The 222,215-nt window shown below is 60.8% G+C and carries 230 protein-coding genes, 4 tRNA genes, 2 rRNA genes and 5 pseudogenes (2 of these 241 cut by a window edge); 110 read left to right on the top strand and 131 right to left on the bottom strand.

Annotation, left to right across the window (positions count from 1 at the left end):
- Positions 1–399, top strand: partial view of a LysR family transcriptional regulator gene (locus tag HU719_RS06670; protein WP_186534959.1) — the final stretch only. 519 nt of this gene lie to the left of the window's left edge; the window shows 399 of its 918 coding nt (coding positions 520–918); its start codon lies beyond the left edge, outside the window; its stop codon occupies positions 397–399.
- Between the two features lie 121 nt (positions 400–520).
- Here the strand turns inward: HU719_RS06670 and HU719_RS06665 are convergent, their stop codons facing one another.
- A complete protein-coding gene (locus HU719_RS06665) occupies positions 521–721 on the bottom strand; it encodes a hypothetical protein (protein ID WP_189659791.1) in 201 nt (66 codons plus the stop codon).
- Between the two features lie 218 nt (positions 722–939).
- Here HU719_RS06665 and HU719_RS06660 point away from each other — a divergent pair, with 218 nt between their 5' ends.
- On the top strand, positions 940–3,126 hold the full coding sequence (locus HU719_RS06660) for an ATP-binding protein (protein WP_186534960.1): 2,187 nt from the start codon (positions 940–942) through the stop codon (positions 3,124–3,126).
- A 9-nt stretch (positions 3,127–3,135) separates the two neighbouring features.
- Here the strand turns inward: HU719_RS06660 and HU719_RS06655 are convergent, their stop codons facing one another.
- Complete coding sequence (locus HU719_RS06655) at positions 3,136–3,627, bottom strand: GNAT family N-acetyltransferase (protein ID WP_186534961.1); 492 nt, start codon at positions 3,625–3,627, stop codon at positions 3,136–3,138.
- A 141-nt stretch (positions 3,628–3,768) separates the two neighbouring features.
- On the opposite strand from HU719_RS06655, the gene HU719_RS06650 reads away from it, so the two are divergent.
- A complete protein-coding gene (locus tag HU719_RS06650; protein ID WP_186534962.1) occupies positions 3,769–4,488 on the top strand; it encodes a TorF family putative porin in 720 nt (239 codons plus the stop codon).
- Between the two features lie 121 nt (positions 4,489–4,609).
- On the opposite strand, the gene HU719_RS06645 is transcribed toward HU719_RS06650, so the two are convergent.
- The gene (locus HU719_RS06645) at positions 4,610–5,092 is read right to left on the bottom strand and encodes a GNAT family N-acetyltransferase (protein WP_186517862.1); all 483 of its coding nucleotides are present in this window, start codon (positions 5,090–5,092) and stop codon (positions 4,610–4,612) included.
- Positions 5,093–5,192: 100 nt separating this feature from the next.
- Positions 5,193–5,393, bottom strand: a complete 201-nt coding sequence (locus HU719_RS06640) for a DUF1289 domain-containing protein (protein WP_186517747.1) — start codon at positions 5,391–5,393, stop codon at positions 5,193–5,195.
- Between the two features lie 154 nt (positions 5,394–5,547).
- Here HU719_RS06640 and HU719_RS06635 point away from each other — a divergent pair, with 154 nt between their 5' ends.
- On the top strand, positions 5,548–6,132 hold the full coding sequence (locus HU719_RS06635) for a biliverdin-producing heme oxygenase (protein ID WP_186534963.1): 585 nt from the start codon (positions 5,548–5,550) through the stop codon (positions 6,130–6,132).
- Here HU719_RS06635 and HU719_RS06630 read toward each other — a convergent pair.
- From HU719_RS06630 to HU719_RS06615, 4 genes are all read right to left on the bottom strand, one after another.
- Positions 6,120–6,533 carry a DUF6508 domain-containing protein gene (locus HU719_RS06630; protein ID WP_186534964.1) on the bottom strand — a complete coding sequence of 138 codons (414 nt, stop codon included), beginning with the start codon at positions 6,531–6,533 and terminating at the stop codon, positions 6,120–6,122. The two genes, HU719_RS06635 and HU719_RS06630, sit on opposite strands and share 13 nt — an antisense overlap.
- 16 nt (positions 6,534–6,549) lie before the next feature.
- On the bottom strand, positions 6,550–8,943 hold the full coding sequence (locus HU719_RS06625; RefSeq protein ID WP_225917117.1) for a TonB-dependent receptor: 2,394 nt from the start codon (positions 8,941–8,943) through the stop codon (positions 6,550–6,552).
- 103 nt (positions 8,944–9,046) lie between these two features.
- Entirely contained in the window at positions 9,047–10,015 is a 969-nt protein-coding gene (locus tag HU719_RS06620) for a FecR domain-containing protein (protein ID WP_186534965.1), read from the bottom strand.
- A complete protein-coding gene (locus HU719_RS06615; protein WP_186534966.1) occupies positions 10,016–10,528 on the bottom strand; it encodes a sigma-70 family RNA polymerase sigma factor in 513 nt (170 codons plus the stop codon). It abuts the gene before it with no gap.
- A gap of 242 nt (positions 10,529–10,770) precedes the next feature.
- Between HU719_RS06615 and HU719_RS06610 the strand changes: the two genes are divergently transcribed.
- Positions 10,771–12,075, top strand: coding sequence for an MFS transporter (locus HU719_RS06610; RefSeq protein ID WP_186517757.1), 1,305 nt, complete (start codon positions 10,771–10,773; stop codon positions 12,073–12,075).
- A gap of 39 nt (positions 12,076–12,114) precedes the next feature.
- Positions 12,115–12,885, top strand: coding sequence for a substrate-binding domain-containing protein (locus tag HU719_RS06605; protein WP_186534967.1), 771 nt, complete (start codon positions 12,115–12,117; stop codon positions 12,883–12,885).
- On the opposite strand, the gene HU719_RS06600 is transcribed toward HU719_RS06605, so the two are convergent.
- From HU719_RS06600 to HU719_RS06585, 4 genes are all read right to left on the bottom strand, one after another.
- Positions 12,871–13,779, bottom strand: coding sequence for a LysR family transcriptional regulator (locus tag HU719_RS06600; RefSeq protein ID WP_186534968.1), 909 nt, complete (start codon positions 13,777–13,779; stop codon positions 12,871–12,873). The two genes, HU719_RS06605 and HU719_RS06600, sit on opposite strands and share 15 nt — an antisense overlap.
- A gap of 100 nt (positions 13,780–13,879) precedes the next feature.
- Positions 13,880–14,488, bottom strand: coding sequence for a L(+)-tartrate dehydratase subunit beta (gene ttdB, locus HU719_RS06595; protein WP_186517763.1), 609 nt, complete (start codon positions 14,486–14,488; stop codon positions 13,880–13,882).
- Positions 14,485–15,384 carry a L(+)-tartrate dehydratase subunit alpha gene (gene ttdA, locus HU719_RS06590; protein ID WP_186517866.1) on the bottom strand — a complete coding sequence of 300 codons (900 nt, stop codon included), beginning with the start codon at positions 15,382–15,384 and terminating at the stop codon, positions 14,485–14,487. The genes ttdB and ttdA overlap by 4 nt, the downstream gene beginning before the upstream one ends.
- A 46-nt stretch (positions 15,385–15,430) precedes the next feature.
- The gene (locus HU719_RS06585; protein ID WP_186517765.1) at positions 15,431–16,762 is read right to left on the bottom strand and encodes a dicarboxylate/amino acid:cation symporter; all 1,332 of its coding nucleotides are present in this window, start codon (positions 16,760–16,762) and stop codon (positions 15,431–15,433) included.
- A 171-nt stretch (positions 16,763–16,933) separates the two neighbouring features.
- Here HU719_RS06585 and HU719_RS06580 point away from each other — a divergent pair, with 171 nt between their 5' ends.
- On the top strand, positions 16,934–17,842 hold the full coding sequence (locus tag HU719_RS06580) for a LysR family transcriptional regulator (protein WP_186517767.1): 909 nt from the start codon (positions 16,934–16,936) through the stop codon (positions 17,840–17,842).
- A gap of 81 nt (positions 17,843–17,923) precedes the next feature.
- Here HU719_RS06580 and HU719_RS06575 read toward each other — a convergent pair whose 3' ends face one another.
- Positions 17,924–18,253 carry a DHCW motif cupin fold protein gene (locus tag HU719_RS06575; RefSeq protein WP_186517769.1) on the bottom strand — a complete coding sequence of 110 codons (330 nt, stop codon included), beginning with the start codon at positions 18,251–18,253 and terminating at the stop codon, positions 17,924–17,926.
- A gap of 376 nt (positions 18,254–18,629) precedes the next feature.
- On the opposite strand from HU719_RS06575, the gene HU719_RS06570 reads away from it, so the two are divergent.
- Together HU719_RS06570 and HU719_RS06565 are read left to right on the top strand one after the other, a co-directional pair.
- On the top strand, positions 18,630–21,035 hold the full coding sequence (locus HU719_RS06570) for a TonB-dependent siderophore receptor (protein WP_186534969.1): 2,406 nt from the start codon (positions 18,630–18,632) through the stop codon (positions 21,033–21,035).
- 133 nt (positions 21,036–21,168) lie between these two features.
- On the top strand, positions 21,169–22,293 hold the full coding sequence (locus tag HU719_RS06565) for an alpha/beta hydrolase (RefSeq protein WP_186534970.1): 1,125 nt from the start codon (positions 21,169–21,171) through the stop codon (positions 22,291–22,293).
- A gap of 4 nt (positions 22,294–22,297) precedes the next feature.
- On the opposite strand, the gene HU719_RS06560 is transcribed toward HU719_RS06565, so the two are convergent.
- The gene (locus HU719_RS06560) at positions 22,298–22,588 is read right to left on the bottom strand and encodes a hypothetical protein (RefSeq protein ID WP_186534971.1); all 291 of its coding nucleotides are present in this window, start codon (positions 22,586–22,588) and stop codon (positions 22,298–22,300) included.
- A 261-nt stretch (positions 22,589–22,849) separates the two neighbouring features.
- Between HU719_RS06560 and HU719_RS06555 the strand changes: the two genes are divergently transcribed.
- Positions 22,850–24,205, top strand: coding sequence for a PBS lyase (locus HU719_RS06555; RefSeq protein WP_186534972.1), 1,356 nt, complete (start codon positions 22,850–22,852; stop codon positions 24,203–24,205).
- A gap of 117 nt (positions 24,206–24,322) precedes the next feature.
- Entirely contained in the window at positions 24,323–25,297 is a 975-nt protein-coding gene (locus HU719_RS06550) for a D-2-hydroxyacid dehydrogenase family protein (RefSeq protein WP_186534973.1), read from the top strand.
- Here the strand turns inward: HU719_RS06550 and HU719_RS06545 are convergent.
- Positions 25,288–26,307: a hypothetical protein gene (locus HU719_RS06545; protein WP_186534974.1), complete on the bottom strand. Its 1,020-nt coding sequence runs from the start codon at positions 26,305–26,307 to the stop codon at positions 25,288–25,290. The genes HU719_RS06550 and HU719_RS06545 overlap by 10 nt on opposite strands.
- A gap of 276 nt (positions 26,308–26,583) precedes the next feature.
- Here HU719_RS06545 and HU719_RS06540 point away from each other — a divergent pair, with 276 nt between their 5' ends.
- Together HU719_RS06540 and HU719_RS06535 are read left to right on the top strand one after the other, a co-directional pair.
- On the top strand, positions 26,584–27,366 hold the full coding sequence (locus HU719_RS06540) for a hypothetical protein (protein WP_186534975.1): 783 nt from the start codon (positions 26,584–26,586) through the stop codon (positions 27,364–27,366).
- Positions 27,367–27,395: 29 nt separating this feature from the next.
- A complete protein-coding gene (locus HU719_RS06535) occupies positions 27,396–28,307 on the top strand; it encodes a LysR family transcriptional regulator (protein WP_186534976.1) in 912 nt (303 codons plus the stop codon).
- Between the two features lie 6 nt (positions 28,308–28,313).
- Here the strand turns inward: HU719_RS06535 and HU719_RS06530 are convergent, their stop codons facing one another.
- Positions 28,314–28,820 (bottom strand): DMT family transporter, encoded by a 507-nt coding sequence (locus HU719_RS06530; RefSeq protein ID WP_186534977.1) that lies wholly within the window; start codon positions 28,818–28,820, stop codon positions 28,314–28,316.
- Positions 28,821–29,033: 213 nt separating this feature from the next.
- Between HU719_RS06530 and HU719_RS06525 the strand changes: the two genes are divergently transcribed.
- The gene (locus tag HU719_RS06525) at positions 29,034–29,900 is read left to right on the top strand and encodes a sensor domain-containing diguanylate cyclase (protein WP_186534978.1); all 867 of its coding nucleotides are present in this window, start codon (positions 29,034–29,036) and stop codon (positions 29,898–29,900) included.
- A gap of 183 nt (positions 29,901–30,083) precedes the next feature.
- Here the strand turns inward: HU719_RS06525 and HU719_RS06520 are convergent, their stop codons facing one another.
- From HU719_RS06520 to HU719_RS06505, 4 genes are all read right to left on the bottom strand, one after another.
- Complete coding sequence (locus tag HU719_RS06520; protein ID WP_186517796.1) at positions 30,084–30,425, bottom strand: hypothetical protein; 342 nt, start codon at positions 30,423–30,425, stop codon at positions 30,084–30,086.
- Positions 30,426–30,506: 81 nt separating this feature from the next.
- Positions 30,507–31,211, bottom strand: coding sequence for an SDR family oxidoreductase (locus HU719_RS06515; protein ID WP_186517798.1), 705 nt, complete (start codon positions 31,209–31,211; stop codon positions 30,507–30,509).
- A 91-nt stretch (positions 31,212–31,302) separates the two neighbouring features.
- Positions 31,303–32,196 (bottom strand): LysR substrate-binding domain-containing protein, encoded by an 894-nt coding sequence (locus HU719_RS06510; protein WP_186534979.1) that lies wholly within the window; start codon positions 32,194–32,196, stop codon positions 31,303–31,305.
- 71 nt (positions 32,197–32,267) lie between these two features.
- Positions 32,268–32,843 (bottom strand): hypothetical protein, encoded by a 576-nt coding sequence (locus tag HU719_RS06505; RefSeq protein WP_186534980.1) that lies wholly within the window; start codon positions 32,841–32,843, stop codon positions 32,268–32,270.
- Between the two features lie 233 nt (positions 32,844–33,076).
- On the opposite strand from HU719_RS06505, the gene HU719_RS06500 reads away from it, so the two are divergent.
- The 6 genes from HU719_RS06500 (at position 33,077) to HU719_RS06475 (ending at position 39,784) form a co-directional block, all read left to right on the top strand.
- Entirely contained in the window at positions 33,077–34,174 is a 1,098-nt protein-coding gene (locus HU719_RS06500; protein WP_186534981.1) for a carboxynorspermidine decarboxylase, read from the top strand.
- A gap of 32 nt (positions 34,175–34,206) precedes the next feature.
- A complete protein-coding gene (locus HU719_RS06495) occupies positions 34,207–35,451 on the top strand; it encodes a saccharopine dehydrogenase family protein (protein WP_186534982.1) in 1,245 nt (414 codons plus the stop codon).
- A 156-nt stretch (positions 35,452–35,607) separates the two neighbouring features.
- Positions 35,608–36,093, top strand: coding sequence for a signal peptidase II (locus HU719_RS06490; RefSeq protein WP_186534983.1), 486 nt, complete (start codon positions 35,608–35,610; stop codon positions 36,091–36,093).
- Between the two features lie 99 nt (positions 36,094–36,192).
- Positions 36,193–37,431 carry an MFS transporter gene (locus HU719_RS06485; RefSeq protein ID WP_186534984.1) on the top strand — a complete coding sequence of 413 codons (1,239 nt, stop codon included), beginning with the start codon at positions 36,193–36,195 and terminating at the stop codon, positions 37,429–37,431.
- Positions 37,432–37,676: 245 nt separating this feature from the next.
- Positions 37,677–38,897, top strand: a complete 1,221-nt coding sequence (locus HU719_RS06480) for a putative DNA modification/repair radical SAM protein (RefSeq protein WP_186517813.1) — start codon at positions 37,677–37,679, stop codon at positions 38,895–38,897.
- Entirely contained in the window at positions 38,888–39,784 is an 897-nt protein-coding gene (locus tag HU719_RS06475) for a TIGR03915 family putative DNA repair protein (protein WP_186534985.1), read from the top strand. The genes HU719_RS06480 and HU719_RS06475 overlap by 10 nt, the downstream gene beginning before the upstream one ends.
- On the opposite strand, the gene HU719_RS06470 is transcribed toward HU719_RS06475, so the two are convergent.
- Positions 39,746–40,942, bottom strand: coding sequence for a sugar transporter (locus HU719_RS06470; protein WP_186534986.1), 1,197 nt, complete (start codon positions 40,940–40,942; stop codon positions 39,746–39,748). The genes HU719_RS06475 and HU719_RS06470 overlap by 39 nt on opposite strands.
- Before the next feature lie 211 nt (positions 40,943–41,153).
- Here HU719_RS06470 and HU719_RS06465 point away from each other — a divergent pair, with 211 nt between their 5' ends.
- The gene (locus HU719_RS06465; protein ID WP_186534987.1) at positions 41,154–42,470 is read left to right on the top strand and encodes a YncE family protein; all 1,317 of its coding nucleotides are present in this window, start codon (positions 41,154–41,156) and stop codon (positions 42,468–42,470) included.
- Between the two features lie 364 nt (positions 42,471–42,834).
- On the opposite strand, the gene HU719_RS06460 is transcribed toward HU719_RS06465, so the two are convergent.
- Complete coding sequence (locus tag HU719_RS06460) at positions 42,835–43,887, bottom strand: NAD(P)-dependent alcohol dehydrogenase (protein WP_186517821.1); 1,053 nt, start codon at positions 43,885–43,887, stop codon at positions 42,835–42,837.
- Positions 43,888–44,064: 177 nt separating this feature from the next.
- On the opposite strand from HU719_RS06460, the gene HU719_RS06455 reads away from it, so the two are divergent.
- Entirely contained in the window at positions 44,065–44,970 is a 906-nt protein-coding gene (locus tag HU719_RS06455; RefSeq protein WP_186536879.1) for an AraC family transcriptional regulator, read from the top strand.
- Between the two features lie 45 nt (positions 44,971–45,015).
- Here the strand turns inward: HU719_RS06455 and thpR are convergent, their stop codons facing one another.
- A complete protein-coding gene (gene thpR, locus HU719_RS06450; protein WP_186536880.1) occupies positions 45,016–45,561 on the bottom strand; it encodes an RNA 2',3'-cyclic phosphodiesterase in 546 nt (181 codons plus the stop codon).
- Positions 45,562–45,718: 157 nt separating this feature from the next.
- Here thpR and lpxO point away from each other — a divergent pair, with 157 nt between their 5' ends.
- Both lpxO and HU719_RS06440 read left to right on the top strand, forming a co-directional pair.
- The gene (gene lpxO / locus HU719_RS06445) at positions 45,719–46,618 is read left to right on the top strand and encodes a lipid A hydroxylase LpxO (protein ID WP_186517835.1); all 900 of its coding nucleotides are present in this window, start codon (positions 45,719–45,721) and stop codon (positions 46,616–46,618) included.
- 71 nt (positions 46,619–46,689) lie between these two features.
- Positions 46,690–47,259 (top strand): GNAT family N-acetyltransferase, encoded by a 570-nt coding sequence (locus HU719_RS06440; protein ID WP_186517836.1) that lies wholly within the window; start codon positions 46,690–46,692, stop codon positions 47,257–47,259.
- 55 nt (positions 47,260–47,314) lie between these two features.
- Here the strand turns inward: HU719_RS06440 and HU719_RS06435 are convergent, their stop codons facing one another.
- Positions 47,315–48,058 carry an outer membrane beta-barrel protein gene (locus HU719_RS06435; RefSeq protein WP_186536881.1) on the bottom strand — a complete coding sequence of 248 codons (744 nt, stop codon included), beginning with the start codon at positions 48,056–48,058 and terminating at the stop codon, positions 47,315–47,317.
- 229 nt (positions 48,059–48,287) lie between these two features.
- Between HU719_RS06435 and yghU the strand changes: the two genes are divergently transcribed.
- From yghU to HU719_RS06395, 8 genes are all read left to right on the top strand, one after another.
- Positions 48,288–49,127 carry a glutathione-dependent disulfide-bond oxidoreductase gene (yghU, locus tag HU719_RS06430; RefSeq protein WP_186536882.1) on the top strand — a complete coding sequence of 280 codons (840 nt, stop codon included), beginning with the start codon at positions 48,288–48,290 and terminating at the stop codon, positions 49,125–49,127.
- Between the two features lie 157 nt (positions 49,128–49,284).
- On the top strand, positions 49,285–50,988 hold the full coding sequence (locus HU719_RS06425; RefSeq protein WP_186536883.1) for an amidase: 1,704 nt from the start codon (positions 49,285–49,287) through the stop codon (positions 50,986–50,988).
- A 78-nt stretch (positions 50,989–51,066) separates the two neighbouring features.
- Positions 51,067–51,756, top strand: a complete 690-nt coding sequence (locus HU719_RS06420) for a helix-turn-helix transcriptional regulator (RefSeq protein ID WP_186536884.1) — start codon at positions 51,067–51,069, stop codon at positions 51,754–51,756.
- Positions 51,757–51,769: 13 nt separating this feature from the next.
- Positions 51,770–52,678 carry a pyridoxal-phosphate dependent enzyme gene (locus tag HU719_RS06415; RefSeq protein ID WP_186536885.1) on the top strand — a complete coding sequence of 303 codons (909 nt, stop codon included), beginning with the start codon at positions 51,770–51,772 and terminating at the stop codon, positions 52,676–52,678.
- Between the two features lie 322 nt (positions 52,679–53,000).
- A complete protein-coding gene (locus tag HU719_RS06410) occupies positions 53,001–55,169 on the top strand; it encodes a TonB-dependent siderophore receptor (protein ID WP_186536886.1) in 2,169 nt (722 codons plus the stop codon).
- A 108-nt stretch (positions 55,170–55,277) separates the two neighbouring features.
- Complete coding sequence (locus HU719_RS06405; RefSeq protein ID WP_186536887.1) at positions 55,278–55,883, top strand: hypothetical protein; 606 nt, start codon at positions 55,278–55,280, stop codon at positions 55,881–55,883.
- A 77-nt stretch (positions 55,884–55,960) separates the two neighbouring features.
- Positions 55,961–56,776, top strand: a complete 816-nt coding sequence (locus HU719_RS06400; protein ID WP_186536888.1) for a protein phosphatase 2C domain-containing protein — start codon at positions 55,961–55,963, stop codon at positions 56,774–56,776.
- 110 nt (positions 56,777–56,886) lie between these two features.
- Positions 56,887–57,339 (top strand): PaaI family thioesterase, encoded by a 453-nt coding sequence (locus HU719_RS06395; RefSeq protein WP_186536889.1) that lies wholly within the window; start codon positions 56,887–56,889, stop codon positions 57,337–57,339.
- A gap of 8 nt (positions 57,340–57,347) precedes the next feature.
- Here the strand turns inward: HU719_RS06395 and HU719_RS06390 are convergent, their stop codons facing one another.
- On the bottom strand, positions 57,348–58,082 hold the full coding sequence (locus tag HU719_RS06390) for a hypothetical protein (RefSeq protein ID WP_186536890.1): 735 nt from the start codon (positions 58,080–58,082) through the stop codon (positions 57,348–57,350).
- A gap of 119 nt (positions 58,083–58,201) precedes the next feature.
- The gene (locus tag HU719_RS06385) at positions 58,202–58,681 is read right to left on the bottom strand and encodes a hypothetical protein (RefSeq protein ID WP_186517852.1); all 480 of its coding nucleotides are present in this window, start codon (positions 58,679–58,681) and stop codon (positions 58,202–58,204) included.
- A gap of 541 nt (positions 58,682–59,222) precedes the next feature.
- Here HU719_RS06385 and HU719_RS06380 point away from each other — a divergent pair.
- From HU719_RS06380 to HU719_RS06360, 5 genes are all read left to right on the top strand, one after another.
- Positions 59,223–59,999 (top strand): hypothetical protein, encoded by a 777-nt coding sequence (locus HU719_RS06380; RefSeq protein ID WP_186536891.1) that lies wholly within the window; start codon positions 59,223–59,225, stop codon positions 59,997–59,999.
- A gap of 13 nt (positions 60,000–60,012) precedes the next feature.
- Positions 60,013–60,762, top strand: coding sequence for a CPBP family intramembrane glutamic endopeptidase (locus HU719_RS06375; RefSeq protein ID WP_186536892.1), 750 nt, complete (start codon positions 60,013–60,015; stop codon positions 60,760–60,762).
- Between the two features lie 110 nt (positions 60,763–60,872).
- The gene (locus HU719_RS06370; RefSeq protein ID WP_186536893.1) at positions 60,873–61,562 is read left to right on the top strand and encodes a type 1 glutamine amidotransferase domain-containing protein; all 690 of its coding nucleotides are present in this window, start codon (positions 60,873–60,875) and stop codon (positions 61,560–61,562) included.
- 456 nt (positions 61,563–62,018) lie between these two features.
- Complete coding sequence (locus tag HU719_RS06365; protein ID WP_186536898.1) at positions 62,019–64,163, top strand: TonB-dependent siderophore receptor; 2,145 nt, start codon at positions 62,019–62,021, stop codon at positions 64,161–64,163.
- Positions 64,164–64,293: 130 nt separating this feature from the next.
- Positions 64,294–65,235 (top strand): sterol desaturase family protein, encoded by a 942-nt coding sequence (locus HU719_RS06360; protein WP_186536894.1) that lies wholly within the window; start codon positions 64,294–64,296, stop codon positions 65,233–65,235.
- Here HU719_RS06360 and HU719_RS06355 read toward each other — a convergent pair.
- On the bottom strand, positions 65,147–65,863 hold the full coding sequence (locus tag HU719_RS06355) for a helix-turn-helix transcriptional regulator (protein ID WP_186536895.1): 717 nt from the start codon (positions 65,861–65,863) through the stop codon (positions 65,147–65,149). The two genes, HU719_RS06360 and HU719_RS06355, sit on opposite strands and share 89 nt — an antisense overlap.
- Positions 65,864–66,064: 201 nt before the next feature.
- On the opposite strand from HU719_RS06355, the gene HU719_RS23560 reads away from it, so the two are divergent.
- A complete protein-coding gene (locus HU719_RS23560; RefSeq protein WP_225917116.1) occupies positions 66,065–66,244 on the top strand; it encodes a hypothetical protein in 180 nt (59 codons plus the stop codon).
- A gap of 463 nt (positions 66,245–66,707) precedes the next feature.
- On the opposite strand, the pseudogene HU719_RS23855 reads toward HU719_RS23560, so the two are convergent.
- The 4 genes and pseudogenes from HU719_RS23855 to HU719_RS06335 form a co-directional block, all read right to left on the bottom strand.
- Positions 66,708–67,012: pseudogene (locus tag HU719_RS23855) on the bottom strand (hypothetical protein).
- A gap of 147 nt (positions 67,013–67,159) precedes the next feature.
- Positions 67,160–67,384 carry a DUF4926 domain-containing protein gene (locus HU719_RS06345; protein ID WP_186536896.1) on the bottom strand — a complete coding sequence of 75 codons (225 nt, stop codon included), beginning with the start codon at positions 67,382–67,384 and terminating at the stop codon, positions 67,160–67,162.
- Positions 67,381–74,379: a two-partner secretion domain-containing protein gene (locus HU719_RS06340; protein ID WP_217843696.1), complete on the bottom strand. Its 6,999-nt coding sequence runs from the start codon at positions 74,377–74,379 to the stop codon at positions 67,381–67,383. Before HU719_RS06340 ends, HU719_RS06345 begins: the two co-directional genes overlap by 4 nt.
- Before the next feature lie 24 nt (positions 74,380–74,403).
- Positions 74,404–76,110, bottom strand: coding sequence for a ShlB/FhaC/HecB family hemolysin secretion/activation protein (locus tag HU719_RS06335; RefSeq protein WP_217843695.1), 1,707 nt, complete (start codon positions 76,108–76,110; stop codon positions 74,404–74,406).
- Between the two features lie 87 nt (positions 76,111–76,197).
- On the opposite strand from HU719_RS06335, the pseudogene HU719_RS06330 reads away from it, so the two are divergent.
- Positions 76,198–76,545, top strand: a pseudogene (locus HU719_RS06330) (SOS response-associated peptidase family protein); the annotation flags it as partial.
- On the opposite strand, the gene HU719_RS06325 reads toward HU719_RS06330, so the two are convergent.
- Complete coding sequence (locus HU719_RS06325) at positions 76,539–76,748, bottom strand: hypothetical protein (RefSeq protein ID WP_437179642.1); 210 nt, start codon at positions 76,746–76,748, stop codon at positions 76,539–76,541. The pseudogene HU719_RS06330 and the gene HU719_RS06325 overlap by 7 nt on opposite strands.
- A 160-nt stretch (positions 76,749–76,908) precedes the next feature.
- Here HU719_RS06325 and HU719_RS06320 point away from each other — a divergent pair, with 160 nt between their 5' ends.
- Entirely contained in the window at positions 76,909–77,958 is a 1,050-nt protein-coding gene (locus HU719_RS06320) for a hypothetical protein (protein ID WP_186535488.1), read from the top strand.
- A 3-nt stretch (positions 77,959–77,961) separates the two neighbouring features.
- On the opposite strand, the gene HU719_RS06315 is transcribed toward HU719_RS06320, so the two are convergent.
- The 38 genes from HU719_RS06315 to HU719_RS06130 form a co-directional block, all read right to left on the bottom strand.
- Positions 77,962–78,510 carry a DUF2514 domain-containing protein gene (locus tag HU719_RS06315; RefSeq protein ID WP_186535487.1) on the bottom strand — a complete coding sequence of 183 codons (549 nt, stop codon included), beginning with the start codon at positions 78,508–78,510 and terminating at the stop codon, positions 77,962–77,964.
- Positions 78,507–79,136, bottom strand: a complete 630-nt coding sequence (locus tag HU719_RS06310; protein WP_186535486.1) for a glycoside hydrolase family 19 protein — start codon at positions 79,134–79,136, stop codon at positions 78,507–78,509. Before HU719_RS06310 ends, HU719_RS06315 begins: the two co-directional genes overlap by 4 nt.
- 59 nt (positions 79,137–79,195) lie before the next feature.
- Entirely contained in the window at positions 79,196–79,564 is a 369-nt protein-coding gene (locus HU719_RS06305; protein ID WP_186535484.1) for a hypothetical protein, read from the bottom strand.
- Positions 79,561–81,351, bottom strand: a complete 1,791-nt coding sequence (locus HU719_RS06300) for a hypothetical protein (protein ID WP_186535492.1) — start codon at positions 81,349–81,351, stop codon at positions 79,561–79,563. Before HU719_RS06300 ends, HU719_RS06305 begins: the two co-directional genes overlap by 4 nt.
- Before the next feature lie 10 nt (positions 81,352–81,361).
- On the bottom strand, positions 81,362–82,423 hold the full coding sequence (locus HU719_RS06295; protein ID WP_186535482.1) for a hypothetical protein: 1,062 nt from the start codon (positions 82,421–82,423) through the stop codon (positions 81,362–81,364).
- On the bottom strand, positions 82,423–85,356 hold the full coding sequence (locus tag HU719_RS06290; RefSeq protein ID WP_186535480.1) for a phage tail tip fiber protein: 2,934 nt from the start codon (positions 85,354–85,356) through the stop codon (positions 82,423–82,425). Before HU719_RS06290 ends, HU719_RS06295 begins: the two co-directional genes overlap by 1 nt.
- Positions 85,353–85,751, bottom strand: coding sequence for a DUF6950 family protein (locus HU719_RS06285; protein WP_186535478.1), 399 nt, complete (start codon positions 85,749–85,751; stop codon positions 85,353–85,355). The genes HU719_RS06290 and HU719_RS06285 overlap by 4 nt, the downstream gene beginning before the upstream one ends.
- Before the next feature lie 3 nt (positions 85,752–85,754).
- Positions 85,755–86,354, bottom strand: coding sequence for a hypothetical protein (locus HU719_RS06280; RefSeq protein ID WP_186535476.1), 600 nt, complete (start codon positions 86,352–86,354; stop codon positions 85,755–85,757).
- Complete coding sequence (locus HU719_RS06275) at positions 86,354–86,938, bottom strand: hypothetical protein (protein ID WP_186518964.1); 585 nt, start codon at positions 86,936–86,938, stop codon at positions 86,354–86,356. The genes HU719_RS06280 and HU719_RS06275 overlap by 1 nt, the downstream gene beginning before the upstream one ends.
- 20 nt (positions 86,939–86,958) lie before the next feature.
- On the bottom strand, positions 86,959–90,963 hold the full coding sequence (locus tag HU719_RS06270; RefSeq protein ID WP_186535475.1) for a phage tail tape measure protein: 4,005 nt from the start codon (positions 90,961–90,963) through the stop codon (positions 86,959–86,961).
- A gap of 112 nt (positions 90,964–91,075) precedes the next feature.
- A complete protein-coding gene (locus tag HU719_RS06265) occupies positions 91,076–91,330 on the bottom strand; it encodes a phage tail assembly protein T (RefSeq protein WP_186535473.1) in 255 nt (84 codons plus the stop codon).
- Between the two features lie 29 nt (positions 91,331–91,359).
- Positions 91,360–91,698 (bottom strand): phage tail assembly chaperone family protein, TAC, encoded by a 339-nt coding sequence (locus tag HU719_RS06260; RefSeq protein WP_186535471.1) that lies wholly within the window; start codon positions 91,696–91,698, stop codon positions 91,360–91,362.
- A gap of 9 nt (positions 91,699–91,707) precedes the next feature.
- Positions 91,708–92,199 carry a phage tail tube protein gene (locus HU719_RS06255; RefSeq protein ID WP_186535469.1) on the bottom strand — a complete coding sequence of 164 codons (492 nt, stop codon included), beginning with the start codon at positions 92,197–92,199 and terminating at the stop codon, positions 91,708–91,710.
- Between the two features lie 52 nt (positions 92,200–92,251).
- Positions 92,252–92,620, bottom strand: coding sequence for a DUF3168 domain-containing protein (locus HU719_RS06250; RefSeq protein ID WP_186535467.1), 369 nt, complete (start codon positions 92,618–92,620; stop codon positions 92,252–92,254).
- Positions 92,620–93,093, bottom strand: coding sequence for an HK97-gp10 family putative phage morphogenesis protein (locus HU719_RS06245; RefSeq protein ID WP_186535465.1), 474 nt, complete (start codon positions 93,091–93,093; stop codon positions 92,620–92,622). Before HU719_RS06245 ends, HU719_RS06250 begins: the two co-directional genes overlap by 1 nt.
- Complete coding sequence (locus tag HU719_RS06240) at positions 93,086–93,427, bottom strand: phage head closure protein (RefSeq protein ID WP_186518978.1); 342 nt, start codon at positions 93,425–93,427, stop codon at positions 93,086–93,088. The genes HU719_RS06245 and HU719_RS06240 overlap by 8 nt, the downstream gene beginning before the upstream one ends.
- Positions 93,427–93,903 carry a head-tail connector protein gene (locus HU719_RS06235; RefSeq protein WP_186535463.1) on the bottom strand — a complete coding sequence of 159 codons (477 nt, stop codon included), beginning with the start codon at positions 93,901–93,903 and terminating at the stop codon, positions 93,427–93,429. Before HU719_RS06235 ends, HU719_RS06240 begins: the two co-directional genes overlap by 1 nt.
- Positions 93,904–93,907: 4 nt before the next feature.
- Positions 93,908–94,432, bottom strand: a complete 525-nt coding sequence (locus HU719_RS06230) for a hypothetical protein (RefSeq protein ID WP_186535461.1) — start codon at positions 94,430–94,432, stop codon at positions 93,908–93,910.
- A gap of 48 nt (positions 94,433–94,480) precedes the next feature.
- Positions 94,481–95,665, bottom strand: a complete 1,185-nt coding sequence (locus tag HU719_RS06225) for a phage major capsid protein (protein WP_186535460.1) — start codon at positions 95,663–95,665, stop codon at positions 94,481–94,483.
- A 2-nt stretch (positions 95,666–95,667) separates the two neighbouring features.
- Entirely contained in the window at positions 95,668–96,525 is an 858-nt protein-coding gene (locus HU719_RS06220) for a head maturation protease, ClpP-related (protein WP_186535459.1), read from the bottom strand.
- Positions 96,526–96,528: 3 nt separating this feature from the next.
- Positions 96,529–97,839, bottom strand: a complete 1,311-nt coding sequence (locus HU719_RS06215; RefSeq protein WP_186535458.1) for a phage portal protein — start codon at positions 97,837–97,839, stop codon at positions 96,529–96,531.
- Between the two features lie 150 nt (positions 97,840–97,989).
- Positions 97,990–99,669, bottom strand: coding sequence for a terminase large subunit (locus HU719_RS06210; protein ID WP_186535457.1), 1,680 nt, complete (start codon positions 99,667–99,669; stop codon positions 97,990–97,992).
- A 3-nt stretch (positions 99,670–99,672) separates the two neighbouring features.
- Positions 99,673–100,173: a terminase small subunit gene (locus HU719_RS06205; protein ID WP_186535450.1), complete on the bottom strand. Its 501-nt coding sequence runs from the start codon at positions 100,171–100,173 to the stop codon at positions 99,673–99,675.
- A gap of 177 nt (positions 100,174–100,350) precedes the next feature.
- Positions 100,351–100,686: an HNH endonuclease gene (locus tag HU719_RS06200; protein WP_186518994.1), complete on the bottom strand. Its 336-nt coding sequence runs from the start codon at positions 100,684–100,686 to the stop codon at positions 100,351–100,353.
- Entirely contained in the window at positions 100,686–100,874 is a 189-nt protein-coding gene (locus tag HU719_RS06195; protein WP_186535445.1) for a hypothetical protein, read from the bottom strand. The genes HU719_RS06200 and HU719_RS06195 overlap by 1 nt, the downstream gene beginning before the upstream one ends.
- Before the next feature lie 60 nt (positions 100,875–100,934).
- On the bottom strand, positions 100,935–101,165 hold the full coding sequence (locus HU719_RS06190; RefSeq protein ID WP_186535443.1) for an Acb2/Tad1 domain-containing protein: 231 nt from the start codon (positions 101,163–101,165) through the stop codon (positions 100,935–100,937).
- 61 nt (positions 101,166–101,226) lie between these two features.
- Complete coding sequence (locus tag HU719_RS06185; protein WP_186535441.1) at positions 101,227–101,457, bottom strand: hypothetical protein; 231 nt, start codon at positions 101,455–101,457, stop codon at positions 101,227–101,229.
- 3 nt (positions 101,458–101,460) lie between these two features.
- Positions 101,461–101,784 carry a phage holin, lambda family gene (locus HU719_RS06180; RefSeq protein ID WP_186519000.1) on the bottom strand — a complete coding sequence of 108 codons (324 nt, stop codon included), beginning with the start codon at positions 101,782–101,784 and terminating at the stop codon, positions 101,461–101,463.
- Positions 101,785–101,927: 143 nt separating this feature from the next.
- Complete coding sequence (locus tag HU719_RS06175) at positions 101,928–102,269, bottom strand: antiterminator Q family protein (protein WP_054892293.1); 342 nt, start codon at positions 102,267–102,269, stop codon at positions 101,928–101,930.
- Positions 102,270–102,279: 10 nt separating this feature from the next.
- Positions 102,280–102,597, bottom strand: a complete 318-nt coding sequence (locus HU719_RS06170) for a hypothetical protein (protein ID WP_186535439.1) — start codon at positions 102,595–102,597, stop codon at positions 102,280–102,282.
- The gene (locus HU719_RS06165) at positions 102,594–102,824 is read right to left on the bottom strand and encodes a hypothetical protein (protein WP_186535437.1); all 231 of its coding nucleotides are present in this window, start codon (positions 102,822–102,824) and stop codon (positions 102,594–102,596) included. Before HU719_RS06165 ends, HU719_RS06170 begins: the two co-directional genes overlap by 4 nt.
- On the bottom strand, positions 102,821–104,119 hold the full coding sequence (locus HU719_RS06160; RefSeq protein ID WP_186535435.1) for a tyrosine-type recombinase/integrase: 1,299 nt from the start codon (positions 104,117–104,119) through the stop codon (positions 102,821–102,823). Before HU719_RS06160 ends, HU719_RS06165 begins: the two co-directional genes overlap by 4 nt.
- Positions 104,116–104,556: a VRR-NUC domain-containing protein gene (locus tag HU719_RS06155; RefSeq protein WP_186535433.1), complete on the bottom strand. Its 441-nt coding sequence runs from the start codon at positions 104,554–104,556 to the stop codon at positions 104,116–104,118. Before HU719_RS06155 ends, HU719_RS06160 begins: the two co-directional genes overlap by 4 nt.
- Positions 104,553–104,849, bottom strand: coding sequence for a DUF1364 domain-containing protein (locus tag HU719_RS06150; protein WP_186535432.1), 297 nt, complete (start codon positions 104,847–104,849; stop codon positions 104,553–104,555). Before HU719_RS06150 ends, HU719_RS06155 begins: the two co-directional genes overlap by 4 nt.
- Positions 104,831–105,043, bottom strand: coding sequence for a hypothetical protein (locus HU719_RS06145; protein WP_186535430.1), 213 nt, complete (start codon positions 105,041–105,043; stop codon positions 104,831–104,833). Before HU719_RS06145 ends, HU719_RS06150 begins: the two co-directional genes overlap by 19 nt.
- Complete coding sequence (locus HU719_RS06140; protein WP_186535428.1) at positions 105,040–105,723, bottom strand: replication protein P; 684 nt, start codon at positions 105,721–105,723, stop codon at positions 105,040–105,042. The genes HU719_RS06145 and HU719_RS06140 overlap by 4 nt, the downstream gene beginning before the upstream one ends.
- Entirely contained in the window at positions 105,720–106,448 is a 729-nt protein-coding gene (locus HU719_RS06135; RefSeq protein ID WP_186535426.1) for a DnaT-like ssDNA-binding domain-containing protein, read from the bottom strand. The genes HU719_RS06140 and HU719_RS06135 overlap by 4 nt, the downstream gene beginning before the upstream one ends.
- Before the next feature lie 239 nt (positions 106,449–106,687).
- Positions 106,688–106,912 carry a helix-turn-helix transcriptional regulator gene (locus tag HU719_RS06130; protein ID WP_186535424.1) on the bottom strand — a complete coding sequence of 75 codons (225 nt, stop codon included), beginning with the start codon at positions 106,910–106,912 and terminating at the stop codon, positions 106,688–106,690.
- A 104-nt stretch (positions 106,913–107,016) separates the two neighbouring features.
- Here HU719_RS06130 and HU719_RS06125 point away from each other — a divergent pair, with 104 nt between their 5' ends.
- Entirely contained in the window at positions 107,017–107,841 is an 825-nt protein-coding gene (locus tag HU719_RS06125) for an XRE family transcriptional regulator (protein WP_186535422.1), read from the top strand.
- A gap of 134 nt (positions 107,842–107,975) precedes the next feature.
- Entirely contained in the window at positions 107,976–108,962 is a 987-nt protein-coding gene (locus tag HU719_RS06120) for a hypothetical protein (protein ID WP_186535420.1), read from the top strand.
- A gap of 71 nt (positions 108,963–109,033) precedes the next feature.
- Here HU719_RS06120 and HU719_RS06115 read toward each other — a convergent pair whose 3' ends face one another.
- Positions 109,034–109,255 (bottom strand): DUF1654 domain-containing protein, encoded by a 222-nt coding sequence (locus HU719_RS06115; protein ID WP_186535418.1) that lies wholly within the window; start codon positions 109,253–109,255, stop codon positions 109,034–109,036.
- Positions 109,256–109,479: 224 nt separating this feature from the next.
- Here HU719_RS06115 and HU719_RS06110 point away from each other — a divergent pair, with 224 nt between their 5' ends.
- Positions 109,480–109,917 carry a DUF2846 domain-containing protein gene (locus HU719_RS06110; RefSeq protein ID WP_186535416.1) on the top strand — a complete coding sequence of 146 codons (438 nt, stop codon included), beginning with the start codon at positions 109,480–109,482 and terminating at the stop codon, positions 109,915–109,917.
- Positions 109,918–109,968: 51 nt separating this feature from the next.
- Here the strand turns inward: HU719_RS06110 and HU719_RS06105 are convergent, their stop codons facing one another.
- Complete coding sequence (locus HU719_RS06105; RefSeq protein ID WP_186535414.1) at positions 109,969–110,292, bottom strand: DUF1654 domain-containing protein; 324 nt, start codon at positions 110,290–110,292, stop codon at positions 109,969–109,971.
- Between the two features lie 651 nt (positions 110,293–110,943).
- On the opposite strand from HU719_RS06105, the gene HU719_RS06100 reads away from it, so the two are divergent.
- The 7 genes from HU719_RS06100 to HU719_RS06070 all read left to right on the top strand — a co-directional run bounded on the left by HU719_RS06100 (position 110,944) and on the right by HU719_RS06070 (position 114,239).
- Complete coding sequence (locus HU719_RS06100; protein WP_225917115.1) at positions 110,944–111,261, top strand: hypothetical protein; 318 nt, start codon at positions 110,944–110,946, stop codon at positions 111,259–111,261.
- Positions 111,262–111,317: 56 nt separating this feature from the next.
- A complete protein-coding gene (locus HU719_RS06095; protein WP_186535412.1) occupies positions 111,318–111,590 on the top strand; it encodes a hypothetical protein in 273 nt (90 codons plus the stop codon).
- Between the two features lie 159 nt (positions 111,591–111,749).
- A complete protein-coding gene (locus tag HU719_RS06090) occupies positions 111,750–112,601 on the top strand; it encodes a ParB/RepB/Spo0J family partition protein (protein WP_186535410.1) in 852 nt (283 codons plus the stop codon).
- 3 nt (positions 112,602–112,604) lie between these two features.
- Entirely contained in the window at positions 112,605–112,988 is a 384-nt protein-coding gene (locus HU719_RS06085) for a response regulator transcription factor (RefSeq protein WP_186535408.1), read from the top strand.
- Between the two features lie 19 nt (positions 112,989–113,007).
- The gene (locus tag HU719_RS06080; RefSeq protein ID WP_186535407.1) at positions 113,008–113,277 is read left to right on the top strand and encodes a hypothetical protein; all 270 of its coding nucleotides are present in this window, start codon (positions 113,008–113,010) and stop codon (positions 113,275–113,277) included.
- On the top strand, positions 113,274–113,801 hold the full coding sequence (locus HU719_RS06075; RefSeq protein WP_186535405.1) for a hypothetical protein: 528 nt from the start codon (positions 113,274–113,276) through the stop codon (positions 113,799–113,801). The genes HU719_RS06080 and HU719_RS06075 overlap by 4 nt, the downstream gene beginning before the upstream one ends.
- Before the next feature lie 81 nt (positions 113,802–113,882).
- Positions 113,883–114,239, top strand: coding sequence for a hypothetical protein (locus HU719_RS06070; protein ID WP_186535402.1), 357 nt, complete (start codon positions 113,883–113,885; stop codon positions 114,237–114,239).
- On the opposite strand, the gene HU719_RS06065 is transcribed toward HU719_RS06070, so the two are convergent.
- Complete coding sequence (locus HU719_RS06065; protein WP_186535401.1) at positions 114,228–114,674, bottom strand: hypothetical protein; 447 nt, start codon at positions 114,672–114,674, stop codon at positions 114,228–114,230. The two genes, HU719_RS06070 and HU719_RS06065, sit on opposite strands and share 12 nt — an antisense overlap.
- A 96-nt stretch (positions 114,675–114,770) precedes the next feature.
- Between HU719_RS06065 and yejK the strand changes: the two genes are divergently transcribed.
- Both yejK and HU719_RS06055 read left to right on the top strand, forming a co-directional pair.
- Positions 114,771–115,781, top strand: coding sequence for a nucleoid-associated protein YejK (gene yejK / locus HU719_RS06060; RefSeq protein ID WP_186535399.1), 1,011 nt, complete (start codon positions 114,771–114,773; stop codon positions 115,779–115,781).
- 299 nt (positions 115,782–116,080) lie between these two features.
- Positions 116,081–116,842, top strand: a complete 762-nt coding sequence (locus tag HU719_RS06055) for a GIY-YIG nuclease family protein (RefSeq protein ID WP_186535397.1) — start codon at positions 116,081–116,083, stop codon at positions 116,840–116,842.
- A 318-nt stretch (positions 116,843–117,160) separates the two neighbouring features.
- Here HU719_RS06055 and HU719_RS06050 read toward each other — a convergent pair whose 3' ends face one another.
- The gene (locus tag HU719_RS06050; RefSeq protein WP_186535393.1) at positions 117,161–117,457 is read right to left on the bottom strand and encodes a hypothetical protein; all 297 of its coding nucleotides are present in this window, start codon (positions 117,455–117,457) and stop codon (positions 117,161–117,163) included.
- On the bottom strand, positions 117,454–118,110 hold the full coding sequence (locus tag HU719_RS06045) for a hypothetical protein (protein WP_186535392.1): 657 nt from the start codon (positions 118,108–118,110) through the stop codon (positions 117,454–117,456). The genes HU719_RS06050 and HU719_RS06045 overlap by 4 nt, the downstream gene beginning before the upstream one ends.
- A gap of 155 nt (positions 118,111–118,265) precedes the next feature.
- Between HU719_RS06045 and HU719_RS06040 the strand changes: the two genes are divergently transcribed.
- From HU719_RS06040 to HU719_RS05990, 12 genes are all read left to right on the top strand, one after another.
- Positions 118,266–119,189 (top strand): DNA cytosine methyltransferase, encoded by a 924-nt coding sequence (locus HU719_RS06040; RefSeq protein WP_186535391.1) that lies wholly within the window; start codon positions 118,266–118,268, stop codon positions 119,187–119,189.
- Between the two features lie 360 nt (positions 119,190–119,549).
- Positions 119,550–119,744 carry a hypothetical protein gene (locus tag HU719_RS06035; protein ID WP_225917114.1) on the top strand — a complete coding sequence of 65 codons (195 nt, stop codon included), beginning with the start codon at positions 119,550–119,552 and terminating at the stop codon, positions 119,742–119,744.
- The gene (locus HU719_RS06030; RefSeq protein WP_186535388.1) at positions 119,741–120,466 is read left to right on the top strand and encodes a hypothetical protein; all 726 of its coding nucleotides are present in this window, start codon (positions 119,741–119,743) and stop codon (positions 120,464–120,466) included. The genes HU719_RS06035 and HU719_RS06030 overlap by 4 nt, the downstream gene beginning before the upstream one ends.
- Before the next feature lie 79 nt (positions 120,467–120,545).
- On the top strand, positions 120,546–120,869 hold the full coding sequence (locus HU719_RS06025) for a hypothetical protein (protein WP_186535387.1): 324 nt from the start codon (positions 120,546–120,548) through the stop codon (positions 120,867–120,869).
- On the top strand, positions 120,866–121,162 hold the full coding sequence (locus tag HU719_RS06020) for a hypothetical protein (RefSeq protein WP_186535384.1): 297 nt from the start codon (positions 120,866–120,868) through the stop codon (positions 121,160–121,162). The genes HU719_RS06025 and HU719_RS06020 overlap by 4 nt, the downstream gene beginning before the upstream one ends.
- Positions 121,159–121,425 carry a hypothetical protein gene (locus tag HU719_RS06015; protein WP_186535382.1) on the top strand — a complete coding sequence of 89 codons (267 nt, stop codon included), beginning with the start codon at positions 121,159–121,161 and terminating at the stop codon, positions 121,423–121,425. Before HU719_RS06020 ends, HU719_RS06015 begins: the two co-directional genes overlap by 4 nt.
- A complete protein-coding gene (locus tag HU719_RS06010; RefSeq protein ID WP_367616384.1) occupies positions 121,422–121,874 on the top strand; it encodes an ASCH domain-containing protein in 453 nt (150 codons plus the stop codon). The genes HU719_RS06015 and HU719_RS06010 overlap by 4 nt, the downstream gene beginning before the upstream one ends.
- Positions 121,875–121,917: 43 nt before the next feature.
- Positions 121,918–122,232, top strand: coding sequence for a hypothetical protein (locus HU719_RS06005; protein WP_186535380.1), 315 nt, complete (start codon positions 121,918–121,920; stop codon positions 122,230–122,232).
- Positions 122,229–122,459, top strand: a complete 231-nt coding sequence (locus tag HU719_RS06000; protein ID WP_186535378.1) for a hypothetical protein — start codon at positions 122,229–122,231, stop codon at positions 122,457–122,459. Before HU719_RS06005 ends, HU719_RS06000 begins: the two co-directional genes overlap by 4 nt.
- A gap of 57 nt (positions 122,460–122,516) precedes the next feature.
- Entirely contained in the window at positions 122,517–122,840 is a 324-nt protein-coding gene (locus tag HU719_RS05995) for a hypothetical protein (protein ID WP_186535376.1), read from the top strand.
- Positions 122,841–122,877: 37 nt separating this feature from the next.
- Entirely contained in the window at positions 122,878–123,282 is a 405-nt protein-coding gene (locus tag HU719_RS23750) for a helix-turn-helix transcriptional regulator (RefSeq protein WP_346656566.1), read from the top strand.
- Positions 123,168–124,331, top strand: coding sequence for a tyrosine-type recombinase/integrase (locus HU719_RS05990; RefSeq protein ID WP_367616412.1), 1,164 nt, complete (start codon positions 123,168–123,170; stop codon positions 124,329–124,331). Before HU719_RS23750 ends, HU719_RS05990 begins: the two co-directional genes overlap by 115 nt.
- 78 nt (positions 124,332–124,409) lie before the next feature.
- Here the strand turns inward: HU719_RS05990 and HU719_RS05985 are convergent.
- From HU719_RS05985 to thrS, 9 genes are all read right to left on the bottom strand, one after another.
- Positions 124,410–124,486 (bottom strand) — tRNA-Pro (locus HU719_RS05985).
- Positions 124,487–124,584: 98 nt separating this feature from the next.
- On the bottom strand, positions 124,585–124,941 hold the full coding sequence (locus HU719_RS05980) for a MerR family transcriptional regulator (RefSeq protein ID WP_186519064.1): 357 nt from the start codon (positions 124,939–124,941) through the stop codon (positions 124,585–124,587).
- Positions 124,922–125,224, bottom strand: a complete 303-nt coding sequence (gene ihfA / locus HU719_RS05975; protein ID WP_009394049.1) for an integration host factor subunit alpha — start codon at positions 125,222–125,224, stop codon at positions 124,922–124,924. Before ihfA ends, HU719_RS05980 begins: the two co-directional genes overlap by 20 nt.
- Positions 125,225–125,228: 4 nt before the next feature.
- Positions 125,229–127,610, bottom strand: a complete 2,382-nt coding sequence (gene pheT / locus HU719_RS05970; RefSeq protein WP_186535365.1) for a phenylalanine--tRNA ligase subunit beta — start codon at positions 127,608–127,610, stop codon at positions 125,229–125,231.
- A 30-nt stretch (positions 127,611–127,640) separates the two neighbouring features.
- A complete protein-coding gene (pheS, locus tag HU719_RS05965; RefSeq protein ID WP_186535363.1) occupies positions 127,641–128,657 on the bottom strand; it encodes a phenylalanine--tRNA ligase subunit alpha in 1,017 nt (338 codons plus the stop codon).
- A gap of 109 nt (positions 128,658–128,766) precedes the next feature.
- On the bottom strand, positions 128,767–129,123 hold the full coding sequence (gene rplT / locus HU719_RS05960) for a 50S ribosomal protein L20 (RefSeq protein WP_009394046.1): 357 nt from the start codon (positions 129,121–129,123) through the stop codon (positions 128,767–128,769).
- Between the two features lie 27 nt (positions 129,124–129,150).
- Positions 129,151–129,345: a 50S ribosomal protein L35 gene (rpmI, locus tag HU719_RS05955; protein ID WP_028696462.1), complete on the bottom strand. Its 195-nt coding sequence runs from the start codon at positions 129,343–129,345 to the stop codon at positions 129,151–129,153.
- Between the two features lie 60 nt (positions 129,346–129,405).
- Complete coding sequence (gene infC / locus HU719_RS05950) at positions 129,406–129,957, bottom strand: translation initiation factor IF-3 (RefSeq protein WP_186519070.1); 552 nt, start codon at positions 129,955–129,957, stop codon at positions 129,406–129,408.
- Positions 129,958–131,880, bottom strand: a complete 1,923-nt coding sequence (gene thrS / locus HU719_RS05945) for a threonine--tRNA ligase (RefSeq protein ID WP_186519072.1) — start codon at positions 131,878–131,880, stop codon at positions 129,958–129,960.
- 332 nt (positions 131,881–132,212) lie between these two features.
- On the opposite strand from thrS, the gene HU719_RS05940 reads away from it, so the two are divergent.
- A complete protein-coding gene (locus tag HU719_RS05940) occupies positions 132,213–132,515 on the top strand; it encodes a hypothetical protein (protein WP_186535361.1) in 303 nt (100 codons plus the stop codon).
- Positions 132,516–132,676: 161 nt separating this feature from the next.
- On the top strand, positions 132,677–132,889 hold the full coding sequence (locus HU719_RS05935; protein ID WP_012273095.1) for a cold-shock protein: 213 nt from the start codon (positions 132,677–132,679) through the stop codon (positions 132,887–132,889).
- Between the two features lie 102 nt (positions 132,890–132,991).
- Here HU719_RS05935 and HU719_RS05930 read toward each other — a convergent pair whose 3' ends face one another.
- On the bottom strand, positions 132,992–133,312 hold the full coding sequence (locus HU719_RS05930) for an I78 family peptidase inhibitor (protein WP_186535360.1): 321 nt from the start codon (positions 133,310–133,312) through the stop codon (positions 132,992–132,994).
- 287 nt (positions 133,313–133,599) lie between these two features.
- Here HU719_RS05930 and HU719_RS05925 point away from each other — a divergent pair, with 287 nt between their 5' ends.
- Complete coding sequence (locus HU719_RS05925; RefSeq protein ID WP_186519078.1) at positions 133,600–133,812, top strand: hypothetical protein; 213 nt, start codon at positions 133,600–133,602, stop codon at positions 133,810–133,812.
- Here the strand turns inward: HU719_RS05925 and HU719_RS05920 are convergent.
- From HU719_RS05920 to HU719_RS05890, 7 genes are all read right to left on the bottom strand, one after another.
- Positions 133,784–134,803, bottom strand: a complete 1,020-nt coding sequence (locus HU719_RS05920; RefSeq protein ID WP_186535359.1) for a nucleoside hydrolase — start codon at positions 134,801–134,803, stop codon at positions 133,784–133,786. The two genes, HU719_RS05925 and HU719_RS05920, sit on opposite strands and share 29 nt — an antisense overlap.
- A gap of 87 nt (positions 134,804–134,890) precedes the next feature.
- Positions 134,891–135,295, bottom strand: coding sequence for a D-ribose pyranase (gene rbsD, locus HU719_RS05915; RefSeq protein WP_186519082.1), 405 nt, complete (start codon positions 135,293–135,295; stop codon positions 134,891–134,893).
- Positions 135,292–136,200 carry a ribokinase gene (rbsK, locus tag HU719_RS05910; protein WP_186535358.1) on the bottom strand — a complete coding sequence of 303 codons (909 nt, stop codon included), beginning with the start codon at positions 136,198–136,200 and terminating at the stop codon, positions 135,292–135,294. Before rbsK ends, rbsD begins: the two co-directional genes overlap by 4 nt.
- Before the next feature lie 10 nt (positions 136,201–136,210).
- Positions 136,211–137,233 carry a LacI family DNA-binding transcriptional regulator gene (locus HU719_RS05905; protein WP_186519086.1) on the bottom strand — a complete coding sequence of 341 codons (1,023 nt, stop codon included), beginning with the start codon at positions 137,231–137,233 and terminating at the stop codon, positions 136,211–136,213.
- A gap of 4 nt (positions 137,234–137,237) precedes the next feature.
- Complete coding sequence (locus tag HU719_RS05900) at positions 137,238–138,233, bottom strand: ABC transporter permease (protein WP_186519088.1); 996 nt, start codon at positions 138,231–138,233, stop codon at positions 137,238–137,240.
- Positions 138,230–139,777 carry a sugar ABC transporter ATP-binding protein gene (locus HU719_RS05895; RefSeq protein ID WP_189659833.1) on the bottom strand — a complete coding sequence of 516 codons (1,548 nt, stop codon included), beginning with the start codon at positions 139,775–139,777 and terminating at the stop codon, positions 138,230–138,232. The genes HU719_RS05900 and HU719_RS05895 overlap by 4 nt, the downstream gene beginning before the upstream one ends.
- A gap of 69 nt (positions 139,778–139,846) precedes the next feature.
- Positions 139,847–140,800 carry a sugar ABC transporter substrate-binding protein gene (locus tag HU719_RS05890; protein WP_186535356.1) on the bottom strand — a complete coding sequence of 318 codons (954 nt, stop codon included), beginning with the start codon at positions 140,798–140,800 and terminating at the stop codon, positions 139,847–139,849.
- A 345-nt stretch (positions 140,801–141,145) separates the two neighbouring features.
- Between HU719_RS05890 and HU719_RS05885 the strand changes: the two genes are divergently transcribed.
- The gene (locus HU719_RS05885) at positions 141,146–142,237 is read left to right on the top strand and encodes an asparaginase (protein WP_186519094.1); all 1,092 of its coding nucleotides are present in this window, start codon (positions 141,146–141,148) and stop codon (positions 142,235–142,237) included.
- 124 nt (positions 142,238–142,361) lie between these two features.
- Positions 142,362–142,604, top strand: a complete 243-nt coding sequence (locus HU719_RS05880) for a DUF1654 domain-containing protein (protein WP_186519096.1) — start codon at positions 142,362–142,364, stop codon at positions 142,602–142,604.
- Between the two features lie 6 nt (positions 142,605–142,610).
- On the opposite strand, the gene HU719_RS05875 is transcribed toward HU719_RS05880, so the two are convergent.
- The 4 genes from HU719_RS05875 to HU719_RS05860 form a co-directional block, all read right to left on the bottom strand.
- Positions 142,611–143,036, bottom strand: coding sequence for a GTP pyrophosphokinase (locus HU719_RS05875; RefSeq protein WP_186519098.1), 426 nt, complete (start codon positions 143,034–143,036; stop codon positions 142,611–142,613).
- Positions 143,037–143,113: 77 nt separating this feature from the next.
- Positions 143,114–143,683: an SPOR domain-containing protein gene (locus tag HU719_RS05870; RefSeq protein ID WP_186519100.1), complete on the bottom strand. Its 570-nt coding sequence runs from the start codon at positions 143,681–143,683 to the stop codon at positions 143,114–143,116.
- Positions 143,684–143,848: 165 nt separating this feature from the next.
- A tRNA-Val gene (locus HU719_RS05865) sits at positions 143,849–143,925 on the bottom strand.
- Positions 143,926–144,051: 126 nt separating this feature from the next.
- A tRNA-Val gene (locus HU719_RS05860) sits at positions 144,052–144,128 on the bottom strand.
- Between the two features lie 202 nt (positions 144,129–144,330).
- Between HU719_RS05860 and HU719_RS05855 the strand changes: the two genes are divergently transcribed.
- A complete protein-coding gene (locus HU719_RS05855) occupies positions 144,331–145,614 on the top strand; it encodes an NAD(P)/FAD-dependent oxidoreductase (protein WP_186522986.1) in 1,284 nt (427 codons plus the stop codon).
- Between the two features lie 51 nt (positions 145,615–145,665).
- Here HU719_RS05855 and HU719_RS05850 read toward each other — a convergent pair whose 3' ends face one another.
- Complete coding sequence (locus HU719_RS05850) at positions 145,666–146,409, bottom strand: peptidase C39 family protein (protein WP_186523007.1); 744 nt, start codon at positions 146,407–146,409, stop codon at positions 145,666–145,668.
- Between the two features lie 154 nt (positions 146,410–146,563).
- Here HU719_RS05850 and HU719_RS23555 point away from each other — a divergent pair, with 154 nt between their 5' ends.
- Together HU719_RS23555 and HU719_RS05845 are read left to right on the top strand one after the other, a co-directional pair.
- Positions 146,564–146,743, top strand: coding sequence for a hypothetical protein (locus HU719_RS23555; protein WP_225917112.1), 180 nt, complete (start codon positions 146,564–146,566; stop codon positions 146,741–146,743).
- Positions 146,744–146,867: 124 nt separating this feature from the next.
- Positions 146,868–147,161, top strand: coding sequence for a hypothetical protein (locus HU719_RS05845; protein WP_186522988.1), 294 nt, complete (start codon positions 146,868–146,870; stop codon positions 147,159–147,161).
- Positions 147,162–147,185: 24 nt separating this feature from the next.
- Here HU719_RS05845 and HU719_RS05840 read toward each other — a convergent pair whose 3' ends face one another.
- From HU719_RS05840 to HU719_RS05830, 3 genes are all read right to left on the bottom strand, one after another.
- Positions 147,186–147,971 carry a DUF4253 domain-containing protein gene (locus tag HU719_RS05840; RefSeq protein WP_367616381.1) on the bottom strand — a complete coding sequence of 262 codons (786 nt, stop codon included), beginning with the start codon at positions 147,969–147,971 and terminating at the stop codon, positions 147,186–147,188.
- A gap of 86 nt (positions 147,972–148,057) precedes the next feature.
- Positions 148,058–148,219: a DUF2986 domain-containing protein gene (locus HU719_RS05835; RefSeq protein WP_186522990.1), complete on the bottom strand. Its 162-nt coding sequence runs from the start codon at positions 148,217–148,219 to the stop codon at positions 148,058–148,060.
- A 91-nt stretch (positions 148,220–148,310) separates the two neighbouring features.
- The gene (locus HU719_RS05830) at positions 148,311–149,006 is read right to left on the bottom strand and encodes a DUF1963 domain-containing protein (protein WP_186537353.1); all 696 of its coding nucleotides are present in this window, start codon (positions 149,004–149,006) and stop codon (positions 148,311–148,313) included.
- Between the two features lie 203 nt (positions 149,007–149,209).
- On the opposite strand from HU719_RS05830, the gene HU719_RS05825 reads away from it, so the two are divergent.
- Positions 149,210–149,707 carry a heme-degrading domain-containing protein gene (locus tag HU719_RS05825; RefSeq protein ID WP_186522994.1) on the top strand — a complete coding sequence of 166 codons (498 nt, stop codon included), beginning with the start codon at positions 149,210–149,212 and terminating at the stop codon, positions 149,705–149,707.
- Here the strand turns inward: HU719_RS05825 and HU719_RS05820 are convergent, their stop codons facing one another.
- Positions 149,708–150,937 carry a DUF1835 domain-containing protein gene (locus HU719_RS05820; protein ID WP_186537352.1) on the bottom strand — a complete coding sequence of 410 codons (1,230 nt, stop codon included), beginning with the start codon at positions 150,935–150,937 and terminating at the stop codon, positions 149,708–149,710. It lies immediately after the preceding gene.
- Positions 150,938–151,162: 225 nt separating this feature from the next.
- Between HU719_RS05820 and glsB the strand changes: the two genes are divergently transcribed.
- The gene (gene glsB, locus HU719_RS05815) at positions 151,163–152,083 is read left to right on the top strand and encodes a glutaminase B (RefSeq protein WP_186522998.1); all 921 of its coding nucleotides are present in this window, start codon (positions 151,163–151,165) and stop codon (positions 152,081–152,083) included.
- A 20-nt stretch (positions 152,084–152,103) separates the two neighbouring features.
- Here the strand turns inward: glsB and gorA are convergent, their stop codons facing one another.
- Together gorA and galU are read right to left on the bottom strand one after the other, a co-directional pair.
- Positions 152,104–153,459, bottom strand: coding sequence for a glutathione-disulfide reductase (gene gorA / locus HU719_RS05810; protein WP_186537351.1), 1,356 nt, complete (start codon positions 153,457–153,459; stop codon positions 152,104–152,106).
- Between the two features lie 184 nt (positions 153,460–153,643).
- Positions 153,644–154,483: a UTP--glucose-1-phosphate uridylyltransferase GalU gene (gene galU, locus HU719_RS05805; RefSeq protein ID WP_186523003.1), complete on the bottom strand. Its 840-nt coding sequence runs from the start codon at positions 154,481–154,483 to the stop codon at positions 153,644–153,646.
- Positions 154,484–154,898: 415 nt separating this feature from the next.
- Between galU and dkgB the strand changes: the two genes are divergently transcribed.
- From dkgB to nhaA, 3 genes are all read left to right on the top strand, one after another.
- On the top strand, positions 154,899–155,702 hold the full coding sequence (gene dkgB, locus HU719_RS05800; protein WP_186537350.1) for a 2,5-didehydrogluconate reductase DkgB: 804 nt from the start codon (positions 154,899–154,901) through the stop codon (positions 155,700–155,702).
- A gap of 53 nt (positions 155,703–155,755) precedes the next feature.
- On the top strand, positions 155,756–156,910 hold the full coding sequence (locus HU719_RS05795) for an MFS transporter (RefSeq protein ID WP_186537349.1): 1,155 nt from the start codon (positions 155,756–155,758) through the stop codon (positions 156,908–156,910).
- Between the two features lie 698 nt (positions 156,911–157,608).
- Entirely contained in the window at positions 157,609–158,811 is a 1,203-nt protein-coding gene (gene nhaA, locus HU719_RS05790) for a Na+/H+ antiporter NhaA (RefSeq protein ID WP_186537393.1), read from the top strand.
- Positions 158,812–159,200: 389 nt separating this feature from the next.
- Here nhaA and HU719_RS05785 read toward each other — a convergent pair.
- From HU719_RS05785 to HU719_RS05760, 6 genes are all read right to left on the bottom strand, one after another.
- A tRNA-Gly gene (locus tag HU719_RS05785) sits at positions 159,201–159,276 on the bottom strand.
- A 63-nt stretch (positions 159,277–159,339) separates the two neighbouring features.
- A complete protein-coding gene (gene pgsA, locus HU719_RS05780; RefSeq protein ID WP_186523192.1) occupies positions 159,340–159,900 on the bottom strand; it encodes a CDP-diacylglycerol--glycerol-3-phosphate 3-phosphatidyltransferase in 561 nt (186 codons plus the stop codon).
- 33 nt (positions 159,901–159,933) lie between these two features.
- A complete protein-coding gene (gene uvrC, locus HU719_RS05775) occupies positions 159,934–161,757 on the bottom strand; it encodes an excinuclease ABC subunit UvrC (protein ID WP_186537392.1) in 1,824 nt (607 codons plus the stop codon).
- Between the two features lie 8 nt (positions 161,758–161,765).
- Complete coding sequence (gacA, locus tag HU719_RS05770; protein ID WP_186523190.1) at positions 161,766–162,404, bottom strand: response regulator transcription factor GacA; 639 nt, start codon at positions 162,402–162,404, stop codon at positions 161,766–161,768.
- Positions 162,405–162,532: 128 nt separating this feature from the next.
- Positions 162,533–162,925, bottom strand: a complete 393-nt coding sequence (locus HU719_RS05765) for a helix-turn-helix domain-containing protein (RefSeq protein ID WP_186537391.1) — start codon at positions 162,923–162,925, stop codon at positions 162,533–162,535.
- 129 nt (positions 162,926–163,054) lie between these two features.
- On the bottom strand, positions 163,055–163,486 hold the full coding sequence (locus tag HU719_RS05760; RefSeq protein WP_186537390.1) for a GNAT family N-acetyltransferase: 432 nt from the start codon (positions 163,484–163,486) through the stop codon (positions 163,055–163,057).
- 125 nt (positions 163,487–163,611) lie between these two features.
- Between HU719_RS05760 and HU719_RS05755 the strand changes: the two genes are divergently transcribed.
- Positions 163,612–165,228 (top strand): inorganic phosphate transporter, encoded by a 1,617-nt coding sequence (locus HU719_RS05755; protein ID WP_186537389.1) that lies wholly within the window; start codon positions 163,612–163,614, stop codon positions 165,226–165,228.
- A gap of 33 nt (positions 165,229–165,261) precedes the next feature.
- Here HU719_RS05755 and HU719_RS05750 read toward each other — a convergent pair whose 3' ends face one another.
- Positions 165,262–165,957: a glutathione S-transferase N-terminal domain-containing protein gene (locus HU719_RS05750; protein WP_186537388.1), complete on the bottom strand. Its 696-nt coding sequence runs from the start codon at positions 165,955–165,957 to the stop codon at positions 165,262–165,264.
- 311 nt (positions 165,958–166,268) lie between these two features.
- Between HU719_RS05750 and HU719_RS23850 the strand changes: the two are divergent.
- Positions 166,269–167,369 (top strand): annotated as a pseudogene (locus tag HU719_RS23850) (nitrate- and nitrite sensing domain-containing protein); the annotation flags it as partial.
- Positions 167,364–168,230: a methyl-accepting chemotaxis protein gene (locus tag HU719_RS23845; RefSeq protein WP_422631739.1), complete on the top strand. Its 867-nt coding sequence runs from the start codon at positions 167,364–167,366 to the stop codon at positions 168,228–168,230. The pseudogene HU719_RS23850 and the gene HU719_RS23845, both read left to right, overlap by 6 nt.
- A gap of 277 nt (positions 168,231–168,507) precedes the next feature.
- Here HU719_RS23845 and HU719_RS05740 read toward each other — a convergent pair whose 3' ends face one another.
- On the bottom strand, positions 168,508–169,893 hold the full coding sequence (locus HU719_RS05740) for an amino acid permease (RefSeq protein ID WP_186536045.1): 1,386 nt from the start codon (positions 169,891–169,893) through the stop codon (positions 168,508–168,510).
- Between the two features lie 253 nt (positions 169,894–170,146).
- Between HU719_RS05740 and gcvA the strand changes: the two genes are divergently transcribed.
- Entirely contained in the window at positions 170,147–171,046 is a 900-nt protein-coding gene (gcvA, locus tag HU719_RS05735) for a transcriptional regulator GcvA (protein WP_186519946.1), read from the top strand.
- 251 nt (positions 171,047–171,297) lie between these two features.
- Positions 171,298–172,548: a 2-aminoadipate transaminase gene (locus HU719_RS05730; RefSeq protein ID WP_186519945.1), complete on the top strand. Its 1,251-nt coding sequence runs from the start codon at positions 171,298–171,300 to the stop codon at positions 172,546–172,548.
- Between the two features lie 3 nt (positions 172,549–172,551).
- On the opposite strand, the gene HU719_RS05725 is transcribed toward HU719_RS05730, so the two are convergent.
- Positions 172,552–172,854 (bottom strand): hypothetical protein, encoded by a 303-nt coding sequence (locus HU719_RS05725; protein WP_186519944.1) that lies wholly within the window; start codon positions 172,852–172,854, stop codon positions 172,552–172,554.
- A gap of 219 nt (positions 172,855–173,073) precedes the next feature.
- Here HU719_RS05725 and HU719_RS05720 point away from each other — a divergent pair, with 219 nt between their 5' ends.
- From HU719_RS05720 to HU719_RS05705, 5 genes and pseudogenes are all read left to right on the top strand, one after another.
- Positions 173,074–173,427, top strand: a complete 354-nt coding sequence (locus HU719_RS05720) for a DUF3757 domain-containing protein (protein WP_186519943.1) — start codon at positions 173,074–173,076, stop codon at positions 173,425–173,427.
- A gap of 108 nt (positions 173,428–173,535) precedes the next feature.
- A complete protein-coding gene (locus HU719_RS05715) occupies positions 173,536–173,964 on the top strand; it encodes a hypothetical protein (protein WP_186536046.1) in 429 nt (142 codons plus the stop codon).
- A gap of 71 nt (positions 173,965–174,035) precedes the next feature.
- On the top strand, positions 174,036–176,147 hold the full coding sequence (gene fusA / locus HU719_RS05710; protein ID WP_186536048.1) for an elongation factor G: 2,112 nt from the start codon (positions 174,036–174,038) through the stop codon (positions 176,145–176,147).
- A 146-nt stretch (positions 176,148–176,293) separates the two neighbouring features.
- Positions 176,294–176,431 (top strand): annotated as a pseudogene (locus HU719_RS23840) (IS110 family transposase); the annotation flags it as partial.
- Positions 176,432–176,575: 144 nt separating this feature from the next.
- On the top strand, positions 176,576–178,009 hold the full coding sequence (locus HU719_RS05705) for a hypothetical protein (protein ID WP_186519940.1): 1,434 nt from the start codon (positions 176,576–176,578) through the stop codon (positions 178,007–178,009).
- A gap of 70 nt (positions 178,010–178,079) precedes the next feature.
- Here the strand turns inward: HU719_RS05705 and HU719_RS05700 are convergent, their stop codons facing one another.
- Complete coding sequence (locus tag HU719_RS05700; RefSeq protein WP_186519939.1) at positions 178,080–179,522, bottom strand: SulP family inorganic anion transporter; 1,443 nt, start codon at positions 179,520–179,522, stop codon at positions 178,080–178,082.
- Positions 179,523–179,709: 187 nt separating this feature from the next.
- On the opposite strand from HU719_RS05700, the gene HU719_RS05695 reads away from it, so the two are divergent.
- On the top strand, positions 179,710–180,444 hold the full coding sequence (locus tag HU719_RS05695) for a secretin GspD/PilQ domain-containing protein (RefSeq protein ID WP_225917111.1): 735 nt from the start codon (positions 179,710–179,712) through the stop codon (positions 180,442–180,444).
- 484 nt (positions 180,445–180,928) lie between these two features.
- Positions 180,929–182,254: an isocitrate lyase gene (gene aceA, locus HU719_RS05690; RefSeq protein WP_186519937.1), complete on the top strand. Its 1,326-nt coding sequence runs from the start codon at positions 180,929–180,931 to the stop codon at positions 182,252–182,254.
- A gap of 117 nt (positions 182,255–182,371) precedes the next feature.
- On the opposite strand, the gene HU719_RS05685 is transcribed toward aceA, so the two are convergent.
- From HU719_RS05685 to HU719_RS05640, 10 genes are all read right to left on the bottom strand, one after another.
- Positions 182,372–183,112 carry an SDR family NAD(P)-dependent oxidoreductase gene (locus tag HU719_RS05685; protein WP_186519936.1) on the bottom strand — a complete coding sequence of 247 codons (741 nt, stop codon included), beginning with the start codon at positions 183,110–183,112 and terminating at the stop codon, positions 182,372–182,374.
- A 17-nt stretch (positions 183,113–183,129) separates the two neighbouring features.
- Entirely contained in the window at positions 183,130–184,284 is a 1,155-nt protein-coding gene (locus HU719_RS05680) for an MFS transporter (protein WP_186519935.1), read from the bottom strand.
- Between the two features lie 25 nt (positions 184,285–184,309).
- Entirely contained in the window at positions 184,310–185,044 is a 735-nt protein-coding gene (locus tag HU719_RS05675) for a type IV toxin-antitoxin system AbiEi family antitoxin domain-containing protein (protein ID WP_186536051.1), read from the bottom strand.
- Between the two features lie 73 nt (positions 185,045–185,117).
- A complete protein-coding gene (locus tag HU719_RS05670) occupies positions 185,118–186,176 on the bottom strand; it encodes a pyridoxal phosphate-dependent aminotransferase (RefSeq protein WP_186536052.1) in 1,059 nt (352 codons plus the stop codon).
- Complete coding sequence (locus HU719_RS05665; protein ID WP_186519931.1) at positions 186,173–186,916, bottom strand: class II aldolase/adducin family protein; 744 nt, start codon at positions 186,914–186,916, stop codon at positions 186,173–186,175. Before HU719_RS05665 ends, HU719_RS05670 begins: the two co-directional genes overlap by 4 nt.
- Positions 186,909–187,886: an NAD(P)-dependent oxidoreductase gene (locus HU719_RS05660; protein ID WP_186536053.1), complete on the bottom strand. Its 978-nt coding sequence runs from the start codon at positions 187,884–187,886 to the stop codon at positions 186,909–186,911. The genes HU719_RS05665 and HU719_RS05660 overlap by 8 nt, the downstream gene beginning before the upstream one ends.
- 52 nt (positions 187,887–187,938) lie before the next feature.
- Positions 187,939–188,940 carry an ornithine cyclodeaminase family protein gene (locus tag HU719_RS05655; protein WP_186519929.1) on the bottom strand — a complete coding sequence of 334 codons (1,002 nt, stop codon included), beginning with the start codon at positions 188,938–188,940 and terminating at the stop codon, positions 187,939–187,941.
- 24 nt (positions 188,941–188,964) lie between these two features.
- Positions 188,965–189,489, bottom strand: a complete 525-nt coding sequence (locus tag HU719_RS05650) for a MaoC family dehydratase (RefSeq protein ID WP_186536054.1) — start codon at positions 189,487–189,489, stop codon at positions 188,965–188,967.
- Complete coding sequence (locus HU719_RS05645; protein WP_186519927.1) at positions 189,489–190,331, bottom strand: HpcH/HpaI aldolase/citrate lyase family protein; 843 nt, start codon at positions 190,329–190,331, stop codon at positions 189,489–189,491. Before HU719_RS05645 ends, HU719_RS05650 begins: the two co-directional genes overlap by 1 nt.
- Positions 190,328–191,575 carry an aminotransferase class I/II-fold pyridoxal phosphate-dependent enzyme gene (locus HU719_RS05640; protein ID WP_186519926.1) on the bottom strand — a complete coding sequence of 416 codons (1,248 nt, stop codon included), beginning with the start codon at positions 191,573–191,575 and terminating at the stop codon, positions 190,328–190,330. Before HU719_RS05640 ends, HU719_RS05645 begins: the two co-directional genes overlap by 4 nt.
- Before the next feature lie 421 nt (positions 191,576–191,996).
- On the opposite strand from HU719_RS05640, the pseudogene HU719_RS05635 reads away from it, so the two are divergent.
- The 16 genes and pseudogenes from HU719_RS05635 to HU719_RS05560 form a co-directional block, all read left to right on the top strand.
- Positions 191,997–192,399: pseudogene (locus tag HU719_RS05635) on the top strand (isocitrate lyase); the annotation flags it as partial.
- Between the two features lie 156 nt (positions 192,400–192,555).
- A complete protein-coding gene (locus tag HU719_RS05630; RefSeq protein WP_225917110.1) occupies positions 192,556–192,942 on the top strand; it encodes a lysoplasmalogenase family protein in 387 nt (128 codons plus the stop codon).
- 380 nt (positions 192,943–193,322) lie between these two features.
- Positions 193,323–193,736: an NADH-quinone oxidoreductase subunit A gene (locus HU719_RS05625; protein WP_186519924.1), complete on the top strand. Its 414-nt coding sequence runs from the start codon at positions 193,323–193,325 to the stop codon at positions 193,734–193,736.
- A gap of 9 nt (positions 193,737–193,745) precedes the next feature.
- Positions 193,746–194,423, top strand: coding sequence for a NuoB/complex I 20 kDa subunit family protein (locus HU719_RS05620; protein ID WP_012313769.1), 678 nt, complete (start codon positions 193,746–193,748; stop codon positions 194,421–194,423).
- A gap of 78 nt (positions 194,424–194,501) precedes the next feature.
- The gene (nuoC, locus tag HU719_RS05615; RefSeq protein WP_186536055.1) at positions 194,502–196,283 is read left to right on the top strand and encodes an NADH-quinone oxidoreductase subunit C/D; all 1,782 of its coding nucleotides are present in this window, start codon (positions 194,502–194,504) and stop codon (positions 196,281–196,283) included.
- 2 nt (positions 196,284–196,285) lie between these two features.
- Positions 196,286–196,783 (top strand): NADH-quinone oxidoreductase subunit NuoE, encoded by a 498-nt coding sequence (gene nuoE, locus HU719_RS05610; RefSeq protein WP_186519922.1) that lies wholly within the window; start codon positions 196,286–196,288, stop codon positions 196,781–196,783.
- Positions 196,780–198,159 (top strand): NADH-quinone oxidoreductase subunit NuoF, encoded by a 1,380-nt coding sequence (gene nuoF / locus HU719_RS05605; RefSeq protein ID WP_186519921.1) that lies wholly within the window; start codon positions 196,780–196,782, stop codon positions 198,157–198,159. The genes nuoE and nuoF overlap by 4 nt, the downstream gene beginning before the upstream one ends.
- 132 nt (positions 198,160–198,291) lie before the next feature.
- Positions 198,292–201,006 (top strand): NADH-quinone oxidoreductase subunit NuoG, encoded by a 2,715-nt coding sequence (nuoG, locus tag HU719_RS05600; RefSeq protein WP_186536056.1) that lies wholly within the window; start codon positions 198,292–198,294, stop codon positions 201,004–201,006.
- On the top strand, positions 201,003–202,010 hold the full coding sequence (gene nuoH, locus HU719_RS05595; protein ID WP_186519919.1) for an NADH-quinone oxidoreductase subunit NuoH: 1,008 nt from the start codon (positions 201,003–201,005) through the stop codon (positions 202,008–202,010). The genes nuoG and nuoH overlap by 4 nt, the downstream gene beginning before the upstream one ends.
- Positions 202,011–202,021: 11 nt before the next feature.
- Positions 202,022–202,570, top strand: coding sequence for an NADH-quinone oxidoreductase subunit NuoI (nuoI, locus tag HU719_RS05590; protein WP_039602697.1), 549 nt, complete (start codon positions 202,022–202,024; stop codon positions 202,568–202,570).
- Positions 202,571–202,580: 10 nt separating this feature from the next.
- Entirely contained in the window at positions 202,581–203,081 is a 501-nt protein-coding gene (gene nuoJ, locus HU719_RS05585) for an NADH-quinone oxidoreductase subunit J (RefSeq protein ID WP_186519918.1), read from the top strand.
- A 3-nt stretch (positions 203,082–203,084) separates the two neighbouring features.
- The gene (nuoK, locus tag HU719_RS05580; RefSeq protein WP_023631349.1) at positions 203,085–203,393 is read left to right on the top strand and encodes an NADH-quinone oxidoreductase subunit NuoK; all 309 of its coding nucleotides are present in this window, start codon (positions 203,085–203,087) and stop codon (positions 203,391–203,393) included.
- A complete protein-coding gene (gene nuoL / locus HU719_RS05575; RefSeq protein WP_186519917.1) occupies positions 203,390–205,243 on the top strand; it encodes an NADH-quinone oxidoreductase subunit L in 1,854 nt (617 codons plus the stop codon). The genes nuoK and nuoL overlap by 4 nt, the downstream gene beginning before the upstream one ends.
- 49 nt (positions 205,244–205,292) lie before the next feature.
- The gene (gene nuoM, locus HU719_RS05570) at positions 205,293–206,825 is read left to right on the top strand and encodes an NADH-quinone oxidoreductase subunit M (protein WP_186519916.1); all 1,533 of its coding nucleotides are present in this window, start codon (positions 205,293–205,295) and stop codon (positions 206,823–206,825) included.
- Positions 206,826–206,832: 7 nt separating this feature from the next.
- Positions 206,833–208,302, top strand: coding sequence for an NADH-quinone oxidoreductase subunit NuoN (nuoN, locus tag HU719_RS05565; RefSeq protein ID WP_186519915.1), 1,470 nt, complete (start codon positions 206,833–206,835; stop codon positions 208,300–208,302).
- Between the two features lie 291 nt (positions 208,303–208,593).
- The gene (locus HU719_RS05560; protein WP_186536057.1) at positions 208,594–210,642 is read left to right on the top strand and encodes a TonB-dependent receptor family protein; all 2,049 of its coding nucleotides are present in this window, start codon (positions 208,594–208,596) and stop codon (positions 210,640–210,642) included.
- Positions 210,643–210,675: 33 nt separating this feature from the next.
- Here the strand turns inward: HU719_RS05560 and HU719_RS05555 are convergent, their stop codons facing one another.
- A complete protein-coding gene (locus tag HU719_RS05555; RefSeq protein WP_186519913.1) occupies positions 210,676–211,740 on the bottom strand; it encodes an AI-2E family transporter in 1,065 nt (354 codons plus the stop codon).
- A 124-nt stretch (positions 211,741–211,864) separates the two neighbouring features.
- On the opposite strand from HU719_RS05555, the gene trhP reads away from it, so the two are divergent.
- The 3 genes from trhP to HU719_RS05540 all read left to right on the top strand — a co-directional run bounded on the left by trhP (position 211,865) and on the right by HU719_RS05540 (position 214,180).
- Positions 211,865–213,199 (top strand): prephenate-dependent tRNA uridine(34) hydroxylase TrhP, encoded by a 1,335-nt coding sequence (gene trhP / locus HU719_RS05550; protein ID WP_186536059.1) that lies wholly within the window; start codon positions 211,865–211,867, stop codon positions 213,197–213,199.
- A gap of 115 nt (positions 213,200–213,314) precedes the next feature.
- A complete protein-coding gene (locus tag HU719_RS05545; protein ID WP_186536061.1) occupies positions 213,315–213,743 on the top strand; it encodes a DUF411 domain-containing protein in 429 nt (142 codons plus the stop codon).
- Positions 213,743–214,180 (top strand): YqaA family protein, encoded by a 438-nt coding sequence (locus HU719_RS05540; RefSeq protein ID WP_186536062.1) that lies wholly within the window; start codon positions 213,743–213,745, stop codon positions 214,178–214,180. Before HU719_RS05545 ends, HU719_RS05540 begins: the two co-directional genes overlap by 1 nt.
- 38 nt (positions 214,181–214,218) lie before the next feature.
- On the opposite strand, the gene zapE is transcribed toward HU719_RS05540, so the two are convergent.
- The 4 genes from zapE to HU719_RS05520 form a co-directional block, all read right to left on the bottom strand.
- A complete protein-coding gene (gene zapE / locus HU719_RS05535) occupies positions 214,219–215,319 on the bottom strand; it encodes a cell division protein ZapE (RefSeq protein ID WP_225917109.1) in 1,101 nt (366 codons plus the stop codon).
- A gap of 34 nt (positions 215,320–215,353) precedes the next feature.
- A complete protein-coding gene (locus tag HU719_RS05530; RefSeq protein WP_186536064.1) occupies positions 215,354–216,505 on the bottom strand; it encodes a PQQ-dependent sugar dehydrogenase in 1,152 nt (383 codons plus the stop codon).
- Between the two features lie 21 nt (positions 216,506–216,526).
- On the bottom strand, positions 216,527–216,847 hold the full coding sequence (locus tag HU719_RS05525; RefSeq protein WP_186536065.1) for a hypothetical protein: 321 nt from the start codon (positions 216,845–216,847) through the stop codon (positions 216,527–216,529).
- Positions 216,848–216,974: 127 nt separating this feature from the next.
- Positions 216,975–217,238 carry a hypothetical protein gene (locus tag HU719_RS05520; protein ID WP_186519906.1) on the bottom strand — a complete coding sequence of 88 codons (264 nt, stop codon included), beginning with the start codon at positions 217,236–217,238 and terminating at the stop codon, positions 216,975–216,977.
- A 129-nt stretch (positions 217,239–217,367) separates the two neighbouring features.
- Between HU719_RS05520 and HU719_RS05515 the strand changes: the two genes are divergently transcribed.
- Positions 217,368–217,688 carry an ElaB/YgaM/YqjD family protein gene (locus HU719_RS05515; protein WP_186519905.1) on the top strand — a complete coding sequence of 107 codons (321 nt, stop codon included), beginning with the start codon at positions 217,368–217,370 and terminating at the stop codon, positions 217,686–217,688.
- A gap of 12 nt (positions 217,689–217,700) precedes the next feature.
- Here HU719_RS05515 and HU719_RS05510 read toward each other — a convergent pair whose 3' ends face one another.
- Positions 217,701–218,318 (bottom strand): MiaE family protein, encoded by a 618-nt coding sequence (locus tag HU719_RS05510; protein WP_186536066.1) that lies wholly within the window; start codon positions 218,316–218,318, stop codon positions 217,701–217,703.
- 155 nt (positions 218,319–218,473) lie between these two features.
- Between HU719_RS05510 and HU719_RS05505 the strand changes: the two genes are divergently transcribed.
- Positions 218,474–219,337: a universal stress protein gene (locus HU719_RS05505; RefSeq protein WP_186536067.1), complete on the top strand. Its 864-nt coding sequence runs from the start codon at positions 218,474–218,476 to the stop codon at positions 219,335–219,337.
- 65 nt (positions 219,338–219,402) lie between these two features.
- On the opposite strand, the gene rrf is transcribed toward HU719_RS05505, so the two are convergent.
- Both rrf and HU719_RS05495 read right to left on the bottom strand, forming a co-directional pair.
- Positions 219,403–219,518 (bottom strand): 5S ribosomal RNA (gene rrf, locus HU719_RS05500).
- 133 nt (positions 219,519–219,651) lie between these two features.
- A 23S ribosomal RNA gene (locus tag HU719_RS05495) occupies positions 219,652–222,215 on the bottom strand; it runs 330 nt beyond the window's last position.

The following is a 222,215-nucleotide window of genomic DNA, read 5'->3' as shown; positions in this document are numbered from 1 at the left end:
CTGGCGCGCGAGGGGACGCCCGAGGGTATCGATGCGCTGCAGGGGCACGCGCTGATCCTGCACACCGCACCGCGCATCCTCAAAGCCTGGCACTTCTGCCGTGAGGGCAGCATCAGCAGCTTCCGACCACAACCGCGGCTACGCCTGGGCTCCGGTGTTGCCGTGCTGCACAGTACCCTGGCGGGAGCCGGCATCGCCCGCCTGGCAGACTGGCTGGCAGAGCCAGAAGTGCAGGCCGGGCGGCTGGTGCGGGTGTGCCCGGACTACCACCTCACCTCCAGCAGCGGCCAGGACCCACAAATGCATGCGGTGTACCCGACGGGCGAGGTCCCTGCCCGGGTGCGAGAGCTGCTGCAAGCGGTCCGTGCGGCCCGGCCACAGCAGTCGAAAAAGCCCTGAGCAACCGTGTTCATTTTCTGCTCAATCCAACAGAGGCCCCGTGAAGCCTGGCCTGTAGCGTTTTATCCACAGACCTACCCACGATTTTTGTGGACAGTTTCAGCAGCGCTTGCAGGAATTTTTACAGGCGCAACAACGCAGCGTTGGCCAGCCTGACCAATTCGACCCATTCACGGGTGCTGATGACACCGGCGTGCTCCAACGCCTCGGCGTTGCGTAATGCCTGATCGTAGTCATCCTCTTGCAGCACGCCCTCACTCAAGAAGCGATTGCGCCACTCCAACATTGCAGCATTGCCTTCGTTGCATTCCACAGTGCTCATCGACTCCAACCCAGGTGATTGGCCCGTATACCCGGAGCCTGGTTAACGGGGGCGGGAGAGTACACGAGCCCTTCGGGGTTTAGAACGGTTTACCGTGACCGCCCGTCCACCAGTAATAGCACTAGGCCACAACCGGGGTATTCCCCACAAATTGCTCGCCATCGGCAGCGCCATGGCGCACGCTTCACCCCTCAGCAAAAAGGACCGGCACATCGACCATGGCGAAATGGCTACAAGGCGGCGGGCTCATGGCCGAGCGCATCCGCACCCACGACTGGGCCAATACCCCACTAGGCGCGCTGGACACCTGGCCCGATGTGCTCAAGACCACTGTCGCCCTGTGCCTGGCCTCGCGTTTTCCCCAGGCGATCCTGTGGGGTGAGCAAATGCTCACCTTGCACAACGACGCCTTCGCGCAGATTCTCGGCGACAAGCCACCTGCCCTCGGCCGGCCATTCAGCGATGTCTGGCTGGAGGCCTGGGACGACATCGAACACATGGTCCTGCGCGCCTTTGGCGGCGAAGCGGTGTTCATCGAAGACTTCCCGCTGCTGATCGCGCGCAACGGTGCGCCGGAACGCGCTTATTTCACGTTCTGCTACAGCCCTATCCGTGACCATGACGGCCGCGTGGTGGGCATGCTCGATACAGTGACTGAAACCACCGCAAGCGTAGTCGCCAACCGCCGCCTGAATTTTCTCGACAGCCTTGGGCGCGCCGCCGCCAATGCCACCGACCCCGAACGGATCATGGCCACCACTACGCAACTGCTGGGGGAGCACCTGCAATTGTCCAGTTGCGGCTACGCGGTGATGGACGTCGACCAGGACGGCTTTACTATCTGTGGCGACTGGGTCGCGCCCGGCTCGCCGCGCCTGCTGGGCCAATACCGCCTGGCCGACTTCGGCCGCCTGGCGGTCAGCCGCCTGCGCGCAGGGTTGCCACTGGTGATCGACAACAACCTCACCCAGCTACCGCCCCGTGAGTCGGCCACCTTCCAGGCAATCGGCATCACCGCCACCATTTGCATGCCACTGATCAAGGACGGGCGCCTGACCGCGCTGATGGCGATCCACGACAAGGCCCCGCGTACCTGGACCCGCTACGAGCAGACCCTGATCAGCGAAGTCACCGAACGCTGCTGGGCGCACATCCAGCGGGTACAGGCTCACGCCGAAGTGCGCGAAACCCTGTCGGCGCTCGAAGCGCTCAACGCCACCCTAGAACAGCGCGTCGAAGAACGTACTGGCCAGTTGCAGCACACCGAAGCCGTGCTGCGCCAGACCCAGAAGCTTGAGGCGATCGGCCAGTTGACCGGGGGGGTGGCCCACGACTTCAACAACCTGCTGACTATCATTCGCTCGTCGCTGCACTTTCTGCAGCGCCCGGACCTGGACGAAACACGGCGCAAGCGGTACCTCAAGACCATGTCCGACACCGTCGACCGAGGTGCCAAACTCACTGGCCAGTTGCTGGCGTTCGCCCGCCGCCAGGCCCTCACGCCGCAGGTGTTCGAAGCAGGCCCGCGGCTGCAAGCGATGGCCGAGATGCTCGACAGCGTAACCGGTGCGCAGATCCAGGTGCTGCTCGAACTGCCCAGCGAGCCATGCCACGTGCTGGCAGACCTTGGCCAGCTGGAAACAGCGGTGATCAACCTCATGATCAACGGCCGTGACGCGATGGCCGGCGAAGGTACCTTGCGCCTGCGTCTGCAAGCCAACCAGCGCATGCCCCAGCCACCAGGCGTGCCCGCGCAACCCGGGCCATTCGCCGCCATTTCGGTCATCGACGGCGGCGCAGGTATTCCAGCGCACTTGCTCGAACGCATCTTCGACCCGTTTTTCACCACCAAAGCGGCGGGCCAAGGTACCGGGCTCGGTCTTTCCCAGGTATTCGGTTTTGCCAAGCAGTCCGGCGGCGACGTTCAGGTCATCAGCACCGAAGGCCAAGGCACCACCTTCACCCTGTACCTGCCGCAGGTTGGTAGTGGTGGCAGCGAGCCCGATAGCGAGCCCCTCTCGCCTGCGCACCACGGCCAGCGGCGGCGGATCCTGGTAGTGGAAGACAATGTCGATGTCGGCAGCTTCACCGCGCAGATCCTGCGCGACCACGGCTACCAAATCAGTTGGGCAACCAGCGCCGAGGATGCACTTGAGCAGATCATCAATGCCCACGAAGGCTTCGACGCTGTGTTTTCAGATGTGCTGATGCCAGGTATCGGCGGCCTGGCCCTGGGCCGCGAGCTGCGCCGCAGCCACCCGCAGTTGCCAGTGATCCTGACCTCCGGCTACAGCGAGGCGATAGCCGAGGGCGGCCACCAAGGCTTCGAGTTCCTCGCCAAGCCGTACTCGGCTGAACAGGTGTGCGAGGTGCTCAGCAAGGTATTGGACAACAAGCCCGGCTAAAGCCTGCACTCAGAGGGCCATGACCATCTCGTGCCAGGCCATGCCGCCGTGTTCAGACGGCGACGGGCGCACGTACTGGTAGCCCATCTTGCGGTACAGCTCCACATGCTGCTCTTTGCACATCAGGTGGATGGTCTGTTTGTGCAGCGCGCGCATGCGCTGGATGAATTCCTCCATCAGTTGCCTGGCATAACCCTTGCCCTGATGCTCGGTATCCACCACCACCGACATGATCACCACGTTGGGCGCCTGCGGGTCATGGCCGACCAGCTCCTTGAACGCTTCATCGGACATCACCACCTCGAAGGCACAGCCGCTGTTGATGAACCCAACGATACCGCCCTGCGCCTCAAGCAGCAGAAAACCCTCGGGGTACTGCGCAATACGCGTGCGGATCTTTTCAAGCGTGGCAGCTTCGTCGCCTTCGTAGGCGCCAATTTCAATGGCGTAGCAGCGTTCGGCGTCTTGCAGGGTGGGTGAGCGAAAAAGCGCGGTAGTCACGTAAGTTCCTGGGCAATCAAAGTGGATTGGGCTGCCATGGTAGCGTGCATTGGCGGCGGGTGCTGGCCGCGCAAGGTTTTCAGCGGCAGGCCATGCCGTTATCCTTTATGGCCCCTAAGCAGATTTTGCAGGATGGCGCCCATGGTCAGGCCCCTTTTGCTGCTGACGGCAGCCTTGACAATGAGTACTGCGCCGCAGGCTCAACAGATGCAACGCCAGTTGGGCGATTACGATCTCAAACTCGGCACCAGTTCCTCGCGCAGCATGGCCCAAGGGCTGATTTCGCCGAGCGCCACGGGCGCCTTCCATGGTGGCCTGGATGTCAGTCACGCCAGTGGCTGGTACGTGGGCCAATACGCCCCGAGCATGGGGTTGTCGCCTGCCTCGACGCTGCGCCTGGACAGCTACATGGGCTACAAGCGGCGCTTTCACGACAGCCTGGGCCTTGAGGCCGGGTTGATTCATTACAGCCAGCCGACTCTGGCGGGCAACGACAGCTACGCCCTGTATGGCGGGGTTTCGGTGCTGGGCAGCCGTTTTGGTGGGGCCTGGCGCGACAACCCGGACAACCGCACCGGTACTTTGTTTGCCAACCTTGGGCGGTTGCCGCTGCTGGGGCTCGACCTGACCGTCAAGCTTGCCCATCACCAGCTCGGCACGCCCTACACCATCGGCGATGGTAGCCAGGTAGACACATTCAACGACTGGACCTTGCAGTTGTCACGGCCTTGGCAGGGCATTGACCTGGATTTGATCTACAGCAGCTCTGACTTGCAAGGCGGCGGCTGTGCGGCATATTCCGGCATCAATACCTATTGCGAGGGCATGCTGACGCTCAAGGCGCAGCGGAGCTTTTTCTGAGGGTAGTTCTCAGGATCCGTACCGATAGACACCCACTACTACTGCAAGCCCCAAGGCGAACGGCATCAACAATGCAGCGCGGCTCTGCCTGGACTGTATCTGCAGTCACATTGGCAATCTCTCAAAGGCTGCTTGCCAGTTGTTCCAATTCCTCCCCGGCCAACCGGTAGCGAATCCATTCCGGTTGCGCTTTTGCACCGATTAACTCGTAGAACTTTATGGCAGGCGTATTCCAGTCCAGGACGCTCCACTCCAGACGCCCACAGCCTTTTTCCACGGCCAAGCTGGCCAGATGCTTCAGCAGCGCTTTGCCTGCCCCCAAGCCCCTGTGCTGGTTAGAGACATACAGATCCTCTAGATACATGCATTGGCGTCCTATCCACGTGGAATAGCTCAGAAAGTACAGTGCGAAGCCCACCGGCTCCTCACCCTGCATGCATATCAGGGCCTTTGCCGGGGAGGCCTCATTGCTTAGGTCGCGTTCGATATCCGCTACGTCAGCCGTTACCTCATGCTCAGCATTTTCGTACCGAGCAAGCTCGGTGATGAAACGCAAAATCAGTTTTGAATCGCTGGCGGTGGCAGGTCGAATATGTAGACTCATAAAAAATCCTTCTGAGGGAGGAATGTCCATTGAATGGTTCGATCCGGGAACACCCGCCGCGATAGAGATGCCTGGCTGAGAACCCCGCGACAGCGTCAGATCAGGCACCACACCCGCGCTTGGCGCTTTTTTTCAGCAAAGCCTTCACCCGCGCGGCCGCGCGCTGCACGGTGGCCATTTTTTCGGGGCGCTTCATGCCGCGCCATTTGCGGATTTCCTCACGGGTGCGGCCGCAGCTCACGCACAGCTCGCTGTTGAGCTGGCATAGCGACACGCAGGGGTTTTCGATGTCTTTGGCCATGGTCGTTCCTGTCGAGGGCGGGCATCATACCGCAGGCCAAGCGCAAACTTTCAGCCTTCCCCTAAACTCCACATGCAGATGGCCGTTACCTGACTGTGCACTCACAGTGCCTTGTTCGCTGGCGCTTGCAACCCGAAACCACCCGGAACCCCCGATGAATGCCATTGCGCAACCCACCGTTGAACTGCCTCTGAGCAAGCGCCTGAAGGCCGGTTCCAGCAGTGACCACGACAGCGTCGACAACCTGGTCATGGCCGCGCGCCCGTTCGCAAGCCTTCAGCGCTACGGCTGCTTTCTGCGTGTGCAGCACGCCTTCCATGGCGCCATCGACGCCCTGTACCAGCAGACGCCACTGAACCTGCTGCTGCCGGGCCTGCGCGACTTGCCCCGCTATCAGGCTGTATGCGCCGACCTGGCAGACCTCGGCCTTGAAGTACCGGCCAAGCCTGCGCCTGTGGCGCCAGCCGATGCCTGGCACGCCATCGGCTGGTTGTACTGCAGCGAAGGCTCGAACCTGGGGGCCGCGTTTCTGTTCAAGCAAAGCCAGCTGATTGGCCTGAGCGAGACCCACGGCGCCCGCCACCTGGCTGCACACCCCGAGGGCCGAGCCTTGCACTGGCGCCATTTCGTCGCGCTGCTGGACGGGCTGGCTCTGGACGACAGGCAGAACCAAGCCGCCATCCAGGGCGCTCGGGACGCTTTTGATTTTTACCGCCAGGCACTCGCTCAGAACTTCTGATGCAATTGCGCCAGGCGGCGCAGTATCGCCAGCACCTGCCCTTGCTCAATCATCGCGGCCCAGTGGCCATCGCAAAAACGTTCTCCACGCTTGCAATAGGTCAGCAGCCCGCGTAGCTGCGCCAGGTCCATGTGGGCAATGGCCTGAGGGTCGTCGCGCAGGGCATTGCCGGCCTGGATGCTGTAGTTGACATCGGTCCAGCACGGGCGGTCGAGTACGGCAAAGAATGCCTGCACCAACGGCACATAGAGCGGCCACGGATTATCGCCGCGCACCTCGCTGGCCTTGATAGCGACGCCGCCTGGGTACAACAGGGGCAGATAGCCAAGCAACTCGTCCACCTCTGCCGGCCCCGGCCATGCCGCATCGGCCTGCGCCGAACTGTTGAACAGCTTGGTCATTCGCGCCCCGCTCCCCTTAGAAATCGACCGTTGCCGACAATTGCAACGACCGCGGATAACCTGGCGAGATCGCCCCGTACGAAGCCACCCCCGACCAGTACTCATGGTCCAGCACGTTCTGCACCGTGGCCCGGAAGGTAGTTGGGCGGCCTTCGATACGCGTCGCGTAGCGCGCCCCCACATCGAAGCGCGTCCAGGCATCGAGCGACTGCGTATTGGCCTGGTCGACGTACTGCCGGGCAGTGTATATCGCCCCGCCCGTCAGGGTGAAACCGTTCAACCATGGTGTGTCCCACTCACCCCACAGATTGGCCTGGGCCTGCGGCACACCCACCGGTTTGTTGCCCTTGTTGGCGGCCTTGGCCGAATCGGTCAAGGTGCCGTCAAGCGCAGTCACTCCGCCCATCAACCTCACACCAGGCGTCACTTCGCCGAACATGCTCAGTTCGACACCACGGTTGCGCTGCTTGGCTTGCACCGAGAACAGGTTGTCCGCCCCCACCTCACCACTGGGTTTCTCGATCTGGAACAGCGCCAGGGTGGTCATGAAGGTGTCGCGCTCGAACTTCACCCCCAGCTCGTGCTGGCGGGTCTCATAGGGGGCGAAGGACAGGCCGCCATTGTCGGCCGTAGCCGGCGCGATATCACCTTTGCTCAGGCCTTCGACATAGTTGTAGTAAAGCGAGACGTTATCCCAGGGTTTGACCACGACACCGACAACCGGGGTGATGGCACTGTCCTTGTAGCGGGTGGATGTGGCGGGCGTGGCGCCATAGTTGCGCGATTCGATTTGCTGGCGGCGCAGGCCCAGGGTCAGTTGCGCGCGGTCATCCAGCACAGACAGCGTATCGGTGAGCGCGACACCGGAAAGCTCCGATTCTGAAACCCGCAGCACTTTTGGTGCACTCAGGTACTGCTGCGGCGTGTCAACCGGATGGTAGATATTCGACAGCACGTCCGTGCCGGTGGTAATGCCGCGTGACAGCTCATCCTGATACCGCGTAGCCATGGCTGTAACCGTATGGTTTACCGGCCCCGTCTCGAACAAGCTGCGCAGGCCAACGTCCACCGTGGAGCGGTCAACGTTGAACTTGTAATAGCCCGGCTTGTTGCTGGTATTACCCGCCGCATCGAGGATTCTGGGCACCTGGTCGGACAACCGTGCCACGTCTGCGCGCCCGCCGCCGGCATGGGCGAACACCGTCAGCGAATCGCTCACATCGTATTCGCCGCCCAGCAGCGCCGACTGCTCGCGGGTACGCGACCAGCCCCAGCTCTGTGGCAGGTTGGTGCGCCCGTTGGGGGCATCAGGCACGCCGAAGCCAGGGGCAACGGCGAATGGCCGTGAAGCGCCATCCCAGTGCTCCTTCTGGCTGATGAAATCAAGGTTCAGGCGCAGGCGTTCGCCTTGGTAGTCCAAAGCGATGGCGCCGATGTCCAGCTCACGCTTCTGCTCGTCGATGGCGGTGTCGCCCTGGGCAAGGCTGCCATTGAAACGCACGCCCCACTGGCGGTCTTCACCGAAGCGGCGGCTGATATCAACGTGTCCGCCGGTCTGGCTGGCAGAGCTGTAGCTGGCGGTCAGGCGGGTCAGGTCCTCGGCCAACGGGCGCTTGGGCACGATATTGATCACCCCGCCCACGCCGCTGTTGGGCGAGATGCCGTACATCAGCGCGCCCGGCCCCTTGAGCACTTCGACGCGCTCGGCATATTCGGTGAATACCCGATAGTTCGGCGCCACCCCGTACACACCATCGAAAGCCAGCTCGCCAAGGTTGCCCTCGCCCACCGGGAAGCCGCGAATGAAGAACGAGTCGACGATGCCGCCGGTCTGCCCGGTTGAGCGCACCGATGGGTCACGTTCCAGGGCGTCGGCCACAGTCACGGTCTGCAGGTCGGCGAGGGTCTTGGCGGTGTAGCTGGTGACACTGAACGGGGTGTCCATCACATCCTTGTTGCCGAGCATGCCCAGGCGCCCGCCCCGCGCCACCTGGCCGCCGGCGAACTCAGCGGGCAGGCTGTCCTGTCGCTGCGTGCTGGCCTCGATGTTGGTGGCGTCCAGGGTAATGCCATCTCCCACTTGCGGTCGCATCAATTGGTAGCTGCCATCGCTGCGCTCGACCAGTTGCAGCCCGCTGCCCATGAGCAGTTGCTGCATGCCGCTGGCTGGCGAATAAGCGCCGTCAAGGCCAGGGCTGTGCAGGCCATCGGTCAGCGCCGGGTCGAACGACAGGGCAACGCCTGAAGCTACGGCAAAGCTTGCCAGCGCGTGGCCGAGCGGGCCGGGGGCGATGGTGTAGTTGCGCACAGCTACGGTGTCCAGAGGCTGGGCCAGCAGCAACGGGCTGGTGCCACCTGCCACCAGGGCAATGCTGAGCACCAAGGCGGTGCGACGTCTTGCAACAGGCATGACTGAAGGGTCCTTTAAGCCGGAATAAGGGGTTTTCACACCTGTTGCCAGCCGAGCCCGAAAAAAGTATCAGCCCTGACGCCATTTATTTTCGCCGCCACCCTCAGCGCGCGGAAACCAGCGTCCAATAACCGCCCATGTGCTGCTCCACGCTCAGCCCGTAGGTGGCCGCCAGCATGCCCAGCGTCTGCTGGCGATCAGCAACCGGGAACGCACCGGACACCCGCACGCCGGCAACCTGCGGGGCGCAGCGGATAACGCCGCGGTGGTAGCGCGAGAGTTCGCCGAGCACCTGGTCAAGGCGCATGCGGTCGGCCAGCAGCATGCCTTGGGTCCAGGCGCTGAGGCTGTCGTCTGTGGGCTGCAACACGCCCACGGTGTGCGCATCAAAGTCGGCACGCTCACCGGCGCGGACCACCTGAAACGCACCCTCGCCAACGGCGCCTGGCTCGATACGCACAGCACCTTCAAGCACCGCAAGGTAGGTGCGCCCTTCACGCTCGCGCACTGTGAAACGCGTACCCAACGCCTGCACACGGCCTTCGGCAGTGCCCACGCGCAGTGGCCGTTGCAGGTTGTCGGCGCCGCTCTGCACCAGAATTTCCCCGCGCAGCAGGTGGATATAGCGCTGGGCCGCGTCGTAACGCACATCGATTGCCGAGTCGGTATTCAGATACACCCGTGTGCCGTCCGCCAGCGTCAATTGCCGGCGCTCGCCAACAGTGGTGCGGTAATCGGCCGCCCACCCCTGCTGCTGATACTGACGCCAGCCCAGCCAGCCCGTAGGCGCCAGCGCCAGCAACAGTGCCAGGCGCGTGATCGCCGCTCGCCGAGCGGGGTCAGCCGGGCGCTCAAGGGCCGACAGCGCAAGCTCTGGCGGCAGCCCTCCAAGCTTGCCCAGCAAGCGCTCGGCACGTTGCCAGGCACGCTCACGCTCGGGGCTGCTGGCGCGCCAACTGGCCAACCCGGCCTGCTCGGCCTCACTGACCTCGCCTGCGCTCAGGCACATCAGCCACTCAGCGGCTTCTTCCAACGCCTGGGTATCCGGCGCCTGCCGGGCAATGGGGCGCATTTAATCGAGCAACTGCAGGCACTGAAGAAAGGCCTGCTTCATGTAGCGTTTGACGGTGATCAGCGAGACATCAAGCTGGTCGGCAATGGCCTGGTACTTCATGCCACTGAGCTGCGACAGCAAAAACGTACGCCGCACCAGCGGCGGCAAGGTATCGAGCATCGCGTCGAGTTCATGCAGCGTTTCAAGAATGATCAGCCGGGTTTCCGGCGACGGTGCTTCGGGGGCCGGCAGTTGCACAATGGCAGCCAGATAGGCGCGCTCAAGGGATTTACGCTTGCACCAATTGGCCAGAATCCCGCCAGCGACGCAACTAAGGTAGGCGCGTGGCTCCTCGAACACATCCACCTTCGAGGCAAGAATGCGGGCGAAGGTGTCTTGGGCAAGGTCCGCCGCATCCATGGCGTTGCCCAGCCGCCTGCGCAACTTGGCGTACAGCCAGCCATGGTGGCCGCTATAGAGTTGTTCGACGCTACGCACGTGGTTGCCGCTGACGGGCAGCACTTCGCTCATGGGGCGATGCTTTCTGCAAGTGAGAATTGTTACCAATGTTAATTGAGCAGCCGAGCACTGCGCAACCCGCAAATGCGCGCCCGCCTGCCCCTCTATTAATCCCGCAATCAACCCATGCAGCCCACGATTGATCGCATCCGCGCATCAATTGATGAAAAAACAACGATTATCCCCAGCCCTGCTTTGGTCGAGAATCCAGGTAACAAGCACTTACAAATTTTAAAAAACGCTGGAGATCCACCATGAGTCTGCCTTCACATCCGGTGCCCCAGGGCAAATCCAAAGCCGGGATGGTGTTCCGGGTTACGTCCGGTAACTTCCTTGAACAGTTCGACTTCTTCCTGTTCGGCTTCTACGCCACCTACATCGCGGCTGCCTTCTTCCCTGCCGCCAACGAATTCGCCTCACTGATGATGACCTTCGCCGTATTCGGCGCAGGCTTCCTGATGCGCCCACTGGGCGCCGTGCTGCTGGGGGCGTACATCGATGACGTCGGCCGGCGCAAAGGCCTGATCGTCACCCTGGCGATCATGGCCAGCGGTACTTTACTCATCGTGCTGGTACCTGGTTACAACACCATCGGCCTGTGGGCCCCTGCACTGGTGCTGATCGGGCGCCTGCTGCAAGGTTTCTCGGCCGGCGCCGAGCTTGGCGGTGTGTCGGTCTACCTGGCTGAAATGGCCACGCCGGGCCGCAAGGGCTTCTACGCAAGCTGGCAGTCCGCCAGCCAACAGGTCGCCATCGTGGTCGCCGCAGGCCTTGGTTTTGCCCTGAACCAGTGGCTCTCCACCGCCGAAATTGCCGACTGGGGCTGGCGCGTGCCGTTCGCCATTGGCTGCCTGATCATCCCAATGATCTTCATCCTGCGCCGTAACCTGCAGGAAACCGAAGAGTTCACGGCCCGCAAGCACCGCCCAAGCATGAAAGAAGTGATGGCAACCTTGCTCAGCAACGCCGGCATTGTGCTGCTGGGCATGCTGATGGTGGCCATGACCACCACCGCTTTCTACATGATCACCGTGTACGCACCTACCTTCGGCAAGACCGTGCTGCAACTGAGCACCAGCGATGCGCTGATCGTGACCCTGCTGGTGGGTGTATCGAACTTCATCTGGCTGCCAATCGGCGGCGCCCTGAGCGACCGTTACGGCCGTAAAACGCTGCTGGTGGCCATGTCGGCGCTGACCCTGCTCACTGCCTACCCTGCGTTGTCGTTCCTGGCCCAGGCGCCAAGCTTTGCGCACATGCTCGAAGTGCTGCTGTGGTTCTCGCTGCTGTACGGCCTGTACAACGGCGCGATGATCCCGGCGCTGACCGAAATCATGCCGGTCGAGGTGCGTGTGGCTGGCTTCTCCCTGGCCTACAGCCTGGCGACCGCTGTCTTCGGCGGCTTCACCCCGGCGATCTCCACCTGGTTGATCCACGAGACCGGCGACAAAGCCGCCCCCGCCTACTGGATGATGTTCGCAGCGCTGTGTGCCTGCACCGCCACGCTGGTGATGTACCGCCACTTGGCTACGCGTGCGCCAGTTACTGCCCAGGCATGACGCCACTGCCCCGTTACACTCAGATTTGGAAGTAGCCCTATGAAAGTATCGTTCAAGCCAGTACTGGCCCTTGCGCTTGCCGCCTGCTGCAGCCTGACCCAGGCCGCCGACCTGACTGTCATGACCTCCGGCGGCTTCACCGCCGCCTACCAGCGCCTCGGCCCGCAATACGCCGCCAAGAGCGGCGACACCTTGACCACCGTGCTCGGCCCCTCGATGGGCAAGGCACCCCAGGCCATCCCCAATCGCCTGGCCCGGGGCGAGCACGCCGACGTGGTCATCATGGTTGGCTACGCCCTCGATGAGCTGATCAAGCAAGGCAAGGTTGACCCGGCTTCACGGGTTGAACTGGCCGACTCGCGCATCGGCATGGTGGTCAAGCAAGGCGCGCCCAAGCCTGCCATCGCCACCGCCGCGCAGTTCAAGCAAACGCTGCTGGCCGCCAAATCGGTGGCCTACTCCGACAGCGCCAGCGGCGTGTACGTGGAAAACGAGCTGTACAAAAAGCTTGGCATCCAGCCGCAAATGGCCCCCAAGAGCACCATGGTAGAGCGCCTGCCTGTGGCAGAGCAGGTTGCCAAGGGTGAGTACCAGATCGGCTTGCAACAGGTGGCCGAGCTGCTGCCAGTGCCGGGCGTGACCTTCGTTGGAAAAATCCCCGAAGAGCTGCAATCGGTGACCCGCTTCGCTGCCGGCATCCCTGTCGGCGCCGAGCACCCGGCTGAGGCCAGGCAACTGCTTGACTACCTCGCCTCCCCTGGCGCCCAGGCAGATGTGCGCGCCAGCGGCCTGGACTCAGTTGCGCGCTAAGGTCCCGGGCAGTTCGCGAATCAACCGCTCCATTTCCAGCGCCGCCGGTGTCAATGTACGCCCGCGGCGCTTGAGCAAGCCCATCTGCCGCCGCACTTCGGGTTCCACCAAGGCCACTTGGGTCAATACCGGATGCGCAGCCCCCGGCATCGCAATCGACGGCACCGCCGCCACCCCCAACCCTGCCTCGATCAGCCCCAGCACGGTAGTCACATGCCGCGCTTCACACACGCTCTCGCGCCCCGCCGACACACCACTCAACGCCCTGTCGAGCACAAGCCGGTTGCCTGACGAGCGACCCAGGGTGATGTAGGCATGCTGGTAAACCTGCGCCCACGTCACGCAGGCCTCCTGCGCCAGCGGGTGATCCTTGCGGCAGGCCATCACGTAGCGCTCTTCGAGCAGCGGGCTGAACTCGATTTCCGGAGCCAGGTTGCCGGTAAAGCTCAAGCCGAAATCGGCCTCGCCCGAGGCTACCGTAGCGGCCACTTCGTTGGCCGAGGCGTCGAACAGGTGGATCTTGATGCGCGGGTATTGGCTGTGAAAGCTGCGAATGGCATCGGGCATGAAGTAGTACGCAGCCGACGGCACGCAGGCGATGGTCAGGCTGCCGGTACGCAGTGCACCGCCATCCCCGACGCTGAGCAGCGCCAGGTCCAGGTCGTCGAGCAGGCGCTCGACCTGGGGCAGGAACGAGCGGCCGACGTTGGTCAGGGAGACTTTTCGGGTGGTGCGTTCCAGCAGCTTGACGCCAAGCGCCGACTCAAGCTTCTCGATACGCCGGCTTAGCGCCGACTGGGTAATGCGAATGGCATCGGCGGCACGCCGAAAGCTGCCCTGCTCGACCACGGCGCGGAAGGCTTGCAGGTCGTTGAGGTCGAAGTTGATGCTCACCTGGGGGTGGCTCCGCTGGTTTGATCGAAAATATGCATCAATGGTATTTCGAATAGGCCAGCGGGGCCAGTGTGCTCGGGCGTGCCGCGCACCCAACGCTTTATTTGATAAACCGCACCTGGCTGTTGATCTTCTCGATCACCGCACCTTTACGTTCATTGAAACGGGCCTTGTTCTGCTCGAACAGGTTGTTCCCCTTGGTATCGATCGAGATGATCAGCGGCCCGAACTCGCGCACCCGGTTCACCCAGAGGGTTTCCGGCATGCCCAGGTCTTGCCATTCGGCCCGCTCGATCTCTTCCACCTGGGTGGCCGCCAACACCGCACACCCTCCCGGAAACACCGCATGCACGGCTTTGTTTTCCAAGCAGCCGGTGGTGGTTTCCGGGCCCATGCCTCCTTTGCCAACAATCAGTTTGACGCCGGTCTGCTCGATGAACTGTTTCTCGAACTTTTCCATGCGCATGCTGGTGGTCGGGCCGATGGAGACCATCTCGAAGCTGCCATCGTCCTTCTTGCGCACGATCGGCCCGGCATGGAAGATCGCCCCGCCGCGCAAGTCGACGGGTAACTCGCGCCCCAGCTCGATCAAGCGCCGGTGGGCGACGTCACGGCAGGTCACCAACTGCCCGGTGAGATACACCACATCACCCACATTGAGGTCGGCCAGGTCTTCGTCGCTGATTGGAGTGTTGATGATCTTTTTCACAGGACTACACCTTCATGGGAGAGGATGTCATAGGAGAGATCGGCATTGATGCGGATCTTGCCGCGTCGGTGCGCCCAGCAACCGGTGGACACCGCTACGCCGATGGTCGAAGGGTGCCGCGCCGAGGACTCGATGTTCACACCCATGACGCTGCTGTTGCCGGTCAGGCCCTGCGGGCCGATCCCGATCTCATTGAGGCCGTCTTCGAGCAGCTTCTCCATCATGGCCGCGCTTTCGTTGGGGTGGGCCGAGTCCACCGGGCGCAGGATGGCTTTCTTCGACAGCCGCGCTGCGGTTTCCACCGAGGTCGAGACACCCACCCCGACCAGCAAAGGTGGGCAAGCATTGACCCCGCGCGAGGTAATCACATCGAACACGAACTCGGTCACCCCCTCATAGCCTTGCCCCGGCATCAGCACCTTGGCCGAGCCCGGCAAGGTGCAACCGCCACCGGCCATGTACACATCGACGATGGCGTAGTCGGCATCGGGGATGATCTCCCAGTCCAGCCAGGGGATTTTCGAGCCGGTGTTGGTACCGGTGTTCTTCTCGATGAAAGTTTCCACGGCGTTATGGCGCAGCGGGCCCTGAATGGTCGCTTCCTTGGTGGCGTCCTCAAGGATGCCTTCCATCTCACCGAGCAGCGGAAAACGCGCACCGGCCGAGATGAAGTACTGGATCACCCCGGTGTCCTGGCAACTGGGGCGGTTGAGCTTGTCAGCGTACTCCTGGTTATCGGCCATGGAGTCGTATACGGCGATCGCCAACGGGTTGGTTTCAGCTGCGCGCAGCTTGGCAGTTTTTTCTTTGACGTCCTTGGGCAGGCGCTTGCCGATATAAGCCGTAAACTTGGCCAGTACATCAGTGAGCGTTGCTACGGCGGCTTCTTTATCCAGGGTGCTATCCACGGTGTTGTCTCCTCTTTGCATCACAAGGCTTTGGTCAGGCGTTTCGGGGAAAGATCACGGCGCTCACAGGCGCTTCGGGTTCTGGCTCAGACTGCGGATCGTCCGGCACTTGGCCGTCGAGCACCTGGGTCATGCGGTGCTGGTCAAGGGCGCCGACCCAGCGGGCGATGGCCACAGTGCCGACGGCGTTGCCAATGGTGTTGGTGATGGCGCGTGCCTCTGACATGAAGCGGTCAACCCCAAGCAGCAGGACCATGCCCGCCACCGGAATGTTGTCCATGGTCGCGAGGGTCGCGGCCAAGGTGATGAAGCCTGAACCTGTAACGCCAGCCGAGCCCTTGGAGGTGAGCAGCAGCACCCCGAGCACGATCAGTTGGTCCATCAAGGTCAGCGGGGTGTTGGTGGCCTGGGCAATGAAGATCGCGGCCATGGTGTAGTAGATGCACTGCCCGTCGGGGTTGAAAGTCAGCCCTGAGGGGATCACCAAACCAACTACAGGCTTGGATACACCGACGCGCTCAAGCTTGGTCATCAACTGCGGCACGACCGATTCGGACGAACTGGTACCCAGCACCGTGAACAGCTCTTCCTTGAGGTACTTGAGCAGCTTCCACAGACTGAACCCCGAAAGCCGCGCAATGAACCCGAGCACGATGACCACGAACAGGAAGCAGGTCAGGTACATGGTTGCCATCAACTTGCCCAGCGACACGATAGAGCCCAGGCCGTACTTGCCCACGGTGAACGCCATGGCGCCACAAGCCGCCAGCGGTGCCAGGCGCATGACCATGCCAACGATGTGGAACATGCCGTGGGAGAAGGATTCAAGTACATCCACCACCGGCTTGCCACGTGGCCCAAGGTGCGCCAAGGCAATACCGAACAGGCTGGAGAACAGCAGGATCTGCAGAATTTCGTTTTTGGCGAAGGCGTCGGTGACACTGGCCGGAATCAGGTGCAGCATGAAGTCGGTGAAACTGCCAGTGCCGCCTGCCGCAGCGCTTGTGTAGGTGGCAATGCTCTTGGCATCAAGAGTCGCCGGGTCGACATTCATGCCCTGCCCCGGCTGCACCAGGTTGACGACCACAAGGCCCAGTACCAAGGCGAAGGTGGACAGCACTTCGAAGTAAATCAGCGCACGCGAGCCAACACGGCCCAACTCCTTCATGTTTTCCATGCGCGCAATGCCCAGCACCACGGTGGCAAAGATCACCGGGGCGAAGACCATCTTGATCAGCTTGATGAAGGCATCGCCCAACGGCTTGAGGTCGGTTGCGAACTGGGGCCAGAGCACCCCGAGCAGAATGCCCAGGGTCACCCCGATGAGCACTTGTACATACAGTTTTCCAAGGTATCGCTTGGCCATTGCCGTCTCCGAATTATTGTTGTGAGTCGGATTGATTGGCGTCTGGGCAGCCCCGGCAGGCAGCTGGTTAGCCCAGTTTTTTTGTGGTTAATCACGCCAGGCAACGGTAATGGTTTTTCCAGAAAGCTGTAATACAATCGAATTCACATCATTAGTTCCCTGGAGTTACCAATGAACCCGGTCTCGGAACTGGCTTTCTTTGCCCAGCTGGTGCGCCTAGGGAGCCTGGCGGCCACCGCGCGCGAACTGAATCTCACCCCGCCTGCGGTTTCCAAGCGCCTGGCGCAGCTGGAACAACGCCTGGGTGTACGGCTGCTCAACCGCACCACGCGCAGCATCAGCCTGACCGCCGAAGGCGAGACCTACCTGGTCAACGCCCGGCGCATCCTCGAGGAAATTGCCGAGCTTGAGCGCCAGGTGTCCAGCAGCCGGGCCGAGCCCAAGGGGCTGCTGCGGGTCAATGCACCGCTGGGCTTTGGCCGCACCCATGTGGCACCGGCCATTGCCTCGTTCGCCCGGCGCCATCCGCAGGTCGAAGTGCAGTTGCACCTGACCGACCGGCCGATCAACCTGCCCGACGATGCCATCGATGTCGCCATCCGCTTTGGCGAGCTGCCTGACTCGCGCCTGATTGCCCGCCGTATCGCCGTCAACCGCAGGCGGCTATGCGCAAGCCCGGATTACCTGGCCGCCTGCGGTACGCCACAGGCCCCCAAAGACCTGGCACAGCACAACTGCATCGTGCTGCGCCAGAACGATGCAGCCTTCGGCCTGTGGCGTTTCGCCCGCGGCAAGCAGAGCGAGTCGGTAAAGGTGCATGGCCGGCTGAGTACAAACGATGGCGAGGTGGCGTTGAACTGGGCGCTGGATGGCCAGGGCATTCTTATGCGCGCCGAATGGAATCTGGCAGAACACCTGCGCAGTGGGCGGCTGATAGAGGTATTGAAGGACTACGACACACCGCCTGCGGATATCTATGCGGTGTATCTGGAACGGCTGAACTTGTCGGCGAAGGTATCGTTTTTCATCGAACACCTGCGCGCGTTCTTCAGCCAAGGGGCCGATTGGCCGCAGGTGTAAGCAGCGGCCACTGGCCGCCCTCAATTGCGCAAGGGCCCCAGCCCGTTCCACAAGCGCTGGGGGTTCTATAACAAGCTGCGTTCAGTCGACGATGAACAACTTGGCGCCGCTCGCCGTCGAAGAGCGATGCGCCTCGGCATTGTCGGCCACCTGATAGCTCATGCCTGCGGTGAGCGTGAACTGCCGGCCATCATCAAGCTCGGTGTCCAGTTGGCCCTCAAGGCACAGCAGGATATGCCCCTTGCTGCACCAGTGGTCAGCGAGATATCCAGCGCTGTATTGCACCTGGCGCACACGCACAGCGCCAAACTGGCAAGTCCGCCAATGGGCCACGCCTTGCTCGCCGGGGTGCTCGGTGCGTTCGATCTGCGACCAGTCGGTGATACCGAACGGGATGGCGTTGATTTCCATGGTTGCCTCATGCAATGACAGGTGGCCAAACGTACCCACACCCCACTGCCGGCAACAGATACAGAGCGCTCGTTTTTACGCCATACACCCTGCACGCGCAGGCTAGCGAAACGCTTTCCAGTTTTGCAGAACAGGGTGTGGAGCGCACCCGAAAGCTGGCTCGGCAAAGCAAACCAGAACAGGGCTGTAGTGATCGTACTCTCACGCGGATTGCGGGCATTTTGCCATTATCTGACACCCCACTCTCGCCCAAACATCTGTTGACAACCCCGAGATAGAGCGGCCACCATCCCGCCCCTCTTTATGCGATGGATTATCATTAGCATTACTATTATTGCTAATGAGTACGCCTTATCGAACAATCAGGAGTCAATGGATGTCCGCTCGCTTCACTCCCCTCGCTGTCAACGTTCGCCAAGCCGCACTGGCAATCGGCCTTTCTGGATCGCTGCTAGGCAGCGCTTGGGCAGCGCCCGTCAGCTACAGCATCCCGGCGGGCTCGCTGGCAACGGCCATCAACGCGTTCGCCAAGGCCAGCGGCGTCGTCGTCAGCTTCAGCAGCGAGGATAGCGCCGGCCTGCACAGCGAAGGACTGCAGGGGAGCTTCGAGCCCGAACAGGGCCTGGCGCAACTGCTACAAGGCACCGGCCTGCAGGCCCAGCAAGCCGCCGAAAACCACTATTTGCTGGCCCGCCCCAGCAGTGGCGCAGCCTTGGAGCTGGGCGCAACTACGGTCTCCAGCGTGCAACTGGGCGCCACCACCGAGGGCACCGGCAGCTACACCACAGGCTCGGCCAGCACCGCTACCGGGCTGCGGCTCTCGGCGCGTGAAACCCCGCAGTCGGTCAGCGTGGTAACCCGTCAGCAGATCGAAGACCAGAACCTCACCAACGTTACCCAGGTGCTGGAGCAAACCCCGGGCGTGGTGGTCGACAGCATGGGCCCGGCCGGCAGTGACGCCAACCACATCTACGTACGGGGCTTCGAGGTAAACAGCATTCAGGTCGACGGCATCAACCGGCCCACTAGCTTTGGCGCCAAGGACGACCTCGCCGACATGGCAACCTATGACCGCGTCGAGGTGGTGCGCGGCGCAACAGGGCTGATGTCCGGCACCGGTGACCCAGGCGCTACCGTCAACCTGATCCGCAAGAAACCAACCTTCGAGACCCAGCGCAAGCTAACCCTTCAGGCGGGTTCCTGGGACAGCTACCGCACCGAGTTGGACGTCTCCGGCAAATTGTCGGAAAGCGGTCACGTACGTGGCCGCCTGGTCGCCTCGACCACCGACAATAAAAGCCATGTCGACCGCCAGAGCCTGGAACAGCAGGTGGGCTACGGTGTGGTCGAATGGGACCTTACCGACAGCACACTGCTGACGGTGGGTGCCGAATACCAGGAAATGGACAACCAGGGCGCTGGCAACCACGGCTTCCCGATGTTCAATACCGACGGCAGCCACTTCAGGCCTTCGCGCTCATTCAACTCGGCCGCAGACTGGAGTTACCACAAGCGCCGCACCAAGACGCTGTTCACCACCCTGGAGCAGCAACTGGACGATGGCTGGCAGCTCAAGCTTAGCGCCGAGCATAACCGGCGCAGCTATGACGATGCGTTTGCCACTGCGGCCGAAGGCACGGTCAACCCCGATGGCAGCGGCATCAACACCTGGACTGGCCGCTGGGCCGGCGCGCCTCGGCAGACCTCCTTCGACCTGTCGGCAAACGGCCCGTTCGAGCTGCTGTCGCGCGAGCACCAGCTCTACGTGGGCGCCAGCCACTACCGGTCCTACTACCGCAACGATGGGTTTGATTTGTGGACTAGGCAAAGCATCGACGACATCAACAACTGGGACGGCTCGCTGCCAATACCGGCCTCCATCTACGCGAAGACCACCAAGGACGCACTGGATGAAACCCAGGACGGCCTGGTGGCGTCGGTGCGCTGGAGCCTGGCCGACGACCTTTCGCTGATCACCGGGGCACGGGTCATCGACTGGCAACGGGACGAGTCACACTATCGTTACTCGACTGGAGAAACACAACGCACGTCGCGCAGCGAAACCGGCGTTGTCACGCCTTACCTGGGGCTGGTGTATGACATTGACGACAACTGGTCGGCCTATGCCAGCTACACCACTATCTTCAAGCCGCAGAGCAACAAAACCGCGGCCGGCAGCTACCTCGACCCGCTGGAAGGCGTGAACTACGAACTGGGCCTCAAGAGCGAGTTCTGGGACAAGCGCCTGACTGGCGCACTCAGTGTGTTCGAGGTGCATCAGGACAACCTGGCAGTCCCCGACGGCCTCCCGCCGGGGCCGAACGGCGAGCAGACCTACCGCTCGGAATCCGGCACGAAAACCCGTGGTTTCGAGATGGAAATGGCCGGGGAAATCATGCCGGGCTGGCAGGCTTCGGCCAGCTACACCTATGCCGAAGCCCGAGACGCCGATGACAAGCGCCTGCTCACCGAAGTCCCGCGCGACACGTTCAAGCTGTTCACCAGCTATCGCTTGCAATCGCTGCCGCAGTTGAAGGTTGGCGGTGGGGTGCGCTGGCAGGGCGCCGAGTCCTACAGAAACTCTGGGCCAAATAAAGAGACGTTTTACCAGGACGCCTACAGCATCGTCGACCTGATGGCGCAGTATGCGTTCACCCCGCAAACCAGCGTCTCGCTGAACCTCAACAACGCCCTGGACAAGACCTACTACACGGCAATTGGCGCGCGTGGTTGGTACGGCACCCCACGCAGTGCCACGGCTACGTTGGTCTACGCCTTCTAACCCAAGCCCGGCGCCCAGCAGCTGTGCAGCTGTGCGCCTCGGAAAAGCGTGATCCGTCGCTCGCCATGGGATATCTTGCCGTCCGCCCCTTGAGGGATCAGGCGAATAAAGCGGCGAAGACAGGATGGCGGCAATGCACCACACAATGGAACGTAGTTCGATAGCGGCCGCTGGCAAACGGCTGGCTCTTCTGGTGTTGATCGCCGTGGGCGCAGGCTTGGTCGGTTGCGCATCAAGCGGCTACGACCGTGGGGATGGCCTTGCCGGCACGGTGGGCCATAAAGTCGTGCGTACCTACTTCGCCACCGACCGGATGCTCACCCACGATCCGGACCCGCGCAAGATGTTCACCGAGGCAGGCAGCGAAATCAGCTACGGCGTATGCGAGGTCAGCATTCCGCCCGACCACGATGTCGGGCGCCTGGAGTCGCCTTCGGTATGGCGGCTCGAGTTCAAGGAAAACCCTGACCGGCATGTGGTGTTGCTCGACACCTGGGTCAAACCCAGGAACGAGTTCTACGCAGGCCTTGCCAATCGCGTTGCGCAAAGCCAGGGCAAGAACCTGCTGGTGTTCGTGCATGGCTACAACGTGTCGTTCGAAGATGCCGCGCGGCGCACCGCGCAAATGGCCAATGACCTCAATTTTGATGGCGCGCCGGTGTTCTACAGCTGGCCCTCGAAAGCCCGCGAGTCCCTGTACTTCGTCGACCGCCAGACGCTCGAGCGCTCCACGCCCCGGCTCAAGGCGTTTCTGGCCGATGTGTTCGCGCAATCGAATGCCGAGAACGTTTATATCGTGGCGCACAGCATGGGCAATCAGGGGCTGACCAAAGCCCTGGCCGAGCTGCGCGAAGAAGACCCCGGCATCAAGAGCAAGCTCAAGGAGCTGATCATCGCCGCCCCCGATATCGACACCGCCGTGTTCAAGGAGCAGATCGCCCCTGGCCTGGTGGCGGCAGCGCAAAATATCACGCTGTACGCGTCATCCCGGGATGTCACCATGACCCTGTCGCACTACTTCAATGGTGAGTACCGCCTGGGCGATACCCGAGGCGGGGTCCCCGTGATACCCGGCATCGAGACCATCGATGCCTCGAATGTGGACACTGACTTCTATGCCCATTCCTATGTGGGCAACAGCAAGTCGGTGGTGATGGACCTGTCGACGCTGATTCAGTCCCACGCAAGGGCCGCGCAGCGAGCCAAGCTGAAGGCGACGAAAGCCAAAGGCGGCAAGTACTGGACGTTCGAGCCCTGAGTGCTCAGGAAGTCAGCATGGGTATCAGCGCCGCAACGGCTGCACAAGCCTGGACTACCACAGTGGCCAGCAGCCATTTCGGCCACCTGCGGACCCACCAGTAGATAGCGTTGAGGATGAGCGTTACCAGGTTGGTGAGCCAAAGCACCACCAGCGCGAGGGCGCCCGACAGGTCGACCGGCGATGAACTGTTCATCTGCAGGGCGTAAAGCGCCAAGCCGAGCCCCAGGATCAACGCAGCAACCGAAAGGTAGCCAATACAACGGGTGAGCTGCAGTGCACTTGAAGGGTTCATGCGCACTGCTCGGCTTGAGGTGGCTGAGCGTGAAGCCCGACCTGATGATGCGGGCTTATGAGCAACAGGTGCGTCGCTGTTCTTTCATGCATGTTTTTTCACCTTCCATGATCCGCAGAAAACCGTCGAATAACGGCCCGATGGTAATGGATGTATCGCTCTGCCGGGTAGCACCGCACTCAGCAGGGCATATGCCAGGCTCGGCCCGATCAGGTAGCATTCACGGCAACTGCGCAAGCAAGCACATTCAAAGGAATAAATGTGGCACCCACTGGAAGCTGGCTGGATTGGCTAAAGGCAAAACAGACACCCGCCGCGTCATGGGCTGACCAGCGCCGCAACGAGGCATTGGAGCTGATCGCCAGCACCGCGCAAAGCGGCAGTTGGGCGCAGTTGAGCCGGCATCACAATGGCTTTGTGCGTGAAGTGGCGGTGCGTGAACTGGCCAGCACGCCATCGCCTGAAGCACTGGTTGAACTGATCGAGCGGCTCAATGACTGGGTGCCGCAAGTGCGGGAGCTGGCCGCCGCTGGCATCAAGGCCTACCTCAACAGCCCCGGTGCACCCGCATTGCTTTGCGCCCTCGACCCACTCATGGCGCTAGCTGCTCGCCAGCGTGCCGACCACGGCCCGACGCTGGCCAAGGTGCGCGCGGTGCTGCAAGGCGCCGATGTGCGCGAGGTGGTCTACGCGTGTTTCCAGGTTCGCCATGGCAAAGCCGCGTGCTACTTGTTCGCGCTGTTGCTGGAGGTGGTCGAGCCGACTGGGCCACTGCTGCGTGATGGCCTGGCCCACCGTGAACTGAACGTGCGCCTGGCGGCGATTGCGGCCTGCGAAGCCAGCGCCGGAGCCCAAGCCGTGGCACTGCTGGAAGCTGCGCTGCCACGCTCGATTGCCCGTGTGCGGGTGCGGCTGCTGCGCGCCCTGGTGCCCCTGCTCGAAGACCCGAAGGCGGTGCTGCAGGCGGCGCTGCTGGATGCCTCCCCGGCGGTACGCAGCTTTGCGCGTTGGGAAGCGCCACGCCATGGGGTGGACGCTCACGCCGTGCTGGCCGCGCAACTGGCACAGCCTATGCCGAGCCTTAAAAAACACTGGCTGGGGCTACTGGGGCTTGCCGGGGAGATTGGCGGCGAGCTGCCCGAAGCCTGGCGCAGTGCGGCATTGTTGGCTGGCTATCCGTCGGTGCGGCTTGCCGCCGTGCACCTACAGGATGATGCATCGGCGGGCACCCTGCTCGGGCTGCTCGAAGATGACGCCGACAAGGTCTTCGATGCAGTGATCGCGCGCCTTGGGAAGCTGCCCTGGGCTGCGCTCAACGCGCCGGTCAGCGCGAGCCTGGACACGCACTGGCAGCGTTTGCCAGAGCAGCGCCGGCGCCAGGTGCTGGGGTTGATGTCGCCGTGGCAACAAGCTGCCTACCTCGTCAAGCGGATGCAGGCAGAGCCTGTGCTTGAGGATTTCTGGTTGCAGGAAATCACCCGCTGGTGCAACCGCCAGTACCGGATAGTCGACCCGGTAACGCCAGTTGCCGAGCGTGAGGCGCTGGAGCAGACGCTCAAGGGCCTGGCTGCATCCGGGCTTATCGAGCGGGGATGCGTGGCGCGTGTGGTGAAGTGATCAGCACCTGGGCCAGCCTCCCGCAAAATCACAAGCGACGCGTTCGCGTGCAGGAGCGCGTCAGGCTCTAATCTGGAGCTACAATCCGTAACCTGCGCCACGCCCGAGCCCACCCGCATGCACATAGTCATCCCAGACGACTACCAGAACGTCATCCGTACCCTCGACTGCTACCGCCGCCTGGCTGGCCACGAAGTCACCGTGCTGCATGACCGCGAACCTGCCTCGCTTGATGAACTGGCCGCACGCTTTGCCAATGCCGATGCACTGGTACTGACCCGGGAGCGCACGCGTATCGACGCGGCCCTGCTGCAACGCCTGCCGCGGCTCAAACTGATCAGCCAGACTGGCAAGATCGCCGGCCACCTCGACCTTGCTGCCTGCACCGCGCACGGTGTGGTGGTGACCGAGGGGCGCGGCTCACCCGTGGCCCCGGCAGAACTGGCCTGGGCGCTGATCCTCAACGCCCGTCGCCAACTGGTGCCCGCCATCGACGCAATGCGCCAGGGGCTGTGGCAGGTCAATCTGGGCCAGGCCGTTGCCGGTCAGGTGCTGGGCATCTGGGGCTACGGCAAGATCGGCCAACGGCTGGCGCGCTATGCCCAGGCATTCGATATGCAAGTACTGGTGTGGGGCAGCGAGGCCAGCCGCGCCGCTGCCCAGGCTGACGGGCACCGGGCGGCGGGCTCGCGCGAGGCGTTTTTTGCCGAGGCGGATATCCTCAGCCTCAACCTGCGGCTGTCCGACAGCACTCGCCACCTGGTGACGCTGGATGACCTTGGGCGGATGAAAGCCGACGCGCTGCTGGTCAACGTCAGCCGCGCCGAACTGATCACACCGGGCGCCCTGGAGCAGGCATTGGATGCCGGCAGGCCGGGGTTTGCGGCGCTGGATGTGTTCGAGCAAGAACCGCTGCTGAACCCTGACCACCCGCTGCTGCGTAACCCGCGCGTGCTGTGCACGCCGCACCTGGGCTATGTGGAAAAAAACGGCTATGAACTGTACTTCGGCGATGCGTTCAACAACGTGCTGGCCTATTGCGCCGGAGCCCCGACCCAGGTGGCCAACCCCGAAGCACTGGGTCACTCGTAGTCGTCGCTGACCTCCAGCGGGTAGATGCCCACCTGACTGATCGGGTAGATGCCCAGCCGCTTGCCGGTGACCTCGTCGTGGGCCACGGCCTGGCGTGCCGGTAGCGCATTGCCGGTGGTAAGGTCCTTGGCGGGCGCCTTGTCATTGGCGGCGAAAATCAGCCTGCCTTGCCTGCCCTTGACCACCGTGCCGGCCGGGTACTCCATGCCCTGGAGTTGCAGCGCCTGGGCAAGCTGTGCCGACCAAGAGAAAACCTCACGGCGCTCGCTATCGAGCACCAGGCGCAGCGCCAGCACGCTCATGCGGCCCAGGCGGATGGGCGTTTGTGACTCATCGGCCTGTAACTGCCACCCGTCCTTGCCGATGGCATTCAACGTGACCGCGTCCGGCCACTGGATGCCGCCCGCGTGGCTGCCAGCGGCGAGCGTGCAGCGCCCCAGGCGCCAGTCAGCGAATACGAACGGCGCGTTGAAGGGGTAGACCATGTGCACCTCGCTTTGTGGCGAGCATTGCCAGCCTTCAATCCAGGCTGGGGCCTCGATGCTCAGGTCAGCCAGGCCACGGGCGTCATCAAGCTCCAGGCGGCTCACCTGCATGCCGAGAATCTGGCCGGGAGTGCGTTTGAATTCGGCGCGTTTCAGGCTTGCCAAGCCGTACGGCAGTGGGTTGCCGCTGAGGTCGCTGAGTGGCGCAAGGCGCTGCAGCCAGACGTTGGTTCCCGCTGGCAGGTGCAGGTCGCCCAAGGTTTGCGGCTGCTTGAGCGTCGGGTTCAGCGCCTGGCTTTGCTGCCAGTCTTCAAACCACTGATAGAACAAGCTCAGCATCGGCAAGCTGCCCAGCAGCAAGAGCACGGCCAAGGGGATGAAGCGGCGGCGCAGCGACCAGAAATAGGCTCGCCGGCGAGGGATGCACAGGGCGACCAGGCCTACCGTCAGCGCCAGCAGGCATTGCAGGGATAGCAGCAGAAGCAGGAAGGCGACAAGCATGCCTGCGGGGTTTACTGGGATCATCGACTTCCTTGTGGATTTGCACGCTGGCTGGCGCAGGGTATTACAGAATTTGAAAGGAGCAAGCGTTTTAGGGTTACTGCCCCGCGATGAGCATGGGTACCCATGCGACTCCGGCTGGATGCTGGAAGCCAAACCGTTGTGGCGAGCGGGCTTGTACAAAACCATGGAACCGCCCACTGGAAAGACCCAGCAAATGAACTCGCGACGAACCCAAGGTATACTCCCCAACCGTCGCGCCCTTGAGCGCTGCGTTGCCCAACTTCTGCAGGATGCACCATGTCGAGCCAGCAAATCGCCCCCCTCCCCGACACCACCCTCACCGCCACCCCCGCGCCGCTCACTGAGGCTCTGAACCTGCTGCAGCAGGCACAGGCACGGCTGGCCGAGCGAGTGCGCACCATCAGCCGCGGGTTCCTGGCCGTTATTTCGGTGTTCTGTGCCTTCTTGCTGGTCAAGTGGGTATGGGCCGGGCACTACTTCGGCGGGCCAATCCTCGCTGGCATCATCTGGTGGGTACTGGGCTTTCTTTATGGGCCGGTGTCGCTGCTGTGGCGCCCGCAGCAATGGGCGGTCGACAAAGCCTGGAAGCATGCCGATGACGTGCGCCGCGAGGCCGGCAAGGCGTTCATGCAAAGCCAGGCCCTCGGCGCCTACCGCTGGATCACCCGCAACGGGCGCATGCTCGGCGTTTACCCCGACAGCGGCATGCTCTACCTGCTGGCCGACCACAGCGGTGAACGCCATGCGTTGATGGACGCCACCCGCGTGGTCAAGCAGGTGCGCGTCGATGAACAGGCGCAAACCAACGTCACCAGCAATACCACCACCACCCACAGCAGCCGCCACGTCTACGGTTTTACCAACAACTGGGGCATGCTCGGCGGCGGCAAGTCACGCTCGACCACCACGACCACCAGCACCACGGTGCGCAGCTTCACCCTGCAGGTGCAGTTGCAGTGCGAAGGCCAGCACCCGTTCTGGGTGGAAATGCCCTTCGGCGCCGACTGGCAAGAAGCGCAAAACTGGAAACTGCTCATCGAGCAGGCCGTAGGCCGATAAGCCGGCCCGATACCCACTCAGGCCCCGCCATGGACGAACTGCGCAAGATCGACCTGAACCTGCTGCTGGCGCTCAACGCGCTGCTCAGCGAAAAGCATGTCACCCGCGCAGCCGTTCGCCTGCACCGCAGCCAGCCCGCTGTCAGCCACGCGCTGGCGCAGTTGCGCACGCATTTTGACGACCCGCTGCTGGTGCGCCAGCAAGGCCGCATGGTCCTTACGGCGCGTGCCCAGTCGCTGGCCAAGCCACTGCAGGATGCGCTGGCCAGCCTCAATGGCCTGCTCGCTGCGCCCAACTTCGACCCGGCCTCGGCGCAGCGGCGCTTTCGGCTGTCGCTGTCTGACTATGCCTCGCGGATCATCCTGCCGCCGCTGGTGAAATTCCTGCGGCGCAACGCCCCCGGCATCGACCTGGCCATCAGCCAGGCCAGCCGCGAGGTCATGATGGCGCAGTTGCAGGACGGCGAACTGGACCTGGCGCTTGGGGTATTCAACGACGTGCCCGAAGGCATCACCTTGCAAGCGCTGTTCAGCGAGGACTTCATCAGCGTGGCAGACCGCAACAGCTTGCCAGCCAGTGGCGCGCTGCCGCTCGAGCAATGGCTGGCGCGCCCCCATGTGCTTTTGGCGATGCGCCCGGATGCCTTCGATGAGATCGAGCGCGCCCTCGCCGCCCTCGGGCTCAGCCGCCATATCGCGCTGGTGTTGCCGCACTGGAGCGCAGCCCTTGAGGTGCTGCCAGGCACCGACCTGGTGCTGACCGTCGCCAGCCGCGCGGCAGCCTCGGTCGAGCGCTACGACACCCTCGCCCGCTTCGCCCCGCCCTTTACCGCGCCACGCATCGCGTATCAGCAGGCCTGGCACGCGCGCAAGGACAACGACCCCGCGCACCGCTGGCTGCGCGAAGCGCTATACGCCTGCAGCCAGCCGCAGCAGGGCTAGGCCGGCCTACTTGCCGCCGGGCACCGCGACAGCTGCCGGCGCAGAAGTGCCGACGCCCTGCACCAGCAGCACGCCACCCATAATCAACAGCACACCCGACACCTTGGCGATGCTGACCGCTTTCTCGGCAAGCCCCATCAAACCGAAGTGATCCACCGCCACTGCCGTGAATATCTGTCCGGCAACGACCAGCATCAAGAAGCCGCCAGCGCCAAGCTTGGGTGTCAGCGCGGCCGCACCCGCCACATACAATGCACCCAGCACGCCGCCGATCCACAGCCACCAAGGGCCTTGTAGCGCCTTGCCCAGGTTGGGCGCCGCAACCCGCAGCACCAACAACGCCGCCACCACAACCACGGTACTGACCAGCAACGATGTCAGCGCGCCCCACAATGGGTGCCCAAGCGCACGGCCCACGGCGGCATTGCTGGCGGCCTGGAACGGAAGTGCTGCGCCGGCCAGCAAGGCCAGGCCTGCCGGAAGGAACGCAAAAAAAGTGGCTTTGCTGAACATGGTCTGCCTCTGCATAAAAGTGGTTGGCAGACGATCCCGCATAGCCATCATGGATGGAAATCGAAAATGTGCACTCTCCATATTCGTCTCCCGAATATCATTAACCAGCCGACACCTGTCCCGGACGCCGACGCACGGCTATTTCGCCCATGGTGAAACCGCCCCTGCCCTGTGTATGCTGCTCGCGCCCCATGTACCGGACGTTCCTCTCCCATGCCCGTTGACCTGCAAGCCCTCTACCCAAGGCTGATCCACCTGATGCTGGACGCCGTTTTCGTGGTCGACCGGGACAACGCCATCGTCTTCGTCAGCGATGCCTGCGAGGCCCTGCTCGGCTATCAGGCCAGCGAGCTGATCGGCACACCGATCACCCGCTACATGCACCCCGACGACCTCGAAGCCACCCGCGCATCGATTGTGCGGGTGATGAACGGCCAGCCCCACTTTGACTTTCGCAACCGTTATATCCGCAAGGACGGCGCGGTGGTGCACATCCTCTGGGCGGCGTTCTGGTCGGACGAAGTAGGCGCGCGCATTGGCGTGGCGCGCAACGTAACAGCACTGACCGAGGCCGAGCAGGAGCTACGTTTTCTTGCCCATCACGACCCGCTGACAAGGCTGAGCAACCGTTCGCTGTTCAATCAGCGCCTGGCGGCTGCGTTGCAGGCAGCGCAGCGCCAACAGCAGCCACTTGCGCTGTTGTTTCTGGATGTCAACGGCTTCAAGGCAATCAACGACCTGTACGGCCATGCCTTGGGCGACCGCGTGCTGTGCGCGGTGGCGCGGCGCCTGGAAAGCTGCGTGGGCCGCTCGGGCACTGTGGCGCGGATGGGCGGCGACGAGTTCACCATATTGCTCACCGACAGCTACACCGCTGCCGCGGTGAGCGAGCGCATGGCGCAGATTCTGGCGGTAATGGCCGAGCCGCTGGGCGATGCGTTTGGCGGCCTGGCAATGCCATCGTGCAGCATTGGCGTGGCCTGCTACCCGGCAGATGGCTTGGATGCAGACGCGCTGCTCAGCCATGCCGATGGCGACATGTATGAGAAAAAACGCCGCAGGTATAGCGCCCGAGGCTAGATAGGCTCCGGGCTTGGACGGTCGATGCGAACGCTATGCGCTGTAGGAGCGGCCTTGTGTCGCGAAAGGGCCGCTTTGCGGCCCCGGCGATATCAGCTGGGTGCACATATCCTGGGGCCGCTTCGCAGCCCATCGCGGCGCAAGGCCGCTCCTACAATTTAGGTGCCTGGCCAGACATAGGCCTTACTTGGCGGCGTAGCCGTTGCAGGTACCCTTCTCCACCGCCATTTTGCCCAGCGGCGAGCCAGAGAGTTGAGTAACCATGCCGTCAACTTCAGCCTTGTACTGCGGCTCGGACTGCACTTTCAGAATCTCGGCCTTCAGCGGCGCCTCGACAGGCTCCTTGGCCAGCAGGTTGGCGACTGTGCCATTCAGGCCGGGTACGGCCTTGTTGCAGACCTGCTCCATGGCAACGATGGTGACCGCTACCTGGTGGTTCTCTGCCTGCGAGCTGGCCAGAGCGACGTTGCCAAGGCCAAGTGTTGCCACGCAGAGCGCCGCAGCGCTGATCCGTGCTGAGAACATGCAAAACTCCTTTTCCCGAAAATGAACGAGGCCGATTGCGGCCTCGGAGTCGTCGGACCACGGAATCTGCATTAGGTTGCATTAAACGCTTCGAGTCAGCCCGCCATCGACCTTAAGGTTCTGGCCGGTGATATACGCCGCCCCATCGCTTGCCAGGAACGCTACCGTCGCAGCAATTTCCTCGCTGGTGCCATAGCGCTTGAGCGGCACCATGTCGCGGCGTTGCTCGGTGGCCGGCAAGCTGTCGATCCAGCCCGGCAATACGTTGTTGATGCGCACATTGTCGGCCGCGTAGGTGTCGGCGAATATCTTGCTGAATGCCGCAAGCCCCGCACGGAACACGGCCGATGTGGGGAACATCTCGCTGGGTTCGAAGGCCCAGGCGGTCGAGATGTTGATGATCACCCCGCCCTTTTGCTGCTGCATGATCGGCGTTACCAGCCGCGCCGGGCGGATTACATTGAGCAAGTACACCTCCATGCCCGTATGCCAGTCATCATCGCTGATCTGCAGAATCGGTGCGCGCGGGCCGTGGCCTGCGCTATTGACCAGCACATCCACCCGCCCCCACTTGGCCATTACCGCATCGACCAGGCGTTGCAGGTCGTCGACCGACTGGTTGCTGCCCGTGACACCAATGCCGCCCAGCTCGGCCGCCAGCGCCTCGCCTTTGCCCGAGGACGACAGAATGCCCACCTTGAAGCCATCGGCGGCCAGGCGCCGCGCCGCTGCTGCGCCCATGCCGCTGCCGCCGGCGGTGATGATTGCCACTTTCTGAACTGACATGCTGCCTCCTGATGAACTGCGTTCGAGTGCAGTCACCCTAGCAGCCAGGTGCAGAGGCAGGCAGACAGCGCAGCAAGCGTCAGCCAGTAGCTCAGCTATTGGCTGCCTGCTGCCGGAGCCAATCCCTGACCACCCGCAGCGCATCCCCAGCCTGAGCCTTGCGTGGCCAGACCAGGTAAAACGCCTTGTCCAGCCGCCACTGCAAGCTGAATACCTGCTCAAGCCTGCCCGCCGCCAGGTCGGCCTCGACGAAAGCACGGCTGGCCAAGGTAATACCTTGCCCGGCCACAGCGGCCTCGATGGCCAGCGACGTCTGGTTGAAACGCACATTGCGTGCCGTTGCCGGCGGGTGGCCGGGAAACACCGCAGCGCTGAACGCGGGCCAATAGTCATGGGCATCGTGCAAGGCTACGAAACGTTGCAGGGCTTCGAAGCTATCGGGACGGCCCTTCTCGCCCAGCAATCCGGGGCTCGCGACCGCCACCACGTGCGGCTGCATCAACATCTCGACGTTCAAGCCGGCGCCGAACGGCGGTGTGCCGTAGCGTACAGCCAGGTCTACCGCATCGGTGTGAAAGTGCGAGAGCCGGTCGGTGGCCAGCAGCCGCAGGTCGATATCGGGGTGGGCATCGGCAAAATGGCCAAGCCTTGGGATCAGCCACTTCGAGGCAAAGGTGGGGGTCACGCTGACGGTCAGTTGCAATGGCTGCGGCCGCAGCAACTGGGTTGCCTCATCGATTATCGCCAGGCCGCTACGCACGCTGGTGCTATAGGCGCGCCCAGCATCGGTCAGGCCCAGGCCACGCGGCAGACGCTCGAACAGGCGCACTTGCAGGCTCGCCTCCAGGCCCCGAATCTGCTGCGCCACGGCAGCCTGGGTCACACCCAGTTCCTCGGCGGCAAGGCGAAAATTGAGCTGGCGGGCGGCCACCTCGAACATGCGCAGCGCATTGAGCGACGGCAGCGCTGGGAATCCGGCAGGCATGGGGTGCAAATTCTATTGGCTGAGGTCACAGCAGGCTAACGCCACGCTTGCCCCATGGGAAGGCCAAGGGATCAGGTAGGTGGCACGAACGGCTTGTAGTTCGGGTCGCGGTACAGGTCGTTGCCGTATGAGGTTGTTCTCTCCGGGCCGCCATCGGGGTAGGTCACATCGGGGTTTGGCTTGAGCGTCCAGGCCCCGTCAGCACCCTGTTCAACGGTTGTCGGGAAAAGCTTGCAAGACCCCTCGTCGCCGGACGTCATGCGGAACTGATAATAACGACCGGGCTGGGGTGTGAACTTGGCGGTGACGAAGCAATAACGCGTTTTTTCGCCTTCCCAGCTCATGTAAACCTCGGTTTCTTTACCTGGGTGCACAGCGGTTTCATAAAAGTCGAAGGTCAGGTCCTGGCCGGCTTTGGGCATGCCGATGTCCTGGGTGTGAATGAACGGCAAGGGCCCGGTACGCACCACCCCGCCTGAGCGCACGCCATTGCTGTACTGATAGATGCTGGCATGCTGGGTGAAGTTGATGATGCGTATGAACGCCGGGTTCGGCTCGTTTTGCGGTGCGGTGAAATACTCGGTACGGGGCAAGTACTGACAGCCGGCCAACAGCGGCAAGGCGAGTAAATAGACGTGCAGACGCATGGTCGGGTCCCTTGACTTGTGTGCCAGCAAAGACCACTCAAAAGCTCGATGATTCCCTGAACAGTTGTACGGTCACAATCCTCTGTTCAACTGCACCCGCCGTTTTGCTGAAGACGCCACCGGCGCAAATCCTACGCAACTCGACGAAAAGCGCCCTGCGCCCTTTCGAACTGTGGCAAGTGAAGGCACAATGCGTGTCCTTTTTTTGGCCGGCCTGGCCGGGGGCCTATTAGATGATCAAAACGCCGTACTACCTCATCGATAAACAAAAGCTGCTGGGCAACATGGAAAAAATCGCCTACGTGCGCGAAAAATCCGGTGCCAAGGCCCTGCTTGCCCTCAAGTGCTTCGCCACCTGGTCGGTGTTCGACCTGATGCAGCAGTACATGGACGGCACCACGTCGTCTTCGCTGTTCGAGCTCAAGCTCGGCCGCCAGAAGTTTGCCGGCGAAACCCACGCCTACAGCGTGGCCTGGGCCGACGATGAAGTCGAAGAGATGCTCGAAAACTGCGACAAGATCATCTTCAACTCGATCGGCCAGCTGCAACGCTTCGCCGAACAGTCCCAAGGCAAGGTCCGCGGCCTGCGTGTCAACCCACAGGTCAGCAGCTCCGATTACCTGCTGGCAGACCCTGCGCGCCCCTTCAGCCGTCTGGGCGAATGGGACCCGGTGAAAATCGAGCAGGTCATCGAGCAGATTTCCGGTTTCATGTTCCACAACAACTGCGAGAACGGCGACTTCGGCCTGTTCGACAAAATGCTCAGCCACATCGAAGAGCGCTTCGGCCACCTGCTGCACAAGGTCGAATGGGTAAGCCTGGGTGGCGGCATCCACTTCACCGGCGAAGACTATGCCGTGGAGGCGTTCTGCGCGCGCCTGAAGGCATTCTCCGAGCAGTACGGCGTGCAGGTTTACCTGGAGCCTGGCGAAGCGGCCATCACCAACAGCGCCTCGCTGGAAGTGACAGTGCTCGACACCCTGTACAACGGCAAGCACCTGGCCGTAGTCGACAGCTCGATCGAAGCACACCTGCTCGACCTGCTGATCTACCGCCTCAACGCCAAGATGGCCCCCAACGATGGCGAGCACACCTATATGGTCTGCGGCAAATCGTGCCTGGCCGGTGACATCTTCGGCGAGTACCAGTTCGACAAACCCCTGGCCATCGGCGATCGCCTGTCGTTCATCGACACGGCGGGCTACACCATGGTCAAGAAAAACTGGTTCAACGGTCTGAAAATGCCTTCCATCGCGGTCAAGCAACTCGACGGCAGCGTCGAAGTAGTGCGCGAGTTCGGTTTCGACGACTACGTTTCCAGCCTGTCCTAAGACGGCTACCACAGTAAGGAGCATGGGATAAATTGAAGAAGAACGTTCTTATCATTGGTGCAGGAGGTGTCGCCAAGGTGGTGGCCCACAAGTGCGCACAGCATAACGACGAACTGGGTCGTATTGCGATTGCGTCACGGAACATCTCCAAATGCCAGGCCATCATCGACAGCGTCAAGGCCAAGGGTAGCCTCAAGGTACCCGCCGACATCCAGGCCTTCTCGCTAAACGCCCTCGATGTCGAGGCAACCAAGGCACTGATCCGCGAAACCGAATCGCAGATCGTGATCAACGTAGGCTCAGCGTTCCTTAACATGTCGGTGCTGCGTGCCTGCATCGATACCGGTGTGGCTTATCTGGACACCGCAATTCACGAAGAACCGGGCAAGATCTGCGAAACCCCGCCCTGGTACGGCAACTACGAGTGGAAACACCTCGAGGAATGCCAGCAGAAGAACATTACCGCCATTCTCGGCGTCGGTTTCGACCCGGGTGTGGTGAACAGCTACGCAAAACTTGCGCAGCAGCAGTATTTCGACCGCATTGATTCGATCGACATTCTCGACGTCAATGCCGGGTCCCACGGCAAGTACTTCGCCACCAACTTCGACCCGGAAATCAACTTCCGTGAGTTTACCGGGCAAGTCTGGAGCTGGCAGAACAGCCAGTGGACCAGCAACAGCATGTTCGAGGTCAAGCGCACCGACGACCTGCCGGTAGTGGGTTCGCAGAACCTGTACCTGACCGGCCACGACGAAGTGCACTCGATCTCGAAGAATCTCGGCGTGCCGAACGTGCGGTTCTGGATGAGCTTTGGCGAGCACTACATCAATGTGTTCACCGTGCTGAAAAACCTCGGCCTGCTCAGCGAGCAACCGGTCAAGACCGCCGAAGGCCTGGAAGTGGTACCGCTGAAAGTGGTCAAGGCCGTGCTGCCGGACCCAGCCTCGCTGGCCCCGGGCTACACCGGCAAGACCTGCATCGGCGACCTGGTCAAAGGCACCAAGGACGGCCAGCCGCGCGAGGTGTTCATCTACAACGTGGCTGACCACGAAGAGGCCTACGCCGAAACCGACAGCCAGGGCATTTCCTACACCGCTGGCGTGCCGCCAGTCGCTGCGGCGCTGTTGGTTGCCCGCGGCGAGTGGGATGCCGGGCGCATGGTCAACGTCGAGGAACTGCCAGCCGAGCCGTTCCTCAGGGCGCTTGATGTAATGGGCCTGCCGACCCGTGTCAAAGATGAAAAAGGCGACCGTCCGTGGGACGCTGAAGCCTGAGTAACACACCGCAAGGGCGCCATCTGGCGCCCTTTCTGCATCTATAGGCCAGCCACTGCCCTGGCGCTCGGACCTTTCGTTCAGGCCACGCCTGCGCTATCTTCGCCGCGCTGCCGGCAACCCCGCCATGACCTGCGCAGCGAAGGAACCGCCTGCATGCTTTCCAGCCGTACCCTCACCCTGATCCTGGGTGTCGCTTTCATCATGCTCGACCAGTGGGTCAAGCTCATCGCCCTGGTAGGCCTCAAGTCCCACAGCTATGTGTTCGGCAACCAGCATGCCTGGCTGGATGTGGCGCTGAGCCTGAACCCCGGCGCCTTCCTGAGCCTGGGCGCCGGCCTGTCGCCGCTGGTAAAGCAATTGATCTTCGTGGCCATGGTTGGCGTGGTGTGCTGCTGGGCGATTGTCTGGGCACTGCGCAACTGGGCAGCCACCCCCCTCAAGGCAGGTGCGGCGTATTTCATCGCCATGGGCGGTATTGCCAACCTGATCGACCGGGTGACCCGCGACGGCCATGTGGTCGACTACCTGGTGCTCAACCTCGGGCCGCTGCACACCGGCGTGTTCAACCTCGCCGACATTGCGATCATGGCCGGTGCCGGTGTGCTGCTGTGGACAGGCCTGAAAAAGCCACAAAGCTGAATAAGGTGATCGGGCGCTAACCTCAAGGTCGCGATGTTCATACCTGAAACGGCTGCACGCTCTGTTATAGCTGCCACACCTATAAAAAGAGACGCCTGTATGACCGCGCCTACCCCTGCCCCGCAGCGCCTGTTCGCGCTGTTCTGCCTGGCCAGTTTCCTGCTTTCGCTGTCATACGGCTGCACCTTCCTGCTGGCCAAACTAATGGCCGCCCACGGCGGCGGCGAGTCGGATGCCGGAAAGGTGATTGCCAGTGCCATGCTCAGCACCTTCGTGGCGGTGGTTTCCTGCGGGCACCTCAGCGACCGCATCGGCGCACCCCGCACCGTCGCCGGCGCGGCACTGTTGCTGGCCGGGGCCTGCCTGGGCTTTGCCTGGGCACCGGCGCAGGCCAACGTGCTGCTGCCGTTCGGCGTGCTGCTGGGGTTTGGCTGGGGCACGTTCTACACCCTCGGCCCAATCATCGTAGCGATGACCATCGAGCCGTCGCAACGGATGAAGTACTTCGCCCTGCTTTCGGGCAGCATGATGACCGGCATCGGCAGCGGGCCACTGACCGGGCGTATCTTCGAAGCCCTCGGCCTGCCCCTCGAAACTGCGTTCGTCAGCGCCGCTTGTGCCAGCGTGCTGGGCGGGCTGCTGTTCGTTGCCATCGCCGCGCCGCTGCGCCAGGCCCAGGCCGGCGTGGGGCCGCTTGGTGCGAGCCGGCTGAGCCTGCGCGCGGTACTGCGGGTGCTGGCGTCACCGGCAGTGTTCCCGATCATCATGGTCGGCCTGGGCGGCGCCATTTTTGCTGGGTTGTCGAGTTTTCAGACCAGTTATGCAGCCGCGCGGCAACTCGACTATTCGCTGTTCTTCGTGGGTTTTACCTGCGCCGCCATCAGCTGCCGCCTGCTGGTAGCGGGGCTGATCGTCAAGCGCGACCCGTACCTGTTTGCCTGCCTGCTCAGCGGGCTGATGGTGCTGGCGGTCTTGATGCTGAGCTTTACCGTGTACAGCGGCGCCGCGTATGTGCTGGCCGCAGCGGTGCTGGGGGTGGGCTACGGGCTGACCTACTCGGTAATCAACGGCCAGGCTGCCAATCAGGCACCGGCTGGTCATATGGCCCAGGCATTGGTGCTGTTCAGCCTGGCGTACTTTATCGGTGTATTCGGTTTTCCGTGGCTGGCCGGGCAGGTCATCGAGCAGGCTGGGGTGGCTGGGTTGCTTGAGGTGGTACTGCTGCTGGCACTGATCAATTGGGCGATCAGCCTGGGGCGGCTGGGGTGGCGCTGGCGGGCTCGGCGGCTGACAGGGGCGCTGGGGATAGGCAGTAAGCAGCGCGAGATAAACTCATAGGATGTGGCCTACATAGAGCGAAGAAAAGCCCGGTCTGGACCACAGCCTCATCTTAAGAAGGTCCCAGCTCCCCAGCCCATCTCACCCTGAAGAAGATCGCTGACTCGTTAGAATTCACACACTCGACAAACAAATTGGCGATGCCGTTGGCCTACTGAATCAGTCAGGCATTTCGACAACTGGCGCTTGCTATCAGAACAATCTCGAAATACTGTATGAATACTCAGTATTACTGGATTGCGCCCATGCAACTTATCGCCAAACTCGGCATCCTCGCCGACGCCGCCAAGTACGACGCCTCCTGCGCCAGCAGCGGCGCGCCCAAGCGTAGTTCGCGCGGGCGTGATGGCCTTGGCGCTACCGACGGCATGGGCATCTGCCACAGCTATACCCCCGATGGGCGCTGTGTTTCGCTGCTCAAAGTGCTGCTGACCAACTTTTGCCTGTACGACTGCCAGTATTGCGTCAACCGCCGCTCCAGCAACGTCCCCAGGGCACGTTTCACCCCCGAAGAGGTGGTCCGCCTGACGCTGGACTTCTACCGGCGCAATTGCATCAGCGGCCTGTTCTTGAGCTCCGGCATCATCCGCTCGGCCGACTACACCATGGAACAGCTGATTCGCGTGGCCCGGCTGCTGCGCGAGGAACACAACTTCCGCGGCTACATCCACCTCAAGACCATCCCCGACGCCGACCCGCTGCTGATTGAAGAAGCCGGCCGCCTGGCCGACCGGCTCAGTGTCAATATCGAATTGCCCACCGATGCCAGCCTCAAACTGCTGGCGCCGGAAAAACAAGCCAGCACCATTCGCCAGGCCATGGGCGTGATCTATCAGGGCCAGCAGGCGGTGGCCAATGAGCCGCGCGCACCGCGCTTCACGCCTGCCGGGCAAAGCACCCAAGTAATTGTCGGCGCCGACGCCACCGATGACAGCACCCTGCTGCGCAACGCTGAATCGCTGTACCAAGGGTTTGGCCTCAAGCGCGTGTATTACTCAGCCTTCAGTCCGATCCCCGACAGCCCCGGCAGTGTGCCGTTGGCCGCCCCGCCGCTGCTACGCGAACACCGCCTGTACCAGGCCGACTTCCTGCTGCGCGGTTATGGCTACAAGGCCGGTGAGTTACTCGGTGAAGTGGGCAACCTGGCGCTGGACATCGACCCAAAGCTTGCCTGGGCGCTGGCCAACCGCGAAGTCTTCCCGCTGGATGTAAACCGCGCCGAGCCGGCGCTGCTGGCGCGCATCCCGGGCATCGGCCTGCGCAGCGTGCAGCGCCTGGTGGCATTGCGTCGCGAGCGGCGTATCCGTTACGACGATTTGATTCAACTGCGCTGCGTGCTGGACAAAGCCCGGCCCTTTATCGTCACCAGCGACTATCGCCCGGCGCAGGCAGAACTGCGCAGCGGCCTGTTGCGCGCAAGGCTGCGCGAGCCGCAGGCCCCGGTGCAGATGGGGTTGTGGGGGTGATAGCACTCGACTGCGAAGACTGCTTCGCCACCTGGCGCGACCAGGCCCGGCGCCTGCTCGGCCATGGCATCGACCCTGCCGAAGTCACCTGGGGCCAAGGGCCGATGGACGACCTGCTGGCCGTACCCGCGCCTTTGCCCGAAGGCGACGGGCCGTTTCGTGCCCGCATTCCGGCGGCATTGCTTGCGCAACTGGAACAGGCCAGCCGTTACCGTGGCGAGCAACGCTGGAACCTGTTGTATGAGGTGCTGTGGCGCGTCGCCCACGGCGACCGCACTGCCATGCTGGCGGGTGAGCGCCTGGGCAGCGAGCTGCATCGGCGTATCAAGCAGGTCAGCCGCGAAGCTCATCACTTGCATGCCTTCGTGCGTTTCGTGCCGCTGCCCGAGGCCTTGGCCGAAACGCTACAACTGGACCTGATCGCCTGGCATGAGCCGGCCCATGACATTCTCGACAGCGCCAGCGGCCATTTTGCCGAGCGCCTAGGCCGCCAGCGCTGGCTGATCGCAACGCCGCGTGATGGCATTCGCTACGACGGCAAGGCGCTGGATTACCAGCGCAACTGCCCGCCCCAGTGGCAAGACTGGGCGCGCAACGCCGAAGACCCAGGCGCCGAACTGTGGCTTACCTACTACCGCAATATCTTCAACCCGGCCCGGCTCAACCCCGACGCCCTGCGCCAGCACTTGCCTGGGCGCTTCTGGCGCAACTTGCCCGAAGGGCCGTTGATACCGCAACTGGTCGGCCAGGCCCGCCACGGCAAACAGCGCGACGGGCAAGCGCTGGAAGTCGGCATGCAGCGCGGCAAACAGGTGGCCAAGACAGCCGGGCAGATGGCTGCTGAGTTGTCAGCCCAGCGCTTGGCGAAAACGCCCGCTGCTGGCTAGCGCCAGCACCAGCCCCACCACTGCAACGCTGCCGCCCACCAGGCCAATATCAGCCACGCCCAACTGGCTGCTGACAATACTGCCCAGCAACGCCCCGCCCCCAATGCCGATGTTGTAGATGCCCGAGAACAAGGCCATGGCCACATCGGTGGCATCGCAAGCCAGCTTCAGCGTCTTCGATTGCAGCGCCAGGCTGAAGCTTAGAATCGCGATACCCCACACCATGCTCAGGCCGGCGAACAGGTAGAAGTTGCCCGACAGCGGCAGGAGCAAAAGCAGGCATGCCGCCAGCGCGCCAATCGAACCCACCAGAAAACCCTGTGGGAAACGCTCGCTGTAGCGGCTGAACAGCACCGAGCCCACTACCCCGGCACCGCCGAACAGCAATAGCAGCAGTGTGGTGCGATCGCCGCCAATCTGCGCCACGTGCAGCGCGAACGGCTCGATGTAGCTGTAGGCGGTAAATTGCGCGGTGATCACCAGCGTTACCAGCAAATAAGTAATCACCAGCGCCGGGCGTTTGAACAATACCGGCAGGCTGCGCAGCGAGCCTGAGTTCTGGCTGGGCAACAACGGTAGCGACTTCATCAGGCACAGCATGGTGGCCAGCGCCACCCCGGCAATGCACAGGAACGTCACCCGCCAGCCCAGCGCTTCGCCCACGACCCGGCCCAACGGGATACCCAGGACCATCGCCAGGGTTGTGCCGGTGGCCAGCAGCCCCAGGGCCTTGGCCTGCTGGCCGGGCGGTGCCACCCGCACCGCGAGCGAGGCCGTGATGGCCCAGAACACGGCATGGGACAACGCGATACCGATGCGGCTTACCAGCAGCATGGCGAAACTCTGCGACACCCACGACAACAAGTGGCTGACGATGAACACCACGAACACGAACAGCAGCAGGCGCCGCCGCTCGATGTTGCGCGTCATCAGCATCATCGGCAACGAGGCCAGCGCCACCACCCAGGCGTAGATGGTCAGCATCAGGCCGACCTGGGCGGTGCTCATGTCGAAGCTGCGGCCGATATCGCTAAGCAGCGCGACCGGTACAAACTCGGTGGTATTGAAGATGAACGCCGCCAACGCCAGGGCGATGACGCTAAGCCAGCTGCCGCCACCGGCGGTGGGCGGCATTTGGGTTGGAATCGGACCATTCATGGGTAAAGGCTTTTCTCCACAGACAGGGCAACAGAACGCGCACCCCAGGCGATGATTCAGCCTGGTCGACGCACGGTTTATTGTTGGAAGGATGCCCGCATGGTACGCATCAAGCCTGGGCCTCACAACCGCGCGCGCAGACGGAGTAACATGCACGTTTGCATGGCAACACCCCCTGGTAACAACGCGGAACAAGGAGCGCGATCCGCCCATGGACAAGCAACACCCGCAGCAGCAGTGGCGCGAAGCCGTACTGGCCTACGCCGAAGCCATCAACCACTATGTCGAGCAAGGCCGCAGCCAAGGCTGGGATAATCTCAAAGAGCCCAGCCACGCCAATACCGAGCACTTGCTCCCAGCCTGGCGCGAGGCGCTCGAGGCGATCAACCAGCCTGGCACCAGCGCGGCGCAGCGCCAACAGTTCCGCGAAGCCTGGCCACCGGCGCACCAACCGCTGGTGCCCCTGCTGGACGAACACGGCCAAGGCATCAGCCAGGTGCTGATGCTCGATGACGGCAGCCTGCTGGCGCGGGTCGGCATGCCCTACGAAAGAGGCCAGGTGCTGCGCATCGATGGCGATGTGGTCACCCCCCTGATCGGCGTCGAGCACTTCGGCCGCTGCCCACAGCGTCGGTTCTATGCGCTGGCCAACGATGAGGGCATTCGTGTCACCGACGGCTGGGGCGGCAAGCTGGTAACGCGACTGCCTTGGCCAAATGGGCTCGAAGGTTTGCCGGCCGGCTACCCGTTCGAGCCGCTGGACATGCCGCCACGCCCCAGCGCGCTGATTCCCTTCCCCGATGGGCAGCGGGTGTTGCTGGCCAGCAGCGATGGCATCTTCGTACTTGAAGCCCACGGCGCGACCCGGCTGCTGCCCAGGGGTGACGATATTCTCGAAGAGCTCAACAACGGCACCGACCCGGATGACGTCGGCCTTGGCCTGAGCATGGAGCATGTGGCGATGTCGCCGGACGGGCGCCTGATTGCACTGGGCGAACAGTGCGGGCGGCATCTGGTGCTGGGTGAACAGTTGCAGCGTCTGGCGGTGATTGGCCCGGCCAGCGAGTACCCGCACTTCGCGCTGTTCAACCAGGCCGGCGACCAGGTGCTGTTGAATGCCTGCCATTTCTACCATGGCGCCAGCGTCGGCGTGCGGGTGGCTGACCTGCCAGGGCTGGATACCGACTACTACAGTGAAGATGCCCGAGCACCGCTGTTGCAGGACGGGGCGCGGCTGTATGCGGGGGTGGCGCGCCAGGACGAATACATCGTTGGCGATGCCCACGGTTACCTGCGCGCCTTCGGCGAGGACGGCACCGAGCACTGGCAGCATTACCTGGGGTCGACCATCAGTGCCATGGACATCAGCGCTGATGGCCGCACCCTGGTGGCCGCCAGTTACGCCGGGTTCATCTCGGTCATCGCGCTGGATCGCGGCCGGCCTGCGTGGCAGATCGGCACCGGCAACCACACCGAGGTGCGGCGCTGGCTGTGCTGGAAAGGGTTCGAACAGCCACTGGCTTGGTAAGCCGTGAGGGTGGGGCAGCCTGTGATGGCCCTATCGCAGGCTGTCGCCAGCTCTCATAGGACAAACGCTAACTGACTGATTTACATCGAAACGTGGGAGCGGGCTTGCCCCGCGATAGCGATAGCACTGCCAGCATCGCATCGCGGGGCAAGCCCGCTCCCACGGTGCCCAGTTCTCTGCGCGACAGCGCAGCCCGGAAGGGCTGGGTGATCTCCCACAGGGATCTGGGCAAGACGCCAATATCGCAGCTGACGCGGTCTCTGTGGGAAATTCTGTGGTTATGTACAAGCCTGTTCTCGCCAGACACACCTCTTTGTGGCGCCAGCCTGCGATAGGGCCATCACAGGCGCACTCGGCCTCGCGATCAGGCCTGCAGGGTTGCCATGTCGATGACGAAGCGGTACTTCACATCACCGGCAATCATGCGTTCGTAGGCTTCGTTGATCTGGCGGATATCCAGCATCTCGATATCGCAGGTAATGCCGTGCTCGGCGCAGAATTCCAGCACTTCCTGGGTCTCGGCCACACCACCGATCAACGACCCGGCCAGCACCCGGCGCTGCATCACCAGGTTAGCGGCATGCACCGGCGGCTCGATCGGCTCGATCAGGCCCACCAGAATGTGCACGCCACCAAACGCCAGGGTTTGCAGGTATGGGTTCAGATCGTGTTGCACCGGGATGGTATCGAGCAGGAAATCAAAACGCCCGGCCGCAGCGCGCATCTGCGCTTCGTCGCTGGACACGATCACATGGTCCGCACCTTGGCGGCGCGCCTCTTCGGCCTTGCTTGCCGAACGGGTGAACAGCGTCACCTCGGCGCCCAGCGCCTTGGCGAACTTGATGCCCATGTGGCCCAGGCCACCCATGCCAAGCACACCGACCTTGTGGCCAGGGCCTACACCATGGGCCTTGAGCGGCGAATAGGTGGTAATGCCGGCGCATAGAATAGGCGCGGCGCTGGCCAGGTCCAGGCCCTGCGGGATGCGTAGCACGAAGTGCTCGCTGACCACGATGCTGTTGGAGTAGCCGCCCATGGTGTTGCTGCCATCGACCCGGTCGGGGGTGGCATAGGTCATGGTCGGGCCTTCAAGGCAGTACTGCTCCTCATCCTGGCGGCAGGCTGCGCACTGGCGGCACGAGTCGACCATGCAGCCGACGCCAACCAGGTCGCCAACCTTGTAGCGGCTGACTTCGGCGCCCACAGCGGTAACCCGGCCAACGATCTCGTGGCCCGGCATCAGCGGGTACACCGCGATGCCCCACTCGTTGCGGGCCTGGTGGATGTCAGAGTGACATACGCCACAGTAGAGAATTTCGATGGCCACATCGTCGGCGCGCGGGCTGCGGCGTTCGAAGGTCATGGGAGCCAGAGGGCTGGTTGGGGTTTGCGCGGCATAACCGATGGCTGTGTACATGCAGGGCCTCCTAAAGTGAAACGGTTCAGGCAAACCATTTTGCGCAATCAAGCCGCCCTCGCCCACCGCCGATTCTCCGGTATGCATGCCTGATTCTCCGAACCAGCTAAAAGCTGCTGGCGCTGACCGGCTATTCTGCGAAGATCGCACTGTCCGATTCTCTGCCCCAGGTAGACCATGCACCTGACTCGCCACGTGGATGCCAACGCCACACTCTGCACCCTGATCCGCAGCCTCGCCACCCGCCCCGGCTTCGTGCCCACGGCGCTGCCCGAAGTCCAGGTACTGACTTGGGACCATTACGTGGCCAGCAGCCCGCAGATCTACGAACCCAGCCTGATCATCCTCGCCCAGGGCAGCAAGTTGGCGCGCCTGGGGCCGCGCACCCTCGAGTACGGCGCCGGGCATTATCTGGTGCAGGCGTTGTCAGTGCCGTTCATGTGCGAAACCTTTGCCACCCGCGAGGCGCCGCTGCTGGGCGTCGCCGTGGCCATCGACCGCGCCATGCTGGGCGAACTGGTGCAAAGCATGAACCTGGCGCCAGACCCAGCGGTGCAGGTGCAAACGCCGCAGTCGATGAGCTCGGCAGCGCTGGATGGCGCCATGCGCGCCAGCGTCGAGCGCCTGTTGCACTGCTTGCAAGACCCGCTCGATGCCAAGGTGCTGGGCGCTGCGCGGGTCCGCGAGGTGCTCTATACCGCCCTGCGCGGCCCGCAGGCCGGGGTGTTGCGCGCGCTGGTAGAACAGCAGGGGCACTTTGCCCGCATCGGCGCCGCCATGGCCTACCTACGCGCTCACTACGCCGAACCGCTGGGTGTGGACGAACTGGCTGGGCGCGCCAACATGAGCGTGTCGACCTTCCACGAACATTTCAAACGCGCCACCGACCTGGCCCCCATGCAGTACCTCAAGCGCCTGCGCTTGCTCAAGGCGCAGCAGATGCTGATCGGTGAAGGGCTGGGCGTGGCGCAGGTGGCGCACCGCGTGGGTTACCAGAGCACCTCGCAGTTCAGCCGCGAGTACAAGCGCGAGTTTCAACGTAGCCCGGGGGAAGAGCAGCCGTATCAGAGTTTGCCGGTCTAACTCAGCTTCTCCAAAGTGCGAGTTGCGGCGCGGTTTCAACGCCACTCAGCCATCCAACGCCCACTCGGCCAACGGCAAATAACTCCCCTTGCGCGACTCATACAAGGCAAAGCGCCGCGCATTGAGAAAGAACACCGGCGCTTCTGCGGCCTCGGGCGGCTCGCCGCGATAGTCGCGCGACAAGGTCAGGTGCGGCCGGTACTCGCGACTGGCAACCGCAAACCCCAGCGGCAGCAGTGCCTGCTGTAGCGCATACACCAGTTGCAGCAAGGCCGGCGGGTTCTGCTGTGGCGCCAACACCAACGCGCCAGCGCGTGGCCATGCCTGCAGGCGGTCGAGCACCAGGCGCACGGGCGGCGGGCGGCGCTCCAGCAGCTCTACCGCCGCACAAATCGCCGGCACCTGCGCCGCGTCGATATCGCCCAGAAACAGCAAGGTCACATGGAAATTGTCAGCCGGCACGGGCTTGCCACTGCGCAAGGCCAGACCGCGGCGCCAATGGGCCAGGTCGCGGCGCTGGGCATCACTGATGGGCAGTGCAAAAAACAGCCGTTTGAAGGGGGCGCCGCTGGGACGTTGCTCCTGAGCCATCGGTTGCTCCTTTAGGGCGTGGGGGTTGAAACGATTGCGCTATCTGTAGGCCATTAGCCCTAAGTCGCCCGGATTTATCTTAACAAGACCCAACTCGAAGTTTATGCTGGCGGGCTAGAGCCATGGCGCATGGCCATTTTTTGACAAGTAAACGTCCATGAAAATTGCACTCGTACTGATCTTCGCCCTCTCCATCGCCTATGTTCACTTGCGCGGCCGGGTGCGGCACAAGCTGACCCGCCAGCTCGGTGACCATTCAAGCTTCCTCGCCCCGATCAACAGCTTCCTCTACCTGTTTTCCAAGCTGCCGGCCAAGCCTTACCTGCCGGTCGAGGCGTTCCCCGAGCTGCAGCCGCTCAAGGACAACTGGCAGGAAATCCGTGCAGAAGCCCAGCAACTGCTGCAGGCAGGCGAAATCAAGAAGTCCGAGAACTATGACGACGTTGGCTTCAACTCGTTCTTCAAGACTGGCTGGAAGCGCTTTTACCTGAAATGGTACGGCGAGAGCCACCCTTCGGCCACCACCCTGTGCCCACGCACCACAGAGCTGCTGCAGGGCATCGGCACGGTCAAGGCGGCGATGTTCGCCACCCTGCCGCCCGGCGCCAAACTGGTCCGCCATCGCGACCCTTACGCAGGCTCCTATCGGTACCACCTGGGCCTGGACACGCCGAATGACGACGGCTGTTACATCAATGTCGATGGCGAAAAATACGCCTGGCGCGATGGCGAAGCGGTGATGTTCGATGAAACCTACATCCACTACGCCGCCAACACCACCGAGCACAACCGCATCATCCTGTTCTGCGACATCGAACGCCCGCTCAAGTACCGCTGGGCCACGGCGTTCAACCGCTGGTTCAGCCGCAACGTCATGGCCGCTGCCGCCGCACCCAACGACGCCAATGACAAGACCGGCGGCATCAACCGCCTGTTCACGCGCATCTACAAGATCCGCGAGCGTGGCAAAGCGTTGAAGAAGCGCAACCGCACCCGTTACTACCTGGAGAAATGGGCAGTGGTCGCAGCCCTGGTGCTGGTGTTCATTTACATCTGAGCCTGCCCACAAGCTTGCGATGGGCCGCAGTGCGGCCCAGACTGCACGGCCCCGCCCGCACAGGTAGCCCCATGATCCACATACGCCCAATGACCGCGGACGACTTTCCGCGTTTCTGGCCCACCTTTGAGGCCATCGTCCAAGCCCGCCAGACCTACGCCTTCGACCCCACCCTGAACCAGGAGCAAGCCCGCCAGCTGTGGCTGGATGCGCCTCTGCATACCTGGGTGGCGGAAGATGACGGCGAATTGCTGGGTTCGTACTACCTGAAGGCCAACGCTGCCGGCCCCGGCAGCCATGTCGGCAACTGCGGCTACATGGTGTGCGAGAACGCGCGTGGGCGCGGTGTGGCCCGCATCATGTGCGAACACTCGCAGAAGCTGGCGCGCCAGGAAGGGTTTCTGGCGTTGCAGTTCAACTCGGTGGTGGCCAGCAATGAGGTGGCCGTGGCGCTGTGGCACAAGCTTGGCTTCGAAACGGTCGGGCGCCTGCCCAAAGCCTACCGGCATGCCCAGCTAGGGCTGGTGGACTGCCTGGTGATGTACAAGTGGCTGGCCGACGAGCCGGTGGTGGAAAAGCCTGCGCTGCTGATCGGGCGCAAGAACATTGAAGCGCGGGTGTCGCGCCGCCGCGGGCGCTAGGGCTGCGATAACACGCGGGCCTCTGCAGTGAACAGCAGGCCCGTGTGCAATGGCCTTAGAACGCCAGGCCGACTTTGACGCCGAACTCGTCGCGCTTGAGGGTGGTGTTGTCCAGCACCGGCGAATCACCGTCAGCCTTGTATTCGGTGCGGGTGTAATACACGCCCGCCTGCACCGGCATGCCGCCCTGGCGGTTCATCAGCAGGCTGACTTCAGCGTACGGGTTGGTGCGGTCCTTGGTATCGACGCTGTCGCTGCCGAAGTCATCCACTTTCAAACGTGCCCGACCGTCGATGCTGCGGCGCGCGCCCACTTCGACACGCAGGGTCGAGGTGTCGAACTGGTGGTTGTAGCCCAGCGCGGCCTTGGCAAACGGCGATTTGTAGGTCAGGCGTGTATCCAGGTCGTTGATCTCGGGCTCGAAGCGCGTCCAGCTATAGCCACCGCCCACCACCACATCGACAGCGTTGCGCGTATCCAGCGCAGCACGCCAGCCGAGGTCCACGTCAACCTGGGCTTCTTTGAGCTTGTTGTCGTTTTTCTTGCCGAACTTGGCTTCGCCGCCCAATTGGTAGATCAACCCCGATTCGGCAGTCATCTTGTTGCCGAAGTTGGCGAACACCCCGCCCTGGCCCATGTGGGATTTGTCGGACTCGCTACCGCCTTCGAACTTGAACGTGTCATACGAGCCGAGCAGGCCGAAGGTGAACAGCGGGTCGGTTGGGGCGGCGCTGGCGGCCAGTGGGGCGCCGAGCAGCGCGAGCAGGCAGGCGTGACGCAGCGGGTTGCGGGTAAGCATTGGCGACGGTCTCCATGACGGTAAAGGTTTGACGAACGAGCGCTTCGAGACCACACAACTTGAAAAAGTTCGGAAAAAATTCAGCAAAAGCCGATAAATCATTGCTGTGTCACATATTTGTGTCTGGCGTACTGGCGTCGGGCCTCTTTACACATTGCCCATCGCTGCGAACCCGTGGCATAGATAGCTGCCCACCCCGCCTGCACCTTGTCTTTCAGGAGCCCGCCCCATGAGTAATTCCCCCTACGTCCCGCCCAAGGTCTGGCGTAACGAAGCGACCGCCGGTGGCCAGTTCGCCAGCATCAACCGCCCCGTTGCCGGCCCCACCCATGAAAAACCGTTGCCGGTCGGCAAGCAGCCGCTGCAGCTGTACTCGTTGGCAACACCCAACGGGGTCAAAGTCACCATCTTGCTTGAAGAGCTGCTCGCCCTTGGCCATAGCGGCGCAGAATACGACGCCTGGCTGATCCGCATCGGTGATGGCGATCAGTTCGGCAGCGGCTTTGTCGGGGTCAACCCGAACTCGAAGATCCCTGCCCTGCTCGACAGCAGCGTGCAGCCAGCGGTCCGGGTGTTCGAGTCGGGCTCGATCCTGCTGTACCTGGCCGAAAAGTTCGGCGAGCTGCTGCCCACCGACCTTGCCGCACGCACCGAAACCCTCAACTGGCTGTTCTGGCAGATGGGCGCGGCGCCCTACCTGGGGGGTGGTTTTGGCCACTTCTATGTGTACGCGCCCGAGAAGATCGAATACGCCATCAACCGCTTCAGCATGGAAGCCAAGCGTCAGCTCCATGTCCTCGAACGGCGCCTTGTAGAAAGCCCGTACCTGGGCGGCGAGCACTACAGCATTGCCGATATCGCCGTGTGGTCATGGTACGGTCAGCTGGTGCTTGGCAACCTGTATGGCGCGGCTGAGTTCCTTGCGGTACACGAGTACCCCAACGTGCAGCGCTGGGCCAATACCATCGCGCAACGCCCGGCAGTGCAACGCGGTACGCGGGTCAACCGCACCTGGGGCGATGAGCAAAGCCAGGTGCCGGAACGCCACTCGGCGGCCGACCTGGGCTAACCCGGCAAGCGGCCAGCGGCGCGGCTAACGCAGCGCGCCGCAGCCCAGCAATGCCGCGCTGCAACGAAGCATTTCCCCCCTGCATGCCTGCGTTCGACAGGGCCTTCTTGCTACACTCGCCGCCATGATTTTCCACCTGCACAACTGTGGTGACAGCATGATCGAGGTAACCGAGGTTTCCATCGCCGAACTGCGCGAGGCGCTGCAGAGCGGGCGCACGACAGCCGTTGAACTGGTCAAGGCCTACCAGGCGCGCATCGACGCCTACGACGGCATAAACACACCGACCGCACTCAACGCGGTGGTGGTGCGCAACCCACAGGCGCTCGAAGAGGCCCAGGCCTCCGACGCCCGTCGCGCTCAGGGCAAGACCCTCGGGCCGCTGGACGGCATCCCCTACACCGCCAAGGACAGCTACCTGGTCAAGGGCCTGACTGCGGCATCCGGCAGCCCGGCATTCAAAAACCTGGTGGCCCAGCGCGACGCATTCACGGTCGAGCGCCTGCGCGCTGGCGGCGCCATTTGCCTGGGCAAGACCAACATGCCGCCGATGGCCAACGGCGGCATGCAACGCGGCGTCTATGGCCGCGCCGAAAGCCCGTACAACGCCGCCTACCTGACCGCACCGTTCGCCTCCGGCTCCTCTAATGGCGCCGGCACCGCGACCGCCGCAAGCTTCAGTGCCTTTGGCCTGGCTGAAGAAACCTGGTCCAGCGGCCGCGGCCCTGCCTCGAACAACGGCCTGTGCGCCTATACTCCGTCGCGTGGCGTAATCTCGGTGCGCGGCAACTGGCCACTGACGCCGACCATGGATGTGGTGGTGCCGTTCGCCCGCACCATGGCCGACCTGTTGGAAATCCTCGACGTGGTGGTGGCCGACGACGCCGACAACCGCGGCGATTTGTGGCGCTTGCAGCCATGGGTGCCGATCCCGTCGGCATCCAGTGTGCGCCCTGCTTCCTACCCGGAGCTTGCGGCGGGCACCGAGCCGCTCAAGGGCAAGCGCTTTGCGGTACCGCGCATGTACATCAACGCCGACCCAGAAGCTGGCACCGCCGAAAAACCCGGCATCGGCGGCCCGACCGGCCAGCGCATACACACCCGCGCCAGCGTTATCGAGCTGTGGCAGCAGGCGCGCCAGGCGCTGGAAGCAGCAGGCGCCGAGGTGGTTGAAACCGACTTCCCGCTGGTGTCCAACTGCGAGGGCGACCGCCCGGGCGCCCCTACCGTGTACAACCGTGGCATGGTCAGCAAAGCCTTCCTGCATGACGAACTGTGGGAATTGTCCGGCTGGGCCTTCGATGACTTTCTGCGCGCCAACAACGACCCGGCCCTGAACCGCCTGGCGGACGTCGACGGCCCGCAGATCTTCCCCCACGACCCAGGCACTTTGCCCAACCGTGAAGACGACCTGGCCGCCGGCATGGACGAGTACGTCAACATGGCCAAGCGCGGCCTGAAGCGCTGGGACCAGATTGAAACCCTGGCCGACGGCCTGCGGGGCCTTGAGGCTACGCGCCAGCTCGACCTCGAAGCCTGGATGGACGCCCACGGCTTGGATGCGGTGCTATTCCCAACCGTGGCCGACGTCGGCCCCGCCGACGCCGATGTGAACCCCGCCTCGGCCGATATCGCCTGGAGCAACGGGGTGTGGGTGGCCAACGGTAACCTGGCGATCCGCCACCTGGGCGTACCGACCGTCACCGTGCCAATGGGCGTCATGGCCGATATTGGCATGCCGGTTGGCCTGACCTTCGCTGGCCGCGCCTATAGCGACAACAATCTGTTGAAATTTGCCGCTGGCTTCGAGGCCACCGGCTCGCGGCGCATGATCCCACCGCGCACGCCCAAGCTGGCATAAACCGGCGTCGGCTGGCCCAGTTGGAATAATCAACAAATGGTGGAATAATCACCAAAATGTTGAACTGGGCTAGCCCGCATGTCCCCCGCCGAACAACGCCACCTCACCTTCACTGTGCTCAAGGCCAGCCTTCAGGCCTTGGGCAGTGTTGCGCCGCGCAACGTCGAAATTCTTCTACACGACCTGGACAACCCCGAACATTCGGTGGTGGCAATTGCCAATGGCCATCTTTCCGGCCGCCAGGTCGGCAGCCCGATCCTCGCGGCCCCGGAGCAGGACCAAGGCTTCAAGGCCTTGATGCAGGCGGGCCACGGCGAGCCCGGTGACGGCCCGGTGGTGTTGCCCGACTACCCCACCACCGTCAAAGGCCGCAGCCTGCGTAGCGCCACGGCGATTTTCCGCGATAGCAGCGGCCACCCGTTCGCCAGCCTGTGCATCAACACCGACATCACCGGGCTCGAGGCTGCCAAGGCGTTCCTGCAGCACTTCGAACCACTCGGCGCTGCACCTGCGGCAGCGGCCAACGAGCCGGCTGATATGGCTGAGCTGATGGCCGAGATCATCCAGGCCTCGCTGCACAGCAGCGGCCAGGGGCGCATGAACAAGCAGGCCAAGGTCGAGGCCGTGCGGGTGATGCAGGACCGCGGCCTGTTCATCGTCAAAGGCGGCGTCGAGAAAGCCGCCGAGGCGCTCGGCGTGACGCGCTACACCATCTACAACTACCTGGAACAGCTGCGCGGCGAATGTGCGCCGGCAGATCGTACATAAGGATTGAAGCTTCATGCCCTTGCACATCCAAACGCCATTGATCGAATCCCGCCCGCTGTCGTTGACTGCCGGTAGCGCCGTCTGGCTGAAGCTCGAAGCTCTGCAACCGTGCGGCTCGTTCAAGTTGCGCGGGGTCGGCCACGCCTGCGAAGTGCACCACGCCCGTGGTGCGCGTCACCTGGTGTCGTCTTCGGGTGGAAATGCCGGGCTGGCGGTGGCCTACGCCGGGCGCCAACTGGGCATGGCTGTCACGGTGGTGGTGCCGGAAACCACCAGCGAACGGGCACGCGAACTGCTGCGCCTGGAAGAAGCCAAGCTGGTGGTGCACGGCAGCTCATGGCAAGAGGCCAACGCTCACGCGCAAACGCTGCTGGGCCCGGGCGATGCGTTCATTCATCCATTCGACGACCCACTGCTGTGGGCCGGGCATGCCAGCATGGTCGATGAAGTGGCAGCCGCTGGCCTCAAGCCCGACGCAGTGGTGCTGTCGGTGGGCGGCGGCGGGTTGCTCAGCGGCGTGGTGCAGGGTTTGCAGCGTAATGGCTGGCACGATGTGCCGGTGCTTGCGGTGGAGACTGAAGGCGCCGCCTCGCTGCATGCCGCGATGGCTGCCGGGCACACGGTGCAACTGCCGTGTCTAAGCTCTGTGGCTACCTCGCTGGGCGCCAAGCGGGTCGCCGAACAGGCGCTGGCGTGCACCCGCGAACACCCGGTTCACAGCCACCTGGTCAGTGACCGTGAGGCGCTGCTGGCCTGTGAGCGGCTGCTGCATGACCACCGCTTGCTGGTGGAGCCTGCATGCGGCGCGGCCTTGGCCTTGCTGGAGCGGCCTGAGGTGCTGGCCGGGTATCGGCGGGTGCTGGTGATTGTTTGCGGGGGGGCTACGGCGACACTTGGGCAGATCCGTAGCTGGTTGGGGTAATCATGAGGCTTTGCTCATGCACAAGCCTGTGAAGACCTCATCGCAGGCTGGCGCCAACTTGTAGGGTAAAACTTGAAGGGAGGAGGAGGCAGGAAGCCAGCTTCTGACTGTTCACAGGGGCTAGAAGATGATCGGCGAAACCCTTTTCGCGCCCCTCAAGCCAGTGACCTCAAGGCGCTCCAAGCGCCATCCCCCCCATTCGAATACCGATTGTGAAAATTTTGTAAATTTTCCAGTCGACTGGACTGTTCCAGCCGGTCCTTTCCTGACAAACTTATTGCCAATCGTTCTCATACGCACTAGCAATAAGGATACGTCCGGCATGTCCCGCCCCACTTCCCGCCGTTGCACGCCCGCACGCAGCCTGCTGGCCATGGCAATCTGCATGGCAACCATCACCTCGGTAATGGCCGACGAACCCGCCAACGGCAACGCACCAGGCGTGCTCGAACTCGGCGCCACCGCGATCAACGACAGCAGCCTGGGCAGCACCACCGAAGGGTCGCAGTCGTACACCACCGGCAATATGTCCACCGCCACCAAGCTGCCACTGAGCATGCGCGAGACTCCGCAGGCGGTCACCGTCATCACGCGCCAGCGCATGGATGACCAGAACATGAGGAGCATCAACGACGTGGCCAAGTACACGCCGGGATTGTTCCTCAACCAGTCCAGCGGCCCCGGCCGGCAGACCTACACCGCCCGTGGCTTTGACGTCGACAACATCATGTACGACGGCATTCCCAGCTCGTACTCCGGCTGGGAAGTCGGCGCGCAGCCCAACCTTGCAATGTTCGACCGCGTCGAAGTCGTGCGTGGCTCGACGGGCCTTGTTACCGGCGCCGGCACCCCTTCGGCGGCCATCAACCTGGTGCGCAAGCGCCCGTTGGCAGAACAGAAAGTCACCCTCACCGGCGCCGCCGGCAGCTGGGACAACTACCGTGGCGAGCTGGATGCCTCCAGCCCACTCAACGACGAGGGCACCCTGCGTGGCCGCGTGGTGCTCTCGTACAACCCGAGCAACAGCTTCCGTGACGGGCAGAAAGAGGACCACGGCCTGTTCTACGCCGTGACCGAAGCCGACCTGAGCGACGACACCACCCTGACCCTTGGCTTCTCCCATCAGAAGGACAAGACCAATTCCTTCTGGGGTTCCATCCCGGTCGGCCTGGACGGCCATCACCAGGACCTGCCGCGTTCGTACAACCCGGCCACCGACTGGGAAAAGAAAGACCAGGAGATCAACACCCTGTTCGCCGAGCTGCGCCATCAGTTGGTCAATGACTGGAAGCTGCAGGTCAACACCACCTACAGCCAGCAACATGCGCTGTTCCGCGGCTCGTATCAGTCACGTTGGTCGGGGCCTGCGCTAAGCCGCACGGTCTACCAGTCTGGCTACGATGAAACCCAACTGGGCCTGGACGCCTTTGCCAGCGGCCCGTTCCAGGCCTTTGGCCGCACCCATGAACTGGTACTAGGCAGCAGCAAGCGCGTCTACGACGTTAATATGCACGACTACGACAAGTACCTTCGCAACTACCCACTCAACGGCGCCAAGCCCAACTTCAAGCATGTTGGCAACAGCCGCTCCGTCATCGACCAGGAAGGCGTCTACGCCACCACCCGGTTGAGCCTGGCCGACCCGCTGAAGCTGATCCTCGGCGGCCGTGTGGACTGGTACGACTACGACCAACATGACGGCGACGGCCGTGCCGACTACAAGGTAACCCGCAATATCACCCGTTACGGCGGCCTGATCTACGAGCTGGACGACCACCACTCGGTGTACATGAGTTACACCGACATCTTCACTCCGCAAAGCGGCAGGGATGGCAGTGGCACGCCGATCGTGCCGATCGTAGGCAAGAACTACGAGGTGGGCATCAAAGGCGAGTATTTCGACGGCGCACTCAACGCCAGCCTGGCGGTGTTCCGCATCGATCAGGAAAACCGCCAGGTGGAAGTCACGATACCGCGCTGCCCGCAGCAAACCTGCTACCGCGCCTCGGGTGAAGTCAGAAGCCAAGGTATAGATGCCGAACTGCAAGGCGCACTGACCGAGAACTGGCAACTGGGCGCGGGCTACACCTACGCCCGCGTGCACACCATCAAGGACAGCTCAAACCCAGATTCGGTGCACAAACCGCTGAACTCCGATACCCCGGAGCACCAGTTCAAGCTGTTCACCACCTACCGCTTCCAAGGCCCGCTGGAGAAGCTGCGCGTGGGTGGCGGAATGACCTGGCAAAGCCGCATGTACAACGATTTCGCGGTCAACGATGGCAGCACCTACCGCCTCAAACAGGGCGCGTATGCGGTCACCGACCTGATGGCCGGCTATCAGGTCAGCCAGCACCTGGACCTGCAGCTCAACGCCAACAATATCTTCGACAGGAAGTACTACTCGGCTATCTCCAAGTCGATCGTCTACGGCGGTGACGTTTTTGGCGACCCACGCAACTTCATGCTGACCGCCAAGTACACCTTCTGAGGCCTGCCAGGCGCATGGACGCGCCTGCCCTCAAGTCCGAAGCGCACGCGCCGATACAGGCCCAAGCCCTGATGGGCGCCTCCGTTTCTGACATTTCAAGGATGAACCATGTTGCGCCGCACCCTGCCCGCCATCCTGACGCTGCTGCTAGCCCTGCTGGCCGTTGGCTGCAGCACCACCAACCCTCAAGCTGAAGCTACACCCGCGCTAGGCCCACGCCTGCCCCTGAGCGAAGCTCGCCAGGCCTGGATCGCACGCATTCTGGCCCAAGACCCGCTGTACACCCAGACCAGCCAGCCAGCACCGCGCCAAAGCAACGCGCAGATCGTCGCCAAGCACCGTGCCGAGCGCAGCCTCGACTTGCCGGATGCCTACTGGGCGACGTGGAAGGACAACCTCGATGCGTTCAACGCCGATGCTGCGCAGCACAAAGAGGCCCAGCGCCAGCGCTACATCAGCACCTTCATCGACCAGCTCAACCGCGCTGACGACCTGACCCTGGAGCGGCTCGCCGAAGCCCCCGGCGACCTCGACCCGGCCAGCAGCCGCGCCTGGAAGAACCGCCTGATCGAGCGCTACTCGCGCTACATCATCGACTCCGAACTGGACCGCCCGATCATCGACGCACACCTGCAACGCATGGCGCTGATGGACCGCCACTACGGCGTTTGCGCAAAAGACCCGGACTGCTGGGACAGAGCGCCGCAGCCGTAGGGTTTGACGCGCGCCAGCGTAACGTTCAAGGTCGACCCTTCGTGCTGGACACCAGCCCCCCTGACACGGAGAGCGACATGCATTTCGACCTGATCCAGAGCCTGAGCCTGGCCGGCAAGCGCGATGTGCCCAATGACGACCGCATCGGCTGTGGCGAACACCATGCCTGGGTGATTGACGGCGCCACCGACCTGGGCGAACCCGGCCTGCTCGGCGCACGCGGCGGCGCTGCCTGGCTGGCCAGCGCTGCACAACGCGCCTTCAGCGGCGCATCCGGGCCTTTGCCGAGTATGTGCGACAGCGTGTTCGAGCGCCTGGCCGAGGACTTTGCCCGCGACCGTCAGCGCGAGCCACTGGCAGCCTGGGAACTTCCGCGTGCAGCCTTTGCCGCTGTGGCGCTGGAAGACCAGCAGTTGGTCTGCGCGCACTTGGCCGACTGCGTGGTACTGCACCGCAGCGCCAGCGGTATCGCCTTCCTCACCCCGGAGCCAGACCGCCAGGCAGAACGTGCCGAAGCTGCGGCACTGGGCCCCGGCACCGGCGCCTACGGGGTCCGCACACCCGCCGTACTGGCCGACCGCCGCGCAGCCCGCGAGCGGCCTCGGGCGGTCCTTGGGGTTGACCCACAGTTGGCACGTTCAGGCACGCTCTATAGCCGCGTGGCGGTTGCGCTTGGCGATGATGTGCTGCTGATGAGCGACGGTTTTGCGGCGCTGTTCGACACCTACCAGGCCTTTGACCCGGCGGGTTTCGTCGAGCGCTTGCTGGCCTGCGGCCTGGATGACCTGGCCCGCACCCTGCGCGATATCGAACAGCAAGACGCAGCCTGTGTGCGCTACCCACGGTTCAAGATGAGTGATGACGCTTCGGCGATATGGTTGCGGGTGGGCTGAGAAGTTCGCAGCACTTAGGCAGCCAGTAGCAAGAACGCCTATCATTATTGCCAGTAGACGGAGTGCCCTTTCACCCGCGTAATAACAGCTTCCCTACCAAGGACCTGGCAATGGAAGACGCAACGCTGTTCTGGAAGATTGCCGAGGGTGAGCATGCCTGCCCCCATGCATCGTCACTGCTGGGCTGGGAGTTCATTCTCTATGAGCGGGAAAAGAACCAGGTCAGAGTGCGTTTCCATGCCTCCAAAGCCCTGACTACCCCACTTGAGTGCATTCAAGGCGGCATGCTCGGTGCCATGCTGGATGACTGCATGGGCTCGGCGGTCTTTGCAGCGCTTGGGGCGCACGATGTGGGCTTGGTGGTGCGGATCGAAACACAGTTGCTGCGCCCGGCATTTCCAGGGCATATCGCAGGCGTGGGCAAGGTCACCAAGAAACTCAAGGACCGGCGCTACACCAGCGGCATGCTGCTCGATGAAGCGGGCAATCTGCTGGCTACTGGCAAGGCCTGTTACAAGATCGTTCGCATGCCGCGCGAGGGGGTCATGACGCCGCGCAGTTGAACAATGCTCTAGCGCGGCAGGTGCACAGCCTGGCGTCGCCCCAGGCTGCGATAACCCAGGCCGAGCACAGCCAGTGCCAGCACTACCAGTAGCGCTACCAATTCACGGCTGTAGCGCGCAGCCCACGCCGGCAGGCCCACCACCTCGCGATAGACCTGGATATCCGCATTGCCGTTTGCATCGTGAATACCGATGCCGCCCTGGCGGATCTGTGAGTAGTCCGCGTCGAAGTACACCCACACCCGCGCAGTGCCTGCCGCGGCAATGGCTGGAATCTCGACGCTGTTGACTGGCGCCTGGATCAGCGTGTCATTGCCGGTATCGTCGCGCACCTGTACCAAGCCTTTGGCCGGCAGGCGGATCTGCACGGCTGTCACCGGCGCCTGGCGAGGGTTGACCAGCTCGATCAAGAGCCCTGTGCGGTGATCCACAAGCCCGGCTTCGAACGGCCTGGCGAACAGTTGCAGGTAGGGCGCCTGGGCCAGTTCGACCAGTTTTTCGAGCTGGCCGTGGTCAAGGGCAGCGCCGCCGATATCGCCGATACGGGCCTGCAGACGCTCGTACTTGAGCAAGTCATTGGCCTGGCTGATGCGCTCGTTGAACTGCCCAGGGTAAGTCAGATGGGTGTAGGTGAGGCGCGCTTGCAGGCGGTCGTCCTTGCTCGACAGCCCGTAGACCACGCCAGCGCTGGCCGCGACGACCAACAAAGCAACGAGGGCTTTCCCGACTTTTTCCCAGCTCACCTTGGGGTTCCTTGTTTGTCTGGCGGTGATTGAAACGTAATGGCTGGCAAAGGGTGCCAAGAACGGCAGGCGGGGGCAAGCTTTCCCCGCTCTGCCATGGATGCTGATGCCGGGGTGGATCAGGAGAAGATGGTGTGGTGCTCGGCCGCGAAGTCCCCTGCTGCGAGGATCGGTTGCAGGTACACCTGGTAGTCGTCCCAGGTTTCGAACAGCGCCGTATGGGGGATGAAGTCCTCGCCGTCTGCGGTGATGTTGAGCAGGATCACCCCCTCACCTTTGCGCACGATCTCCCGCGCGGTGGCTGCAAACGGGGCGTGGGTGATGAGATAGCCCAGCGCCACCAGGCCGAGCACAGAGCCCTTCTGCGCGGCGCTGGCGCGTAGCAGGGGTTCTTCGGGGGCGTCGGACAGCAGCAGCGTCAGGGTGTGCAGATGGCGGGCCGCATCCTCGACCGAGGCGGCGATCTTGCTGCCATGCTGCAGGGCCTCTTCGGCACGCGGGCGGGCGATGATGTTCTCGTGGGCAAAATGGTCGTAGGACGTGAGCAGTATCGTGCCGAGCGTCGATGGGTTCCGTGGGAAATGACGGGCCTGTTCCATGTGCACACTCCTCGGGTAGGGATAACTCATCAGAGCACGGCGGGGGCGAAACGCCAAGGGTTGATCGCGGTGGCGGACGGGGTCCCCAGGGTGGCGGCCCCGGCGGCCCTTGTCGCGGGCTGTTGCCAGCTTCCACAGGAATCTGCGTCAAACCTCAATATCGCGGCTGCAAAAGGGCTCTTTGGGAGATTCCATGGTTTTGTACAAGCCTCCTCTCGCCTGACATATCTCTTTGTGGCGAGCGGGCTTGTCCCGCGTTGGGCTGCGTAGCAGCCCTGAGGATTACCCTTGGGTTTTCAGGACTGCTGCGCAGCCCAACGCGGGACAAGCCCGCTCGCCACAACTCTCTATCGTTTCCCACAGGATTGGGTCCAACCAGCAATGTTGCGGTTGAGCACAGCCTCCGTGGGAGCTATCGCGCGCTTAGAAGCCAGATCAAGATCCAGAGCCTGCGCGCCGCTTGACCCACCGCGCTCGCCCACCCATGCTTGCTCCTGCAAGATGCCAGCCCCCGCGCCACCTCAACACGGATCGTCCCGCAATGACCCTGCTCTACCTCAAGCTCGTCGTCACCCCTTTATTGATGTGGGCGGTGTCCCTCGCCTCGCGCCGTTGGGGCGGTTTACTGGGTGGGCTGCTATCAGGGTTGCCGATTACCTCGGCGCTGGTCATGACTTTTCTGTGCCTGGAACAGGGCAACGGCTTCGCCCTTGGCGCTGTTCCCGGCGCACTCGGCGGCCTCGCGGCCGTGCAGGCCACCTACACCTGCTATCTATATGCCACCCGCCGTCTCGGGATTGCTGGCGCGGCGCTGCTGTCACTGATGTTCTACGCCGTGGCCGGGTATGCCTTTACCCATTGGGGCAGCCCGTACCTGTCGGTTGCCGTGGCCCTGCTGCTGATTGTCGTGCTGATCCGCGCCACCGGCCGCGAGCCTGGCCCCGACGCCCTGGCCACACCGCGCCACCGCTACTGGGAAATCCCCCTGCGCATGGTCGCCGCTACTACCCTGCTGATGGTCACAACCAGCCTCGCCAGCTGGTTGGGGCCTGCCGCCAGCGGCATTCTGGCGCCGATCCCAGTCATCGCGTGGCCGCTGGTGGTTTTCGCCCAACTACAAAACGGGCGCCCCGGCATGGCGATGATGATTCGGGGCAACGCCATCGGCGCCGTCGGCGTGATCGCGTTCTACCTGACCGTGGCGGGGATGCTCGAAAGCACCGGTATCGCGCTCACCATCCCCCTCGCCGTTGCTCTGGCCGTCGCCCTGACGGTGGCGCTGGCGACCCTGTTGCGCAAGCGCCGCGCCGCCCATTGATCGGAACCATACAATGACCACACCACTGCCCTGCAAGGCCCCCTCCGTGCACGCCGTTGCCCCACCGTGCTCCACGCAATCGCCCTACAACTTGTTCAAACGCCTTGGCATGTTCGTCTTGGCAGTCGGCCTCTACGTGCTGGGCAATCTGCTGGCTGCGGTGCAGGCCGGCGCCCTCAGCGGCAACGCGCAATTCAGCAACCAGCAACTGCTCAACGGCATCGCCTACGCCGGCGTTGGATTACTGCTGCTGTACTACCTGCAAAATCGTCGCCAGGGCTTTACTCGCGCCTTTGCCGGGCACACGCTGCAACGGCCCCTGCGCAACGGGCTGCTGGCCACCACGGCGGTCTACGTGCTGTGTGGGGTGGTGATGGCGCTGTTCGATATCCCCGACGAAAGCTTCATGCTGACCTTCTTCGATGGCCTCGATCGCAGCCAGATCGTACTGCTGTGCATCAGCCTGGTGATCTTCCCGCCATTGGCCGAAGAGCTGCTGTTCCGCCACTTCCTCATGCGTTTGCTGCCGTGGGAGCGCAGTACCGTATGGAAATGGCTGAGCATCGTGCTGAGCACCGTGTTGTTTGCCGCCATTCACACCCAGTACGAGCAGGCGATCACCATGATGGCGCTGGTGGCGGTCGGCTTCGTGCTGGCCGTGGCACGCATCGCGAGCGGTGGCTTGCTGGTGCCGGTACTGATTCATGCGTGCGCCGAGGTGCTGGCGTTGCTCGGCTATGTGCTCAATGCCTACATGGGCTGAGCTACCGGCAAAAGTTACACGCAGCCGATGGAACATCCGCGCCGTGGCGCCCTCCCACAACAATGCAGCGCGAATCGCGCTGCATTGAAACACTAGGAGGACCGACCCGCATGAACAAAATCCTGATGGTGCTGACTTCCCACGACCGACTCGGCGATACCGGCAAGAAAACCGGGTTCTGGCTCGAGGAGTTTGCAGCGCCTTATTTCGCGTTCATCGACGCCAATGCCAAAGTCACCCTCGCCTCGCCCAAGGGCGGCCAGCCGCCGCTGGACCCAAAGAGTGACGAGCCGGACGCCCAGACCGACGCCACCGACCGCTTCCGCTCCGACCCCGCCGCGCAAAACGCACTCGCCAACACCCTGCCCCTGGCGCAAATCGACCCCTACGATTTCGATGCCGTGTTCTACCCAGGCGGCCACGGCCCACTGTGGGACCTGGCCGAGGACAAGCATTCCATCACCTTGCTCGAAGCGTTCTACGCGGCCAACAAGCCCATTGCAGCGGTTTGCCACGCGCCAGGGGTGCTGAAAAACGTGCATGCCCCCGAAGGCCATCCGGTGGTCCAAGGCAAGCGCGTTACCGGGTTCACCAATACCGAGGAAGAGGCCGTGGGCCTGACGCAAGTGGTGCCGTTTCTGGTCGAAGATATGCTCAAGGCCAACGGTGGGGTGTACAGCAAGGAAGCGGACTGGGCTGTCCACGTGGTCGAAGATGGCCACCTGATCACCGGGCAGAACCCGGCCTCGTCTGAAGACACCGCCAAGGCGCTGCTCGGACGCCTGGCCCAAGAGCCGTAACAGGCCTCGATAAAGAGGCCCATGATGCCGAGATCGGGCCGCCTAGCGGCTCGATCTCGGTAGCAAACAGTTGCCACATCCAATTCCCGCGCAACGTCCGTTGCAGCTTTTCGGCCAACCCGTCGACCTCTTCGCTGCCAACCTGGCAGGGCTCATTCCACTTCTGCAATCAGCTTTGCCGGGGAAACACCCAGGCATTGAACATCTTGTCGGCAGCATTCATCTGATAACAATAAATATTGCGCTAGTACAAATCCTTCTCATTCAAATGTACAGTTCGCGCGCTACTGCTGACTGCCACGGCGCGCTAGCGTGAAGGATCACAGAAAGTCCTCCGCCTTGCGCACACACAAGAAGATCAAAGGATGTTCCTTCGTCATGCGCCAGGTTACACACCCAAGCCCCGAACGTTTCACACAACGCCCCGCCTTCAGCCTTACCGCACTAGCGCTGGCCATGGCCAGCCTGGGCTCAGGCAGCCTGCATGCCGCTGAGGCCAACCGGGCCCCCGCAACTGTGCCGGTGGAAATCGAAGCCACCAACGTTACCGGGCAAAGCGTCGAACAGCCCACCGAGCATGTGGTCGGCTATGTCGCCAAACGCAACATGAGCGCTACCAAGACCGATACGCCAATCATCGAGACGCCCCAGTCGCTGTCGGTGGTGACAAGCGACGAGATGCGCGACCGCCAGGCAGAAACCATGGCCCAGGCGCTGAGTTACACCCCAGGGTTCACCGCCAGCTCCACCGCCTTCAACCGCACTGCAGACCGCTTCCGCATCCGCGGCTTCTCGGTCGAATCCGCCACCGGCGGCTCGCTGCGCGACGGCCTGCGCCTGCAAAACAATTCCTACGACGGCATTCAGGAACCTTATGGCCTGGAGCGCGTGGAGGTCATTCGCGGCGCGGCCTCGGTGCTGTATGGCCAGCTCTCGCCAGGCGGCATGGTAAACGGCGTCAGCAAGCGCCCAACCGAGACGCCGTTTCATCAGTTGCAACTGCAGGCGGGCTCCAACGACCGCAAGCAACTCGCCGCCGATTTCAGCGGACCACTGGCCGGTAGCGACACCCTGAGCTATCGCCTGACCCTGCTCAGCCGCAACAGCGACACCCAGCAGGATTATCTCAACGACGACAAGTTCTATATCGCCCCGGCGCTGACCTGGCGCCCTGACGAAGACACATCGCTGACCCTGCTGTCCTTCTACCAGAAGACCGATACGCGTTTCCCCGCGCCCCTGCCCTATCAGTTGGTCAAAGGTGCGGGTGACGGCGCGTTCAAGATCGGCCGCCACGACTTTATCGGCGAGCCAGACTACGACGACATGAATGGCGAGATGTCGGCCCTAGGGTACGAATTTACCCACAACTTCAACGAGCACTTCACGGTTAACCACAAGTTGCGTTACTCCGAGTCCGATGTGAAGTGGAGATACCTGCAGGTCAGGACCGGCAACCCGGCAGTTACCGCTGCAGTGATCAATCAGGCGGCCACCACCGGCATTCTGCAAAGGCAATACAGTGATCGCCAGGAGCGTGCCCGCACCCTGGGCAGCGATACCAATGTCGTATCGAAATGGCAGCTTGGCAGCGTTGAGCAAACCTTCCTGGTTGGTTTCGACGGCTATGACACGTCTTACGACTCCCACAACTTTCGAGGCAGAACCACCGACCTGGACCTGAGTCGCTACAACTATGGTCAGCCTGTAAATGTCGTCAGAGACCGTAGCTTGGACCGTGGCTCGCAGCTCGATATGCTGCAGAAAGGTGTCTATTTCCAGGACCAGATCAAGTTCGACGACAAGTGGGTCTTGCAGCTGGGTGGCCGCCACGACTGGGCTGACCAGCAGCAGACGGCGCATCGCAATGGCGCCAAGGCCAGCCAAAGCGACGAAGCCACCACCTGGCGCGCGGGCCTGGTGTACCTGGCGGACAACGGCTTGGCGCCCTATATCAGCTACAGCGAATCGTTCTTCCCGGTTTCCGTTGCCGAAGTCACCGGCCAGACCTTCACCCCCACCGAAGGTAAGCAATACGAAGTGGGCGTACGCTATCAGCCCAAGGACAGCAACCTGCTGCTGAGCGCAGCCGTCTACGAGCTGACCCAGACCGACGTGCTCAAGCAGGACCCCATTACCGACGAGTACCGCCAAACCGGCGAGGTACGTTCCCGCGGCCTGGAGCTGGAAGCCAAGGCGGATGTCACCCAGGCACTCAGCGTGATCGCCACCTACGCCTATACCGACGCACGCACCACCAAGAGCGCTATTGCCGCTGAAGTGGGCCAACGTACCGACGAAACGCCCTACCACCAGGCAGCCCTGTGGACCCGCTACGACTTCATCCACTGGGGCACCCCGCAGCTGACCGTGGGCGCCGGTGCTCGCTACATGGGCACAACCCAGGCCTCGGGCATGGATTCGGCCATGCCAGCCTATACCCTGTTCGACGCCATGGCGCGCTACCAGATCGACGAGCACTGGGATGTGACCGTCAACGCCAACAACCTGACCGACAAACGCTATGCGCAGTGCAGTTTCTCTACCTGCCACTACGGTGACGAGCGCACGCTGCTGACCTCGGTGAACTTCACCTGGTGATCTACCGCGCGGGTTGCTGGGCAAGCACAGTGAAGAGGCTCAGCCTCTTCACCTCGGTCAAGGAGCGATTTGTTCAAGCTTCAAGACGGCATGCCACCTGACCATGGGGCTCTGCAACCAGGAGCCCCTCATGACATCCCTATTTCGCCTTTCGTACGCCCCGCTTTTCTTCGCCGGTTTTGTCGGCGTCGCTTGTTGCATGACCCACTGGCTCAATGCGCCTTTGTGGACGCTGATACCGCTGTTGGGGCTCGCCATTGGGGTCTCTTTCGCCGCCGAGCACTATTGCCCTTTCGAAGCTGACTGGAATAGAGCGCGAGGCGACAGCCAACGCGATACTTTGCATGCGCTCATCAATGAAAGCCTCAACGGCCTGAGCCTGATGGCGCTGCCTTGGCTTGCGGTCGTGCTGCCCACACTGGATGTCTGGCCCCACCATTGGCCAGTGCTCTTGCAACTGCTGTTGGCGATCGGCTGGGCGGACCTGGGCATCACGCTGATGCACCGGGCAAGCCATCGCTATGCCTTGCTGTGGCGACTCCACGCCGTTCATCACAGCCCCAAGCGACTGTATGGATTCAACGGCCTGATGAAGCACCCTCTGCACCAATCCTTGGAAGCGCTGGCTGGCCTTGGCCCCCTGCTTCTTATCGGGCTGCCTGTTTCAATCGCCAGCCTTCTCGCCTTCGCGATCGGTATTCAGCTGCTACTGCAACATAGCAACGTGGATATTCGTGTGGGAATGCTCAATCGATTGTTCGCCTGGGCCCCGGTACACCGCTACCACCACATCAAATATGGTCGTGCCGGCGACGTGAACTTTGCGCTGTTCTTCAGTTTCTGGGATCACCTTTTCGGTACAGCTTTCAAACACCCAGATGCCAGAGTGCAGCCTGACGATTTAGGCATTGGCTCACAACCCGATTATCCCGATGCTTACCTTGACCAGTTGCTTCACCCTTTCAGAGCCAAGAACAAGACACTCAAGGACCCGCAGTTACCCCCGCACTTGGTCCATCATCGGATGGCAACACGCGTAGACGGACCTGACCAAGATCCTGCTGCCCGCTGATACCGAACATATTGCGCAGGGTGCGTGACAGATGCGCTGAATCGGCGAAGCCGGCCCCATGCGCAGCTTGAGTCAACGAGTGCCCCTCAAAGACAAGACACAGCGCCCGCCGGAGGCGACGCCAAAGCACCATGCGGCGTATGGACAGGCCCAGCCGCGCGCTGAACAAACGGTGTAGGTGGCTTTGCGACACCTGTGCCTGATGCGCGAGATCAGCAGCGCTGATCTTGCCATCCAACTGTTCATCGACTCGCTGCAAGGCCCGCTGTAAACGTACTGACACCTCAGTACGAGGAATGTGCAGCATGGCCTGCGCCAGGGCTGATAGCGCTGTTGGGTTGTAACCAGCGACCGCCTGAAGGTCGCTTAGGTTGTAAACCATGGGCTCGGCATAGACCGCCAACATACTCACGCTGGGCTCATCGACACGATGCGGATTCAGCGAACCTACCCACGTCCAGGGGTTGGCTTCACCAGGTATCTGCAGGCTGATGCCTTGGTGCGCATAGTGACGATGCACACTGGAATGCCCAGCCACGCCATGGAACAAAGCATAGTAATTACCCAGCCATAGCTCGCCGCTCCAGCGAGAACGATTAGGTGGGGCGTTTGATTCATTACGCAGCATGTTGGCTCCGAAGGCGGTCGGTGAACGCGCTGCCATTATGCATCTGGGAGTCGATTGGGTGGGATGGGGATGCCGCTGGCTGCTATCTCGGCATCAACGAGGAAGAAATGCCGGGTTCCATGAGGGGTGCGCTCTCTCCCTCCACTTGTGCAAGCGGGCCGGGAAAGATGGACAGAAAATCGCCGGCACACCACCAAAAGCATGACCAGAAACTACCTGAAGGGGCACGGAGATGGGGTGTGGTCAGAAGTGGAAGCCGACCTTGATATCGGGAAAACGCCGGATGGTTTTGCGCGTATTTTGCGCACGGTCGCCCATAAAAAAATCCAGTCACCGTTAAGTGACTGGATTTCTTGGAGTATTTTGGTCGGGACGGAGTGATTCGAACACTCGACCCCTTGCACCCCATGCGTGCAGTAATTATGGAACCCCTGTAAACACGGCACTTAACTCGGCGCTCGCTGCAATCGACTGCTCATAGGTGTTTTCAAAGGTTTCCAAGAGTCACGCAAATCTCACGCAGATTTCCTATCACTCCTCCGGCGCTCTGCCGACCATTCCCTTCCTTTACGCAAGCACTAACAGCTAGGTGGCGCGTTGCCGGTACCGGACATCAGCAATTTATCCGCCGGGTACTCGAGCGCCATCCCAAGCCCCATCCCTTCTCGTTCTCCGTGAGCGCCCATAACCGCGCCGAATCAGCAAATTCCAGCACTTCTGATAGCTGCGCGCTGTCGACCTCCTCCGTCGAGGAGCCGCGCCCGCCATCTCGCAAAGAACCGCCGCCGGTACATCAGGATCGGTGATCAGTTCGCTAAGGTCGTTTAGCTCAGCCAGCCAGGCCTTAGCCAGTCCGGTCATCAGTCTGCCCGCACCACCACGCCTGCGCATACAGCACACCGTCGACTTCTTCAAAACCCGTCAGGTTCATCCCGCCCTGCGCCATGCTGTCCACTCAGGCATCTTGCAGCCTCGGAATCACGCCTGGCCCTGGCGTCGGTTGAACACCCACGTCTCAATGCTCGGGCGCCCGCGGGCTGAGCTGTTGCGATATTCAATATGCACGTCGACACGCAGTGGTCGGACGTGCCGAAGCTTATAGTTCGGAATGGGAACGCCGCGCTCACATCGGCGAAGGAGATAATACATCCGGCATCAGTGCTGTACATATATCCAGAATTCGATCCTTTAAAGCGCACCCCAGCCAGCACCGCTTGGCGGCCCCAGAGGTCAGTACCGCGTCAGAAGCTGATGGCCCAGCGCGTCTAGCTGATAGTCCGTCACCGCTTGGAACAATCAGTCCTTACACAGCAAACCTGCATCCACCGTTGCTAAAGCAAAATCGTTTTGCTTCGAAATAAAAAATTCAACCTCGTAGGCCGAGGGCTGTTCAGCGCGACCATACACCATAACAATGGTGCCCTCAGTCCCTTCGGGCATAAATACAACATCTCCATCAATTATTTTTGCCTCTACTCCTTCCCGGAGAGTAACTACATCATTTTCGCAAAATGTGTTCATTTTTTTGCCGGCTTCCCTGTTACAAAACGAACATTACCTGAGCTTTCTTTCAAAAACACAAATGGAACTTCAATGATTCGCCCATTAGTCCCGACAATAGGAATTTTCTGCTCAAATGTTTGCCCATATTTATTTGTCTTTGTCAACACCGCCTTTGCTTCGTTAAATTTAATCTGCGAAGCCAACGCCTCCCAATTATTTTTGTCAAAGCCAAGAGCCTGCTGAAACCAAGTGGCTTTGGTTTGGTTTTGAGGGTGCCCTACATCAAGGAGGTATCCCTGCAATTTACTCCGCAGGGTAGACGTGTCAAAACCAGCATCAATTGCACCTCCAAATTCTTTTGCACCGACCACTGCAACATCAACGCCAGCCGCAGCAAGCCTTTTCGACAACAAAGCCCTTAGTATAGCGGGGGCACCTATAAGAGCAAGCGCGGCATCCAGATCCCATGTGACATTGCCAACCCCCCCACCCAGTACAATCGACACCCTTTGCACCAGATCGTCGAGCTCTGCAGGGCTGCTAGAAACACCAGCGATTTCTCTTAAATAAATAGCAGCATTTTTTTCACCAAATTGCTCTCTCCAACTATCAGGAATAACACTTTGATCATCGGCCCAATTGTTACCACCGCTCTGAGACCACTGCGAGTCTGTGTTAAACAACCCATGATCGAGGAACTGCTCAGTAGTGGATTGGAATGCATAAACCTCTGACCCATTGGCGGTTATCGCCTTTTTGTCACTCCAAGTAAGGACTTTGTTTTGAGAGGCTAGACGCTGAATGCTGGCTGTCGCGGTCAACAAATCTTCTTCAAAATGCTGCAACTCAGGGCTTCCCGGAGGATAACTCGCCAGAAGAGCCTGTAATCGTGCATTCTCTACTGCATCCATTTGAGCACTAGCGGCAAGAAGCAGGACCTCCTCCCAAGACAGGTCGGAGGACGGCTTGCCAAACTGTACTTCAAGCGCTTCAGCCTCTTGAGTTAAGGACTTCTTTTCCTCATCGTGCAACAGCCGGTTATAGGACGTTGCGTTTGCAGCGACCCACGCACCAGTCTGTAGGCTGGCTGGGTCTCCTCCTTGCACTGTGGCCGTAAGAACTCCTATTACTTGGGAGTTCATTACCAAAAGCCTGTCTCTTTCCTCCTTGGGCATCTCGCTGTATTGCTTGGCTAGAGCGTCGACTAGCAGTTCGTTAACGCCAGCAGCCAAGGCGCCGGTTTTGAAATCACCACCAGCGGCCTCCGCCGCGAGACCGCCCATGATGGCATGCAGGCCAACTTTTGCGACGCTACCGTCTTTCAGATCCCATTTATCGGGACTGGTCTGATCCCCCACCCAATTGAAGCCGACAGCAGCGAAAGTACTGGCGACGCTGCTCCGCAAGATACTGCTCAACGAGCTATCTCCACCTAGAGCGCGATCAAGGATCGTAGATGTTCCGTTTTGCAAGATTTGGTTGCCAGCAAAACGGCCGATCCCTTCCAGGCTGGTGAGGTCAACCTTAATAGCTTTGGTGAGCGGGTCCGTATTTGTTTTTAGTATTCCATCAAAGAGCCCTTTTGTAAGCCCAGCTGTAATGCCTGCAACGATATAGCCCCGAATAGCCTCTGGAGAAGTAACATCTTCAACTACAGCGCCCAAGTCGCCGCGGTTATTGATCGTGCTAGTGGCAGCATTCGACAAGACAGCACTCGTAATTGTATCTGCTACCGCGGCCTGCCAAGTCCCTTGCGCAAGGCCAGCCAGTCCAGAACCAGCGCCCCACGTAAGGTAGGTGACGACGATCGCAATGATCATTGCGGCCGGCCCGCCCAGAGAAGAATGTTTGTACTTGAAGGAGTCGTGTACCTCCTTCACTCTTCGCCAATCGACATCGTTGCGCTGTTCCATCTCCTTCAGCCAAGCTAAGCTAGGGTCTACCTTGACCATCGCGTCTATGGTCTGACTGACGGACTGTTGGGTGACCTCCTTAAGATCAATCTTTAAGCCATCCACTGCCTGAATCACCAGATCACCTTTAGCGATCAGTCGGCTTTGGTGCAGGGTTTCATCCGTCGTGCCCTTGCCCTCAGCGGAAGTCCAAGCCCAACTGGTTTTACTCTTCTCGTGACTTTCCTGATGCAGATCCTTGACTGCCTCGAAGGTAATACTGCCGCCGCTGTCCAGCGTGATGTCATTGCCACTGTCGAGCTTTGCCGCCTGATACAGCTGGCTGCCTTCACTCACAAGCGTCAGGTCACCACCCGTAGTGATGGTGCTGCCAATGTGCTTGATATCGGTCACTTCATCGCGCTGGGTCTTCTTACTACCGAGGCTGCCCTTCTTCTTGTAGTCGTAAAGGTGGTAGTCGCTGTCCCGCGCCGCCTCTAACGAAAGCTCCTCCCCCGCGTACAGGTAGGCCTCGCCACCCGACTTCAAATGACTGGAGGTAATACTCAAATTATTGCCGGCGTCGACGTATAGATCGCCCCCGGCCTCGATCACAGATGATTGCTGACGAACTGTATCGTCTTGCTGATTTACCTTCTTTCCTCGACGCTTGCTGTGATACTCGGTATGTAGCTCGTTGGCCGCTGAAGCGACGTTCACGTTACCGCCGGCAGAAAGTTCCAGATTTTTACCAGCCGTGACGGTGCTGGCGAGTACTGAGAGATCACCACCTGCAGTGGCCGTGAGGCTGCCACCCACTTGCACATCACTGCGATGTTGGGTGACCCGGCTGTAGCTGGAACTCGATTTCTTGAATACCGCGCTGCTGCTGTCCTTCTCTTCGGCGGAGACGATCAGCAAACTGGCACCGGCGGTCACGCTGGCATCGCCACCGGCCTGCAGTGCACCACCAACGTTCTGCACGTTTAGTCCGGCATTAAGTTCCAGGCTATTGCCCGCTTCTATACGCGCCGCATTATCCGCCGTGCTCAGGCTCCACTTGAAAATACCGTTTTGGCCCTTGGTCGTACCGATAGTGCGTTCATTGATCAGATTGCCAGTGAGCGCGTTGGCGCTGACATCCTGACCCTTGATGATCCCGCCCATGGCGTTACGAATACTTTTAGTCGCCAACAGCGACAAGTGCTCGTTAGCCTCCATCAAGCCGGTGTTCTGGGCATTGCCTGCCACGGCCTGCAAGTCTCTGTTGGCCCTCAACGTCCCTTGGTTCTTCAGATTACCACCGGTTATCAGCGCAACGTCCTGCCCCTGGATCAATGCCCCATTAGGAGCCAAACGATCATTGGCATGGGCCAGGTACAGCACCGGCACCAGCACCTGCTGGCCATTCACCTCGCGCGGTTCCATCCACACGATGTCATGGGTCAGCGCGGCGACCTGTTCAGCCGTCAGCCCGACACCCGGCGAGAGGTTCAGCTCATCCTTGCTGGCGATGGAGTTGTCCATCAAGTAGCGGAACATCTCTTCGTCGCTGGTCAACCCCTCCAGGAAACGCTTGCCGGTCCGCTCGACCACCGCTTCTCGGATCAGGCGCTGCTCGTATAACCCATCACCCAGGCGACGCATGGACTGATCAGGCTCATAACCCAGGGCGTTGAGCAAATAGTCGGAGCTTAGGAAGGTCTTGAGGTCAGCAAATCGTGGGTTGGTTTCGACCAAGTACGGGTGGCTTGGGTTATTGCTGACCTGGAACAGGCCGTTAGTCCCTTGCGGTAAATCGAAGCCTGGCAGGTTCACTGGATCGACCGCCTGCTGGGCAAGATCAGGCGGCAATTGACTGTTGAGGTGCGACACGTTCTTCTCAGTCAGACTGACGTCGGTGTCAACCTTCACGTCTGGGCTGCGGGTGATGCTTTCACCCGGCCGGACGACCGCATTACTGAGGGTCTGGGTGCCAGTGATACTGACGTCACCGCCGGCCTGAACCACCGCCTGGGTGGCAACATCGCCTGATGTCTGGACGACGCTGTAGCCAGTGCGCACGCCGATCCTGATCGAACTCAGTGGCATCGTGGTGGGCTTGTAACTCGCCGAATCCGGGTTGTGATAATTGTTGTAGGTGGGGATACGGGCGACGAAGCCGTAGTACTCGTTGCGGTCTTTGGTGTAGACGTAATAACCGGAGGTACGCTGCTCACCACCACCGGCGCCCGTGTTCCAGAAGTTGCTGGCGGTGATGGACAGGTCGTTCACCGCTGAAACGGTGCTGTATTGGTTGTCGAAAGACTCGCCGCTGAAGCTGAGGTAGCCACCAGCGACCAGATTTGCACGCGCAGAGTCTTCGGTTATCTGGGTACCGTAGACCTCAACCACACGGTAGTCGGCTTCACAGTGTTCGCCTTTGCAGTCGTCAGTATTCATCAGCCTGATCGAACCTGACACCTGCTGCAGGCTGGTTTTGAACACTTCCTTGCGGTTGATCAGGCTGTCGGCCAGCAGGCGCATGTCGCCGGCGCTTTCCAGCGTGCCGGAGATATTCTCGATCAGGCTTGCCCGCTGCTGGCTGGCGTCCTTGGCGATGTCCAGGGAGCCGAGGCTGTACAGGGTGCCGCGCAGGTTGGTCAGGCTGTCGGTATGCACCAGCATATCGGCGCCACTGAAGATCAAGCCATCCTGGTTGAGCAGCGTTTGCGACTCGACGCTCAACTGCTGGCCAGCCCCGAGGGTGCCGGTGTTGGTCAGGTTGTCGACCTGCAGTACGAGGTCGTTGGCGGCGGTGATGCGCCCGGCGTTCACCAGGCTGGTGCCAAGGTGGTAGGTGCCCTCGCCGGCGCTTCGAACTTCGGCATGTTCACCGAATCTCGCGCTGGTCGCGCTGATGGTCATGCCGCCCTGGCTCAGCAGGCTGCCGTCGCCGCTGTAGGTGCCGGTCAGGATCAGCTCCAGCGAGCCATTGGTTTCGATGTGCCCGTCATTGACCCAACTGCCGCCGCTGGCTTCGATCGACTCAGCCGAAAGCAGCTTGCCGTCGGCGGTCTGAATCAGTTTGCCAACCTTGAGCGTCAGTTTTTTTGCCTGTAGGACGCTGGTGTTAGTCCAGTCGTCAACCTCCAGGCTGAGCGCGCCGTTGGTAATGAAACTGCCACCTGCCTGGCCGGCATCGGCGAGGCTGACGTCAAAACCCTGATCGCCGGCATGGCGCAGAGCGCCACCTTGGTTGCTCAGCCCCTTGCTGTTCAAAGCGAAACTGGCGTTGTTGATTTCCACAAGGCCGGCGTCGTTGTTGAACAGGCCGCCCAAGGTGAATTGGCTCTTGCCATCGCTCCCCAGCGCCCGCAGTTGCCCCTTGGTGTTGCTTGCTGAGCCTGCATTGATCTCTAGGCTGTCCGCTGCTTCGACCAAGCCCTCGTCGTTGTTCAGGGCGCCTTCGAGGGCCAGGACGATCTGCTGGCCATTGACGGTGCCCTTGCGGTTGTCGAGCGAAGCCGCCGTTACCTTGAGCGGCCCATCCTGGGCCTGCAGCACGCCTTGCTGGTTGATCAGTTCACCCGCTTTCAGGTCGAGTTGGCCGCTACCGGCGATGACTTTACCGAGGGTATTGTCGAGCGCTTTGGTGGTCGTGACGTCCACGCCTGCTTTACTGGCCTGCAAGGTGCCGCCCTGGTTGTCCAGGCTCTCTGCCCGTACCGTCAGGGTGCCGGCCTTGCTCAGGATCAAACCGTCGTCGCTGTTGTTCAGCGCCTGCTCAACGGTGATCTCCATCGCCTGCTGACTGAGCAGCACACCGCCAAGGTTCGTCAGCGAACCGGCCTTGATCGTTGCCTGGCCTGCTGCTATCTGAGCGCCCGTATTGTCGAGCGACTGCAGGTCGGTGCTGAGGGCGTCAGTGGCGACAATCTTGCCGCGGTTGGTCAACTCGCCGCCGTTGATCTCAAGGGCGCCGTGAATGTTGCTGCTACCGTCGGCATTGACACCGGCTTGCACGCTGCCTTGGTTGACGATGTGCTGGCCGCCCAGGCGCACTTCATCGCGGGCTGCCAGGCTTTTGTCCTGCTCCAAGGTCAGCTTGTCTTGTGCTTGCACGTTGGCCTTGCCGCCGGCATAGGCGCTGTCGGTGAGCGTAATGTCCTGGGCCTGGATGTCGAGGTTGCCACTTGCCGATATGCGAGCGGTCGTTACCTCGCCATTGGCGTCGATCTGAATGTCACCCGCGCTGGCAACCAGGTCGCCCGCCGTCTTGACCCCGACGCCTTCCTCGGTGCCGACCAGGCGGATGGCGCCTGCGTACATGCCGCCAAGCGCTGAGGCATCGATGGCCAACTGCGGCTTGGTGCTGCCGTCATCCGCGCGGGCAACCGCATCGAGGGTCTTGGCATCGACATCGTTGCGCCCGGCGACGATGGTCAACTTCTTCGCATGGATCTGGGCATTGATCTGCGCAGACCGCGTGATGATCTCGACGCTGTCGATGTTGCTGGCGTTCAGACCAGCCCCCTCGATGGCGACCGCACCGTCATCGACCTGGAAGCGCTCCAGCCGCCCTCCCTTGCCGATCACAGGCTTGCCCGTGGTCAAGGTCGCCTGGGGTGTATTGATGAAGCCGCAGCCGCTGCAGGTGATGCCGTAGGGGTTGGCGACGATGACCCGGGCAGACTGCCCGGCCACCTCGGTGTAGCCCTTGAGCTGGCTGGGGCTGCCGCCGATAACTTCGTTGAGGATGACCTGTGCCGAGCCGCTTTTGGTCAAGTTCGGGTTGCCGATGACATGGCCGCCCAACTGCGTATGGGACGTTTGCGTCGACCCGTTGTTGAGGATGAGCCCTTGTGTGCCGACGTTGTAGTCATGGAAGACGTTATGAGACAGCCCTGTGCCGTTCGGCGTGGCAATGTTGATGACCTGCACGCCATTGGCCGAATGGTCGAGCTTGACGCCCGGCGTCACCACGACGATGCCCTCGGCCTGCGCCCAGAGGGGCTGCCAGAACATGACGTTGGCCAACAGGAAAGCGAGCGCCCGAGTAGGGATACCCCAGAATCGGTCGCGGGGTTGCTCGGCCGCAGTCAAAAGGCGTGCGAACGGGAAATGAGAACGGGCATCCATGCAGGAGATCTCGGTAGAGTTGGTTCAGAAGAACAGGTCAAGGCGGAAATAAATCGGCGCTTCACGCTCGGTCAGTGCATCGGGGCGTTCGAGTGAGCGTGCGAATGTCACGCTGGTGGCCACGTGTTGACCGCGGGCGAACAGCTCCAGCGAATGGCTGGACATGCGCCCATGCTGGTCTGCGTTGTATTGATCGCCGCGAATCACGCCCAGGTCGTAGCCAAGGCTGGTGCCGTACTCGGCGATCACCGGCCGTAGCCATGCCAGCGACACCGGCCGGGTCCAGCGCAGGTCGGTGCGCCAGTAACCGCCGCTGTCTCCCGACAGCGACTGGTCCTTGTACCCACGGATCGACGACTGCCCACCCAGGCTGGTGCGCTGGGAGCTGAACAGCACATCTTCGCTGCGCTGGCCGGTCATCAGGCTGGTCAAACTGAATGACTCGCCCCACAGCTCGAAAGGTTGCTGGTAGGTCGCGGTGGCGCTGTACTTGCGGTAGCGCGCGACCGGCTCACCTGCACGCGGATGGCCGTTATCCTGAGCATCAAGCAGGCCAATACCTTGCTGCATGCCCAGGTCGAAGTTGACGAACGCGTTGCCGATACGGCGGCCGTGATTGATGCCGAACTGCGCTTCGCTGATCCGATTGCTGCTGAACGTGAGCTTGCTGTCTTCGATGTAATTGTTGGTTCGCAGGTAGGAAATGCCGCTACTCAGGGACGTCTTGCTCAGTGCATCACGATGGACGACCCGCTCGGCCAGGAAGGCGTGGGTCTGGGTATCACCGGTTTGCTTGAAGTTGTAGCCATTGACCGGAATCTGCGAACGGTACTCGCTCTGGCTCAGGCTGTAGGTGAAGTTCCACCATCCCCAGGGCACGTTGTAGTAAAGCGCCGTGCTGCGCGAGGTATGTTGATGGTCGGTCATCGCATCGTGGTTGCCTCGCAACGACAACTGGTCGGCCAGCCCCAGCGGGTTGTCCCAGTCGAAGGTCAGGCCCATCTGCTGTTCGCCAGTGCTGCGCTGCCCGCCATTGTTTCGTGTCAGCCCGGCACGCCAAGGTTTCTGTGGGGTATTGGTGACCTCGACCTCACTACCGCCAACATTCCTGCCCGGCTTGAGCTCCATTTTCGCCTTGTTCGAAGGCAGGCGATTGAGTTGGTCGACCATTTGCTCCAGCTCGCGCAGATTAACCAAATCGCCGACATGCCCCGGAAAAGCCAGTGAAATCTCGCGATCCGAGAGATGGCTATCGGGGGCAACTTTGACCTGCTCCAGTCGCCCCTCAACGACAAGAATCTGTAAATGTCCAGTGGTCAGCTTTTGCTGAGGCAGATACGCCCGGCTCGTGACCAGGCCCCTCTCGATGTACCGGGCTGTAATCGCCTTGAGCAATGCGTTGAGTTGCGAAACACCGAGGCATTGATTGATGTATGGCCTCAACAGTCGGTCGCGCTCAGGCTCCGATAGATTGTCGGCGCCTTTGATCTCTATTTCTTGAACAGGGAAACACCTGACGTCAGCGGGGGCCGTGTGATCTGGCGATTGAGACGGAGAACCCGGTAGTTCCTTGAGGTCCTCCAAGCGTCGGCGTTGCTCTTCAAGCAGACGCTCCTGGCGATCACGAATCAGATCCGTTTCACCGGGCGTTGGCGCACCGACAGCAATACGCAGTGGGGTGAGGCTCAACAGGATACCGAGCAACGACGCTTTGCAGAGAAAGGAGGACATTTACAGTAAAGAGACGAGTAGTGGCCAAATAGTGGCGCGCAATGTACATCGTCGTCATTCTGACGTCAAAAAACAAATACGAGTTAAGGATGGTCGCCGCTCTGGACGAAGGGGAAGCGTCCCGCCCGGATCGGTGCTCGGGCCACAGCGCTGGTCAAAGCACATCAAGGCATCGAGCCAGATGATCTGGACGGGTTCGTGATTATCACTGCTGCAGTTGACCTAGGGCTGGTCGACATTCACGATCGCAAACCCTTGGTGCTGCCCCCTGAAGTGGCTAGGGAATGGATGGACCCAGCCACGTCACTGGAACGCGCCACAGCGATCGTGGAAAGCGGGTGTCGGTCGGCTGCGGACTTCAGGTGGTACGCGGTGGGCAAATCGGTGGGCAACGTACGAAACCAGGGACCAGAGTTGATTGAGCCAATTCAGTGACGATTCAGCGACTGGTGGCCAAGCGTATATAGCTGGTAGTCAGTCACGGCCTGGTAGGCTGACTCAGCGATTAAGCGGAGGCGCTCCACCTGGTCGGGCGCAACGCCAGCGGCCTGCGCTTCGTGGTACTGGCGAAGCGCGGCGATAGCCTCCTGAATCAGGGGCTCGCCCGCCTCGATCATCCCTTCGATGCTTCGTTTCATCAAACTATCCGCGTGCTTATCGCTTCGGTTAAACTGAAAGACGTGTCCGCTCACTAGAATCGGGAACGCTCGATTCGCCAGTTGCAAATGATAGCAGAGTTCATGCGGGCAGTGAGCTTACCCAGCCAAATCAGAAGCATATAAAACAAACGGCAGACAAATGTTTGACATAGCACTAAAGGCGATTGTAACGCTTATGATCACACTTTTTATTAATAAATTTCTCTCTGCATTTAGAGTGAGACAGCTATACGTGGCTGTTGACGAAGTACTTGATTGTCATGAAAAGACCGTTAACGGCTACACTGCCATCGTAACAGTATTCAACCGAGGAAAAGACAAAGAGAAGGGAATCGAAGTCATATTTCCCGAGACGACTCACTGTCAAATTTTGGCTCAAAGCCAGCCGGGCTCATCGCATACTGAAAACACTATTAAGATCGATCGACTCGCACCTGGGGAGAGCATCTCACTCAGCGTATTCATAAGTGGCAGAACGAAGCTGAGCAAAAATAAGCTTCCATTAGTAAAGTCCGAAGATGTCACAGGAAGGTCTTTCTGGGGAAAGGCGAATGTATGGCCGAGTTTGGGACCAGTAGTAGTAACAGCTTCACTGGCTCTAAGCATCACATCGCTATTGTTTTTTATAGTCTGGAAAGCTGGCAGCCCAGACAAAGTTTACTATAGCGTTCGATACCACAAATTTCTCGAACAGGGATTCACCCCTAGTTTTGATTCGGATAACTATCTAATATCTCAGAAATCCATATTTGAAAAAAAATACCCTGTGAGCGTCGATTCACTATACGTGAAAAAGGGATATATTCACTTCCCCATACAGATCACAAACACAGAAAAAAGCCCGCAGAGGATTGAAATTCGTGAAAATGGAATTGATAGGGATTACTACGAACGCGCCAACAAATTATCTAGCGTTAGCACTGCGGGGGATGCAGAGGAGCGATCGCTCAGAGTTAAATATAGCGTGCCGGATAATTTCTGGAAAAGCACGTCAGCGGAATTAAATCCGCAAGAAACAAAAACAGTTATATTCACAAGACAAATCACACCAAATTTAAAGAAACAGCACCTCTCCTTCGAAATCAAGATAAAAGGTAAGGATGCTAGCGGCGAGCTTTACTCCGACGTTTACACTTACAATGTGAGCTCATCAAAAAACATCCCCAGCGAACTTGACATCTCGGAATAGCATCTACAACTTCGCGGGAATTTTGGCATCAACGTTTAAATTCTCAGATGGGCCTGATTTACGCAAGGAATAGTAGGCCGCCTCGCACAACACCCCTGCTATTCTTGCTTTATCATAAGCCTCCGCCAGTTCTCCCGCTCGACGGTCAGCCCGCTGGAGCAAGTCGGAGAGCACCAAGGCGGCGCGGCTGGCTGCTTGGCTTCGGGCGGCAACGGAGGGATCCGGGCCGGGGCAACCGACGGTGGCGGCAAGCTTGGTGGCTTCATCACGCAGCCGCTGGCCTGCAGCAGCAGCATCCAAAGCAGCGTTATCTGCAACAATACGTTGTTCATGAGCTTCGGCCCTCGCATCGTTCTGCGCTTCCGCGCGTCGTTGTTCTTCCTGGCGGGCATCTCGCTCGCCCAACACCTCGGCCAATCGATCGCCGCTGTCGCGGGTCGCGGCCGCTGTCTCCGCTGTAGCCCGCTCGACTGACCGGCCATGCTCATATGCGCCCCAGTAGGACGCCACGACCAGCAGCAGCGCGATCACGCGAACGCCCCAGCCGCTCACGCAAGCACCTTCAAAGCCAGGTCATAGATTGCCTTTCGCTCGGGGGCGCCGTGCGGAACCCGACCAGGCTGGCCAGTGTTGATGATGCTGCCGATATCCTGAATGCGTCCGGCGTCGGCCAGCTCGTTCAGGCCGCGCTTCGACCACCACCAGGCGGCAGACTGGGCGGCGTACTCGGCTTGTTCGAGCAGCTCGGGCTGGTCCTCCAGCGGCAAGCCTAGGGCCAGGCCGGCGGCGCGGTAATTGTCGCGGCCGGTAAGCTGGATCAGCCCACGGCCACGGAACCGCCAGCCGTGGCCCGAGGATTCGGGGCCATTGCCCATACGGCCGCCGTACACGCGGTTCGCAATCTTTTCCGGCTGGCGGGCGTATGCGCCAGCGGTCTGCGAAGTGAACCGGCTTGGCCAGGTGCGCACCAGCGCCTCGGCGCTGTAGTTCAGGTTCTCCACCAGGTTGCGCAGCTGGCCTGATTCGTGGCCGACCTGCGCAAGGAATGCGGCCATACGCACCCGGCTATCGATCTTCCAGCGCAGCGCGGCGCGGTTGAGCGCGGGCAGAAAAATACCCGCAACGGGGCGGGCTTTGGGAAGGATCTGCAGCAACTGCTGCTCAGTGATGGGCGTCATGCGTTTCTCCAGGCAAAAAAATACCGGCTCATGGCCGGCTGGGTGTGCGTAGGTGCTGATCAGGCGGGCCGCACGGGGCGCAGTTCAGCCTGCGGATAGCCGGCGGCGCCGTCCTTCCAGGCGCGCAAAGCAATTCGATAATCGCGCCACTGCCGGGCGGTACCAGGCAGCGCAGCGGGGTCTTCGTCCTCAAGCATGATCAACTGCTCAGCGGCTACTGGCATTTCCTCCTCCACCCAAGCCACCTCACGTTCTGAGCCGATGCGAGCTAGGGTTTCGTCGGAGATCACCCACTCTCCGGCCTGGGTGGCCGTGTACAGCAGCGCGTCTTCATCATCTGGTCGCTGGCCGGACATTTCGACCCACCCATCTGGACAAGTGCCACCAACCTGCTGGAAATTGCCGCCGACTTCGGCGTAAACGCTCATGCTCTTGCTCTCCATACTTTCACCCGGCACGGGACCGATGTTTGGGCGGTGTTTGTCTGACCGAAGGGGTCACCGCTCGCAAACGATGTGTAGGCCACCCGACTATTACCCGTCTGGACAACAATCGTGTTGAGGTCCAGCTGGGCACCTTTAGTGCCGTAGCCACCACTGGAATAAAACCAGCCGGCATCGCCCCATTTCCCGCCAATCAGGATCTCGGCTACGACAATCACCTCATGACCCGGGAACGGATTCGCCATTTCGTAGCGTGAGTTCACCGCCACGTTTGCCGGCGCCGCCTCAGTGCCGCCGTTGGGATACAGATAGGCGAAACCGAACGAGCTCTCCAGCGCGCTCAGTCGACCGGAGAGGTCCGCATAGCTGGTGGCTAGCGCAGCGGCATCAGCAGAACCGGGATTGCTCATCGCGCCAAACAGAACCACGCCCCAAGAGCCTACACCGTGTTTGCCGAAGGTCTCGGACCCGGTGTTAGTAATCCACTTCTCCCCCGTTGAGGTCCCAGACACTGGAGCGGACGATGCAGTACCTAAACGTGGAAGTGCTGCGTAGGGAGCGGCGACCACGTTCTGCATGTAAGCATTCGTGGCGGTTGCAAGCGTACTGTTGACGTACATCATTGGGCCCAACTGGTCCTGCCGCACCGTGCCGGGTGCAAAGCCTAGAGTACCGTCACCACGGAACATCAGCGGACCGAGAGAGCCGCCCTGCATCCCGTTCCAATCCGGTACCCGGATACGGTCGTTAACAGCGTCCCAAACCCAGCAGGCACGGCTGAGCGGATCAACCTCCCAATTTTCAGCGGTTGTCACAGGGACGCTCGGCGTAGCGCTACCCAAGTCAGCGACGACCGCAGGAAATTGCGCTGTCGCGTTGTTCAGCCACTGCCCATCCGCTTTGACCACACCGGTCGGGCTATTACGTCGGTTTGGTAGCATCACCAACTCGCCAAAGAATCGCCCCGCTCCCCCTGGCCCCCACTCCCCGTTTGCCAGTAGCACACGGTTAGGCTCGCCAGGGCCTGGTGCCGGCGCCAACCCTTTTTCTCCCGCCGTCGTCTGCGTAGCCCCTTTCATGATCGGTACACCGGTCTTATAGCCGGTACCGCCCTGCTCCAGCGACAGAGGGGTAGTAAGCCCAGACAGCGAGGTAATATCGCTGTTAGCTCCACTGTTCGCTTTGTGCGACACGTTGTGCTCGGATTGGGCGGCTGCCTCAGCAGATACGCGCGCAGCCTCTGCTGACTCCTCGACGCGGTCGGCCAAAGCTCCAGTGGAGTCGCGATAGCTCAGCGCTTCGGCAGCGGCCTGCTCCGCTGCTTCCTCGTGCTGACTCGCTTCGATGCGAGAGGCCTGAGCGCCCTCTGCTGCACTTTCAGCCGCAGCGCGGTCGCCACTGGCCTTGTCGGCTGAATCGCTTGCCGCACCAGCTGACGCTTCTGCCGCCTCGGCCGACTTACTGGCAGCCTCCACGTCCTTAGTGATCTCACCCAAACCGTCCGTCACCGCTCGCAAGCGGTCGGCCGATTCTTTTACATAGCCCTGCACCGGGGTGATGGCGTAGGTGCCGCTGGCCACGTTCTCGCCCAGGTAGGCTGGAAGGATGCTCAGCACCGTGGAACTGGTGATGTTGGCGACCTCATACCAGCGCCCGTCAGGCCCAAGAAAGGCATCACCCACGCGGGCGTTAAGTGCGAAATTGGTCCCGGTACCGGCGACCGTCGTCTGGCCGGCAGCAATCGCCACCGTGCCCTGTCTGTACCACGGCATGTGTTGTTCCTCAGAGTGGTTTCATTGGACGCGAAGCGAACAGCGTCCGGCCATTCGGGCTTAGGGGATTCGCCCCTGAATTGTTCTCGCAGTAGATCTGCAGCACGGACCGATTGCCTGGCAGGAAGCCGCCGAAATTTGGCCTGATCGGGTTCGTGGTGCCTATCACGTTGGTACACGAGAACAACGCATTGGCGAGCACGTAATCGTCATAACTGCCGGTCCAGGCCATCCGATTGCTGGATGCGTAATAACTCACACCCTCAATGGGAGTGCCCGCACGATAGAAACCCGACGCAGACGGCTGACCGTTGAGTAAGGCCAAGTTCGCAGTGGTAACGAACGTCCGATTGCCATCGGCATCACGCACCGAAGCGCCGTATTCCCCAGCGGGCGAGTTCGGCGTCATGTAGCTCGCGCAGAACCAGCGGATCTGCATATAGTCGTTTGCTGCACCACCATGGTGCTTGCTGTTTGCAAACTGTTTGAGGCGGAAGCCCGTCCAGTTCCCAGGGCCGCCCGTTACATAGAATCTGCCGACCATCATGTAATTGACCGCATTCAGGAAAATCAGCGGCCTCTCGTATGTCTTGATCGGACTGGGGAAGGCCACAGTAGCCCAATCCCGGACGATTACCTCCATACCTGGACGCCAGTAAAGGCCGATCTGAAACGCACCGCTGTGACGGATCGTCAACACTCGGTTGACCGAGTCGATCTGCGTGCGGACATCGTTGTTCCGGGTCCGGATGCCGTAGGTTCCAGGCGCCTCAAATGGCTCTCCGCCCTGAGACAAGATCATCACCTGCCACGGCTCGGTTTGCGGCTGCCGCAGGTGCAGCCGGCCCGGCGAATACCAGGCCTGCGGTGAAGACGTGTACTCATTGCGATTGGTCAAGGCATCGACCACCACAAAAGATTCGGCCTTGATCTCCGGAATCGAGATGTACTGATCGAATGCCCCATTGCCTCTCACCGTCATCATTTTTATGGACCGGATCGGCGTGACTGTGGTGTCGAGCGTAATCCGGCTCAGTTCATCTCGTGTGCGCAATCCATAAAGGGCCGCCATCAGGTGAGCCTCCCGATAGCGGCGCGCTCAACGTCGTTCACGTCATAAACGTAGACGCCGCCATTGTTGAGCAACGTAGAGCCGTCGCCATCATGGCCGCGCACTGCAAAGGTGCCATTGACCATGTCGATCTCGATCAAGGGCCTGCCTTGTGGGTCAACGGCCTGGGACTTGAGCGACATGCTCAAGACCAGTTCCTGGATAAACGCCTTGTTGATGAGAGCGGTGTTGATGAACATCTGTCCGCCCTCAACCACGACCGGAGTGGTCATTACTCCCGACACCTCGTCCACAATTGCCCAGCGCTGAGCAAAGTTAAGGATTTGGCTGGTTTCCCCGTCGCTCCCGAGCAGCAGGCCGGCCTGGACCGTCTGCCCGCCCACTGTGGTCTCGGCCTTGATAGTCACCTGTGCCCCGACTTTGCCATCGAGCCGGACAACTGCCTCGCTAACTATTCCCACGGCGGCGCTGGTGTCCCCGATCGAGACATTTAGCTCCTCAGCCCTGCGAGCGAGCGCCTCCGTTTCGCTTGCCCTGACCCGTTCCTCAACCTTGATCCGGGCCTTCGTCTCCCAGCCGGCCAGCGCGTCGGCAAGGTCGCCGTCAGCGCTATCCGGGCGCCAGGCCGCTTGGAGGAGGCTAAGCTGATCAGCCGATGCAGTAACGCGACCGTCAACCTCTTCGATTCGTGCGGTAATGAGCTGCACCTGCTGGACCAGGCCGTTGGCAGTCTCCAGTGTCTGACCAACGTCCGCCCAAAGGCTGTTGTTGGGCGGCGTGTTCCCGCCCTCAGGATCGGCGGCCACCTCATGCAAGGCTTGATAGATCCGACCATCCACGACCACCAGTTGACCCTGCTCATATGCCTGATCAGGGTCATACGCCTTCAGCCCGTCCAATGCAGCGATTTGGTCTTGGAGGTCGTCGATCTCCTTCCCAAGCTCAGGGCCGAGCTGGCTGCGCTCGATCTTGTCCTTCAGCGCCTCCAGCATGGTTGTCACGTTGGTGGATGTGGACGCAGGCACTCGCAGGAAACTGCTTACCCCATAGGCGTTGCGCGAGCGTATGAAGTAGTAATAGTTAGTGAAAAATGCCAAGCCGGTGTGTGTCAGGCTTAAGCCCTGCCCGAGGTATTCAGCCTGTTCGACAGTCGCCTGAGGATCCAGGCTGTAGAAATACTCGTAGGTCCCACCATTGAGGCCGTGCTGCACATTACGCGGCAACAGGGTGATGCTCTCGACGGTCGACTGCACCGTGCACGTCTCGGGCGCCGCTGGCCCGTCGATGTTCACCGTGATGCTCGCCTCCCCGGAACGGGTGAGAGGACCGAGGGCAGCTACGGCAATGGTGTAGCGACCGGACGGAAGTCCGCCGATAGGTAACTGGAGCGTGGTGTCGGGAACTTGCTGCGCCTGAACCGCAGTGCCGCTCTGGCGCACCGTGACTGCGTATCCGGTGACGACCCCGAATGGTGGAACCCAGCTCAGCAGCCCCTGGACAACCTCAGCAGATTCGTCCCGAGCCCACACCAAATCTGTAGGTGACCCGAGCCCTCCCGATGGTAGATCGATGATACCGATAGGGTCGTACGGCTCACCCACCGCGTCGTCGAAAAGATCCTCGCTGTACTGGGTGACAGTCACCGTACATCCGTCGTCGGCAGCCATCCCCCAGTCAGTTACGATGAACTCGCCGACGATATTCAACGAAGGCAGGTTGACCCATACCACACGCCCGGGACGACAGTTGTAACCCATAAAGCTCATCGGGAACTGTAGGGAGCCGCCGGCCCGTGTGCGGCGTAACTTGATGTTGGCCAGACGCTGAGCCTGGTAGGCATTGGTGACGTAGCTCAGCGTCATGGACTCGGAGGACTCGCCTCCATCCTCGTCCACCCACTGCTGAATGCGCACCTCTGGGAAGTCGGTCTCGGCCCATGTCTGAGAGGGGTCGACAAAGGTGCCGGTCACGACGTTGATCGCGGCGTCATTGTTCACCTCGGTAGATCCAGACACCGTGCCGATAATCATGTCTTCGGTGATTTCAAAGTCATGCGGCCCATAGTAGGCGCCCGCTTGCAGCATCCATTTCCCGCCCACGCGGATCAGTTGCCCAGCGCAAGACTCCTCCAGCTTCTGCAGCACCTGGGTCCGCTGTTCGTCGGCGCCAATCACGCAGCCGGTTTGATAACGCACACCGGCAGTATCATCGGGGTTGGTGACCGCCTCGTCACACACGTTTGCCGCGCTAGCGAATGACTGAAACAAAATCTCGTCATCCGGCACCTTGCACCGCACGCGCAGGTACCACAGCAGGTGCAGGGCTGTGTTACCGCTGTAGCCGGTCAAGCCGCTGCGCGGGTCGTACATGTCCTTTCGGCCACGCACCACGAATCGGACATCTGGGATGCCCGACGGGAATTTCTCGGCACTGTGCTTTAACGAAAGACGCACAAAGGACAGGCCGCGACCGATCTGCACGTCCCTCCAATCCCGACAGTTGGCTTTGAGGAAGGCGTTCACCTTGGTCGGATCGACCACCAGCTCATAACTGGCATAGCCACCGTAGGTCTTGATGTCCTCCTCGCCCAGGTAGATCGCCTCCAGCGCATCAACAGCGCCTTCGCTGAGCACATACACCAGATGCACCCACTCACCATCGGTCTGGCTTCCGGACTGCTCCTGCGCCCACACCAAGACGCCGCCAGTGCTGACCCGACCGAGGATGAACCGCACTGGTGCTTTTGATGACCGAACAGTTTGTGCCGACGGACCGCTGCTGGACGCAACATCGCTTTTCAACGCCGCAGTTTGCTGCGACCCGATAAACAGCCCAACCGCCCCGCCGAGAATGGCAAAGCCGACACCGCCGGTAACGAATCCGAGCGCGGCACCGGCGGCCACCAACGCAATTTTCTTGACCGCCTTGCTCATTCGATCCTCCAGACCACCAGCGGTGCGCAATCGATACGCCCCACGCCCTCCTCCGACGCAGACCAGAAGTCACCGGCCCAGTACACGGCGACACCTCGGCCATTCGGTCCGTCATAGAGCGCCACGTCGCCACGCTGGGTATAAGCCGGCTCAACCCGAGAAAAACACGCGTCCCACGCGCCTTCGAGTGACCCGTGGTTCCTCTTGAGCAGGCGCTTGGCCCCCGTCTCTGTGGTGTAGCGCCCTCGGTATGACGCCGCCGGGTCTACGCCGCAAATCGCCATTGAGCAATCAGCAGCGAACAGGCAGCAATCAAACTCGCCCCATGAAAAAGGCCGCTCAGTGGCGGCCTTGATCGTGTGGGCGAGCTGCGTGGTCCAGTTTCGATTTCTCATGGTCTACTCGTAGCTGAAGGAAGGGGCGTCCTTGCTCGCGCCCCAGTAGATCGGCCAATCCGCCATCTGGGCGACCGCGTAGAAGAATCGGTCATCCTGGTGCCGAGCTCGGTGATTCTCGTCGGTCCAGCGCTCGGTCGCCGTGCGGCTCCACTCCGCCATACGGTCGACGATAGGTACCTTGATATGGTTGCCATTGTCGCCGTTGCCGCTGTATGAGAACTGCGCCGCATCCATTCGACCGCTGAACAAGATATCGGCGGCAGATTCGCCCGACTGGCTGAACACCACGAACATGAGCTTGGCGTTCCGCCCCCGACAGCCCTTGAGACTGGTTTCTGTGATGATGGTAGTGTTCAGCCCGCTGAGGGTAAGTTCGACACTCATCGGCGAGCTGGAGCTGCTGCTCTCCTGCGCCTGGCTGATTTCGCCGAAACTACCGACACCAAGGTAGGTGATTCCGTCGATTACCAAATCACCGGTGCCGGTATGCGCGAATACCATGCCGCCAGGGAAGTCCAGCTCGCATGCATAAACCGCCATGAAGTTGCCCTGAGTGATGATGTCGACTACTCGCTGACTAAATGGGAATGCCGCTGCCATTAGAACGCCTCCCGGAATTCAAGCGAGCCGTTCGACACCACCGGCCGGATAGTCACCGTGTGCGAATCGCTGGTACGCCGCATCTCCGCATACGGCGCTCGATACTCAATCGCGGCGCCGGCTCGAATGGTCTTTCGGATGGGCTTGTTGACGAGCACCTGCACCTGGCCCTCTGCGTCCGCAACAGCGTCATCAATGACCTCGAACATGACACCCTCGATGCTAATGTAATCGCCCATTGAGAACACTTTCGCGTCCGGCGTAACCCCTCCCAGTCTCATGGCAGAAGCCTGGGCGAGCGCACTAACCACGACCGGCGCCCCGATGGAGTCAGTGCGCGTGCGAGTGAACGCCGGAAGGTGGAAAGTACCAAACATGCCCTGTAGGCGCCCGATGAAGGACGTGAGAACACGCTCCTCGGCCCGCGACAGTGCGCCGAAGGTCACCTGGCACTGCCAATATGCCCCCGGATAGCCGACGATTTGCTGAGCGTTAGACAGCGTCGAGGTAAATGCCCGGTTGTTGTAAACGACGCCCCAGGTCATTTCAGTCGGGCACAACCCCTCCGGCCAAGCGATTGCCATGTGTCACTCCTGGTAGTCGATTAAGCCTTGCGCAGTTGCTGACGCGCAGGACCATTGGTGCGGAAGTCCCGAAGGACCATTTGATAGCCCATCTGAGCCCCCTGTTTGGCGGCCTCCTGGATGCGAGACAAGGTCGCCTCATCGGCAGCCCCTTGCACGCTGATGTGCTGCTGTATGGGCGGCATGGAGTTCCATTGCCCCTGATCACCGCCCTGGGACTGGATGCTTTCGAGGGTCTTGTCGAGCTTCGCACTGGTACCGGCTGTGGTTACCCGCTCACCTTTTTGCAACAACCAGGTACCTTCTCGCGGAACGCTGTCGATACCATCATGCGCCATGCCCACCAGTGCCAGGCTCGAGGCCAAGCCTGTGGTAGTGGTCAGGGCGGCAGAGGCCGGCGCAGCGTTGGCACCAAACGACGCCAGAGACGCGAGCGCCGCAGCGGGGGCGTAGGCCGTGGCCATTGCTGTACCAGTCGCGACTGCAAGCGCCGAGGAAGCGGCAGCGGCTGTATTACCGATTGCCGCGTTAACAGCCATTTGCAGGCCGATTCTTACCAGCATGCGCAGTAGATCCTCGGCAATGCCTGCGGCGAATTCTTCGAAGTTGAATTTGCCGGTCTTCACGAAGTTGACCAGCTCGTCCTCCAGGCTACTCAAGGCATTGCTGGTCACGTCGTACATCTGCGAAGACAAGTCGCGAGCATGATCCGAATAGTCCTGCCAGGCATCCTTGGCACCATCGAGCCAGTTGCTCTGCATTTCATCTTTCTTGTCGTAGTAATCCTGTTGTATCGCCAGGCGCTCAGCCAAAGCCTCGTCCAACATCTGTGTTTCTTTTTTATAGTTGGCTTCAGCGTCTGGGTCGTTCGCGAGAACAGCCTCCTTGTATTCCTTGTACATCTCGCGACGTTGCTTGTTGAAATCCTGCTCAATGGAGAGCTTCTCCCGAAGCTGCGCTCGGTATTTTTCACCCCTGCCGGCGCCGGCAAGTTCCTGCTCAAACCCATCCTGCGTGGTGCGGTTATCCTCGGCGAGGTTGAATTTCAGCGCAGCGAGCTTCTTGGCATCTTGGTCGGCCTTCAACAGCGCCTTTTTTGCATCGAGTTCGGCAGCGAGCCCCTCTAGCACTTTGCGCTGCTTGGCATTCACGCCTTCAAGCTTCCCGCTCGCCAGCTCGAAGGCCAGCTTCTCGACCTCGGTGGCATTCTTGCGCTTGTCGGTCGAGGTGTTGATCAGCTCGATCTGACGCTTGTACCCCTCCTCCATGGTCTCGAAGCGCTTTTTGAGCGCATTGGCGGCTTTGTCACCCGCAGTCTTGTTCCTGTCGGTGGTTGCCTCAATCTGCGCGAGACGCTCAGCCGCGAGCTGCTGGGGACTTTTGCGCGGAGCAACGCCAACAGACGGCGTTGGGGAGCCCGGTGCCACCATTGATCTTCCGGTAATGCTCTGCTGCTCAGGTGACGCCAGGAGCATGTTCCGCCCTGTGAGAAAGCTGGATTTGGCTGAGAAACCAGCAGCGGCGTTGAACACCTTGTTCGCCGCCTCCAGCACACGCTGCATTTCCGAAATCTTCTTGTTCGCTGACTCTTCTGCCGCCTTGTTCGCAGCGTCCTGCAGCTTTTTCTCGGCAGCAGCTGCATCGGCAAGCGCTTGCTGCCGGGCGTAAATGGCCTCCAGCTCTTTGCGCAGCGACTGCTGTTTCGCCTTATCACCAGCTTTTACAGCGTCTTTGTACTTGTCCATCACATCGATCTGCGATGCGACAAGCCTGGCTTCCTCTCGCTGCTTGTCGTTGAGCCCCATCTTGCTGGCTTCGAACTCAGCCTGGGCTTTCTTGTTTGCGCCAAACAGGTCACGGGTCTCGCGCAGCTTGCCGATGTACTCTTCCCATTTGGCCACCTGCCCCTTGGTCTGTTCCTGACTGGCATTCAGGGCAGCTCGCATCTGCTCGGTGCTTTGTGAAACCTTTTTCGTCTCGCCATCCAGCCCACGGAGCACAGCCTTGAGCTCGTCGGCCTTCTGCACGTTGTTGTCATAGTCCCTCGTCAGCCCCGCAATTTCCTTGCGGAACTCGGGATACAGGCTCGCCTGCGACTCGATCCAGGTCGTAACGCTATCGAGAGTCCTTTGCCCGCGCTCGACTTCTTCAATCATCGTGCGGAACTGTTTGGTCTGAGGCCCCAGGTCAATGCCGCGTTCAATCTTGAACGCGTAGTTATCCAGTGCAGAGCTGGCGGTGCTCAGTGCCTGTTGCTGCTCATCGATCCATTCCAGGCGCTTCACGCGCTGCTGGGCGCCGCTGAGCTTCTCGTACTTCTCCCGGACTTCATCGACTGTCGCCCCGTGAGCGCTCAGTGCCTGTGTCGCCTCGTCGGCACTGGTGCGCATCGAAAAGAAGCTGGCCGCAACGAGACCAGTTGCGACGATGAGGCCGACTGGGCCGGTGAGCAGCGCGAGCAGACCCCGGCCTGCCGCGGCGGTGAGCAGGATGGCCTTGCTGGCGTTAGATGCAGCAGCAGTTGCAGCATCGGAAGTGCGAACCGCAGCATTCACGGCGAGCGTTGTTTCCCCATACGCCGCAACCGCTGCGGTTCTGACGGCGTAAGCCGCCTGCATCTCAGCGGATGTTGCAGCTGTCGTTGCAGCAAGCTGCGCTTCGGCGGCCTGGATCTGCCTGATGATGGCCACTTCGTCCAGCCGGGCCGCAGCCATTCGCGCGATGGCCAGTGCCCGCCCCTGCTCGTTGATTTGCGCCTTGAGCCGCTGTCCTTCAAGGCTCCTTTCGGCGGCCAACGTGGCCTGAACCGACTTGAGATTGTTGATCTCCGACGTCTGCCGCATGCGATCAGCCGCGATCTTCTGTTCTGCCGTGACGACTTCAAGCCTAGCTCGCTCCATCAGCGCCAGTGCATCGGCCTGTCGAGATTTCGCTGTTTCCAGCGCCTGCCGAGAGGCAGCGGAATCAGCATTGACCGCGCCCCATTGGGCCGCTGTGGTCGCGACCAATGCAGCCGCCTGCTGGATCGAGGCTTTCGTTGCGAGCGCAAAGCTGCTGGCAGCCTGGGCGCCGGATAGCGCCAGTCGAGCCCCGAACACATAAGCCAGAGTTTCTGCCGCGCTCGAAAAGCTCTGGATCGTCTTCGCAGTCGTTGTCGCATTGGATGTGAAGCCGTCAAGTGCCTTGGATGCGCTCACGATGCTCGAGGAGATCGTTGCGCTGACACCAGACGCCTGATCCAGCCTACCCACGACCTGAGTGAACGAGTTTTCCAGCGCCGTGAGGCTGTTGCCGATCGTGACGGCAGTTTTGCCGAAAAGCTCATCGACAGCCTGCTGCTGCGCCTGGAGTGCTTTTACCACTGCGTCGGCGGTAAGTAGGCCAGCGGCGCCGAGGGTGCGCAGCTCGCCGACTGTCTTGCCCATGCCTGCCGCAATAGCCTGCGCCAGGGCCGGCGCCTGCTCCATGACCGAGTTCAGTTCCTCGCCACGCAGCGTGCCAGAGGCAAATGCCTGACCCAGCTGGATCAAAGCGGCGTTTGCCGATGCCGCGTTAGCGCCAGAAATGGCCATCGTCTTACTGATGGTGCCCACGATGCCGGCGACGCCCTCACCAGAGAGCTTCAATTCTTTTTGGTTGGTCGCAATGCGCTGATAAAGCTCCGCCGTCGCGGTCAGCGGCTGATACGAGCTCTGCGCGATCGAGAACACCGCTTTCTGGGCAGCAGCAAGCTGAGCAGAACCCTCGGTCACCAGCAACATGCGGCTGGTGAGAGTGGTGTAGGCCTCCGATGCCGCATAAACGGCTTGGAGGCTAAAGGCGGAGGCCAATGACGCTGAAACCGTAGCCGCAACCCCGGAAAGGGACGTAAAACTGCCCTGCATCGCGGAGACCCGCGCCGCAGCAGAGTCTGCCGCACTGCCGGTTCGGGACAGGGACCGCGAAGCCTGGTCCATGCCCTGTTGAAACCCACCGATCCTGGCAATTAGGTCCAGAGTCAGGGTGCCAAGCGAGCGGCTCGCCATTGCTTTTCTCCATGTCGCAAAAGGCCCGCCGAAGCGGGCCTTACGGTTTGTCTAGCAGTGCTAAGCCACTGGAAAATGGACGCTATCGCTACTGAACAGGACAGCCTGCAGATCACGCCCACTCGGCCATCGCCTGCTCAAGCGCAGTCCCCGGCTGAACTCGATGTGGCATGAAATCTTGAACATCGGCCTTGCCGCCTGCGCCTCGATTGACCTGCTGCGCAACGATTGCTGCGGCCAGCTCCCCTCGATACGCCAAGTTGAGCGATCCATGCTTGTCGCGGTAAGCCACCCAAGCCAGCACCTCCGCGTAGGAAAGTGCTGCTTTGGCCTCAGCAATTGATTTGCCGCCGATCCCGTTCAGCACCAGTTCATGCCACAGCTCGTCGGCCGAGGTTAGCTCTTTGCTTCGGGGTTATTCACTTCATTGACGGCTTTGAGCAACAGCAGGCCAAGCGCTTGGTCGAGGTTGACAGCGTCTTCATATGGCAGTGGCTCGTCACCATCCTTACCCAGCATGATCGAATCAGCCAGGTAACGAGCATTCCGGGACGCCTTCGACTCGTCGGCGGCATACATCTGCTCCATTGCGCCAAAGGAGTGTCGGCGGACGTGCACGGTGAACTCGTCGGTAACTTCCTTGCCCGCCACGTCGAGATGCTTCCACTCGATCTTTTTGGCCACCAGGGCATCAAGGATGACGCCCCCTTTCTTTTTCAGTTGCGCGAGATTCATGGCGCCCCCTTAGGCGGTTTTCTTGATCCAGGCAGAACCGCCTGAGCGTTGGATGGATACTGCGGTGCTGACCACGGCGTTGGCGGCGAAGTCGAACGGGAAGTCAGCGACATAGCCCTCGAACACGAACCAGGTGCGGCTGTCCGGCAGCTCGAAGTCATCGCCTTCGGCGTTCAGCGTCGGCGCTGCGGTGCCATCGGACCAGCCAACCGCCCACTTCATGGTGGTATCACCGTTCGCTTCGGAAAGCTGGTGCAGGCGAACGTGACTGGCGCTGTTGGGATCGGCGTTGATGGTCAGGGAGGCTTGGCCGGGGGTGCGCAGGCCGGGCTTGTAAGTGCGCTCGTTGGAGCTGAGGCAGGTGTCCTCGATCTGCTCTTTCGGCGCGCCGCCGGGGTTGAAGGCTGTGGCGCACTCGACTTCCACCACGGTGAAAGGGCCGGTGCCGCTAAGCGGCGGCATCAGGGAAAATACCTGGGTTCCTTGGGTCAAAATCGACATGGTTATCTCCTGTCGGGCAAAGAAAAGCCCGCACTGGGCGGGCTGGGTTGTTTCATCGGCGGACTATCCAATCCACATCAAAGCTTCGGTGGCAGTCCTTCGTCTTGGGGTCGCGATCGGTCGCGCCCCAGCGCACGACATAGGCGATCGGCTCAATGGCGTCACACAGCGCTTTGGTCACTGCCTGTACCGGGTCGGCAGTGGCCGCATACACGTCGAGTTGCAGGGTGAACCTGTCTGAGTCGGGTCGCCCCGCCAGGTAGTTCTCAGGGCTGCCGTTGATTACGCTCCAGACGACGTACGGCTTCACGGGCTTTTCCGGCGCTTCGCCGAACGAGTAGAGCCGGCAGTCGATGCCAGCACCGATCAGCGCTGCTACACCGGGATCAGCAGAGCAGACTGCGAAAATTGGCGCCTCCATCAAGACCCTCTCAATGCCGCATCGACTTCTTGACCGAGCACCTGAATGAAGCGATCGGTTACCGCTGTGACGTTGCTCGAAAATGCCGGACGCATGAACGGTGCCGGCGGCGTGTGCTGGGTACCGAACTCGAGGTAGCGCCAGTGCCGGGTGTCGCCACCAGGATTCCCGCCTGCATCCTTGCTGTGCTGGTTCGAGCCAGCGCCGCCGCGAATACCCACTTTCATCACCACCCCGCCCTCACTGCGGCCCTGCCGACCTGATTCTTGGGTGACGATGTTCTTCCAGATCTTCTCGGCGGTTTCAGGATCATCGATTGCCTTCGCGCGGGCTCGCGCATCGTCCCGGACGACGTTCATTGCCTGACGGGCAGCCTTACGCAGCCCCTTTCTACGCAGCTTTGGCGCTAGACCGAGCATCGTCTCGATGATTGGTTTCGCGCCCTGCAGGCGTGCCGAGATCTCGTCAGCCATCTTTCACCCCCTTCGAAACGAGGATCGTCAGATACTCCAAACCGGACTTCGGATCCTCGAGGGGCGGACCTTCGAAGCTGTACACCTCGCCGCGGTAGATCGCCCGCATGGTTGGGAGCACTCCGGCGCGGTACCGGATGACCATTCGCGCGGTGGCCTCGGATTGCGCGGCCTGGGCCGCGACCAGATCGCGAGCTGAAAGCGGCTCGACGCGGGCGGGGCACTTGGGCCAGCGCACAGTCCATTGCGGCTCGCCGAACGCACCGGTTTTCGGGTCTCGGGGAGTGGTTTTCTCCTCGATGTCGATGCGATGCCGGAGCTTGCCGGCCTGCATTACACACCCATCCGGATGCGGTACGGCATCAGCAGGTGCTGAGACGCCAACGGAAGCTCGACCGCAGTCGCTCCGGTGACAACCTCCTCGCGATTGGCGAACAGATGGCCAAGCTTGAGCAGACAGGCAGCCTGGATCGAAGGGTTTATAACCATGCCATAGGCGATAGCGTCGGCCTGGTCGTAGGCGGCGGCCAGCGCCTTTCTGGCGTGCTCAAGCAGACGGCAGCGTATGGTGTGATCCTGCTCCGCGTCAGCAGCATCTACAGCCGCAGCGTTCGCTTCCTTGGCTTCCTGCATCATTTCCTGCACGCCAGCGCGAGCAGCATCGAGGACAACCTGATCCAGGTAGAAGCGGCGGTTTAGAAAATTCATCGCCGCATCCTCCGCAGCACCAAGCTGTGCTTCGACTAGTGCCTGATCTTCTGGCTCTGCCAACAGGTGATGCATGGCCAAGTCGATTGCAATTACTGGCATGCCGTCACTCCTTCAGAGGATGTAGGGACGCCAGCTTTCGCTCCATCAGCTCTTCAGCATGGCGACGAGGAACCGAATAGGCCGGACCACCGCGACGACGCAACTCACCTTCATCCATGTAGGACCGCATCGGGTAAATCTGGAGCGCCACAGGATTGAGGTTGTCCAGCACCCGCTCCTCGACTACCGACTCATCGAGGCCATCCCCGGCAATGCCCTCCACTGGTTCGTCCCGGACGGATTCAGCAGGATCGCCCGCTACCACGGCAGAAGGATTGGAGGCGGCGACCAGACCCTCTGCCCCAACATTTGGCTCACGCCCCGCAATTTCCTGCTGCTGCGGAGCTAAGTTCGCTGCAAGGGCTGGAGCCGCTACGGAAGCGCCGTCCTCGCCAGTGCCCGGTGAAAGCGTGACCTCAGTCGGAAGCGGCAAAACACCACCCTCAGACTTGCCGTTGACGGGTTGAGAGGCTGAAGCAGCGTCTTGCACCTCAACCGCGGCCTCTGGTTTTTCCTGTTTACGTGCCATAGGAATACTCCAGTCAGGCGCCATTGCTGACGCCGTTGTGCGGGGAAGTTAAGGCGTGCCGGTCAGTTGGCCGGTGACGAAGGCCTCGTCGCGGTAGATGGCGAAGGCAAGGCGCTCCTCGGCGCGGATAGTCGCCATGTTGTTCTCGAAATCCTTGTCGTTCTCGGTGGAGATCAACACTTCAATTTCCATGCGATCGAAGATCTGCGCGCCGAGCTTGAACGCACCGACAAGGAAGTCGTCTTGAGTCATGGCCTGAGTGGAAACCACCGGGCGATTCCAGAGCTTTGCACTGGTTCCTTCCTGAGGCTGGCCAATGATGTAACGCCCCTCCCCGTCTTTGGTCAGCTCGATGGCCGCCCAGTCGATTGGGTTGAGGACGATACCGTCCGAGGGGAACTCCGCCAGTTCGGCTTGCAAGAGCGCCAGGCGCAGTCGGTCGATACGCTGCTCACCCACAACGGATACGCCAGCGGGCTGGGCGTACAGCTGGGCAACAGTCATGAGGCCCTGCAAATTCGCACCGGAGCCGTTGCCGTAGAGCAGTTGAGCTTCTTCTGCCATGTTCAGGCCATAGCGGGCACGCGCGTCGATGTAACTCTGCAGTGCTTTGGCGTCATCAAGCATCTGGCGGCTCGCCTTGAACAGGTGAGCAATAGTGCGGACGTTCGCGGTCGCCAGGGCGAAGGTGATGTCGGAGTACGGCTTGGCGGTTCCTTCCGCGACCGTGCGCGCGTTGTTGGTGTAGCCAGTCTCACGGATGTACTCGATGGAGTTCGACTCCGTCTCGCCAGGCGCCACCAGGTCGCGAATCGTCAATCGACGCTGTGGCGGCGCCACAACACCGGCCAGGCGCTGGGCAGGAACCAGGTCACCGCCGGTAGCAGTGGTGATGGCGGCGCGCGGCACGGATACGCGTCGCGAACCACGGAAGGAGGCGCTCATGTCCTTCATTTCTTCGCTTTCGATCACCAAAGCGCCGACCGACTTTTGAGGCTCCTCTTGGTGATTGCGGTCGCGATTGGCGTTGACGAGCTTTTGCTCGGCTTCACCCAGGCGAGCGTTGAGTTCGCCTTGCTTGGTCAGCAGCTCGTCGACCTTGGCGCGAGTTTCGGTATTCATATCACCGGACGCCTTGATCTGCTTCTCGACCGCCTCGGCCTGGCTCTTGATTTGATCGCCAATGCCCTTGAGGCTGGCGTTGAGTTCCTTGACTTGGGCTTCAAAGTCCATGGTCACTGTCCTTGCAAAGAATTGAGTAGATTGGTTGCCGCGCTCAGAGAGGCGGAGAGGTCTGGCGCGACAGCGCGGGGCTTATCGGTCGAGGCAGCGTTATGCGTGCCCCCGCCGGCAGCGCGAGGCATACCGGACTTGAAACTGGCGAACAGTTCACGGCGCTCAGAACGAGGCATGCCGCCCTTGGCCAAGGCAACATCCATGGCCTTGAGCGCATTGGCCTGGGCTGCGTCTTCGGTCTCACGCTCGGTGACTTCGCTGGACGACAGCAGCCCTGTGGCCAGGCCCAGCTCAACGGCACGCTTGCCGCGAATGTAGGTTTCGTCGTCCATCAGCTCGGCCATGTCTTCAGCCGGCTGCCCGCTGGTCTCGGCGTAGAGGTCGGCCATGGCGGCATCGAACTCTTCCATGTCATCGGCGATGTCGCGAAGGTAGTGACGATTGCCGGCGAGCCAGGTCCAGCAGTTGTGGATCATCAGGAAGGCACTGCTGGCCACCTCTCGTTTCTTGCCTGCGAGGAAAACGATCGAAGCAGCGCTAGCCGCCATGCCGAGCACCTTGGTGGTGACCTGGTGACTGTGCTCCTGAAGGCGGTGGTAAATGGCGATGCCTTCAAACATGTCGCCGCCTGGCGAGTTGATATAGACGGTGACATCGCGCTCACCGATGGCGCGCAGCGCTGCATCGATCCGCTTGAGCGTGACGCCCTCGCCGTACCAGTCTTCGCCGATCACCCCATACACCGTGATGGTGTCTGAGGTGTTCTCAACGGCCGCTTGGATGGCGGGGTTCCATTTATCGAGCGCGCGCGGGCTCATCTCGCTGCGCAGGCCGCGAGACTGAATTTTGTGTTTCATGGATTACTCCGGTGAGGTGCTGTCCGGCTCTTGCAGCCAGTTCATCAGTGCGGCCCGAACGGCCTGCCCATCGTTTTGCTTGCCCAGCTGCTCCAGCGGCACCAGGTTGGACTGAACCGTGAGCACGTCCCCTCCAGGCATATGAGGCATGTTGTCTTTGCGCCGCCCTTCGTTGCGAGTGATGAAACCGTTCTGAGCCATGGTGCTCAGGTACGCCGCGCGTCCGGTGCTGTCTGCCCTCAAGAACGCCTCAAGCGAGAATTCCGAATAGAAGTTGATGCGGTCTACCGCCGTCATGCACCACTTGTTTACGCACTGCTCGATAGGCGATGTGAAAGACATGATGCAGTAGGTGAGGAATGCGATCTGCTGCTGCTCCAGACCGGTTCCCCAGTTGCTGCCCTTGTCCGTCTTCATCACCATCCAGGGCGGAACACCGAACCAACGGCAGATTTCCTCGACACTGTGTCCTCTGGACTCCAGCAACTGGGCGTCGGCAGGATTGATGCCGATCATCTCAGGCTTTACGCCTTGCTCGAGCACGGGGCTTTTCCCGGCGTTGAGCGCCCCTGAGATGGTCTTGACGTACTCGCGGAACTCAACGCGCTGGGCCGGATTCAGCGTCTTGTCCACCGAAAACGCCACCGTTGGCATCATGCCGTTACGGAAGGTGCTATTCGCCGCGTCGTCGGCTGACATCGCCGAACCGAACACATCCGCGCCGTAACGAATGGCGGAAAGCCCTACCCGGCCATCCAGCGTGAATGCCGGGATGTGCAGCATGTTCTGCCGAACAATCTCTCGACGCGCGCCCTTCCTAGGCCTGAAGAAGTACCTCAGCCGACCATCATCATCGAATTCGAGGTCGACTCTGGACGGCATCAGAAAGTCCAGCGCGATGACGCGGCCTGCGGATCGGTGGATTTCGCAGTAGGCGTTGCCCCACAGCAACATCGAGGCAACGACTGCCTGCCAGAAATGGAAGGCGGCCATGTCTTCGTTCGGGCTGGTGTGCACCACGTCATAAAGCGGGAAATCCCGCGCACTCTCGCGGCTACCATCTGGCATCCGCCTGTAAATACTCAACGGCAGGCCAGCCACCGAGGTCGAGATGATGCGGACACATGCCCAAACCGTGGAAAGACGCATCGCCTTGTCCACACTGACTGACTTGCCGCTGCTGGACTGGGCACCAGAGAAGGCGCTCCAGAACCCGCCATCCGACAGCTTGATGGTCCTGCCCAGCCACTCTCCCACACTGGCTGACGGCTTGGTGGCTGCAGCGCCCAATGCCTGGGATAAGGTTTTAATCACTGGTCAGCCCTCGGCGAAGGAAGCCGGCGATGCAGAAGAAACTCACCGACCCTGCCAGCAAGGCCCAGCCTGTACCGGCCAGTACCCATACCCCGGAACATGCCAGGCAGAAAGCCACCAGAGCGCAAGCGATGTAAATATGAAGTGCGTTCATGCGATCAGTGGGTCCCGAATGCCAGCCATGAAGTTGTCCATTCCTCCGCGACCTTCAGGATTGAGGCTGATCAGAGAAACGGCGTTGAAAGTAGCCATAAGCGGGTCGATCTTGGCTGTGCCGGAGGCCTGCTTGGTGATCAAGAAAGCGTTGGCCGATGGCACGCCTTTGGCGTTGCCACATGACCAGGCCATAAGCGGCTGCCCGCAATGAAGCAGCGCGCCTTCCGCAAGCTTGCGCTCAGTGGTCTTGATTGCGCCGGTGAGCTTCCAGCCCTGAGAAATGCCAACGACCTTGTCCTCCTCTACACCGGCATCAGCCAGCGCATCGAGAACAGAGCCAATTCCCGCCGGGTCGAGGCCGACCTTGTCCAGCAAGCCCGTCTCGTTGATGCGTTTGACGATGGCAGCGAATTGCTCAACGTCGTCGCCAATCCGCTTGACGATGGTCAAGTCACCAATAGCTTCAAGGTCTTTAAGGCGTGGTGCCTCGGACTTGCGTCGTTCAAGTACTGATGGGTGTGCCCAAGCATGGGCCCAGTGGAACCAGCGGCGGGTTCCAGATTCACGGCCAATGACTGCAAGGCCAAGCAAATCGTCCAAGCCGCCGCCGTCACCACCAACATCAATGACCTCGCAGCGAACCAGAATCTCATCGAGATTGAGCCAGGTGGCCGCCTGGGCTTCCCAGAACTCGGCGCCGACCCAGGCATCCGACATGAGCGCCAAACCGATCTCGATATTGAGATGCTTGGCCAGGAATCCTCGTAACTCTGCTTCCCCGTCGATTTCCGCCTGCATGAACAAGCGTTCAAGCGTCGGGCGATCAACCGAGAATCCCATGTTGGGGTTCACCAAGTGGAAGTTCTCGGGCTTGCGGGCATCGCCGCTGTCGATCATCTCCTTGGGGAACTCGTAGATGACCGGCAAGAAGCGATTGTCGTTGATGCGCCCATCCCGCACGCCGCGGGCATAACTGAGCTTCGACCTGAACACACCAGCAGGTGGCTCGTTCGACTGCGTGGTAAGCCAAATGACAAAGCCTTCGGGCCTGGACAGCAAGCCGCCAGTGGCTTCCCTGATCATGTCAGCTGCTTTAGGGTTCTTGCCGAACAGCCAGGCCTCGTCGATCAGCACGCCTACTGCTTTCTTGCCGCCGACCACGTCGCTGTCTGCCGCGACAACCTTCAGCGTGGCCCCTGTTTCTCGGTGGGTGATCAGCCGGAGGTGAGGCTGCACATGCAGCAGATCTTTCAGCTCCTCGTCTTTGCTGACCATGTCCTTGGCTGGAACGAAAGCGTTGTCGGCAATCTCTTTGGTCGGCGCCAGGATGATGAACTCGGCCGACAGTCGCCAGTTGCGCACCAAAGCTGTCAGCATGATCGCGGCAGCGATGGTCGACTTGCTGTTCTTTTTCGGGATGCAGAGCATGAACTCCCGAATTAGGCGTTCGCCGGTTTCGCTGTTGTAGCTGCCAAACACGGCCCCTGCGAAAGCGAGCACCCATGGGGCACATGCAGTTTCGATGGTTGGGCTGCCTGGGGCGTCAACGATGCGAAGCCCCTTGAACACCTCAAGGCTTTCTTCGGCTTCCTGCGGGAATAGCGGCTCAGGGATGATGGATTCACTGGCAGCCAGGCGCCGCCACCAGTCTGGGCAGGCAGTGGTCCAAAGCATTTGTTACCCCTTGACGACAGTGAGGGGCGGCTTGCTCTGGGAGTATTTGCCCTTGCCCGCCTCTTTCGCGGCCTCCGCCTTCTGCTCTTTCTTGCCCGCCTCGGCCTTCTTCCCATGGATGTAGGGGACGGCGGTCTGTGCGGCGTTGCGCCGATCGAACACCTTTGCCCTGGGCTCGTTCATGAGAGCGAGCAGCCAAACGAGGGGATCATCGGTCGAGGGCAGGCAACTGAGAAACTCGCCGTCCGCCTCGCTGATCTCTACAGGGTCTTCGGTGGCTTCCTCAGCCTTAACATTTCCTCGGCGTTTTTTAGGCCCAGGGTTAACACTGAGTTCTGCTCTTCTAGCCAGGATTGCGGATGCAATCTTCGGATCATTTGCCCAGCGCGAACCTGCGGCAGCAGCGGTCGAAGGCTTGCTGCCCGCGGCTTCGGCCGCTTCCTTGTTGGACGCTCCTCGTGCCTTAGCGTCAACAAACTGTCGCTGTTTGTCTGTTAACACCATTAACAAAAACCTTGAGGGGGGAGAAAAATGTCTGCGTGGGGTCGGTGGTGGTCTAGAAGCGCAGAGACTTCAGACTTTCACACCCCCTACCCTTGAGGCACGCTTATAGCGTGCCACTAACCAATTTGAGGCACGCAGTTGACGTGCTTAAGACGAGAACTAACCCGCCGGTAGCCATCACGACGCGCCTACCGCCTCCTCCGCCTGCTTCACAGAGCTATGGCATGGTCCGCATAGCGACTGCCAGTTGCCCTCATCCCAGAACAGAGCCTGATCACCGCGGTGAGGGATGATGTGGTCGACCACGCTGGCCGCAGCAGTCTTACCCACCTTGGCGCAGTAGACGCAAAGCGGGTTGGCTCGCAGGTGTCGGTCGCGCGCCTTCTGCCATCGATAGTCGTAGCCCCGCTGGGTGCTGGTCATCCCGCTCCGCCAGCTTCCTGGTGTCACAACCTTTAGCCGCAACCCTGCGCCTTCTTTGATGCGCGGACTGAGCGTCTTGAGTCGAGCCATCACCGGCCACCGAGGACGGGCGCACCGCTAAGGTAGGTCCGAGGGGCTGCGTCAGGCTCCAGGCCCTGGTCATCCGCCAGCGCTTCGATCAGCGCCAGGTTCTGGGTTGCGATCTGCTCGAGAAGGCTGGTCTGTTTCTGTTGCTGGTCCAGGATCTGCTGGAGCAAAGAGATTGCTTGCTCGTTCACGGGCTACCCTCATCCATTTGTTGATCCACTCGCGCCGTGCAGCGCAGCCGCTGCAGGCCATTAGGCGAACGGGTCGGCAGGCTTGGCGATCGAGCGCACGAACCACATGAAGCCCTGCTGCAGGTTGGTCTTAGCCAAAGCCAAGGTGCGCTGGTCCACACCCTCGATCGCACTGATCTGCTTGAAGAGTTCGCCGGCGTCGGCCTCCAGGGCCTTGATGGAGTTCATGCCATTGATCTCGCTCTGGGTGAGGTCGCGGTAGCCGGTGATCTTCTTGTGCTGGTTGTCCATGGTGAATCCTCATGTGGGCGCGCCACGAACCGGCGCATGTTGAGTTTGTGGCGCGAGCGCGTTACTCGCCGCTCCAGCCCATCAGCTTGAGCTGATCATTGATGGCTGCAATCTCTTTTCTGAAGTGTTCCGACAGGGGCTCCAAAACCGCAGCCAGAACGTCTGGCTGCTGGTAGTCACCAGTTATCGCCAGCGCGACACCTGAGCCACTCAGTACGGTGTCTAGGCGACGCTGAACTTGGTCTCGCGTGAAGAAGAGGCTGTTCGCCGTGGCGATCTGGTTTCGATTCATTGGCTACCCCTGAGCCTTGCGAGACAGGAACAGATCGGAGTAGCCGCGAAGCTTCTCCACACCCATGAAGCCGACGGCCCCACCAGCGAAAGTGGCCATACCTTGCGGCAACCCCATCCATTCAAGCAGCGGTACCAAGGCCAGAGTGATGAGACCGCAGAGCGCTCCCTCCAAGATCATCTGTCGACGCGTCCCGCCGCCATACACCACCCGCAGGGCAGCGATAGCAACCGATAGGCCAGCGGCATACAGCTGAGGCTGATGAGCGAGCACCCAGGCGAGCACAGCGGCCCAGAGGCCAGGATCCTTCTCGGGCATGTTTGCCATCTCGATTCCTCCCGTTCCGGGGAGCACAAACGAAAAAGCCCCGGCAAATGCCGAGGCTCAATGATGGTTTCCGGTGGTGGCGAGTTTGCTCCCGCGCACCTACCGCAAAGTAACACGAAATATACGAGTCAGGACCGGGGATGTCAAGCGGCCTCACGCCGAACGTCCAGTGCACCATCAACCCATGCGACGCCAGCCTTCCACAACTGGCGGGTCTTCTCCTCGCCGAACCCCAGCTTCTTACCCACATCACGCAGAGAGGTATCCCGCGAGGTGTAATACTTCATGATCACAGCCCCGCATTCGGCATAGCGCTGCAGCAGCCGGCCGACCAATCGATCAACAAAAAGCGCCTCGTCGTCTGTGATTATCGGATCAAGAACCGTGTTCTCGCGCGATGCGCAGCACGAAACGCCTGATCCCAGCACTACCCATCTGCCCCAATGCTCTAGCAGTTCTTCGGCACTTCTTTCCAAATGGCTCATGTCTCTCCCCTCAATCCCCGGTGTAGTTGATGCCGCCGGCGCCGCGCCGGTTGCTTCCCTGATATCCAGCCTCAGGCCCGCCGGCCTGGGGTCTTTTCAACTGTTCGATCTGCCGTGTCGCGACCTGCAGGGCCATGCTGAGCTGGGTCACCAGTTCATCCAAGGCCAGCGCCTCGCCGGTTGCAGCAACTACCCAGCCCGAGGCGTTGCAGTGGTCGCATGGCAGTTCGTGAAACACGCCCTGGGTGACCGCTCTCCCACGGCACAAAGGGCACTTGTCCAGCTCGATCACGGCCTTCTTGAAGGCTGGGCCGTGGCTCTTCCTCATTCACCACCTACCAGCCAGTCGGCAGCCTTGTCGATGTCGTAAGGGAACGTGCGGCTGTCCACCTCGAAGCGAGCGCCGCCGAGCATGGTCACGCTGAGGCGCCGGTGATCGTCGTAGTTCTGGATGCGCACCATGAACACCTTCGATCGGTCAAAGGCCGGCGCATAAGCCTTTGGCGCGCTCACATTCCACGAGACTGCGAGGGTGCCGTACTCGGAAATACTCATTTCGAATCCTCGCTAATAACTAATTCGCTAAGGTTGCCCGAGACCACGCCGCCATTGGTCTGCGGCGAGTTCTGCGGGATTTCAAATAAGGCCTCTTTAAGGCCGTGGATGGCCGCGAAACCGATCCGGTCAAGCCACGCGTGCCACTTCTCCAAGGCCAACTTGCGCTGTTCCATGGCTTGAGTGTGGATGTAGGTGCTGGCGATCTTGCCCAGCGTGTGGTTCAGCAGCATCTCGCCGATGTGGCCGTCAATGCCGAGGTCGGTCCAGGTGGTGCGAGACACCTTACGCAGATCGTGACTGGTCCACTGCCCCTGCCCCAGTCGGGTGAACACCATGCTGGCTTGGGTTTCGCTCAGGCAGTGCCCGCGACGGTTCGGGAACAGGTAAGCGCCCTCATAGCCGTGCGCCTGCTGGATAGCCCGGTACCGAACCAGCAGCGCCCGCAACTGGGCAGTGAGGGGCAGGCGGTGCTCGGTGCGGGTCTTGGTGTGGGCCGCTGGGATGAACCACTCGGCAGCAGCTAGGGTGACGTCACTCCAGCGGGCCAGGCGGGTTTCGCCGACCCGGGTACCGTGGGCCAGCATCATCAGGGCCAGCATGGCGTCGTGTGGGGCCGCCTCAAATGCCTGGGCCAGTTGCTGCATCAGTTCGGGCAGGTGCACACCACGCAAGCGAGCAGCCTTCGGGGCAATTCGTGCCTTGGTGAAGTCACTGAAGCGCACTCCAGCCAAGGGATTGCTGTCGACCATTTTCAGCTTCAGGGCTTGGCGGAAGGCGGTCAGAAGCATGCCGAACATCTGTCGCAGATAGGACAACGAGAGCTTGGTCTGGGCTGGCCAGATCAGGTGCTTGTCGATCAGCTCGGCGGTTACGTATTTGACTGGCAGATCGCCCAGGCACGGATGCAGGTGCTGCCTGATGGCTGCGCGGACGGCAGCCTTGCGCTTTGCAGACAGCGAGCGATCAAGCCACATCCGGTCGGCGTACCAGTCGAGCAGTAGGCCCACGGTGTCCATGCCCGATACAACCGGCGCCGTGGCCGGGGATCGCAGCAGGCGCTGACGCAGCGCGGGCAGCTCGGCAAGCACTGCCGACACGCTCAGCTCAGGCCAGCGGGCTACCGGAACCCACTTTTTGCCGCGCACTAGGTGCCAGGTGCCGCGCTCGCGGTTGCTCCAAAAGCGCAGGTACAGGCCAGGGTGGCGCGGGTCGCGCAGATCCCGAACCGACTTGTCGGCGGCCTGCCGGCGTACCTCAGCCTCACTGAACTTCACTTCCCGCGTCGCACTCATGCAGCCACCGTAACCGGCAGTATCAGGTAAGCCCTAAGCTGCTCCATGGCGTCGAAGTGCCCACGGCACACGATGGCGAGGTAGCCCTGCTCGTTCAGGCGGCGCAAGCAATCACGCTGGCTCTCCGAAACGGGCGCCGGCTCAACCGTCGCTTTGAATTCGATGTACAGGCCGAAGTAGCCGCCACGGGCCATCGGCAGCACCAGGTCAGGGATGCCAGCCTTCACGCCCTGGGCTTTTAGCTTGGCGGCGACGGCCTTCACGCGATGCCCGCCGTTCGGGACGTGGTAGATCAGCTCGTGCACGCCTGGGTGCTTGAGCCGGATCTCGGTCATCAACGCGGCCTGCTCCTGGCCCTCGCGGTCGACGGGCTTGGCGCGAGGGGTTCGGGGCTTTCGAATCGTCGGATTACGAAACGGCGGCTTTTGAGAATTCATGCAACCAGCACCCCTTCGTTGAGCAGTACCGCCTGAGTACGCATTACGCCCTCTGCGTGGTACTGGCGGGCTGTTTCACGATCAATCGCCCTGCTGCGGCCGTCGCAGGCGTCGTGGCAGGAGCTGCAGGACCAAGCACCCTGTATGTCGTGCGGCTTTTTGCCGACACCACAGGTGCCAGACAGTCGGTAATGAGCGAGAACGGTGGTTTCGGGATTGCCGTTGCAAATGTCCGGGATGCGCACCTGGCACTCCCGGCCACGCGCGGCCTTGGTCAGTTTCGATTGCCGCATGGGCTGTCTTCTCCGTGAAGATCGATAACGGTGTAGGCGCTCGGCCACATGTGTTGGCCATGGGCAATGGCCGAAGCCTCATCCCGGTAAAGCGCGATGGGTGGGCGCTCGGCAACTGCGAGGCCGAACAGATCGCCACGGCAGTACAGGGCCCAGCGGTACTCGACGAGGTCGGGCGCTGGAAGCTTGATCATTGGCCTGCCATCCGGGCGCGGAGGGAGGCCAGGGCGGCGCGGCCAACTTCGGGCGTGCTTCGGGCGGCAGCCTCGGCCGGGAGTGCCAGCGGCATCTTTTGCAACGGCTCGCCTGCCATCAGCCGGCGGACAGCGATGGTGTAGTTCCGCTCGAACAATTTGCTGCTCAGGTTCTCGGCGAGCTTGTTCAGGCTTTCGAAGCCGCACTCCTTCGCCGCATGCCATACCGCGTCATGGCTCCACTTGCCCTTCCCTGCCATGGCGGGATGAGCATTCCGGCAGGCCTCGCGGAACGCAGCGCGCAGCGGCGGCAAACCGAGCATTTCCGGGGATGGCTGGCACCACTGGATGAACTCACCGGGCGGCGGGATGAAGGCAGCCCCTGACTGGCGGCAGCGCATCAAGCCGAACTGCAACTGCTCTGGACTGCTGATGCCGGCCTCAAGGAAAGCGGTGAGCCACTGCTGCTTGGATGCGTTGTAGGTGGCTTGGTCAGGCCAGGCCTGTTTCCAGGCGGTACAGATCGAGCGCAGGTCACGGAAAAGGTCGTTGATCACCGCCGCGGTCTTTCGATTGAGCTCCGCCCTAACATCCTCCGGGAGCTCGTAGCCAGTCGAGATCTGCTGGCCGGCCTGCACCTTGGCCCACAAGCCGTGCGTCACAACGGCAACTGGATTCATCGGGCAACTCCCGTGTCGTTCCACGACGTGTCGCTATCATCCAGTGGCGAACCACCCGCGCCAGCACGCAACGGAACCACCTTTGCGGCATTTGCGAGATCCCGCTTTCTCCAGGCGATCAGGTCGGCAATCCACTGGCTCTCGGTCTTAGCCAAGCCCTTGGCGTCGTGATGAACGACGAAGCCAGCGATGGCGTCTGTCGATAGTTCAGAGAGGGGAACCCCTGAGCGCATGGCATACGCCTGAAGCTGCACCGCGTCAGGAATCCAATCCAAATGCATCGCGAACGGCTCGCGTGGAGAGTGTGTATTACTTCCCTTCCCTTCCCTTCCGGGGGTGAGGGATCGATCATCGCTAGACGAGCATTCTTCTAGGGGTCGGGGATCACTCGGCGAGGGCTCCACGAATTCAGGGTGCTTGTAAGTCGGACGATCGATCTTCTGGTGGTGCCAGCCGTTGACGTGCAGATACTGCTTCGACGCAGACTCGTAGAGTGCGATCAGGCGGTTCTCCACCAGTTCGGCGAGCAAAGCCTCGACCGCCAGTGCAGTGATGTCGTCACCAGGGAAAACGAGCGCCTTAATGGTCTTTGGAGACATCGGGTGGTTGCCTGCGTCGTCGCAGAAGTTCCAGATGCCGATGAAGAGGAGTCGAGCCATCGCCGAGCACTCCATGACTTGCTCGCTCGTCCAGAACTCGGGCTTGATGGTGCGGATTCGAGCCATTACAGGCGCCCTCCCTGACGGAAATCCTGACGCGCCAGTTTTAGCGAGAAACCGGAAACTGACGCCGAGTGCGCGGTGTTGCCTGCATCGACTTGGCGGTGCATAATCGACCTCGTTATGTTGTTGAAGAAGCCGCCCTGCCAGGCGGTTTTTTTTCGTCTGCAATTCAGGTGCTGGATGGATCAGCAGGTGTTTCGGCCATCTACCGGCGGCTGGACATATCAGGGATGATTTGATCGTCAGGCGGCTGAACGGTCTTTCCCAGGCGGCGGAAATACTTCGTCGAGACTGCATTTCGCACCGCACAAGTTAAGGGCGCCGACTATCAACCTGGCCTCCTCCAGCCCCGGGCTTCGCCTCCCCGCCTCATAATTGGCCAGTCGCGACTGATTCCAGTCGAGCTTCCGACAGAGGCTGGCCTGACTGATGCCTGCCCCCGCTCGGATCTTGCGTACGTTGTTCATTTGAAGATCCTCAATGACTTGGAATTAGGATAAACACGCATCGTGTTAATATCAATCACAATAAGTGAAAGCCGGGTATTACGTTTCGTGATGAAATCCCGCGCATGAACGAATCATTGAGCCAGCGCATCAAGCGCCTTAGAAAAGCGACCGGGATGTCCCAAGCTCAACTGGCCGACGCCTGTGGCTGGAAATCACAGTCCCGCGTGGGCAACTACGAAGCAGGGACCCGCGAGCCAACTCTGGCGGACATCGCCTCCATCGCCTCAGCCTTGGGCGTGGACCAATCTGAGCTGCTTCTGAATGACCCGGTCGTAGATATCGAGCCTGCGAACGGCCGAACGACTGCTGATTTGGTCAAGCAGATGCTCGCCAAGAGCGGAAAAGGCATACCAGAGGAAGCCAGGCAAAGGCTTCTGGCCGCCGCTGAAGATCCTGCCCAAAACACCAATTCAGATCCTATTGGTGTCGCAGCAACCAATTTCAGCCGCCCAGGCCAGGTTGGCGACGAGGTATGGATTGCCCACTACGATGTGCGCGGAGCAATGGGCGATGGCGAGGTAGCTCACGACTTTCCTGAGATGCTGCAGGACATTCGCGTTAGCCCCACTCACCTGCGTGAGATGGGGGTCGAGTTCAAAGAGCATTTCCATCTGAAGCTCATAACGGGTGTGGGTCAGTCAATGGCTCCCACAATCAAGAGTCGAGACCCGCTGGTCGTTGATATCAGCATCCGTGAGTTCGTGGGAGACGGGATCTACTACTTCTCACATCATGGTCACCAGTACATCAAGCGTCTACAGAAGAAAGGCCGTGAACATTTCAAAATGATTTCTGACAATACCAATCATCCCCCTGAGGATATTCGGGTTGACGAGACTTACATCCAAGCTCGGGTGCTGCTGGTTTGGAATGCGCATTTGGTTTGACTGGAAAGGCTTCTGACCGTCGAGCAGGCGGCCTTTGCCGCTGCAATGTTAAAAAACCTCCACGCCAACCTTGCTGAGAAAAATCATCAACAGGCTTGGGCCTAGCTTCAGAAAATGATTATGGAAAGTATCTGATGAGTGACATGGTTGTCGTTGATGGGCCTGAAACATTCTTGCGCGCCCTAGATCAGATCGGCGACCTTGGTGAGTCCATCCCGATCTTCAGGGGCTGGCCTAAGTTCCACGTGAAAGTCGAAGGGGATCGCTACAACGGCACGCTGACGCCTAAGCTCATGGCTGGCCTCATTGAGTTCCAGGATCAGATGCTGCGTGCCTATGCCGAGATTCGTTATGGTACTCCATCTCTTGCTAAACTAAGCCCAGGCGAAAGGACTGAGCTTGAGATCGTTTTCCAAATTACGCAAGGAAGCACTAATGGCCAAGGACTATTGGATGAAGTTCTCAACAAGATCATCGCGGCTCTCCCAATGAACAAGATGAGCGGAGGAAACGTCACCGCGCTGCTTATCATCGCGGTGCTGTGTTTTGCTGGGTACATGGTTTTTTCTGGATGGAACCAATCCGACCTTGAAAAGGCGAAGCTGGCAAGTGCGGAAAGAGACTCTCAAGCTCAAGCAGCTCTCGTAGCTAAACTTGCTGATGCTTTAGCATCCCAACGACTTCCCCAAGAGGCTGTCGCCCTCAAAGATCGTGCCGATGAGGGCTACAGAGCGATCGTGGCCGGCGCTCCGGACGCTACGTCGATCGACATTCAGGGCGAACATTTCAACGCTGACGAACTAGAGAAGATTCGGGCACAAGAATCTTTACCTAAAACCCGTCAAGAACGCAGGGAAGACGTCTACATCGAAATGGTGAGGCGCCATCGGGACTACCTATCACTGACCCTAAGGCTACCTGGCCAAGACTACACCTTCCCAGGGCGCGTTGATTTATCAAAATTTGATCAGCAGAATGTTAATCGGCTGTTTGACGCCCTGCGTGACTCTAGCCCGATACGGCTATTTCATTACTCGTCAGAGCAAAAGAACAAGATCGTCAGAACTGACGTCTTGGCAGTCGATGATGTGTCGTTCCCACAGGCGGCGGATAGCCGTTAGACAGCACCTAAATGCCGACGCATGCCCGCCGTTGAGCGGGCTTTGTCATGCTCTTCAGAAAGACGCCTCCTCTACCAGTCTTTCTCCCCAGCCAAGTCCTCGCGATCAACTGCGTTCTCCGCTTCCCGCCTAACCGTCACGCTTCCGTGGTCGTTGAGCGTCATGTCCAATTCCGGCGTTTCAGCCGCCAGCTCCATCGCCTGCTCCCACGCCATGTCTTCACCTGTGTCCAGCCGATGGATCGTCACCCACCGCTGAGCCTGGGCGATCGGGCGATTCAGATCGACGGTCAAACCTTTCTGCTGGAGGTAGAGAAAACAGCTACTGGGAAAATCAAATGGCTGTCTACGGGAGCTCGTCGGTGTTGAGACCTCAAATCAGTAACTCATAGAGTAAGCGGTACTTTGACGCACATCGCGGATGAGGTGCGTCCGGGCGCCTGCATGCACCTTTCTGTGGGTCGTTCGGTTGGCGTTTTGATATCATTAGCAGCACCCTCACCGAATGGATTCTACTAATGCGCTCACTCGCTGCAACCGCCATGCTCTGCCTGTCACTTGTCGGCTGTGCATCTGTTCCCATGGCCAACACCCAGGATGACCGTGACGCCAAGCGCTTTTCCCCTGCCTCGGATATGTCTGCCATCTATATCTATAGAAATGAGTTCGTCGGCGCAGCCATCAAGATGCCGGTTGTGCTCGATGGCAGACAGCTTGGGAAAACAGTCGCCCATAGCTACCTGTACAAGGAAGTCCCTCCGGGCAAGCACATCATCACCGCCGACGGCGAGAACACCGACCTTCTGAAGGTTGAGACCCGTGCCGGCCAAACCATTTTCATCCATCAGGAAGTGAAGATGGGGTTCGCAGTTGCCCGCAGCGGTATGAGGGTCGTGGATGCTGCCGAGGGCAAGGCAGGCGTGCTTGAGTGCAAGCTGATCGAGTCGCAGTACTAAAATCGTTAAGCCATCATGAGGCCCGCCATATGGCGGGCTTTTTAATGGCCGTCAGAAAGGCGCCTCCTCCTCAACCTCCACCTCACTGTCCTCCTCGAGGATGAAGTCGTCGCGATCTTGAGCGGCACTCTGCTCCCACCGGACCGTCACGCTATTGTCGTCATTGAACGTCAGATCAAGCTCCGGCATTTCTAACAACAACCCCATCACCTCCTCCCATTCAGCCTCCCCGTCAGTGTCGAGACGATGGATCGTCACCCAGCGCTGCGTCTGCGCTAGAGGATGATTGATCATCGACGAGACCCGCAGGCTCAGGCGTTCTAGCCCGTTCATTTCATGGCGCTGCTTCGGCACGGCCTTACTTTTCTTGGACATGAACACTCTCCTTTACTGTATTTATATCCAGTATATGTAGGAAGAATACCTCACGATCCGTGAAACGTGAACCCGGGCTGCAGGGGAATTTCCAGCGCGGAGCCAATAAACAAATCACGATTCGTGTTGACTTTAAAAGCACGTTGCGTGATATTTGTTTCACCTGGCAGCCGCTACAAGTGGCTGCCTAGGCCGACACAGACGACCGCTCTTTACACAACCAGACGTGACCCAACGACGTACCGGCAACCCCGGTGGTGAGAAAGCTAAATCGTCGTCCATGCAGCCTCTGGATAGCTGCCGTGTCTCCCCATGTAGGCACGCGAAACCACGCACACAAACTGGCAATGCATCGAACACGAAATGTGCGGCGCCGGTGAGAGATGACTCGTACCGATGCGTGGTGGAGAACAAACACCCACAGGAGGAACCAGCCCTTGAAGTAGCAAGCCCAGCCGGAACACGGACCGGCACCCCACGACGAACTGCCCCACTCAAAGGGCCACAGAGCTGCAGTTGGCAGTCGTGTAGCGAACACCTGACCCCATGACCGCCCCGTCGAGGCCGATCGAAGCGAGGTGATAGGGAAGCTCAAGGCCAGCCGTATTGAGAGCAAGGCCGTCGGCGGCTGAGCTCGAGCGATCACCGCTGATGCAATACCCCGGCCTGTCGCCAGTAGCGAGGCTGGGATTTCACCAGATGCCATTCAGTGAGTGGCATCTGGGAAATCAACCGGAGGGATTCACGATGTTCAACATGGCAACCATGGCCGCTGATGAGTGCCGCGAGGACGCTCAAGATCGCGCCTACTACCGCTGGATCGAAAAGGCGTCCGATCTGCTCGGTCACCAGGTTACTTTGGGCTCGCGGGAAGAAAGCGATCTACATGACTTCTACGCCGACGGCTGCACGCCCGACGAGGCTGTGACTGAGCTGCTGGCACAGGCGGAGCTGGCTCGCGCTGCCTGATTTCACTAGCCGGCCTTAGAGACAGGGCCAGACGGGAAATCAACTGAGGAACCAGCATGCTGATCAACCAACAGAAAACGGTTCAGGTCGACGTGACCGAGCTTCGCCTTCACATCAAAGTGCGCGACGGCTTTACCGCAGGATTGCAGGACGCGCAGGGCGACGAGGTGGGTAGCTACGAGGGGTACGTGCCCGACTTCTTCCCCGGTGATCACTACGGCGACTACTTGATGCTGAACATCGACTTGGAAACCGGCCAGATCAAGAACTGGAAGAAGCCGGCCGCAGCCGACATCGAGAAGATGCTGACTCAAGGCGATGACCACTGAACAACCAGCGCCACGTCAGCCTGACGTTAACTGCCCGATTCACCTGGTACTCCCCAGCACCAGGCTGCATCGGTCGTGACGTTCGCCCTCCCCTTGGTCCGGGAGGATTCACGGCAGCGAGCGTCACGACCAATGCAGCCCCAACGGAAGTGAATTGCGATGACCAAGTCATTCAAGCAAATGATCAAGGATGGCGATGTGCGCCGCGCAGACGCCATGCGAGTGAAGCTGGAAGACCTCTACGAGGAACCCGGCTTTAACTTGCGCATTGAGGGTGATGCCCTCGAAGCAAGCATTGAGCTTCTGGCTGAGTTCATTGCGAACGGCGGCCAGATCCCCCCGCTCGAAGTGCGACCTCGGCCTGCGGGCGGCGTTTGGATTGTGGATGGGCACCGCCGACGCCGCGCAATGCTCAAACTGGATAAAGCCGGTCGCCTGCCCAGGACGCCTAACAGGGACAACCCCGAGGTACTCGAAGCTTGGGTGCCAGTGGTCGCGTTCGAAGGCAGCGATGCCGACCGCGTTGCTCGGATCATCTCGAGTCAGGAGAACGAAAAGCTCTCCCCGCTTGAGCTGGCAGAGGGCTACAAGCGGTTGCGGGCCTTCGGTTGGGCGCCCGAACAGATCGCAAAGAAGGTCGGCAAGACGCGGCAGCACGTGGAGCAGGTGCTCACCGTAGGTAACGCAAACACCGACGTGCAGAACCTGGTCGCTGCCGGCCATGTATCCGCCACGACCGCCGCACAGGTGGTTCGCGAGCACGGCGACGGCGCCGGCAAGGTGCTTGGTGTCGAGCTGGAGAAAGCCCAGGCCAGCGGCAAGAAGAAGGTAACGGCGGGCACGATGAAAGGTCCGACGATCCCTAAGCCACGACTCGAAGCAGTGCACACCGCCTCTCGCAATTTGATTGCATCGCTCGGTGCAGTCGACGAAGACAGCAGATCCCTCACCTTACCCACCGCGCTTGTCCTTGAGCTGCGCAAAGCCTTGGACGGCGCCCTACCGAGATGAATCATGGACACGATCACCTGCGGCTCATGGATTGGCCAGCTCGGTAAGGCGCTGGCTCCCCGTGAGCTTGAAGCGCTGCTGTGGGTGGCCCAAGGCCTAACCACTAAAGAAATCGCCCGCCAGATGACAGTCAGCCCAGGCACCGTCGCCAATCGCATCGAGGCCGCTCTCTTCAAGCTGGAAGCCGGCCGGCGCATCGAGGCGGTCACCAAAGCCATGCGCCAGCAGATCATCAGCCCGCTGTGCATCGCGCTCGCCGGGCTGATCGCCATGCATTCCGCCATCAGCGACAGCGACCCGATACGCCGCGATCGTCGCGCAGCAGAACGCCGTGAAGCGGTGTTCCGCATAGCCCGCAAAGCCGAATCCTTCGAACACTACGTATAACACCCAAAAGGAGCACACCATGCACCCACGCCTTCAAGAACGCGCGGCCGTTTTGGCTGATATGCGTGCTCGTACCGTCATGGCCACTACCGAGTTCTACGAGAAGATCGGGCGCCCTGCTCCACCGCAGGGGCCTCGCTTCCAGGCGGTCGCCAAAGGCAAAGCTTGGCATGTCATCGAGATTTCCACGGGGCTGACAAAGGGCTTCTGCTTCAGTCATCGCGCAGCGATGCGCTTCGTCGATGCAATGGAAGCTGGAATAGCCAGCAAGCGAGGCGCACTGCAATGAACGGCGCACCCACTCATGACCCGCGCGAGGCGGTGCTGGCCCAGCTCAATGCGAGCATCGACAACTTCTTCGGCAGTGGTGGCAGCGTCCAGGTGCTGCGAGGCTTTGAGCCGGTGCCACGCCGTCCTCATCACGCTGCCGATCTGGCTGCAGGTGATCATTCTATCACTGAGCGCCTACGTGCTGAGCGCGAGCTGCTCCAGCGGGTCAAGGAAGCGGCCAAGACGATGACACTTGGTGAGGCTGTCCGTGAACTGGGTATCGGCCGCACAGAGCTCCACCGCATGTCGAAGGCCCACGGCTTCCTGTTCAGATCGAACAACAAAGAGCGCCAGCAGCGCGAGATTGCTCGCCAGGCGAGAGCCGCAGAAAAGGCGCGGATAGTAGACCTGGTGCGCGCCAACAGCGGCAAGGGGTTGAGCCGGCACTTTGTCGCTGGCCGTCTTGGCATCAGCGACGGATATCTCAAAAAGATCATCGAGGAGAACGGCCTCGACTTTCCGCTTTACGGGGATCGACCTTGAGCCGCATCAGAGCACGCGTTCGGCATGGCCGGCGCCAGCAGCACATTAATCTGCCGCCCAGCGGCTTGGGAGGTATCGGCCATGGCCGAGAAGAAGACGGGAGGTGCCAAGCACTCGGCGGACTACCGGGAGCGCCAGAAGCAGCAGGCCGAGAGGCTGGGTATCGAGAAGGTGTTCTTCAACATGCCTGCAGGGATCAAGGCTGCACTGGCTGCCGAGATCGATCGGTACGGCTACGACCAGGTGCAGGAGCTCTGGCAGGATCTGGCCCTGTCGTGGATTGCGCAAGAGCCTGATGAGCGGGCGCGTCGACTTGAACGGCCTGACGCGCCAGCTTTCTACATTTCACCGAAGCTCGCGCATCAGTTCGCAGAAAATAGCTTGCGAGAACTGCGCCGAGACCCTGGCGACGAAGTAATCAGCCCCCTACGCTCTTGAGGAAGCGTTGATCACGCGCTTGGCTATAGTCGCTAGCAACGTGAGGTCGGCGCCTCGATCTGCCAAATCCAGGTGTTTCTTCCCATCCATCGAGAAGATGCAGCCGCGGGCCGTCACAAAAAAGCTAGCAATAGCTATAGGCTGTCCATTGATTAGATCTCGTGTACAAAGAACGGCCTCAATCACTCCCTCACCTTCTGAGCCGATCGGCGCGTAATGGATTGAGAATTTTCTACCTAGTACATCACCTTCAAATCTGGATTCGCCAGCGTTAAGTGTTACTGAGACGACATCCTTGAAGTAGCTTTGCGCTGATTCAGCCCAGCGCTTGCCCAGTTCATTTATGTAATCCTGAGCACTCTGAACATCAAATTTGCGTGCCGCTAAGCGCTGCCTAAATCCAAGTACGTCTAAATCGAAATCCGTAGCGTTCATTAGTTGCTCCTTCCTCGGCACCGCGCCGTACGCCTTTGATATCCCATCCCAAACCAAATTGCCACCATGCCGCCAGCCGGCCACGGAGGATTCACCATGCCTATCCGCAACGCAGTGATGCACTTCATCGACAAGAAGCCAGACGGCAGCCCGGCAGTGCTGCATAAGGCCCAGGCAACGCTTGCGCCAAGCGAAGCCACCGACAACCTGCTGTTCGACCTCAACGACGCCTACAACGCGAAACAGGGCAAGGCCTGGGGCTTCTTCCACGACGAGTCCGGTGCCTACCCGTTCAGCGGCTGGCTCCGCTCGTTCGTAGACGGCAAAACCGACTTCGTGGAATTCACCCGCGAGTCTGTCGAGCACCTGACCAAGCTGATGGAAGAGTCGAACCTAACCACCGGTGGCCACGTCCTGTTTGCCCACTACCAGCAAGGCATGACCGATTACCTGGCCATTGCCCTGCTGCAGCACAGTGACAGCGTTTCGGTGAGCGCCGAGCTGGAGGTGAAGCCATCCCGGCACCTGGACCTGTCCCAGCTGAACCTGGCCGCTCGCATCAACCTCTCGGAATGGCGCAACAATCCAGTTTCCAAGCAGTACGTGTCGTTCATCAAGGGTAAGGGTGGCCGGAAGATCTCGGACTACTTCCGGGATTTCATCGGCTGCCAGGAAGGCGTCGACGGCCCCGGCGAAACCCGGACGCTGCTCAAGGCGTTCAGCGACTACGTTGAGCGTGAGGATCTGCCGGAAGATTTGGCGCGCGAGAAGACGCACACCCTGGTTGAATATACAGCGGCCCAGACCAAGCTCGGCGAGCCGGTCGCGCTGAAAGAACTGTCCGAGCTGCTCGATGAAGAGCGACCACAGAACTTCGCAGAGTTCGTCCAGGGCGCCGACTATGGTCTGTCGAGCGAGATCCCGGCCGACAAGCGCACCATCAACCAGTTCCGACGCTTCACCGGGCGTGCAGAGGGTTTGTCGATCAGCTTCGAAGCGCACCTGCTGGGCAACAAGATCGAGTTTGACCAGGATGCCGGCACGCTCATGATCAAGGGCGTGCCGACTCAGTTGGTCGATCAGATCAAGCGATCAGTTAAGGACTGATCAGCCCTTCTTTCCGCCTGGGGCTGCATTGCCCCGGTTGTCGCCGGAAACTTTCCCGGTTGTGCTCGGCCAGTTTCCACCTGGCCCCGGATGACTCGACTGTCCGCGACCTGATCCGCTCGAGCCTTTACCCGAGCCGCCCGAGCTTTTACTGCCTCCACCTTTGGACATGATGATCTCCACGTTTATGGGTTCAGCCCATAGAGCGTAGGTCACAACGGCGAGCACAAGCGGCCACCCGTCATTCACCCCAACGAATCACGCCAGCCCGCCAGGGGCGCGTAAGCATGGAGAGAGCCATGGCGAAGTTCTACTACCAGATAAAGGGGCGCCGCCCGGCTACCAGCGCACATGGGGAGGCTGGATGGGCGTGGCCACCAGTGTTCAGCGGAATGGTTGAAGCGACCGACCGCAAAACAGCGAAAGCCGTTGTCGAGGAGCAATACGAGCGCCAGTTTCCCTCGCGCGTGCTCCGCAAGGACATGGACGCGCACGAGTATTTGCTGCACATCCAGCCGATCGACGAGAACGACAGCTACCTGCTGGGGCGCTTCGAGAACAGACCGTGCAAGGAGTGCGGCACCGCCTTCAAGTTGATCGACAAGTACAACGACCCGCACACCGAAACGAAAAGCCATGACTACTGCACCGAGGCGTGCCAGGCGACTGCCAAGTTTCGTGATCTTTCAGAGTTCCGCCTAGCCAGCGAGGGTCGTTCGCCGCCGGTGATTTACCAGGTGCGCCAGAAGTCCAGCGGCCGCGTCTACATTGGGCAGACCACGCAGCCATTCACGCTGCGGTGGTGGCAGCACTTGAGCAACCCAACCAGCTGCAAGTTCCACGCAGCGCTCGGCGGATCCGAAATCACCGACTGGGAGTTCTCCGTGCTCGACGTGATCGCCTACCCGGAGAGTTGCACCAATCGAACGGCCTACATCACCCAGCGAGAAAGTCACTGGATCAAAAACCTGGCGGCGGTTGAGAAAGGGTTCAACACCGTTCGCCCTGCCGGTTCCACCGATCAGGCCCAGGTGCCGCTTCCTCTCGCTGACCTGGCCTGACCATCGGACGCTGCCCGTCAGCGCCCTCCCCACTTCAACGAATCACGCCAGCCCGGCAATGGCGCTGACAGTATTAAGAAACTCATGATCCGTGCATCACGCAAGGTACTGGCCTACAGCGTCAAACCGAATATCCCGATGAGTCCGCGGTAACCGCAGCGAGAAGCTGACCTTCCTATCTAGTGGCGGTTGGCTGGATCGCCACCTCCACCAACACCACGCTCGACGAAGCAGAGGCCGCCAAGATTGTTGCTGCCGTTGGAGCTTGCGCTCAGCACAGGGCAAAAATATAGGGCGTGAACTGCACTCAGTATCTAATCATATAGTTTTTAACGCCCAGGCATATCCGTTACTAACTAAAACCATATATCTAATCTTCGCCGCGGTCACATCCATCGCATAGGAAACCTGCTGATTTACATCGTCTCTTATTTTTGCAGCAGTTTCACCCTCAAATTTGCCGCAAAAAACCATTTCCGGCAGAGACAACCTCTTCCCTTGATCACTATCAACATGGGTATCGAAACCTAAACCCAAAGCTAGATTTCTCAAGTTATTCTTACGTTCTGCACTGATATCGCTGACCGAAAATATCAATGTCACAAATGCTATCATGGCGACTCCTCCTCCGCCGCATCACCTTCGCCTTCGCTAGCACGACTCTTCTTGAGGGGCCTTGTAGCTTTGGTTTTCGTTGCAAGAGGGCTAAATAATACGGCAAGGACAATAGTCATAAAAATACCACCAACCCACTGCATCGTGGTGATCTGGGAGTCCACTACGTCTTTAACCGCATATTTGGCCTGATCAGAAACCAGAGCCTTGTAATTAGATTGCAATTCTTTTAGCTCGAAGAAAGCCGATGGATCCTTAACGAGAAATCCTTTCAAGCTTTTAACCTCTTCAGCAAGCTGAGAAAGCTCCTTGATTTCTTCGACACTCAGATCGCCACTAGTTACGGCACTTTCTATTTTAGACAGGCGGTCATCCATTGATTTCGAAGTCAATGCCACCTGCCTCTCCTCCATCCTCTGGATGGCCTCTTCCATTTTTGGTATCCTTTGCAACCCTACGAGCTGCGCAGCCATTATTTCCTCCTTCTTCATCAAAATAGCTTTGATTGGAGGAATTATTGAAGACGCACAATAAACCAGAAGCCCAATAAAAACGTAAGCGCACACCACATAGAACATCTTATTAAAATAAGAATCTCTATTCCCAGGCCATTTCCTTTCCTGGTTTGTAGCGGTCAATTCATCTGCATCCATTTCAACCCCGCGCACAATTAGTTTGCTGTTATTATTTTGCCACCATTAGAGAGAGGAGACTCTAGCGAAATTCCTTGCAACGGTAAAGGGTCGCTTGGCCCTATGCGGCCGATCGCTTTCTTCAGAGTATTCAACGGGTTAAATCAAAAAACATCATGACATCAGCAATCGACCTATTCGCCGGCCTCGGCGGATGGAGCACTGGCGCGCGCGCCGCTGGCGTCCAGGTTCTCTGGGCGGCAAACCACTGGCCGGTAGCCGTTGAATGGCACAGCGCCAACCACCCAGACACGCAACATGTCTGCCAAGACCTGCACCAGGCACGCTGGGAGCAAGTGCCGGCACACGACATCCTGCTCGCCTCTCCCTGCTGCCAGGGCCATGCCAAGGCCCGGGGCAAAAAGTCGGGTAACCCCGAACATGACGCATCTCGCTCGACGGCTTGGGCGCCCGTATCGGCCCTTGAGTATCACCGCCCGCAGGCGGCAGTGATCGAGAACGTGCCGGAGTTCACCGACTGGGTGCTCTACCCGGCATGGCTGCAAGCGGTTCAGGCCTTGGGGTACCAGGCAGCGCCGCACATCGTAGACTGCGCCGACCTCGGCGTACCGCAGCACCGGGTGCGTCTGTTCATTGTGCTGACCCGCAGCAAGGCGCCGTTGATGCTGCAGCTCCCGCAAGAGCGGCATGTGTCAGCCGCCAGTTTTCTCGACTTCGAGGCTGGGCGCTGGTCGCATATCGAAAAGCCAGGCCGGGCACAGGCCACGCTCGACCGGGTACGCAACGGCCGCCAGCGCTTCGGTGAGCGATTCATCATGCCCTACTACGGCAAAGGCTCCGGCACCACCGGCCGCGATATAAACAGGCCGATCGGCACCATCACCACCCTTGACCGCTGGGCATTGGTCGACGGCGACCGGATGCGGATGCTCAGCGCCAGCGAGGCCCTGGCCGCCATGTCGTTCCCGGCGGACATCCTGCGCCCGGACAACCATCGGCTGACCATGCATATGGCAGGCAACGCTGTGCCGCCACTAGCTGGCCAGCGCGTGATTGAAGCGTTACTGAAAGCAGCCTAGCGAGGCAAAATCAATAGATCATCCAGCGCATAGATGATCGGGCGCTCCTCGCCTTCTTCTCGACGTTCAGCCAACCATTCCCGAGACCGCTCAACATGAAATGCCAGGAGATCATTCTGGCAAAGATGCAGGGCTGTTCCCGAGATGCTGTAAGCACCGCAGCCCGTACAGTCAAACGATATTCCGCCATGAGTGAACGGGGTGTCGGTCGCATTCCCATTGCAAATAAAGCAGCGCATCTCAACCTCCTTTTCGATTTCGGCAAACTATAAGCCGCGAGGTATCCCCATGCCCACAGAAAACCGATCCAGCAATACCTACAGGCAAACGTTCGCCGCAAACTGCCCTAGTGACGGAGAGGTGATCGTCTACACCCTGGAGATCCGCAGCCAGTCGATGATCCGCGTCGAGCACATCAGGACTGCCACGGCACTGATCAAGCAGGGCTGGCACGAGCAGATCGCCGACCAATTGGCCGAGCAATTCGGTGGCGATCAGGTGATCGAGGCCGTACACGATGGCGTTGAGATCGAAACGGTGAGGCTGAGCGGATGATCCACTACCACGGCACACCCATCGGAGGCACGCGGAAGGATGCTGCACGGTTGCTGGCCGGCCGGCACGCCTTGGTGCCGTTCCCGCGCCAAGACGACATGGGCATAGTCGCCGAGGCCTGCCAGTCCTTCGTCTTCGACAACGGCGCGTTCACCGTTTGGAAGAAAGGCGGCCAGGTCGATGTGGAGGGATACATCCGCTGGGTGGATGACTGGCACCGGCACCCCGGTTTTGACTGGGCCCTTATCCCCGACGTGATCGATGGGGATGAAGACGCCAATGACCTGCTGCTCGAAAAATGGCCCGGCCACCTACTGGGGGTTCCGGTCTGGCACATGCATGAATCGATAGAGCGCCTGCAGCGTCTGGCCCAGTCCTGGCGCATGGTTGCCATGGGCAGTTCCGGACAATGGCGATCACCCGGGACAGCGGCGTGGTGGAAGCGGATGGGTTCAGCGATGGATGCTATCTGCGATGGCCAGGGCCGGCCGCAATGCCGGCTGCACGGCCTGCGGATGCTTGACCCGGCAATCTTCCAGAGCCTGCCGTTGGCATCGGCTGACAGCACGAACGCCGCCGTGAATGGCGGCAGCATCAGCCGGTTCGGCATGTACACCCCGCCATCCGCCGGCCAGCGTGCCAGTGTGATCGCGGATCGCATCGAAGCGCACACCAGCGCACCGACTTGGCAACGCGAACTGCAGGCAGAACTCGCACTGTAGAGCACATTTGTACCCCACCCAGCTTTAACTCCCTCTCCCCTCTATTCACTGCCGCGATATGGCGGCCAAGGACGAAGTCATGCCTGAAAAAAAGCAACTGATTCAGCCGGTAGTCATCGAGCGTGATGAGCACGGCTTCTGGACTCACCCTGCGTGGCCATCCACGGACGAGGAGTTGATTCCCTATGCCTGGTTCTATGATCGAGGTCTGGACGTAAAGCAGGTTGAGTTTGAGTACGACGCCCCCGAAACACTGCAGGCGGCCTGGTACCACGACGGCGCGGCAGACTGCACCAGCTGGAACCCTACTCAGCCGGCTGGTGATGGCTGGTTCATCTTTTCTATCCATGACACAGAAGATGGCCCGATCTGCGTGTGGGTCCGCCACAAGGTGCGGCCATGAGACTGAAACAGTATCCGCTCGACATACAGAGCGTCGGCAGCGACACCTACATCGCGATGAGCAAGGGCCATCACGACCTTGAAACGTTCATGGCCGCAGCTGTGAAGGAATGCCCAGGCTGGTTCCTGGGTGGCCCGCAGCATATGTGGTGCAAGTCGGTTCCGGACCGCTCCGGCGAGTTTTCATCCCGGTACGTGTTCGTCAATCAAGGCACACCAGGTGCCTGGCCGGCCACCTACTGCTGGGAGTTCGGCGAGGACTACAAGCGCTACAACGCCGAGGTGCAGCCATGACCCGCCTCGCCCTCTGCCTCCTGCTGCTGGCCACCGGCGCCAGCGCAGCACCCCAGCCCCAAGACAACGTCATCGACGTGCAGCACGACAGCCAGCGCGGCGTCACCTGCTACGTGCTCAACGGGGTCGGCATCAGCTGCATCCCCGACAGCCAGCTGCAGGCCGGCAACGAGCGTCAGCTCTCCCCGCACGAACAGAACGACAACGGGCCAACTCCAGCCGGCACCCAGGCGCACTGGACCGAAGAGAGGTATTCGCTGTGAAGGCACTTTCGATTCGCCAGCCGTGGGCCTGGCTGATCATGAGCGGTGGCAAAGATATCGAAAATCGCACCTGGCACACGAAGTTTCGAGGTCGTTTCTTGGTGCACGCCGCTGCCGGTATGACTCGCCGTGAGTTTCTTACGGCGTTCGATTTCATGGCCCAAAGGGGAATCAAGCCGCCATTCCCGGTGCCACCTGACAACCTGTTGCGTGGCGGAATCATCGGCTCAGTTGAACTCGTCGACAGCGTCGATCACAGCGAGTCGCCTTGGTACATGGGTGAGAAAGGGTTCGTGTTGCGCGATCCTAAGCCCCTGCCGTTCACCCCAGTGAAGGGGCGATTGGGTTTTTTTGATGTGCCTGAGGAAGCGCTGTGCACCTGCCCAACCGGCGACGGCTCACTGCGCTGGCCGTGCCCTACCCACCCACCGCTGGAGGTCAAGCCATGATCGCCCTCGCCTACATGGCCTACCTGATCTGCAGGGGGCCGCGATGACAGCTGAAATCTTCCAGTTCCCAGCGACGCGTCGGGCGCATAACAACCAGGTGACAGCCAACCAAGCCGAACGCAAGAAGCTGGCCGACTGGTTCCGAACCATCGCACAGCACATCGAGGGCAACGAGGTAGAGCGCGAGCCGCTGGCAGCAATGGTTGTGCTCAGCAGCGCTGCAGGAGACGAGGTACTGCATGTTGGCTACGCAGCCGAGGCGGTGAGCCTTCGCGAAGCCGGGAGCGCTGCCTCGTCTTGGGCGCACCTTAACTACCAGCGACGGGGCGGTAACTTCTATGACAGGTGGCCGCGATGACCAAGCCGCGCGCAAAAACTCAAACCGGCGCGAAAGTCACTATCACCGTCGAGCTGACTAACCTTGGCTCCTGGGGGCCTGACTGCACCCTGGATCAGGTCTACCGCCAGGCACGCGAAGCGGCTATCGGCCGACTGAACAGAGTGTTCAAGGACCATGTCGCCACCACCCGCATCCTTGGCCCAGTGATCGTCGAAGCCGTAACTACCGACCTCGAAAAGCGCTAACCCCTCCCCCTTACAACTCAAGCCCGCCGGCACGCGCGGGCATGGAGAACTATCGCCATGACAAAAGAAGAACTGGCGGCACTGCCCGAGAAAGTGCGCGTCGCCATCGAGGCCGGGAAAGCAGCTGCGGCTGCCTGCACCAATGACGGGGGCAGCGCCAACCTCGACCGCGTCGTCATTCCAGTGCCTGGCCTGCGCGCCAGCCAGTTGCCCACCCTGCCCGGCTATTTGCAAAAGAGGAGCGGCTACCACCAACAGGGCATCCATCTCGATACCCCTTGGCCAGGCATCGGCAATCAGCACAGCGCCGGCGTGCAAGCGATGCACGTATCACTCCAGGCCCAGGGCGTCGAATGCTACGTCTACTACCAGGTCGATTGACCAACAACCTGCCGCTACCGGCGGCGTGGAGAGCTAAATGGCAACCGCCAGCGCGGCACCGGCCGCACGAATTCTGCCGCGCATCATCCGCGCCGGCGAAGCCCCGCATTACCTCGGCATGTGCCGAGCCGAATTCAACAAGACCGTCAGGCCTCATGTCAGCGAATTTCCGATCGGAGAGCGCGGCATCGGCTTTGACCGTGAAGAACTTGATGCCTGGGTGAATGACTACATCCAGGCCATGGCAATTGCTAAAGATGGCGCCCAGGGTCGACAATCGCCCGGCAGCGAGCGCCAATCAGGAGACAAAGGATGGCGCGAAAGACAATCACGGGCCTCTCGCAGAGAAACGGCATTTGGCACATCGACAAGAAAATCAACGGAGAGAGACTTTACGAAAGCACTGGAGTTGGTGACCGGGCGGAAGCAGAAAAGTACCTGATTCACCGACTGGAGCAGATCCGCCAGCGCAAGGTGTTCGGCGTTCGGCAGGTGCGAACGTTCCGCGAGGCTGCTACCAGGTATCTGCTCGAGCACAAGGATCAGCCTTCGATTAAGCTGACCGCGCTGTGTCTGCAGCAGCTTGATCCGTACTTGGGCGCGCTACCACTGACGCACATTGATGACCAAGCGCTGGCCCCATTCATTCGGGACCGACAAACAGACGAAGACCTGCCGAATGGAAAGGTGCGGAAGGCGGTCAGCAACAGAACGGTGAATATCGCCATAGAGCGGGTAATTCGCGTGCTGTCGCTGGCTTGCCGAAAGTGGCGGGATGAAGAGCGCAGGCCCTGGCTCGACAGTATCCCGCTACTGTCCAAGCTGGAGGAAAAGAGGTCAAGCCGAAAGCCCTATCCATTGTCATGGGATGAGCAATCGATTCTCTTCGGGGAGCTGCCGGACCATTTGCACAAGATGGCCTTGTTCAAGGTGAACACGGGCTGTCGTGAGCAAGAGGTCTGCAAGCTGAGGTGGGAATGGGAGATTTCGGTCCCCGAGCTGGGCACCAGTGTGTTTCTGATCCCTGCCGACTTTGGTGGTCGGCACGAGAACTCAGGCGTCAAGAACCGAGACGAGCGGTTGGTGGTGCTGAACAGCGTGGCCAAATCGGTCATCGACGGGCAGCGCGGGATCAGTCGGGAGTGGGTATTCCCGTACAACGGCACCGGGATGCACAGGATGAACGACTCGGCCTGGAAGAAAGCGAGGGTGCGCGCGGCAAAGCTCTGGCAGGAGCAACACTTGCGGCCGGCACACCCTGGGTTCGCTTCAATCAGGATTCACGATCTCAAGCACACTTTCGGCAGGCGCCTAAAAGCAGCGGGTGTTACAGAGGAAGATCGGAAGTCGCTACTTGGCCACAAGAACGGAAGCGTGACCAGCCACTATTCTGGCGCGGAGCTGGGACAGTTGATAGAGGCGGCAAACAAAGTTTCAGCGACGGACTCGCGTGGGCCGGTGCTGACCATTTTGAAGAGGAGGCAGGCGTAAAACCTAAGAAGTCACGCAAAAGTCACGCACATGAAAAAGGCCACTCCTTTCGGAAATGGCCTAAGTCATTGGGATTATTGGTCGGGACGGAGTGATTCGAACACTCGACCCCTTGCACCCCATGCAAGTGCGCTACCGGGCTGCGCTACGCCCCGACACTGTTCTCGATACCGCTGAGAACGCTTGAGAATTTAACCTAACCTTTTGAATATTGGAAGCTTTTTTTAAAAAACTTCCGCTCATCGGGTAATAGCTACTTCTTCAAAACCACCAACACATCCTCCAGCTCAGTAATCATCTGCCGCAGCATCTGCTTGTACTGGCTGGACTCATCCTTCACCTCATCGCTGGACATGCGTAAACGCGCACCGCCAATGGTGAAGCCCTGATCGTAGAGCAAAGCGCGGATCTGGCGAATCATCAGCACATCCTGGCGCTGATAATACCGCCGGTTGCCACGGCGCTTTACCGGGTTGAGCTGCGGAAACTCCTGCTCCCAGTAACGTAGCACGTGCGGCTTGACCGCACAGAGCTCGCTGACTTCACCGATGGTGAAGTAGCGTTTGCCCGGGATGGGGGGCAGCTCGTCGTTATGGCTTGGTTCCAGCATAGGCCTCTACCCGGGCTTTCAACTTCTGCCCTGGACGAAAGGTGACGACGCGCCGTGCGGTGATCGGGATCTCTTCCCCGGTTTTGGGGTTGCGGCCCGGCCGCTGGCGTTTGTCGCGAAGGTCAAAGTTGCCAAAGCCTGACAACTTGACCTGCTCGTTATCTTCAAGCGCGTGCCGAATTTCTTCGAAAAACAGCTCGACCAGCTCCTTGGCCTCTCGCTTGTTGAGCCCCAGCTCCTCGTACAGCCTTTCGGCCATCTCAGCTTTCGTCAGAGCACCCATGCCGTTATTTCCTTAACGTGGTGTTCAACCTTTGTTCGAGCGAGGTGAGGATATTTTGCAGGGTAGTGTTCACCTCATCGTCGTTAAGAGTGCGCGATGGATGCTGCCAGGTCAAGCCGACGGCCAGGCTTTTTCTATCAGGATCAATGCCTTTACCCTGGTAGACGTCAAACAGCCTGAGGTCTGTGAGCCATTCGCCAGCATTGTCACGAATTACTTCAAGCACCGCATTCGAAGCCACATCCCGGCCAGCGATCAGCGCCAGGTCACGACGGGTTTCGGGGAACTTGGACAATTCGCTGAACTTGGGCAGGCGCCCTTCCACCACGTCGCCCAACACCAGTTCGAACACATACACCGGGCGCTCCAGGCCCAGGGTCTTGGCAAGCTCTGGGTGAATGGCACCGAGGTAGCCGACTTCCTTGCCATCGCGCTCGATACGGGCGGTCTGGCCAGGGTGCAGGGCTGGGTGCTTGCCACTTGTGAAGGTGAACGCGTCCAGGGCACCTGAGTAACCGAGCAGCGCTTCAACGTCAGCTTTCACATCGAAGAAGTCGATGGCGTCACGGCCGTTGGCCCAACCTTCTGGCAGGCGGCTGCCAGTTACCACGCCAGCGATCATCGGCTGTTGCTGCAGGTTGCCTAACTGGCCGACGAAACGCAGGCCACTTTCGAACAGGCGAACACGGTCTTGCTGGCGGTTGAGGTTGTGCTGCAACGCCTTGACCAGGCCCGGCCACAGCGAGGCGCGCATGGCGGCCATGTCGCTGGAGATAGGGTTAGCCAGCAGCAGCGGCTCGACGCCCGGGGTGAACAGCTCGAACAGCTTAGGGTCGATGAAGCTGTAGGTAATGGCTTCCTGGTAGCCGCGAGCGACCAGCAGGCGACGCAGGGTCGGCAGCTCACCACGGGTTTCAGGCTTGCCCTGCGGCGCCAGACGCGCCTGCGGGTAACGAACCGGCAGGTTGTTGTAACCGTACAGGCGGGCCAGCTCTTCGATCAGGTCGACTTCAAGGCTGATATCGAAACGATGGCTTGGCACGCTGACAGTCCACTGCCCTGCCCCATTGGCGCTGGTTTTCAGTTCCAGGGCGTTGAGCAATTGCTCGACTTGAGCAGGGTCCATCTGCATGCCGAGCATCTGGTCGATGCGGTCGGCACGCAGCGTGATCGGCGCAATGTTTGGCAGGTATTGCTCGCTGACGGCCTCGACGACCGGGCCGGCTTCACCACCGACGATTTCCAGCAACAGTGCTGTGGCGCGCTCGATGGCTTCGCGGGCCAACTGCGAGTCGACGCCGCGCTCGTAGCGGTGCGAGGCATCGGTGTGCAGGCCGTAGGAACGGGCCTTGCCAGCTACAGAAATGGGCTCGAAGAAGGCGCTTTCAAGGAACAGGTCGCGGGTCTTCTCGGTGTTGACGCCACTGTGCTCGCCACCCATCACGCCAGCAATCGCCAAGGCGCGGCTATGGTCGGCAATGACCAGGGTATCTGCACGCAGGGCGACTTCCTGGCCATCAAGCAGGACGAGCTTTTCACCCTCCTCGGCCATACGTACGCGAATGCCACCGTTGATTTCGGCAAGATCGAACGCATGCATGGGCTGGCCGAGTTCGAGCATCACGTAGTTGGTGACGTCAACGGCAGCGTCGATGCTGCGCACGTCGCTGCGGCGCAGGCGCTCTACCATCCACAACGGGGTCGGCTTGCTCAGGTCAACGTTACGGATAACGCGGCCAAGGTAACGTGGGCATGCGGCTGGGGCCGAAACTTCCACCGGGCGTACTTCGTCATGGACGGCAGGCACCGCGGGCACCACCGGGCGCGTGACCGGCACGTCGTACAGTGCGCTGACATCGCGGGCAAGGCCGGCCAGGGACAGGCAGTCACCACGGTTCGGGGTGAGGCCGATCTCGATGCTGGCGTCGTCAAGGTTCAGGTACTGCCGGATGTCCTGGCCAACCGGGGCGTCGGCAGCCAGTTCAAGCAGGCCATCGTTCTCTTCGCTGATCTGCAGCTCGGCGGCCGAGCAGAGCATGCCGAACGACTCGACGCCGCGCAGCTTGGCTTTTTTGATCTTGAAGTCGCCTGGCAGCTCCGCGCCGATCATGGCGAACGGGATTTTAATGCCTGGGCGCGCATTCGGAGCGCCGCACACGACCTGGAAGGTTTCCTGGCCATTGCTGACTTGGCAAACGCGCAGCTTGTCGGCGTCCGGGTGTTGCTCGGTAGCGAGAATTTCGCCTACCACGATGCCGCTGAACTGGCCGGCAGCTGGGGTTACGCTGTCGACTTCGAGGCCGGCCATGGACAGGCGGGCGACCAGTTCATCGCGGGAGACTTGCGGGTTTACCCAACCGCGCAGCCATTGTTCACTGAATTTCATGCTGTTCTCCTGAAAGTTGCGTCGATTGGCCTAGCGGAATTGGGCGAGGAACCGCAGGTCGTTGTCGAAGAACAGACGCAAATCGTTGACGCCATAGCGCAGCATGGCCAAGCGCTCGGCACCCATGCCGAATGCAAAGCCCTGGAATTCCTCAGGGTCGATGCCGGACATGCGCAGCACGCTTGGGTGGACCATGCCGCAGCCCATGACTTCGAGCCAGCCGGTCTGTTTGCAGACGCGGCAGCCTTTGCCCGAGCACATTACACACTGGATATCGACTTCAGCGGACGGCTCGGTGAAGGGGAAGAACGACGGGCGGAAGCGCACGGCCAGTTCTTTCTCGAAGAACACCCGCAGGAATTCCTCGATGGTGCCCTTGAGGTCGGCGAAGTTGATGCCGCGGTCGATCAGCAGGCCTTCGACCTGGTGGAACATCGGCGAGTGGGTAATATCGGAGTCGCAGCGATAGACGCGCCCCGGGCAGACAATGCGAATCGGCGGCTGGCTCGATTCCATGGTGCGGACCTGTACCGGCGAGGTGTGGGTGCGCAGCAGCATGTTGGCATTGAAATAGAAGGTATCGTGCATTGCCCGGGCCGGGTGGTGGCCTGGGATGTTGAGCGCTTCGAAGTTGTGGTAATCGTCTTCCACTTCCGGGCCTTCGGCGATGCCGTAGCCGATGTGAGTGAAGAACTGTTCGATGCGTTCGAGGGTACGGGTGATCGGGTGCAGCCCGCCGGTGGTCTGGCCACGGCCTGGCAGGGTGACGTCGATGCATTCTGCGGCCAGACGAGCGTTGAGCTCGGCCTCTTCGAAGGCGGCCTTGCGTGCGTTGAGCACCTCGGTGACGCGTTCCTTGGCGTCGTTGATCAGCGCGCCAACCTTGGGGCGCTCTTCGGCTGGCAGATTGCCCAGGGTCTTCATCACCTGGGTCAGTTCGCCCTTCTTGCCGAGATACTGAACCCGGATCTGTTCCAGGGTATTGATGTCTTCAGCGCGCTCCACAGCTTCAAGGGCTTGGGAGACCAGCGCATCCAGGTTTTCCATGTACAGACTCCAGATACGAAAATAGGGGAAGAGCTTTGAAGGCTCTTCCCCTATCGATGACGTTCAATGCCCGGCGGTGCTGGCACCACCGGGTGATTGTCGCGGGTACTTAAGCCAGAACGGCTTTAGCTTTCTCGACAATCGCAGCAAACGCCGCTTTTTCGTTCACTGCCAGATCAGCCAGAACCTTACGGTCGATTTCGATCGAAGCCTTTTTCAGGCCAGCAATCAGACGGCTGTAGGACAGACCGTTGTTGCGTGCACCGGCGTTGATACGAGCGATCCACAGTGCGCGGAACTGACGTTTTTTCTGACGACGGTCGCGGTAGGCGTATTGGCCTGCCTTGATAACAGCCTGCTTGGCTACACGGAATACGCGCGAACGAGCACCGTAGTAACCTTTAGCCAGTTTCAGAATTTTTTTGTGACGCTTACGAGCGATAACGCCGCGCTTAACACGAGCCATGAGTAACTTCCTCTATCTTAACCAGAATTAACGAACGCGCAGCATGCGCGCGACTTTCGCCACGTCAGACGGATGCAGCATGCTGCTACCGCGCAGTTGACGCTTACGCTTGGTCGACATTTTGGTCAGGATGTGGCTCTTGAAAGCGTGCTTGTGCTTGAAGCCGGTAGCCGTTTTCAGGAAACGCTTCGCAGCACCGCTTTTGGTTTTCATTTTTGGCATGTTGGAACTCCGCATTCGTTAAAATTACACATAATCATCAGGCCTGCCGTGCCCGGGAGATTACTTCTTTTTCTTGGGGGCGATGACCATCATAAGCTGGCGTCCTTCCATCTTAGGATGCTGCTCAACGGTGCCGTATTCGACGAGGTCAGCTTCAACCCGCTTCAACAGCTCCATGCCCAGCTCCTGGTGGGCCATCTCACGACCACGGAATCTCAAAGAGATCTTGGCCTTGTCCCCATCACTTAGGAAACGTATCAGGTTGCGTAGTTTTACCTGATAATCCCCATCCTCCGTCCCTGGACGAAACTTGATTTCTTTGATCTGGATGATCTTCTGGTTTTTCTTCGCTGCGGCCTGCTGCTTTTTCTTCTCGAACAGGCTTTTGCCGTAGTCCAAGACTTTACACACAGGCGGTACGGCATCAGCAGAAATTTCTACCAGATCCAGCTTCGCTTCTTCAGCGATACGAAGCGCTTCGTGGATCGAGACGATGCCCAGCTGTTCACCATCAGCACCGATTAACCTAACCTCTTGAGCCGAGATATTCTCGTTGATCGGGGCTTTCGGTGCAGCACGTTTATCGTTTCTCATTTCACGCTTAATAGTCATTTACTCCGATTCTTGGCGACCACGCCGGGAAACCGCTTGCGTCAGTAGCTCTGCGAATTGGGCGACGGGCATGGAGCCCAGGTCTGCGCCTTCGCGAGTACGCACAGCGACGGTTTGCGTCTCGACTTCACGATCCCCTATAACCAAAAGGTACGGGACCTTGAGCAAAGTATGCTCGCGGATTTTAAAGCCGATCTTCTCATTTCTCAAGTCCGACTTGGCACGGAAACCGCTACCGTTCAGAGATTTTTCAACCTCGAGGGCGAAATCGGCCTGTTTATCGGTGATATTCATGATCACCGCCTGGGTTGGCGCGAGCCAAGCCGGGAACACACCCGCGTAGTGTTCGATGAGCATGCCGATGAAGCGTTCGAACGAACCAAGGATGGCGCGGTGCAGCATTACCGGGCGCTTGCGCGCGTTGTCTTCGGCAATGTAGCTGGCGTCCAGGCGCTCGGGCAGGTTCGGATCGTACTGCAGGGTGCCGCACTGCCAGTTACGGCCGAGGCAGTCACGCAGGGTGAATTCGATCTTCGGGCCATAGAAGGCGCCCTCGCCTGGCTGGTATTCCCACTCCAGGCCCGATTCGTTCAAGGCATCGGCCAACGCACCTTCGGCGCGATCCCACAGCTCTTCGGAGCCGACGCGCTTGGCCGGACGGGTCGAAAGCTTCATGGCGACGTCGGTGAAACCGAAGTTCTTGTAAACGTCGAGGGTCAGCTTGATGAAGTCGGCGGCTTCTTTCTTGACCTGGTCTTCCGTGCAGAAGATGTGTGCATCGTCCTGCACGAAACCACGCACACGCATGATGCCGTGCAGCGCGCCGGACGGCTCGTTACGGTGGCAGGCACCGAACTCGGCCAGACGCAGCGGCAGATCGCGGTAGGACTTCAGACCCTGGTTGAACACCTGCACGTGGCACGGGCAGTTCATCGGTTTTACCGCGTAGTCGCGGCTTTCCGACGAAGTGGTGAACATATTCTCGGCGTAGTTGGACCAGTGGCCGGAACGCTCCCAGAGAATACGGTCGACAACCTGCGGGGTCTTGATTTCCTGGTAGCCGTTTTCACGCTGGACCTGACGCATGTACTGCTCGAGCACCTGGTACACGGTCCAGCCGTTGGCGTGCCAGAACACCATGCCGGGTGCTTCTTCCTGGAGGTGGAACAGGTCGAGCTGCTTGCCGATTTTGCGGTGATCGCGTTTTTCGGCTTCTTCGATGCGCTGGATATACGCCGCCAGTTGCTTCTTGTCAGCCCAGGCGGTGCCGTATACGCGTTGCAGCTGCTCGTTTTTGGCATCGCCGCGCCAGTAGGCGCCGGACAGCTTGGTCAGCTTGAACGCCTTGAGGAAGCGCGTGTTCGGCACGTGCGGGCCACGGCACATGTCGACATATTCTTCGTGATAGTACAGGCCCATGGCCTGCTCGTTCGGCATGTCCTCGACCAGGCGCAGCTTGTAGTCTTCGCCACGCTGGGTGAACACGTCGATGACTTCGGCGCGCGGGGTCACCTTCTTGACCACGTCGTAATCGGTGTCGATCAGCTGCTGCATGCGCTTCTCGATGGCGACCAGATCGTCGGGGGTGAAGGGGCGCTCGTAGGCGATGTCGTAATAGAAGCCTTCGTCGATCACCGGGCCGATCACCATCTTGGCGGTCGGGTACAGCTGCTTCACTGCGTGACCCACCAGGTGGGCACACGAGTGGCGGATGATCTCCAGTCCCTCTGCATCTTTGGGGGTGATGATCTGCAGGGTGGCGTCGTGTGCGATCAGGTCGCAGGCATCTACCAGCTTGCCGTCGACTTTGCCGGCGAGGGTCGCCTTGGCAAGGCCTGCACCGATCGAGGCGGCGACTTCGGCTACGGATACCGGCTTGTCGAACGCGCGTTGACTGCCATCGGGAAGAGTAATAGTGGGCATGGCGCCTCCTCTCCTAGTGGTGACCCCTACCAAAGGTCACGTGGGTTGGGATGAGCCAGTACAAGATCCGACCTGCCTTTCCATACGGAAAGCCTGCCTCACATTGGCAGAGACCTTTCGGCCTGTCAGCGACGAACCAGAGTGACTGGAAGGTAAAAAGAGTTGCGGCTGCAGGTGCAACCACAAGCCGGCCATGCTAGCACGGGGCTAGAGCGGCCGGCAGAAATATTTGGCAATTACCCAAGCGGGCTGAACTTGTGCGGAAAAAAACCGATCAGACGTGGTGAAGCAACCTACTCTTGATGAGACCTTAACCCAAGGAGTGTTCGGTTATGCGACTTCAGTCCCTTCTGGCCGCCTTTGCCGCGAGCGCCCTGCTGCTGCCGATGGCCGCCCAGGCAGGTAGTTTCCCAGCGGGCAAGGAGGCAGCCTATATGGCTCAATGCACACAAGTGGCGACCGGCCAAGGCGTTGACGCGGCGGCGGCGAAAAAGCACTGCGATTGCGGCGCTCAAGCCATCAAAAAGAATTTCAGCGACAAGGAGATCAAAGACCTCGACAGCAAGGATGGCGTCGACGCCACGCTGATGCAGCGCGCCCAGACAGTCGTACAGAGCGCTTGCAAGCCCAAATAATGAGGGCGGTTCGGCCAAACGAAGCATTATTTGCGCTGGATCAACATCCAGTGAATGTAATTAGCGCTAGATGCGTAGAAATGCACTATGATGTCCCCCGTGCTTCGTAACATTGGTTACAAGCACCTCGAAAAAAAATCATGTTTCTGGAGAGTCACCCCATGTCCAATCGCCAAACCGGTACCGTCAAATGGTTCAATGATGAAAAAGGCTTCGGCTTCATCACCCCACAAGGCGGCGGCGACGACCTGTTCGTACATTTCAAGGCCATCGAATCCGACGGCTTCAAGAGCCTGAAAGAAGGCCAGACTGTTTCCTTCGTCGCCGAGCGCGGCCAGAAGGGCATGCAGGCTGCACAGGTTCGTCCGGAGTAATTCGGATAGTTGTAAAAAACCCGCCACTTGTGGCGGTTTTTTTATTGGGCGCTGCAAAAGCGCCGCGAGCCTTCAGCCCAAGCAGCGCTGCAGGTTAGGCCATCAGCCACAGTTGACGCGGCTAACCACGCCTTTTTCATCGACGTTCAGGTTCAGGCGCTCGGAGCGGTACTCAAGGGTGATGACGTCGGTCGGCTTGAGAATACGCCCCATCTGCGAACCGCTGGCCTTGCGAGCCTGCTCAAGCAGCTCAGGGGTGGCCTGCTTGCCGAGGGTAAAGTCGGCACCACTGGCTTCGCAGCGGCCGTCATTGTTGGCCGCAGCAGCCGGGGCGGAATTGCCGCTCGAGGCGCCGTTAGAGCTGCAGCCTGCAAGAACGGTAGCCACCAGCAAGGTCGCCAGGGATGCGCGAGTACGGAACATGAATCCTCCTAAAAAACGGTCTGGGCATTGTCCATGCGACAACCCCGCCTACAGTTTTGTTGCAAAACCGGAAGATTCTGCCTGAACCCCACGCTAGACGCTAAACGCAATCGTGACCGGATTTTGCACCAAACCACAGGTTTGGGCCGGGGCCGTGCTTATGCTTAAGTCGCAGGGCCGCACTGCGCAAGGCATGATTTACTCCAAGGAGCGGAGCGCGCAACGGCTCCTTTCGAACACCAGGATTCGGTATTCGACCCTCTACCCAGGCGCCACGAGAGCCATTTATGAGCAGCCACAGCATCGATGCCGATATCAAGGTCAAATGGGCCGAGGGCCAAAGCGCCTACAGCCCCAGCACACCCGAGGAACTCCTGCTGATTGCCATCGACCTGCTGGTACGTGACCGCGGCAGCGAAGCCGCACGCGGCTTTATCGACCAGGTGTTCGAACGCTACGCGCCCCACGGCGCTATTGCAGTCGAGCCAAGCGGGCGCTGAGCAGATCGAAAAATCCCTGGGCATCGCCCTCTTCGATCCAGGTGACGTTTGCTGGCTGCTTGAGTACTCCGTACCAGTCAGCTACGGTCTGGCCAAAAGTCGGGCCCTCGCGGCTGTCGACCACCAAGTGTATGTCGCGCCCCTTGAACAGGGACGGCTCAAGCAGATAGGCAATGACACTGGCATCGTGCACCGGGCCGCCAGGCATACCGTACTGCTGCATGTCGTGTTGAACGTAGGCATTGAGGATGTCCACGACCCGTTTACTGGCCTTGTTACCCACCGCCGACAACTGCTTGAGGCGCGCTTCGCTGGTGAGCACCTTGTGGGTTACATCGAGCGGCAGGTAGGTCAGCTTGACGCCACTGGCGAGTACCACTTCTGCAGCATGAGGGTCGGCAAACAGGTTGAATTCTGCCGCCGGGGTGATGTTGCCGCCATTGAAGTGCGCGCCACCCATCACCACCACTTCTTTGATGCCCTTGGCGATGTCAGGCTGCTGAGCCAGCGCCAGGGCCAGATTGGTCTGCGGGCCGAGCATGGCGATGGTGATGCTGTGCGGCGGCGCTGAGCCGAGCGTTTCGACCAGGTACTGAACAGCATTACCTTTGGCAAGCGGCGCTCTGGGCTCGTGCACCTGAACCCCAGTCAAGCCCTCCTCACCGTGGACCTCGGCTGCATAAATGGGCGCACGGACCAGCGGGCGCCCTGCCCCGGCATACACCGGGATATCCTCGCGCCCACCCCACTCCCTGGCCAGCCGGGCATTGCGCGAGGTTTTCTCCAGGCGCACATTGCCAGCAACCGTGGTGATGGCGCGGATGTTGAGTTGCTCAGGGGAAGCCATGGCCAACAGCAGAGCGACGACATCGTCGGCCCCAGGGTCGGTGTCGATGATCAGGTCGCGGGGAGCGGCCATCAGGCTACTAGAGGCGAATGCAGACACCATGATGACTCCTTGCAGCAGTCGCTTTGCGGCTTTGAACGACATGGGTGATCACTCCTTGTTGTCATAGGCGGTATGAGGCCCGAGCCATTAGGCCCACTACCCCCGCCGCACGGGGTAGAGGCCCATGCCTCAGAACGTGACGCCAGCGACCAGCGCTATGTTGCTGTACGGCTGGCATTCGCCAGTGCGGACCACCGCCCGTGCCTCATGGCACAAGGCCTTGAACGCTGCGTGGCTGATGTTCTCACGCTGGCCGATCTGGCCCTGGGCATGCAACTGCTCGACCTGCGCCAGCCCAGGCGGTGCAACTTCGAACATTTCTTCGGCGAGGACGTGCCGCTCCACCTGCATTTCAGTCAGCACCACGCGCACCACACTCGCAAAATCCGGAATCCCCGGTGTCAGCGCCAGGTCAATAAGCTCGACGCCCGGCGGCACTGGCAGGCCGGCATCGCCGATCACCAGAATGTCGCCATGACCCAGGCCTGCGATGGTGCGCGAAAGGGCAATATTCAACAGTGCGGTCTTTTTCACGGGGCGAGCTCCGCCAAGTAAGGTATGGACGGCTGAGCGCCTGCACGTGTGACGGAAATAGCTGCGGCCTGCTGGCCGAAAACAATCGCCTCAGGCAGCGCCATGCCGCGCGCCAGGCTGGCAGCAAAGCCGCCAACGAAGGTGTCGCCTGCCGCGGTTGTATCCAGCGCCGTGACCGCAGCCACCGGAAAATGCTGGGCGCCCTGCTCACTCACATACAGCGCGCCCTGGGCGCCAAGGGTGACGATCACCTGCCCTGCGCCCAGTTCGCGCAAACGTTCGGCGGCAAGCTGAGCGCTGGCCAGGTCGCTCACCGGCAAGCCCGTCAACGCCTGCGCCTCGCTTTCATTGGGAATCAGGTAGTCGATGTGGGCATACCAGGACTGTGGCAACGGCCCGGTAGCCGGCGCCGGGTTGAGGATTACCGTCTTGTCCAGCTCACGTCCCCGTGCCAGCGCCCAGGCTACGGTGTCTGCAGGCACCTCAAGCTGGCAAATGAGCACATCAGCGCCTTGCAGCAACGCATCGTAGCGCTGCACCGCTTCCGGGCTTAGCAAGCCATTACTACCCGGAACCACAACGATCGCGTTCTGGCTTGCAGCATCCACCACAATCAGTGCCACGCCGCTGGATACACCGGCACATTCCCCTACCCCCTGGCAGTCGACCCCCTCCACCTCCAGAGCTTGGCGCAACTGTGGGCCGTAGGCGTCATCCCCTACGTTGCCGATCATCGCCACACTGGCACCGAGCCTGGCCACGGCCACCGCCTGATTGGCGCCCTTGCCACCCGGTACAGTAAAGAAGCGCTCACCGGGCAAGGTTTCCCCGCCGCGTGGCAAGCGCTGAGCGCGCGCCACCAGGTCCATATTGAGGCTGCCGACCACTACAACCTTGGCATCCATGGGTATTTCCTTAACGGTAATCGTTGAACAGGTCCGGGCGCGGCCCGGTGGATTCGCGCAGCACGATACGAGGCGCGACAATTCGATGCTCGGCATTGCCCTGACGCGCAGTGGCGATACGCGATAGCAGCAATGCCGCCGCACTCTCGCCCAGCTCGCGAATCGACTGGCCGACCGTGGTCAGCGCCGGATAGACGTAGCGGCTAAGTTCGATATCGTCGAAGCCGATCACCGACAGTTCGCCGGGCACATTGATATTGCGTTCGGCCGCCGCACGCAGCACGCCGAAACCGATCATGTCGTTACTGGCAAAAATCGCCGTGGGGCGTTTGCCATCGAGCAGGCGCGCCGCTGCGGCATGCCCGCCGGGGCTGGTGAAGTCGCTATGGACGACACGACCATCAGCGACCTGAATGCCTGCTTCGGCCATCGCCCGTTGAAAACCGGCCAACCGTAGCTGGCCGACGCCGGTATCCACCGGCCCTGCGATTGTGGCGATATCGCGATGACCAAGCTCGAGCAGATGGCGGGTGGCAAGGTAGGCGCCGTGCTCGTGATCGATGCGCACCAAGTCAGCCTCCACGCCCTCCAGGGCGCGATCAACGATGACCATCGGGGTGCGCACGCAGCTCAGGCTTTCGAGCAAATCGCGGTCTTCACCCACCGAAGCCACTACCAAGCCATCAATGCGCTTTTCGAGCAGCACACGCAGGTAGCTGCGCTGCTTTTGTGGATCGTCGTCGGAGTTACACAGGATCACGCAATAACCGTTACGCTCGCAGGCATCTTCGATGCCCCGGGCCAGCTCGGCGAAGTACGGGTTGACGCTGTTGGGCACCAGCAGGCCAATGGTGGCCGTGCTGCGCGCCTTCAGCGAGCGAGCCACGGCACTCGGCACGTAGTCCAGCTCGGCGATGGCCGCCTCGACCTTCAGCCGTACATGCTCGCTGACCGGTCGGGTCTTGTTCAGTACATGGGAAACGGTGGTATAGGAAATACCCGCCATTGCCGCGACATCTTTGATGGTTGCCATGGGTTCAGTTCCGCCGGTTCGCACGCCGGCTGCGGTAAGTGTCGAGCACCACGGCGATGACAATCACGGCCCCGGTGATAATACGTTTAGTTGGCTCCGAAGCGCCGATCTGGGCCAGCCCTGCGGCGAGCACCGAGATGATCAGCACGCCAAAGAAAGTGCTGATGACAGAGCCTCGCCCACCCATCAGGCTGGTGCCGCCGATCACCACTGCAGCGATGACCTGCAGCTCAAGGCCGGAACCTGCGTTGGGGTCGGCAGCTTCCAGGCGGGAAATCTGGAACAACGCCGCCAGGCCCGCCAGCAGCCCCATCATGGTGAAGACCAGGATCTTGTAAGGGCGCGGGTCGATGCCAGCCAGGCGCACTGCCTCTTCGTTGGTGCCAATGCCGATCAGATAGCGACCGAACACGGTACGGGTCAGTACCAACTGCGCCAGCACGATCACCAGCAGGGCGATGATGAATGCAGGCGAAATGCCAAAGGCAATGGGGTTGGAGAACCAGGCGAACGCGTCGCCAATATAAGCGGTGCGTGAATCGGTGAACTGGTACGCAAGGCCCCTGGCCATTTCCAGCACACCGAGGGAAACGATAAACGAGGGAATGCGCCAGGCCACGGTAATACTGCCAGTGATGCTGCCGGCCAGCGCCGCTACCGCCATCCCCAGCAACGCGGCCGGCACTACGCTCCAGCCCCAACCCAGAATTGCCACGCTAACTGCCGATGCGGCCAACGCCAACACCGAGCCGACCGACAAATCGATGCCGCCGATAATCAGAATGAACGTCATGCCAACCGCCAGCACCATCAGGTCAGGTATCTGGTTGGCCAAGGTGCTGAAGGTTGCGTAAGACAGAAAATGGCTGCTGAGCAGCGAGAACAGCACGATCATTGCCAGCAAGGCGCCCGCCAGGCCCAGGTAGGTGCCCAGGCCCAGATAAGTGCCGCTGCGGCGAACGGGCTTGGCGCCGGAGGTGTCGAGAGGTGTGGTTTTCATGCATCCATCCTGGGAGCTGCGTCGTGCAGCAAAGCATCGCGTTTCTGGTAGCCGGCAAAGGCGGCAGCAAGCAGCTGGTCCTGGCTCCAATTGACACGGTCGAAGGTGTCGATCAAGCGCCCGGCGGACAGCACAGCGATACGATCACAGATCAGCATCAGTTCGCGCAGGTCGCTGGACACCACCACCAGGGCCTTGCCCTGGCGCGCCAGTTCAGCCAGCAGGCCGTAGATATCGAACTTGGCACCAACATCGATGCCACGGGTGGGCTCGTCAAACAGCAGCACCTGGCAGTCGCGCTCCAGCCACCGGCCAATCACCACTTTCTGCTGGTTGCCACCGGAAAGCTCCGATACTGCCTGTGCAGGGCTGGCACTGCGGATGCGCATGGCGTTGATCTGGCGCTCGGCCAGGCTGCGCTCGGCAGCGCTATCGAGCACACCGGCTCGCGAAACAGCACCGAGATTGCCCAAGGCGATATTGGCGCTTATCGACTGGGTCAACAGCAGGCCTTCGCCCTTGCGGTCTTCGGTTATCAGCGCGATGCCGGCCTTGACCGCGGCCCTTGGGGAATCGATGGTGACCGGCACGGGCGGCTGGCCGAGGGCGATCTGGCCACTGTCAGCCTGATCGGCACCGTAGATCAAGCGCAGCAACTCGGTGCGCCCAGCGCCAATCAGCCCGGAAACCCCGAAGATCTCCCCCGCCCTGACCTCGAACGACACCTCGCGCACCTTGTCGGCGCGGCTGAGCTTGTCGACTTTAAGCAGCGGCGCACCGATCTGCCGGCGGCCAAGGTCGATATGCTCGCCCAGCTCGCGACCAACCATCAGGTTGACCAACTCGTTGCTGCTGTAACGTGCGATGGGCTCGGCGCAGACCAGCTTGCCATCGCGCAGCACGGCAATGCGCTGGGCAACGCGCTGTAGCTCTTCGAGGCGGTGCGAAATATAGACAATGGCAACACCGCGCTGGCGTAACCGGTCGATCTGGGTAAACAGCAATTCGACTTCGCGCGCGGTCAGCATCGCGGTGGGCTCGTCGAAAATCAGCACGTGGCAGTCGCCGATAAGGTTACGGGCGATTTCGACCATCTGTTGATGGCCAATACCCAGCTCACCCACCGGGGTGTCAGGGTCTATGGCATCAAGACCAACCTGGGCCATGGCGGCCGTCGCCAACTGGCGCAAGCGCTTGTGGTTGATCCAGCCCAGCCGGCTGGGCAAATTGTCGAGAAACAGGTTTTGCGCAACGGTCAGGGTCGGGAGCAGGTTGAGTTCCTGCATCACCATGCGCACGCCCAAACTTTCGGCCTCGGCGCGGCTGGCAGGCCCATAAGGCTGGCCACGGTAAAGCATGTGCCCGACAGTGGGCGTTTCCAGCCCACTGATCAGCTTGGACAGGGTCGACTTGCCGGCGCCGTTCTCTCCGGTCAGCGCCAGCACTTCACCACCGCGCAATTCGAGCGTGATATCACCGAGTACCGGCTGGGCATAGGTCTTGCCCAGGCCGGTAACACTCAGCACGGTTTCATGGGCCGACATGGCCACCTCTCTAAGGGTGCGAGTTACAGCGAATAATCTGGCCCGCCCCCAGAGGGGGCGGGCTTGGCGTCACTTGGTGATCAGCTTGACCGGCGTCTGGATCACGTTATCGGCGTTCACATCGGGCTTCTCGCCCTTGATCATCTTCAGGGCCGCCTGGATGCCAAACACAGCCTGCTGGCTTGCAGCCTGATCGAGGGTGGCGAGTACACGGCCATCGGCGAGCATTGGCTTGATGGCATTGATGTTGTCATAGCCAACCACCTGCACCTGGCCAGTCTTGCCGGCAGCACGCACGGCAGAAACCGCACCCAGTGCCATGCTGTCATTGCCGGCCAGCAGCGCCTTCAGGTCGGGGTACTCATTGAGCATCGAAGCGGCGACCGCATTGCCCTTGTCGATCTCCCAGTTACCAGACTGCACCGAGACGATTTTCATCTTCGCCTCTTCCATCGCGTCCTTGAAACCGGCGGTACGTTGCTGGGCGTTGGTGGTGGTGGACACGCCTTCGATGATGCCGACCTGGTCACCCGCCTTGAGCTTCTCCTTGGCCAGGTATTCACCCACCAAAGACGCACCCTTGCGGTTGTCTGGGCCTACGAAGGGCACGCTGATGCCCTTGCTCTTGAGCACATCAGGGTCGAGGCGGTTGTCGATGTTGACCACGGTAATACCCGCGTCCATGGCCTTCTTGATCACCGGCACCAATGCCTTGGAGTCAGCAGGCGCAATGACCAGCGCCTTGGCGCCGGTGGCGATCATCTGCTCGACGATGCGGATCTGATTGCCGGTGTCGGTTTCGTCCTTGATGCCGTTGGCGACCAGGTCGAAATCGTCAGGGTGTTCTTTCTGGTAGGCCTTGGCGCCGTCTTCCATGGTGCGGAAGAACTCATTGGCCAGCGACTTCATGACCAATGCAACCTTGGGTTTGTCTTCGGCATGGGCGCCAGCGATTGGCAACACCATCATCAGCGAAGAAAGTACGGCAACGGCCAGGGGGCGACCGGGGAACGGCAGTTTCATGAAGTTGACTCCGAATGTTGTGTTTTTTATCGGATGCAAACGTTTGCGGTAACCCACTATGGAAACAGGCCCGGCATTTGTCAAATTTGCCTCACCAGCGCGTTTCATCCTTTTTACCTGAGCGCTTCGGATTATGCGCAATGTATCCGAAAAACCGAACCGCTCTACTGTAGGTATTCGGAAAGCCGAACTGTAGGAAGTATCTGAGAAATACGCTAGGGAAATACTCTTCATGAATATCAACAAGTTAAAGGCAAAACGCGACGAACGGCCGCCGGTGGTACGAAACCTGCGTCAGCTGGTGTGCGACACAGCAAACATCTCATTTGGAAGAGAGAAGAAGAAATGATCGATACCGCCCTGAAAACCTTCGCCCCGGCCACCCTGGCCCTGCTGCTGGCACTGCCAACCATGGCCAGCGCGAAGGAAGTTGCGCAACAACAGAAGCTGGCCAATGTGGTCATTCTCGCCACCGGCGGCACTATCGCCGGCGCAGGCGCCAGCGCCGCCAACAGCGCCACCTACCAGGCTGCCAAGCTGGGTGTCGACAAACTCATCGCCGGCGTGCCGGAGCTTGCCGATATCGCCAACGTTCGTGGCGAACAGGTGATGCAGATCGCCTCTGAAAGCATCAGCAACGATGACCTGCTCAAGCTGGGCAAGCGCGTCGCGGAACTGGCCGAGAGCAAGGATGTAGATGGCATCGTCATCACTCACGGCACAGACACCCTGGAAGAGACCGCCTACTTCCTCAACCTGGTCGAGAAAACCGACAAGCCAATCGTTGTGGTGGGTTCGATGCGCCCAGGCACTGCAATGTCCGCAGACGGTATGCTCAACCTGTACAACGCCGTCGCCGTCGCCAGTGACAAGCAGTCGCGCGGCAAAGGCGTATTGGTAACGATGAACGACGAGATTCAGTCCGGCCGCGATGTCAGCAAAGCGGTCAACATCAAGACTGAAGCTTTCAAGAGCGCCTGGGGCCCGATGGGCATGGTCGTCGAAGGCAAATCCTACTGGTTCCGCCTGCCGGCCAAGCGCCACACCGCCAACTCGGAATTCGACATCAAGCAGATCTCCAGCCTGCCGCAAGTGGATATCGCCTACGGCTACGGCAACGTGACCGACACCGCCTACAAGGCTCTGGCCCAAGGCGGCGCCAAGGCTGTGATCCACGCCGGCACCGGCAACGGTTCGGTTTCGTCACGCGTCGTGCCTGCCCTGCAGGAACTGCGCAAGAATGGCGTACAGATCATTCGTTCGTCCCACGTCAACCAGGGTGGTTTCGTACTGCGCAACGCAGAACAACCTGATGACAAGAATGACTGGGTCGTCGCCCACGACCTGAACCCGCAAAAAGCACGAATCCTGGCAATGGTTGCAATGACCAAGACCCAGGACAGCAAGGAGCTGCAGCGCATTTTCTGGGAATACTGATAGCCCGCCCAGCCTCCCTTTGCGGGGAGGCTGGCCTCAGCACACGAAAAGCTTGGTTCCTGATATTGCGAAACGGGGCGCAGTCAAATACTGTACGCACATACAGCAAAAAAAGGACAACCCCGTGGCCAGCACTTCCGCCGCAACAACCGGCAACTATGAGCAGATGGCTCAGCGCATCCAGAAGATCATCAATAGCCCCACCGCCCAGCGCAGCCGCGCCGCATTGATCTTCAAGCTCGAACAAGAGTCGCCCGACGACTGGGCAACGTTGCTCGAAGAAATCGACGAAAACGACAATGTCACCCTCGCCCACCGCGACGATGGCGGCATCCAGATTTTCTGGACGGTCCCTCAGGAAGATTGAACGCGCTCAGGCCAAGGTCTGCAGGTAGGCACTTGCCTGCTGGTAACGCACCAGCCTGGCCAGGTCGGCCGGGCCCGGGCGAGCGATGCGGGTGATGTCACTGTTGTCGGCAAGGTCGGCCAGCTTGACCTCGCGCGCGAGCGGATCAACACCTAGGCGGACCACGAAAGCCTCATAGCTTTCGTCATGGCGGCGGCTCAGCGCCAGCAACGCGGCCAGGATCTTCAGCGGGAAGCCTTCGCGGGCCAGGTCTGAGAGGGTTAAAGAGGTGTCTTCCAGCACATCGTGCAATACGGCAACGATGCGCTGCTCAGGGGTATGTACACGCGCCATCACCCGCAACGGGTGAAGAATATAGTCAGCCCCACCTTTATCGACCTGCCCTTCATGGGCTCGGGTCGCCACCGAAATGGCGCGTTCCAACGTTGCCATGAGGCCTCCCCTAATCTCCATCCTCCCTCGCAAGCATAGCTGTGACCGCCGGATGGGGGTGTCTGTTCCGCTCTAATTCAGCGCTTGACCCCATGCTGGATGACAACCGAGTCAGTACCCAGCTTGGCCATTACCTCAGCCTTGCGTGCCTCGGCTTCGGCACGGGTTGGATACGGGCCGACGAGCACCACAGGCTTGCCCTCGCGATACTCGACCCAGGAAGGGATGCCTTTTTCGATCAAGCGCGCCGTCATGTCGGTCAAGGCACCCATGTTCGGCCCCTGGATCACCTCAACGTCCCAGCCCTCTGGCGCAGGCTGGCCGGCGAGCTCGTCGGCGCGGCGTTGCAGATCAGCCCCGCCGCAGATTTCACGGATGCGCATGTTGTTGCCGGCATCGTCGATGAGGATTTCGTACTGGCCATCACGCTTGATAGCGACATAGCTGCGGTAGGCCTCGTATTGGCCGGCACTGTCCTTGCCGCGCACCTGACCACAGATGGAGCCAGCGGTGTCGAAGCGCACGTTAGCGAACTTGGCAGTCTTGGGATTGCTCAGGTGCTGGGCGACCTGGTTATGCACCCCTTCAACCTCGTTGTTGCAGCCCGCCAGAGCCAGCACTGCCATTACCACAGCCAGATTGCGCACGCGTGTACCTCCAGATTCGAAGGGGCGAAGTCTAACATGGCGAGGGATGGGATTCGGCGAGGGCGCGGCGATAGTGCAAGGCATGTGTTGCCAATTGTGGCTCTCCACGGCCTGGAGAGCAGAATGCAAAAAGGGCGACCCTTTCGGATCGCCCCTTCTGATATTTGGTAGGCACAATTGGACTCGAACCAACGACCCCCACCATGTCAAGGTGGTGCTCTAACCAACTGAGCTATGTGCCTGTCGTGTGGGGCGCATATTAGAGATCAAGCCCACACCTGTAAAGCGTTTTTTTCAAAAAAATCAAAACCTTTGCGACCTTGCAAATGCAAAAAGGGCGACCCTTTCGGATCGCCCCTTCTGATGTTTGGTAGGCACAATTGGACTCGAACCAACGACCCCCACCATGTCAAGGTGGTGCTCTAACCAACTGAGCTATGTGCCTGTCGTGTGGGGCGCATTCTACCTGCTGGAAAACCGCTGTCAACTATTTTTTTAACGCTAACCTACTGAATCTTAAAAATATTTAGAGAAGAACCTGAACAAGGAGCGCGTAAAGGATTTTCGCCGGACGACTAGCGGGTGTTTATTATTATTGATAGCATCGGTACATTCGTTAAAAATATAAAACACGAGGTCTCTCGAGCATGGCTAACACCCCCTACCCCCAGTCCTACTACGCCGCCTCGGCCAACCCGGTGCCGCCACGTCCGGCGCTGCAGGGTGAGGTGGAAACCGACGTTTGCATCATCGGTGCCGGCTACACCGGCCTGTCGAGCGCCCTGTTCCTGCTCGAAAACGGCTTCAAGGTCACCGTTCTGGAAGCGGCGAAGGTGGGTTTTGGCGCTTCCGGGCGCAACGGCGGCCAAATCGTCAACAGCTACAGCCGCGACATCGACGTGATCGAACGCACTGTCGGCCCGAAAGAGGCACAACTGCTGGGTCAGATGGCTTTTGAGGGCGCGCGAATCATTCGTGAGCGGGTAGCCAAGTACAACATCCAGTGCGACCTGAAAGACGGCGGTGTCTTCGCAGCCCTGACCAGCAAGCAGATGGGCCACCTGGAGTCGCAACAACGCCTGTGGGAACGCTTTGGCCACACCCAGCTTGAGCTGATGGACCAGAAGCGTATCCGCGAAGTGGTTGCCTGCGACAGCTATATAGGCGGCATGCTCGATATGAGCGGCGGCCACATCCACCCACTGAACCTCGCCCTGGGCGAAGCAGCAGCCGTGGAGTCGCTGGGCGGCGTCATTTACGAACAATCCCCGGCTGTGCGCATCGAGCGCGGCGCCAACCCGGTCGTGCATACCCCGCAGGGCAAGGTACGCGCCAAATTCATCATCGTTGCCGGCAACGCCTACCTGGGCAACCTGGTACCGGAACTGGCCGCCAAGTCCATGCCGTGCGGTACCCAGGTGATCACCACCGAGCCGCTGGGCGAAGAGCTGGCCCGCACCCTGTTGCCGCAAGACTACTGCGTCGAAGACTGCAACTACCTGCTCGACTACTACCGCCTGACCAGCGACAAGCGCCTGATCTTCGGTGGTGGCGTGGTCTACGGGGCGCGTGACCCGGCCAACATCGAAGCGATCATTCGCCCGAAGATGCTCAAGGCCTTCCCGCAGCTCAAGGACGTGAAAATCGACTACGCCTGGACCGGCAACTTCCTGCTGACGCTATCGCGCCTGCCGCAAGTGGGCCGCATCGGCGACAACATCTATTACTCGCAAGGCTGCTCCGGCCATGGTGTGACCTATACCCACCTGGCGGGCAAGGTGCTGGCCGAAGCACTGCGTGGCCAAGCCGAACGCTTCGACGCCTTCGCCGGCTTGCCGCACTACCCGTTCCCCGGCGGGCAAATGCTGCGCGTACCGTTCAGCGCTATTGGCGCCTGGTACTACAGCCTGCGAGACCGCCTGGGCTTCTGATCGTTACTACAGCGCCGGCTTGGTCCCCCTATGCGGGGGAGCAAGCCGGGGTCACTGCCCGAGGCTGTTGAGCGCTTGCTTGGCAGCAATTTCCTGCCCGGACCGGGCCAGCTCATCTGCAGCCTGCAGCCAGCGCTTGCGGTCCACCTGCGCCGGCAACTGACGCGGCGACTGCACCAGCACTGCCCAACTGCCATCCTTGGCCCACGCCGAAGCAAACGCATCGAAGCTCATCAACTGCCGCCGATGCATGCCGCTGCGCAGTAGCACCCGATGCTTGTAGCGGTCATAGCCGATCAGTACTGCATAGCGCGGCTCGCTCCACCAGATAGACCCTTCCTGATAACGCACCAGCACCGGGTAACCGGCGGCGACCTGGCTGAGCAAGGCGTCCAAGTGTTTGTCGAGCGGGTAGACCACCCTACCGTACTCACGGGCCACGCGCGGTATGCCGGTATCCAGCGAGCCTGCGGCCTCGGGCAGGCCGAGGGCTTTGTCGAGCAGGCCTGGCGTAATAGGGGCGCCCTGCTGTGACAGTACCGCGGCCAGCGCCATGGAACCGCTGTGGTTGGCATTGCCGCGGTAGAACGGCACGCTGCTGATTTCGGTACGTTGCGGCTCGCCTTTGACCGCAGGCGCCGGGGCACTGGCGCAGCCGCTCAAGACAGCCGCCACCAGGCACGCGGTTAACAGACGACGTGGGCCGTAACGCAAAGGTTTGGAAGGTGTTGGCAACATGGGCTCTCGCTTGATCCACTGCCGGGCAGCCAACGCCCGGCTTTGAGCTGCGATGATAGGTCCCCAGGCCGCGCGGGTATAGCCCGGCGCAGGCATGTCAGGAAATAACGCAAGGCATAGACCTAAGGTCAATTGAACGTCACACACTACCGGCTAGACTAATGATGTGTCTGGAAGGCAAGCCTGGCTTGCCGCAGAAATGGAGGCACACATGAGCCTGACTATGGCAATTCTGATGTTGGTAGGTATGTGGCTTAGCGTTGCAGCGGCCATGCTCTGGGGTGTTCTGCGTATCGTGCGCCGGCATGCCCACCCTCACCCCACCCGCACACGCCCTCAGCCACGTGCGCTCCCCGCACACCGCGCGCCACGGCAGGTTGGCGCACACTGATCGGATCTGCCGCCAGCGCGCCCTGGCGGCAGGCTCTGTCTGGCAAGAGCAAATTCCACTATCGTAGCGTGGCGTGGCAGCCGCCCTTTGGCGTCAGCTCTTTCAGCATGCAAGGCCCTTAACCATGCTCACCCCCAGACTCACCACACAGAGCTTGCTGCTGGTTGCGGCCGCGTTGGTAATGCCGATTGTGGGTATCGATGTTTATCTCACGCTGGCTCTGGGCCAGGATAATCCATACCTGTATCTGCTGGCTGTACCGGCAGCGGTAGTGTCGTATGTGTTGGTACAGATCGCCTTGATCATCGCGTTTGTCACCGGCGGGCGCTTCACCACTGGCAAAACGGGTGCTGTATTGGTGCTCGGCTGGGCGCTCGCAGTGGCATTTCTGTTGGTACGTTTTTTCTATTCGCACTAACCGAAACCAGGCCAAGCCCTGTTCTCACTCGGTGTAACGCAGCCATACATGTGCGCGCCCGATGATCGCCTCGGCAAACACCGCAGCCATGCGTGGCCGGTCTGCAACGTTGTAAAGCGCACACAAGTCTTGCGCCAGCGCCTGAGCCAGCGCCGCGTCAGCAGCCTGGGCCCGCCAAAAGCCCAGATATGACGCCCCAACCCCCATCAGCTCATAGCCATGGTTCTGCGCCAACTGCCGAGCAACAGCGTGGTTCTGCGCAGGGTCAAGATCGCTGGTGAAGTAGCCATTGGGGAAGGCCGCCAACGTGTCATAACTCTGCTCTACAGGCACCACCAGCGCCGAAACTGGCTGATCAAGCAAGGTCACCGGGTGCTGCTGGTAATCCAGCCACTCCTGCAACGCCTGCTCGTCCAGGGCCAAACCGTGGGCGCACGCCCCTTCGAAGGTGGCCGGCGCCACCGCAGCCCTGAAATTGCGCAGACAGATAGCAAACTCGGCCTTGGTGCACAGGTAGCCCAGGTATTCGCCGCCTTCGAAACACTCCGCTGGCAATGCCGCCAGCTCCTCTTCGCAAGCATCGGCAAGGTCGAGGTTGTTTGCGGCATGGCCTGAGGTATAGCGGGCCTGATGGCGATCATCGAGGGTGAACAGCGCCCTGCAACCGGGGTGGTTGGCGCTGATAGTGCGGGCAGCAGCTGCCAGCTCGCTCAGGCTGCCGATGGCGCTCAGGCGATATTCGTCGCAGAGCCCACCACTGAAGTTGTCGGTGGTTTCGCTGCCGATAAAGTGGATTTCCATGGCGGGCATTCATGTCCTTGTCGTGGCGTGCCAAAGACCCTTAACTCAAACCCTGCCAGCCAGCAAATGCTCAGCGCACTGGCGCGGTTCGGTTTTTAGCCCTCGGCGGCCAGGGTCGCCTGCTGCGCGGCTTCGTCGGCCAGGCGCTGGCGCTCGGCTTTGCAGATGTACTTGTCTTTACTCTTCGGCGCGAGCTTGGCGCTGGCTTTCTTGGCGTTGGCCTTGAGCAACTGATTGATCTTTTTGCGGCGGTTCATGGGGGGTGCTTCCATCGGGCGGGTCGGCGCGCACGATACAGCAAATTGCAGAACCTGGGGGCCGCCCCACTACAGGCCCGCCCCCAATTTTTCAATAGAAGTCGTAGTAGATCGCCCACTCTCCGGTAACCCGGTGCTTCCAGAACATCAGGCTGCCGCTGTCCACCACGTTGAGGCCGATCTTGCCGTCAGACGATATCTGAAACACGAACTCGAAGTCGTCGCCAGGGTAGACCCCGGACTGGCAGAACGAGGGATAGCCGCCGATCTTATGCTCGTAGCAGTGTGTGACCATGTCGTAATAGCTTTCGATGTGCCCGGCCCGTTCCAGCGCCAGCACTTCGCGCTCCAGATCACACGGCACACCGCCGCCATCCCATAATGGGTAATCCTCAGCGACCGCTTCGACCTTCAGCGGGAATGGCTTGAGGAAAGAACCGGGCACTGCCAGCTCCTTGCGTACCAAAGGCTCGTCAGTGCTGTACTCGCGAATCAGCCAGTTGCCGCCCATCGGCTCGAATTCATCGGGGAAGGCTGCACTGATGAACACCGTAAGCACGCGCACCCCAGCCAGCATTGGGCTGGAGAACGGCAGTGCTGGCAGGTAAAACTGTGCATAGGGCAGCATCTGGTCGCCCGCCGCATTGAGCGGGATGTCCTCATCGGGGCGGAACAGAAACACACGCCCCAACCAGCTTTCATCATCGGCATGAGTGGGCCGAAAACCGCCTGCCACGAATTTGCTGGCTGGCCGCGCCAGGCGCTGTTTGATCGTTTCAATATCCATGCAGGCAGAAAGCTCCTTTGCTGATCGGTAACAACCTAGAGACTGAAGTGTACCCTTCAGTCACCTGCTGTTTTAATGCGTAGCTGGACAAGCCAATGATCATATCCGGACTGTGTGGGGAGGTCAGTACCGACTGGCCACTGCTACGCTTGCCAGATACCGGGCGTTGATCCGGGCGAGATTCTCTACTCAGGAGTGTACCCATGGCCCTCTGCGACGACCTGGCCCTGCTGATCCGCCAGGAACAGTTGCTGCAGTTCGAGCATTTCGACGAAGACATTGCCTGGCAGCTCGGTTCGTGGCTTGTACAACGCGCCCAGAGCGAGGGCTGGCCGGTGCTGGTCGAGATACGCCGCTTCGAGCGCGTGCTGTTCACCGCCAGCCGCCCCGGCGTCACCCCACACCACCACGACTGGGTGCGCCGCAAGAGCAACACGGTACAGCGCTTCCTGTGCAGTTCTTATCGAATCGGCCACCAACTGGCCATTGACCAGAAGGACATCACCCAGCGCTACAACCTTCCCGCCAGCGACTATGCCAGTGCTGGCGGAAGCTTCCCGCTTAGCGTGAAAGGCGCCGGGGTGATCGGCTGCATAACGGTCTCTGGGCTGCCTGAGCGCCAGGACCACCAGCTGGTTATCGACGCACTGTGCGAACTGCTTGGCCACGACCGCACCGAGCTGTCGCTAGCTGAAAAATGATCAGGCACGCACCCGGCGCAGCTCGACCTGCCCCGCGTTATTGACCACCCAAACCTGCCCATCGGCAACGCGCACGCCACCGACCCAGCGCTCGGCAGGTGTATGATCCAGCCAGTTTGCATGCCCGGCCAGCACCTGTTCGCCCAGCGTCGTCAGGCGCAGCGTGCGTTGCTGCCAGCCATCGCCCGGCCCTTCGTGCAACAGCGGGCGCGGCGTATCGATCAGCGGGCGCAACAGCACACTGAACATCAGGTCCCCCAGATACGGCAGTGGCTCGTCCCGCGCCATCAGTTCGGCAAACACGCGTGCGGCCGGCTGCTCGCCCAGGCGCGCGACAATGCGCAGCGTCAGGCGCTCGGTCAGGCTCAGGCCATCAACCGCCCCGGGGAGCTCTTGCAGCTGCCGAGCCAGCGCGCCTTGCAGCAAAGGCAACGGCGCATGGGCAGTGGCTGCGAGTGCGGCCCAGGCCCGGGGGTCGGGCGCGGTATAGGCAGCCCAGGCCTGACGCGCCAGCAACAAAGCCTCCTCGCCCACGCTGCGGCGCTGTGGCCACAGCCAGGCAAGCAGGTCCGGGGCCAACTGGCCGATCCCGATAAAACGCTGCACACCCGGCACCCGGTCGATTTCGATCAACTCAAGACGGCGCGGTACACAGGGCAGGCTGGCAAAGACGCGAATCAGGAACAGCTGATCATAGGCATCGGCTTCACACCACAGCACCAGTTGGCTGTCAGCGCTCAGTTGCTCCAGCGCCGAACGCAGGCGCGCCTGGCGCTGCTCGACGTCGTGCATGGACATGCCGAATACACGCGCTATGTAGGCGCTACGTGCCGGCCAGTAGTCATGGGCGGGCACCGGACCCATGACCATGGGGTCGTCGAACATCTGAAACGTGCCGGTAAAGCCTGCCACCCGCAAGCTGTGCTCGATATCGTTACCGCAGCGCCAATGCTGCACTTGCGCCTCGCCTTCGGTGGCAAAGCCTGGGTGGCGGGCGGCGAACGCCACGGCATCGGCGTGGGCCTTGAGCTTAGGCCAGCTGGCAAAGCCAACCTGGCGCGCCAGCAGCCACTGGGTATCGGCCAGGCGGTAGTCGGGGCCAGGCAGGCCGAGGCTGCGCAACTGGGCGCGGGTGTCGTGGTCGAGGTGCTTGAGCAGGCGCTTGGCGTGTTTGCGCAACGCCGGCAGGTCGATCAGGCCGTGGTGACGGGATGCATGAATGGCAGGCATGCCAACTCCTTTCAGGGCTCGGTCCGCCGACAAGCCGGGAGCTGGAATGTAATGAAAGCTTCAAGTGCCTGGGCAACCCCTTCGCGCGGACCGCGGGCGCAGCAGGCGCCTTGTGGCGGACTCTAACGGCTCGCACACAGACATGCAAACGATGTGCTTCACGGCCGGCTGCCAGCGTCTATCAGGACTTCCCGAATGCGCCCTGCTTTCGCACCAGGACTCTCCATGCAAGCACTCCTGCAAGAAATCCTCGACCACGTTCGCCCCTTGCTCGGCCACGGCCAGGTGGCGCAATACATCCCGGCACTGGCCCAGGTCGCCCCTGACCAACTGGGCATCGCCGTGCAAAGCCTGGATGGCCAGTTGCACTGCGCCGGGGATGCGCGCACGCCGTTCTCGATCCAGAGTATTTCCAAGGTGTTCAGCCTGGTGCAGGCCATTGGCCACAGCGGCGAGGACATCTGGCAGCGCCTCGGTTACGAGCCCTCTGGGCAGGCGTTCAACTCGCTGGTGCAACTTGAGGTGGAAAAGGGCCGGCCACGCAACCCGTTCATCAACGCCGGCGCCCTGGTGATCTGCGACATCAACCAGTCGCGCTACGCCACCCCTGCCCTGTCGATGCGCGATTTTGTCCGGCGCCTGGCGGCCAACCCACGCATCGTCAGCGATGCAGTGGTTGCCGAGTCGGAATACCAGCACCGCGCCCGCAACGCCGCCATGGCTTACCTGATGCAGGCGTTCGGTAACTTCCACAACGATGTCGATGCAGTGCTACGCAGCTACTTCCACCACTGCGCACTGTCGATGAGCTGCGCCGACGTTGCCCGGGCCTTTGCCTTCCTGGCCAACAGCGGCTACTGCCCGCACAGCGGCGAGCAGGTGCTGAGTCAGCGCCAGGCGCAACAGGTTAACGCCATCATGGCCACTAGCGGCCTGTACGATGAGGCCGGCAACTTCGCCTATCGGGTTGGTTTGCCGGGCAAAAGCGGTGTCGGGGGTGGCATCGTTGCGGTCGTGCCGGGGCGCTACAGCATCTGCGTGTGGTCACCGGAGCTCAATGCGTCGGGCAACTCGCTGGCAGGCTTGCGGGCGCTGGAGTTGCTCAGTGAGCGGATGACCGGGTCGGTGTTCTCGGCAGTGCCCTGAGGCCACTGCCGAACGTTGCGTCAGCGGGTCACGGTGCGCATGGTCACGAACTCTTCGGCGGCCGTAGGGTGCACGCCAATGGTATCGTCGAACTGCTGCTTGGTTGCCCCGGCCTTGAGCGCGATGCCCAGGCCCTGGATGATTTCACCGGCGTCCGGGCCAACCATGTGGCAGCCCAGTACTTTGTCGGTGTCGGCATCGACAACAAGCTTCATCAGGGTTTTCTCCTGGATGTCGGTCAAGGTCAGCTTCATGGCGCGGAAGCGGCTTTCGAAGATCTGCACCTTGTGCCCCGCCTCCAGTGCCTGCTCCTCGGTCAGGCCGACCGTACCGATCGGCGGCTGGCTGAATACCGCGGTAGGGATGTTCTGGTAGTCCACCGGGCGGTACTGCTCGGGCTTGAACAAGCGCCGGGCCACGGCCATGCCTTCGGCGAGGGCGACCGGGGTCAGCTGCACACGACCAATCACATCGCCAATGGCCAAAATCGACGGCGCGGTAGTCTGGTATTGCTCATCGACGCGGATATAACCCCGCTCGTCCAGCTCGACACCGGTGTTTTCAAGGCCGAGGTTATCCAGCATCGGCCGGCGCCCGGTCGCATAGAACACGCAGTCGGCAACCAGCTCGCGGCCATCCTTGAGCGTGGCCTTGAGGCTGCCGTCAGGTAGCTTGTCGATACGCTGGATGTCGGCATTGAACTGCAGATCGAGGCCGCGTTTTTCCAGCTCTTCCTTGAGGTGGGTGCGCACCGAGCCATCGAAACCGCGCAGGAACAGGTCACCGCGGTACAGCAGCGAGGTGGCAGCACCGAGGCCTTGGAAGATACCCGCAAACTCCACGGCGATGTAACCGCCACCGACTACCAGCACGCGGCGCGGCAATGCTTTGAGGTAAAAGGCCTCGTTGGAGGTGATGGCCAGCTCCTTGCCCGGAATATCCGGCACCTGCGGCCAGCCGCCGGTGGCGATCAGGATGTTGGCAGCGCTGTAGCGCTGGCCGTCGACATCGACTTCGTTGGCCCCGGTGATGCGCGCGTGCCCCTGCAGCAGGGTCACGCCACTGTTGACCAGCAAGTTGCGGTAGATGCCGTTGAGCCGCTCGATCTCGCGGTTTTTGTTGGCAATCAGCGTGCCCCAGTCGAAATGGCCCTCTTCGAGGGTCCAGCCGAAGCCTGCGGCCTGCTCGAGCTCGTCGGCAACGTGGGCGCCGTACACCAACAGTTTTTTCGGCACGCAGCCAACGTTGACGCAGGTGCCTCCGAGGTAGCGGCTTTCAGCCACCGCCACCTTGGCACCGAAGCCTGCGGCAAAGCGCGCGGCGCGTACACCGCCGGAACCGGCGCCAATCACGAACAGATCAAAATCGTAAGCCATGCAATGAGTCTCCTGGGCAGACGCCCAGCATAGCGCCGTTGCCGGCAGCAAACAAAAAACCGCTGAAACGCAAAGGCCGCGCTGCGGCCCATCGCGCTACATGCCCACCCCCACAACTACGTGGGAGCGGGCTTGCCCCGCGATGGGCCGCAGCGCGGCCCCGGTTCAACCTGGCAGTGGCTTATCAGTAAGCCTTGCCGGTCTTGTAGTAGTTCTCGAAGCAGAAGTTGGTAGCGTCGATGTAACCCTCGGCGCCGCCGCAGTCAAAGCGCTGGCCCTTGAACTTGTAGGCAATCACGCAACCGGCCTGCGCCTGCTGCATCAGTGCGTCGGTGATCTGAATCTCGCCACCTTTGCCAGGCGGGGTGTTCTGGATGATATCGAAGATATCCGGGGTCAGGATGTAACGCCCGATGATGGCCAGGTTCGACGGAGCATCTTCCGGCGCCGGTTTCTCGACCATGTTGGTCACACGGAAGATATCGTCGCGGATCATGTCGCCGGCAATAACACCATACTTGTTGGTTTCCTGCGGATCGACTTCCTGGATGGCGATGATCGAGCAGCGGAACTGGTTGTACAGCTTGACCATCTGGGTCAGTACGCCATCACCATCCGGGTTGACGCACAGGTCGTCCGCCAGCACCACGGCGAACGGCTCGTCGCCGATCAGCGGGCGGCCGGTCAGAATCGCGTGGCCCAGGCCTTTCATCTCGGTCTGGCGGGTGTAGGAGAACGAGCACTCATCAAGCAGGCGACGGATACCGACCAGGTACTTCTCTTTGTCGGTGCCCTTGATCTGGTTTTCCAGCTCGTAGCTGATGTCGAAGTGGTCTTCCAGGGCGCGCTTGCCGCGGCCGGTGACGATGGAAATCTCGCTCAGGCCGGCGTCCAGGGCCTCTTCAACGCCATACTGGATCAGTGGCTTGTTCACCACCGGCAGCATTTCCTTGGGCATGGCTTTGGTAGCGGGCAGGAAGCGGGTGCCGTAACCGGCTGCCGGGAACAAGCATTTCTTGATCATATACGTCCTTAACGAAGGGCTTTGCGTACGAATTTCGGCGCAGTCTAATCAGGCGGCGGTCACCTTACAATGCCCCGCCCTCGTACGACCGATGCCATGATAGAGATATCCCAGTGTAGTTAGTTCCAAGGGATCGTAAATATTGCGCCCATCGGACAGCTCAGGCACGCGCATCAGCCCGTGAACACGGGCCAATACCCGCATTGCAACCGCCAGTGATGACTATGCCATGAGCGCTTTGCAGCAAACTGATGAACGTATCCCGACCCTATGGATTAGCGCAGGCAGCACGGGGTTTTTGAGCCGGATTCGTGACTGCAAGGCAAAAGACCTTGGCGCATGCGCGCCTTAATCCCTCGGAGTAAAACACGCAGACTGCCGGTCATAACTTTTCACATCCGGCAGGAGCATACCCATGAGCATTCCTTCGTTTGGCCTCGGCACCTTCCGTCTTACCGGGCAAACCGTCATTGATTCGGTCAAGGCTGCACTTGAACTGGGCTATCGCGCCATCGACACAGCGCAGATCTACAAGAATGAAGGCGAAGTTGGCCAGGCCATTGCCGAGAGCGGCGTGCCGCGCAGCGAGCTGTTTATTACCACCAAGATCTGGGTCGACAACTACGCCGCCGACAAACTCATCCCAAGCCTGCGCGAAAGCCTCGCCAAGCTGCGCACCGACCACGTCGACCTGCTGCTGATCCACTGGCCCGCGCCGGGCAACGGCGTTGCACTGGGCGAGTACATGACGGCAATGGCAGAGGCCAAGCAACTGGGCCTGACCCGCCAGATCGGCGTGTCCAACTTCAATATCGAACTGACCCGCCAAGCCATTGAGGTGGTAGGTAAAGGCGAGATTGCCACCAACCAGGTCGAACTCAGCCCCTACCTGCAAAACAGCAAGCTGGCCGCCTACCTGAATGACCACGGCATCACAGTCACCTCCTACATGACCCTGGCCTACGGCAAGGTGCTCAAGGACCCGCTGCTGGCCAAAATTGCTGCCAAGCACAAAGCCACCGTTGCGCAAGTAGCACTGGCCTGGGCCTTGCAGCTCGGTTACGCGGTGATCCCGTCATCGACCAAGCGCGAAAACCTTGCCAGCAACCTGCTGGCGCAGGGCCTGCACCTGGATGCAGACGACATGGCGCAGATCGCCAGCCTGGAACGTAACGGCCGTGAAGTGAGCCCGGACGGCCTGGCGCCGGAGTGGGACTGAGCGACGGCCATGGAACACACGCCCCCTCTGAAACCCGCACCCTGGAGCGCCCGATGAGCACGCCCTCACCCAAGCGGGTGCTGTTCGCCCTGGCCATCGGCGCCTTCGGTATCGGCACCACCGAGTTCACGCCCATGGGCCTGTTGCCGGTGATTGCCGATGGTGTCGGGGCGAGCATCCCCAGCGCCGGCATGTTGATCACCGCGTACGCCATTGGGGTCATGGTCGGCGCACCGATCATGACCTTGCTGTTCAGCCGCTTTGGCAAGCGGGCGGCGCTGATAATGCTGATGGGCATCTTCACTGTCGGCAACCTGCTCTCGGCGTTTGCGCCGGACTACTACACCCTGCTCGCTTCCCGGTTGATCACCAGCCTCAACCACGGTGCATTCTTTGGCCTGGGTGCGGTGGTGGCAGCCAGCGTGGTACCCAAGGACAAACAGGCCAGTGCCGTGGCCACCATGTTCATGGGCCTGACCATCGCCAACATCGGCGGCGTGCCGGCCGCCACCTGGCTGGGGCAGCAGGTGGGCTGGCGCATGGCCTTTGCAGGCACGGCGGTGTTGGGCGTGGTGGCGATTACCGCACTTTGGTACGCCCTGCCCAAGGGCGAGCGCGGCCAGGTGCCGCATGTGCGCAAGGAGCTGGCGGTGATCGCCCGGCCGCGCGTGCTGCTGGCCATGGCCACCACAGTGCTCGGTGCCGGCGCCATGTTCACCTTGTACACCTACATCGCGCCGGTGCTCGCCGAGCTGACCGGCGCCGGCGATGGGTTTGTGACACTCGGCCTGGTGCTGATCGGGGTGGGTTTCACCTTGGGCAACAGCCTGGGCGGCAAGCTGGCGGACTGGTCGCTGGACGGCGCAGCGCGGATCTTCCTCGGCACACTGGCGGTGATCATGCTGCTGATGCCGCTGGTGCTCGGCAGCCATGTCGGAGCCGCTATCGCTTTGCTGGTTTGGGGAGTATTCACCTTCGCCGTGGTTCCGCCGCTGCAAATGCGGGTAATGACCGCTGCCATCGAAGCGCCGGGGCTTGCATCGTCAATCAACGTCGGCGCGTTCAACCTGGGCAACGCGCTAGGTGCTGCGCTCGGCGGCGCAGTCATCAGCCTCAACCTGGGTTACGCGGCGGTACCTATGGCTGGTGGGGTGCTGGCGGCAGCTGGCTTGCTGCTGGTTTGGCTGGGTGGGCGCAGCAAGGCCTGAATGCTGCGAGGCTATCAGTTCTGTGCAGGCCTGTTGCGGCCTCATCGCAGGCTGTCGCCAGCTCCCACGGGAATCCGGGCCAGGCCTCAATAGAGCGGCTGCGCGCGGTTCAAGTGGGAGATTCTATGGTTTTGTACAAGCCTGTTCTCGCCAGACATATTTCCTTGGGGCGAGTTCACTTGTGGCGAGCGGGCTTGCCCCGCGTTGGGCTGCGCAGCAGCCCCTTGGGTTTTCAGGGCTGCTGCGCAGCCCAACGCGGGACAAGCCCGCTCGCCACAACTGTCTATCATTTCCCACAGGATTGGGTCCAACAAAACCTTGGCATCCCCACGTGCGCTCAACCTGCAATAATCTGGCAGCCCCCCGGCAATATCTCGATGCAAATCTGCCGTGCAGCGCCGCGCCAGGGTGGTTAGAATCCGCGCCTGGCGTGTGCTGCGTGCGCCCGGGAGCCTTCCCGAATACGGAGAACATTCATTTGTTTTCCGTAGAGATTCGTCCATGTTGCACGCATGCCACCATTCCCTCTGGCCGCTCCCGTCCCGTGCTTTTGCATCGTGGGATGTCGCGCCGTTTTACCCAGCCATACTTTCGCCCATCGCCGCCCTGGCCCGCCATCATCGGAGCCCGCGCTTTGCCGTGCCCGCTGTTCGCCGCCCAGCCCGTGCGAGGGCGACGCAATGAACGAGGACCCGTGCATGAATGCCCCCCTTGCCAAACAGACCCAGCGCTCGCTGCTGCAACGCGTGCTCGCCAGCGAAGCCACTGGCGGCGTACTGCTGATGATCACCGCCACCCTGGCCATCATCATCGCCAACAGCCCCTGGGCTGAGGGCTATCGCCACCTGCTGCACTTCGCCGTTGGTCCCACCCTGACCGACAAGCTCGGGCCGATGACCGTACACATGTGGATCAACGATGGCCTGATGGCTATCTTCTTCCTGCTGGTGGGCCTTGAGATCAAGCGCGAACTGGTCGACGGCCGTCTGGCCAGCTGGGAGCAACGCCGCCTGCCCGCCTTGCCGGCGCTGATGGGCATGGCCGCCCCGGCCCTTATCTACCTGGCGCTGTCCAACGGTACGCCCGGCCTCGCCGCTGGCTGGGCCATTCCGGCAGCGACCGATATCGCCTTTGCCGTCGGTGCCTTGGCGCTGCTTGGCCGCCATGCCCCGCTGTCTTTGAAGGTGATGCTGGTATCGGTGGCGATCATCGACGATATGGGCGCGGTGGCAATCATTGCGGTGTTCTACACCTCCTCGATCGACCTTGTGGCATTGGCTGCCGCCGCCGGCATCGTTGCTGCGCTGCTGGCCTGCAACCGCCTGCGCGTCGTTGTGCTATGGCCCTATCTGCTGGGCGTTGTGGCATTGTGGTACGTCACCTTGTTGTCGGGGGTGCACGCCACCATCGCAGGCGTGGTTGGTGCCCTGCTTATTCCCTACAGCGCAGGTGCCGGCAAGCCTGCTGCCGCCAGCCCACTGCTGCGCCTGGAACATGGCCTGGCGCCTTGGGTGACGTGGCTGATCGTACCGGCCTTTGGCTTTGCCAATGCCGGCGTTTCGTTCGGCAGCCTGGGCTTGAGCGACATTTTTGCGCCGCTGCCGCTAGCGATTGCCCTGGGCCTGCTGCTTGGCAAGCAACTGGGCGTGTTCGGCGGCGTACTGCTGGCGGTCAAGACCGGCCTTGCCAGCAAGCCCCAAGGCGCCAGTTGGCTGCAGATATATGGGGTGGCGATGCTGTGCGGGATTGGTTTCACCATGAGCCTGTTCATCGGCGAACTGGCATTCCCCGGCCAGCCTGAGAAGGTCGAGGCGGCAAAAATCGGAATCTTGCTGGGTTCGTTGTTATCTGCGGTGATCGCCTGCGCCATCTTGCGTTTTGCGCCCAAACAGCCTGTTTGACATGACGGTGGCCGCTATCGCTAGCGGCCACGTAACGTGCACGCAGACATGAGCGATAGTGAAGCGCGTCAACAAATGGTCAAGCTCTGCTGCAAAGATACGCGCAGCATCCGGGCGATCCACAGGCCAATACAACAACGTGTTGAGGGCCTCTGCTGCGGCACTCTCCCCTCTTTGTTGAAGGCGGTGATGGCCACGACATACTTGCCGTCGAGGGAGAAAGAAGAGGGTGAGGCACGCTTGGCCATGTTACGCGAGCCGGCGCACATCAGGTAAATGCTGCCAGAACTTGGCACGGGGTTAAACGCCGATAAAAACGCAGGCACAAAAAAAGAGGCCTTTCGGCCTCTTTCTTTTTGATTCCCAGCGACGCACTGGGAATCGAATTTTGGAGCGGGAAACGAGACTCGAACTCGCGACCCCGACCTTGGCAAGGTCGTGCTCTACCAACTGAGCTATTCCCGCGTCGTGATAGGCGCCATTTTAGCGATTTGCCGAACGGCGTCAACCCCTTGATTCAAAAAAGTTTTATTTCTGTTCAGAGCCTTCGCGAAGATGTGGCCAGGCCGCCAGCAGGTAATGCGCCATCGACCACAGCGTCAGCCCGGCAGCGACCAGCAGCAGCCCATAACCCAGCACCACCCAGAAGGTCAGCAGCGGCGGGTTGGCCAGCAGGATTACCAAGGCGAGCATCTGCGCGGCAGTTTTCCATTTGCCCAGGCTCGAAACCGCCACATGCGCCCTCGCCCCCAGCTCTGCCATCCATTCGCGCAACGCCGACACCACGATCTCGCGGCCAATGATGACCGCCGCAGGCAGCGTCAGCCAGAAGTTCGCGTGCACCTGCACCAGCAGCACCAGGGCCACAGCCACCATCAGCTTGTCGGCCACGGGGTCGAGGAAGGCGCCGAAGGGGGTGCTCTGCTGCAGCCGACGGGCCAGGTAGCCATCGAGCCAGTCGGTGGCGGCGGCGATCGCGAACACCGTGCTGGCGGCCATGTAGCTCCAGTGATAGGGCACATAGAACAGCAGGATGAAGATCGGGATGAGCAGGACGCGTAGAACGGTGAGCAGGTTTGGAATATTCATCGGTACGACTGGCTGCGAGTTGAACCCGGCATTCTACTCGCTATGCAGGCTGGCATAAATCGACTCGGCAAGCTTTTTACTGATACCGGGTGCCTTGGCGATCTCTTCGATACTGGCGCGGTTGAGCTCTTGCAGCCCGCCGAAATGTTTCAGCAACTCGCGTCGGCGCTTTGGCCCTACCCCCGCGACACCCTCAAGGCTCGACGTGTTGCGGGCTTTGCCGCGGCGGGCGCGGTGGCCGGTAATGGCAAAGCGGTGGGCTTCGTCGCGGATCTGCTGGATCAGGTGCAGCGCCGGGTTGTCGCCCTTGAGCGTGAACTCGTGGGCGACATCATTGAGGTACAGGGTTTCGAAACCGGCCTTGCGCGTCACGCCCTTGGCCACGCCAAGCAGGGTGAGGTCGGTAAAGCCCAGTTCCTGCATGACCTCACGCGCCATGTTCAACTGGCCCTTGCCGCCGTCCACCAGCAGCACATCTGGCAGCTTGCCTTCACCGTCCTTGATACGGCCGTAGCGGCGCAGCAGGGCCTGGTGCATGGCGGCGTAGTCGTCACCGGCAGTCACGCCCTCGATGTTGAAGCGCCGGTAATCGGACTTCAGCGCACCTTCAGGGCCGAACACTACGCAAGAAGCCACGGTAGCTTCACCGCTGGAATGGCTGATGTCGTAGCACTCCAGGCGCTGTGGCACCTCGTCGAGCTCCAGTACCTGGGCTAGGGCTTCGAAGCGCGCGGCCATGTGCTGGCGGTTGGCCAGGCGGGCATTGAGCGCTTGCTCGGCGTTGGTGACCGCCAATTGCTGCCAGCGCGCACGGGTGCCGCGCACCCGATGGCTGATGGTCAGATCGAGCCCGCGCAAGGCCTGCACGGCCTCGGTGATAACAGCGAAGTCTTCATGCACCACGTTGACGATCAGCTCGCCTGGCAGCTCGCGCTCGGCGTTGCCCAGGTAGTACTGCGACAGGAAGGCCGACATGACCTCGGCCACCTCCTCCTCGATGCCAACTTGCGGAAAGAAGTTCTTGCTGCCCAACACCCGGCCGCCCCGTACGCTGATCAGGTGCACGCAAGCGCCGCCGGGGTTGGTGAACGCGGCCACTACGTCGACATCGCCCGAGCCGCCTTCCATGTACTGCTGGTCCTGCACGCGGCGCAACAACGCCACCTGGTCACGCAATTCGGCGGCCTTCTCGAAATTCAAGGCCATGGCGGCCGCTTCCATCTCGGCGTTGAGCTCATTGCCCAGTTGCTGGCTACGCCCCTCAAGGAACATCACCGAATGGCGAACGTCCTCGGCGTAATCGGTCGGCTCCACCAACCCCACGCAAGGGCCTTTGCAGCGTTTGATCTGGTATTGCAGGCACGGGCGGGTGCGGTTGGCGTAGTAGCTGTCCTCGCACTGGCGCACCGAAAAGGCTTTTTGCAGCAGGCTCAGGCTTTCACGGATGGCGCCAGCACTGGGGTACGGACCGAAATAGCGGCCCTTGGCCTTCTTGGCGCCGCGGTGGATGCCAAGGCGTGGGAACTGGCCGTCAGACAGGAATACGTACGGGTAGGACTTATCATCGCGCAACAGGATGTTGTACGGCGGCCGCCATTCCTTGATCAGTGTCTGCTCAAGCAGCAGCGCTTCGGTCTCGTTACCGGTAATGGTGGTTTCGACCTGCGCAATGCGGCCTACCAGCGCAGCGGTCTTGGGCGCCAGGCCGGTTTTGCGGAAGTAGCTGGCCAGGCGTTTCTTGAGGTTCTTGGCCTTGCCCACATAAAGCAACCGGGCTTCGGCGTCGAACATCCGATAGACGCCCGGGCGACCACTGCAGGTCGCCAGGAATGCGCTTGAATCAAAGGTCTGAGACATTGGGGTGCTTAAAGACTTGCGTCAACCATACCGTGGCGGACTGCCAGCAGCGTCAGTTCGACATCGCTGGTGACCGAGAGTTTTTCGAAAATTCGATAACGGTAAGTATTGACGGTCTTGGGGGACAGGCACAACTTGTCCGAGATGATCTGCACTTTCTGGCAGCCGACGATCATCAGCGCGATCTGGATTTCGCGCTCCGACAGCGAGTCGAACGGCGAACCCTGTGGCTGGAACGATTTGAGCGCCAACTGCTGGGCGATCTGCGGGCTGATGTAGCGTTGCCCGGCAAAGGCCAGGCGAATGGCCTGGACCATTTCATCGAGCCCGGCACCTTTGGTCAGGTAGCCCGCGGCACCGGCCTGCAGCAAACGGGTCGGAAACGGGTCTTCCTCACACACGGTCACCGCCACCACTTTGATATCGGGGTGACTGCGCAGCAACTTGCGGGTTGCTTCCAGACCACCAATCCCTGGCATTTTCACGTCCATCAGAACCACGTCCGGCTTCAGCTCGCGGGCAAGCTTGAGGGAGGACTCACCGGAGTCAGCCTCACCTACCACCTGCAGACCGTCGATATCGGCCAGCATGCGCGTAATTCCAGTACGCACCAGATCGTGATCGTCGACCACCAGGACCCTTATCAAGCAGACACCTCGTCAGTGGGGGCGATTGGATCCCGCCACCTTAACAAAAATTTTCAATGGCGACCTAGGGTCCTGAAGGTGTTAGCAGTTATTTCAACAAGCCGCGCAGGTAAAAGTTGCCCCGTGGCCTATTGGCACAATTCGTTGCGAAAGCGCATCTGCCGCTCGGGCTGACGAATACCCTGGGGTGCGTCCGCAGCGGCCTCCCCGGCCAGACGATTGAGCAAATGCCACACGGCAGCCTGATCAGCAGCTGGCAGCCGGCGAAACGCACCGATCATCTGGTCTTCGTCAGCACTCAGGCTATCGAGCGGCGCGGGGGTATGTTTGCCGGTCAGCACATACAACGCATCGACACCGCGAGCAGCAACCGCCGCCAGGTAGTCCATGCGCGGGGTGCGCTCACCGCTCTCGTACTTGCCTTGAGCGTTGGGCTCGACACCCCCTACGTCACCGAATACGCGCTGGGTCATACCCAGACGCTCGCGCTCTTCCCTCAGACGTGGGCCAAATGCTGTCATGTCGTGCCTCCTTGATGGCTGAAAACCGGGTGCATCCCGCACCCGAGCGAATGCTCTCGCACTCAGCTGGCACTATGCCTATTGGATCCAATGACTGCAAGCGGCTCAAGCCGCTCTCCGACGCGTGCATCACGGCAGTTGGCGCTGCATGCGCACAAAACAGTCGTCCTCGCCTATTTCGGCAAACCCCCGGCGCAAATAAAGCTGCCGGGCCGGGTTGCTGCGAAACACCATCAACCGCAGCAGTGGCAAGCGCCGCTGCTGCGCCCACTCGGCCAACTGCTCCAGCACCCAGCTACCCACGCCCCGGCCTCGATGCTCGGGCAGCAGGTGCAGCTCGCGGATGAACAGTGCTTGGCGGTCCTGGCTCAGGCTGCAATAGCCCAGCACCTCGTCTTGGTCCTGAATCAGCCATTGCTCACGCCAGCTCCAGGCTTGGTCGAACGCCTCCTCCACCCACAGCAGGCCGAACTGCTGGTAGTACGGCAGCATCGCGCGCCGGGTCAGGTCACGGGCGAACGCACAGTGGGCATCACCGGCAGCCGTCAGTTCAAGGGGCATGGCAACTCGCTGGGTTGAGTAGTGGCTGCAGAATAGAAGCTCCTTTGATCGAGGTCACGCCCCGGTCATGGATTGTTTCTAGGATGGGAAACCTCCCCCTTCGCGTCGACGCTTCCGGAGTCACCATGACAACCCCCTCGATGGTCAGCCAGGACGCCCTGACCGCCCTCGCCCCACGCCCGCAACTGTCGCAGCGCCCCGGCCGCGCCACCTTGACCTTGTTTATCGGCCTGCTGCTGGCAGGCTTGGCCTACACCTTCTACAGCCTCAAGCAGGATGTCAGCGCCAGCGGCACCGTCGTGACCACGGTTACACCCTTTTTGCTGTTAGGCCTGGCACTGCTGATCGCGCTCGGTTTCGAGTTCGTCAATGGCTTCCACGACACCGCAAACGCCGTGGCTACCGTGATCTACACCCACTCTTTGCCGGCCTCGGTGGCGGTGGTCTGGTCGGGGCTGTGCAACTTCCTTGGGGTGCTGCTTTCAAGTGGCGCAGTGGCCTTTGGCATCATCGCGCTGCTACCGGTGGAGCTGATTCTGCAGGTCGGCTCCAGCGCAGGCTTTGCCATGGTCTTCGCGCTACTGCTGGCGGCGATTATCTGGAACCTCGGCACTTGGTGGCTGGGGCTGCCCGCCTCGTCCTCGCATACGCTGATTGGCTCGATCATTGGTGTGGGCGTCGCCAACGCCCTGATGCACGGGCGCGACGGCACCAGCGGTGTCGACTGGGGCCAGGCGAGCAAAGTCGGCTATGCCCTGCTGTTCTCGCCATTGATCGGTTTTGCCTGCGCCGCGCTGTTGCTGGTGGCAGTGAAGGCACTGGTCAAACGCCGCGAGCTGTACGAGGCGCCCAAAGGGCAAACCCCGCCGCCGTGGTGGATCCGCGGCCTGCTGATCATCACCTGCACCGGCGTGTCGTTTGCCCACGGCTCCAATGACGGGCAAAAAGGCATGGGGCTGATCATGCTGATTCTGGTTGGCACGCTACCGATGGCATACGCACTGAACAAGACCATGCCCGCCGAACAGGCCCTGCAGTTCTCGGCAGTCGCCGAGGTGACCCGCCAGGCACTGGTGCGCAGTGCGCCACAAGCCCCGCCGGCCGACCCACGCCAGGTGCTGACCGCATTCATCACCGAGCCCCAGGCCAGCCCGGAGCTGGTGCCGGCCTTGGCCGCCCTGAGCGGCATGATTGGCGAAGAGGTCAAAGGTTACGGCTCGCTCAACCGGGTTCCCGCCGAAGCCATGGCCAACGTGCGCAACGACATGTACCTGGCCAGCGAAGTGATTCGCCTGCTCGAGAAAAACCCGCTGGTGACCTTCGATGCCGACACCGCCAGCCACGTGCAACTGTTCAAGCGCCAACTCGACGACGCCACCCGTTACATTCCGCTGTGGGTCAAGGTGGCGGTGGCCATCGCCCTGGGCCTTGGCACCATGGTCGGCTGGCGGCGCATCGTGGTGACCGTGGGCGAGAAGATCGGCAAGACCCACCTGAGCTACGCACAAGGGGCCTCGGCGGAGGTCGTTGCCATGTGCACCATCGGTGCGGCAGACATGTTCGGCCTGCCGGTCTCGACCACCCACGTGCTGAGTTCGGGGGTGGCCGGCACCATGGTTGCCAATGGTTCGGGCCTGCAGCGGCGCACCTTGGTCAACCTGCTGATGGCGTGGGTACTGACCCTGCCCGCAGCGATGCTGCTGTCGGGCTGCCTGTACTGGGTGCTTAACCAGGTTCTCTGAGCCGGCTGCCGCGACGCACCGCGTTCAGCAAGCTCAGCCGGGGATGGCCAGCCCACGCTGAACGGCTGGGCGCTCGAGGAAGCGTGCCAGCACCCGCTGCACCTGTTTGAACTCATCGAAACCCACCAGCTCACGGGCGTTGTAGCGCTCCACCAGGTTGCGCACCCACGGCAAGATGGCGATATCGGCGATGCTGTAGTCATCGACCATCCACTCACGGCCTTGCAGGTGGCGATCAAGTACGCCGAGCAGGCGCTTGGCCTCATTGACGTAACGATCGCGCGGGCGTTTGTCTTCATAGTCTTTGCCGGCGAAGAAATGGAAGAACCCCACCTGGCCAAACATTGGCCCGATGCCGCCCATCTGGAACATCAACCATTGCAGCGTCTGGTAGCGCTGTGCCGGGTCCTGGCTGAGCAGCTTGCCGCTTTTCTCGGCCAGGTACTGCAAGATGGCGCCGGACTCGAACAGCGCCAACGGCTGGCCACCTGGGCCGGCTGGGTCAAGAATCGCCGGGATTTTGTTATTGGCGCTGAGCGAGACGAACTCGGGGCTCATCTGCTCGTTATCGTCGAAGTTGACCCGGTGCGCCTCATAGGGCATGCCGAGCTCTTCGAGCATGATCGATACCTTGACCCCATTGGGGGTCGGCAGCGAGTAGAGCTGCAGGCGCTCCGGGTGCTGCGCCGGCCATTTGCGGGTAATCGGAAAAGCGGACAGGTCAGTCATGATGCACACCCTGGCAGTGGAAAAGGTACCAGCCTAATGGCTTGCGGGCAGCCTGACCATCACCGCATCAGCGCTGCCAGCCCCGCTGATTAGCAAGTTTTATTTATTAATTATTTAACTCTGCACTGACTTGGATCAATACACACTTCAAACGCATACTTATGGGGCGTTAATATTTGTAACAACACACGCTTTCGGCTTTTGATTGTTAATTGAATGACCGTACAATAATAGCAGTGAGCCACCACCCGATCAGTGCTGCGGCGCACGCCCGTCCCTCCCGTATTTCCACTAACTAAGAGGCCAGAAGGATGCTGACCAATGCGCCGCTTCGCCTGAAATTACTGTTGATTCTTTTTTTCCCATTACTTGGTTTTCTGGCACTGGCCGGTGTTTATATTTCCGACAACTATCGCACGCTGCGCGATATGGAAAACACCGTCGCCGCCAGTAGCAACGCGCAGGCGTTGAGCCAACTGATTACCCTGCTGCAACGTGAGCGTGGCGCAAGCGGCGTGTTCATCGGCAGCCGCGGCACAAGCATGGGCAATCGCCTTACCCAGATGCGCAGCGAAAGCGACGCAGCCATCGATGCCGTACACCGCCTGCCGACGCAGAACGATGCCGACATCGGCAAGGTCCGCAGCACCCTCGATACCCTGGCCGCCTTGCGCGAGGGTGTCGACAAGTTGGCCATCGACAGCGGCGAATCGGGCGCCCGCTACACCGAGATCATCAAGACCTTGGTCGGCTACACCCACTCGCTGGAAAACCGCGTCAACAATACCGGCGTCGTCCATGCCCTGAATGCCTTGAACCAGTTCATCGAACTGAAAGAGCGCGCTGGCCGCGAGCGCGTGCTGCTCGGCCTTGCCTTCAACCAGGGCCACTTCGACGCTTCGCTGCTGTCGCGCTTCAGCCGCAACCTGGGCGAGTTCACCGCCTACGCCGAAGGCTTCCTGCGCAAGGCCCCGGCAGCGGTGCTCAGCCAATACCAGCAAAGCCAGCAGACCGCGGCCGCAAGCGAAGTGGGCAAGCTGCAACGCCTGGCCTTCGAGCTGCCATTGGGCGATGCGCTGGGCATCAAGCCTGAGGCTTGGTTCGAGACTGCAACCCAACGCATAGACCAGATGACCGATGTCGAGCAGGCCCTGGCGCAGAGCGTCGCCCGGCTGGCCGCTGACGCCCGTGGCGAAGCCAACCAGGCGCTGTGGCTGACCCTGGGCGGCGCATTGCTGGCCCTGGCCATGGTGGCGCTGTTGTCGTGGCTGATCATCGGCAGCATCGGCAAGGCGGTCAAAGACATCAATGCTGCCCTCGAAGGGCTGGCGCGCCGCGACCTGACCGCCCGCACCGGCTACCGCAGCAAGGATGAATTCGGCCAGATCGCCGAGAACCTCAACCGCATGGCCAACGAGCTGACCGAGATCGTCCAGGAAATCGGCAACGCCACAGCGCAGGTGGCCACCGCGGCTGAAGAGTCCTCGGCAGTGACCCTGCAAACCAGCCGCAGCGTCGAGCAGCAGCGCCAGAGCACGGAGTTGGTGGCCACCGCCATCAACGAAATGAGCGCCACGGTGCGCGAGGTGGCGCAAAGCACCACCGATGCGGCAAGCCTGTCGCAGCAGATCCACGCCAGCACGACACAGGGGCGCATCGAAGTCGATGGCACCATCGAGCTGATTCGCGAACTGTCGACCCAGGCTGAGCAGACAGCCGCGATTATCGACGACCTGAAGCATGAAAGTGATGCCATTTCGTCGGTGCTCGACGTCATCCGCGGCATTGCCGAGCAGACCAACCTGCTGGCGCTGAACGCGGCCATCGAAGCCGCCCGTGCCGGTGATCATGGCCGAGGTTTTGCGGTAGTGGCCTCCGAAGTCCGCACGCTGGCACAGCGCACCCAGGAATCGACCGGCAATATCCAGCAGATGATCACCAACCTGCAGGCAGGCTCCGACCGCGCCAGCAGCTCGATGCTCGAAACACTGGGCAAGGCGCAGTCCGGGGCCAGCCGTATTGGCCGTGCCGGCGAGTTGCTGGCGTCGATAACCGAAGGGGTGGCACGCATCAGCGACCGCAATATCCAGATCGCGTCGGCAGCCGAGGAGCAAAGCGCGGTGTCCGAGGACATCAACCGCAACGTCAACGAGATCAATGATCTGGTAATTCAGGTCAGTGCCGGTGCGCAGCAGACGGCGGTAACCAGCCAGGAGCTTGCGCGCCTGGCGGAACATCAGCAGAAGCTGGTTGGCCGGTTCCGTACCGCTTGATAGCAATTGGGGCTGCCTTGCAGCCCATCGCGGCACAAGGCCGCCCCCACAGAAAAAACGCTAACTGACTGATTTACATCGAAACGTGGGAGCGGGCTTGCCCCGCGATAGCGATAGCACTGCCAACATCGCATCGCGGGGCAAGCCCGTTCCCACGTTGCCCGGTTCTCTGCGCGGCAGCGCAGCCCGGAAGGGCTGGGTGATCTCCCACAGAAAACGCATTCCCCTGTAGGAGCGGCCTTGTGCCGCGATGGGCCGCAAAGCGGCCCCCGCTGTCTCAAACGGCCTGCACTGCCCCCACCTTGCCCCGCCGCTGGGTCAACGACACCAGCAAGATGAACAACGTCACCCCGGCAGTCATCAGCGTTTCATAGCGGTACGCATCGCTGAACAGCATGTAGCCCAGCACCATGACAATCGTGCCGATCACCAGCCACGTCAGCCACGGGAACAGCCACATCTTCAGCTCAGGCGTACGCCCTTCACGCTCTGCACGGGCACGCATGCGCAGTTGCGACACCGCGATCACCAGGTACACCAGCAAAGCGATGGCGCCTGTGGTCGACAGCAGGAAGCCAAACACCTTGCCAGGGAACACATAGTTCACCAGGCACCCGGCAAAGCCTGCCAAGGTCGAGAAAATCACCGCCACCGTGGGCACGCCAGCGCCGGAGATACGTTTGGTCATGCTCAACGCCTGCCCGCGCGCACCCAGCGAATAGAGCATCCGCGAAGCCGTGTACAACCCCGAGTTCATGCAACTGGTTACCGCCACCAGCACCACGATATCCACCAGCAGCTTGGCACCCGGCACGTTGAGCACCTCGAGCACACGCTGGAACGAACCTACCGCCTTGAGTTCGGGATCGTTCCAGGCCACCAGCGATACCACCAGGAAGATGGACGCCAGGTAGAAGATGGCAATGCGATACACCACAAGGTTGGTGGCGCGGCGAATCTTCTCTTTCGGGTTGGCGGTTTCGTCTGCGGCGATGGTGACGATCTCGGCACCAAAGAACGAGAAGATGGTGATCAGCACCCCACCCAGCACCGTGCCAAAGCCATTGGGCATGAACCCGCCGCTATCCCACAGCCGGCTGACGCCCGACACCTCGGCCAGCGGCCAGAAACCTAACACTGCCAGGCTGCAGACCACGATGAAGGCGATGATCGCAACCACCTTGACCAATGCGAACCAGTACTCGAAGGCACCGAAGTTCTTCACGCTGATCAGGTTGGTGCACGACAGCACCAGCATGATCAGGAATGCGAACAGCCACGACGGCACTTCAGGGAACCAGGCGTGAAGAATGTCAGCGCCGGCAATGGCCTCGACCGGGATGATCAACACCCAGAACCACCAGTACAGCCAGCCAATGGTGAACCCGGCCCATGGGCCGATGGCTTCGGATGCGTAGGTGGAGAACGAGCCGCTGTTGGGGTTGGCGATGGCCATTTCGCCGAGCATGCGCATTACCAGCAGCACCAGCAGGCCGGTCATTGCGTAGGAGATCAGGATGGCCGGGCCAGCGGTGGCGATGGCATTGGAGGAGCCGATGAACAACCCCGCGCCAATGATGCCGGCGATGGAAATCATCGACACCTGACGGGAGGTCAGGCCATGTTGCAGGGAACGCTGTTTCTTGTTGTTGGGCGATACCATGGGGAACCCTCGAATGGGTCGGCCGCCGTACCGACGGCTGAAAGTTGAAGCAGAATTCTGTAAGTCGGATAACTACTTTGTTGTTTTTGTATAACGCCGGTAGCGGTGTTGCCCTCCTCTTCGCATGACCGGTTGTCATTGTTGACGCAGATCAGTATTAATCTATGAGGCAAGGTCAACAAACGACCTTTTCGAAGCACATCATTCCAATAGCGAATGAACTCCTTCCATTTTGCCGGGTTAACGCACTGCCATGTCCAAACGCCTGATGCCGTCCACCACCGCCCTGCAGTGCTTCGAAGCCGCTGCCCGGCACCTGAGCTTCACCCGCGCAGCCCAGGAACTGCACCTGACCCAGAGCGCGGTGAGCAAGCAGGTGGCGCAACTGGAGGACATGCTTGCGCACCCGCTGTTCCAGCGAATCCGCCGGCGCCTGCACCTGACGCCGGCTGGTGCGCTGTACCTGGCCGAAGTGAACAAGATCCTCACCCAGATCGATATTTCCAGCCGCTACATCCTCAGCTACGGCGATGAGACCGAAGTGCTGCGCATCGCCACCCAGCCAACCTTCGGAGCGCGTTGGCTGGTACCTCGGCTCAAGGGCTTTGGCGAGCGCCACCCACGCATTCACCTGGACATTCGCAACGAACTGGAGCCGTTCGACCTGGTGCAGGCCAAGGCCGACATCGCCTTCTTTTTTGGCCAGGGCACCTGGCCGGGGGCAACTTGCATCGAGCTGTTCAGCGAAACCGTGGTGCCGGTGTGCGCGCCTGGGGTGCTGGCCCAGCAACGCTTTACCAGCGCCGAGGCGCTGACTGCGCACCGCCTGCTGCAATGCGCTTCGCGCCCCGAGGCCTGGCATGAGTGGTTTCTGGGTTTGGGCCTGCATAGCCAGAACAGCTACCACGGGCCACGCTTCGACACGTTCTACCTGTGCATCCGCGCCGCTATTGCCGGCTGCGGTATTGCGCTCATCCCGCGCTACCTGGTGGCCGAGGAGCTTGCCGAAGGCAAGCTGGTGATCGCCTGGGACCACCCGGTGGCCAGCAATGGCCGGCATTTCATGGCCCATGCCGAACACGCTGCCGAAGTGCCCAAGGTGCGCGCATTCGTGCAGTGGATTGGCGAACGGGTGGCGGACGAGTACGCATAAGCCTGTACCGCCCTCATCGCAGGCTGGCGCCAGCTCCCACAGGGGCCGTGCAGAGCCGCGATATTGATGCCTGCAGATTCCTGTGGGAGCTGGCGCCAGCCTGCGATGGGGGCGGTACAGGCTTGCACCAATGATCAACAGCAAGCACAACTTCGCGAATCCAAGGAATGATCGCAATCCATTAATTCGTTTGCAGTGCAACCCCGCCGCGCGTTTGGATATAAACAAACTCGAACAAGGCCCGCGTGCACATGAACCAGGAAAGTATCAGTCAATCCATCGCCATCGTTCACCCAATCACACTTTCCCATGGCCGCAATGCCGAAGTCTGGGACACGACCGGCAAGCGTTACATCGACTTTGTTGGCGGTATCGGGGTACTCAACCTGGGCCACTGCAACCCGGCTGTGGTCGAAGCCATCCAGCAACAGGCCACGCGCCTGACCCACTACGCCTTCAACGCAGCGCCCCACGGCCCTTATCTGGACCTGATGGAGCAACTGCGCAGCTTCGTGCCGTTGAGCTACCCGCTGGCGGGCATGCTCACCAATAGCGGTGCCGAAGCGGCAGAAAACGCCCTGAAGGTCGCCCGCGGCGCCACCGGCAAGCGCGCCATCATCGCCTTTGACGGCGCTTTCCACGGCCGCACCCTGGCCACCCTCAACCTCAATGGCAAGGTCGCGCCCTATAAGCAGCGCGTCGGCGAGCTGCCCGGGCCGGTCTATCACCTGCCCTACCCCAGTGCCGACACCGGGGTCACCTGCGAACAGGCGCTCAAGGCCATGGAGCGCCTGTTCAGCGTGGAATTGGCGGTGGAAGACGTGGCTGCGTTCATTGTTGAACCGGTCCAGGGCGAAGGCGGCTTCCTCGCCCTGGACCCGGCGTTCGCCCAGGCGCTGCGGCGCTTTTGCGACGAGCACGGCATCCTGATCATCATCGACGAGATCCAGTCCGGCTTCGGCCGCACCGGCCAGCGCTTCGCCTTCCCTCGGCTTGGCATCGAGCCTGACCTACTATTGCTGGCCAAGAGCATCGCTGGCGGCATGCCGCTGGGGGCATTGGTGGGGCGCACAGAACTGATGGGCGCGTTGCCCAAGGGCGGGCTGGGTGGCACCTATTCGGGCAACCCGATTGCCTGTGCAGCAGCGCTGGCCAGCCTTGCGCAGATGACCGATGCCAACCTTGCCACCTGGGGAGAACGCCAGGAACAAGCCATCGTCAGGCGCCATGCGCACTGGAAGGCTTCAGGGCTGAGCCGCTTTGTCGGGCGCTTGACCGGCATTGGCGCGATGCGCGGTATCGAATTGGTCAACGCCGACGGCAGCCCGGCGCCCGCGCAATTGGCGAAGGTGCTGGAAAGCGCTCGCAGCAAGGGTTTGTTGCTGATGCCAAGCGGCAAGGCGCGGCATATCATCCGCCTGTTGGCGCCGCTGACCACCGAGCCGCAGGTGCTCGAGGAAGGCCTGGATATCCTCGAACAGTGCCTGGCAGAACTGGGTTAGGCGTTACAGGCCCAGCTCTTCGGGGGTCAGCATGTCGCATTCAAAGGCGATCCAGCCGCCTTCGAGCTCGGCATGGCCGTTGACGATCGGGCCGTAATAGGTGAGGCCGTTGTCCAAGGTGACGCAGATGTGCGAGGCGGGTTTTTCCGGGGCCGCGAGCGTACCGACGAAATGCACCTTTTTCAGGGTTTCGGTCACCGCCTCCAGGCCTATGCGCTGGTTGGTGTTTTCCGAAGCCTCGACGTCGCCACCACGGTCCTCGCAGCTAACAGTGACGGTGGCGGTGTAGGGGTACTTGTTGCTCAAACTCTGTGTCCTCGACAAAACGGCATGTGCCAATAAGGCCGCCAGAGTAAGGCAGTGCTGGCGCCGCTGCGAGAAAAAAAACCAACTCCCCTGATTTAAAGGCCCTGCCTGACCTGTGCTGGCGACTCGTCCCACAGCCTCTATGCGCAACTGCCAATTATGGCGGGACAGCCGTTTCAATAGCATGGCTACCTCATCCAATCGCCAAGGTATCCGTAAATGCTCAAGTTCACGCTGTTCCCTGCTGTCGCCCTGCTGCTGGTTGCCGGCCAGGCCGTCGCCCAATCCTGCCCTGAAGCCTCGACAGTCACCCAGAAGCCCGAGGGCACCGGCTTTGCCTACATGGCAGCCGGGGGCTGGACGGGCGAAAACCCGATGGCCGACGAACACGACCTGAAGACGTTCAAGTTCACCGCTGTAAAAATCAAAGAGGGTGCCGTGCTCTGCGATTACGAAGCCGATGAACGTGGCGGCGCTCGCATGCAGCTCAAAGCGTCCAAACAACCGGCAAAAGGTAACTGGAGTAACAACTTCTGCAAGTCTGCCAACCCTGCGGACTGCACCTTCAAGTGATCAAAGCTGGTATTACCAGGGGCTAGCAGCCTCAATCAGCGTTGGTCCAAGCGTGCGTCGGCTGGTATTGTGCCCGCCGATGCATGCCCCACCACGCGAGGATACCGAGTGAGCGCCGAACAACCCATGATCGCCGACCTGTTCGAGGTCGACAAACGCCTGACCCTCAAGCCCGTCGTGGACTTCAACAATTACCTGCGCAATGCCTTTGCCGATGGCGCCTGCCGCTGCCACCGCTGCATCGAACGCGCAGGCGACGAAGCCGGCTACACCCACCGCCACACCTTCGAAATCGAAGGCCGCACGCTGAACCGGCGCTTTGCCAATACCGCCGGCAGCGATGTGCTGCTGATGCTGAAAAAAGCCTGGTTGTCGTACACCAAGGCCGACCTGGTCACTGTCGGCCCACTCGACATGAACACACTCACGTCGTTCACCGAGCCCTCCCTGCACGCGCGCCTGCTGGCGCTGCTGCCAGCCAGTGGCCTGGCCCGCGAAAGCGATGGCCAGTGGCATTTACAGCTGCTCGCCGACTGACCGACGGCGGCCACGGCAGGATTCCCCGGCTCTGCTACCGTGGGTTAATCCTCACCTGCAGGTGACCCGCCATGGCCCGCACAACCCCCATCGAGCTGTACCGCAACATCGGCATCGTCGCCCACGTCGATGCCGGCAAGACCACTACCACCGAGCGGATCCTGTTCTACACCGGGGTCAACCACAAGATGGGCGAAGTGCATGACGGTGCAGCGACCATGGACTGGATGGCGCAGGAGCAGGAACGCGGCATCACCATCACCTCTGCGGCTACCACGGCGTTCTGGCAAGGCTCGACCAAGCAGTTCGCCGACAAATACCGTTTCAACATCATCGATACCCCCGGCCACGTCGATTTCACCATCGAGGTAGAGCGCTCGCTGCGCGTGCTCGACGGCGCGGTCGTGGTGTTCAGCGGTGCCGACGGGGTGGAGCCGCAATCCGAGACGGTCTGGCGCCAGGCCAACAAATACAACGTGCCGCGCCTGGCCTACATCAACAAGATGGACCGCCAGGGTGCGGACTTTCTGCGGGTGGTCAAGCAGATCGACCAGCGCCTGGGCCATCACCCGGTGCCGATCCAGCTGGCTATCGGCAGTGAAGAACACTTCGTTGGGCAGATCGACCTGGTGAAGATGAAAGCCATCTACTGGAACGATGCCGATAACGGCACCAGCTACCGCGAAGAGGCCATCCCTGCAGAGCTTCAGGCACTGGCTGATGAATGGCGCGACCATATGGTCGAAGCCGCCGCCGAGGCTAACGACGTGCTGACCGCCAAGTACCTCGAAGGTGAAGAGCTGACCACGGAGGAAATAAAAGCGGCCCTGCGCCAGCGCACCCTCGCCAATGAAATCGTGCCGACCATCCTCGGCTCGTCGTTCAAGAACAAGGGCGTGCCGCTGATGCTCGACGCGGTCATCGACTACCTGCCCGCGCCCTCGGAGATCCCGGCGGTCAAGGGCACCGACCCCGACGACGAAAGCCGGCACCTGGAACGCCATGCCGACGACCACGAGCCGTTTTCAGCCCTGGCGTTCAAGATCGCCACCGACCCGTTCGTCGGCACCCTGACCTTCGCCCGGGTGTATTCCGGCGTACTCAGTTCAGGCAATGCAGTGCTCAACTCGGTCAAAGGCAAGAAGGAGCGCATCGGCCGCATGGTGCAAATGCACGCCAACCAGCGCGCCGAGATCAAGGACGTGTGCGCAGGCGACATCGCCGCACTGATCGGCATGAAAGATGTGACCACCGGCGACACCCTGTGCGACCTGGAAAAACCGATCATCCTTGAGCGCATGGACTTCCCGGACCCGGTCATTTCAGTGGCGGTGGAACCCAAAACCAAGGCCGATCAGGAAAAGATGGGCATCGCCTTGGGCAAACTGGCCCAGGAGGACCCTTCGTTTCGCGTGCGCACCGACGAAGAGACCGGGCAGACCATCATCTCTGGCATGGGTGAGCTGCACCTGGACATCATCGTCGACCGCATGCGCCGCGAGTTCAGCGTCGAAGCCAATATCGGCAAGCCACAGGTGGCGTACCGCGAGAAGATCCGCAATACCTGCGAGATCGAGGGGCGCTTCGTGCGCCAGTCGGGCGGGCGCGGCCAGTATGGCCATTGCTGGATCCGTTTCGCACCGGGCGACGAGGGCAAGGAAGGCTTGGAGTTCGTCAACGAGATTGTCGGCGGCGTGGTGCCGCGCGAATACATCCCGGCCATCCAGAAAGGCATCGAGGAGCAGATGAAGAACGGCGTGCTCGCCGGCTACCCGCTGATCAACCTCAAGGCTGCGGTGTTCGACGGCTCTTACCACGACGTCGACTCCAACGAAATGGCCTACAAGATCGCTGCCTCCATGGCCACCAAGCAACTGTCACAGAAAGGCGGCGCGGTGCTGCTTGAGCCGGTGATGAAGGTCGAAGTGGTCACACCCGAGGAATACCAGGGCGATATCCTGGGTGACCTGAGCCGCCGCCGCGGGATTATTCAGGACGGCGACGAGACCCCCGCAGGCAAGGTGATCCGGGCCGAGGTGCCGCTTGGCGAGATGTTTGGTTATGCCACTTCGATGCGCTCGATGAGCCAGGGCCGGGCGAGCTTCTCGATGGAGTTCACCCGCTATGCCGAGGCCCCGGCGAACATTGCCGAGGGGATTGTGAAGAAGAACCGTGGGGAGTGATGTTTGCCTGCTCTATATCGCGCCTTGACGCCCCTGTAATCGATGGACTCGCCCCCGCCGAGGCATCACAGTGCCACGGTGGCGTTCGAAGAAACCAACGGCAGCGGGGGCGAGTCCATGAAAAAGCATAGTTCAAAGCACAATCCTCTGCCTTCCACAGCAGGTCTGAGCAGGCGGCTCAAAACGACAGCCAAGGAAGACGCAATCGCGGTGTCGGCCCCATCATTGCTACGGCGATCGTGGCGAAAGAAACCGAGCCCAGTCGTTTTGCCAGTAACCGCATGGATGACTGACCTTAGGGTCTGTCTGAAATGTGTCTGCGCGACGGCCAGACAAGTTGGTTTTTAACGCAGCATGGCCGAGTGCAGGCACTTTACGTACAAAACCTAGCCTGCCACCCTACTCGTTAAACCTTCGGAGACCCGCTATTGAACCCCCTCGCACGGACGCTGACCACCCTGCTGCTCACCTGCCTGCCACTGCTTGCCCATGCCAGCAATGCCGAGACCCTGATCGCCCGCCACGACTGGCACCAGGCGGCCCGTGCCGTGCTGCTCGAGGCCGGCCAGGAGAAAAATATTGATTCATCACTCCCGCTGGCCCAGGCCAGGGCCGGTTTTGTCGATGACGCCCTCAACACCATCGCCGGTCTTTATGCTGGCTCGCAGCCCTATCGGCTGGTGGAAGTGGCAGAGCTGCCACAGGTAAGCGCGGCGCGCCGTGAAGCGTTGCTGGGTCAGGCGCTGGACATTGCCCGGCAACAGGCCGAGCGTGACAGCACCGCCAGCACCGGAGCCTTCATGTGGCTGGCACTGCACTACTGCGGCGCGGGCGACGAGACACAGGCCCGTGCGTTGCTTGCTTTGGCGCTGGAGTATGCGCACAAGCTCGGCAGTTACGACCGGATGATCTACGCGATGCAGCGCAGCCCGCAACATACCCGCAGCTGGATGATCAGCCCGGTGACCCAGGCCCTTGCGCGCGATCGAGAAAATGCCGCCTTCAACTGGCTCGGCCTGGCCGAGCTGGCCTTGAAAATGGGCGACAAGACCCAGGCTCTGGGTTTTGTCGACCAAGGGATCGAGGCCACCGGTCAACTGCGCGACTCGCGCAATGGCTACGTCCTCAGCCAGCTCAATTTGTTGGCGCTCAAGGCCGGCAGAGCCTCGCTGCCAGAGCCCTTGACGCCCTATCTGAACATGACCCGCCTGGCTATCACTGGCGCCCCGGACCAAGCCTATGCGCTGCTCGCCGCCGCGCCCCAGGACGGCAACACCCATTACGGCGCCCGCCTGTGGCCAAAGCTGATCGAGGATGCCAGCCAGCGTAATGACCTGCCCACCGCGCGCTATTTCGCCGAACGCCCGATCGAGCAATCTGCGCTGGAGCAGGCCAGCGCCTGGCAGCAGGTGGCTCAACTGCAGTGGCAAGCCCACCAGGACTTCAGCGCCAGCTACCGGCAGGCATTCCAGGCCCTGGAACCCGCCGCCGGCACGCCGCGCAGCCTTGAGGACATCAGCACCCTGGCCAAGCTCCTGGACCTGGCCCGGCAAGCGGGCCTGAAACAACCCGAGCCAGCACTGCTGGACCAAGCGGTGGCCATGATCGACCATCTGCCGGCCGACAGCCCCTCTGACCAGATCCGGGCACGATTGCAGTTGCTGCCCTGGCTATGGCGCCAAGGGACAAGGGATCTGGCCACAACCCAGGCGCTGACGGCATACCGTGACCTGAGCGGTTACCGCGACTCTTCGGCCGCCACCCGCGCCGAGTTGCTGACCGAGATGGGGGTGGTGTTCAGTGAGGTAGCGGCGCCCTCGCCCGGCGTCAGGACACCAGCGCCCGCTCCCGCAAAACCATGATCTCGCGCGCAGGCCCAGGCAAGGCTGCTCCGGGCTGGCCAGGGTGACTTCGGAGTTGGCCGGACAGACCCTAGTGCTGCTCCCCTGCCCGCTTCAGCAGCTTCTTGCAGCGTTCGGACAAATGCACCACACGCAGATGCTTGCCCGCTTTGGCATAACGCTCACGCAGGGTCTGCAACGCCGCCACCGCCGAATAATCGACGAAACTCAGGTGCTGGCAGTCCAAGGTGACGTTGGCCGGGTCTGCCGCGGGGTCGAACTGGTTCAGAAACGGCGTGGTCGAGGCAAAGAATAGCGTGCCATGTACGTGGTAGTGCTTGCTGCCCTCGGCATCTTCGTGGCTGTCTGCGTACAGCTCGCGTGCATGCTGCCAGGCGAAATTGACCGCCGCGATAACGATGCCGAACAGCACGGCGGTGGCAAGGTCCGTGAACACCGTCACCACGGTCACCGCGATGATCGCCAGCACATCGCTGACCGGCACCTTGTGCAGCACCCGCAACGAGGCCCAGGCGAATGTCTGCTGGGCGACCACGAACATCACCCCAACCAGTGCAGCCAGCGGTATGCGCTCGATCAGCGGCGACAAGAACAACACGAACAGCAGGATCATCACCCCTGCGACCACGCCGGACAACCGCCCGCGCCCGTTGGAACTGAGGTTGATCACCGTCTGGCCAATCATCGCGCAGCCGCCCATGCCGCCACACAACCCCGAAACCATATTCGCCGCCCCCAGCGCCACGCACTCACGGTCAGGGAAGCCCCGGCTTTCGGTGATTTCGTCGGTCAGGTTGAGCGTCAGCAGGGTTTCCAGCAGGCCGACCATTGCCATCAGCAGGGCATAGGGCGCGATGATCTTCAGGGTCTCGAGATTCCAGGCAACGTCCGGCAGCTTGAGTGCCGGCAGGCCGCCGGCGATGTGGGCCATGTCGCCAAGGGTTCGCGTTGGCAGGCCGAGCAGATACACCGCCAGGCCAACCCCCAGGATTGCCACCAAAGCCGGCGGCACCGCACGGGTGAGCCTGGGTAGCACATAGACCACCAGCATGGTCAGCGCCACCAGTCCAATCATCAGGTACAGCGGCATGCCGCTGAGCCAATGCTCGCCCTCCTTGAAATGCTCAAGCTGGGCCAGGGCGATGACAATGGCCAAGCCGTTGACGAAGCCGAGCATCACCGGGTACGGCACCAACCGCACCAGCTTGCCCAGGCGCAGGGCGCCGAACAGCATCATCACCACCCCGCCCAAGAGCACCGTGGCCAGCAGGTACTGCACGCCGTGCTGGACCACCAGCGCCACGATCACCACCGCCATGGAGCCAGCAGCGCCGCTGATCATGCCGGGGCGGCCACCAAACAGCGCTGTCAGGGTGCAAATGATGAAGGCCCCATAAAGGCCCATCAGCGGGTTGAGGTGCGCCACCAGGGCAAAGGCGATGCACTCGGGCACGAGCGCAAACGAGGTGGTAAGGCCGGCGAGCAGGTCGGCGCGTAGACGAGCGGGTTTCATGAAGGTCCTGTGAGCAGCACGGCGCGCTGGAGCGTGACGTGTGGGGTGGCTTGAAATCGAGGGCGCGATGTTACGGAATTTGTCAGGCGGCAACCATCACCCATTGATTTGCGCCGTTGTGATTCACAACCGGCAAGATGCTGACAAATTTGCCATCATGCATGTTCAACCCGCGGAGATCATGGACATGCCGCTACGCCCTCTTTTCGCCTCGCTGCTCCTCACTGCAAGCCTCACCGCGCAGGCCGCCACCGAGGTCATCCCGCTACAACATCGAGCCAGCGCCGAACTGCTGCCCACCGCCCAGTCGTTCATCGGCAAGGATGGCACCGTCAGCACCTTCGAGAACAAGCTCATCGTCAACGCGCCGCAGCAGCGCATCGACGACCTGCGCACCTTGCTGCAACAGCTCGACACCGCGCCCAAACGCCTGCTGATAAGCGTCGACAACGACGACAGCAACTTCCAGGACAACCGCGGCAACGCCCGGGTGATCCGCTACGGCACGGCCAACCGCGAAGGTGGCATGCAACAGGTTCAGGCCAGCGAAGGCCAGCCGGCGCTGATCCAGGTGGGCCAGAGCGTGCCCGTCACCAGCAGCTCCACCGATGGCTACGGGCGGGTGCAGAGCAACACCGAATACCGCAACGTGACCCAGGGCTTCTACGTAACTCCCAGCCTGAGCGGCGACACGGTTCGTCTGCAAATAAGCACCAATAATGACCGAATGAGCCAGGAACGCCAGGATGTAGTGAAAGTGCAAAGCACCGACACAACCGTCACCGGGCGCCTGGGCGAGTGGATCACGCTGGCGGGCTTCAATCAGCAAAGCCAGGCCGGGCGCAGTGCCTCCAGCCTGAGTTACAGCACCCAGCGCGGTGAAAACATGACTTTGCGGGTAAAAGTCGACCTGATGGAGTGAATCCAGGCAACTCAAGGCCTCGACCAGAGGCCTCTAAACTGACTGCCAAGTCGTATTAGACCAAAGATGTAGTAGACCCATAAAAGCACTACAAAACGTTTGACAGGGTGTTTTTCCCAAGGGCATGATGGCCCCGCTCCCGCTGATCAGAGGCCCTGGCAAGGGTCTTCGGAGCGTCCTGCCACCACCTGCGCAGGCGCTTCGTGTCCATACAGCCCACAAGGCGGTTCGACAAGGTTGCGACTGCAACGAAGAAGTTGTCCCGAGGGACGGAAGCGCATTACCGCAGCACTGGCAACCGCGTCGCAAGGCAGCACGGCATCCACGAGCCAACCTGCACTGCACCGCCACGCCCGACTGCTCACCCTTCCCCTTCGCACCTTCCCGTCGCCGCCGCACCCTCCTCCAGCCGTCAGGCACTCTGAACCGCGTTTTCGGGCATCAGCACAACTATCTCAAGATCGATGCGACGAGGTTTATTTCCATGGCACTGACACGCGAACAGCAAATTGCAGCCCTCGAGAAAGACTGGGCCGAAAACCCGCGCTGGAAAGGCGTGACTCGTACCTACACCGCCGCCGATGTCGTTCGTCTGCGTGGCTCGATGCAGCCAGAGCACACCCTGGCGCGCCATGGCGCAGAGAAACTGTGGAAGCTGGTCACCCAGGGTGCCCACCCGTCTTTCCGCCCTGACAAAGACTTCGTCAACTGCATGGGCGCCCTGACCGGCGGCCAAGCCGTGCAGCAGGTCAAGGCCGGTATCCAGGCTATTTATCTGTCGGGCTGGCAGGTGGCCGCCGACAACAACTCGGCCGAGTCCATGTACCCCGACCAGTCGCTGTATCCGGTCGACTCCGTACCGACCGTGGTCAAGCGCATCAACAACTCGTTCCGCCGCGCCGACCAGATCCAGTGGAAAGCCGGCAAGAACCCGGGCGACGAAGGCTACATCGACTACTTCGCGCCCATCGTGGCTGACGCCGAAGCCGGTTTCGGCGGCGTGCTCAACGCCTACGAACTGATGAAGAACATGATCGAGGCAGGTGCTGCCGGCGTGCACTTCGAAGACCAGCTGGCCTCTGTCAAGAAATGCGGCCACATGGGTGGCAAGGTGCTGGTACCCACCCAGGAAGCTGTACAGAAGCTGATCGCCGCGCGACTGGCTGCGGACGTTGCCGGGGTGCCAACCATCATCCTGGCCCGTACCGATGCCAACGCCGCCGACCTGCTGACAAGCGACTGCGACCCGTACGACCAGCCATTCGTCAATGGCGAGCGCACCCGTGAGGGCTTCTACAAGGTACGCGCAGGCCTCGACCAGGCAATCTCCCGCGGCCTGGCCTACGCCCCGTATGCCGACCTGATCTGGTGCGAAACCGCCAAGCCCGACCTTGATGAAGCACGCCGCTTCGCCGAGGCGATCAAGAAGGAATACCCGGACCAACTGCTGTCGTACAACTGCTCGCCGTCCTTCAACTGGAAGAAGAACCTGGACGACGCCACCATTGCCAAATTCCAGCGCGAGCTGTCGGCGATGGGCTACAAGCACCAGTTCATCACCCTGGCCGGCATCCACAACATGTGGCACGGCATGTTCAACCTGGCGCACGACTACGCCCGCAACGACATGACCGCCTACGTGAAGCTGCAAGAGCAGGAGTTCGCCGACGCGAGCAAGGGTTACACCTTCGTTGCGCACCAGCAGGAAGTAGGCACGGGCTACTTCGATGACATGACCACCGTGATTCAAGGTGGCGCATCGTCGGTGACGGCGCTGACCGGCTCTACCGAGGAAGAGCAGTTCCACTGATGGTGGGTTGCGGTTAGACGAAGGCCCGGAGCTTGTAAAAGCCCCGGGCCTCTTTCATGCAACACTACCCAGATGAAATAAGGCATTACAGACGCCCATCAAAACTCCAAGCAAATCCTAAGCACGGAATCCACCATCGATTGGTACCGCCACACCAGTTACGTAAGAAGCTGCGTCGGAGCTAAGCCAGTACACAAGCTCAGCAACTTCATAAGCTTCACAGACTCGTCCCATGGGCTGCGATGCGCACACGTCATCAAACTGGCTTCCCAACACATGCCTTGCCAATGGCGTTGACACAAACCCCGGGCAAACGGCACTGACCCGCACACCATAAGGGGCATATTCCTTTGCAACGGCCTTGGTAATTCCAACTAGGGCGTGCTTGCTGGCGGTGTATACAGAACCACCCGTCACACTGGCATTCAGGCCTGCCAGCGAGGCGACATTGACAATACTGCCATACCCCGCTTCACGCATTGCAGGCAACACAGCCTTCATGCATCGCCATGGCGCACTTACATTGGTGGACATGACATCTTCGAAATCAGCATCGGGATAATCCTCGGTCATTGTAAACGATCGACCATCAATACCAATGCTATTTACGAGACAATTTATAGGTGGATGATCGAGAGCCAGTTGCTTGAAGAGATCGGCCAACTCGATGGGGCTACGCAAATCAACCGAGTATGGATGCGCACACCCCGCTCCCCTGTTGATACTCTCACATACACGGACGTTCCTAACATGATCTCGTCCGCACACAATAACTGTGCATTGCTCTCTGGCAAATTTCCAAGCACACGCCTCTCCGATACCGGAGTTGCCACCAGTAATAACAACCACCTTGCTCATACCTTCAAGCCTCTCTGTCATTGATCAAGTCTTGCACGCTGAAGAAATAGACAGGCCACGCCAAAAATCACACCAGCGCAACCAAAACTTGCCCAAGTAACATTGAAGCCAAGGCCATCCAGCATCGGCACAGCTAGGGTCACGCATAGCACTCGTGCAGCAGCTTGAATCACAGGTATCAATGAAAACAAAAAACCTTGTTGCAACCGCGGCGCTCGCTGGGCAATCAAGGTCGCCATGTACGTGATGCCGATGATTTCGCCCAGGGTCCAGACCACCACCATCAGCAATATTGCTGGCCAAGTCTCGAGCAAAGCATAGGCGCCGAAACCAATGCCGTAGCAGATCGCAGCTAGCGCCATGTTGGCCATGGCAGAGCAACGGCGACTCAAGGCGATCAACGGTCGAGTTAGTACGATGACTAGTAACCCATTGACAATACCTGCTACTCCAAACAAATGAGCCGCATCACCTACCCCCAATGCTCCTAACCAGAGCGGAAACTGGTATTCGCGCTGGCCATCGAGCAAGGACAATACGAAGAACATCACACCCGCCAAGATCACCACCGCAGGTATGGGCACACTCTTTGACTCAAACTGCGCATCCTTATGAGTATCGAGATGACTCTCAACCATCGGCAGGGTCAAGACAGCGCTCGTCACCAGGCAAACCAGGCTAATCACTGCGGTAAACCACAAGAGATACTGGCTCTGCAAACTAAGCAGGACGCCTCCTACGACAAACAGTAAGACACCACCCGCATTACTGGCGAGATGGAGATATGCAAAGGCCCCCACCTGATCGCCGGACGGTGCCGCCTGGGCCGTCATCACACTGAAAAGCGGTGTGATAGCACCCGCATTGAACATAAAAAGCAAAATCATCCCCATAGCGATGGGTAAAATCGGCAGTAAGCTACCCAACAGCGCGAGTAGCGCCGTTGACGAGCAGCCCAACAAAAGAATTCGGCTACCCATACGCCCCGGCAGTTGGCCACCAAGCAGGTTTCCGGCCAGATAGCTGATGATCATCAGCGACACCATTGTCGCCAATTCAGCATCTGCCAAAGCGAAGTGCCGACTCATGAATAACGCCGCAAACGAACCGACTCCGTTGGTCAGGACAAATAGCGACTTTAGCAGTGCCACCTTATGCATCATCGGAGTCATTCGCTTAATGCTATGGCCTACGACACTATCCATGAGGGCCGAGGCACAATGTCGTGCCATCCTTCAGCCTTGAAATCCAGCGACGCTCACTTCCAACTCGAATGTTCCAGAGCCCCAGTAACTTATCGACATCCAGTAATTGCGCCTGACGAGCCAAGCGCAGGTATAAGCGCACAGCCTTCACGCTGGTGCAACACTGGAGTAGTTGGCCAGTGGCCAAAGGACAGACCTCGCCAACGACATAGAAATACTCCCTAGCCTTCAATAAATCACGATTGCTACCGACTTCATATAGCATCTCCAGCAACGCACGCTCAGGCATTGACCTGAGCACACCGTCCCGCCGTTCAAGTGTCGTAGTGCGCAGTTTTATATCGCCGCGCCAATCAAATAATCCCGCATATACATAACGCACCGAATAACGCTCGACAAACCAACGAGGCAATGAGGCCCGGTCATCGCCCCACAATACTAGTGAAGTATCACTCCCATATACTTCGCGAAGCGCACTGCCACCGCCTAAATGTAGGCAGGTTATCTGACGCTCCAGATAGCAGCAGCCCACCGCAAGGCTCAGCTCATTATCTGGAAAGGCATAAATACCTCGAGCCACACGATTCAGCCAACCATTCCTGGCATAGCTGGCGGCCCTCTGGCTCGATATCCCAATGCGTTGCAACGTACTTAGGTCGAGCAACATCTCGCGCGGTTGGGAGGTATAGAGTTTTCTGATCAAAGAATATTGTTGTTGTATGGGCATATCTGCATCCTGCGACTTCTAGGCTAACGCCGGTGACTGTTGGTGCAGGGCATCCCTGCCCCTAACGCTAGTTTCATGCTTCTTTCAAAGCCTGGATGAACGATTGCAGATCGTCTCCCTTTGGAATTGCCACTCGCAGCACATTGGTCAGCAATGAACCAGCATGGGGATATTGTGAGCAATCGCTGAAACGTATCCCCGCCTTGTGCAATGCTTTGGCCAAACGCTGATCGGGGCCGTCATCGAGCAGCAAGAAGTTGGCAAGGGTATCGATAACGCCGATTCCAAAGCCTTGGCAGCACTCAACAATCCGCGTACGCACTATATCTTGGCGATCATGCGCCGCTGCGAGTTCTGGCTGATTGGCTAGACAATGCTGAGCTGCCTTGACTGCCGCGTGGTTGATATCCCAAGGGCCACGCAATTTGAGCAACTGACTGACAGCATGCGTGCTGGCCACCACATAGCCGACACGCAGACCTGCCAATCCGAAATATTTGGAAAACGAGCGGATAACGAACAACTGCTCAAGGCCGCTGAAGATACCAAGGCAAGAATGGCGGAGGTACTCATAATAGCACTCATCAACAATCACTGGTTTATTCAGTTCAACGCAGCGAGCTATCAAGCGCTGTAGATCATCAGGGTCAATCTGCACACCCAACGGATTATTCGGATTACACAAAATCAACCCATCTCGACCTGACAAAGCTTCGAGCACTACATCGCAAGGAAGATGAAATAATTTCCCGCGCCGCTCGTATGGCACAATGACCGCCTCCACGCCATTGACGTCTAACATCTGGTAATAGAACGAAAAAACGGGGGATGGAACAACCACCTGCGCGCCTGGCTCGAACACCAGACGGACCACCAGATCGATAGCCTGATCGGCCCCATTGGTCAACAGAAGGTTCTGGCGAGGGACCTGACAGTAGTCACTGAGCGCGTCGAGCAGTTGTCGGTAGTTAGGGTAGGTATATAGATCCCTAGGAGCCAAAGCTTCGGATAGAAACTTCTCAAGGAAGGACTCGAGAAACTGATTCTCGTTGAGATCGAGCAAAATAGAAGAGAAGTCCCGCTCCGGTGCTTTCCAGTGCCCTGCAGCCAGGGTGTGCGAATGCAGCTTCACAAGTTACCTCCTCCATAAATAATTTCCTCTCCCTTTCGATACATGAGCCGAACCTCCTCCTCACTTGCAAAGACCACGGAGCAACCACTCGCGACAGCCAACTGCTGGCTAACAATTAGACGCCCGACCTCCGCCGTGAAGGCTAAGGCGCGATGAAACGCTTCAGAGAGATTACGCCCAAAGGTGGTGATGCCATGGCCTGGCATGACGATGCAGTTAGTCTCAGTCACGCATTGAGAAATGGCATGTATGTCCAGTTCGATATTCACACCCTCGTCAAGTATGCGAGGGGGTTTGCCCAGCACCAGGGCCGTGTCATTGGAGACATACTTCATTGCCCGCCATCGCATGACCGAGAAGAACGCCAGAACTTCATTTGGGTGTAGGTGCACGGTAGCATTTATGTCTGGGCGACAACTGAAAATCTCTCGGTGCATCCGGTGTCCCACGCTTGGCCTTGTCACACCGTGTATCAACTCATCTGTAAGCAAGTCGAGCACCACAATATGCTCCAACCCACACTCCTCCAGTGACAGACCAAGGTGCTTGGTGTAAATGACATCGCGCCGACGATGCGGGCATGGGCGCCGCACCGCGATATTTCCAAGGGTATTCATAAGCAGTTGCCGAGCAGCCAACCGTTGCCCGTACAGCAGTATGTCTTGAGCGATTTTCCGTTCGAACCAGACGGGTAACTCGCTATTCCCCTCAGGATTACGCTCGTTGATCGGTTCAGACATGTGCTTCGCCCTCCTGATTTTGGGGCCACCACTCTTGGTCGGTCACTGACGGTGCTTTCTCGAGCATCGTCAGCAGAGTTTTGAGTGCCCTTGCCTTTAGGGTCGACAATGACCGCTGGCTGCAAAACGCCGCATGAGGCGTCAGCGCCACGCGCGCATGTGCACGCAGCGCTGACGGGATCGCCGGCTCGTGCTCGACGACATCAAGCAGGGCCTGCCTCAATTGCCCACTATCCAGTGCTGACAACAAACTATCGGTGTCAATCAGCCCACCTCGGGATGTGTTAACCAGTACCGCGCCAGGTTTGAGCCTGGCCAGATTGCACTCATTGAACAGATGGTAAGTCGTCGGCGTCAGCGGTAGGTGCAACGTCAGAATGTCGGCTTGCGCCAGCACGGCCTCAAACGAACAAGCCTGCGCCACCCCATTAGGACAGTTCGCAAACGCTGGATCATGGAATTTCACTTGGTAGCCAAACACAGCAGCACGCCGGGCCACTGCCTGGCCGATGGCGCCATAACCCAACACGCCGAGCACAGTCTCATGGCATGACTTGAGCAACTCACCTGGCGCCTGTGTATTGCACTCACGCCAGCACCACCCCCCCATCTGGGTATGTCGAAAGTATTCAAGCAGCCTGCGCTGAGCTAGCAGCACAAGCGCCAAGCTGTGTTCGGCCACCTCCTCAACCCCCACCTGGCCGACGTTGGCAAAGCGGATCCCCTTAGCCCTTAAGGCAGCCATATCCACATCATCCACCCCCGTGGTTGCCTTCACCAGCGCCCGACATCGCGACGCCTGAGCCAACAGCGCGTTATCAACCCTTACGGAATGGAATGCAACGATGCCATCTGCCCATGCCAGTTGCCCGGGCGTTGGGGTACAGGTCACCTTGATCTCGCAGCCATCATCGTGCAGACCATCGAACTCGTTGTGCTCGAGGTAGTTCACCTGTAATGAATCGATCATTAGAATTCTCACGTGCCTATCCTTTTCCATTGGAATCATATTTGCCGTGCGCTTAGGTAAGGTTCTTCATGGAACTGAGGAAGTAGTCGCAGCGCTGCCCCAACTGCCGCTCCAACGCAGTGGTGTACAGGTGCATAGCAACAATCATGTCCTGACTGGCATGACCCACACATCGGAAGTAGCTGGTTGCCGCCTGCCATGGGAGTGCAGGCTCTCGCAGCGCCACCTCCAGCCCTACGACCTGCTCAGAAGTGATGAGCGAACGCGCCAGAGCCTGACTGATTTCCCCTGACTCATGCATTGCCGCCTGCGGGTCGTCAACATGGATAAGCGCCTGACTGAGCAAACAAGGATCAACTTCACAGGCTTGCAGCGTGCTGCCCCCGATAGCGTTGATGTGCACCCCACGCTTAAGTTGATGAGGGTGGACCAGGGGGGATGGCTTATCGTGGGAAGTGGTGGTGCAGACGATATCCGCATCAAGCAGTGCCTGCTTGACTGACTTGACAGCCTCTACCGGCACGCCAATCTGTTCGCTCATGGAGACAGCGAAGGCATGGCAGCGATCCAGGTCTCTGGCCACTACCTTGACCCTACGCAATGTTCGGATCGCAGCCATAGCCTCTATATGGGCCTTGGCCTGCACCCCTGCCCCGATTATCGCCAGTGTTGGTTGCGCGATTGGGCAGAGACGGTCGGTGGCCAGCGCACTCATGGCAGCAGTGCGGAGTGCCGTAAGCGCACAGCTATCGAGCATAGCTTGCAACTGCCCGGTACAGGAATCGAGTAGCAAAACCGCGCCGTTTATAGCCGGCAGCCCTCGATTGACATTGCCTGGGAAGAAAGACGACACCTTGACCCCCATCACCTTTCTATCAGTGAGAACAGCAGGCATGAACAAGGAGAAAGCCTTGTGCGCAGGATGCTCAATAACATGCCGCGGAGGCACCTTATCCGGCGTGCGCGCGCTTGCTCGGTAATCCCTTGCCAGCACAGCCAAGAGCTCCTTGATATCAGTGCAGTCGCGAATATCTTGCGCATTAAGTAGAAGCATGCCCGAATCCTCGACCATTATGACTCAACCAATCTGGCAACTCTGCGAACTTGCTTCGCACGGCACCAGGAAAGTTCGCCTGTAGGTAATAACTGACAAGCCATCTTGGTTGCGACCGGTCACCCGCACCGTAACGATGCCTTGTCCTGGCCGCGAGACCGAAAGTCGCTTTGTCAGCACTTCGCTCTCGGCATAGAGAGTGTCACCTGCAAACACCGGGTTCGGCAGGCGAATTTCGTCCCAACCCAAGTTAGCGATCGCACGCGCACTTAAAGTCGAGACAGTCATCCCACTGATGATGGCCAAAGTCACCGAACTGTTGACCAGTAGACGACCGAACTCGGTATGCTGTGCATAGTGAGCATCGACATGGGAGGGGTGGTTGTTCATGTTGATCAGGGACTGCCAAATATTGTCTAACTCCGTGACGGTCCGACCTGGCCGATGCTCAAACAGGTCGCCGACAACGAACGCCTCGTAGTACAAACCTAGGGCTTCCCGATAGCGGTTTGCTGCAATTCGCTGATACCCGGTGATCATCGGTTCCATTACCAAACTCCAAAGAGCCCCAGTTCTTGGGCTCGCTGCATGACCTTGGTGGATTGTTTGACGAACGGAGGCCCGATCATCCGCGCATTCAACCGAGTAATCTTGTCGCCATTGCTGCGGGAAGCCTCGATAATTTCGCGGGCTCTTTGGATTTCCTCTGGCGAAGGACTGAAGACCTGGTTGATGGTAGCCACCTGACGCGGATGGATCGCGGTCTTGCCGCTAAAGCCCAACCCCCGGACAGCCGAGCTTTCCCACAACAGCCCAGGCTCGTCATCCAGATGAAAGTAAGCAGTATCGAATGCAGGAATGCTGGCTGCTGCCGCTGCGGCGACAATGCAAGAACGTGCATGCAGCATGTTCTCCCAACCACCAATATCCACACCCATACTAGCCGCGTAATCTGCGGAACCGAAGATCAAACCATCGGCACGATGGGCCACCGCGTGGATGTCACGTATGCATAAAGGGGTCTCCACTGTGACCAACACCAAGGGAGATATACCTTCCTCGCGGGCTACGTTGGCGCGCACGACATCAATTTCGCTTGCACACTCAAGCATGGTCATAACTACTTGTTGTGGCTGGTGCTCCAACCGCTTAAGCAAGAGCAGGTCCCGCAACCCCTCGTTGTTGCGCAGGGAGTTGATGCGCACCGCCGTGCTGACCGATGGCTGCTCGGCAAAAAATCGCTCAAGGTTTTCCCGTGCTTCAGCCTTCCGCCCAAGGGGCACACCATCCTCCATATCCAAGACCATGACGTCGCTCAACCCACGTTTGCAGTATTGGCCTGGGTAGAGGGCAGAGCAGTAGAGCAGGCTCCGGGGGGTGGATGAACTCATGGATGCACCTCCATCTGTTCTTCCTGCGCCTCGCCCCACTGCTGAACCTGCTGCGCAACGATCGAACAGAAACTGTGGATGTCTAGCTCGGTCATGTCTGCACGCAGCATGACCCGCAGGCCGGATTTATTCCTTGCGACGATCGGAAAAAAGACCGCGGAGGTGTAATAGCCTTTCTGGAACACAGCCTCGGATACCTTGACAGCCATGCCAGGACTCGCCATCGGGATTACACGAATGGGCGATGGTGTGCCGGTATACTCGGTTGGCACTAGCTGGTCGAACAACGTGATATTGTCGGCCAGCCTGCACTGCAAGATTGCTAGTTCGGTACTATGGTGAATTTCCAGCGAGGCCATCGCTGCACCGATCGCAGCTGGATTTAGATACTGCGAATAGGACATCGGCCCGCCAAACCGACGAAACTCCTTTAGATACGGTGCCTGCTTAGACATAAAGATGCCACCGCCATTGGCAGCAAATGCCTTAGCCAACGAATAAACCAGAATAGTCCTGCTGTTTATTTCTGGCATTAGCGCGCGGACAATACCTTCGCCCTGTTCTCCATAAGCGCTCAATGAATGAGAGTCATCAAAATAAAGAAACAGCCCGTACTTATCTTGCAAGCCAAGCAACTGCTCAATGGGCGCAGCACCACCCATACTATAAGCTCCATCGGCAACATAAGCCACCTGACGATGACGCCGGCACATATCTTCCAAAAACTGCACATCATTATGTTCGCATGTAGCGACCTGTGTTTCATCACCGCACACAGCCTTCATCTGATTCAATGCAAAATGCGCATTCTTGTCAAAAACCAGATAGGGCCGTACTCCATTGGTGAATATGCCGGCAGCGAGTAACGGTAATGAAGCTACAATTCCGGCACTACAGGATGTAGCTGTAAATGCTTGACAACTGAAATGCGATGACAATGCCTCTTCCAGTTCATCCAATTCACGAAGACGGATACGAATGCGCGAGGTCGGCAGGTTGACAGTACCACTCTCCAATACATAGCGAGCCGCCCGCTGGACCAGTCGCTTATCAGTCTCCAGCCCCAGATAGGAGCATGAGCACATATTCATGAAGACATGCCCGTCCTGGTCACGCAGGCGACCGGATGGATAGTGGGCCACACTGCGATCTGTCAGGCCAGAATCTTGAGCGAGCTCCCAAGCCGCGCTCCCCAACTCAACAGTGCGGGCGGTATTGATGAAAAAATTCCTTTGCTCGGACATAGCACTCCCTTAAGCATGCACGCACACTTTACTTACAAAGAAAAAGGAAACTTCCTACAGCAGCCAATACAAATTATTACTTGCTGCCTTTCAACAATCCAAAGGTCGGATGCAATACCAACACCCTACAACCAGGAAGGTCAACCCCAAGAGAAAAGCAGAGCATCCAGACACGCGAAAACTCATGCCTCAGGTGATATCCAGTGAAAAGATCAAACAACCAACCCACACCCAAAAGCGCCTAAACAATCTAAGCCAGAACGGTACCCGCTCAGAAACTGTTTGTTGCACTTCACCTTGGCCCCATCTAAAGCCTCTCCCCCGCATCTGAAATTGGCCAGATATATTCACGCCATTTTTTAGCACATCTTCCCACCAGCCACCCCACAGCTCTGGCCGGGCCACTACCCGTGACCTCTGGTACGCCGACATGATCTGGTGCGAAACTGCCAGGCCCGACCTGGACGAAGCACGCCACTTCGCCGAGGCGATCTAGAAGAAATACCCGGACCAACTGCTGTCGCAGAACTGCTCGCCGCCCCTCAACTGAAAGAAGAACCTGGACGACGCCACCATTTCCAAATTCCAGCGCGAGCCGCGGGCGCCGGGCCACAAGCACCAGTTCATCACCATGGCCGGCATCCACACATGTGACACGGCATGTTCAACCTGGCGCACGACTACGCCCGCAACGACATGACCGCCTACGTGAAGCTGCAGGAGCAGGCGTTCGCCGACGAGACGCGAGCAAGGGTTACACCTTGGTGGCGCACCAGCAGGAAGTGGGCACGGGCTACGTCGATCACATGACCATCGTGATTTAAGGTGGCGCATCGTCGGTGACCGCACTGACTGGTTCGACAGAGGACGAGCAGTTCCACTGTCAGAGCTTTGTTTTGCCTGTAAGGCCTCATCGGCGGCACAGGCAACATTGCGGATTAGGTCTATCCTTGAGGCAGCATCGCCAGCAAGGACCGCCCATGCCATGTCCAAGCCACTCAATGATTCTCGTCCTGGCCACCACTGCTCTTTATATGCACTGGCCATCGCCGCCCCTGCTGGCCAGGCCGAAGGATCTGTTCCTATGCGGCCTGGCTGCTTTCCTGTGCGCACGCCCGGCCTACCTGCGCGGCTACTGCAATCTCAACCCGAGCCCCGCGGTGTCGGCGCTGGCGTTCGCCGTGCTGGTCGGCGGCGGCGTACTCTGCTTGATTGCCAGCAAAGGGCTCGACCCGCGGTTTATACCGGTGGAGCTGTACGCCCTTGCCATCGGCGCCATGCTCTGCCGCACCTCGGCCTGCCGCGGCAGCGGCAAAACCGACAAAGCGTTGACTCAGAGCAGTGCAGGCATTCTAAGAAGCTGCTAGAACGAGGGGTTTTCCCATTTGCAATTGGTGTCGCTCGCCAGACGAACTTTACAAGGCGTAGAAGGGGCAAATGAATACGGCGCAGTTCAAATGATATTAATTATCATTCCGCAACTAAGCCGCCATTACGCCAGGTAAGAAACATAATTAACAAAACCGCACGCAATGCCCGAACTACAAGGCTTTCAGCCAGTTACAAAGGTTTTTTGTTCTTAAATCTACGAATAAATTTGCTTCGGAAATTTTACTTGCTGAGGGTTTACCCATAAAATCAGCGCGATTGATTCAGCTGCGACATTTGGTCACTGCTTCTGCGACACCGCGTCGCCGCTCTACTTATTTCAGACTGCAGAGCTGGGTCTCTGTATAAGGATTTCAGCATGTCCGATTCAGCAGGACTCATGGCCCACAACTGGGGCTTTGCCATCTTCCTCCTGGGTGTCGTCGGCCTGTGTGCCTTCATGCTCGGCCTGTCCAGCCTGCTCGGTAGCAAAGCCTGGGGCCGCGCCAAGAACGAACCCTTCGAATCCGGCATGCTGCCTACTGGCAGCGCCCGCCTGCGCCTGTCCGCAAAATTCTATCTGGTCGCGATGCTGTTCGTGATCTTCGATATCGAAGCCCTCTTCCTGTATGCATGGTCTGTGTCCGTCCGCGAAAGCGGCTGGACCGGATTCGTCGAAGCACTCGTTTTCATAGCAATTCTGTTGGCAGGTCTTGTCTACCTTTGGCGCGTCGGGGCGCTCGATTGGGCTCCCGAAGGTCGTCGCAAGCGGCAAGCGAAGCTGAAACAATGAGGCTTTGGCATGCAATACAATCTCACCAGAATCGATCCGGATGCACCCAACGAGCAGTACCCGGTCGGTGAACGGGAAACCGTCACCGATCAACTGCTAGAGGACCAGGTCCACAAGAACATCTACATGGGGAAACTCGAAGATGTTCTGCGTGGGGCAGTCAACTGGGGTCGCAAGAACTCCCTCTGGCCGTACAACTTCGGCCTGTCCTGCTGTTACGTGGAAATGACCACGGCCTTCACGGCGCCCCACGACATCGCCCGCTTCGGCGCCGAAGTCATCCGGGCATCGCCGCGTCAGGCCGACTTCATGGTCATCGCCGGTACCTGCTTCATCAAGATGGCGCCGATCATCCAGCGCCTCTATGAGCAGATGCTCGAGCCCAAATGGGTCATCTCCATGGGTTCGTGCGCCAACTCCGGCGGCATGTACGACATCTACTCGGTCGTTCAGGGGGTCGACAAGTTCCTCCCCGTGGACGTGTACGTGCCTGGCTGCCCGCCACGCCCCGAAGCATTCCTGCAAGGCTTGATGCTGCTGCAGGAATCCATCGGCCAGGAGCGACGCCCGCTTTCCTGGGTTGTCGGTGATCAAGGCATTTACCGTGCCGAGATGCCCGCCCAGAAAGACCTGCGTCGCGAACAGCGTATCGCGGTAACCAACCTGCGCAGCCCCGACGAAGTCTGATCCAGCGACCTGCCGCCCGCTCCCATGGAGCCGGCGGCCTGGCTTCATTCTTAACGTTGACCCAAAGCGACCGAGACCATGACAGCGGACAACGCTATTTTCATTCCGCCTTACAAGGCTGACGACCAAGATGTGGTCGTCGAACTGAACAACCGCTTTGGCGCCGAAGCATTCGTCGCCCAGGAAACCCGCACCGGCATGCCGGTACTGTGGGTCAAGCGCGCACAACTCAAGGAAGTGCTGAGCTTCCTGCGTGGCGTCGCCAAGCCCTACAGCATGCTGTACGACCTGCACGGCGTCGACGAGCGCCTGCGCACCCAGCGCCGTGGCCTGCCCGCCGCCGACTTCAGCGTGTTCTACCACCTGCTGTCGATCGAACGTAACAGCGACGTGATGATCAAGGTGTCGCTCAGCGAAGGCGACCTCAACCTGCCGACCGTGACCAGCATCTGGCCGAACGCCAACTGGTACGAGCGTGAAGTGTGGGACATGTTCGGCATCGATTTTGCCGGCCACCCGCACCTGAGCCGCATCATGATGCCGCCCACCTGGGAAGGTCACCCGCTGCGCAAGGACTACCCTGCCCGCGCCACCGAGTTCGACCCGTTCAGCCTGACCCTTGCCAAGCAGCAGCTCGAAGAAGAGTCGGCGCGCTTCAACCCCGAAGCCTGGGGCATGAAACGCCAGGGCGCCAACGAGGACTACATGTTCCTCAACCTTGGCCCCAACCACCCTTCGGCCCACGGTGCGTTCCGTATCGTGCTGCAATTGGACGGCGAAGAAATCGTCGACTGCGTCCCGGACATCGGCTACCACCACCGTGGAGCCGAAAAAATGGCCGAGCGCCAGTCGTGGCACAGCTTCATCCCCTACACCGACCGTATCGACTACCTCGGCGGGGTGATGAATAACCTGCCGTACGTGTTGGCCGTCGAGAAGCTGGCGGGCATCAAGGTGCCGCAGAAAGTCGACGTTATCCGCGTCATGCTTGCAGAATTCTTCCGCATCACCAGCCACCTGCTGTTCCTGGGTACCTATATCCAGGACGTGGGCGCCATGACCCCGGTGTTCTTCACCTTCACCGACCGCCAGCGCGCCTACACCGTGATCGAAGCGATCACCGGTTTCCGCCTGCACCCGGCCTGGTACCGCATCGGTGGCGTCGCCCACGACCTGCCACGCGGTTGGGAAAAACTGGTCAAGGACTTCGTCGATTGGCTGCCAAAGCGCCTGGACGAATACACCAAGGCTGCGCTGCAGAACAGCATCCTCAAGGGCCGTACCATCGGCGTTGCCGCGTACAACACCAAAGAGGCCCTGGAATGGGGCACCACCGGTGCCGGCCTGCGCTCCACCGGTTGCGACTTCGACCTGCGTAAAGCGCGCCCCTACTCCGGCTACGAGAACTTCGAGTTCGAAGTACCGCTGGCCCACAACGGCGATGCCTACGATCGCTGCATGGTCCGGGTCGAGGAGATGCGCCAGAGTATCCGCATCATCGACCAGTGCCTGCGCAACATGCCGGAAGGCCCGTACAAGGCGGATCACCCGCTGACCACGCCGCCGCCCAAAGAGCGCACCCTGCAGCACATCGAGACCTTGATCACTCACTTCCTGCAAGTCTCGTGGGGCCCGGTCATGCCGGCCAACGAGTCGTTCCAGATGATCGAGGCGACCAAGGGCATCAACAGTTACTACCTGACGAGCGACGGCGGCACCATGAGCTACCGCACCCGGATCCGCACCCCGAGCTACCCGCACCTGCAGCAGATCCCTTCGGTGATCAAAGGCAGCATGGTCGCGGACCTCATTGCGTACCTGGGCAGTATCGACTTCGTTATGGCTGACGTGGACCGCTAAGCATGAACAACACGCTTATCCAAACCGACCGTTTCGCCCTGAGCGAAACCGAGCGCTCGGCCATCGAGCACGAGATGCATCACTACGAGGACCCGCGCGCGGCGTCCATCGAAGCCCTCAAGATCGTGCAAAAGTCGCGCGGCTGGGTGCCGGACGGCGCGATTTATGCCATCGGCGAAGTGCTGGGCATCCCTGCCAGCGATGTCGAAGGTGTGGCCACCTTCTACAGCCAGATTTTCCGCCAGCCAGTTGGCCGCCACATCATCCGTGTGTGCGACAGCATGGTCTGCTACATCGGCGGCCACGAATCGGTGGTCAGCCAGATCCAGAGCGAGCTGGGCATCGGCCTGGGCCAGACCACCACTGACGGGCGCTTCACCCTGCTGCCAGTGTGCTGCCTGGGCAACTGCGACAAGGCCCCGGCGCTGATGATCGACGACGACACCTTTGGCGACGTGCAGCCTGCTGGCGTTTCCAAGCTGCTGGAGGGTTACGTATGACCATTACTTCCTTCGGCCCGGCCAACCGCATTGCGCGCTCGGCCGAAACCCACCCGCTGACCTGGCGCCTGCGTGACGACGGCGAGCCGGTCTGGTTGGCCGAGTACCAAACCAAGAACGGCTACGCGGCGGCGCGCAAAGCCCTGGCCGAGATGTCGCAGGACGACATCGTGCAGAGCGTCAAGGACTCGGGCCTGAAGGGCCGTGGCGGCGCAGGCTTCCCCACCGGCGTGAAGTGGGGGCTGATGCCCAAAGACGAATCCATGAACATCCGCTACCTGCTGTGCAACGCGGATGAAATGGAGCCGAACACCTGGAAAGACCGCATGCTGATGGAGCAACAGCCCCATCTGCTGATCGAAGGCATGCTGATCAGCGCCCGCGCGCTGAAGGCCTACCGCGGCTACATCTTCCTGCGTGGCGAATACACCACTGCAGCCAAGAACCTCAACCGTGCCATCGATGAAGCCAAGGCCGCTGGCCTGTTGGGCAAGAACATCCTGGGTTCGGGCTTTGACTTCGAGCTGTTCGTGCACACCGGCGCCGGGCGTTACATCTGCGGTGAAGAAACCGCACTGATCAACTCCCTCGAAGGCCGCCGCGCCAACCCGCGCTCCAAGCCGCCCTTCCCTGCCGCCGTTGGTGTGTGGGGCAAACCGACGTGTGTGAACAACGTCGAAACCCTGTGCAACGTGCCGGCCATCGTCGCCAACGGCAACGACTGGTACAAGTCGCTGGCCCGTGAAGGCAGTGAAGACCACGGCACCAAGCTGATGGGCTTCTCTGGCAAGGTAAAAAACCCCGGCCTGTGGGAGCTGCCATTCGGCGTGACCGCACGCGAGCTGTTCGAAGACTACGCCGGCGGCATGCGCGACGGCTTCAAGCTCAAGTGCTGGCAGCCAGGCGGCGCCGGTACTGGCTTCCTGCTGCCTGAGCACCTGGACGCACAAATGTACGCAGGCGGCATCGCCAAGGTCGGCACCCGTATGGGTACGGGCCTGGCCATGGCCGTGGACGACAGCGTCAACATGGTCTCGCTGCTGCGCAACATGGAAGAGTTCTTCGCCCGTGAGTCGTGCGGCTGGTGCACCCCGTGCCGTGACGGTCTGCCATGGAGCGTGAAGATGCTGCGCTCGCTGGAAGCCGGCCAAGGCCGAGCCGAAGACATCGAGACCCTGCTGGGGCTGGTCAACTTCCTCGGCCCAGGCCGTACCTTCTGTGCTCACGCACCAGGTGCCGTCGAGCCGCTGGGCAGTGCCATCAAGTACTTCCGCTCCGAATTCGAGGCCGGTGTCGCGCCAGCAAGCGCTGCCGACACCCTGCGCCCGAACCTGGCCAAGCCGATCGCGTCCGGGCCGGTTGTGGTCGGCGCATAACAAGATAGACAGCGGGTGGTCCGTGCCACTCGCCAGCCTGCAGGCCAGCCCGAACGATTCGAGGCCGGCCGCGGGCTCACCGATTTCCATTAGCCACGCCCGCTCACGCGGGCCAACGAAGAACTTTGAACCATGGCCACTATCCACGTAGACGGCAAAGCGCTCGAAGTCAACGGTGCAGACAACCTGTTACAGGCCTGTCTGTCGCTCGGCCTCGACATCCCTTATTTCTGCTGGCACCCGGCGCTCGGAAGCGTCGGTGCCTGCCGGCAGTGCGCGGTCAAGCAGTACACCGACGAGAACGACACCCGTGGTCGCATCGTCATGTCCTGCATGACCCCTGCCTCCGACGGCACCTGGATCTCCATCGAAGACGAAGAGTCCAAGGCGTTTCGCGCCAGCGTCGTCGAATGGCTGATGACCAACCACCCACACGATTGCCCCGTGTGTGAGGAAGGCGGCCACTGCCACCTGCAAGACATGACGGTAATGACCGGCCACAACGAGCGCCGTTACCGCTTCACCAAGCGTACCCACCAGAACCAGGACCTCGGCCCGTTCATTTCCCACGAAATGAACCGCTGCATCGCCTGCTACCGCTGCGTGCGCTACTACAAGGACTACGCCGGCGGCACCGACCTGGGTGTGTACGGCGCCCACGACAACGTGTACTTCGGTCGCGTTGAAGACGGCGTGCTGGAAAGCGAGTTCTCCGGCAACCTCACCGAGGTCTGCCCGACCGGTGTGTTCACCGACAAGACCCACTCCGAGCGCTACAACCGCAAGTGGGACATGCAGTTTGCCCCCAGCATCTGCCATGGCTGCTCCAGCGGCTGCAACATCAGCCCCGGCGAGCGTTACGGTGAACTGCGCCGCATCGAGAACCGTTTCAACGGCTCGGTGAACCAGTACTTCCTGTGCGACCGTGGCCGCTTCGGCTATGGCTACGTCAACCGCAGCGACCGCCCACGCCAGCCACTGCTGGCCGACGGCAGCAAGCTGTCGCTGGACGCCGCCCTGGACAAGGCTGCCGACCTGCTGCGCGGCCGCACCATCGTCGGTATCGGCTCGCCACGCGCCAGCCTCGAGAGCAACTACGGCCTGCGTGAGCTGGTCGGCACCGAGTACTTCTACTCGGGCATGGAAGCCGGGGAGCTGGCCCGCGTACGCCTGGTGCTCGATGTGCTGAACAACAGCCCGCTGCCCGTGCCTACCTTGCGCGACATCGAAGACCACGACGCTGTGTTCGTGCTCGGCGAAGACCTGACCCAGACCGCCGCCCGCGTAGCACTGGCCGTGCGCCAGGCGACCAAGGGCAAGGCCGAGGCAATGGCCGATGCCATGCGCGTGCAGCCATGGCTGGACGCCGCCGTGAAGAACATCGGCCAGCACGCGCTGTACCCGCTGTTCATCGCCTCGCTGGCTGAAACCAAGCTCGACGACGTCGCCGAGGAATGCGTCCACGCAGCCCCTGCGGACCTCGCCCGCATCGGTTTCGCCGTGGCCCACGCCATCGACCCGAGCGCCCCTGCCGTTGCCGGCCTGGACGACGAAGCCAAGGCCCTGGCCCAACGCATCGCCGATGCACTGGTTGCCGCCAACCGCCCATTGGTGGTTGCAGGCACCTCGCTGGCCGACCCCGCCCTGATCGAAGCCGCTGCCAACATCGCCAAGGCCCTCAAGCTGCGCGAGAAGAACGGTTCGCTGACCCTGGTCGTACCTGAGGCCAACAGCCTGGGCCTGGCCATGTTGGGTGGCGACTCCGCCGATGCCGCGCTGGATGCGGTCATCAGCGGCAAGGCCGATGCCATCGTGGTGTTGGAAAACGACCTGTACGCGCGCCTGCCGGCGGCCAAGGTCGACGCGGCCCTGGCGGCTGCCAAAGTGGTCATCGTTGCCGACCACACCAAGACTGCCACCCTGGACCGCGCCCACCTGGTGCTGCCAGCGGCGTCGTTCGCCGAAGGCGACGGCACCTTGGTCAGCCTCGAAGGCCGCGCCCAGCGTTTCTTCCAGGTGTTCGACCCGCAGTACCTGGACAGCAGCATCCAGATCCATGAAGGCTGGCGCTGGATGCACGCCCTGCGTGCCACCCTGCTCAACAAACCGGTGGACTGGACGCAGCTTGACCAGGTCACCAGCGCGTGCGCCGAAGCCGCCCCGCAACTGGCCGGCATCGTCAACGCAGCGCCAAGCGCGGCATTCCGCATCAAGGGCATGAAGCTTGCCCGTGAGCCGCTGCGTTACTCCGGCCGTACCGCCATGCGCGCCAATATCAGCGTGCACGAGCCACGTACCCCGCAAGACAAGGACACCGCGTTCGCCTTCTCCATGGAAGGCTATTCGGGTTCGGCCGAACCGCGCCAGCAGGTGCCGTTCGCCTGGTCGCCGGGCTGGAACTCGCCGCAGGCCTGGAACAAGTTCCAGGACGAGGTGGGTGGCCATCTGCGTGCAGGTGACCCGGGCGTGCGCCTGATCGAAAGCCAAGGCGACCGCCTGAGCTGGTTCAACGCCATTCCCGGTGCGTTCAACCCGGCCCGTGGCACCTGGACCGCCGTACCGTTCTTCCACCTGTTCGGCAGCGAAGAGAACTCCTCGCGCGCAGCCCCGGTGCAGGAGCGCATCCCTGCGCCATACGTGGCCCTGGCCAAGGCCGAAGCCGACCGCCTGGGTGTCAACGAAGGCGCGTTGCTGAGCCTGTCGGTGGCCGGCGTTTCGCTGCGCCTGCCGCTGCGTATCAATGAAGAGCTGGGCGCAGGCCTGGTTGCGTTGCCCAAAGGCCTGGCCGGCATCCCACCAGCCATCTTCGGTGCACCCGTCGAAGGCCTGCAGGAGGCAGCACAATGAGCTGGTTCACCCCCGAAGTGATCGACGTGATCCTCACCGTCGTGCGCGCCATCGTGGTGTTGCTGGCGGTGGTGGTGTGCGGCGCCTTGCTCAGCTTCGTCGAGCGCCGTCTGCTGGGCTGGTGGCAGGACCGTTACGGCCCGAACCGCGTAGGCCCGTTCGGCATGTTCCAGATCGCTGCCGACATGCTGAAGATGTTCTTCAAGGAAGACTGGAACCCACCTTTCGTCGACCGCATGATCTTCACCCTGGCACCGGTCGTGGCCATGAGCGCCCTGCTGATCGCCTTCTGCGTGATCCCGATCACCCCGCTGTGGGGCGTGGCAGACCTGAACATCGGCCTGCTGTTCTTCTTCGCCATGGCGGGCCTCTCGGTGTACGCGGTGCTGTTCGCCGGCTGGTCGTCGAACAACAAGTACGCCCTGCTGGGCAGCTTGCGGGCCTCGGCGCAGACCGTCTCCTACGAGGTGTTCCTGGGCCTGGCGCTGATGGGTGTGGTGGTCCAGGTGGGCTCGTTCAACATGCGCGACATCGTTGAATACCAGGCCCAGAACCTGTGGTTCATCATTCCGCAGTTCTTCGGCTTCTGCACCTTCTTCATCGCCGGCGTCGCCGTGACTCACCGTCACCCGTTCGACCAGCCCGAAGCGGAGCAGGAACTGGCCGACGGCTACCACATTGAATATGCCGGCATGAAATGGGGCATGTTCTTCGTGGGTGAGTACATCGGCATCATCCTCATCTCGGCGCTGCTGGTAACCCTGTTCTTCGGCGGCTGGCACGGCCCGTTCGGCATTTTGCCGCAACTGTCGTTCCTGTGGTTCGCACTGAAGACCGGCTTCTTCATCATGCTGTTCATCCTGCTGCGCGCCTCGATCCCGCGCCCACGCTATGACCAGGTGATGGACTTCAGCTGGAAGTTCTGCCTGCCGCTGACCTTGATCAATTTGCTGGTGACCGCTGCGATCGTGCTTTACAACACGCCAGCCGTCGCGGCCCAGTGAGGATTTGACCCATGTTCAAATATATCGGCGACATCGTTAAGGGCACCGGCACTCAGCTGCGCAGCCTGGCCATGGTGTTCTCCCACGGGTTCCGCAAGCGCGACACCCTGCAATACCCGGAAGAAGCGGTATACCTGCCGCCGCGCTATCGCGGCCGCATCGTGCTCACGCGCGACCCCGACGGTGAAGAGCGCTGCGTGGCGTGCAACCTCTGCGCGGTAGCCTGCCCGGTCGGCTGCATCTCGCTGCAGAAGGCCGAAACCGAGGACGGCCGTTGGTACCCCGAGTTCTTCCGCATCAACTTCTCGCGTTGCATCTTCTGCGGCCTGTGTGAAGAAGCGTGCCCGACCACCGCAATCCAGCTCACCCCGGATTTCGAAATGGCCGAGTTCAAGCGTCAGGACCTGGTGTACGAGAAAGAAGATCTGTTGATCTCCGGCCCCGGCAAGAACCCTGACTACAACTTCTACCGTGTTGCGGGCATGGCCATCGCTGGCAAGCCGAAAGGCGCTGCACAGAACGAAGCCGAGCCGATCAACGTGAAGAGCTTGCTCCCATAAGGACAGAAAGATGGAATTCGCTTTCTACTTTGCATCCGGGATCGCCGTGGTCTCCACCCTTCGGGTGGTTACCGGCACCAACCCCGTGCACGCCCTGCTCTACCTGATCATTTCGCTGATTTCCGTGGCAATGATCTTCTTCTCCCTCGGTGCACCGTTTGCTGGCGCCCTGGAAGTGATCGCCTACGCCGGCGCCATCATGGTGCTGTTCGTGTTCGTGGTGATGATGCTGAACCTTGGGCCGGCTTCGGTCGCCCAGGAACGTGGCTGGCTCAAGCCGGGCATCTGGGCGGGGCCAGTGCTGCTGGGCGCGCTGCTGCTGCTCGAACTGCTCTACGTGCTGTTCGCCAGCCCGAGCGGCGCTGCCATCAGCGGCACCACCGTGGACGCCAAGGCCGTGGGCATCAGCCTGTTCGGCCCTTATCTGCTGGTGGTCGAACTGGCCTCGATGCTGCTGCTCGCTGCAGCCGTCACCGCCTTCCACCTGGGCCGCAACGAGGCGAAGGAGTAAATCATGGGTGCTATCCCTCTCGAGCATGGTCTGGCGGTCGCCGGCATCCTGTTCTGCTTAGGTCTGGTTGGCCTGATGGTCCGCCGCAACATCCTCTTCGTGCTCATGAGCCTGGAAGTCATGATGAACGCTGCTGCCCTGGCGTTCATCGTCGCCGGTGCCCGTTGGGTACAACCCGACGGCCAGGTGATGTTCATTCTGGTGATCAGCCTGGCAGCCGCCGAGGCCAGCATTGGCCTGGCGATCCTGCTGCAGCTGTATCGCCGCTTCCACACTCTCGACATCGATGCTGCCAGTGAGATGCGCGGATGAACCTACTCTTCCTGACTTTCGTCTTCCCCCTGATCGGCTTCCTGCTGCTGTCGTTCTCGCGCGGGCGCTTCTCGGAGAACCTGTCGGCGCTCATCGGCGTGGGTTCGGTAGGCCTTTCGGCCGCCACCTCCGCCTACGTGATCTGGCAGTTCAACGTGGCTCCACCTGAAGGCGGCGCCTACAGCCAACTGCTGTGGCAGTGGATGTCGGTTGACGGCTTTGCACCTAACTTCACCCTGTACCTGGATGGCCTGTCGGTCACCATGCTCGGTGTGGTGACCGGTGTCGGCTTCCTGATCCACCTGTTCGCGTCCTGGTACATGCGTGGCGAAGCCGGTTACTCGCGCTTCTTCTCGTACACCAACCTGTTCATCGCCAGCATGCTGTTCCTGATCCTGGGCGATAACCTGCTGTTCATCTACTTCGGCTGGGAAGGCGTGGGCCTGTGCTCGTACCTGTTGATCGGTTTCTACTACAGCAACCGCAACAACGGTAACGCAGCGCTCAAGGCGTTCATCGTCACCCGTATCGGCGACGTGTTCATGGCCATTGGCCTGTTCATTCTGTTCGCCCAGCTGGGTACGCTGAATGTGCAGGAACTGCTGGTGCTGGCACCGCAGAAGTTCAAGGCTGGTGACACCTGGATGGTGCTGGCGACCCTGATGCTGCTCGGTGGTGCGGTCGGTAAATCGGCGCAATTGCCGCTGCAGACCTGGCTGGCCGACGCGATGGCAGGCCCGACCCCGGTTTCGGCACTGATCCACGCCGCAACCATGGTCACCGCAGGTGTCTACCTGATCGCCCGTACCAACGGCCTGTTCCTGTTGGCACCGGACATCCTGCACCTTGTGGGTGTGGTGGGTGGCGTGACCCTGGTACTGGCCGGCTTCGCCGCGCTGGTGCAGACCGACATCAAGCGTATCCTCGCCTACTCGACCATGAGCCAGATCGGCTACATGTTCCTGGCCTTGGGCGTAGGTGCCTGGGACGCGGCAATCTTCCACCTGATGACCCACGCGTTCTTCAAGGCCCTGCTGTTCCTTGCCTCCGGTGCGGTGATCGTTGCCTGCCACCACGAGCAGAACATCTTCAAGATGGGCGGCCTGTGGAAGAAACTGCCGCTGGCCTACGCAAGCTTCGTGGTCGGTGGTGCTGCCTTGGCCGCCCTGCCGATCCTGACCGTGGGCTTCTATTCCAAGGATGAAATCCTCTGGGAAGCCTTCGCCAGCGGTAACAGCGGCCTGCTGTATGCCGGCCTGCTGGGCGCCTTCATGACCTCGCTGTACACCTTCCGCCTGATCTTCATCGCCTTCCACGGCGAAGCCAAGACCGAAGCCCATGCTGGCCACGGCATCAGCCACTGGCTGCCGCTGGGTGTGCTGATCGTGCTGTCGACCTTCATCGGTGCATGGATTCACCCGCCACTGGCAGGCGTACTGCCGCAGAGCGCAGGCCACGCCGGTGGCGAAGCCAAGCACTCGCTGGAGATCGCTTCGGGCGCTATCGCCATCGCCGGTATCCTGCTGTCGGCCATGCTGTTCCTGGGCAAGCGCCGCTTCGTCAGCAGCATCGCCAACAGCGGCATCGGCCGTGTGCTGTCGGCCTGGTGGTTCGCCGCCTGGGGCTTCGACTGGATCTACGACAAGCTGTTCGTCAAGCCTTACCTCTTGATCAGCCACCTTCTGCGCAAGGACCCGGTTGACCACGGTATCGGCCTGATCCCGCGCCTGGCGCGTGGCGGCCACGTCGCCATGAGCAAGACCGAGACCGGACAACTGCGCTGGTACACCGCGTCCATCGCCATCGGTGCCGTACTGGTACTTGGCGCTGTGGTAGTGGCGGCGGTATGACCATGAACGTTGCGAACCTTGCGACTCTGCAAAAGGAAACGAACCCGTCATGATTTTGCCTTGGCTGATCCTGATTCCTTTCATCGGCGGCTTCCTGTGCTGGCTGGGTGAGCGCTTCGGCTCTACCCTGCCGCGCTGGATCGCGCTGCTGACCATGTCCCTGCTGCTCGGCATCGGCCTGTGGCTGTGGGCGAACGGTGACTACACCCTGGCCCCGGCCCCTGGCGCAGAACCTGCCTGGGCGCTGGAATACAAAGTCGAGTGGATCAAGCGCTTCGGCATCAGCATCCACCTGGCGCTGGATGGCCTGTCGCTGCTGATGATCCTGCTGACCGGCCTGCTCGGCGTGCTGTCGGTGTTGTGCTCGTGGAAAGAGATCCAGCGCCACGTCGGCTTCTTCCACCTCAACCTGATGTGGATCCTGGGCGGTGTGGTCGGTGTGTTCCTGGCCCTGGACCTGTTCCTGTTCTTCTTCTTCTGGGAAATGATGCTGGTGCCGATGTATTTCCTCATCGCGCTCTGGGGCCATAGCTCGGCAGACGGCAAGAAGACCCGGATCTACGCTGCCACCAAGTTCTTCATCTTCACCCAGGCCAGCGGCCTGATCATGTTGGTGGCGATCCTTGGCCTGGTGCTGGTGAACTACAACACCACCGGCGTGCTGACCTTCAACTACAGCGACCTGCTCAAGGCCGAACTGCCGCCTGGCGTGGAATACGTGCTGATGCTGGGCTTCTTCATTGCTTTCGCGGTGAAGCTGCCAGTGGTACCGTTCCACTCCTGGCTGCCAGACGCCCATGCCCAGGCACCGACCGCAGGTTCCGTGGACCTGGCAGGTATCCTGCTGAAGACCGCCGCCTACGGCCTGCTGCGCTTTGCCCTGCCGCTGTTCCCGAACGCCTCGGCCGAGTTCGCGCCAATCGCCATGACCCTGGGTCTGATCGGCATCTTCTACGGCGCCTTCCTGGCCTTCGCTCAAAGCGACATCAAGCGCCTGATCGCGTTCTCCAGCGTCTCGCACATGGGCTTCGTGCTGATCGGTATCTACTCCGGCAGCCAGCAAGCCCTGCAAGGCGCCGTGATCCAGATGCTCGCCCACGGTGTATCGGCAGCAGCGCTGTTCATCCTCTCCGGCCAACTGTACGAGCGCCTGCACACCCGTGACATGCGCCAGATGGGCGGCCTGTGGCACCGCATCGCGTACCTGCCGGCCATCAGCCTGTTCTTCGCCGCGGCCTCGCTGGGCCTTCCGGGTACCGGCAACTTCGTCGGCGAGTTCCTGATCCTGATCGGCAGCTTCGCCCACGTGCCTTGGATCACCGTGATTGCCACCACTGGCCTGGTGTTCGGTTCGGTGTACTCGCTGATCATGATCCACCGCGCCTACTTCGGCCCGTCCAAGGCCGATACCGTGCTGGCCGGCATGGACGCGCGCGAGCTGATCATGGTGCTGGGCCTGGCCGTGCTGCTGATCGTGCTGGGCGTGTACCCGCAGCCGTTCCTCGACACCTCTGCCGCCACCATGAGTGGTGTGCAGCAGTGGCTCGGTTCCGCTTTCACTCAACTCGCTTCGGCCCGGTAAGAGCGCTATGGAATTCACCACTCAACACTTCATCGCATTGGCGCCGATGCTGATCACCACCATCACCACGGTGGTGGTGATGCTGGCGATCGCCTGGAAGCGCAACCACTCGCAGACCTTCCTGCTGTCCACCGTGGGGCTGAACCTGGCCCTGCTGTCGATCCTGCCGGCACTCAAGGTTGCACCGCTGGCGGTCACAACGCTTGTGACCATCGACAAGTTCGCCTGCCTGTACATGGCGGTCATCCTGATCGCCACGCTGGCCTGCGTAACCCTTGCTCATGCTTATCTGGGTGAAGGCTCCAAGGGCTTCCCGGGCAACCGTGAAGAGCTTTACCTGCTGCTGCTGATGTCGGCACTGGGCGGCCTGGTGCTGGTCAGCGCCAACCACCTGGCTGGCCTGTTCATCGGCCTGGAGCTGCTGTCGGTGCCGGTCTACGGGCTGGTGGCGTACGCGTTCTTCAACAAGCGCTCGCTCGAAGCTGGCATCAAGTACATGGTGCTGTCGGCAGCAGGTTCTGCGTTCCTGCTGTTCGGCATGGCGCTGCTGTACGCCGATGCCGGCAGCCTGACCTTCGACCAGCTGGGCAAGGCCCTGGCGACCACCAGCATGCCGAGCCTGCTGGCACAGCTGGGCCTGGGCATGATGCTGGTAGGTCTGGCCTTCAAACTGTCGCTGGTGCCATTCCACCTGTGGACGCCGGACGTGTATGAAGGTGCTCCGGCACCTGTCGCCGCGTTCCTGGCAACCGCCAGCAAGGTAGCGGTGTTCGCTGTGCTGGTGCGCCTGTACATGCTCTCCCCGGCTGCCAGCAGCGGTGTGCTGAGCACCGTACTGGCCGTCATCGCAGTGGCCTCGATCCTGGTCGGCAACCTGCTGGCGCTGACCCAGAGCAACCTCAAGCGTCTGCTCGGTTACTCCTCCATCGCCCACTTCGGCTACCTGGTCATCGCCCTGGTTGCCAGCAAGGGCATGGCCATGGAAGCAATGGGCGTGTACCTGGTCACCTACGTGATCACCAGCCTTGGCGCCTTCGGTGTGATCACGCTGATGTCCTCGCCATACGCGGGCCGTGACGCCGACGCGCTGTACGAGTACCGCGGCCTGTTCTGGCGCCGCCCGTACCTGACCGCCGTGCTGACCGTGATGATGCTGTCGCTGGCGGGCATCCCGCTCACTGCTGGCTTCATCGGCAAGTTCTACATCATCGCCACTGGCGTCGAGTCGCACCTGTGGTGGCTGGTCGGCGCCTTGGTGGTGGGTAGCGCCATCGGTGTCTACTACTACCTGCGCGTAATGGTCACGCTGTACCTGGTGGAGCCGAACCTGCGCCGCCACGATGCCCCGCTGAAGTGGGAACAGCGTACCGGTGGCGTCATGCTGCTGGCCGTCGCCATTCTTGCGTTCGTGCTGGGTGTGTACCCGCAACCCCTGCTGGAGCTGGTGCAGCAGGCTGGTTTGCACCTGGTCGGCTGATTGGCTGGCTGATGTAAAACAAACCCCGCCTCGGCGGGGTTTCTTTTTGCCCCGAAATACCGTTGAACACAGTCTGTGTAGGAGCGGCCTTGTGTCGCGAAAGGGGTGCGAAGCGCCCCCAGGATATTTGAATCAAGCTGATACGGCCGGGGCCGCGTTGCGACCCTTTCGCGACACAAGGCCGCTCCTACACAGACCATGTCCGGACGCGATAGTGATGTCATACGCGTCACTGTGCTTCATCTGCTCTTCGAAGCGTCAGACTCCCGCACTCGATCTGGAACCCGCCCCATGCGCCCCACCCTGCCCTATTCCTTGCTGGCCCTGTTGGTCGCTGGCACCACCCAGGCCGCTGGCCGCGTCGAACTCGACGAAGTCGTGATCCGCGACCAACCGCAGAGCGAACAGGAAGCTGCCGCCCAGCGCCTGCGCGAAATCCCCGGCGCCAGCAACCTGGTGGACATGAACGAGGTTGGCCAGGGCCGGGTGGCGAGCAATCAGGATGTCTTGGCCTATCAGCCGGGGGTGTTTGCCCAGTCGGCCGGCAACGATGGCATCAAGCTGTCGATCCGTGGCTCGGGCATCAACCGTGCCCCCGGCGCCCACGGCTCGGGGGTTTACACGATGTTCGACGGGCTGCCGTTGACCGGCCCCGGTGGCACCCCATACGAGCTGTTCGAGCCTCTGTGGCTGAGCCGCGCCGAGGTGCTGCGCGGTGCCAACGGCTTCGAGCAGGGCTCGCTGGCGCTGGGTGGGGCGATTAATTACGTCACGCACACCGGCTACGACGCCGCGCCCCTGCAGGTGCGCTACGAGGTCGGCAGCCGTGGCTATCAGCACCGGCATGTGAGCTCCGGTCAGGTGCTGGGCAACCTCGATTACTACGTTGCCCTCACCGACTCCGAATACGACGGTTACCAGAAACACAGCAGCGGCAGCGCCAAAGGTATTGCTGCCAACGTTGGCTATCGCTTCAACCCGAACCTGGAAACACGCTTCTATCTGCGCTACCGCGAAACCGAGAACGAGCTGGCCGGGCGCTTGACCAAGGCGCAGATCAAACACGATCCGCGCGCGGCGAACTCTGCCTACCTGGCCCGCAACGACAGCCGCCCACAACCAGGCAGCACATGGGTGGGCAACAAGACCACATTCTTCCTGGACGACGATTCACGCCTGGAAGCGGGCCTTGTGTATCACGACTTCCCCATGGACTTGCGTGAAGGTGCAATGCGACTGAAGGTTGCATACACCGATATCAGCGGCACGCTGAACTACATCCGGCGCGACACGCTGTTTGGTCACGAGAGCAAAACCACCGTCGGCTGGCGCACCACCAAGCATCTGCCCAACAGTGGCGCGTCGCAGTTTTCGCGGGTTGACGATATTGTCGGCGCGCGCACTCGCGACTTCAGTTATCAGGGCTCGGACACCGTACTGCACGCCAGCAACGACCTTGAGTTGGTCCCTGACCTGTGGCTCACCACCGGCATGGCGATGATCTACACCCGGCGTGAGAGCGCTGTGACTTATCCGGCTAGTGGCGGCAAAGTCAGCCAGCACGACTGGGACTATGCCCCGCGGGTGGGCCTGCGTTACGACATCAACCCACAGTTGCAGGTGTACGGGAACCTCAGCCGCTCGGTGGAACCGCCGCATCCATGGTCGCTGATCTGGGGGTCTACGGTCGCTACCCAGCCCATCGAGCTGCAGAACCAGACAGCAACTACCCTGGAACTCGGCGCCCGCGGCGATTCGGCTATCGGCCGTTGGGACCTCACCTGGTACTACTCGCAGGTACGCCATGAGCTGCTCGCAGTCGAGATCGTCGCCGGCCTGCCTGCCAAGGAATCCAACGCCAGCCCCACCGTGCACCAGGGCGTCGAAGCAGGCTTGGACAGCACCCTCTGGGAGCAAGCGGGCACCGGCAAGTTGAGCCTGCGTCAGGCCTACACCTTCAGCGACTTCCACTACCGCGACGACGACGAGTTCGGCGGCAACCGCCTGCCCGGCATCCCGATGCACTACTACCAGGCCGAACTGCGCTACGGCTGGCCGAGCGGGCTGTATGCCGGGGTCAACACGCAACTGGCTTCCAAGGTGCAGACCGACTACGCCAACAGCTATCACGCCGATGCCTATGCCCTGCTTGGCGCGCGCCTTGGCTGGGACTCGCCGAAGCAGGACTGGCAAACCTGGCTGGACCTGCGCAACCTGACCAACAAACGCTACGCAGCGACAGTTACGCCAGGCTACAACGATGCAGGGCTGGACGTGGCCCGCTCGACACCGGGCGAAGGGTTTGGCGTATACGCCGGGGTGTCCTACAGCTTCCGTTGAGGGACGGGCCGCGGGGCAACCTCGCGGCCCTGTTCACGACGGCAACTGCACCTGTTGCTTGTTCGAGGCAAGGATTGCCCAGCTGGAAATGAACAGCGCGGCGATAAGCGGCCCGATCACAAAGCCATTGAGGCCGAATACCGAAAGCCCGCCGAGGGTGGACACCAGAATCAGGTAGTCGGGCATGCGCGTGTCCTTGCCGACCAGGATCGGGCGCAGCACGTTGTCGACCATGCCGATTACCAGCACCCCGAACGCAGTCAGCACGATGCCTTGCCAGGTCGAACCGGTCAGCAGGAAGTACGCCGCCACAGGCGCCCAGACGATCCCCGCGCCCACAGCCGGCAACAGCGACAGAAACGCCATCAACACCGCCCATACCAGCGCACTGGGAATACCCAGCACCCAGAAGATCAAGCCACCCAGCGCCCCTTGGGTGATCGCCACCAGCAGGTTGCCCTTGACCGTCGCACGCACCACACGCTTGAACTTCAATTGCAGGCGGCGCTTCTGGTGCTCGGGCAGCGGTACTGCCTGGCGCACTTTGCGCGCAACTTCTGCGCCTTCGCGCAGGAAGAAGAACAACACGTACAACATGATGCCGAAGCTCACCAGAAAATCGAACGTGCCCTGGCCGAAGCTGAAGGCTTGGCTGGCGAGAAACTGGCTACCCTGGGTCGCCCACTTGGTGATCTTGTCGCGCAGCCCGTCGAGGTTGCCCATGCCAACCCGGTCCAGTGCATGCTGGGCGTAGCCGGGCAACATGTCCTTGCCGCGCTCGATATAGCCGGCAATGTCCAACTGGCCACTTTCGATGCGCTGGTAGAGCGAGGCGCCCTCCTGCACCAGCAAGGCACTGATGACGATGACCGGCAGGATCGCGATCAGCAGGCAGATAGCCAGCGTGGTGGCGGTTGCCAGGTTGCGTCTACGCTCGAAGCGCATCACTAAACGGCGCTGCAATGGCGCGAAGAGGATGGCCAGAATGACTGCCCAGAAAATCGCCCCGAAGTACGGCAGCAGGATCCAGATGAACGCGATGGTGACCACTGCAAGCAGCACAGTCAGGGCTTTGTTCTGTAATACGGTTTGGTTCATGGGCAATCCTCAGGGGTTCAAAAGCTTAGTGCTCCAGGCAGTGGCAAAAGTGCCGTTGATTCAGGTCAATACTGGTATTGCCGCGCCGTTCTAGCATCCGCGCCTTTTGCCCACGGTGCGCCCCATGACCTCCCCCACCCCACCCGAACTGCTGGCCCCTGCCGGCACCCTCAAAAGCATGCGCTACGCCTTCGCCTATGGCGCCGATGCGGTATACGCCGGCCAGCCGCGCTACAGCCTGCGGGTGCGCAACAATGAATTCGACCACGCAACCCTGGCCCAAGGCATCGACGAGGCCCATGCCTTGGGCAAGCGCTTTTATGTGGTGGTCAACATTGCCCCGCACAACGCCAAGCTCAAGACCTTTCTCAAGGACATCGCGCCGGTGATCGCCATGGGCCCGGACGCGCTGATCATGTCCGACCCCGGGCTGATCATGCTGGTGCGCGAACATTTCCCGCAGATGCCGGTGCACTTGTCTGTGCAGGCCAATACGGTCAACTGGGCCAGCGTGCAGTTCTGGCAGCGCATGGGCCTGACCCGGGTGATCCTGTCGCGTGAACTGTCCCTCGAAGAGATCGAGCAGATCCGCGAACAGGTGCCAGACATGCAACTGGAGGTATTCGTGCACGGCGCCTTGTGCATGGCCTATTCAGGCCGCTGCTTGCTGTCGGGCTACCTGAACAAGCGCGATGCCAACCAAGGCAGTTGCACCAACGCCTGCCGCTGGAAGTACCAGGCCAACCCCGCCAACGAAAATGCCACCGGCGATATCGTGCGCGAGTACGAGCCAACGCTTGGGCTCGGCAGCCCCACCAGCCAAGTGTTCCTGCTCCAGGAAAGCAACCGCCCTGGCGAGGAAATGCCGGCGTTCGAAGATGAGCACGGCACCTACATCATGAATGCCAAGGACCTGCGCGCCATCCAGCACGTCGAGCGCCTGAGCCGCATGGGTGTGCACTCGCTGAAGATCGAAGGCCGTACCAAATCGCACTTCTACTGCGCGCGCGCCGTGCAGTCCTATCGTAAGGCGATCGACGATGCCCAGGCTGGCCGGCCGTTCGACCGCGGCCTGATGGACAACCTGGAATCCCTCGCCCAGCGCGGCTACACCGAAGGCTTCCTGCGTCGCCACGTGCATGACGAATACCAGAACTACCAGCGTGGTAATTCGGTATCCGAGCGCCAGCAGTTCGTTGGCGAACTGACCGGGGTACGTGCAGATGGCCTGGCGGAGGTCAAGGTGAAGAACCGCTTCGCCATCGGCGACCATCTGGAGCTGATGACGCCACAGGGCAACTATCACTTCGACCTGCAGCGCTTGCATAACCGCCAGCAGCAGGCTATCGAGGTGGCACCCGGCGATGGCCACGTGGTGTACCTGCCCATCCCTGAGCAGGTGGTGCTGGAATACGGCCTGTTGATGCGCGACCTCGGCAACGACGAGACGCCTGCCTGACAGACCTGTAATCTGTGCGTCAGGCCCCTGACAGCTGCGCCAGATAAAGTGACTACGGGGCAACCCGCGTTCCCCAGCCCAACTCAATAGTGTGCAGTTTCACAGGAGCCTCACCATGCCGCGCAAACATCTGCTGACCTTCGCCCTGCTGGCCATTAGCGGGTTGGCGCAGGCCGCCGAAACCATCGATGTGTATCGCGACCCTAGCTGCGGTTGCTGCAAGGCCTGGATCAAGCACTTGAGCGACAACGGCTTCACCGTCAATGACCATGTCGAGCCGAACATGAGCGCGGTCAAGCAACGCCTCGGCGTGGCTCCGCGCCTGGCTTCATGCCACACCGGCGTGATCAACGGCAAGTTCGTCGAAGGCCATGTGCCGGCTGAGCAGGTACGGCTGCTGGCCGAGCGCGACGACCTCAAGGGCATGGCAGTGCCGGGTATGCCCATGGGCTCGCCGGGCATGGAAATGGGTGATCGCAAGGATGCCTACCAGGTGATCGGGGTGACTAACGCAGGCCAGGACACTGTAGTCGCCCAATACTGATGCTCAGCCTCTGGGCGTTGTTCCTCAGCGCCTTCGGCGCAGCCACCTTGTTGCCGTTGCAGTCCGAAGCGGTACTGGTCGGCCTGCTGCTGCGCGAGCCGCACGCCTGGGCGATATTGCTGTTGGTCGCCACCGTCGGCAATGTGCTCGGCTCGGTGGTCAACTGGTTGCTGGGGCGGGGTATCGAACGGCTGCGTGACCGCCGCTGGTTCCCTTTCAGCCCCAGGCAACTGGTGCGTGCCCAGCAGCGCTACCAGCGCTGGGGCAAATGGTCGTTGCTGCTAAGCTGGATGCCGGTGATCGGCGACCCGCTTACGCTGATTGCCGGTATCATGCGCGAACCCTTCTGGCGCTTCCTGCTGCTGGTCAGCATGGCCAAGGCCGGGCGCTACCTGGTGGTGGCCATATTGACCTTGGGCTGGGTTCACAGCGGGTAACGTCTAGAATGCCGACGCTTCAACCCGGTCTCGCGTATTCAGGCAAAGCGCTGCAATTGCATCTCCCGCAGCCGGCTGAGGGTGCGCTGGTAAGGGAACGCCAGATAGCCTTTGGTGTACAGCGCTTCCAGCGGCACTTCGGCCTCCAGGTACAACGGCACCCGCCGGTCGTAGCATTCGTCTACCAAGGCGATGAAGCGGCGTACGCTGTCATCCTTCGGCGCCAACGTCGGCAGTTCGCGGTCGCCGGCCAGCACACGCGCTGCGCCGTCCTCAGTACCACGGGCAATACGCCCCGCGGCTTGCTCGCCGCTCAGCGCCGGAATACCGCCCAGCAAGATGGCCGGGAAGCGGTCGCACAGCCCCATGAAGTCGATAGCGGCCAATGGTTGCTCGCACAGGTCGGCAAAGCGGCACCAAAGGGCCTGCGGGCTGTGGCGCAGCACAGGGATCAGGCGCGAACCCAATTGCACCGGTTGCGTGCTGCCAGCATCGCTCGGGCTCAATTGTTTGAACACACGCTGTAGCGCATCGGGCTGTGCCACCCAGTAACGCTGCTGCTGAGCGCCGGGGTGCAAGCGATGGTCCTGCCCGCCAGCCACTGGTATCACCTGCATATGCTGTTGGATGGCGGCGATAGCTGGGAGGAAGCGTTCGCGGTTGAAGCCATCGCGGTACAGTTGGTCGGGCGGCTGGTTGGAGGTGGCGACAATCACCACGCCTTCCTCGAACAGCACCTGAAACAGCCGACCAAGAATGATCGCATCGCCTATGTCGCTGACGAACAGCTCGTCGAAGCACAACACACGGATTTGCCTGGCAAGTTCACGAGCCAGGGCCTTGAGCGGGTCTGCGGTGCCATTGAGCTGAAACAGCCGCTGGTGCACCCAGGCCATGAAGTGGTGAAAGTGCTGGCGGCGGGCAGCGGTGGGCAGGCAGCGGTGGAACAGGTCCATCAGCCAGGTCTTGCCACGGCCAACCGGCCCCCAGAGGTACAGCCCCTGGGGGCGGCCACCGCACTGCAACGCCTCGAAGCAAGCCTGCAAGGCGGCGACAGCGGCGGCCTGGGCCGGGTCCAGAGCAAACCCGCGCTCGCTGAGCGCCTGGTGGTAGAGCGATTGGGGATTCATGGCCGGCATGGTACGCCAGTTGGCAGCTGCTGCGCAGGATGGGCTATGAGTCCTTGCGCAGGCCAACCTTGAGCAGCGCGCCGTCCTTGTCGTCCGTCAATACATACAGGTAGCCGTCCGGGCCGACCCGCACGTCACGGATACGCGCTTTCAGGTCGCCGAGCAGGCGCTCCTCATGCACCACCTTGTCGCCGTCGAGTTGCAGCCGGATCAGTTCCTGGGTCGCCAATGCGCCAATGAACAGGTTGTGGTCCCACTCGGTGAAAGTGGGGTTGTCATAGAAGGCCATGCCGCTGACGCCGGGCGATTTTTCCCAGACGTGATGCGGGTCGACCATGCCATCGACGTGTTTACCCTTCGCTTCCGGGATTGGCAGCATCGAATAGTTGATGCCGTGGGTCGCAACCGGCCAGCCGTAGTTCTTGCCGGGCTTGGGAATGTTGATCTCGTCGCCGCCACGCGGGCCGTGCTCGTTAGTCCATAGTTCACCTGTCCACGGGTTCAGCGCAGCGCCCTGCTGGTTGCGGTGGCCGAACGACCAGATCTGCGGCTGCACATTGTCGCGACCAACAAAAGGGTTGTCCTTGGGAACTTCGCCGTCCGGGAGAATGCGCACCACCTTACCCTGAAGCTTGTCCAGGTCTTGGGCGGTGGCGCGCTGGTTGTTCTCACCCAAGGCGATAAACAGGTAGCCATCACGGTCGAAGACCAACCGCGAGCCAAAGTGATTACCGACCGACAGCTTCGGTTGCTGGCGGAAAATCACCGTGAAGTTTTCCAGACGGGTTTTGTCCTCGGACAATTGGCCACGGCCGACCGCAGTACCGGCTTTGCCGTCGCTGCCCTCCTCAGCAAACGACAGGTACACCGTGCGGTCCTTGTCGAACTGCGGCGACAGCGCAACATCCAGCAGCCCGCCCTGCCCTTCGGCCCAAACCTTGGGCACACCGTTCAAGGGCGGCCCGACCTTGCCGTCGGTGTTGACGATGCGCAGGTTGCCGGAGCGCTCGGTGACCAGCATGTCTTGGCCACCCGGCAGAAAGGCCAGCGCCCACGGGTTGCGCAAGCCATTAGCGACGGTTTTGACCGTCAGCATGCCTTCTTCACTGGGGAACTGCTGTTCGACTGCGGCCGTGGCCAGCAACGGGAAAAGGCTGGCCGCAGCCAGGGTGGACAGCCAGGTACGTAACGTCATGCTCGGTTCCTTCGAAAGGGCTCAGGGCGCACGCTGCGAATCGCGTGGTGGGCGGGTAGGTTCGAGGTTGGGGGCCTGTGGTTGGCGGCGCAGGTTATCACCGTTGCCAATGCCGCGATTTTCAAGCGTCGGCGGCCGTGGATTGGGCTGGGTGCCGGGGCCGCGTACCGCTGGGGTGGCCGGGACGCTGCCCTGACGACTGTTGGGGTTGGCGCGTTGAATCGGGCTGTTGTAGGGGTTGTTGCTGTCGCTGGCGGCAAGCAGCAGCGGTGGCGCCACAGGCGCGGCGTGCAGGGGCAGGCTCAGCAGCAAGCCAAGGGCCAGTGTTGGCAACAGGTTCATGCTTCACCTCCTCCACGAAAAAGCGCGCCTGGGCGTTGGATAGCCTAAGGCGCGCTGGGTTCGATGCGAATGAGGGAATGCTTTCGTGATGTTTCAACGCACAGCCGGCAACGGCTTTGGACAGTGATTAGCGGCCTGAGTTGGCGGCGGCCATCATCTTGTTCACTTCGCTGCGCACCAGGCTCGTGAATTCAGGTGGCGACATGCTTTCGAACTCGCCCCGCACCCATTCCGCCCATTTGCCCTTGCGCCGCGGCTTCTCGGCAATCAAGCGGCCGGCTTCGGCTTTGGCCTTGCCGAGGTTGGCTTGCCAATAGGCGAATAAACGCGCCTTTTCTGCCTCGATCTGCGCCCTTTCCTGGTAGCTCATGTTGGCCAGATTGAAACTCATGGGGAAATACCTGCCACTGAAAAATGGGCGCTATCTTACACCGTGCCGCGAAGCCATCGGCAGTCTGCTGCAACTTTCCAGACGCAACGGCATCAACTGTTGACCCAAACCTTTCATGAGGATGTTCACATGGCCAGGAAAAACGGCGCGCAATCGAACAGCGACCAGATCAAGGATCAGGTATTCAGCGAGCTGCAGGCATTGATCGAAGAGTCGGAAAAACTGCTCAGCGACAGTGCTGCGCTGGTGGGCGAAGAGGCCGAAACCCTGCGCGCGCAAATTGGCCAGAAACTGAGCCAGGCCCGTCAGGCTACCACCCGCCTTGGCCAACGTGCGCAGCCGGTGGTCGATGCCACCCAGGAATACATTGGCGGCCATCCGTGGCAGACGGTGGCCATTTCTGCAGGTTTTGGCCTGGTAGTAGGCTTGCTGCTGGGGCGCCGCCAGTAACGGCAGCGACGCTCAGGCAGCCAATGCCAAGGGGATGCCGCTGTGAAAGCGCATCTCTTGGTCGGGCGAGGTAATCAGCTCCACCTCAGCCTGACGCACCCTCTCCACCACCAAGGCGATGTCCTGTGCATCGCCATATTGGTGGGCAAGCTTAAGATACCCCTGATAATGCCGCGCTTCGCTCTTGAGCAAACCGTTGTAGAACTTGCCTAGCTCCTCGTCCAGATGCGGCGCAATCGCCGCAAAACGCTCGCAACTGCGCGCTTCAATAAATGCCCCCACCACCAGCGTGTCTACCAACTTCACCGGCTCGTGAGCACGCACAAGGCGGCGCAGGCCCGATGCATAGCGCCCGGCTGAAACAGGGCGTAGCGGCACACCACGGCGCTTCATGATGCGCAATACCTGCTCGTGGTGGACCAGCTCTTCACGGGCCAGGCGCGACATCATATTGATCAGCTCTGGATGCGCGTTGTATTTGGCGATCAAGCTGAGCGCGGTACTGGCCGCCTTGAACTCGCAATTCTTGTGGTCGATCAACAGCGTTTGCTGATCGGCGAGCGCCGCTTCGATCCAGGCATCGGGGGTGCGGCAACCGAGAAAGGCTTCGATTTCAGGAATCAGGGACATGGCACTCACAATCAGACAGGCATCCTCAGGGGCCGTGGATTATACCGGCGGCAGCGGCAGGTGCCAGTGTCTATGCTTGATTCACGTCAAGCGGCGTCACGAGCAGCGCTGGCTATAGTCAGCCATCGGTCGTCATTCACAACGGAGTTTCAGCCATGCAAGCCGTTCGCAGCATTCTGGTCGTTCTCGACCCGCACCACGCCCACAGCCGTGCCCTGACCCGCGCCAAGCTTATCGCCGGGGTGACCGGCGCACGCCTGCACTTGCTGATGTGTGACAAGAAGCAGGAACACAGTGCATTGCTGAGCTTGCTTAGCAGCCAGTTGCACGACGACGGGTACGACAACGTCAGCCATGAACAAATCTGGAAAGACAGCCTGCATGAGTCGATCATCGCCGTGCAGCAGGCCGAAGGATGCGAGCTGGTAATCAAGGAGCATTCCCCTGATAACCCTCTGCGCAAGGCATTGCTCACCCCCAGTGACTGGAAACTGCTGCGTCTATGCCCAAGCGCCGTGCTGATGGTCAAGAGCGAACGCCCCTGGACGGGCGGCGTTGTCCTGGCGGCCGTGGATGTGGGTAACCAGGATGAGGATCATCTTCACCTGCACGCCAGCATCATCGACCACGGCTTCGCCATTGCCGGTCTGACCAAGGGTGAATTGCATGTGATCAGTGCGCACCCCTCCCCCATGCTCTCGGCATCAGACCCTGTTCTGCAACTGAGCGAATCGATCGAACGACGCTACCGAGAAGCCTGCAAGGCCTTCCAAGCCGAGTTCGATATCAGTGACGACAGGCTGCACGTCGCAGAAGGGCCAGCAGATGTGCTGATTCCCTATACCGAACAGAAGTACGACGCAGTGGTCACCATTATCGGCACCGTTAGCCGCACCGGTATCTCCGGAGCATTGATCGGTAATACGGCGGAGGTGGTGCTCGATGCCCTGGAGGGCGACGTGCTGGTGCTCAAAAGCGAAAAGGCGGTAAAGCACCTGGCCGAGCTGGCACAAGCCTAGATGTTCTTGCGCCACAAAGACAAAACCCCTACCTGCATGCGCAGATAGGGGTTTTGCGAAATGAATCTTGACGATGACCTACTCTCACATGGGGAAACCCCACACTACCATCGGCGATGCATCGTTTCACTACTGAGTTCGGGATGGGATCAGGTGGTTCCAATGCTCTATGGTCGTCAAGAAATTCGGTAGCCAGTCCGTTCAGATGAACAGCCCAGCGAATTCGGATATGTGATTTGTGTGTGCCGCGAACTTTCGGTTCATGCGTCTTCACCACCACAATTCGGCTTACGCGCAAATTGCTTGGGTGTTATATGGTCAAGCCTCACGGGCAATTAGTATTGGTTAGCTCAACGCCTCACAGCGCTTACACACCCAACCTATCAACGTCGTAGTCTTCGACGGCCCTTTAGGGGATTCAAGATCCCAGTGAGATCTCATCTTGAGGCAAGTTTCCCGCTTAGATGCTTTCAGCGGTTATCTCTTCCGAACATAGCTACCCGGCAATGCCACTGGCGTGACAACCGGAACACCAGAGGTTCGTCCACTCCGGTCCTCTCGTACTAGGAGCAGCCCCTCTCAAATCTCAAACGTCCACGGCAGATAGGGACCGAACTGTCTCACGACGTTCTAAACCCAGCTCGCGTACCACTTTAAATGGCGAACAGCCATACCCTTGGGACCGGCTTCAGCCCCAGGATGTGATGAGCCGACATCGAGGTGCCAAACACCGCCGTCGATATGAACTCTTGGGCGGTATCAGCCTGTTATCCCCGGAGTACCTTTTATCCGTTGAGCGATGGCCCTTCCATACAGAACCACCGGATCACTAAGACCTACTTTCGTACCTGCTCGACGTGTTTGTCTCGCAGTCAAGCGCGCTTTTGCCTTTATACTCTACGACCGATTTCCGACCGGTCTGAGCGCACCTTCGTACTCCTCCGTTACTCTTTGGGAGGAGACCGCCCCAGTCAAACTACCCACCATACACTGTCCTCGATCCGGATAACGGACCTGAGTTAGAACCTCAAGGTTGCCAGGGTGGTATTTCAAGGATGGCTCCATGAGAACTGGCGTCCCCACTTCAAAGCCTCCCACCTATCCTACACAAGCAAGCTCAAAGTCCAGTGCAAAGCTATAGTAAAGGTTCACGGGGTCTTTCCGTCTAGCCGCGGATACACTGCATCTTCACAGCGATTTCAATTTCACTGAGTCTCGGGTGGAGACAGCGCCGCCATCGTTACGCCATTCGTGCAGGTCGGAACTTACCCGACAAGGAATTTCGCTACCTTAGGACCGTTATAGTTACGGCCGCCGTTTACCGGGGCTTCGATCAAGAGCTTCGCTTGCGCTAACCCCATCAATTAACCTTCCGGCACCGGGCAGGCGTCACACCCTATACGTCCACTTTCGTGTTTGCAGAGTGCTGTGTTTTTAATAAACAGTCGCAGCGGCCTGGTATCTTCGACCGGCATGGGCTTACGGAGCAAGTCCTTGACCCTCGCCGGCGCACCTTCTCCCGAAGTTACGGTGCCATTTTGCCTAGTTCCTTCACCCGAGTTCTCTCAAGCGCCTTGGTATTCTCTACCTAACCACCTGTGTCGGTTTGGGGTACGGTTCCTAGTTATCTGAAGCTTAGGAGCTTTTCTTGGAAGCATGGCATCAACCACTTCGCGCTCTAATGAGCACTCGTCATCAGCTCTCGGCCTTGAGATCCCGGATTTGCCTAAGATCTCAGCCTACCACCTTAAACTTGGACAACCAACGCCAAGCTGGCCTAGCCTTCTCCGTCCCTCCATCGCAATAACTAGAAGTACAGGAATATTAACCTGTTTTCCATCGACTACGCTTTTCAGCCTCGCCTTAGGGACCGACTAACCCTGCGTCGATTAACGTTGCGCAGGAAACCTTGGTCTTTCGGCGTGGGAGTTTTTCACTCCCATTGTCGTTACTCATGTCAGCATTCGCACTTCTGATACCTCCAGCAAGCTTCTCAACTCACCTTCACAGGCTTACAGAACGCTCCTCTACCGCATCATCATAAGATGATACCCGTAGCTTCGGTGCATGGTTTGAGCCCCGTTACATCTTCCGCGCAGGCCGACTCGACTAGTGAGCTATTACGCTTTCTTTAAAGGGTGGCTGCTTCTAAGCCAACCTCCTAGCTGTCTAAGCCTTCCCACATCGTTTCCCACTTAACCATGACTTTGGGACCTTAGCTGACGGTCTGGGTTGTTTCCCTTTTCACGACGGACGTTAGCACCCGCCGTGTGTCTCCCATGCTCGGCACTTGTAGGTATTCGGAGTTTGCATCGGTTTGGTAAGTCGGGATGACCCCCTAGCCGAAACAGTGCTCTACCCCCTACAGTGATACATGAGGCGCTACCTAAATAGCTTTCGAGGAGAACCAGCTATCTCCGAGCTTGATTAGCCTTTCACTCCGATCCACAGGTCATCCGCTAACTTTTCAACGGTAGTCGGTTCGGTCCTCCAGTCAGTGTTACCTAACCTTCAACCTGCCCATGGATAGATCGCCCGGTTTCGGGTCTATACCCAGCGACTAAAGCGCCCTATTAAGACTCGCTTTCGCTACGCCTCCCCTATTCGGTTAAGCTCGCCACTGAATATAAGTCGCTGACCCATTATACAAAAGGTACGCAGTCACCTAACAAAGTAGGCTCCCACTGCTTGTACGCATACGGTTTCAGGATCTATTTCACTCCCCTCTCCGGGGTTCTTTTCGCCTTTCCCTCACGGTACTAGTTCACTATCGGTCAGTCAGTAGTATTTAGCCTTGGAGGATGGTCCCCCCATGTTCAGACAAAGTTTCTCGTGCTCCGTCCTACTCGATTTCACTGGCAAGAGATTTTCGTGTACG

This window comes from Pseudomonas farsensis, from assembly GCF_014268805.2.
GTDB classification, from domain to species: Bacteria; Pseudomonadota; Gammaproteobacteria; order Pseudomonadales; family Pseudomonadaceae; genus Aquipseudomonas; species Aquipseudomonas farsensis.
Note: the sequence above shows the minus strand (reverse complement) of the source record. Positions and strands in the feature narration are given on the sequence as shown.

What these genes read in the sequence shown, in the direction of transcription:
- HU719_RS06630 (WP_186534964.1), bottom strand. Translation starts at nt 6,533, where the DNA reads ATGACCAAGCTGTTCAACAGTTCGGCGCAGGCCGATGCGGCATGGCCG.
- uvrC (WP_186537392.1), bottom strand. Translation starts at nt 161,757, where the DNA reads ATGTCTCAGACCTTTGATTCAAGCGCATTCCTGGCGACCTGCAGTGGT.
- HU719_RS06105 (WP_186535414.1), bottom strand. Translation starts at nt 110,292, where the DNA reads ATGTCCAAGAAAAGTAAGGCCGTGCCGAAGCAGCGCCATGAAATGAAC.
- HU719_RS05995 (WP_186535376.1), top strand. Translation starts at nt 122,517, where the DNA reads ATGACAAAAGAAGAACTGGCGGCACTGCCCGAGAAAGTGCGCGTCGCC.
- nuoE (WP_186519922.1), top strand. Translation starts at nt 196,286, where the DNA reads ATGAACAACACGCTTATCCAAACCGACCGTTTCGCCCTGAGCGAAACC.
- HU719_RS23845 (WP_422631739.1), top strand. Translation starts at nt 167,364, where the DNA reads ATGGCCAACGAGCTGACCGAGATCGTCCAGGAAATCGGCAACGCCACA.
- HU719_RS06090 (WP_186535410.1), top strand. Translation starts at nt 111,750, where the DNA reads ATGACCAAGTCATTCAAGCAAATGATCAAGGATGGCGATGTGCGCCGC.
- HU719_RS06410 (WP_186536886.1), top strand. Translation starts at nt 53,001, where the DNA reads ATGTCCCGCCCCACTTCCCGCCGTTGCACGCCCGCACGCAGCCTGCTG.
- HU719_RS06540 (WP_186534975.1), top strand. Translation starts at nt 26,584, where the DNA reads ATGTCGAGCCAGCAAATCGCCCCCCTCCCCGACACCACCCTCACCGCC.
- HU719_RS06080 (WP_186535407.1), top strand. Translation starts at nt 113,008, where the DNA reads ATGCACCCACGCCTTCAAGAACGCGCGGCCGTTTTGGCTGATATGCGT.
- dkgB (WP_186537350.1), top strand. Translation starts at nt 154,899, where the DNA reads ATGAGCATTCCTTCGTTTGGCCTCGGCACCTTCCGTCTTACCGGGCAA.
- HU719_RS06270 (WP_186535475.1), bottom strand. Translation starts at nt 90,963, where the DNA reads ATGGCGAGCCGCTCGCTTGGCACCCTGACTCTGGACCTAATTGCCAGG.
- yejK (WP_186535399.1), top strand. Translation starts at nt 114,771, where the DNA reads ATGCCTATCCGCAACGCAGTGATGCACTTCATCGACAAGAAGCCAGAC.
- HU719_RS05905 (WP_186519086.1), bottom strand. Translation starts at nt 137,233, where the DNA reads ATGGCAACCATCAAAGATGTCGCGGCAATGGCGGGTATTTCCTATACC.
- HU719_RS05675 (WP_186536051.1), bottom strand. Translation starts at nt 185,044, where the DNA reads ATGCCCATACAACAACAATATTCTTTGATCAGAAAACTCTATACCTCC.
- HU719_RS06395 (WP_186536889.1), top strand. Translation starts at nt 56,887, where the DNA reads ATGGAAGACGCAACGCTGTTCTGGAAGATTGCCGAGGGTGAGCATGCC.
- HU719_RS06020 (WP_186535384.1), top strand. Translation starts at nt 120,866, where the DNA reads ATGAGACTGAAACAGTATCCGCTCGACATACAGAGCGTCGGCAGCGAC.
- HU719_RS05760 (WP_186537390.1), bottom strand. Translation starts at nt 163,486, where the DNA reads ATGCCCCTTGAACTGACGGCTGCCGGTGATGCCCACTGTGCGTTCGCC.
- HU719_RS06175 (WP_054892293.1), bottom strand. Translation starts at nt 102,269, where the DNA reads ATGAGCCATTTGGAAAGAAGTGCCGAAGAACTGCTAGAGCATTGGGGC.
- HU719_RS05855 (WP_186522986.1), top strand. Translation starts at nt 144,331, where the DNA reads ATGGCTAACACCCCCTACCCCCAGTCCTACTACGCCGCCTCGGCCAAC.
- HU719_RS05730 (WP_186519945.1), top strand. Translation starts at nt 171,298, where the DNA reads ATGAACCAGGAAAGTATCAGTCAATCCATCGCCATCGTTCACCCAATC.
- nuoH (WP_186519919.1), top strand. Translation starts at nt 201,003, where the DNA reads ATGAGCTGGTTCACCCCCGAAGTGATCGACGTGATCCTCACCGTCGTG.
- HU719_RS05655 (WP_186519929.1), bottom strand. Translation starts at nt 188,940, where the DNA reads ATGCTTCTACTTAATGCGCAAGATATTCGCGACTGCACTGATATCAAG.
- trhP (WP_186536059.1), top strand. Translation starts at nt 211,865, where the DNA reads ATGACCTCCCCCACCCCACCCGAACTGCTGGCCCCTGCCGGCACCCTC.
- HU719_RS06220 (WP_186535459.1), bottom strand. Translation starts at nt 96,525, where the DNA reads ATGAAACACAAAATTCAGTCTCGCGGCCTGCGCAGCGAGATGAGCCCG.
- rpmI (WP_028696462.1), bottom strand. Translation starts at nt 129,345, where the DNA reads ATGCCAAAAATGAAAACCAAAAGCGGTGCTGCGAAGCGTTTCCTGAAA.
- HU719_RS05555 (WP_186519913.1), bottom strand. Translation starts at nt 211,740, where the DNA reads ATGAACCAAACCGTATTACAGAACAAAGCCCTGACTGTGCTGCTTGCA.
- HU719_RS06155 (WP_186535433.1), bottom strand. Translation starts at nt 104,556, where the DNA reads ATGAATTCTCAAAAGCCGCCGTTTCGTAATCCGACGATTCGAAAGCCC.
- HU719_RS06135 (WP_186535426.1), bottom strand. Translation starts at nt 106,448, where the DNA reads ATGGCTCGAATCCGCACCATCAAGCCCGAGTTCTGGACGAGCGAGCAA.
- HU719_RS06470 (WP_186534986.1), bottom strand. Translation starts at nt 40,942, where the DNA reads ATGAATGGTCCGATTCCAACCCAAATGCCGCCCACCGCCGGTGGCGGC.
- HU719_RS06360 (WP_186536894.1), top strand. Translation starts at nt 64,294, where the DNA reads ATGACATCCCTATTTCGCCTTTCGTACGCCCCGCTTTTCTTCGCCGGT.
- rplT (WP_009394046.1), bottom strand. Translation starts at nt 129,123, where the DNA reads ATGGCTCGTGTTAAGCGCGGCGTTATCGCTCGTAAGCGTCACAAAAAA.
- HU719_RS06165 (WP_186535437.1), bottom strand. Translation starts at nt 102,824, where the DNA reads ATGAGTATTTCCGAGTACGGCACCCTCGCAGTCTCGTGGAATGTGAGC.
- gcvA (WP_186519946.1), top strand. Translation starts at nt 170,147, where the DNA reads ATGTCCAAACGCCTGATGCCGTCCACCACCGCCCTGCAGTGCTTCGAA.
- HU719_RS06190 (WP_186535443.1), bottom strand. Translation starts at nt 101,165, where the DNA reads ATGGACAACCAGCACAAGAAGATCACCGGCTACCGCGACCTCACCCAG.
- HU719_RS06125 (WP_186535422.1), top strand. Translation starts at nt 107,017, where the DNA reads ATGAACGAATCATTGAGCCAGCGCATCAAGCGCCTTAGAAAAGCGACC.
- HU719_RS06160 (WP_186535435.1), bottom strand. Translation starts at nt 104,119, where the DNA reads ATGAGTGCGACGCGGGAAGTGAAGTTCAGTGAGGCTGAGGTACGCCGG.
- HU719_RS06120 (WP_186535420.1), top strand. Translation starts at nt 107,976, where the DNA reads ATGAGTGACATGGTTGTCGTTGATGGGCCTGAAACATTCTTGCGCGCC.
- HU719_RS06375 (WP_186536892.1), top strand. Translation starts at nt 60,013, where the DNA reads ATGACCACACCACTGCCCTGCAAGGCCCCCTCCGTGCACGCCGTTGCC.
- HU719_RS06535 (WP_186534976.1), top strand. Translation starts at nt 27,396, where the DNA reads ATGGACGAACTGCGCAAGATCGACCTGAACCTGCTGCTGGCGCTCAAC.
- HU719_RS06570 (WP_186534969.1), top strand. Translation starts at nt 18,630, where the DNA reads ATGTCCGCTCGCTTCACTCCCCTCGCTGTCAACGTTCGCCAAGCCGCA.
- HU719_RS05920 (WP_186535359.1), bottom strand. Translation starts at nt 134,803, where the DNA reads ATGTCGTTCAAAGCCGCAAAGCGACTGCTGCAAGGAGTCATCATGGTG.
- HU719_RS06070 (WP_186535402.1), top strand. Translation starts at nt 113,883, where the DNA reads ATGGCCGAGAAGAAGACGGGAGGTGCCAAGCACTCGGCGGACTACCGG.
- HU719_RS06260 (WP_186535471.1), bottom strand. Translation starts at nt 91,698, where the DNA reads ATGAATCTCGCGCAACTGAAAAAGAAAGGGGGCGTCATCCTTGATGCC.
- HU719_RS05980 (WP_186519064.1), bottom strand. Translation starts at nt 124,941, where the DNA reads ATGCTGGAACCAAGCCATAACGACGAGCTGCCCCCCATCCCGGGCAAA.
- HU719_RS23555 (WP_225917112.1), top strand. Translation starts at nt 146,564, where the DNA reads ATGAGCCTGACTATGGCAATTCTGATGTTGGTAGGTATGTGGCTTAGC.
- HU719_RS06335 (WP_217843695.1), bottom strand. Translation starts at nt 76,110, where the DNA reads ATGTCCTCCTTTCTCTGCAAAGCGTCGTTGCTCGGTATCCTGTTGAGC.
- HU719_RS06500 (WP_186534981.1), top strand. Translation starts at nt 33,077, where the DNA reads ATGATCAAAACGCCGTACTACCTCATCGATAAACAAAAGCTGCTGGGC.
- HU719_RS06545 (WP_186534974.1), bottom strand. Translation starts at nt 26,307, where the DNA reads ATGATCCCAGTAAACCCCGCAGGCATGCTTGTCGCCTTCCTGCTTCTG.
- HU719_RS05695 (WP_225917111.1), top strand. Translation starts at nt 179,710, where the DNA reads ATGCCGCTACGCCCTCTTTTCGCCTCGCTGCTCCTCACTGCAAGCCTC.
- HU719_RS06635 (WP_186534963.1), top strand. Translation starts at nt 5,548, where the DNA reads ATGAATGCCATTGCGCAACCCACCGTTGAACTGCCTCTGAGCAAGCGC.
- HU719_RS06425 (WP_186536883.1), top strand. Translation starts at nt 49,285, where the DNA reads ATGATCGAGGTAACCGAGGTTTCCATCGCCGAACTGCGCGAGGCGCTG.
- HU719_RS06420 (WP_186536884.1), top strand. Translation starts at nt 51,067, where the DNA reads ATGTCCCCCGCCGAACAACGCCACCTCACCTTCACTGTGCTCAAGGCC.
- HU719_RS06345 (WP_186536896.1), bottom strand. Translation starts at nt 67,384, where the DNA reads ATGAACACATTTTGCGAAAATGATGTAGTTACTCTCCGGGAAGGAGTA.
- HU719_RS05740 (WP_186536045.1), bottom strand. Translation starts at nt 169,893, where the DNA reads ATGGTATCGCCCAACAACAAGAAACAGCGTTCCCTGCAACATGGCCTG.
- HU719_RS05825 (WP_186522994.1), top strand. Translation starts at nt 149,210, where the DNA reads ATGGCCCTCTGCGACGACCTGGCCCTGCTGATCCGCCAGGAACAGTTG.
- HU719_RS06370 (WP_186536893.1), top strand. Translation starts at nt 60,873, where the DNA reads ATGAACAAAATCCTGATGGTGCTGACTTCCCACGACCGACTCGGCGAT.
- HU719_RS06130 (WP_186535424.1), bottom strand. Translation starts at nt 106,912, where the DNA reads ATGAACAACGTACGCAAGATCCGAGCGGGGGCAGGCATCAGTCAGGCC.
- yghU (WP_186536882.1), top strand. Translation starts at nt 48,288, where the DNA reads ATGAGTAATTCCCCCTACGTCCCGCCCAAGGTCTGGCGTAACGAAGCG.
- HU719_RS06525 (WP_186534978.1), top strand. Translation starts at nt 29,034, where the DNA reads ATGCCCGTTGACCTGCAAGCCCTCTACCCAAGGCTGATCCACCTGATG.
- HU719_RS06275 (WP_186518964.1), bottom strand. Translation starts at nt 86,938, where the DNA reads ATGGCAATCGCTTGGCCGGAGGGGTTGTGCCCGACTGAAATGACCTGG.
- HU719_RS06415 (WP_186536885.1), top strand. Translation starts at nt 51,770, where the DNA reads ATGCCCTTGCACATCCAAACGCCATTGATCGAATCCCGCCCGCTGTCG.
- infC (WP_186519070.1), bottom strand. Translation starts at nt 129,957, where the DNA reads ATGACTATTAAGCGTGAAATGAGAAACGATAAACGTGCTGCACCGAAA.
- HU719_RS06400 (WP_186536888.1), top strand. Translation starts at nt 55,961, where the DNA reads ATGCATTTCGACCTGATCCAGAGCCTGAGCCTGGCCGGCAAGCGCGAT.
- HU719_RS06365 (WP_186536898.1), top strand. Translation starts at nt 62,019, where the DNA reads ATGGCCAGCCTGGGCTCAGGCAGCCTGCATGCCGCTGAGGCCAACCGG.
- HU719_RS06455 (WP_186536879.1), top strand. Translation starts at nt 44,065, where the DNA reads ATGCACCTGACTCGCCACGTGGATGCCAACGCCACACTCTGCACCCTG.
- nuoG (WP_186536056.1), top strand. Translation starts at nt 198,292, where the DNA reads ATGGCCACTATCCACGTAGACGGCAAAGCGCTCGAAGTCAACGGTGCA.
- HU719_RS06560 (WP_186534971.1), bottom strand. Translation starts at nt 22,588, where the DNA reads ATGAACCCTTCAAGTGCACTGCAGCTCACCCGTTGTATTGGCTACCTT.
- HU719_RS05560 (WP_186536057.1), top strand. Translation starts at nt 208,594, where the DNA reads ATGCGCCCCACCCTGCCCTATTCCTTGCTGGCCCTGTTGGTCGCTGGC.
- HU719_RS06340 (WP_217843696.1), bottom strand. Translation starts at nt 74,379, where the DNA reads ATGGATGCCCGTTCTCATTTCCCGTTCGCACGCCTTTTGACTGCGGCC.
- HU719_RS05840 (WP_367616381.1), bottom strand. Translation starts at nt 147,971, where the DNA reads ATGCCCGCCATGGAAATCCACTTTATCGGCAGCGAAACCACCGACAAC.
- HU719_RS06325 (WP_437179642.1), bottom strand. Translation starts at nt 76,748, where the DNA reads ATGAAACGAAGCATCGAAGGGATGATCGAGGCGGGCGAGCCCCTGATT.
- HU719_RS05540 (WP_186536062.1), top strand. Translation starts at nt 213,743, where the DNA reads ATGCTCAGCCTCTGGGCGTTGTTCCTCAGCGCCTTCGGCGCAGCCACC.
- HU719_RS05875 (WP_186519098.1), bottom strand. Translation starts at nt 143,036, where the DNA reads ATGGCAACGTTGGAACGCGCCATTTCGGTGGCGACCCGAGCCCATGAA.
- galU (WP_186523003.1), bottom strand. Translation starts at nt 154,483, where the DNA reads ATGATCAAGAAATGCTTGTTCCCGGCAGCCGGTTACGGCACCCGCTTC.
- HU719_RS05845 (WP_186522988.1), top strand. Translation starts at nt 146,868, where the DNA reads ATGCTCACCCCCAGACTCACCACACAGAGCTTGCTGCTGGTTGCGGCC.
- HU719_RS05520 (WP_186519906.1), bottom strand. Translation starts at nt 217,238, where the DNA reads ATGAGTTTCAATCTGGCCAACATGAGCTACCAGGAAAGGGCGCAGATC.
- HU719_RS05515 (WP_186519905.1), top strand. Translation starts at nt 217,368, where the DNA reads ATGGCCAGGAAAAACGGCGCGCAATCGAACAGCGACCAGATCAAGGAT.
- pheS (WP_186535363.1), bottom strand. Translation starts at nt 128,657, where the DNA reads ATGGAAAACCTGGATGCGCTGGTCTCCCAAGCCCTTGAAGCTGTGGAG.
- HU719_RS06620 (WP_186534965.1), bottom strand. Translation starts at nt 10,015, where the DNA reads ATGCGCCCCATTGCCCGGCAGGCGCCGGATACCCAGGCGTTGGAAGAA.
- HU719_RS05680 (WP_186519935.1), bottom strand. Translation starts at nt 184,284, where the DNA reads ATGACTCCGATGATGCATAAGGTGGCACTGCTAAAGTCGCTATTTGTC.
- HU719_RS06580 (WP_186517767.1), top strand. Translation starts at nt 16,934, where the DNA reads ATGAACCCGGTCTCGGAACTGGCTTTCTTTGCCCAGCTGGTGCGCCTA.
- HU719_RS06065 (WP_186535401.1), bottom strand. Translation starts at nt 114,674, where the DNA reads ATGAACGCTACGGATTTCGATTTAGACGTACTTGGATTTAGGCAGCGC.
- HU719_RS06665 (WP_189659791.1), bottom strand. Translation starts at nt 721, where the DNA reads ATGAGCACTGTGGAATGCAACGAAGGCAATGCTGCAATGTTGGAGTGG.
- thpR (WP_186536880.1), bottom strand. Translation starts at nt 45,561, where the DNA reads ATGGCTCAGGAGCAACGTCCCAGCGGCGCCCCCTTCAAACGGCTGTTT.
- HU719_RS05510 (WP_186536066.1), bottom strand. Translation starts at nt 218,318, where the DNA reads ATGTCCCTGATTCCTGAAATCGAAGCCTTTCTCGGTTGCCGCACCCCC.
- pgsA (WP_186523192.1), bottom strand. Translation starts at nt 159,900, where the DNA reads ATGAATATTCCAAACCTGCTCACCGTTCTACGCGTCCTGCTCATCCCG.
- HU719_RS05720 (WP_186519943.1), top strand. Translation starts at nt 173,074, where the DNA reads ATGCTCAAGTTCACGCTGTTCCCTGCTGTCGCCCTGCTGCTGGTTGCC.
- HU719_RS05895 (WP_189659833.1), bottom strand. Translation starts at nt 139,777, where the DNA reads ATGTCGGCCCATGAAACCGTGCTGAGTGTTACCGGCCTGGGCAAGACC.
- HU719_RS06075 (WP_186535405.1), top strand. Translation starts at nt 113,274, where the DNA reads ATGAACGGCGCACCCACTCATGACCCGCGCGAGGCGGTGCTGGCCCAG.
- gorA (WP_186537351.1), bottom strand. Translation starts at nt 153,459, where the DNA reads ATGGCTTACGATTTTGATCTGTTCGTGATTGGCGCCGGTTCCGGCGGT.
- HU719_RS06210 (WP_186535457.1), bottom strand. Translation starts at nt 99,669, where the DNA reads ATGCTTTGGACCACTGCCTGCCCAGACTGGTGGCGGCGCCTGGCTGCC.
- HU719_RS06645 (WP_186517862.1), bottom strand. Translation starts at nt 5,092, where the DNA reads ATGAGTCTACATATTCGACCTGCCACCGCCAGCGATTCAAAACTGATT.
- HU719_RS06145 (WP_186535430.1), bottom strand. Translation starts at nt 105,043, where the DNA reads ATGATCAAGCTTCCAGCGCCCGACCTCGTCGAGTACCGCTGGGCCCTG.
- nuoL (WP_186519917.1), top strand. Translation starts at nt 203,390, where the DNA reads ATGAACCTACTCTTCCTGACTTTCGTCTTCCCCCTGATCGGCTTCCTG.
- HU719_RS06490 (WP_186534983.1), top strand. Translation starts at nt 35,608, where the DNA reads ATGCTTTCCAGCCGTACCCTCACCCTGATCCTGGGTGTCGCTTTCATC.
- HU719_RS05925 (WP_186519078.1), top strand. Translation starts at nt 133,600, where the DNA reads ATGAGCAGCCACAGCATCGATGCCGATATCAAGGTCAAATGGGCCGAG.
- HU719_RS06515 (WP_186517798.1), bottom strand. Translation starts at nt 31,211, where the DNA reads ATGTCAGTTCAGAAAGTGGCAATCATCACCGCCGGCGGCAGCGGCATG.
- rbsK (WP_186535358.1), bottom strand. Translation starts at nt 136,200, where the DNA reads ATGGATGCCAAGGTTGTAGTGGTCGGCAGCCTCAATATGGACCTGGTG.
- HU719_RS05620 (WP_012313769.1), top strand. Translation starts at nt 193,746, where the DNA reads ATGCAATACAATCTCACCAGAATCGATCCGGATGCACCCAACGAGCAG.
- HU719_RS06015 (WP_186535382.1), top strand. Translation starts at nt 121,159, where the DNA reads ATGACCCGCCTCGCCCTCTGCCTCCTGCTGCTGGCCACCGGCGCCAGC.
- HU719_RS06300 (WP_186535492.1), bottom strand. Translation starts at nt 81,351, where the DNA reads ATGCCGTGGTACAGACAGGGCACGGTGGCGATTGCTGCCGGCCAGACG.
- HU719_RS06625 (WP_225917117.1), bottom strand. Translation starts at nt 8,943, where the DNA reads ATGCCTGTTGCAAGACGTCGCACCGCCTTGGTGCTCAGCATTGCCCTG.
- zapE (WP_225917109.1), bottom strand. Translation starts at nt 215,319, where the DNA reads ATGCCGGCCATGAATCCCCAATCGCTCTACCACCAGGCGCTCAGCGAG.
- lpxO (WP_186517835.1), top strand. Translation starts at nt 45,719, where the DNA reads ATGAAAATTGCACTCGTACTGATCTTCGCCCTCTCCATCGCCTATGTT.
- HU719_RS05765 (WP_186537391.1), bottom strand. Translation starts at nt 162,925, where the DNA reads ATGACAGCATTTGGCCCACGTCTGAGGGAAGAGCGCGAGCGTCTGGGT.
- ihfA (WP_009394049.1), bottom strand. Translation starts at nt 125,224, where the DNA reads ATGGGTGCTCTGACGAAAGCTGAGATGGCCGAAAGGCTGTACGAGGAG.
- HU719_RS06045 (WP_186535392.1), bottom strand. Translation starts at nt 118,110, where the DNA reads ATGGATGCAGATGAATTGACCGCTACAAACCAGGAAAGGAAATGGCCT.
- HU719_RS05630 (WP_225917110.1), top strand. Translation starts at nt 192,556, where the DNA reads ATGCCATGTCCAAGCCACTCAATGATTCTCGTCCTGGCCACCACTGCT.
- HU719_RS06615 (WP_186534966.1), bottom strand. Translation starts at nt 10,528, where the DNA reads ATGAGCGAAGTGCTGCCCGTCAGCGGCAACCACGTGCGTAGCGTCGAA.
- nuoM (WP_186519916.1), top strand. Translation starts at nt 205,293, where the DNA reads ATGATTTTGCCTTGGCTGATCCTGATTCCTTTCATCGGCGGCTTCCTG.
- pheT (WP_186535365.1), bottom strand. Translation starts at nt 127,610, where the DNA reads ATGAAATTCAGTGAACAATGGCTGCGCGGTTGGGTAAACCCGCAAGTC.
- nuoN (WP_186519915.1), top strand. Translation starts at nt 206,833, where the DNA reads ATGGAATTCACCACTCAACACTTCATCGCATTGGCGCCGATGCTGATC.
- HU719_RS06290 (WP_186535480.1), bottom strand. Translation starts at nt 85,356, where the DNA reads ATGAGCAAGGCGGTCAAGAAAATTGCGTTGGTGGCCGCCGGTGCCGCG.
- HU719_RS06585 (WP_186517765.1), bottom strand. Translation starts at nt 16,762, where the DNA reads ATGGCCAAGCGATACCTTGGAAAACTGTATGTACAAGTGCTCATCGGG.
- HU719_RS05835 (WP_186522990.1), bottom strand. Translation starts at nt 148,219, where the DNA reads ATGAACCGCCGCAAAAAGATCAATCAGTTGCTCAAGGCCAACGCCAAG.
- HU719_RS05795 (WP_186537349.1), top strand. Translation starts at nt 155,756, where the DNA reads ATGAGCACGCCCTCACCCAAGCGGGTGCTGTTCGCCCTGGCCATCGGC.
- HU719_RS06110 (WP_186535416.1), top strand. Translation starts at nt 109,480, where the DNA reads ATGCGCTCACTCGCTGCAACCGCCATGCTCTGCCTGTCACTTGTCGGC.
- HU719_RS06180 (WP_186519000.1), bottom strand. Translation starts at nt 101,784, where the DNA reads ATGGCAAACATGCCCGAGAAGGATCCTGGCCTCTGGGCCGCTGTGCTC.
- HU719_RS06520 (WP_186517796.1), bottom strand. Translation starts at nt 30,425, where the DNA reads ATGTTCTCAGCACGGATCAGCGCTGCGGCGCTCTGCGTGGCAACACTT.
- HU719_RS06250 (WP_186535467.1), bottom strand. Translation starts at nt 92,620, where the DNA reads ATGGAGGCGCCAATTTTCGCAGTCTGCTCTGCTGATCCCGGTGTAGCA.
- HU719_RS06650 (WP_186534962.1), top strand. Translation starts at nt 3,769, where the DNA reads ATGGTCAGGCCCCTTTTGCTGCTGACGGCAGCCTTGACAATGAGTACT.
- HU719_RS05665 (WP_186519931.1), bottom strand. Translation starts at nt 186,916, where the DNA reads ATGTCTGAACCGATCAACGAGCGTAATCCTGAGGGGAATAGCGAGTTA.
- HU719_RS06565 (WP_186534970.1), top strand. Translation starts at nt 21,169, where the DNA reads ATGCACCACACAATGGAACGTAGTTCGATAGCGGCCGCTGGCAAACGG.
- HU719_RS05685 (WP_186519936.1), bottom strand. Translation starts at nt 183,112, where the DNA reads ATGAGCAAGGTGGTTGTTATTACTGGTGGCAACTCCGGTATCGGAGAG.
- HU719_RS06170 (WP_186535439.1), bottom strand. Translation starts at nt 102,597, where the DNA reads ATGAGGAAGAGCCACGGCCCAGCCTTCAAGAAGGCCGTGATCGAGCTG.
- nhaA (WP_186537393.1), top strand. Translation starts at nt 157,609, where the DNA reads ATGAATGCCCCCCTTGCCAAACAGACCCAGCGCTCGCTGCTGCAACGC.
- HU719_RS06435 (WP_186536881.1), bottom strand. Translation starts at nt 48,058, where the DNA reads ATGCTTACCCGCAACCCGCTGCGTCACGCCTGCCTGCTCGCGCTGCTC.
- thrS (WP_186519072.1), bottom strand. Translation starts at nt 131,880, where the DNA reads ATGCCCACTATTACTCTTCCCGATGGCAGTCAACGCGCGTTCGACAAG.
- HU719_RS06255 (WP_186535469.1), bottom strand. Translation starts at nt 92,199, where the DNA reads ATGTCGATTTTGACCCAAGGAACCCAGGTATTTTCCCTGATGCCGCCG.
- HU719_RS05900 (WP_186519088.1), bottom strand. Translation starts at nt 138,233, where the DNA reads ATGAAAACCACACCTCTCGACACCTCCGGCGCCAAGCCCGTTCGCCGC.
- HU719_RS06380 (WP_186536891.1), top strand. Translation starts at nt 59,223, where the DNA reads ATGACCCTGCTCTACCTCAAGCTCGTCGTCACCCCTTTATTGATGTGG.
- HU719_RS06485 (WP_186534984.1), top strand. Translation starts at nt 36,193, where the DNA reads ATGACCGCGCCTACCCCTGCCCCGCAGCGCCTGTTCGCGCTGTTCTGC.
- HU719_RS05755 (WP_186537389.1), top strand. Translation starts at nt 163,612, where the DNA reads ATGACAACCCCCTCGATGGTCAGCCAGGACGCCCTGACCGCCCTCGCC.
- HU719_RS06100 (WP_225917115.1), top strand. Translation starts at nt 110,944, where the DNA reads ATGCAATACCCCGGCCTGTCGCCAGTAGCGAGGCTGGGATTTCACCAG.
- nuoC (WP_186536055.1), top strand. Translation starts at nt 194,502, where the DNA reads ATGACAGCGGACAACGCTATTTTCATTCCGCCTTACAAGGCTGACGAC.
- HU719_RS06280 (WP_186535476.1), bottom strand. Translation starts at nt 86,354, where the DNA reads ATGGCAGCGGCATTCCCATTTAGTCAGCGAGTAGTCGACATCATCACT.
- nuoI (WP_039602697.1), top strand. Translation starts at nt 202,022, where the DNA reads ATGTTCAAATATATCGGCGACATCGTTAAGGGCACCGGCACTCAGCTG.
- HU719_RS06185 (WP_186535441.1), bottom strand. Translation starts at nt 101,457, where the DNA reads ATGAATCGAAACCAGATCGCCACGGCGAACAGCCTCTTCTTCACGCGA.
- HU719_RS06245 (WP_186535465.1), bottom strand. Translation starts at nt 93,093, where the DNA reads ATGGCTGACGAGATCTCGGCACGCCTGCAGGGCGCGAAACCAATCATC.
- HU719_RS06575 (WP_186517769.1), bottom strand. Translation starts at nt 18,253, where the DNA reads ATGGAAATCAACGCCATCCCGTTCGGTATCACCGACTGGTCGCAGATC.
- HU719_RS05650 (WP_186536054.1), bottom strand. Translation starts at nt 189,489, where the DNA reads ATGGAACCGATGATCACCGGGTATCAGCGAATTGCAGCAAACCGCTAT.
- HU719_RS06480 (WP_186517813.1), top strand. Translation starts at nt 37,677, where the DNA reads ATGCAACTTATCGCCAAACTCGGCATCCTCGCCGACGCCGCCAAGTAC.
- HU719_RS05545 (WP_186536061.1), top strand. Translation starts at nt 213,315, where the DNA reads ATGCCGCGCAAACATCTGCTGACCTTCGCCCTGCTGGCCATTAGCGGG.
- HU719_RS06235 (WP_186535463.1), bottom strand. Translation starts at nt 93,903, where the DNA reads ATGCCAGTAATTGCAATCGACTTGGCCATGCATCACCTGTTGGCAGAG.
- HU719_RS05700 (WP_186519939.1), bottom strand. Translation starts at nt 179,522, where the DNA reads ATGAAACCCGCTCGTCTACGCGCCGACCTGCTCGCCGGCCTTACCACC.
- HU719_RS05890 (WP_186535356.1), bottom strand. Translation starts at nt 140,800, where the DNA reads ATGAAACTGCCGTTCCCCGGTCGCCCCCTGGCCGTTGCCGTACTTTCT.
- HU719_RS06285 (WP_186535478.1), bottom strand. Translation starts at nt 85,751, where the DNA reads ATGAGAAATCGAAACTGGACCACGCAGCTCGCCCACACGATCAAGGCC.
- glsB (WP_186522998.1), top strand. Translation starts at nt 151,163, where the DNA reads ATGCAAGCACTCCTGCAAGAAATCCTCGACCACGTTCGCCCCTTGCTC.
- HU719_RS06200 (WP_186518994.1), bottom strand. Translation starts at nt 100,686, where the DNA reads ATGGCTCGACTCAAGACGCTCAGTCCGCGCATCAAAGAAGGCGCAGGG.
- HU719_RS05530 (WP_186536064.1), bottom strand. Translation starts at nt 216,505, where the DNA reads ATGACGTTACGTACCTGGCTGTCCACCCTGGCTGCGGCCAGCCTTTTC.
- HU719_RS06205 (WP_186535450.1), bottom strand. Translation starts at nt 100,173, where the DNA reads ATGGTGTTAACAGACAAACAGCGACAGTTTGTTGACGCTAAGGCACGA.
- HU719_RS06055 (WP_186535397.1), top strand. Translation starts at nt 116,081, where the DNA reads ATGGCGAAGTTCTACTACCAGATAAAGGGGCGCCGCCCGGCTACCAGC.
- HU719_RS06025 (WP_186535387.1), top strand. Translation starts at nt 120,546, where the DNA reads ATGCCTGAAAAAAAGCAACTGATTCAGCCGGTAGTCATCGAGCGTGAT.
- HU719_RS06000 (WP_186535378.1), top strand. Translation starts at nt 122,229, where the DNA reads ATGACCAAGCCGCGCGCAAAAACTCAAACCGGCGCGAAAGTCACTATC.
- HU719_RS05645 (WP_186519927.1), bottom strand. Translation starts at nt 190,331, where the DNA reads ATGAGTTCATCCACCCCCCGGAGCCTGCTCTACTGCTCTGCCCTCTAC.
- HU719_RS06040 (WP_186535391.1), top strand. Translation starts at nt 118,266, where the DNA reads ATGACATCAGCAATCGACCTATTCGCCGGCCTCGGCGGATGGAGCACT.
- HU719_RS06510 (WP_186534979.1), bottom strand. Translation starts at nt 32,196, where the DNA reads ATGCCTGCCGGATTCCCAGCGCTGCCGTCGCTCAATGCGCTGCGCATG.
- HU719_RS05830 (WP_186537353.1), bottom strand. Translation starts at nt 149,006, where the DNA reads ATGGATATTGAAACGATCAAACAGCGCCTGGCGCGGCCAGCCAGCAAA.
- HU719_RS06465 (WP_186534987.1), top strand. Translation starts at nt 41,154, where the DNA reads ATGGACAAGCAACACCCGCAGCAGCAGTGGCGCGAAGCCGTACTGGCC.
- HU719_RS23560 (WP_225917116.1), top strand. Translation starts at nt 66,065, where the DNA reads ATGACCAGAAACTACCTGAAGGGGCACGGAGATGGGGTGTGGTCAGAA.
- HU719_RS06030 (WP_186535388.1), top strand. Translation starts at nt 119,741, where the DNA reads ATGATCCACTACCACGGCACACCCATCGGAGGCACGCGGAAGGATGCT.
- HU719_RS06295 (WP_186535482.1), bottom strand. Translation starts at nt 82,423, where the DNA reads ATGGCGGCCCTTTATGGATTGCGCACACGAGATGAACTGAGCCGGATT.
- HU719_RS05525 (WP_186536065.1), bottom strand. Translation starts at nt 216,847, where the DNA reads ATGAACCTGTTGCCAACACTGGCCCTTGGCTTGCTGCTGAGCCTGCCC.
- HU719_RS06505 (WP_186534980.1), bottom strand. Translation starts at nt 32,843, where the DNA reads ATGCGTCTGCACGTCTATTTACTCGCCTTGCCGCTGTTGGCCGGCTGT.
- HU719_RS06305 (WP_186535484.1), bottom strand. Translation starts at nt 79,564, where the DNA reads ATGAGCGTTTACGCCGAAGTCGGCGGCAATTTCCAGCAGGTTGGTGGC.
- HU719_RS06230 (WP_186535461.1), bottom strand. Translation starts at nt 94,432, where the DNA reads ATGGCACGTAAACAGGAAAAACCAGAGGCCGCGGTTGAGGTGCAAGAC.
- fusA (WP_186536048.1), top strand. Translation starts at nt 174,036, where the DNA reads ATGGCCCGCACAACCCCCATCGAGCTGTACCGCAACATCGGCATCGTC.
- HU719_RS06140 (WP_186535428.1), bottom strand. Translation starts at nt 105,723, where the DNA reads ATGAATCCAGTTGCCGTTGTGACGCACGGCTTGTGGGCCAAGGTGCAG.
- nuoJ (WP_186519918.1), top strand. Translation starts at nt 202,581, where the DNA reads ATGGAATTCGCTTTCTACTTTGCATCCGGGATCGCCGTGGTCTCCACC.
- HU719_RS06240 (WP_186518978.1), bottom strand. Translation starts at nt 93,427, where the DNA reads ATGCAGGCCGGCAAGCTCCGGCATCGCATCGACATCGAGGAGAAAACC.
- HU719_RS06460 (WP_186517821.1), bottom strand. Translation starts at nt 43,887, where the DNA reads ATGTACACAGCCATCGGTTATGCCGCGCAAACCCCAACCAGCCCTCTG.
- HU719_RS06050 (WP_186535393.1), bottom strand. Translation starts at nt 117,457, where the DNA reads ATGATAGCATTTGTGACATTGATATTTTCGGTCAGCGATATCAGTGCA.
- HU719_RS06310 (WP_186535486.1), bottom strand. Translation starts at nt 79,136, where the DNA reads ATGACGCCCATCACTGAGCAGCAGTTGCTGCAGATCCTTCCCAAAGCC.
- HU719_RS05820 (WP_186537352.1), bottom strand. Translation starts at nt 150,937, where the DNA reads ATGCCTGCCATTCATGCATCCCGTCACCACGGCCTGATCGACCTGCCG.
- HU719_RS05625 (WP_186519924.1), top strand. Translation starts at nt 193,323, where the DNA reads ATGTCCGATTCAGCAGGACTCATGGCCCACAACTGGGGCTTTGCCATC.
- HU719_RS05930 (WP_186535360.1), bottom strand. Translation starts at nt 133,312, where the DNA reads ATGTTCCGTACTCGCGCATCCCTGGCGACCTTGCTGGTGGCTACCGTT.
- HU719_RS06150 (WP_186535432.1), bottom strand. Translation starts at nt 104,849, where the DNA reads ATGCGGCAATCGAAACTGACCAAGGCCGCGCGTGGCCGGGAGTGCCAG.
- HU719_RS05885 (WP_186519094.1), top strand. Translation starts at nt 141,146, where the DNA reads ATGATCGATACCGCCCTGAAAACCTTCGCCCCGGCCACCCTGGCCCTG.
- HU719_RS06085 (WP_186535408.1), top strand. Translation starts at nt 112,605, where the DNA reads ATGGACACGATCACCTGCGGCTCATGGATTGGCCAGCTCGGTAAGGCG.
- HU719_RS06095 (WP_186535412.1), top strand. Translation starts at nt 111,318, where the DNA reads ATGCTGATCAACCAACAGAAAACGGTTCAGGTCGACGTGACCGAGCTT.
- HU719_RS06385 (WP_186517852.1), bottom strand. Translation starts at nt 58,681, where the DNA reads ATGGAACAGGCCCGTCATTTCCCACGGAACCCATCGACGCTCGGCACG.
- nuoF (WP_186519921.1), top strand. Translation starts at nt 196,780, where the DNA reads ATGACCATTACTTCCTTCGGCCCGGCCAACCGCATTGCGCGCTCGGCC.
- HU719_RS06440 (WP_186517836.1), top strand. Translation starts at nt 46,690, where the DNA reads ATGATCCACATACGCCCAATGACCGCGGACGACTTTCCGCGTTTCTGG.
- HU719_RS06605 (WP_186534967.1), top strand. Translation starts at nt 12,115, where the DNA reads ATGAAAGTATCGTTCAAGCCAGTACTGGCCCTTGCGCTTGCCGCCTGC.
- HU719_RS23750 (WP_346656566.1), top strand. Translation starts at nt 122,878, where the DNA reads ATGGCAACCGCCAGCGCGGCACCGGCCGCACGAATTCTGCCGCGCATC.
- HU719_RS06320 (WP_186535488.1), top strand. Translation starts at nt 76,909, where the DNA reads ATGTTTGACATAGCACTAAAGGCGATTGTAACGCTTATGATCACACTT.
- HU719_RS05940 (WP_186535361.1), top strand. Translation starts at nt 132,213, where the DNA reads ATGCGACTTCAGTCCCTTCTGGCCGCCTTTGCCGCGAGCGCCCTGCTG.
- HU719_RS05660 (WP_186536053.1), bottom strand. Translation starts at nt 187,886, where the DNA reads ATGATCGATTCATTACAGGTGAACTACCTCGAGCACAACGAGTTCGAT.
- aceA (WP_186519937.1), top strand. Translation starts at nt 180,929, where the DNA reads ATGGCACTGACACGCGAACAGCAAATTGCAGCCCTCGAGAAAGACTGG.
- HU719_RS06225 (WP_186535460.1), bottom strand. Translation starts at nt 95,665, where the DNA reads ATGGACTTTGAAGCCCAAGTCAAGGAACTCAACGCCAGCCTCAAGGGC.
- HU719_RS06005 (WP_186535380.1), top strand. Translation starts at nt 121,918, where the DNA reads ATGACAGCTGAAATCTTCCAGTTCCCAGCGACGCGTCGGGCGCATAAC.
- HU719_RS06660 (WP_186534960.1), top strand. Translation starts at nt 940, where the DNA reads ATGGCGAAATGGCTACAAGGCGGCGGGCTCATGGCCGAGCGCATCCGC.
- HU719_RS05505 (WP_186536067.1), top strand. Translation starts at nt 218,474, where the DNA reads ATGCAAGCCGTTCGCAGCATTCTGGTCGTTCTCGACCCGCACCACGCC.
- HU719_RS06355 (WP_186536895.1), bottom strand. Translation starts at nt 65,863, where the DNA reads ATGCTGCGTAATGAATCAAACGCCCCACCTAATCGTTCTCGCTGGAGC.
- HU719_RS06530 (WP_186534977.1), bottom strand. Translation starts at nt 28,820, where the DNA reads ATGTTCAGCAAAGCCACTTTTTTTGCGTTCCTTCCGGCAGGCCTGGCC.
- HU719_RS05750 (WP_186537388.1), bottom strand. Translation starts at nt 165,957, where the DNA reads ATGACTGACCTGTCCGCTTTTCCGATTACCCGCAAATGGCCGGCGCAG.
- HU719_RS06640 (WP_186517747.1), bottom strand. Translation starts at nt 5,393, where the DNA reads ATGGCCAAAGACATCGAAAACCCCTGCGTGTCGCTATGCCAGCTCAAC.
- nuoK (WP_023631349.1), top strand. Translation starts at nt 203,085, where the DNA reads ATGGGTGCTATCCCTCTCGAGCATGGTCTGGCGGTCGCCGGCATCCTG.
- HU719_RS06550 (WP_186534973.1), top strand. Translation starts at nt 24,323, where the DNA reads ATGCACATAGTCATCCCAGACGACTACCAGAACGTCATCCGTACCCTC.
- HU719_RS06405 (WP_186536887.1), top strand. Translation starts at nt 55,278, where the DNA reads ATGTTGCGCCGCACCCTGCCCGCCATCCTGACGCTGCTGCTAGCCCTG.
- HU719_RS05640 (WP_186519926.1), bottom strand. Translation starts at nt 191,575, where the DNA reads ATGTCCGAGCAAAGGAATTTTTTCATCAATACCGCCCGCACTGTTGAG.
- HU719_RS05935 (WP_012273095.1), top strand. Translation starts at nt 132,677, where the DNA reads ATGTCCAATCGCCAAACCGGTACCGTCAAATGGTTCAATGATGAAAAA.
- HU719_RS06610 (WP_186517757.1), top strand. Translation starts at nt 10,771, where the DNA reads ATGAGTCTGCCTTCACATCCGGTGCCCCAGGGCAAATCCAAAGCCGGG.